General features: G+C 44.5%; 197 protein-coding genes, 4 tRNA genes, 2 other RNA genes and 1 other annotated feature (1 of these 204 cut by a window edge). Of the genes, 130 read left to right on the top strand and 73 right to left on the bottom strand.

The features are described from left to right. The 3 genes in view from CW749_RS12990 to rsmE are tightly spaced (at most 35 nt apart) and all read right to left on the bottom strand, a layout consistent with a single transcriptional unit that may run on beyond the window. Positions 1 to 460 carry the 5' portion of a YqgE/AlgH family protein gene (locus CW749_RS12990; RefSeq protein WP_101112562.1) on the bottom strand. Its footprint begins 104 nt before the window's first position, so 460 of the gene's 564 nt are visible here — the first part of the coding sequence; its start codon is at positions 458 to 460; its stop codon lies off the left edge, out of view. A 35-nt stretch (positions 461 to 495) separates the two neighbouring features. After that, positions 496 to 1446: a glutathione synthase gene (gene gshB / locus CW749_RS12985; RefSeq protein WP_101112561.1), complete on the bottom strand. Its 951-nt coding sequence runs from the start codon at positions 1444 to 1446 to the stop codon at positions 496 to 498. Positions 1447 to 1460: 14 nt separating this feature from the next. Beyond that, positions 1461 to 2192, bottom strand: coding sequence for a 16S rRNA (uracil(1498)-N(3))-methyltransferase (gene rsmE / locus CW749_RS12980; RefSeq protein WP_101112560.1), 732 nt, complete (start codon positions 2190 to 2192; stop codon positions 1461 to 1463). A gap of 178 nt (positions 2193 to 2370) precedes the next feature. On the opposite strand from rsmE, the gene CW749_RS12975 reads away from it, so the two are divergent. Further along, on the top strand, positions 2371 to 3705 hold the full coding sequence (locus CW749_RS12975; protein ID WP_101112559.1) for a hypothetical protein: 1335 nt from the start codon (positions 2371 to 2373) through the stop codon (positions 3703 to 3705). Between the two features lie 37 nt (positions 3706 to 3742). On the opposite strand, the gene CW749_RS12970 is transcribed toward CW749_RS12975, so the two are convergent. From CW749_RS12970 to metK, 4 genes are all read right to left on the bottom strand, one after another. After that, on the bottom strand, positions 3743 to 4438 hold the full coding sequence (locus tag CW749_RS12970) for an endonuclease (RefSeq protein ID WP_101112558.1): 696 nt from the start codon (positions 4436 to 4438) through the stop codon (positions 3743 to 3745). A gap of 86 nt (positions 4439 to 4524) precedes the next feature. Further along, positions 4525 to 5025, bottom strand: coding sequence for a SprT family zinc-dependent metalloprotease (locus CW749_RS12965; RefSeq protein ID WP_101112557.1), 501 nt, complete (start codon positions 5023 to 5025; stop codon positions 4525 to 4527). Positions 5026 to 5078: 53 nt separating this feature from the next. Then, positions 5079 to 5876: a DUF2189 domain-containing protein gene (locus tag CW749_RS12960; RefSeq protein WP_101112556.1), complete on the bottom strand. Its 798-nt coding sequence runs from the start codon at positions 5874 to 5876 to the stop codon at positions 5079 to 5081. A gap of 347 nt (positions 5877 to 6223) precedes the next feature. Next, positions 6224 to 7375, bottom strand: a complete 1152-nt coding sequence (metK, locus tag CW749_RS12955) for a methionine adenosyltransferase (protein WP_101112555.1) — start codon at positions 7373 to 7375, stop codon at positions 6224 to 6226. Positions 7376 to 7698: 323 nt separating this feature from the next. Here metK and tkt point away from each other — a divergent pair, with 323 nt between their 5' ends. Beyond that, positions 7699 to 9708, top strand: a complete 2010-nt coding sequence (gene tkt, locus CW749_RS12950; protein ID WP_101112554.1) for a transketolase — start codon at positions 7699 to 7701, stop codon at positions 9706 to 9708. 59 nt (positions 9709 to 9767) lie between these two features. Here tkt and CW749_RS12945 read toward each other — a convergent pair whose 3' ends face one another. Then, positions 9768 to 10004, bottom strand: a complete 237-nt coding sequence (locus CW749_RS12945) for a hypothetical protein (RefSeq protein ID WP_101112553.1) — start codon at positions 10002 to 10004, stop codon at positions 9768 to 9770. A gap of 303 nt (positions 10005 to 10307) precedes the next feature. Here CW749_RS12945 and epd point away from each other — a divergent pair, with 303 nt between their 5' ends. The 4 genes from epd (at position 10308) to mscS (ending at position 15026) form a co-directional block, all read left to right on the top strand. Continuing rightward, a complete protein-coding gene (epd, locus tag CW749_RS12940; protein WP_101112552.1) occupies positions 10308 to 11333 on the top strand; it encodes an erythrose-4-phosphate dehydrogenase in 1026 nt (341 codons plus the stop codon). A 139-nt stretch (positions 11334 to 11472) separates the two neighbouring features. Continuing rightward, positions 11473 to 12633 (top strand): phosphoglycerate kinase, encoded by a 1161-nt coding sequence (locus CW749_RS12935; protein WP_101112581.1) that lies wholly within the window; start codon positions 11473 to 11475, stop codon positions 12631 to 12633. Positions 12634 to 12785: 152 nt separating this feature from the next. Continuing rightward, positions 12786 to 13862: a class II fructose-bisphosphate aldolase gene (fbaA, locus tag CW749_RS12930; RefSeq protein WP_101112551.1), complete on the top strand. Its 1077-nt coding sequence runs from the start codon at positions 12786 to 12788 to the stop codon at positions 13860 to 13862. A 297-nt stretch (positions 13863 to 14159) separates the two neighbouring features. Then, complete coding sequence (gene mscS, locus CW749_RS12925) at positions 14160 to 15026, top strand: small-conductance mechanosensitive channel MscS (RefSeq protein WP_101112550.1); 867 nt, start codon at positions 14160 to 14162, stop codon at positions 15024 to 15026. A 99-nt stretch (positions 15027 to 15125) separates the two neighbouring features. On the opposite strand, the gene CW749_RS12920 is transcribed toward mscS, so the two are convergent. Next, a complete protein-coding gene (locus CW749_RS12920; RefSeq protein ID WP_101112549.1) occupies positions 15126 to 15614 on the bottom strand; it encodes a YbaK/EbsC family protein in 489 nt (162 codons plus the stop codon). 27 nt (positions 15615 to 15641) lie between these two features. Beyond that, positions 15642 to 16271, bottom strand: a complete 630-nt coding sequence (locus tag CW749_RS12915) for a LysE/ArgO family amino acid transporter (RefSeq protein ID WP_101112548.1) — start codon at positions 16269 to 16271, stop codon at positions 15642 to 15644. Positions 16272 to 16409: 138 nt separating this feature from the next. On the opposite strand from CW749_RS12915, the gene CW749_RS12910 reads away from it, so the two are divergent. Beyond that, positions 16410 to 17306: a LysR family transcriptional regulator ArgP gene (locus tag CW749_RS12910; protein WP_101112547.1), complete on the top strand. Its 897-nt coding sequence runs from the start codon at positions 16410 to 16412 to the stop codon at positions 17304 to 17306. 82 nt (positions 17307 to 17388) lie between these two features. Beyond that, on the top strand, positions 17389 to 18084 hold the full coding sequence (locus tag CW749_RS12905; RefSeq protein ID WP_101112546.1) for an oxidative stress defense protein: 696 nt from the start codon (positions 17389 to 17391) through the stop codon (positions 18082 to 18084). Between the two features lie 75 nt (positions 18085 to 18159). Here the strand turns inward: CW749_RS12905 and serA are convergent, their stop codons facing one another. From serA to zapA, 5 genes are all read right to left on the bottom strand, one after another. After that, positions 18160 to 19389, bottom strand: coding sequence for a phosphoglycerate dehydrogenase (gene serA, locus CW749_RS12900; RefSeq protein ID WP_101112545.1), 1230 nt, complete (start codon positions 19387 to 19389; stop codon positions 18160 to 18162). Positions 19390 to 19643: 254 nt separating this feature from the next. Then, the gene (gene rpiA / locus CW749_RS12895) at positions 19644 to 20300 is read right to left on the bottom strand and encodes a ribose-5-phosphate isomerase RpiA (protein WP_101112544.1); all 657 of its coding nucleotides are present in this window, start codon (positions 20298 to 20300) and stop codon (positions 19644 to 19646) included. A gap of 121 nt (positions 20301 to 20421) precedes the next feature. Beyond that, positions 20422 to 21045 (bottom strand): 5-formyltetrahydrofolate cyclo-ligase, encoded by a 624-nt coding sequence (locus CW749_RS12890; RefSeq protein WP_101112580.1) that lies wholly within the window; start codon positions 21043 to 21045, stop codon positions 20422 to 20424. Between the two features lie 3 nt (positions 21046 to 21048). After that, a non-coding RNA gene (gene ssrS, locus CW749_RS12885) (6S RNA) lies at positions 21049 to 21232 on the bottom strand. 4 nt (positions 21233 to 21236) lie between these two features. Continuing rightward, on the bottom strand, positions 21237 to 21539 hold the full coding sequence (gene zapA / locus CW749_RS12880; protein ID WP_101112543.1) for a cell division protein ZapA: 303 nt from the start codon (positions 21537 to 21539) through the stop codon (positions 21237 to 21239). Between the two features lie 237 nt (positions 21540 to 21776). On the opposite strand from zapA, the gene CW749_RS12875 reads away from it, so the two are divergent. From CW749_RS12875 to CW749_RS12865, 3 genes are read left to right on the top strand one after another with little or no spacing between them, the layout of a single operon-like run. Then, the gene (locus CW749_RS12875) at positions 21777 to 22346 is read left to right on the top strand and encodes a YecA family protein (protein ID WP_101112542.1); all 570 of its coding nucleotides are present in this window, start codon (positions 21777 to 21779) and stop codon (positions 22344 to 22346) included. Positions 22347 to 22359: 13 nt separating this feature from the next. Beyond that, positions 22360 to 23538, top strand: a complete 1179-nt coding sequence (ubiH, locus tag CW749_RS12870) for a 2-octaprenyl-6-methoxyphenyl hydroxylase (RefSeq protein WP_101112541.1) — start codon at positions 22360 to 22362, stop codon at positions 23536 to 23538. Between the two features lies 1 nt (position 23539). Then, positions 23540 to 24754 carry an FAD-dependent 2-octaprenylphenol hydroxylase gene (locus CW749_RS12865; protein ID WP_101112540.1) on the top strand — a complete coding sequence of 405 codons (1215 nt, stop codon included), beginning with the start codon at positions 23540 to 23542 and terminating at the stop codon, positions 24752 to 24754. Positions 24755 to 24851: 97 nt separating this feature from the next. Here CW749_RS12865 and CW749_RS12860 read toward each other — a convergent pair whose 3' ends face one another. From CW749_RS12860 to ygfZ, 3 genes are all read right to left on the bottom strand, one after another. Continuing rightward, a complete protein-coding gene (locus CW749_RS12860) occupies positions 24852 to 25058 on the bottom strand; it encodes a DUF1107 domain-containing protein (RefSeq protein ID WP_101112539.1) in 207 nt (68 codons plus the stop codon). A 539-nt stretch (positions 25059 to 25597) separates the two neighbouring features. Beyond that, positions 25598 to 26095 carry a YbaK/EbsC family protein gene (locus tag CW749_RS12855; protein ID WP_101112538.1) on the bottom strand — a complete coding sequence of 166 codons (498 nt, stop codon included), beginning with the start codon at positions 26093 to 26095 and terminating at the stop codon, positions 25598 to 25600. After that, on the bottom strand, positions 26085 to 27050 hold the full coding sequence (gene ygfZ, locus CW749_RS12850; protein ID WP_101112537.1) for a tRNA-modifying protein YgfZ: 966 nt from the start codon (positions 27048 to 27050) through the stop codon (positions 26085 to 26087). The genes CW749_RS12855 and ygfZ overlap by 11 nt, the downstream gene beginning before the upstream one ends. Before the next feature lie 241 nt (positions 27051 to 27291). Between ygfZ and CW749_RS12845 the strand changes: the two genes are divergently transcribed. Together CW749_RS12845 and CW749_RS28590 are read left to right on the top strand one after the other, a co-directional pair. Beyond that, positions 27292 to 27552 carry a succinate dehydrogenase assembly factor 2 gene (locus tag CW749_RS12845; RefSeq protein ID WP_101112536.1) on the top strand — a complete coding sequence of 87 codons (261 nt, stop codon included), beginning with the start codon at positions 27292 to 27294 and terminating at the stop codon, positions 27550 to 27552. Further along, positions 27524 to 27943: a protein YgfX gene (locus CW749_RS28590; protein ID WP_101112535.1), complete on the top strand. Its 420-nt coding sequence runs from the start codon at positions 27524 to 27526 to the stop codon at positions 27941 to 27943. Before CW749_RS12845 ends, CW749_RS28590 begins: the two co-directional genes overlap by 29 nt. A 294-nt stretch (positions 27944 to 28237) precedes the next feature. On the opposite strand, the gene nadB is transcribed toward CW749_RS28590, so the two are convergent. Further along, on the bottom strand, positions 28238 to 29848 hold the full coding sequence (gene nadB, locus CW749_RS12835; protein WP_101112534.1) for an L-aspartate oxidase: 1611 nt from the start codon (positions 29846 to 29848) through the stop codon (positions 28238 to 28240). A gap of 319 nt (positions 29849 to 30167) precedes the next feature. On the opposite strand from nadB, the gene rpoE reads away from it, so the two are divergent. From rpoE to CW749_RS12765, 14 genes are all read left to right on the top strand, one after another. Then, the gene (gene rpoE, locus CW749_RS12830; protein WP_101112533.1) at positions 30168 to 30746 is read left to right on the top strand and encodes an RNA polymerase sigma factor RpoE; all 579 of its coding nucleotides are present in this window, start codon (positions 30168 to 30170) and stop codon (positions 30744 to 30746) included. Positions 30747 to 30771: 25 nt separating this feature from the next. After that, positions 30772 to 31389, top strand: a complete 618-nt coding sequence (locus tag CW749_RS12825; protein ID WP_101112532.1) for an RseA family anti-sigma factor — start codon at positions 30772 to 30774, stop codon at positions 31387 to 31389. Continuing rightward, positions 31386 to 32345 carry a sigma-E factor regulatory protein RseB gene (gene rseB / locus CW749_RS12820; protein ID WP_101112531.1) on the top strand — a complete coding sequence of 320 codons (960 nt, stop codon included), beginning with the start codon at positions 31386 to 31388 and terminating at the stop codon, positions 32343 to 32345. The genes CW749_RS12825 and rseB overlap by 4 nt, the downstream gene beginning before the upstream one ends. 6 nt (positions 32346 to 32351) lie before the next feature. Further along, on the top strand, positions 32352 to 32855 hold the full coding sequence (locus CW749_RS12815; protein WP_101112530.1) for a SoxR reducing system RseC family protein: 504 nt from the start codon (positions 32352 to 32354) through the stop codon (positions 32853 to 32855). 92 nt (positions 32856 to 32947) lie between these two features. Beyond that, a complete protein-coding gene (gene lepA / locus CW749_RS12810; protein WP_101112529.1) occupies positions 32948 to 34741 on the top strand; it encodes a translation elongation factor 4 in 1794 nt (597 codons plus the stop codon). A 95-nt stretch (positions 34742 to 34836) separates the two neighbouring features. Then, a complete protein-coding gene (lepB, locus tag CW749_RS12805) occupies positions 34837 to 35742 on the top strand; it encodes a signal peptidase I (RefSeq protein ID WP_101112528.1) in 906 nt (301 codons plus the stop codon). Between the two features lie 10 nt (positions 35743 to 35752). Then, on the top strand, positions 35753 to 36430 hold the full coding sequence (gene rnc / locus CW749_RS12800) for a ribonuclease III (RefSeq protein WP_101112527.1): 678 nt from the start codon (positions 35753 to 35755) through the stop codon (positions 36428 to 36430). Continuing rightward, the gene (gene era, locus CW749_RS12795) at positions 36423 to 37388 is read left to right on the top strand and encodes a GTPase Era (protein WP_101112526.1); all 966 of its coding nucleotides are present in this window, start codon (positions 36423 to 36425) and stop codon (positions 37386 to 37388) included. The genes rnc and era overlap by 8 nt, the downstream gene beginning before the upstream one ends. Positions 37389 to 37530: 142 nt before the next feature. Further along, positions 37531 to 38259, top strand: a complete 729-nt coding sequence (gene recO, locus CW749_RS12790; protein WP_101112525.1) for a DNA repair protein RecO — start codon at positions 37531 to 37533, stop codon at positions 38257 to 38259. After that, positions 38256 to 38987 (top strand): pyridoxine 5'-phosphate synthase, encoded by a 732-nt coding sequence (gene pdxJ, locus CW749_RS12785; protein ID WP_101112524.1) that lies wholly within the window; start codon positions 38256 to 38258, stop codon positions 38985 to 38987. Before recO ends, pdxJ begins: the two co-directional genes overlap by 4 nt. A gap of 77 nt (positions 38988 to 39064) precedes the next feature. Then, positions 39065 to 39445: a holo-ACP synthase gene (gene acpS / locus CW749_RS12780; RefSeq protein ID WP_101112523.1), complete on the top strand. Its 381-nt coding sequence runs from the start codon at positions 39065 to 39067 to the stop codon at positions 39443 to 39445. Positions 39446 to 39520: 75 nt separating this feature from the next. Next, positions 39521 to 40771 carry a hypothetical protein gene (locus CW749_RS12775; protein WP_101112522.1) on the top strand — a complete coding sequence of 417 codons (1251 nt, stop codon included), beginning with the start codon at positions 39521 to 39523 and terminating at the stop codon, positions 40769 to 40771. An 8-nt stretch (positions 40772 to 40779) separates the two neighbouring features. Continuing rightward, entirely contained in the window at positions 40780 to 41190 is a 411-nt protein-coding gene (locus CW749_RS12770; RefSeq protein WP_101112521.1) for a hypothetical protein, read from the top strand. 121 nt (positions 41191 to 41311) lie between these two features. Continuing rightward, on the top strand, positions 41312 to 42781 hold the full coding sequence (locus tag CW749_RS12765) for a sensor domain-containing diguanylate cyclase (protein WP_180958398.1): 1470 nt from the start codon (positions 41312 to 41314) through the stop codon (positions 42779 to 42781). A 72-nt stretch (positions 42782 to 42853) separates the two neighbouring features. On the opposite strand, the gene barA is transcribed toward CW749_RS12765, so the two are convergent. Beyond that, the gene (gene barA / locus CW749_RS12760; protein WP_101112519.1) at positions 42854 to 45637 is read right to left on the bottom strand and encodes a two-component sensor histidine kinase BarA; all 2784 of its coding nucleotides are present in this window, start codon (positions 45635 to 45637) and stop codon (positions 42854 to 42856) included. Positions 45638 to 45839: 202 nt separating this feature from the next. Between barA and rlmD the strand changes: the two genes are divergently transcribed. The 14 genes from rlmD (at position 45840) to CW749_RS12690 (ending at position 60895) form a co-directional block, all read left to right on the top strand. Then, positions 45840 to 47159, top strand: coding sequence for a 23S rRNA (uracil(1939)-C(5))-methyltransferase RlmD (rlmD, locus tag CW749_RS12755; protein WP_101112518.1), 1320 nt, complete (start codon positions 45840 to 45842; stop codon positions 47157 to 47159). A 128-nt stretch (positions 47160 to 47287) separates the two neighbouring features. Then, positions 47288 to 49507: a GTP diphosphokinase gene (relA, locus tag CW749_RS12750; protein WP_101112517.1), complete on the top strand. Its 2220-nt coding sequence runs from the start codon at positions 47288 to 47290 to the stop codon at positions 49505 to 49507. A gap of 250 nt (positions 49508 to 49757) precedes the next feature. Beyond that, positions 49758 to 50564, top strand: coding sequence for a nucleoside triphosphate pyrophosphohydrolase (gene mazG / locus CW749_RS12745; protein ID WP_101112579.1), 807 nt, complete (start codon positions 49758 to 49760; stop codon positions 50562 to 50564). A 215-nt stretch (positions 50565 to 50779) separates the two neighbouring features. Next, on the top strand, positions 50780 to 52420 hold the full coding sequence (locus CW749_RS12740) for a CTP synthase (protein ID WP_101112516.1): 1641 nt from the start codon (positions 50780 to 50782) through the stop codon (positions 52418 to 52420). 77 nt (positions 52421 to 52497) lie between these two features. Next, entirely contained in the window at positions 52498 to 53799 is a 1302-nt protein-coding gene (eno, locus tag CW749_RS12735; RefSeq protein ID WP_101112515.1) for a phosphopyruvate hydratase, read from the top strand. A gap of 158 nt (positions 53800 to 53957) precedes the next feature. Next, positions 53958 to 54245, top strand: a complete 288-nt coding sequence (gene ftsB, locus CW749_RS12730; RefSeq protein ID WP_101112514.1) for a cell division protein FtsB — start codon at positions 53958 to 53960, stop codon at positions 54243 to 54245. Between the two features lie 12 nt (positions 54246 to 54257). Further along, positions 54258 to 54983, top strand: coding sequence for a 2-C-methyl-D-erythritol 4-phosphate cytidylyltransferase (ispD, locus tag CW749_RS12725; RefSeq protein ID WP_101112513.1), 726 nt, complete (start codon positions 54258 to 54260; stop codon positions 54981 to 54983). A 10-nt stretch (positions 54984 to 54993) separates the two neighbouring features. After that, the gene (ispF, locus tag CW749_RS12720; protein WP_101112512.1) at positions 54994 to 55470 is read left to right on the top strand and encodes a 2-C-methyl-D-erythritol 2,4-cyclodiphosphate synthase; all 477 of its coding nucleotides are present in this window, start codon (positions 54994 to 54996) and stop codon (positions 55468 to 55470) included. Between the two features lie 3 nt (positions 55471 to 55473). Beyond that, on the top strand, positions 55474 to 56526 hold the full coding sequence (gene truD / locus CW749_RS12715) for a tRNA pseudouridine(13) synthase TruD (RefSeq protein WP_101112511.1): 1053 nt from the start codon (positions 55474 to 55476) through the stop codon (positions 56524 to 56526). Between the two features lie 297 nt (positions 56527 to 56823). Beyond that, positions 56824 to 57570 carry a 5'/3'-nucleotidase SurE gene (gene surE, locus CW749_RS12710; protein ID WP_101112510.1) on the top strand — a complete coding sequence of 249 codons (747 nt, stop codon included), beginning with the start codon at positions 56824 to 56826 and terminating at the stop codon, positions 57568 to 57570. Further along, a complete protein-coding gene (locus CW749_RS12705; RefSeq protein ID WP_101112509.1) occupies positions 57571 to 58197 on the top strand; it encodes a protein-L-isoaspartate(D-aspartate) O-methyltransferase in 627 nt (208 codons plus the stop codon). Between the two features lie 16 nt (positions 58198 to 58213). After that, positions 58214 to 59140: a peptidoglycan DD-metalloendopeptidase family protein gene (locus CW749_RS12700; RefSeq protein WP_237322438.1), complete on the top strand. Its 927-nt coding sequence runs from the start codon at positions 58214 to 58216 to the stop codon at positions 59138 to 59140. Positions 59141 to 59199: 59 nt separating this feature from the next. Continuing rightward, positions 59200 to 60186, top strand: a complete 987-nt coding sequence (rpoS, locus tag CW749_RS12695; RefSeq protein WP_101112507.1) for an RNA polymerase sigma factor RpoS — start codon at positions 59200 to 59202, stop codon at positions 60184 to 60186. Positions 60187 to 60376: 190 nt separating this feature from the next. Further along, positions 60377 to 60895 (top strand): hypothetical protein, encoded by a 519-nt coding sequence (locus tag CW749_RS12690; RefSeq protein ID WP_101112506.1) that lies wholly within the window; start codon positions 60377 to 60379, stop codon positions 60893 to 60895. An 81-nt stretch (positions 60896 to 60976) separates the two neighbouring features. On the opposite strand, the gene mutS is transcribed toward CW749_RS12690, so the two are convergent. After that, a complete protein-coding gene (gene mutS / locus CW749_RS12685) occupies positions 60977 to 63508 on the bottom strand; it encodes a DNA mismatch repair protein MutS (RefSeq protein WP_101112578.1) in 2532 nt (843 codons plus the stop codon). 404 nt (positions 63509 to 63912) lie between these two features. Between mutS and CW749_RS12680 the strand changes: the two genes are divergently transcribed. The 24 genes from CW749_RS12680 (at position 63913) to luxS (ending at position 91734) form a co-directional block, all read left to right on the top strand. Continuing rightward, complete coding sequence (locus tag CW749_RS12680) at positions 63913 to 64530, top strand: DUF1449 family protein (protein WP_101112505.1); 618 nt, start codon at positions 63913 to 63915, stop codon at positions 64528 to 64530. A gap of 30 nt (positions 64531 to 64560) precedes the next feature. After that, the gene (locus CW749_RS12675; protein ID WP_101112504.1) at positions 64561 to 66714 is read left to right on the top strand and encodes a peptidase; all 2154 of its coding nucleotides are present in this window, start codon (positions 64561 to 64563) and stop codon (positions 66712 to 66714) included. 64 nt (positions 66715 to 66778) lie between these two features. Continuing rightward, a complete protein-coding gene (locus CW749_RS12670; RefSeq protein ID WP_101112503.1) occupies positions 66779 to 71650 on the top strand; it encodes a DNA repair ATPase in 4872 nt (1623 codons plus the stop codon). Next, entirely contained in the window at positions 71651 to 72361 is a 711-nt protein-coding gene (locus CW749_RS12665; RefSeq protein WP_101112502.1) for a phospholipase D-like domain-containing protein, read from the top strand. It begins immediately after the preceding gene. 12 nt (positions 72362 to 72373) lie between these two features. After that, complete coding sequence (locus CW749_RS12660; protein ID WP_101112501.1) at positions 72374 to 73435, top strand: toxic anion resistance protein; 1062 nt, start codon at positions 72374 to 72376, stop codon at positions 73433 to 73435. Positions 73436 to 73501: 66 nt separating this feature from the next. After that, positions 73502 to 74005, top strand: a complete 504-nt coding sequence (gene pncC, locus CW749_RS12655) for a nicotinamide-nucleotide amidase (protein WP_101112500.1) — start codon at positions 73502 to 73504, stop codon at positions 74003 to 74005. A gap of 106 nt (positions 74006 to 74111) precedes the next feature. Further along, entirely contained in the window at positions 74112 to 75152 is a 1041-nt protein-coding gene (gene recA, locus CW749_RS12650; RefSeq protein WP_101112499.1) for a recombinase RecA, read from the top strand. 113 nt (positions 75153 to 75265) lie between these two features. Beyond that, positions 75266 to 75727 carry a recombination regulator RecX gene (gene recX / locus CW749_RS12645; protein ID WP_101112498.1) on the top strand — a complete coding sequence of 154 codons (462 nt, stop codon included), beginning with the start codon at positions 75266 to 75268 and terminating at the stop codon, positions 75725 to 75727. Between the two features lie 255 nt (positions 75728 to 75982). Further along, positions 75983 to 78565 (top strand): alanine--tRNA ligase, encoded by a 2583-nt coding sequence (alaS, locus tag CW749_RS12640; RefSeq protein ID WP_101112497.1) that lies wholly within the window; start codon positions 75983 to 75985, stop codon positions 78563 to 78565. A gap of 135 nt (positions 78566 to 78700) precedes the next feature. Then, positions 78701 to 79897 carry an aspartate kinase gene (locus CW749_RS12635; RefSeq protein WP_101112496.1) on the top strand — a complete coding sequence of 399 codons (1197 nt, stop codon included), beginning with the start codon at positions 78701 to 78703 and terminating at the stop codon, positions 79895 to 79897. A gap of 86 nt (positions 79898 to 79983) precedes the next feature. Next, the gene (csrA, locus tag CW749_RS12630) at positions 79984 to 80181 is read left to right on the top strand and encodes a carbon storage regulator CsrA (protein ID WP_101112495.1); all 198 of its coding nucleotides are present in this window, start codon (positions 79984 to 79986) and stop codon (positions 80179 to 80181) included. Between the two features lie 180 nt (positions 80182 to 80361). After that, positions 80362 to 80454, top strand: a tRNA-Ser gene (locus CW749_RS12625). A 55-nt stretch (positions 80455 to 80509) separates the two neighbouring features. Then, positions 80510 to 80586, top strand: a tRNA-Arg gene (locus CW749_RS12620). Positions 80587 to 80613: 27 nt separating this feature from the next. Continuing rightward, a tRNA-Ser gene (locus tag CW749_RS12615) sits at positions 80614 to 80706 on the top strand. A 66-nt stretch (positions 80707 to 80772) separates the two neighbouring features. Then, positions 80773 to 80849 (top strand) — tRNA-Arg (locus CW749_RS12610). 378 nt (positions 80850 to 81227) lie between these two features. Then, positions 81228 to 81485, top strand: coding sequence for an oxaloacetate decarboxylase subunit gamma (locus CW749_RS12605; RefSeq protein WP_101112494.1), 258 nt, complete (start codon positions 81228 to 81230; stop codon positions 81483 to 81485). 32 nt (positions 81486 to 81517) lie between these two features. Then, entirely contained in the window at positions 81518 to 83314 is a 1797-nt protein-coding gene (gene oadA / locus CW749_RS12600; RefSeq protein WP_101112493.1) for a sodium-extruding oxaloacetate decarboxylase subunit alpha, read from the top strand. Between the two features lie 9 nt (positions 83315 to 83323). Then, the gene (locus tag CW749_RS12595; RefSeq protein WP_101112492.1) at positions 83324 to 84454 is read left to right on the top strand and encodes a sodium ion-translocating decarboxylase subunit beta; all 1131 of its coding nucleotides are present in this window, start codon (positions 83324 to 83326) and stop codon (positions 84452 to 84454) included. 111 nt (positions 84455 to 84565) lie between these two features. Beyond that, a complete protein-coding gene (locus CW749_RS12590; RefSeq protein ID WP_101112491.1) occupies positions 84566 to 85519 on the top strand; it encodes an NADP-dependent oxidoreductase in 954 nt (317 codons plus the stop codon). Then, positions 85513 to 85950, top strand: a complete 438-nt coding sequence (locus tag CW749_RS12585; protein ID WP_101112490.1) for a YqaA family protein — start codon at positions 85513 to 85515, stop codon at positions 85948 to 85950. Before CW749_RS12590 ends, CW749_RS12585 begins: the two co-directional genes overlap by 7 nt. A gap of 10 nt (positions 85951 to 85960) precedes the next feature. Then, the gene (locus CW749_RS12580) at positions 85961 to 88813 is read left to right on the top strand and encodes a pitrilysin family protein (protein WP_101112489.1); all 2853 of its coding nucleotides are present in this window, start codon (positions 85961 to 85963) and stop codon (positions 88811 to 88813) included. Between the two features lie 198 nt (positions 88814 to 89011). Continuing rightward, positions 89012 to 90580 (top strand): glutamate--cysteine ligase, encoded by a 1569-nt coding sequence (gshA, locus tag CW749_RS12575; protein WP_101112488.1) that lies wholly within the window; start codon positions 89012 to 89014, stop codon positions 90578 to 90580. A gap of 5 nt (positions 90581 to 90585) precedes the next feature. After that, on the top strand, positions 90586 to 91191 hold the full coding sequence (locus tag CW749_RS12570; RefSeq protein WP_101112487.1) for a hypothetical protein: 606 nt from the start codon (positions 90586 to 90588) through the stop codon (positions 91189 to 91191). A 24-nt stretch (positions 91192 to 91215) separates the two neighbouring features. Further along, positions 91216 to 91734 carry an S-ribosylhomocysteine lyase gene (luxS, locus tag CW749_RS12565; protein WP_101112486.1) on the top strand — a complete coding sequence of 173 codons (519 nt, stop codon included), beginning with the start codon at positions 91216 to 91218 and terminating at the stop codon, positions 91732 to 91734. Positions 91735 to 91823: 89 nt separating this feature from the next. Here luxS and CW749_RS12560 read toward each other — a convergent pair whose 3' ends face one another. From CW749_RS12560 to CW749_RS12550, 3 genes are all read right to left on the bottom strand, one after another. Next, a complete protein-coding gene (locus tag CW749_RS12560; RefSeq protein WP_101112485.1) occupies positions 91824 to 93059 on the bottom strand; it encodes a YbiU family protein in 1236 nt (411 codons plus the stop codon). A 214-nt stretch (positions 93060 to 93273) separates the two neighbouring features. Further along, positions 93274 to 94539 (bottom strand): CNNM domain-containing protein, encoded by a 1266-nt coding sequence (locus CW749_RS12555; RefSeq protein WP_101112484.1) that lies wholly within the window; start codon positions 94537 to 94539, stop codon positions 93274 to 93276. 99 nt (positions 94540 to 94638) lie between these two features. Further along, positions 94639 to 95433, bottom strand: coding sequence for an inner membrane protein YpjD (locus tag CW749_RS12550; RefSeq protein ID WP_101112483.1), 795 nt, complete (start codon positions 95431 to 95433; stop codon positions 94639 to 94641). A 168-nt stretch (positions 95434 to 95601) separates the two neighbouring features. On the opposite strand from CW749_RS12550, the gene ffh reads away from it, so the two are divergent. The 6 genes from ffh (at position 95602) to mutT (ending at position 99823) form a co-directional block, all read left to right on the top strand. Beyond that, positions 95602 to 96987: a signal recognition particle protein gene (ffh, locus tag CW749_RS12545; protein WP_101112482.1), complete on the top strand. Its 1386-nt coding sequence runs from the start codon at positions 95602 to 95604 to the stop codon at positions 96985 to 96987. 283 nt (positions 96988 to 97270) lie between these two features. Continuing rightward, on the top strand, positions 97271 to 97519 hold the full coding sequence (gene rpsP, locus CW749_RS12540) for a 30S ribosomal protein S16 (protein WP_101112481.1): 249 nt from the start codon (positions 97271 to 97273) through the stop codon (positions 97517 to 97519). Positions 97520 to 97544: 25 nt separating this feature from the next. Then, positions 97545 to 98099, top strand: a complete 555-nt coding sequence (gene rimM, locus CW749_RS12535) for a ribosome maturation factor RimM (protein ID WP_101112480.1) — start codon at positions 97545 to 97547, stop codon at positions 98097 to 98099. A 26-nt stretch (positions 98100 to 98125) separates the two neighbouring features. Beyond that, entirely contained in the window at positions 98126 to 98869 is a 744-nt protein-coding gene (gene trmD, locus CW749_RS12530) for a tRNA (guanosine(37)-N1)-methyltransferase TrmD (protein ID WP_101112479.1), read from the top strand. Between the two features lie 41 nt (positions 98870 to 98910). Then, entirely contained in the window at positions 98911 to 99264 is a 354-nt protein-coding gene (rplS, locus tag CW749_RS12525; protein WP_101112478.1) for a 50S ribosomal protein L19, read from the top strand. Between the two features lie 145 nt (positions 99265 to 99409). Continuing rightward, positions 99410 to 99823, top strand: coding sequence for an 8-oxo-dGTP diphosphatase MutT (mutT, locus tag CW749_RS12520; protein ID WP_101112477.1), 414 nt, complete (start codon positions 99410 to 99412; stop codon positions 99821 to 99823). 102 nt (positions 99824 to 99925) lie between these two features. On the opposite strand, the gene yacG is transcribed toward mutT, so the two are convergent. The 8 genes from yacG to nadC form a co-directional block, all read right to left on the bottom strand. Then, a complete protein-coding gene (gene yacG / locus CW749_RS12515) occupies positions 99926 to 100120 on the bottom strand; it encodes a DNA gyrase inhibitor YacG (RefSeq protein ID WP_101112476.1) in 195 nt (64 codons plus the stop codon). A gap of 69 nt (positions 100121 to 100189) precedes the next feature. Beyond that, positions 100190 to 100930 carry a cell division protein ZapD gene (gene zapD / locus CW749_RS12510; protein WP_101112475.1) on the bottom strand — a complete coding sequence of 247 codons (741 nt, stop codon included), beginning with the start codon at positions 100928 to 100930 and terminating at the stop codon, positions 100190 to 100192. A gap of 37 nt (positions 100931 to 100967) precedes the next feature. After that, positions 100968 to 101567 carry a dephospho-CoA kinase gene (gene coaE, locus CW749_RS12505; protein WP_101112474.1) on the bottom strand — a complete coding sequence of 200 codons (600 nt, stop codon included), beginning with the start codon at positions 101565 to 101567 and terminating at the stop codon, positions 100968 to 100970. A 51-nt stretch (positions 101568 to 101618) separates the two neighbouring features. Further along, complete coding sequence (locus tag CW749_RS12500; RefSeq protein WP_101112473.1) at positions 101619 to 102488, bottom strand: A24 family peptidase; 870 nt, start codon at positions 102486 to 102488, stop codon at positions 101619 to 101621. 41 nt (positions 102489 to 102529) lie between these two features. Next, positions 102530 to 103762, bottom strand: coding sequence for a type II secretion system F family protein (locus CW749_RS12495; RefSeq protein WP_101112472.1), 1233 nt, complete (start codon positions 103760 to 103762; stop codon positions 102530 to 102532). 9 nt (positions 103763 to 103771) lie between these two features. After that, positions 103772 to 105460 (bottom strand): type IV-A pilus assembly ATPase PilB, encoded by a 1689-nt coding sequence (pilB, locus tag CW749_RS12490; protein ID WP_101112471.1) that lies wholly within the window; start codon positions 105458 to 105460, stop codon positions 103772 to 103774. Continuing rightward, on the bottom strand, positions 105460 to 105882 hold the full coding sequence (locus CW749_RS12485; protein ID WP_101112470.1) for a prepilin-type N-terminal cleavage/methylation domain-containing protein: 423 nt from the start codon (positions 105880 to 105882) through the stop codon (positions 105460 to 105462). Before CW749_RS12485 ends, pilB begins: the two co-directional genes overlap by 1 nt. Positions 105883 to 106176: 294 nt before the next feature. After that, positions 106177 to 107064, bottom strand: a complete 888-nt coding sequence (gene nadC / locus CW749_RS12480) for a carboxylating nicotinate-nucleotide diphosphorylase (protein ID WP_101112469.1) — start codon at positions 107062 to 107064, stop codon at positions 106177 to 106179. A gap of 483 nt (positions 107065 to 107547) precedes the next feature. Between nadC and ampD the strand changes: the two genes are divergently transcribed. The 5 genes from ampD (at position 107548) to lpdA (ending at position 115214) form a co-directional block, all read left to right on the top strand. After that, a complete protein-coding gene (gene ampD, locus CW749_RS12475) occupies positions 107548 to 108105 on the top strand; it encodes a 1,6-anhydro-N-acetylmuramyl-L-alanine amidase AmpD (RefSeq protein ID WP_101112468.1) in 558 nt (185 codons plus the stop codon). A gap of 312 nt (positions 108106 to 108417) precedes the next feature. Next, positions 108418 to 109185 (top strand): pyruvate dehydrogenase complex transcriptional repressor PdhR, encoded by a 768-nt coding sequence (gene pdhR / locus CW749_RS12470; protein ID WP_101112467.1) that lies wholly within the window; start codon positions 108418 to 108420, stop codon positions 109183 to 109185. 54 nt (positions 109186 to 109239) lie between these two features. Then, complete coding sequence (gene aceE, locus CW749_RS12465) at positions 109240 to 111903, top strand: pyruvate dehydrogenase (acetyl-transferring), homodimeric type (protein WP_101112466.1); 2664 nt, start codon at positions 109240 to 109242, stop codon at positions 111901 to 111903. Positions 111904 to 111934: 31 nt separating this feature from the next. Continuing rightward, positions 111935 to 113536, top strand: coding sequence for a pyruvate dehydrogenase complex dihydrolipoyllysine-residue acetyltransferase (aceF, locus tag CW749_RS12460; protein WP_101112465.1), 1602 nt, complete (start codon positions 111935 to 111937; stop codon positions 113534 to 113536). 247 nt (positions 113537 to 113783) lie between these two features. After that, a complete protein-coding gene (gene lpdA / locus CW749_RS12455) occupies positions 113784 to 115214 on the top strand; it encodes a dihydrolipoyl dehydrogenase (RefSeq protein WP_101112464.1) in 1431 nt (476 codons plus the stop codon). A gap of 161 nt (positions 115215 to 115375) precedes the next feature. Here the strand turns inward: lpdA and CW749_RS12450 are convergent, their stop codons facing one another. After that, positions 115376 to 115987, bottom strand: a complete 612-nt coding sequence (locus tag CW749_RS12450) for a TetR/AcrR family transcriptional regulator (protein ID WP_101112463.1) — start codon at positions 115985 to 115987, stop codon at positions 115376 to 115378. 254 nt (positions 115988 to 116241) lie between these two features. Between CW749_RS12450 and hpt the strand changes: the two genes are divergently transcribed. After that, entirely contained in the window at positions 116242 to 116775 is a 534-nt protein-coding gene (gene hpt / locus CW749_RS12445) for a hypoxanthine phosphoribosyltransferase (protein WP_101112462.1), read from the top strand. An 87-nt stretch (positions 116776 to 116862) separates the two neighbouring features. On the opposite strand, the gene CW749_RS12440 is transcribed toward hpt, so the two are convergent. Beyond that, the gene (locus CW749_RS12440) at positions 116863 to 118074 is read right to left on the bottom strand and encodes a multifunctional CCA addition/repair protein (protein WP_101112461.1); all 1212 of its coding nucleotides are present in this window, start codon (positions 118072 to 118074) and stop codon (positions 116863 to 116865) included. 84 nt (positions 118075 to 118158) lie between these two features. Here CW749_RS12440 and CW749_RS12435 point away from each other — a divergent pair, with 84 nt between their 5' ends. Together CW749_RS12435 and CW749_RS12430 are read left to right on the top strand one after the other, a co-directional pair. Continuing rightward, positions 118159 to 119766 (top strand): ExeA family protein, encoded by a 1608-nt coding sequence (locus tag CW749_RS12435; protein WP_101112460.1) that lies wholly within the window; start codon positions 118159 to 118161, stop codon positions 119764 to 119766. Between the two features lie 63 nt (positions 119767 to 119829). Then, positions 119830 to 120543 carry a general secretion pathway protein GspB gene (locus CW749_RS12430; protein ID WP_180958396.1) on the top strand — a complete coding sequence of 238 codons (714 nt, stop codon included), beginning with the start codon at positions 119830 to 119832 and terminating at the stop codon, positions 120541 to 120543. 141 nt (positions 120544 to 120684) lie between these two features. Here the strand turns inward: CW749_RS12430 and CW749_RS12425 are convergent, their stop codons facing one another. The 3 genes from CW749_RS12425 to CW749_RS12415 all read right to left on the bottom strand — a co-directional run bounded on the left by CW749_RS12425 (position 120685) and on the right by CW749_RS12415 (position 123524). After that, positions 120685 to 121296 carry a TIGR04211 family SH3 domain-containing protein gene (locus CW749_RS12425; protein WP_101112458.1) on the bottom strand — a complete coding sequence of 204 codons (612 nt, stop codon included), beginning with the start codon at positions 121294 to 121296 and terminating at the stop codon, positions 120685 to 120687. Positions 121297 to 121461: 165 nt separating this feature from the next. Continuing rightward, positions 121462 to 122721, bottom strand: coding sequence for an inorganic phosphate transporter (locus tag CW749_RS12420; RefSeq protein ID WP_101112457.1), 1260 nt, complete (start codon positions 122719 to 122721; stop codon positions 121462 to 121464). A gap of 122 nt (positions 122722 to 122843) precedes the next feature. After that, positions 122844 to 123524, bottom strand: coding sequence for a TIGR00153 family protein (locus CW749_RS12415; protein ID WP_101112456.1), 681 nt, complete (start codon positions 123522 to 123524; stop codon positions 122844 to 122846). A 203-nt stretch (positions 123525 to 123727) separates the two neighbouring features. Between CW749_RS12415 and CW749_RS12410 the strand changes: the two genes are divergently transcribed. The 4 genes from CW749_RS12410 (at position 123728) to hldE (ending at position 131721) form a co-directional block, all read left to right on the top strand. Continuing rightward, entirely contained in the window at positions 123728 to 125242 is a 1515-nt protein-coding gene (locus CW749_RS12410) for an inorganic triphosphatase (RefSeq protein ID WP_101112455.1), read from the top strand. Positions 125243 to 125592: 350 nt separating this feature from the next. Further along, a complete protein-coding gene (locus CW749_RS12405; protein ID WP_101112454.1) occupies positions 125593 to 127197 on the top strand; it encodes a methyl-accepting chemotaxis protein in 1605 nt (534 codons plus the stop codon). A gap of 111 nt (positions 127198 to 127308) precedes the next feature. Then, entirely contained in the window at positions 127309 to 130158 is a 2850-nt protein-coding gene (gene glnE / locus CW749_RS12400; RefSeq protein WP_101112453.1) for a bifunctional [glutamate--ammonia ligase]-adenylyl-L-tyrosine phosphorylase/[glutamate--ammonia-ligase] adenylyltransferase, read from the top strand. Between the two features lie 132 nt (positions 130159 to 130290). After that, complete coding sequence (hldE, locus tag CW749_RS12395; RefSeq protein ID WP_101112452.1) at positions 130291 to 131721, top strand: bifunctional D-glycero-beta-D-manno-heptose-7-phosphate kinase/D-glycero-beta-D-manno-heptose 1-phosphate adenylyltransferase HldE; 1431 nt, start codon at positions 130291 to 130293, stop codon at positions 131719 to 131721. Between the two features lie 82 nt (positions 131722 to 131803). On the opposite strand, the gene tolC is transcribed toward hldE, so the two are convergent. After that, positions 131804 to 133108: an outer membrane channel protein TolC gene (tolC, locus tag CW749_RS12390; protein WP_101112451.1), complete on the bottom strand. Its 1305-nt coding sequence runs from the start codon at positions 133106 to 133108 to the stop codon at positions 131804 to 131806. Positions 133109 to 133332: 224 nt separating this feature from the next. On the opposite strand from tolC, the gene nudF reads away from it, so the two are divergent. From nudF to parC, 6 genes are all read left to right on the top strand, one after another. Continuing rightward, positions 133333 to 133959, top strand: coding sequence for an ADP-ribose diphosphatase (gene nudF / locus CW749_RS12385; RefSeq protein WP_101112450.1), 627 nt, complete (start codon positions 133333 to 133335; stop codon positions 133957 to 133959). A 3-nt stretch (positions 133960 to 133962) separates the two neighbouring features. Further along, positions 133963 to 134388 carry a DUF1249 family protein gene (locus tag CW749_RS12380; protein ID WP_101112449.1) on the top strand — a complete coding sequence of 142 codons (426 nt, stop codon included), beginning with the start codon at positions 133963 to 133965 and terminating at the stop codon, positions 134386 to 134388. A 65-nt stretch (positions 134389 to 134453) separates the two neighbouring features. Further along, positions 134454 to 135269 (top strand): 3',5'-cyclic-AMP phosphodiesterase, encoded by an 816-nt coding sequence (gene cpdA / locus CW749_RS12375; protein WP_101112448.1) that lies wholly within the window; start codon positions 134454 to 134456, stop codon positions 135267 to 135269. A 1-nt stretch (position 135270) separates the two neighbouring features. Further along, positions 135271 to 135861, top strand: a complete 591-nt coding sequence (gene yqiA, locus CW749_RS12370; RefSeq protein ID WP_237322432.1) for an esterase YqiA — start codon at positions 135271 to 135273, stop codon at positions 135859 to 135861. A 258-nt stretch (positions 135862 to 136119) separates the two neighbouring features. Beyond that, positions 136120 to 138000 carry a DNA topoisomerase IV subunit B gene (gene parE / locus CW749_RS12365; protein ID WP_101112446.1) on the top strand — a complete coding sequence of 627 codons (1881 nt, stop codon included), beginning with the start codon at positions 136120 to 136122 and terminating at the stop codon, positions 137998 to 138000. 3 nt (positions 138001 to 138003) lie between these two features. Next, a complete protein-coding gene (parC, locus tag CW749_RS12360; RefSeq protein WP_101112445.1) occupies positions 138004 to 140286 on the top strand; it encodes a DNA topoisomerase IV subunit A in 2283 nt (760 codons plus the stop codon). Positions 140287 to 140376: 90 nt separating this feature from the next. Here the strand turns inward: parC and degS are convergent, their stop codons facing one another. The 3 genes from degS to zapG form a co-directional block, all read right to left on the bottom strand. Then, on the bottom strand, positions 140377 to 141438 hold the full coding sequence (degS, locus tag CW749_RS12355; protein ID WP_101112444.1) for an outer membrane-stress sensor serine endopeptidase DegS: 1062 nt from the start codon (positions 141436 to 141438) through the stop codon (positions 140377 to 140379). Between the two features lie 267 nt (positions 141439 to 141705). After that, on the bottom strand, positions 141706 to 143073 hold the full coding sequence (locus CW749_RS12350) for a Do family serine endopeptidase (RefSeq protein ID WP_101112443.1): 1368 nt from the start codon (positions 143071 to 143073) through the stop codon (positions 141706 to 141708). Positions 143074 to 143218: 145 nt separating this feature from the next. Then, complete coding sequence (gene zapG / locus CW749_RS12345) at positions 143219 to 143665, bottom strand: Z-ring associated protein ZapG (protein ID WP_101112442.1); 447 nt, start codon at positions 143663 to 143665, stop codon at positions 143219 to 143221. A 265-nt stretch (positions 143666 to 143930) separates the two neighbouring features. On the opposite strand from zapG, the gene zapE reads away from it, so the two are divergent. From zapE to sspB, 8 genes are all read left to right on the top strand, one after another. Continuing rightward, entirely contained in the window at positions 143931 to 145034 is a 1104-nt protein-coding gene (gene zapE / locus CW749_RS12340) for a cell division protein ZapE (RefSeq protein ID WP_101112441.1), read from the top strand. A 257-nt stretch (positions 145035 to 145291) separates the two neighbouring features. Next, positions 145292 to 145720, top strand: coding sequence for a 50S ribosomal protein L13 (gene rplM / locus CW749_RS12335; RefSeq protein WP_101112440.1), 429 nt, complete (start codon positions 145292 to 145294; stop codon positions 145718 to 145720). Positions 145721 to 145735: 15 nt separating this feature from the next. Next, on the top strand, positions 145736 to 146128 hold the full coding sequence (gene rpsI / locus CW749_RS12330) for a 30S ribosomal protein S9 (protein ID WP_101112439.1): 393 nt from the start codon (positions 145736 to 145738) through the stop codon (positions 146126 to 146128). Positions 146129 to 146461: 333 nt separating this feature from the next. Next, on the top strand, positions 146462 to 147055 hold the full coding sequence (gene petA / locus CW749_RS12325) for a ubiquinol-cytochrome c reductase iron-sulfur subunit (protein WP_101112438.1): 594 nt from the start codon (positions 146462 to 146464) through the stop codon (positions 147053 to 147055). Further along, positions 147055 to 148320: a cytochrome bc complex cytochrome b subunit gene (locus tag CW749_RS12320; protein WP_101112437.1), complete on the top strand. Its 1266-nt coding sequence runs from the start codon at positions 147055 to 147057 to the stop codon at positions 148318 to 148320. Before petA ends, CW749_RS12320 begins: the two co-directional genes overlap by 1 nt. Further along, positions 148317 to 149054 carry a cytochrome c1 gene (locus tag CW749_RS12315; protein ID WP_101112436.1) on the top strand — a complete coding sequence of 246 codons (738 nt, stop codon included), beginning with the start codon at positions 148317 to 148319 and terminating at the stop codon, positions 149052 to 149054. Before CW749_RS12320 ends, CW749_RS12315 begins: the two co-directional genes overlap by 4 nt. Positions 149055 to 149142: 88 nt before the next feature. Beyond that, positions 149143 to 149778 carry a stringent starvation protein SspA gene (gene sspA, locus CW749_RS12310; RefSeq protein WP_101112435.1) on the top strand — a complete coding sequence of 212 codons (636 nt, stop codon included), beginning with the start codon at positions 149143 to 149145 and terminating at the stop codon, positions 149776 to 149778. Further along, positions 149778 to 150263 carry a ClpXP protease specificity-enhancing factor gene (sspB, locus tag CW749_RS12305; protein WP_101112434.1) on the top strand — a complete coding sequence of 162 codons (486 nt, stop codon included), beginning with the start codon at positions 149778 to 149780 and terminating at the stop codon, positions 150261 to 150263. The genes sspA and sspB overlap by 1 nt, the downstream gene beginning before the upstream one ends. Before the next feature lie 108 nt (positions 150264 to 150371). Here the strand turns inward: sspB and CW749_RS12300 are convergent, their stop codons facing one another. Genes CW749_RS12300 through CW749_RS12285 form a run of 4 tightly spaced genes read right to left on the bottom strand, consistent with a single transcriptional unit; the run spans position 150372 to position 153743 of the window. Continuing rightward, the gene (locus CW749_RS12300) at positions 150372 to 150941 is read right to left on the bottom strand and encodes a BON domain-containing protein (protein WP_101112433.1); all 570 of its coding nucleotides are present in this window, start codon (positions 150939 to 150941) and stop codon (positions 150372 to 150374) included. A 59-nt stretch (positions 150942 to 151000) separates the two neighbouring features. Further along, positions 151001 to 151591 (bottom strand): phosphoheptose isomerase, encoded by a 591-nt coding sequence (locus CW749_RS12295; RefSeq protein ID WP_101112432.1) that lies wholly within the window; start codon positions 151589 to 151591, stop codon positions 151001 to 151003. Positions 151592 to 151594: 3 nt separating this feature from the next. Beyond that, the gene (locus CW749_RS12290) at positions 151595 to 151963 is read right to left on the bottom strand and encodes a YraN family protein (RefSeq protein WP_101112431.1); all 369 of its coding nucleotides are present in this window, start codon (positions 151961 to 151963) and stop codon (positions 151595 to 151597) included. Continuing rightward, positions 151950 to 153743: a penicillin-binding protein activator gene (locus CW749_RS12285; protein ID WP_101112430.1), complete on the bottom strand. Its 1794-nt coding sequence runs from the start codon at positions 153741 to 153743 to the stop codon at positions 151950 to 151952. The genes CW749_RS12290 and CW749_RS12285 overlap by 14 nt, the downstream gene beginning before the upstream one ends. A 68-nt stretch (positions 153744 to 153811) precedes the next feature. On the opposite strand from CW749_RS12285, the gene rsmI reads away from it, so the two are divergent. The 16 genes from rsmI (at position 153812) to lpxC (ending at position 171939) form a co-directional block, all read left to right on the top strand. Beyond that, complete coding sequence (gene rsmI, locus CW749_RS12280; RefSeq protein ID WP_101112429.1) at positions 153812 to 154675, top strand: 16S rRNA (cytidine(1402)-2'-O)-methyltransferase; 864 nt, start codon at positions 153812 to 153814, stop codon at positions 154673 to 154675. 106 nt (positions 154676 to 154781) lie between these two features. Beyond that, positions 154782 to 155173: RNase P RNA component class A (rnpB, locus tag CW749_RS12275), an RNA gene on the top strand. 197 nt (positions 155174 to 155370) lie between these two features. Next, the gene (rsmH, locus tag CW749_RS12270) at positions 155371 to 156321 is read left to right on the top strand and encodes a 16S rRNA (cytosine(1402)-N(4))-methyltransferase RsmH (RefSeq protein ID WP_101112428.1); all 951 of its coding nucleotides are present in this window, start codon (positions 155371 to 155373) and stop codon (positions 156319 to 156321) included. Next, positions 156321 to 156647: a cell division protein FtsL gene (gene ftsL, locus CW749_RS12265; RefSeq protein WP_101112427.1), complete on the top strand. Its 327-nt coding sequence runs from the start codon at positions 156321 to 156323 to the stop codon at positions 156645 to 156647. The genes rsmH and ftsL overlap by 1 nt, the downstream gene beginning before the upstream one ends. Then, positions 156644 to 158371, top strand: coding sequence for a penicillin-binding transpeptidase domain-containing protein (locus CW749_RS12260; protein WP_101112426.1), 1728 nt, complete (start codon positions 156644 to 156646; stop codon positions 158369 to 158371). Before ftsL ends, CW749_RS12260 begins: the two co-directional genes overlap by 4 nt. 52 nt (positions 158372 to 158423) lie before the next feature. After that, positions 158424 to 159884: a UDP-N-acetylmuramoyl-L-alanyl-D-glutamate--2,6-diaminopimelate ligase gene (murE, locus tag CW749_RS12255; protein WP_237322436.1), complete on the top strand. Its 1461-nt coding sequence runs from the start codon at positions 158424 to 158426 to the stop codon at positions 159882 to 159884. After that, positions 159881 to 161239: a UDP-N-acetylmuramoyl-tripeptide--D-alanyl-D-alanine ligase gene (gene murF / locus CW749_RS12250; RefSeq protein WP_101112424.1), complete on the top strand. Its 1359-nt coding sequence runs from the start codon at positions 159881 to 159883 to the stop codon at positions 161237 to 161239. Before murE ends, murF begins: the two co-directional genes overlap by 4 nt. Beyond that, a complete protein-coding gene (mraY, locus tag CW749_RS12245) occupies positions 161239 to 162321 on the top strand; it encodes a phospho-N-acetylmuramoyl-pentapeptide-transferase (protein WP_101112423.1) in 1083 nt (360 codons plus the stop codon). Before murF ends, mraY begins: the two co-directional genes overlap by 1 nt. A 3-nt stretch (positions 162322 to 162324) precedes the next feature. Further along, positions 162325 to 163668: a UDP-N-acetylmuramoyl-L-alanine--D-glutamate ligase gene (murD, locus tag CW749_RS12240; RefSeq protein ID WP_101112422.1), complete on the top strand. Its 1344-nt coding sequence runs from the start codon at positions 162325 to 162327 to the stop codon at positions 163666 to 163668. A 29-nt stretch (positions 163669 to 163697) separates the two neighbouring features. After that, a complete protein-coding gene (gene ftsW / locus CW749_RS12235; protein ID WP_101112577.1) occupies positions 163698 to 164888 on the top strand; it encodes a cell division protein FtsW in 1191 nt (396 codons plus the stop codon). After that, positions 164875 to 165948 carry an undecaprenyldiphospho-muramoylpentapeptide beta-N-acetylglucosaminyltransferase gene (murG, locus tag CW749_RS12230; protein WP_101112421.1) on the top strand — a complete coding sequence of 358 codons (1074 nt, stop codon included), beginning with the start codon at positions 164875 to 164877 and terminating at the stop codon, positions 165946 to 165948. The genes ftsW and murG overlap by 14 nt, the downstream gene beginning before the upstream one ends. A 15-nt stretch (positions 165949 to 165963) precedes the next feature. Beyond that, positions 165964 to 167424, top strand: coding sequence for a UDP-N-acetylmuramate--L-alanine ligase (gene murC, locus CW749_RS12225; protein WP_101112420.1), 1461 nt, complete (start codon positions 165964 to 165966; stop codon positions 167422 to 167424). Between the two features lie 194 nt (positions 167425 to 167618). Further along, positions 167619 to 168404 (top strand): cell division protein FtsQ/DivIB, encoded by a 786-nt coding sequence (locus tag CW749_RS12220; RefSeq protein WP_101112419.1) that lies wholly within the window; start codon positions 167619 to 167621, stop codon positions 168402 to 168404. Then, a complete protein-coding gene (gene ftsA / locus CW749_RS12215; RefSeq protein ID WP_101112418.1) occupies positions 168397 to 169662 on the top strand; it encodes a cell division protein FtsA in 1266 nt (421 codons plus the stop codon). Before CW749_RS12220 ends, ftsA begins: the two co-directional genes overlap by 8 nt. Before the next feature lie 30 nt (positions 169663 to 169692). Then, entirely contained in the window at positions 169693 to 170925 is a 1233-nt protein-coding gene (ftsZ, locus tag CW749_RS12210; protein ID WP_101112417.1) for a cell division protein FtsZ, read from the top strand. Between the two features lie 96 nt (positions 170926 to 171021). After that, complete coding sequence (gene lpxC, locus CW749_RS12205) at positions 171022 to 171939, top strand: UDP-3-O-acyl-N-acetylglucosamine deacetylase (protein ID WP_101112416.1); 918 nt, start codon at positions 171022 to 171024, stop codon at positions 171937 to 171939. A 119-nt stretch (positions 171940 to 172058) separates the two neighbouring features. On the opposite strand, the gene CW749_RS12200 is transcribed toward lpxC, so the two are convergent. After that, a complete protein-coding gene (locus CW749_RS12200; protein WP_101112415.1) occupies positions 172059 to 172523 on the bottom strand; it encodes a DciA family protein in 465 nt (154 codons plus the stop codon). Between the two features lie 366 nt (positions 172524 to 172889). Between CW749_RS12200 and secA the strand changes: the two genes are divergently transcribed. From secA to carB, 4 genes are all read left to right on the top strand, one after another. Continuing rightward, entirely contained in the window at positions 172890 to 175613 is a 2724-nt protein-coding gene (secA, locus tag CW749_RS12195) for a preprotein translocase subunit SecA (protein ID WP_101112414.1), read from the top strand. Between the two features lie 154 nt (positions 175614 to 175767). Further along, positions 175768 to 176577, top strand: coding sequence for a 4-hydroxy-tetrahydrodipicolinate reductase (gene dapB / locus CW749_RS12190; RefSeq protein WP_101112413.1), 810 nt, complete (start codon positions 175768 to 175770; stop codon positions 176575 to 176577). A 481-nt stretch (positions 176578 to 177058) separates the two neighbouring features. Next, entirely contained in the window at positions 177059 to 178198 is a 1140-nt protein-coding gene (carA, locus tag CW749_RS12185) for a glutamine-hydrolyzing carbamoyl-phosphate synthase small subunit (RefSeq protein ID WP_101112412.1), read from the top strand. A gap of 17 nt (positions 178199 to 178215) precedes the next feature. Beyond that, positions 178216 to 181446: a carbamoyl-phosphate synthase large subunit gene (gene carB, locus CW749_RS12180; RefSeq protein ID WP_101112411.1), complete on the top strand. Its 3231-nt coding sequence runs from the start codon at positions 178216 to 178218 to the stop codon at positions 181444 to 181446. A gap of 68 nt (positions 181447 to 181514) precedes the next feature. Here the strand turns inward: carB and CW749_RS12175 are convergent, their stop codons facing one another. The 24 genes from CW749_RS12175 to gltB (CW749_RS12065) form a co-directional block, all read right to left on the bottom strand. Next, on the bottom strand, positions 181515 to 181928 hold the full coding sequence (locus CW749_RS12175) for a hypothetical protein (RefSeq protein ID WP_101112410.1): 414 nt from the start codon (positions 181926 to 181928) through the stop codon (positions 181515 to 181517). A 204-nt stretch (positions 181929 to 182132) separates the two neighbouring features. Next, on the bottom strand, positions 182133 to 182609 hold the full coding sequence (locus CW749_RS12170; RefSeq protein WP_101112409.1) for a hypothetical protein: 477 nt from the start codon (positions 182607 to 182609) through the stop codon (positions 182133 to 182135). A 25-nt stretch (positions 182610 to 182634) separates the two neighbouring features. Further along, on the bottom strand, positions 182635 to 183606 hold the full coding sequence (locus tag CW749_RS12165) for a TIGR02594 family protein (RefSeq protein WP_101112408.1): 972 nt from the start codon (positions 183604 to 183606) through the stop codon (positions 182635 to 182637). A gap of 131 nt (positions 183607 to 183737) precedes the next feature. Then, positions 183738 to 184655, bottom strand: a complete 918-nt coding sequence (locus CW749_RS12160; protein WP_101112407.1) for a pseudouridine-5'-phosphate glycosidase — start codon at positions 184653 to 184655, stop codon at positions 183738 to 183740. Between the two features lie 10 nt (positions 184656 to 184665). Next, entirely contained in the window at positions 184666 to 185757 is a 1092-nt protein-coding gene (locus tag CW749_RS12155) for a PfkB family carbohydrate kinase (protein WP_101112406.1), read from the bottom strand. 110 nt (positions 185758 to 185867) lie between these two features. Then, entirely contained in the window at positions 185868 to 187340 is a 1473-nt protein-coding gene (gene modF / locus CW749_RS12150) for a molybdate ABC transporter ATP-binding protein ModF (protein WP_101112405.1), read from the bottom strand. A 216-nt stretch (positions 187341 to 187556) separates the two neighbouring features. Further along, complete coding sequence (gene ovoA, locus CW749_RS12145; protein WP_101112404.1) at positions 187557 to 189671, bottom strand: 5-histidylcysteine sulfoxide synthase; 2115 nt, start codon at positions 189669 to 189671, stop codon at positions 187557 to 187559. 220 nt (positions 189672 to 189891) lie between these two features. Continuing rightward, positions 189892 to 190275 (bottom strand): Rid family detoxifying hydrolase, encoded by a 384-nt coding sequence (locus CW749_RS12140; RefSeq protein ID WP_101112403.1) that lies wholly within the window; start codon positions 190273 to 190275, stop codon positions 189892 to 189894. Between the two features lie 12 nt (positions 190276 to 190287). Beyond that, positions 190288 to 191502 carry an aromatic amino acid transporter gene (locus CW749_RS12135; protein ID WP_101112402.1) on the bottom strand — a complete coding sequence of 405 codons (1215 nt, stop codon included), beginning with the start codon at positions 191500 to 191502 and terminating at the stop codon, positions 190288 to 190290. A gap of 108 nt (positions 191503 to 191610) precedes the next feature. Next, complete coding sequence (gene tnaA / locus CW749_RS12130) at positions 191611 to 193071, bottom strand: tryptophanase (protein ID WP_101112401.1); 1461 nt, start codon at positions 193069 to 193071, stop codon at positions 191611 to 191613. Positions 193072 to 193712: 641 nt separating this feature from the next. After that, entirely contained in the window at positions 193713 to 194279 is a 567-nt protein-coding gene (locus CW749_RS12125; RefSeq protein WP_101112400.1) for a flavodoxin family protein, read from the bottom strand. Between the two features lie 23 nt (positions 194280 to 194302). Beyond that, a complete protein-coding gene (locus CW749_RS28585; protein ID WP_343232597.1) occupies positions 194303 to 194494 on the bottom strand; it encodes a VOC family protein in 192 nt (63 codons plus the stop codon). 42 nt (positions 194495 to 194536) lie between these two features. Continuing rightward, on the bottom strand, positions 194537 to 194716 hold the full coding sequence (locus CW749_RS28580; RefSeq protein ID WP_343232591.1) for a hypothetical protein: 180 nt from the start codon (positions 194714 to 194716) through the stop codon (positions 194537 to 194539). Then, complete coding sequence (locus tag CW749_RS12115) at positions 194713 to 195690, bottom strand: questin oxidase family protein (protein ID WP_101112399.1); 978 nt, start codon at positions 195688 to 195690, stop codon at positions 194713 to 194715. Before CW749_RS12115 ends, CW749_RS28580 begins: the two co-directional genes overlap by 4 nt. 255 nt (positions 195691 to 195945) lie before the next feature. Continuing rightward, positions 195946 to 196566 carry a TRIC cation channel family protein gene (locus tag CW749_RS12110; RefSeq protein WP_101112398.1) on the bottom strand — a complete coding sequence of 207 codons (621 nt, stop codon included), beginning with the start codon at positions 196564 to 196566 and terminating at the stop codon, positions 195946 to 195948. Positions 196567 to 196579: 13 nt separating this feature from the next. After that, positions 196580 to 197398, bottom strand: coding sequence for a vitamin B12 ABC transporter substrate-binding protein BtuF (btuF, locus tag CW749_RS12105; protein WP_237322434.1), 819 nt, complete (start codon positions 197396 to 197398; stop codon positions 196580 to 196582). Between the two features lie 19 nt (positions 197399 to 197417). Further along, positions 197418 to 198371: a cobalamin biosynthesis family protein gene (locus CW749_RS12100; RefSeq protein WP_101112396.1), complete on the bottom strand. Its 954-nt coding sequence runs from the start codon at positions 198369 to 198371 to the stop codon at positions 197418 to 197420. An 8-nt stretch (positions 198372 to 198379) separates the two neighbouring features. Then, positions 198380 to 199075, bottom strand: a complete 696-nt coding sequence (gene mtnN / locus CW749_RS12095; RefSeq protein ID WP_101112395.1) for a 5'-methylthioadenosine/S-adenosylhomocysteine nucleosidase — start codon at positions 199073 to 199075, stop codon at positions 198380 to 198382. Between the two features lie 209 nt (positions 199076 to 199284). Further along, entirely contained in the window at positions 199285 to 200148 is an 864-nt protein-coding gene (locus tag CW749_RS12090; protein ID WP_101112394.1) for a hypothetical protein, read from the bottom strand. A 132-nt stretch (positions 200149 to 200280) separates the two neighbouring features. Beyond that, complete coding sequence (locus CW749_RS12085; RefSeq protein ID WP_101112393.1) at positions 200281 to 200715, bottom strand: DUF1499 domain-containing protein; 435 nt, start codon at positions 200713 to 200715, stop codon at positions 200281 to 200283. A gap of 85 nt (positions 200716 to 200800) precedes the next feature. After that, positions 200801 to 202213, bottom strand: a complete 1413-nt coding sequence (locus CW749_RS12080) for an FAD-dependent oxidoreductase (RefSeq protein WP_101112392.1) — start codon at positions 202211 to 202213, stop codon at positions 200801 to 200803. 13 nt (positions 202214 to 202226) lie between these two features. Continuing rightward, a complete protein-coding gene (gene gltB / locus CW749_RS12075; protein WP_101112391.1) occupies positions 202227 to 206690 on the bottom strand; it encodes a glutamate synthase large subunit in 4464 nt (1487 codons plus the stop codon). A gap of 368 nt (positions 206691 to 207058) precedes the next feature. Then, positions 207059 to 208528 carry a glutamate synthase subunit beta gene (locus tag CW749_RS12070; protein WP_101112390.1) on the bottom strand — a complete coding sequence of 490 codons (1470 nt, stop codon included), beginning with the start codon at positions 208526 to 208528 and terminating at the stop codon, positions 207059 to 207061. Then, positions 208528 to 213069 (bottom strand): glutamate synthase large subunit, encoded by a 4542-nt coding sequence (gene gltB, locus CW749_RS12065; RefSeq protein WP_101112389.1) that lies wholly within the window; start codon positions 213067 to 213069, stop codon positions 208528 to 208530. The genes CW749_RS12070 and gltB (CW749_RS12065) overlap by 1 nt, the downstream gene beginning before the upstream one ends. Positions 213070 to 213650: 581 nt before the next feature. On the opposite strand from gltB (CW749_RS12065), the gene CW749_RS12060 reads away from it, so the two are divergent. The 4 genes from CW749_RS12060 (at position 213651) to CW749_RS12045 (ending at position 219324) form a co-directional block, all read left to right on the top strand. Then, entirely contained in the window at positions 213651 to 214598 is a 948-nt protein-coding gene (locus tag CW749_RS12060; RefSeq protein WP_101112388.1) for a TIGR01212 family radical SAM protein, read from the top strand. Positions 214599 to 214664: 66 nt separating this feature from the next. Beyond that, positions 214665 to 216398: a GGDEF domain-containing protein gene (locus CW749_RS12055; protein WP_101112387.1), complete on the top strand. Its 1734-nt coding sequence runs from the start codon at positions 214665 to 214667 to the stop codon at positions 216396 to 216398. A 108-nt stretch (positions 216399 to 216506) separates the two neighbouring features. Then, complete coding sequence (gene arcB / locus CW749_RS12050; RefSeq protein WP_101112386.1) at positions 216507 to 218864, top strand: aerobic respiration two-component sensor histidine kinase ArcB; 2358 nt, start codon at positions 216507 to 216509, stop codon at positions 218862 to 218864. Position 218865: 1 nt separating this feature from the next. Beyond that, positions 218866 to 219324, top strand: coding sequence for a hypothetical protein (locus CW749_RS12045; RefSeq protein WP_101112385.1), 459 nt, complete (start codon positions 218866 to 218868; stop codon positions 219322 to 219324). 70 nt (positions 219325 to 219394) lie between these two features. Here the strand turns inward: CW749_RS12045 and arcA are convergent, their stop codons facing one another. Continuing rightward, positions 219395 to 220111: a two-component system response regulator ArcA gene (gene arcA, locus CW749_RS12040; RefSeq protein WP_101112384.1), complete on the bottom strand. Its 717-nt coding sequence runs from the start codon at positions 220109 to 220111 to the stop codon at positions 219395 to 219397. Positions 220112 to 220438: 327 nt separating this feature from the next. On the opposite strand from arcA, the gene CW749_RS12035 reads away from it, so the two are divergent. Both CW749_RS12035 and CW749_RS12030 read left to right on the top strand, forming a co-directional pair. Then, on the top strand, positions 220439 to 220831 hold the full coding sequence (locus CW749_RS12035) for a DUF3293 domain-containing protein (RefSeq protein WP_101112383.1): 393 nt from the start codon (positions 220439 to 220441) through the stop codon (positions 220829 to 220831). Between the two features lie 134 nt (positions 220832 to 220965). After that, complete coding sequence (locus CW749_RS12030) at positions 220966 to 221451, top strand: putative 4-hydroxy-4-methyl-2-oxoglutarate aldolase (protein WP_101112382.1); 486 nt, start codon at positions 220966 to 220968, stop codon at positions 221449 to 221451. Between the two features lie 26 nt (positions 221452 to 221477). On the opposite strand, the gene CW749_RS12025 is transcribed toward CW749_RS12030, so the two are convergent. Further along, the gene (locus tag CW749_RS12025; protein WP_101112381.1) at positions 221478 to 221951 is read right to left on the bottom strand and encodes a ribonuclease regulator; all 474 of its coding nucleotides are present in this window, start codon (positions 221949 to 221951) and stop codon (positions 221478 to 221480) included. Between the two features lie 363 nt (positions 221952 to 222314). Further along, positions 222315 to 222439 (top strand) — a sequence feature (Thr leader region). 29 nt (positions 222440 to 222468) lie between these two features. Between CW749_RS12025 and thrA the strand changes: the two genes are divergently transcribed. The 3 genes from thrA to thrC are packed head-to-tail and all read left to right on the top strand — an operon-like array spanning position 222469 to position 227167. Beyond that, positions 222469 to 224928 carry a bifunctional aspartate kinase/homoserine dehydrogenase I gene (gene thrA, locus CW749_RS12020; protein WP_101112380.1) on the top strand — a complete coding sequence of 820 codons (2460 nt, stop codon included), beginning with the start codon at positions 222469 to 222471 and terminating at the stop codon, positions 224926 to 224928. A 2-nt stretch (positions 224929 to 224930) separates the two neighbouring features. Then, complete coding sequence (gene thrB, locus CW749_RS12015) at positions 224931 to 225887, top strand: homoserine kinase (RefSeq protein ID WP_101112379.1); 957 nt, start codon at positions 224931 to 224933, stop codon at positions 225885 to 225887. Continuing rightward, a complete protein-coding gene (thrC, locus tag CW749_RS12010; RefSeq protein WP_101112378.1) occupies positions 225884 to 227167 on the top strand; it encodes a threonine synthase in 1284 nt (427 codons plus the stop codon). The genes thrB and thrC overlap by 4 nt, the downstream gene beginning before the upstream one ends. A 102-nt stretch (positions 227168 to 227269) precedes the next feature. Here thrC and grcA read toward each other — a convergent pair whose 3' ends face one another. Beyond that, positions 227270 to 227647: an autonomous glycyl radical cofactor GrcA gene (gene grcA, locus CW749_RS12005; RefSeq protein ID WP_101112377.1), complete on the bottom strand. Its 378-nt coding sequence runs from the start codon at positions 227645 to 227647 to the stop codon at positions 227270 to 227272. Between the two features lie 342 nt (positions 227648 to 227989). Between grcA and nfo the strand changes: the two genes are divergently transcribed. From nfo to CW749_RS11990, 4 genes are all read left to right on the top strand, one after another. Continuing rightward, complete coding sequence (gene nfo, locus CW749_RS12000; RefSeq protein WP_101112376.1) at positions 227990 to 228847, top strand: deoxyribonuclease IV; 858 nt, start codon at positions 227990 to 227992, stop codon at positions 228845 to 228847. A 77-nt stretch (positions 228848 to 228924) separates the two neighbouring features. Then, positions 228925 to 229056: a hypothetical protein gene (locus CW749_RS28545; protein WP_263422434.1), complete on the top strand. Its 132-nt coding sequence runs from the start codon at positions 228925 to 228927 to the stop codon at positions 229054 to 229056. A 213-nt stretch (positions 229057 to 229269) separates the two neighbouring features. Continuing rightward, positions 229270 to 229947 (top strand): uracil-DNA glycosylase, encoded by a 678-nt coding sequence (gene ung / locus CW749_RS11995; RefSeq protein ID WP_101112375.1) that lies wholly within the window; start codon positions 229270 to 229272, stop codon positions 229945 to 229947. A 75-nt stretch (positions 229948 to 230022) separates the two neighbouring features. Further along, positions 230023 to 230574 (top strand): hemerythrin domain-containing protein, encoded by a 552-nt coding sequence (locus CW749_RS11990; RefSeq protein WP_101112374.1) that lies wholly within the window; start codon positions 230023 to 230025, stop codon positions 230572 to 230574. The last annotated feature ends 112 nt before the right edge of the window (positions 230575 to 230686 follow it).

The raw sequence follows: 230686 nt of genomic DNA, 5'->3' as shown, positions 1-230686 counted from the left end.
GATCGGCTTCAATCGTTAACCACGAATTGTCTGCCAATTCACTTTCAAGTTGACCCGCTTCCCAACCCGAATAGCCTAGAGCTACAACATAGTGATCCGGTTCTGCTTCTGTACCGAGTACGCTCAAAATATCCTTTGATGTCGTGACCGCAATGGATTGTGTCATCTGGATGCTTGACTGGTAATGATCTTTGGGTTCATGAAGAATGAACCCCCGATCTTCTGCTACCGGTCCACCGTTCAATACTGGCTTCTCTAAACTGTCGGTATTGAGCTGTGGGTGAACAGGTTGCACTTCGACTTGCTTGAGCATGCCGCCAACGGAGATATCAATGGGAGCATTAATAATAATACCCATAGCGCCATCATCACTATGATCACATATGTAAACAACGGTGCGCTTAAACAACGGGTCTTGCATGCCGGGCATGGCAACAAGAAAATGATTCGCTAAGTTCATAACATCTCCAGTGTCGAGCTTAGGGTCAACAGCCCTTAGTTATTTTTGACTCTTCGCTCTATCGCATCCATCAACTTACCTGTGATAGATATATCGAATGCCGCTTCGATTTCGCGAATGCAAGTTGGGCTGGTGACGTTAATTTCAGTTAGCTTGTCACCAATAACGTCTAAGCCCACAAATATAAGCCCTTTCTCCTTAAGTGTAGGAGCTACAGCGTGTGCTATCTGTAAATCTGTTTCACTTAATGGTCTTGCCACGCCAGTACCACCAGCGGCAAGGTTACCTCGGGTTTCACCCTCTGCAGGAATACGCGCCAAGCAATAAGGCATTGGCTCACCATCCACCACCAAAATACGTTTATCACCGTTGCTGATATCCGGTACAAAGGTTTGCGCCATGGCGTAATTCTGCCCGTGGTTTGTCAGCGTTTCGATGATCACCGAGACATTAGGATCGCCTTGCTTCACTCTGAAAATAGAAGCGCCACCCATACCATCTAATGGTTTAAGGATCACATCACCATGTTTGGCTTGAAACTCACGAATTTTTTCCGCTTTGCGAGTAACGATGGTGGTTGGAGTCAGTTCTGGGAACCAAGCAGTAAATAGCTTTTCGTTACAGTCACGTAGGCTTTGTGGCTTGTTGACGATCAGCGTCCCTTTTTCTTCCGCTCGCTCAAGAATGTACGTTGCGTAGATGTACTCTGTGTCAAACGGAGGATCTTTTCTCATCAAAACGGCATCAAGTTCTGAAAGTTCGATCGTTTGCTCTGATTGGAATTCATACCAACCAGAAGGATCTTCTTTCAGAGTAACCACTTTCGTGTCAGCAATGGGGGTGCCTTGATCCAAGTGGAGGTCGTTCATCTCCATATAGTGGATTTCCCAACCACGACGCTGAGCTTCTAACATCATTGCAAAGCTAGAATCTTTTTTGATGTTAATCGATGCAATGGGATCCATTACGATGCCGACTTTTATCATTCGAATATCTCCGTTTATCCAAGGTCGCCAAAGCGAACTTGTAATGCAGTAATAGCGGTTAACGCTGCGGTTTCTGTCCGTAATACTCTAGGACCAAGCAACGTTTCTTCAAATTGGTACTCTTCTGTCATGCGGATTTCTTCTGCAGACAATCCGCCTTCAGGACCTATCAATAATCTTACTCTTGAAATAGGTGTGGGTAAGGTATTGATTGAGTATTGGGCTCTTGGGTGTAAATTCAATTTCAGAGCGCCGCTTTGCTCGGCACACCATTGCTCAAGCTGCATGATGGGACGAATTTCTGGAATGGTATTGCGCCCACATTGTTCACATGCACTGATGGCTATTTTCTGCCATTGTGCCAGCTTTTTTTCGAATCGTTTGGTGTCCAGTTTTACGCCACATCGTTCAGAAATCAAAGGGGTAATGGTATTTACACCCAATTCAACGGATTTCTGAATGGTGAATTCCATTTTCTCACCACGAGAGACAACTTGTCCTAGATGAATGTTTAACGGCGATTCAATACTGGTTTCGACACGCTCTTGAACATCTACCGTGACATTTTTTTTACTGACATCTGAAATGATTGCAGGAAATTCAGCATTGCTGCCATCAAACAACAACACATTTTGCCCTTCTTTCATGCGCAGCGCTCTGCCTATATGACCAGCTGCATCATCGCTTAATTTCACCAAGCCGAGTTCATTGATGGTTTCGGGGTGATAAATTCGAGGGATTCGCATGTTTTTTTGTTTCCTGCATGACACATATTTAGTGACTAACATGGATGCGTGAAGAGGAAAAAACAAGCTTGTCAGCAAAAATATGGTTTTCTTCGAATTTTTTATATTTATCAATTGTATTTACGGAGAGCTCTAATTTATCTTACTCATTGATTTTAAAAATAGAACTAGAGTTAAAATGAAAAAAAAGAATGCGTTAGTTGTAGGCGGTGCTTTGATTGTGGCTCTTTCTGGGTGTGGTGGTGGGAGTTCTTCAGAAAACCCTGGTAGCTTGGCATCGCCAAACATAAAGGGAGATCCAAGTTTAGATAAAATTTCGACTTACCAATCTTCGGCTTTATCGAATGATATGCTTGAGTGTGTCAAACTTTACAAGAAACGTCAGTCTTGTTCGCTAGATAAAATTCGTCCAATTGGTGTTGAGAAGCCTGGAGACCTTTCAATTTCAGATATCCAAGAAAGGCTAGTGGTCTCTCACAGTTGGATGGGTGATAACTTTATTAATGCCTTAAAAAGTATCAACGATCAGGATTTCCTAAACCTGTTTAAACCTCTCAATGCTATCGTCTTGAGTTATGATATCAGGCCTTCTTTCTATCATACGTATACCGCTGCTATTTATATCGATCCAAGATATTTGTGGCAGAATAAAACAGAGTGGGATTCGATCTATAAGCAAGATGACTTCCGTTCTGACTTTAGCTCAGAGTTCACTTACGATAGTGCTAATCGTTTTATTTATCCAAATAGTAAAGAATACGTAACCTACAGCAATACCTATCATTCAGCGAATAATGCGTGGCGTGCATCCCATCATATTGCACCTGGACTTTTCCGACTATTGGCCCATGAACTTGCTCATGCTAATGACTATCTTCCTCCTGCTTACCTGTCACAGGTTGGTGACAGCGGTTCTGTTTTCAGTGCAATGCGTGATAATGCCAACAAAGTCCACACTGAACTGCAATCAAGCCACCCATTAACTTCATCATTGTTGTTGGAAGCAGCGGAGATTGCTTTCCATGGCAAGTCAATGACTGATCAAGCTCGAAATTCAACAGGAGAAATTGCGGGAAGTGAGTTTAAGCCTGATGGCGCAGCAGCTTTTTACGGCTATTCAACTAACCGAGAAGATGTGGCAACGTTGTTTGAGTCATATATGATGTTTAAAAAGTACGGTGCGATTTCTGATGTCGCGTTCATATCTATCCCTAAAACTAATGAATATACCTGTAATGATTGGAAAGTTTTGTGGGGAGAAAGGCACCGTTTGGCAGATGACAATGTGCGGACAAAGACTATATTTGTTGCTCAACGATTAACAGGAAAAACAGAGTCTGAAGTGATTTCAAATATGCCATCCACTGTGGCTGATGTTAGTACTTTGACTCCAGGTCTTGGTTGGTGTGAGTCACGTACACTGAATACTTCAAGTTCTTTTATGGGACTGTCAAAATCTGATGTTTCTGAACATCCGTATGACTACTTAGATGACATAGGGCGAAAGCACTAGTAGAACTTTTTAAGCCCCGAATTTCGGGGCTTTTTTCTCAGCTCTTACAATTCTCGTAGACAAAAGTATTGTGGTTACCTTGTACCTTATATATGCGCTCATCACGCGTGCATTCCCATTCATCGACTGGGAATTGCTTATTCCACGCTTTCATTAAATTGGTTTGTTGCTTAGAAAGGCGAAATCCATATTCTTTACTCATGTAAAGGTACGTGCGCGCGATAGATCCTTTGGCTCTAGCTGGTGGCATAACCCTTCTTTGTTTGAAGTTGACCTGCACTTCACATTGACCATAGGTCGCACCGTCGACGCCATTCCATTGGCTAAAGTTGTAATTAGAACGATCGCCATTAACTTCACCGATGGTCGGAGTCAGGTTGTGAAGATCAGCCTCCATTGAGCGAAATACTTTGTCTTTTTTGGTGCAGTTCTTTCTTCCGCCAGTTTGCCAGCATTGTCGCTGATGACCAAATTGCCACGCAGGTACTACGTGTTCCCATTCAATTCGAGAAGCGCGTTTCAGTTGTTTTCGCACTTCATAACCGCACCCTTTTAGATCAGGAACGCCTTTTTTCCCCTTCCACTCAATATCACATCCGCAGTAAAAGCTAATTGGATGATCTGCGTAAATCTTAACTGCCTCTCTTTTGGCTTTTGAAAACGAAGTGGGCGGGGCAGCAATGGTGGCGGCACTGAAGAGAGCCAATACAAGGAAATAATATAGTGGACGCATAGTTATTGATAATTGGGATTATTAATAACTTGAGTCTAGCAACTGCGTGATATTTTTATCTATAGATATAAATGAAATTAACAAACTTAAGACAATTGAGTGCCTGTAAATTTGAGGTCGTGCTGACAGGCTTTACAGCGATAACTGGTTTCTCCCCTCAGAACCTTATTGTGTCGACGGATAGATAATGGGTGAACTTGGCAACCACATTGGTACTCGAATGTTTTTCCTTGAACCCCTGTAACGTCAAAGCTATGTGTTGTTTTTGCCGGGATGCCTAACACGGATTCCATGACATATTGCCATTCTTTACCGTGAGGTTTGGCTCGACCAAAGCATTGGTAGGTAATCAGGTGCGCGACTTCATGTGGGATAACTTCTTGTAGAAAGGCTAGCTTATTCTCTTTAAATAAAGCGGGGTTGAGGCGGATCTCCCATTGTTGTAGGTACGCCTTCCCAGCAGCCTTACCCCTGACATTAAAGTTCCATGTAGGCTGTACAAATTTCTTTTGAAACACGCGTTCTGCTTTTTTGATGCACTGTTTGATGATTTGTTCGATCGCGTAGTGTGTTGTCGGGTCTTGCATAAAATAACAGCCTCTGGATTGAGGCTGTTATTGTACTTAAATTTGCTAATTTGTTAATGATGTCGGCGTTGAATTGTCGCTTCGTAGCCGTGCCATGTTCCGTAACCCAATATTGGCATTACGACCATCATTCCAAGTCCGAAAGTGGCAAAACCGATAATCAAACCACCGCAAATAATTGCAGCCCAGACAATCATTGCTGGGATGTTTGATTTTACCGCGTTAAAGCTTGTAAAGATGGCGGTCATAATATCGACTCTGCGTTCCATCATCATTGGAATAGAGAAGACGGATATACAGAAAATAATCGTGGAAAGTACAACCCCTATTAAAGAGCCGATAACAAGAAACGGTAAGAACTCAGAAATAGGCGCCCCTTCGACGGAAGGGTATAAAGCGTGTAATAAGGCTGCGATCCGCATCCAGAATATCATGGCAATACTGAGCATGAGGGCAAACCCCCACTGAGAGACGGAATTTCTCCCAATAGCATGTATTGAATGCATTAACCGAGGTTTATGACCTTTCTCGAGCTCCCAAGCGGCATCATACAGCCCAAGTGCTAGGAAAGGACCGATGAGCATATAAACAATTAAGCTTGGCAAAACAACAAGGTGAGTTCCTTGCCAGTATACTAAGCCAACAACTCCTATCGCGGCCGCGGTAAAGCATAAACCGTAAAAAGCGCTGATAAGTGGTGTTCTCATTAGGTCGTGAACGGCCATTGCAAGCCATTGAAAAGGCTCGGTGATGCCGACTTTGTTGCAAGGTATGGTTTTAGCGTATTCAGAATCTGGGATGACATGGTCTTTCTTATCAGACACGTTATCTGGATTGAGTGTACGAGGCATAAATCCTCCTGAATGAGTGCATTCAACTACCACTGATGGGCAGTTTCCCCTAATTCGATGCAGAATGAGTCCGTGAACCCAACCCCTTGTCACGAATGCATTTTGCATCTCACAGTTATTAACCGACTCTAATACTACAAAATCTTAAGGGACGGAAAATAACAAAATCCTTTGAATAAGTGGGTGAACTGTGATGACAAAAACACAATACCCGCACTTTTCTTACTATTAACTATGTCATCACCCAGCGAAAAAACAACCTTTAATGTTTAAAAAATGGTCCATATGTAAATTTTATGTAACAAAAAGCCCTCGCATTGCGAGGGCTTCAGTTTTAAAATTTTATCTTACAGACCAGCAAACTCGCGCAGAATTACTGCTTTATCTGTTGCTTCCCAAGGGAATTCTTCACGACCAAAGTGACCATAAGCCGCAGTCTTCTTATAGATAGGCTGAAGTAAGTTCAGCATTTCTTGAAGTCCGTATGGGCGTAGGTCGAAGTTCTGACGAACCGCTTCAATGATGATGTTGTGTGGCACTTTTTCAGTACCGAACGTTTCCACCATGATAGATGTTGGGTCAGCAACACCGATAGCGTAAGAAAGTTGAATCTCACAGCGATCAGCCAAACCTGCCGCTACGATGTTTTTCGCAACATAACGTGCCGCGTATGCTGCACTGCGGTCTACTTTTGATGGATCTTTACCAGAGAATGCCCCGCCGCCGTGACGAGCTGCACCACCGTAGGTATCAACAATGATTTTACGACCAGTTAAGCCACAATCACCCATTGGGCCGCCGATCACAAAACGACCGGTTGGGTTGATGAAGAAGTTAGTTTCTTTGTTCAGCCACTCAGAAGGCAAAACAGGTTTAATGATTTCTTCCATTACTGCTTCACGCAGATCCGGTGTAGAAATTGAGTCACAATGCTGAGTTGATAGAACGACCGCATCAATACCAACAATTTTGCCCTGATCGTACTGGAAGGTTACCTGAGATTTTGCATCAGGACGCAACCAAGGAAGCGTGCCGTTTTTACGGACTTCAGCCTGCTTTTGAACCAGCAAATGTGAGTAGGTAATTGGAGCTGGCATGAATACATCAGTTTCATTTGTCGCGTAACCAAACATTATGCCTTGGTCGCCTGCGCCTTGCTCTTTAGGATCTGTTTTATCGACACCTTGGTTGATGTCTGGAGATTGTTTACCGATGGTGTTCAGTACTGCACAAGAATCAGCATCAAAGCCCATGTCAGAGTGCACGTATCCGATTTCTCGAACGGTTTGGCGAGTCAACTCTTCGATATCAACCCAAGCTGAAGTGGTAATTTCACCACCGACCATGACCATGCCAGTTTTCACATAGGTTTCACATGCTACGCGAGCTTTAGGATCTTGTTCAATAATTGCGTCAAGTACGGCATCAGAAATTTGGTCTGCAATTTTATCTGGATGACCTTCTGAAACTGACTCAGAAGTGAATAGGTGCTTTGCCATGATAGCTCCACTCTTTAAAAAGTTTGAGAGACCGATTATTCAAATCCATCTCGCTTAAATTACATTAGTCTATGTAGGTGTTTCTACATCTAGACGTCTATTCTAATTTCGAATTGATAGAATTCAAGCAAATTTTGTACATATCTCATAACCAACCGTTTGCGCAAGTTGTTGTGATTTCGCAGATGTTCACGCGCAATGTAGTAAAAGGGTAGCAAATGTCACGAAATGGTAGGTAAATCGATTGCAGCACCTATTGTGCTTTGCGACAATACGCGCTCACAATTTCTCTTTCAATTCGCTTAATGCATTCAGGAGCAGACATGTCTTCTCGTAACCTTCTTTCAAACAAAGAGCTAGCTAATGCTATTCGTGCCCTTAGCATGGACGGCGTTCAAGCTGCTAACTCTGGTCACCCAGGTGCACCAATGGGTATGGCTGATATCGCCGAAGTACTGTGGCGTTCTCATTTAAACCACAACCCAACCAACCCTGAGTGGGCAGACCGCGACCGTTTCGTGTTATCTAACGGCCACGGCTCTATGCTGATTTATTCTTTGTTGCACCTTGCGGGTTACGATTTGCCAATCGAAGAGTTGAAAAACTTCCGTCAACTGCATTCAAAAACACCTGGTCACCCTGAATACGGTTACGCCCCAGGCATCGAGACCACGACAGGTCCGCTTGGTCAGGGTATCACTAACGCCGCGGGCATGGCTCTGGCAGAGAAATCTCTAGCGGCGCAGTTCAACAAAGACGGTCACAACATCGTGGACCACTTTACTTACGCCTTCATGGGTGATGGTTGTCTGATGGAAGGTATTTCGCACGAGGCATGTTCTCTTGCGGGTACGCTGGGTCTAGGTAAGTTGATTGCTTTCTGGGACGACAACGGCATTTCTATCGACGGTGAAGTGGAAGGCTGGTTCTCTGACGACACCCCTAAGCGTTTTGAAGCGTACGGCTGGCATGTCATTCCTGCGGTAGACGGCCACGATTCCGACGCCATCAACTCAGCGATTGAAGCCGCGAAAGCGGACCCACGTCCAACCCTTATCTGTACCAAAACCATCATCGGTTTCGGTTCGCCAAACAAGTCGGGTTCGCACGACTGTCACGGCGCGCCATTGGGTCATGAAGAAATTGCAGCAGCACGTGAGTTTTTAGGTTGGGAGCACGGTCCTTTTGAAATTCCGCAGGAAGTTTACGCAGAGTGGTCTGCGAAAGAAGCAGGCGCAGCTAAGGAAGCAGCGTGGAACGAGAAATTTGCAGCTTATGAAGCAGCATATCCAGAGCTTGCCGCCGAGTTCAAACGTCGAGTAAACAACGAACTGCCTGCAGAGTGGGAAGCGAAAGCAAGCCAAATCATTGCAGACCTTCAAGCTAACCCTGCTAACATTGCGTCACGTAAAGCGTCGCAAAATGCGTTGGAAGCGTTCGGGGCTATCTTGCCTGAATTCATGGGTGGCTCGGCTGACCTTGCGCCTTCAAACCTGACCATGTGGTCTGGCTCTCAATCACTGACGGCGGAAGACGCATCGGGCAACTACATCCACTACGGTGTGCGTGAGTTCGGTATGACAGCCATCATGAACGGTATAGCTCTGCACGGTGGCTTCGTACCATACGGCGCGACTTTCCTTATGTTCATGGAATACGCACGTAACGCGATGCGCATGGCAGCACTAATGAAAGTGCAAAACATTCAGGTGTACACGCACGATTCTATCGGCCTGGGTGAAGACGGTCCGACTCACCAACCGGTTGAGCAAATCGCCTCTCTACGTCTAACGCCAAACATGAGTACTTGGCGTCCATGTGACCAAGTGGAATCGGCAGTGGCTTGGAAACTGGCTATCGAACGCAGAGATGGCCCAACGGCGCTTATCTTCTCTCGTCAGAATCTAGCACAGCAAGAGCGTGACGCGGCACAAGTGGCTGACATTGCAAAAGGTGGTTACATCCTGAAAGACAGCGATGGCAAGCCAGAGCTAATCTTAATTGCAACGGGCTCTGAAGTTGAGTTAACCATCGAAGCCGCAGCGCAACTGACAGCAGCAGGCAAGAAAGTACGTGTCGTTTCTATGCCATCAACCGATGCGTTCGACAAGCAAGACGCCGCTTACCGCGAATCGGTACTGCCTTCAGACGTAACCGCTCGTATTGCAGTGGAAGCGGGGATTGCAGACTTCTGGTACAAGTACGTGGGCTTCGACGGTCGTATCATCGGTATGACAACATTCGGTGAATCTGCACCAGCGGGCGAGCTGTTCAAGATGTTCGGCTTCACGGTTGAAAACGTAGTCGAGACCGCTAACGAACTGTTGGCGTAAACCTCTCCCAAGCCTATAAAGAAAAAACCGAACCATCGCTGGTTCGGTTTTTTTTATGTCTATTCGAATTCGTTACCCTGATTCTTTAGCTCTTTGGTATGGCACGTTTTACAAGTGACATAGCGATCCATATCGTAGTAACTACCGCCATTAATAATGGTATGAAGAGAGAGTTTTATTCTGCCTAGTAATGAAGCATCGCTGTCATAATTACTTGGCTTGCGTACCAAGGTTTCTGTATGTGATGTCGTTTTTCGGCACGTATTGCAATACTGTTCGGCAGACCATTCAGTCATGTATTTGTCCTTTGGTGAGAAAATGAGGGTAGAAAGCGCCAAAGGAACGTTACTTGGTTTTATAAATTTTAATGTTAACAAGATCAACTAGTGGCATATTTGAATGCGAGTGACTTCAACTTTAAGAGTCGCTTTGTTACATCAAAGATTACGACCAGCCACTACTTTCATGGGAGGGATTAGCATTCTTTCCGCAAGTCATTTTTATGGAAAGAAAGGACCTGATAATACTATGGCTGCCTGTGAAGTTTCAGTAATATCAGTTACTATCTGTACCACGCAATTTATGTGAGGGCAGCAGAGATGCTAAAAGTCGCGATCAACGGATTTGGTCGAATAGGGCGCAACGTGTTGCGCGCGGTTTATGAAAGCAGTAAAAACCAGCAGATCAAAGTGGTTGCGGTCAATGAGCTAGCGCAACCAGAAGCCATGGCGCATCTTCTCCAATATGACACCTCGCATGGTCGATTTTTTAAAAAGATATCTCACGACCAAGAGCATCTTTTTATTCATCACGAGAGCGGTGAGCGTGATTCTGTACGCATTCTGCATTTAGAAGATATTGAATTACTTCCTTGGCGAGATATAGAGGTCGATATCGTACTGGATTGTACAGGTGTGTATGGCTCTCAAGCCGACGGGCAAAAACATATTGCGGCAGGTGCCAAGAAAGTCCTGTTTTCACACCCTGGTGCTAATGATTTAGACAACACCATTATTTATGGTGTGAATCATGAATCTATAACGGCAGAGCACAAAGTGGTATCTAATGGATCCTGTACGACAAACTGCATCGTACCCATCATAAAGGTACTTGATGATGCCTTTGGTATCGATTCGGGAACCATCACGACCATCCATTCATCTATGAACGATCAGCAAGTGATTGATGCGTACCATCCAGACTTGCGACGTACTCGAGCGGCCAGTCAATCTATTATTCCTGTCGATACAAAATTGCATTTGGGTATTGAACGTATATTCCCGAAATTTTCTAACAAATTTGAAGCAATTTCGGTTCGAGTACCTACCGTAAACGTCACTGCAATGGATTTGAGTGTAACAATAAATACAAATGTGAAAGTTAATGACGTAAATCAAACCATTATTAACGCTTCTCGGTGTACATTAGACAGCATTGTTGACTATACTGAGGCGCCGTTAGTTTCCATCGACTTCAATCACGATTCCCACAGTGCCATAGTGGACGGCTCGCAAACACGAGTGAGCAACGGACATCTTGTTAAGATGTTGGTGTGGTGTGATAACGAATGGGGCTTTGCTAACCGGATGCTGGATACTGCGATTACCATGCACGAATTGGGTTAAATCAAGCGGTAAAAGTTTTAATTTTGGGGCTTGAAATAAATGTGTTTTGCCCCAAAGTAAGCACCAGAGAAAGAATTTATTGGCTGAGCGTGATGCTGAGCTACCAAACTTTAAAATTGAAACATTGAGAGGACAAACCATGTCTGTAATCAAGATGACTGACCTGGAACTAGCAGGTAAACGCGTATTTATCCGTGCTGACCTAAACGTACCAGTAAAAGACGGTAAAGTAACTTCAGATGCTCGTATCCTTGCATCTCTACCAACCATCAAGCTTTGTTTGGAAGCTGGTGCAAAAGTTATGGTCACATCTCACCTAGGTCGTCCTACTGAAGGTGAATACAACGAAGAGTTCTCTCTAGCTCCTGTAGTTAACTACCTAAACGACGCACTAGACTGCGACGTTAAACTAGCGAAAGACTACCTAAACGGTCTTGAACTAAACGTTGGTGAACTTGTTGTTCTTGAAAACGTTCGCTTCAACAAAGGCGAGAAGAAGAACGAAGAAGAGCTATCTAAAGCATACGCATCTCTATGTGACATCTTCGTAATGGACGCATTTGGTACGGCTCACCGTGCACAAGCGTCTACTCACGGTGTTGGTACTCACGCTCCTGTTGCATGTGCTGGTCCTCTTCTTGCTGCTGAGCTTGAAGCACTAGGCAAAGCAATGGACAACCCAGAGCGTCCATTGGTTGCTATCGTTGGTGGTTCTAAGGTTTCTACTAAGCTGACAGTTCTTGAATCTCTTTCTAAAGTTGCTGACCAACTTGTTGTTGGTGGTGGTATCGCAAACACGTTCATCGCTGCTGAAGGTCACAACGTAGGTAAGTCTCTATACGAAGCAGACCTAGTTGACACTGCTAAGAAGCTAATGAAAGAGTGTGCTATCCCAGTTGCGACTGACGTTGCATGTGCTAAAGCATTCGACGAGAACGCAGAAGCTGAAATCAAGCACGTTTCTGAAGTTGCAGACGACGACATGATCTTCGACCTAGGTCCAGATTCAACTGCGGCTCTAGCTGAAATCATCGGTAACGCAAAAACTATCCTTTGGAACGGTCCTGTGGGCGTATTCGAATTCAAGAACTTCGAAGCGGGTACAGCGGGCATTTCTAAAGCAATCGCGGAATCTGCAGGTTTCTCTGTAGCAGGTGGTGGCGATACACTAGCAGCAATCGACAAGTTCGGTATCAAGGCTGACGTTTCTTACATCTCTACAGGTGGCGGCGCATTCCTTGAATTCGTTGAAGGTAAAGTACTGCCAGCAGTAGCTATGCTTGAAGAGCGTGCTAAGTAAGAATAACTGAAAGCGGGAGTGAATCCCGCTTTCTTGTTTGCTGCACGCCAAATGGTTCTCTGTTAGAATACCTCGCGTTGTGAGCAAACGTTTGCAAGAATTTAAACTTAATCAGTTTTATTTTAAAACGACAGATAAATAGGATTACATCCATGTCTAAGATCTTCGACTTCGTAAAGCCAGGTGTTATTACTGGTGATGACGTTCAGAAAGTATTTGAAGTTGCTAAAGAAAACAACTTCGCACTTCCAGCGGTTAACTGTATTGGTACTGACTCTGTAAACGCAGTACTAGAAGCAGCTGCAAAAGTTAAAGCGCCAGTTATCGTTCAGTTCTCTAACGGTGGTGCTGCTTTCTTCGCAGGTAAAGGTCTAAAACTTGAAGGCCAAGGTCTACAAATTCTTGGTGCTGTTGCTGGTGCAAAATACGTACACGCTGTAGCTGAAGCTTACGGTGTACCAGTAATCCTACACACTGACCACGCGGCTAAGAAACTTCTTCCTTGGATCGACGGTCTGCTAGATGCTGGTGAAGAGTTCTTTGCTCAAACTGGTAAGCCTCTATTCTCTTCACACATGATTGACCTTTCTGAAGAGTCTCTAGAAGAAAACATCGAGATCTCTGCTAAGTACCTTGAGCGCATGGCTAAGATGGACATGACTCTTGAAATCGAATTAGGTTGTACTGGCGGTGAAGAAGACGGCGTAGACAACTCTGATATGGATGCGTCTGAGCTATACACTTCTCCAGAAGACGTAGCTTACGCTTACGAGAAGTTGAATGCTATCAGCCCTCGTTTCACTATTGCTGCATCTTTCGGTAACGTACACGGTGTATACAAGCCTGGTAACGTTGTACTGACTCCAACAATCCTACGTGATTCTCAAGCATACTGTGCAGAGAAGTTTGGTATTGCACCTAACGCTCTGAACTTCGTATTCCACGGTGGTTCTGGTTCTTCTCAAGAAGAAATTCAAGAGTCTATCGGCTACGGTGTTATCAAAATGAACATCGATACTGATACTCAGTGGGCAACTTGGGATGGTATCCGTGCATACGAAGCGGACAAGCACGATTACCTACAGGGTCAAATTGGTAACCCTACAGGCGATGATGCTCCTAACAAGAAATACTACGATCCACGTGTATGGCTACGTGCAGCGCAATCTTCAATGGTTGTTCGCCTTGAGCAAGCATTCGCTGACTTGAATGCAGTAGACGTTCTTTAATTCTTTCGAATTGAACTGAAAAGCCCGCTCATTGAGCGGGCTTTTTTATGCTTGCTATCTTTTCAAACACCGCTAAAGTTGGGTGAGGGTTATTCCATTGATTGCGTAACCCTTTCGCTAAAAGCCCAAGTTTTTAAGTTGTAGTCTCAATATTAATGTGGCGATGACTTTCATTGAGTTCAATTGTAAGATATTTTGTCGAAATTCTGTCGCAGAGATGCACCGCCCTAAATTAGTGAAGTCACTAACTTGGATAAGGCACACATATTCAAATAAGAAACCTAGAGGTAAAAAGGAATGGCAAGCGAACCATCAGTGGTTGATAACCTAAACTTAGCAGGAGGAGTCAGTAAAATGGAATCTTGGCTGACAAACAACTCAGATCTGATCATTCAATATGGTGTAAACATCATTTCAGCAGTACTGATACTGTTTATCGGTAACATCATTGTTAAAGCTATCGCAAACAGCGTAGCGAAGGTGATGAAGAAGAAGAACATGGATAAAGCGGTGGTGGAGTTTATCCACGCGCTGGTTCGTTACTTGTTGTTCGTTATTGTGCTTATTGCAGCATTAGGTCGTTTGGGTGTTCAAACTGCTTCAGTAGTTGCGGTTATTGGTGCGGCTGGCTTAGCGGTTGGTTTGGCACTGCAAGGCTCTCTGTCTAACTTCGCGGCAGGTGTACTTATCGTTGCGTTCCGTCCATTCAAATCGGGCGATTACGTTGAAATAGGTGGCGTATCTGGTTCTGTTGAGTCCATCCAGATTTTCCAAACCGTTCTTACTACACCAGACAACAAGATGGTTGTAGTGCCTAATGGCGGTGTTATTGGTGGTCCAATAACAAACTACTCTCGCCACCAAACACGACGTATTGATCATGTTATTGGTGTTTCTTACAACGCTGATCTTAAGAAAACTCAAGAAATCATTGCCGAAACATTGGCAAAAGATGAGCGTATTCTGAAAGATCCAGGCGTGACCATTGGTGTAGTTGCACTTGCTGATTCTTCCGTTAACTTTGTTGTTCGTCCTTGGGTGAAAACCGCGGACTACTGGAATGTTTATTTCGACTCTCTTCAGGCAATTAAAGAAGCGCTTGATGAAGCAGGTATCGAAATTCCATTCCCTCAAATGGATGTGCACTTGAACAAAGTTGATTAATTTTCTTTGTAGATCAAAACACTTCCAATGAAATAAGGCGCTTACTCAGTTAAGCGCCTTTATTTTTGAATCTTGTTTGTGATTTATGTGGAGTGTCAGCTATTCAGAAAGCTTATAAATCGGACTCTCTAGAGACTCCAGCAGTTTTTCTAAATAGACACCATTAATTCCAATCGTAACAGCAGGATCCCCCGGTGTATAAAGCAGCTCATCATGTGTCAGAAGTGCAGTATCCAAAATAATGGGGACTGAGGTGGGCAATGTGAATGGGCAAACAGCCCCAGCTAAACAGCCTGTTTTTGCTGTCATTTCTTCATTGTCACAGATAGATACACGTTTTCCTAAAAGCCCTTTAATTCCTTTAGCATTGAGGCGGCTGTCTTTATCGGTTAAGTAAAGTGCGTAACCACCACCTTTAACTTTCAGAAATAAGCTTTTAGACAATGTACCTGTCCAGCCCAATTCCTTGGCAACCGCTTCATCTGTCGCAAAATCCAAAATCGGACGATGTTGCCATTCATTGAATGGGATGTTGAGTTCGTTTAAAAGATCGATGTTCCTTTGGTAAATCCGTTGAATTACATCCATGTCATATCCTTATGTTTGAACAAGCATCTACATGTATTGCTGCCACAACCCATTCGCGAGAATTATTGCGATAGTGAACATCATTGCTGCCACACCAATATCAATCCCTTTCTTTACTTTAGGCTTAGAGAGCGTAGGCCCCAATTTTGCAGCACCAAGGGATAAGCTATAAAACCAAGCAAACGACGCCAGTACTGTACCTGCCGCGAACGCAATACGATCATGTCCTTCGTATTGCCCACCGATAGAACCCAAAATGACGACCGTATCTAAATACAGGTGAGGGTTCAGAACGGTAACAGCGAGCGCCCCTAAAACGACTGCACGCTTTCCTCTTGCCGTGATTTGGGCGTTAGATTCTCGTTGCTCAGCTGGAGCAAAAGCACTTCTTAGAGACATAAGACCATAGATGGTTAAAAACGCGATTCCTCCAAGAGTGACAGAAGTGAGTAGCAATTCATTTTGAGAAAGGATTGCTCCACCACCAAAAATGCCTAGAGAGATGAAAAAAACGTCCAATAAGCTACAGATCGTTGCGGTTGTAAGATGGTGATTGCGCTTAATGCCCTGGTTCAGCACATACGCATTCTGCGCTCCAATCGGAATGATCATCGTTGCGCCTAACCCAAAACCTTGCAATAACACCCAGAAGTTCACAACGTTGCCCTTACTTAAAAATAGAAATGTCAGAAAAATGAGCCGCAAGGATAAGGGGAATAAGAAAATAAATTAAACTAATAATTTTAATGAATGATAAGTTAAACTTATATCCTAGGTAGGTGAGCAGAGGGAAATATGAGAGGGTTAGATTATCGATGGATTGAAGCGCTAGACAGTGTGCTGAATCAAAGAGGTTTTGAACGAGCCGCGGAGCAGTTATGTATCTCCCAATCGGCTGTATCTCAAAGGATTAAACAGTTAGAAAAATGGTTGGCACAGCCCGTATTAGTTCGGGAGCAACCTCCTAGAGCGACTCAAGCCGGAAAGAAATTACTTGGGCTGTACCGACGAGTTTGCTTGCTAGAAGAGGAGCTTTTGCCCGAGCTTAGCACTGAAAACAGTGAGCGCCCATTGTCTGTCGCATTGGCTACGAATGCCGATAGCCTTGCCACTTGGCTTTTACCTAGCTTGTCACCTCTGCTAAAACAAAAGCGAATAGAGCTGAATTTGGTGGTAGACGATGAAGGACGGACCATTGATAAGCTTCGAAGTGGTGAAGTCGTTGGGGCTATAAGCCTTGATTCTCAACCGATGTCTGGATGTGATGCTGACTACCTAGGAAGAGTGGATTATTTGTGTGTCGCTAGTCCTGATTTTTGTCAGATGTACTTTCCTGAAGGTGTGAATAGAGAAGCGCTAAAACGAGCGCCAGCAGTGGCTTTTGATCAGCATGATGATATGCATGAAAGATTTGTTCACCAGCATTTCAATTTACCCATTGGAAGCGTGTTGAAACATACAGTTCGCAGTTCAGAGGCTTTTGTTAAATTGGCAATCAGTGGTGTGGCTTATTGTTTGATCCCTAGGCAGCAAATTGAATCTGAACTCAAACAAGGAGTGTTGATAGACATTACACCGAGTTTTTTCCTCTCTCATCGCATGTATTGGCATCATTGGCAGCTAGAGAGTGGGGTACTTAAAGAAATTTCCCAGTCAATTATTCAATACGCGAGACAGCATCTCCCTCAGTAAACTTTGTGTCAAATATGAATATGAATGGAATCAATCTCTAATGTTAGCGTCTATTATAGCGACGAACCCTTAGGAGAACGGCATGAAAAAATTATCGATGATCGGTGTGTTACTCATGGGAGTAATGATGGCTCCTGTTAAAGCTGAGGAGCTTTCATTTCCGCATATTTCTACGTCGGGGCACGGTGAAGTGACCGCTGTGCCAGACATGGCTGAGTTTACTGTTCAAGTGGTAGAAACCATGTTGACAGCAGAGCAAGCGAAGCAAGCGGTAGATAAAGCTGTGGGCTCTTTTGTTGAGCGCTTAACCGCTGCTGGAGTGAAAAGAGACAACATCGCCAGCACTAATTTGTATTTAGCGCCGCAGTATCACTACCCTAAAAGTGGCAAAGTCGAACTGGTTGGGTATCAAGCTTCCCGTAGTGTCACGGTGACCGTTGAAGTCTTAGGTAACTTAAACAGTTATCTTGATGGTGCCTTAGGCGATGGGATTAATCGCATCGACGATATTCAATTGAAAGTAAAAGACGAATCCAAGTATCAAGAGCAAGCGCGTTTGGCTGCGATAAAAGACGCGACGCAGAAAGCAAAATTTCTCGCAGAAGGTTTTGAGCGTGAAGTGGATGGCGTTTGGAGAATCAGTTACGACAATAATTCAAACCGTCCGATGCTAATGCGAAGTATGGCTCTTGGGGCAGAGAAGGCATCCAATACTTATCAAGATTCCAGCATTGTTATCCGTGATAGGGTGGATGTGATTTACAAGCTGAAAGATTAAGCGCCGCAAGTTTTAAACTAAAAAAGGGGACGCCAGCTGGCGTCCCCTTTTTATTAATTAGCTAAGAAAGCGAAATTAGTGAAGAATACGAGCTCGAATAGTTCCTTCGATTTCTTTCAGCTTCAATAACGCTTCTTCAGAGCGATCCGCTTCAACATCAATAACCACATAACCCATTTCTGAGCTGGTTTGTAGGTACTGACCCGCGATGTTAATCCCTTCTTCAGCGAAGATGGTGTTAATTTGCGTCAGAATACCTGGGCGGTTTTCATGAATGTGCAGTAGGCGAGATGTTCCTCTGTGCTCTGGCAGCGACACTTCTGGGAAATTGACACTGGATAGTGTTGAGCCGTTATCTGAGTATTTTGCTAGTTTCCCAGCAACTTCAACACCAATGTTTTCTTGTGCTTCTTGGGTAGAACCACCAACGTGAGGAGTCAGGATACAGTTATCGTATTTAAGCAATGGAGACTCAAATGGGTCAGCATTGGTTTTTGGTTCAACAGGGAATACGTCGATTGCTGCACCAGAAAGATGTTTGGTTTCTAATGCTGAAGCGAGGGCTGGTATATCCACGACAGTACCGCGAGCTGCGTTGATGAAGATAGAGCCTGGCTTCATGCGTGCGAATTCAGCTTCGCCCATCATATTCTTAGTGCCGTCCGTTTCAGGAACGTGCAGCGTAATCACATCACATTTGTTTAGCAGTTCACTCATGGTGTGAACTTGGGTTGCGTTACCCAATGAAAGCTTGTTCTCAATATCGTAGAAGTAGACACGCATGCCTAAGTTTTCAGCAATAATACCCAGTTGAGTACCGATGTGACCGTAGCCAATGATACCTAAACGTTTACCACGAGCTTCGTAAGAACTGTCTGCACTTTTCTTCCAAATACCACGGTGTGCCAATGCGTTCTTTTCTGGGATACCACGAAGTAACAGAAGGATTTGACCCAATACCAACTCAGCCACACTTCGAGTGTTGGAGAAAGGTGCGTTGAACACAGGAATACCGCGTTTTGCCGCAGCGCGAAGATCAACTTGGTTAGTTCCGATGCAGAAACAACCTACAGCGACCAATTTTTCTGCCGCTTGGAATACTTTTTCAGAAAGGTTAGTACGGGAACGAATACCAATGAAGTGCACGTCTTTAACGGCCTCTAACAGATCTTCTTCCGCCATTGAGCCTTTTACATACTCGATGTTGCTGTAACCAGCCGCTTGAAAAACTTCAACTGAAGAAGGGTGAAGCCCCTCAAGAAGGAGAATTTTTATCTTATCTTTATCCAGTGATACTTTGGCCATTGATTATCGTCCTTAAACTTCGGGCTATAAGCTGAGTACAGAAGAGGCGCGCAAACGTTTACCTTCTGTATATATTGAACAATAAAGTAACAAAAAATATTCGCTTTGGGTAAGAAAATTACGGAATAAGGCATAATTTCTTAAAGAAAAATAAGAGAAAACGGCACCTACAGGTGCCGTTTGTAATCAAATGACGGAAACTAATGCTAACCATCGCATAAAAATGCAATTATCGAATACCAAAATGTATGGTTTTACTCTTCGATTTTTGCACCATCAGGCGTACCTGTAATCACGACATCTGCACCTCGGTGTGCGAACAGACCGACTGTCACGACACCCGCGATCGCATTGATTTTGTCTTCTAGATCTTTTGGATTTGTTATTTTTAATCCGTACACATCCAAAATCATGTTGCCATTGTCTGTTACCACACCTTCTCGATAAACCGGATCGCCGCCCAACTTGAGCAACTCTCTTGCAACATAGGAGCGAGCCATAGGAATCACTTCCACTGGAAGTGGGAATTCGCCTAATACGTCTACGGCTTTTGTTCCGTCAACAATACACACAAATTTCTTTGAGATAGCGGCAACAATCTTTTCACGCGTCAGGGCTGCACCGCCGCCTTTGATCATTTCACGACCTGGGTTAACTTCATCAGCGCCATCAACGTATACGTCTAGCTCGAATACGTCGTTGCATTCAAAGATTTCAATCTCAAGCTCTTGCAGCCTTTTGGTTGAGGCTTCTGAAGAAGAAACAGCACCTTTAATCTCTTCTCTTATTGATCCAAGTGCATCGATGAAGTGATTGACGGTCGAACCCGTACCAACGCCAACAATGCTGCCCTTTTCAACATACTTCAGTGCGGCCCAGCCAGCGGCTTTTTTCATTTCATCTTGAGTCATGCCTTTCTCCAGAATTTAGGTGAACAAATTAAAGTCGCGCGATTATACCTTCAACTTATGTAAAGGTGCAGTGATCTAGGTGAATATATTGATACTGAAGTCGACTAGCTAACGTATTTGTTTATGGCTTAACGCTATTCCACCGCCAAGTTTTGGAAGGGGTCACGATAGTTTGTAGAGGAATGTCCCAAGCTTCCACTGGAAGAAGAGGGACTTGCTGGCAATTGTGAGCCAAGCCAATTGCATGATTCCCTGATGTCGCTTCCCAAGACGCTAGGGTTCGATCGTAGTAACCCCCACCCATACCGAGCCTTTGCCCTTGATCGTCAAACGCGACTAGTGGGGTGTAGATAATATCAATTTCGTTAACAGGGACAATTTGAGACATTTTCAGCTTGGGCTCTGCAATCTTGTATTGATTGGCAATCATATCTGTCTCTGGTGTGTATTCTAAGAAAAGTAAGTGACCGCTGGAGAAAGGGTGAAGCACGGGTAAGCAAACCTTTTTTCCCATGTTCCAGTACCATTCGATAACTGGTGTCAGGTCGAGCTCACCATCAACGGCAAGATATAATGCAACGATGTTGGCATCGGTCGCGGCAGAGTGCTCTTTTAGTTGCGTTAGCAAACAATGAGAGGCTTCGATTTGTTCTGTGTTGGAAAGGTCGCGCCTTTTGCGGCGTATGTTCTTTCGGATGCATTGTCGCTGTTCAGCTGATGCTTTTGAAGGAGTAAAAGATTTCATATGAGGAACCCCAGAGTGCCGTTGAGGATTGTGGCCCTTGAACCAGCTGGTTCAAGGCGGATCAGCAATGATAACCGTAGGCTTCTCGGTACGAGCCGAGCCTGCTCAATAGTTTTCAAGTACTAACCCTTAATTATTGCTTATCGGCTCAGGGACTTAAATCCGCTGACGCACACTCCAGGGTAAAACTTTTATTCGCGTCCTAGCTGTTTGAGCGCACCATCTAGTGACGCCGAGAGCAATTCCATTCGCTCTGTTATTTCTGTGGTTTGACCATGTACTTCTTGCTTAGATATTTGCAATTCGTAACAGATGTTCAAAGCAGCAATCGTTAATAGCTTTTCTGTATTGGTTACCTTAGTTCTTTCCGCCATTTCATTCAATCGCGTATTCAAATCTTCGGCGGCTTTTAGCAGTGACTCTTCTTGCCCAGGTGGACAATTCACTCGCGTAAGCTTCCCCAATATTTCCACTTCAACTGCTTGACTGCTCATTACGGTACACTCTCGACCAAACCAAAGACAGGGAGTACAAGCTCACTTCTGTCAGGGAGGAAACTATAGGTAAACCGACCTTAAGATTCAAGCCCTTCCATCTTTGTTTCCTAATATTGCGGGACTAACTACACACGAAATCAACAAATTGAACACGCTATGCTCAGCTATACATTTTCGCTAAGCGCCTTAAGTGATAGGATTAGCCCAACTAACTTACATTATAGCGAATCCCTTATGAGTGAAGTGAATTATCCTGCTTTTCCGCAACTCGTTAATGAACTTAAGACAGCACAACTTGCGGTATCACCCGCTGAGTTACATGGCTTACTGACCGGAATGCTAAGCGGCGGGTTAGCGATTAACGATAACAGCTGGCAGCCTCTATTGTTTGATTACACAAATGATGGTCTAGGTTGGCCAATAAGTACCGTTGCTGTTGCTGAAAGCGTGCTAAAAGCAACATTAAGTGAGTTGGCAAATGATCAATTTGAATTGACGTTAATGTTGTCGGAGTCGGATTCTGATTTGTTTGCTACCGCTGATGGATTATCTGAATGGGTGAACCACTTTATTTCTGGTTTAGGGTTGGCCAATCAATCGATAAACAAAGCACCAGTAGATGTAAAAGAAGCGCTGGGTGATTTGGAAGAAATTTCTAAGTTGGGCATTGATGAAGAAGATGATCTAGAAGAGCAAGCCGATTTACTGGAGCAGGTGATCGAGCACGTTAAAGCGTGCGTATTTACGGTGCATGCAGAGTATGGCGTGAGACCGAGTGAAGACAAAAAACCGACTATTCACTAAGTAGGAAAGCCTCATGACACAATATGATGTGGTCATTGCTGGTGGAGCAATGGCAGGTGCGACACTAGCATTGGCATTGAATCGACTGAGCAAGGGTACATTATCTATTGCTGTTATTGAACCTTTTCAAGTTGAGCATACTCTCCATCCTGGCTTTGATTCTCGCTCTATTGCGCTTTCCCACGGCACTTCGTTGATACTGGAAAACGTCGGGCTCTGGGAGCAAATTCAGCCTTTTACGACCCCCATTGAGCATATTAACGTATCCGACAAAGGGCATGCCGGTTTAGCCGATATCACGAAGCAAGCTCTGAATTTGAACGCGCTTGGGTATGTTGTTGAACTCGCGGATGTTGGGCGAGTTTATCAGTCGCTATTGGATAGAGCCGCTAACATTGATTTTCTCTGCCCTGATTCCGTGAGCAATGTGTTGAGAGAAAGCAATGCGGTGACGGTCACCCTGTCGTCAGGGGCTTCAATTGAAGCGAAGCTGCTCGTGGCGGCAGACGGTACGTTATCGCCATCTGCCCAGAATATTGGCTTACCACTGCAAGAACACGACTTTGAGCAAGTTGCACTGATAGCGAATGTCAGTTTGTCCCAATCTCACCTTGGACGTGCATTTGAACGATTTACTGAATCGGGTCCGCTTGCATTACTGCCAATGTCTGACAATCGCATGTCATTAGTGTGGTGTTTATCTCCTGAAACAGTTGAAGATATTGCCAAGCTTTCTAATGAGGAATTTCTTGCCCAATTACAGCAATGCTTTGGCTGGCGTTTGGGGCAATTCATAAAAGTTGGTGAGCGTACATCTTATCCTTTGCTGTTGCGTTCCCGTGACCCCATCGTATCGCATCGATTTGCTGCTGTAGGCAACGCAGCGCAAACTTTGCATCCCATCGCTGGACAAGGATTCAACTTAGGTATTCGAGACGTAGCGACCCTTGCAGAGCAAATCTTAGTCAATATGGATGATCCTGGTCACTACAGCGTTCTCAGTGCTTATAGAAAGAGAAGAGAACAAGATCGAAAACGAACGATTGAACTGACGTCTGGTCTGGTTCATCTCTTTTCGAATGATTTCATTCCAATGAGAGTAGGTCGAAATATTGGACTGATGGGTTTTGAGGCTTTAGGTTCGATGAAAAGCCCTTTGTTGGCGCGAACACTTGGTATGGTAGAAAGATAATATGATGCAAAGTTTTGATATCGCCATCATTGGCGGTGGAATGGTAGGGCTAACGGTTGCAGCATTACTCCAAGACAGTGATTTAAGAATTGCTGTCGTTGAAGGGAAGCTGCCTGAAGAGCACTTAAATGAACTGCCAGATGTTCGTGTATCTGCATTGAGCCGGGCCAGTGAAAACATCCTCAAAAATGTTGGTGCGTGGGCTGGTATTGAAGCTCGTCGGTCTTCGGCGTATGACGCAATGACGGTATGGGAGCAAGACAGTTTCGCGAAAATTGAGTTTTCAGCTTCAGAAATCCATCAAAAAGATCTAGGGCACATCGTTGAAAATAGAGTGATTCAGTTAGCCTTACTTGAGCAAGTTAAGAGCCAAGATAATGTCACGCTTTTCGCACCAGAACGATGTAAAGATGTGGTGATGGGAGAGACGGAAGCTTGGGTTACTTTAGAATCTGGCCAATCATTTACGACTAAGTTGTTGGTAGGGGCTGATGGTGCGAACTCTTGGCTACGTAATAAATCCGAAATTCCATTAACACATTGGGATTATGGTCATTCCGCTATTGTCGCAAACATCAAAACGGCAGAACCTCATGGCGGTGTGGCGCGGCAAATATTTACACCGGATGGACCTCTGGCATTTTTGCCTTTAGGTGAATCAGATCTTTGTTCTATTGTGTGGTCTATTGATCCGTTGAAAGCTGAACTGCTAATGGATTTGGACAGTACCGAATTCAATAAAGCGCTAGCCACCGCTTTTGATGGGCAGCTTGGATTATGTGAAGTGCAAGGAGAACGGCAAGCCTATCCCCTTAAGATGCGTTATGCGCGTGATTTTGTGCGTGATCGAATTGCGTTGGTCGGAGATGCAGCTCACACCATTCATCCATTGGCGGGACAAGGGGTAAACTTAGGTTTGCTCGATGCTGCTAGTTTGGCGCAAGAGATAGAGCGGTTGTGGCAAAGCGGTGAGGATATCGGCCTAAGACGCAATTTACGTCCATTTGAGCGCTGGAGAAAAGCGGAAGCAGCAAAAATGATTGCTGCCATGCAAGGCTTTAAAGAACTATTTTCTGGTGAACATCCTGTCAAAAAATGGGTTCGAGGCGTTGGTTTGACAGTAGGTAATACTGTACCGTTGGTCAAAAATGAGTTGATACAGCATGCTATGGGATTGAAAGGGAATTTACCTGACGCGACCAAAGCTAAACGGTAAAAAATGATGTTCTAAAAAACGAATTATTAAAAAGTTACAAGTACGAAAAAGGGTCGACAAGTCGACCCTTTAAAATTTCTTTTTTCACATTCAATAATTATGCATGTACGCATCTTAACCGCATGATTTCTTGATTAATTTCTTTAACGGTTTTGAAATGTCGTTTCTCCGCTTTTTCAGGAAGAATTAACTTTCCATTATCAAATTCAAATTTCCCCACGCCATAAATATAAATCCTACCTTTAAACAACCGACTTACGTGTTTAGCTATCATACTTGGTGTATAGCGCTTAAACAGTCTCATACTTTTATCCTTATTATGTGTTGCGCCACGAATTATACAAAATTTCGTGTATCAGTATTGTGACTGAACAGGGGTTAAATACAGCTTAACGCTAAGTTTTCAGCGTTTTGTGCTTCCCTTGGCATTTCAGTGATATAAACGTCTCATTGGTGTGACGCTCTCCTCATTTTATGCCGCTAGCCCCTGTAAATAATGCAGCAATACGGTGTCATGTTTTTATGACATTTATAAGAATAGACCATGTCAGAAATAAAAAAGTTTCATGAAAAAAAAGCCCGATATAAATATCGGGCGAATAGTCACAGATGCATTACACAAAAAGTGGATTTAACTGATTAATTCAGCGGATTCACTTTCCTTGTTAAATGAGGGCTTTAAGCTCAATTGAGCAAGGGGAACTCATAATAACAAGTAACATTTACACTACATTATAATTACCTAGATCACTATTTATTCATTTAAATAAGATAAAAATTCACTTGGTAAAATTATTAAATGTGATTGAGGTCACCTAGTGGATGAAATTTGATAGGGTTTTATTAGTTTTGGGTTGGATTTTGACGCGAAATTTCACTGATCGTCGGTGAGGCTAGCTTCAAAAGATCATCCAAATTAAGCTCAACCCCTGCCATATTAGAACCACTGCTGATGGTTACATGCTCTAATGAAATGATCTTCTTATCAAAAATAATGGGTATTGTCGTATTTAACAAAATAGGGGCGACACAGCCAATTGAATAGCCAGTCACAGATTCAACTTCTTGAGCAGATGCACAAGTGATTCGCCTAGAGCTCAATACGGCGCGTACTTTTCTAGGGTCGGTTTGATCATTGCCTGAGACGCATGCAAGTACATAACATCCCCCCATATCTTTGAGTAGAATGCATTTCACCATCATGCTTGGTGAAATCCCTCGTTGGCGGGCTGCATCTTCAATACTGATGGCAGGAGTTTTGTGAGGGAGCAAGTGAAAGGGCACTTGCTGCTCACTTAAGTATTGAGTAATACGAGTTTGTATTATCGGATTAGTCTTCATCTAAGGAATAAGGTAAAGGCAATATTGACCAAGTTGTTCCCTCTTGCCCTTTCACTCGAAGTTGTGTCCCTTCTTCAAGGTTGTTGGGTAAAATAATCAGCCCTTCAGCGGCACCGTCTTGATATTCAAATTGCGTAATTAGGTGACCTGCACCACGCCAATTTTCACCTACTGCACGCTCTATTTCTGCCTGCTCTGGAAGAGCCTCAAGAATATTGCCAGCTACACGGTACAGTGCTCGTTTATTCGTTCCTCTGTATTTCGCTCGTGCAACCATCTCCTGACCGGTATAGCAGCCTTTGGTAAAACTAATACCTCCCAAGGCTTGGAGGTTCATTGCTTGTGGAATATGTTGAGATTGCTCTTTTTCATCAACACGAGGAAGCGCTTCCTCAATATCGTATTTATCCCATAGTGACTCATGAACCACAGCATCGCGTTGATCTTCAAATAAGCGTTCCGCGATCGATGATTCAAGCACCAATAACCAACGTTTATCACTTATTCGAACGGCAGTACCACCGTCTACACTACGCACATTAGTACGTTCGTTACTGAGCGTGTCAACCCAACTTTCGGCATTGTTACCGCTAATACCAACCAGTACATCAGCTCCTTCCTCTATGGTGACTTTAGAGAATACTGCGTACTTTTTAATCTCGGTGAGTTCAGTTGTCAGTGCACTTTTACGATGCACCATGGCATAACCTTCATTGTGGTGGAACATGTTAAAAATACTCCACATTTTTCCCTTTGCATCACAATGAGCACCGTATGTCGACTCAGAAAGTTCTAATGAAACCACATCACACGTAACTTGACCTTGAAGGTACGACTTTTTGTCTTCGCCTACGAAAGTAATGGTGCCCCAAGAAGGAAGAGGGCAAATAGCGAATTCTGGTAACTCAGTCTGAGTGGATAGTGAGATGGAAGATAAGTTTTCAAGCCAATCCATTGTTTCTAAACCTTAAGAGATGTTTGATGTCAGTATGTTAATGCTATACCTAAGCAAGCTCAAGGCGTTCGACGCTCAGAACGATGCAACTTTTCTTTCTATATTTTCCATTATCAGGGGGGAAGCTGACATTGGTTAATCTAAATGACGAGAGCAAATCACACTCTGTGACTCGCATAATAGCTGTAGGGTAATGAGATTGATACACTGCCCCCACAAAGGAGTCATCAAAGGAATAATAATGTACACCGCCGAAGAAAAAGCCCGAATTAAATGGGCATGTCGCCGTGGGATGTTAGAACTTGACGTAGTTATCATGCCATTTTTTGAAGAGCAATTTGAAAGCTTGTCGGAACAAGAACAAAAAGATTTTGTTTCTCTTCTTGAGTGTGATGATCCTGATTTATTTACTTGGATTATGGGACACGGAAGGAGTGACAATTTGAGTCATGCTTCTATGATAGACAAAGTCGTTGCATACAACCTCAGCAAAGTTCGCTAATTTAAAATTATCCCTCAGTGCCCGGCTATGTCAGCTTTTTGTTCTGGCAACACTTAGTTGGGCACTTGCTGCTTCTCCAGCTCCAATTGCTCTAACGCTATTTGTGTTCACAGCAATTCTGATCCCTTTATTCTCCAAACTCATCCGTCCTTCTTCAGAAATTATGCTCGTATGGAACGAGGGCAGTGAGTTCAGAATTAACCAAGAAAAGAAGATTTTGGATCGCGCTTGGTTAGAGTGTTCTGCTTTGGTGACGTTACTCGTTTTTGATGACAAATCGAGACTATTGGTTTGGCGAGATGCTTGTTCTGACAAAGAATATCGAGCGTTACTCCGCCATTTACGTTGGCAAAAAGGCAATAAAAAAGAGCACTCAACAAGTGCTCTTTAAATGTATACCCAAGTGACCTCAAGATGCTTGGTTCAGCGAGAATTAATAGGCTTTCAGGCAAGGCATCGGCTTGAAGATCTAGAAGTCTAAATCAAGAGTCGATAACGCAGCATGAAAGCCTATTAAACTCGCCCTTGGGAGCACATATTCTGTACCACTTCATCGTCAAAGAACTTGGAAAGGACCTGTCATTACGCTTCGTTCTTTTCCTTGAATTGGACCAGAATATGCTGCTCTGAATCCTACATCTTGAGGCCACTTGGGTATATTCATTTCACCGAAAAATAGTAAAAACTAAAACTTTTCGGGGATCAAAATAGTCGGTCCGCTATTTTCAGCCAATTCTGGATAATCCAATGTGTAATGCAGACCACGGCTTTCTTTTCTTTCCATAGCACAACGAACCATGAGCTCAGCTACTTGCAGTAGGTTACGAAGCTCTAATAGGTTATTGGATACACGGAAGTTACTGTAATACTCATGAGTTTCTTGTTGCAGCAATTGGATGCGGCGCAATGCGCGCTCTAATCGCTTATCGGTTCGTACAATTCCCATGTAGTCCCACATAAACAAACGCAACTCGTGCCAGTTATGCTGAATCACAACTTCTTCATCTGAACAAAGAACTTGGCTCTCATCCCATTCAGGTAAGGAGCCCGCCAGTTCGGCATCACTAATTTTGTTAATGATGTCATCCGCAGCAGAACGAGCATACACGACACATTCGAGAAGAGAATTAGAGGCCATTCGATTTGCACCGTGTAGACCGGTATAACTCACTTCACCTATTGCATAAAGATGGTTTAAGTCCGTTACACCTTGTTGATCAACCATGACACCACCACAAGTGTAGTGGGCGGCTGGGACTATGGGGATCGGCTCTTTAGTCATGTCGATGCCAAGGTCTTTCAGGCGCATATCAATGGTTGGAAAGTGTTTCGTGACAAATTCAGGGTCTTTATGGCTAATGTCTAGGTACATGCAATCTGCACCCAGCCGCTTCATCTCAAAATCAATAGCACGTGCAACGACATCACGCGGTGCGAGTTCTTCTCGCTCATCAAAATCTTGCATGAAACGCGAGCCGTCAGGTCTTCTTAAATACGCTCCTTCGCCTCGCAGAGCTTCAGTCAGCAAGAAATTGCGAGCTTCAGGGTGGAAAAGACACGTGGGGTGGAACTGATTGAATTCTAAATTGGCAACGCGACAACCTGCTCGCCATGCCATTGCAATTCCATCCCCTGAGGATACATCAGGGTTAGACGTGTATTGGTACACTTTAGAAGCGCCACCCGTAGCTAACACAACAAACTTAGCTCTGACGGTTTCGACGTGCTCCTGATTCCTGTTCCATATATACGCGCCAATGACTTTTTTCTTATCACCGCCAATTTTGTCTTCGGTGATCAGATCCAAGGCATTGTGGCGTTCCAATACATGAATATTTGGATGGCTATGCGCGTTATCCTGAAGAGATGTTTGCATTGCCATACCTGTTGCATCTGCCGCATGCAGAATACGTCGGTGGCTATGACCGCCTTCACGTGTAAGGTGGTAGCGCGGGCTTTCGTCTGAATCGTTTTCTTCACGATCAAAGGGAACTCCACCGTCAATTAACCACTGAACGCTTTCTTTTGCATTCTCGGCAATGAACTTAACGGTATCCTCTTCGCATATTCCACCACCAGCGATTTGGGTGTCTTGAACATGCGATTCAATGCTGTCCGATTCGTCAAAAACAGCAGCAATACCGCCCTGAGCATAGTACGTGGCCCCTTCACTACGAGGTCCTTTACTCAACACAATGACTTTGCCATGTGGTGCTACTCGCAATGCGAGAGACAATCCTGCCGCACCGCTGCCAACCACTAATACATCGCATTGATGTTCTCGGTTATCGTTCATATAACTTTAAAAATCCCAGGTTATCTTAGAGCCTGCCCAAATTGACTCTATAAGCAATTAGCTTTTGGCTAATCCTATAACGCATATCTTCTTGGTGGTGTTTATTATCTTTATCTGCACCCGTTTGAGCAAATACAATGAAGGTTACATCACATTGCCAGACAAATTTGTTAAAAAAAATTCGTCGGATTGAACTTTCTTTGACTATATCAGTCACAATAGTGCTCATGTAGGCGGTGGTGTCAATACTACATTTGACAGAACTTAATGTTCATACCTGTGAAGGTAGGGGCAAATAACAATAGGAGTGGACGCTCGAATGAGCGAGCAGTTAACCGATCAAGTACTAATTGAGCGTGTCCAACGAGGAGATAAACAAGCATTCAATCTTTTGGTTATCAAATATCAAAACAAAGTTTGCAACTTGATTTCTCGATATATAAACAACTCTGGTGATGTTGCAGACGTTGCACAAGAGGCTTTTATTAAGGCGTATAGAGCCATCCCAAATTTTCGGGGAGAAAGTGCGTTTTATACTTGGTTATACCGGATCGCCGTTAATACAGCTAAAAATCATATTGTTGCCCAAGGGCGCAGACCTCCCGCAACCGATTTGGATGCAGAAGAGGCCGAATATTACGAAAGCGGTAGCGCATTAAAAGAAATATCGAACCCAGAGAACATTACGCTGTCCAAAGAATTGAAACAGGTTGTTTTCGAAGCGATTGAAGCGTTACCAGAAGATTTAAAAACAGCAATGACATTACGAGAATTGGATGGTCTTAGCTATGAAGAGATAGCCGAGGTTATGGATTGCCCTGTCGGGACGGTTCGTTCTCGTATATTCCGTGCTCGTGAAGCGGTTGAGAAGAAAATACAACCACTTCTACAGCGTTAGACCAATGAGTTAAATGGTGAAAATAATGGCTGACAAAGAACAACTTTCAGCACTCATGGATGGAGAAAGCGTGGATCAGGCTCTGATTTCAGAACTGGAGCACGATGCAGAAGGTCTGAAGTCTTGGCAGAACTATCACTTAATTGGTGATGTAATGAGGGGGGAAGATCCAAAACGCGCTGATTGGGATATTGCAAACAGTGTTGCGTTGGCATTAGACAAGGAACCGGCTCATTCTCCAATGCACGTACCGGATCATGTTGTTACCCCTGCTATTGAGTCACAGCCGACTCCTGAGGTTGCACGTGTAAGTATGCCAGGTTGGATGACTCAATTTGGTCAAGTTGCCATGGCTGCCTGTGTTTCACTGGTTGTGATTCTAGGTGTGCAGCAATACAACGGTCAAAGCGGTGTGCAGTCAGAAAATGAACTACCAGTACTGCAAACTATTCCGGTGATTGGTAGTGCAGAGCCTGTGAGCTTGGCACAAGAGCCGATTACGCCTTCCTCTAATGAAGCACAGTTGATGGAGCAACGTAAGCGTGTGAACGCTTTGCTTCAAGATTACAGTATGCAATTGCGCCTAAATAGTGCCGTTATGGATAAAGAAGCCGCGCACCCTACTAAATCGGATCTAGAATGAAAAAAATCCTGATCAGTGTGTTGGCACTGTTCAGTTTGAATGTACACGCCGCCTCTGCAGAGGAGATCTCTGCTGAGGCGTTGTTGCATCAAATGAACGAAGCAAGCCAGCAATTGAGCTATGAGCTGTCTTATATTCAAATAAAGAAAAACAGTATTGAGCCTCTCCTATACCGACATGGTCGCCGAGATGATAAGCAATTTGCTCGCTTGGTATACCTTAGTGGTCCTTCTCGTGAGGTTATTCGACGAGATAACGAAATTAGTTACTTTGAACCAGGAGTGGATCCATTTTCAATCGAATCTGGAGAAATGGTTGCGCCGTTGATCCCATTGATCAATACCAATGTAACGGTATTGGAAGATCACTACGATTTTGTCAAGCTGGGTCGAGCGCGCGAAGCTGGGACGCCTTGCCAAGTCATTCGTATCGTCCCGAAAGATGGGCAAAGGTACTCTTATGTTCTTTGGGTCGATGAACGTACTCACCTTCCTCTTCGTGCAGATTTAGTTGATCGTGATGGCGAGGTTTTAGAACAATATCGCACCATTTCCTACGCAGTAAACGATAAGATTTTTGATCTGCTTTCAAGGTTGGGTGAAGCTCAATTACCCGACGCTATTTCTTTGCCTGAAAGTGAAGCCAAAAGTTCGTTCTGGCAAGTGGGCTGGGTTCCCAATGGGTTTAAAGCTAACCCAATGAATCGATACAGAATGGGGATGACCAATAAAGTGGTTGAAAGCCAGATGTTTAACGATGGTCTTTTTAGCTTTTCTGTGTATGTATCTGAAAAAGATGACCTTTCTTTGAAAGGGCAACTGGTTCGGCAAGGTCGCCGCACTCTACATAGTTTTGTAAGCGGTAACGTAGAAGTTTCGGTCGTCGGTGATATTCCTCCCTCAACGGCCAAACGTGTGGCACAATCAGTCACCATGACGGCTAACAAAACCCAGTAACACATTATGATGACGGCACTAGCGACAGTGGTCGCAAGTAACCCTTCCAAGTCTGGATTCCGAATCCAATTAAGCTGTGAGCAACAAACCAGTTGCTCCAGCTGTTCATCTCAAAAAAGCTGCGGCACTGGTGTTGTATCAAAAGCCTTTGGCAATAAAGCACACGCTTGGTATTTGGAGTCAAAGCAGTCTTTGACTCCGGGGCAAGTAGTGGAGATCGGTTTGCCAGAAAAACAGTTGTTGCAATCGGCTGCTTTAATATATTTGTCTCCCATCGCATTTTTGTTTTTAGGGGCACTCTTGGGGCATTTCTGGCTTCAACCAATGCTAGGTTCTGGTGAACTGGCGGTCATAGCAGCATCAGTGTTGTTTGCATGGGTAGGAACCCTTTGCGCTAAGTATTGGACCGGGAAACTAGAGCGAGAATCTGAGGATAAAGTGTCCCTAATTCGCGTGCTAGGGAGTCCTTTGACAGGAATTGCTACATTTCCTGATAGCGACAAGCCCTGAAATTGGGTAGAATCTGCCAACTTGATCGAAATACCAACAAATGAACGGTATTTCTCCCATCCATTTTTGTAAGAGTTTAGTCACACCAACCTATGAAGCACATTCGTAATTTTTCGATAATCGCCCATATCGACCACGGTAAGTCGACCCTTTCAGACCGCTTAATCCAAGTTTGTGGTGGACTCAGTGATCGTGAGATGGAAGCTCAGGTTCTTGATTCCATGGATTTAGAGCGAGAGCGTGGCATCACCATCAAATCTCAGAGTGTGACGCTAAACTACACCGCAAATGATGGTGAAACCTACCAACTTAATTTCATCGATACCCCCGGACACGTAGATTTTGCCTACGAAGTTTCCCGTTCATTAGCCGCTTGTGAAGGTGCGCTATTGGTAGTCGATGCCGGGCAGGGCGTAGAAGCTCAAACCCTAGCAAACTGTTACACAGCCATTGAGATGGATTTGGAAGTTGTGCCAATCTTGAATAAGATTGACCTTCCTGCAGCGGATCCAGAACGTGTGTCTGAAGAAATTGAAGAAATCGTCGGCATTGACGCTATGGAAGCGACACGTTGTAGCGCCAAAACGGGTATTGGTGTTGACGATGTTCTGGAAAACATTGTCGCTTCAATCCCTGCACCAGAAGGTGATCCGGACGCGCCACTGCAAGCTCTTATTATTGATTCTTGGTTTGATAACTACCTTGGTGTCGTTTCTTTGGTTCGTATTAAAAACGGCGAGCTCAAGAAAAATGACAAAATCAAAGTAATGAGTACAGGACAGATTTGGGGTGTAGATCGTCTAGGTATCTTTACACCAAAGCAAGTCGACACAGATGTTCTTAGAACCGGTGAAGTAGGCTGGGTTGTTTGTGGAATTAAAGACATTCTCGGTGCACCTGTAGGTGATACGCTAACACTGGCAAAGCATGGCTCTGAAGTCGCGCTTCCTGGCTTTAAGAAAGTTAAGCCTCAGGTTTACGCTGGCTTATTCCCAGTATCATCAGACGACTATGAAAACTTCCGTGATGCGTTAGGAAAGCTGAGCCTAAACGATGCATCATTATTCTATGAGCCAGAGAATTCAGCAGCACTTGGCTTTGGTTTCCGTTGTGGCTTCCTTGGCATGCTGCACATGGAAATCATTCAAGAGCGTTTAGAGCGCGAATACGATCTGGATCTGATCACGACCGCACCGACAGTAGTTTATGAAGTCGAAAAGACGGATAAAACGATGCTTTATGTCGATAGCCCGGCTAAGTTACCTGCGATCAATGATATCGAAGAAATTCGTGAGCCAATCGCGCGCTGTAACATTTTGGTTCCAGCAGACTACTTGGGTAACGTGATTACGCTGTGTGTTGAAAAGCGTGGTACTCAGGTAGATATGGTTTACCACGGTAACCAAGTCGCCGTAACTTACGATATTCCGATGGCAGAAGTGGTTCTTGATTTCTTTGACCGTCTTAAATCAACCTCTCGTGGTTATGCTTCACTTGATTACAACTTCCAACGCTTTGAACCATCGAACATGGTACGTGTTGACGTTCTTCTGAATGGTGACAAAGTGGATGCGTTGGCAATGATCACGCATCAGGCTCATTCACAGACACGTGGTCGTCAGCTTGTAGAGAAAATGAAAGAATTCATTCCTCGTCAAATGTTTGATATCGCTATTCAGGCAGCGATTGGTAACCATATCATCGCGCGCTCAACAGTGAAGCAGCTTCGTAAGAACGTTATCGCAAAATGTTACGGTGGCGACGTGAGCCGTAAGAAGAAACTTCTGAAGAAGCAGAAAGAAGGTAAGAAGCGCATGAAGCAAATTGGTAATGTTGAACTTCCACAAGAAGCATTCCTTGCCATTCTTCATGTAGGAAAAGATTAAACTTTTTCGTACTTTTACACTCAAACAAAGACTTAGGCAGAAAGGGTATCGGATACCCTTTCTTCTTTTTCACTAGAGAATACGAAGGGAAGTAAATGGCAAATACATTTTCACTCATACTTGTGATGGTTACATTAGTGACAGGCATTGTATGGGCGCTTGAAAAGCTGGTCTTGGCAAAAAAGCGTCAAGAAAAACTGGGTGCGATTGAAGGTCAGACTAACGAAGGTCTTGATGCCTCTTTACAAGCGAAAGTGGCTGCCCAACCTTGGTGGGTAGAAAACAGTGTCTCTATCTTCCCAGTGATTGCCTTTGTTTTGGTTCTGCGTTCTTTTATTTATGAACCGTTTCAAATCCCATCAGGTTCAATGATGCCGACGTTACTCGTGGGTGATTTCATTTTGGTTGAGAAATACGCTTACGGACTGAAAGATCCTGTATGGCGTACTCAATTGGTTGAAACTGGTAAACCTGAGCGCGGTGACATTGTGGTGTTTAAATTCCCGCCTAATCCAGGTATTGATTACATCAAACGTGTAGTTGGTCTGCCGGGTGATGTGGTTCGTTACAGCGAAAAGAAAGAACTGTGCGTGCAGCGTCAAGGGGAAGCCAGTTGCGAGGCGATTGAAACCTCTAATGTGACAGAAAGTATTTTTCAAGATGAACGAATCGGTATTCCGATGATTCAGATTGATGAGAAATTGGGTGAAGAAACTCACCAAATTTTGGTGCATCCATTAACTCGTGATGACGTGAGAGCTTATCAGCCACGTCCAGGTGTTCGTGAGTGGGTAGTACCACAAGGTCAGTATTTTGTTATGGGCGATAACCGTGACAATAGTGCTGACAGCCGTTTTTGGGGCTTTGTCCCTGAAGGCAATTTAGTAGGCAAAGCGGTCGGAATTTGGATTAGCTTTGAATTTGAACGAGATCAAGACAGCGCATTGCCGTCTTGGATTCCAACTGGTGTGAGGTTTAACCGCATCGGTGGCATACATTAATAGAGAGAGTATGAATACTCCTATCAGTAAATTAGAAAAACAGCTCGGCTATCAATTTAATGATGCTGGGCTGATCCATTTGGCGCTGACCCATCGTAGCGCCAATGGTAAACATAATGAGCGTCTTGAATTTCTGGGCGATTCAATTTTAAGTTTTGTCATTGCTGATGATTTGTATCACCGCTTCCCGAAAGTGAACGAAGGTGATATGAGCCGCATGCGTGCAACATTAGTTCGTGGCAATACCCTTGCTGAACTAGGTCGTGAATTCGACTTGGGAGAGTACTTAAAATTAGGTCCAGGTGAGCTGAAAAGTGGCGGGTTCCGTCGAGACTCCATTCTTGCAGATGCCGTAGAAGCCATCATTGGCGCGGTTTACCTTGACAGTGATCTCGAGATGGTTCGCAAGGTTGTTCTGAGCTGGTACCACTCAAGATTGGTCGCCATTCAGCCAGGTGTCTCGCAAAAAGATCCTAAAACACGGTTACAAGAATTCCTACAGGGGAGAAGAAAACCTCTTCCTGCGTATTCTGTGACTAAAATTAAAGGTGAAGCACACAACCAAGAATTTACGGTGGCGTGTGAAATTGCAGGACTGGATGAGCCTGTTATCGGCAAAGGTACAAGTCGACGCAAAGCGGAGCAAGCAGCGGCTGAATTAGCATTAGGACTACTCACCAATGTCTGATGAAAAAGAATTTGATTTGGACGCGTATTTCGAATCTGAGAAGCAGGAATCGTCGGCTGAAAACCAACATTGCGGGTTTATCGCGATTGTTGGTCGCCCAAATGTGGGCAAATCAACATTGCTCAACCAATTGTTGGGACAGAAGATTTCTATTACCTCTCGTAAGCCGCAAACGACGCGCCATCGCATAATGGGTGTGGATACGGAAGGTGACTATCAAGCCATTTTTGTTGATACGCCAGGGCTTCATATTGAAGAAAAACGTGCTATCAACAGGTTGATGAACCGAGCAGCTAACAGCTCATTGAGCGATGTTAATCTGGTATTCTTTTTGGTTGATGGTACACACTGGACGAGCGACGATGAGATGGTGTTCACCAAGCTCAACAAGTCGAACTTCCCTGTTGTGTTGTGTGTTAACAAAGTCGATAACGTAAAAGATCGCAACGAAGTGATGCTTCATATGCAGTCTTTGTCGGAAAAAATGGACTTTGTGGACGTCGTACCTATTTCGGCTAAGCACGACAAAAACATTGATGTGCTGCGTAAGCATGTGCGAGAGCATTTGCCAAAAGCGACTCACCATTTCCCAGAAGAGTACGTCACCGATCGCTCTCAACGCTTTATGGCGTCGGAAATTGTCCGTGAGAAACTCATGCGTTTCACTGGTGAAGAATTGCCTTACTCGGTAACTGTTGAGATCGAGCGATTTGATTACAACCCTGAAACCGATGGTTTCCACATCAATGCGCTGATCTTAGTTGAACGCACTGGTCAGAAAAAAATGGTGATCGGGAAAGGTGGCGAGAAAATCAAAACCATTGGTCGAGAAGCCCGCCTTGATATGGAAGAGCTTTTTGAGCGTAAGGTTTACCTAGAAACGTGGGTGAAAGTGAAATCTGGTTGGGCTGATGACGAGCGTGCTCTCCGAAGCCTCGGTTACATTGATGACCTTTAGAGCGAAATTGGTGTAAGTTAGAAGGGAGTGTAATGCTCCCTTTTTTGTGCCTGCTATACGAGCTTTATGTTTGCTGATATAACGCACAATTTTTTGTCCAAGGTTAATTAATACTGTTCAAGGTTACTTAAGAGAGTCGTGTATGTCTGATGGGTTACAGCGGTGCTTTGTTTTGCATCGTCGACCATACAGTGAAACCAGCCTGATTTTGGATGTGTTCAGTGAAGAGCATGGTCGAATGTCAGTTATGGCAAAAGGCGCGAGAAGCAAACGTTCCAACCTAAAAGGTGCATTACAGCCGTTTACGCCACTTTTGATGAAGTGGTCTGGCAAAGGAAGTATGCGGACATTGCGCCAAGCCGAGCCTATAAGCCTTGGGCTTCCTCTCTCAGGTATACACCTTTATTCTGCAATGTATGTAAATGAGTTGATTGGGCGAGTTTTGGAAAGCGAAACGCCTTACCCTGCATTATTCCACGACTATTTACTCGCTTTGACCGAACTGGCGCAAGCCGATAACCCCGAGCCAGCATTGCGGCGATTTGAGCTCGCTTTGCTGTCATCCTTGGGTTACGGCGTAGATTTTATGCATTGCGCGGGAACTGGGGAAATGGTCGAGCCAGAAATGACTTACCGTTACCGAGAGCAAAAAGGTTTCATTGCCAGTGTGAGGCGAGACAATCTGACATTCATGGGAAATGAGTTAATTGCAATTAGTGAGCGGCGCTTTACAACCAAAGAACAACTTAAAGCAGCAAAACGCTTTACACGTATAGCACTAAAGCCTTATCTTGGCGGCAAACCACTAAAAAGTAGGGAACTGTTTCTCCCAAGAACAGGCTTTCCCGGAGCACGGAGTATTGAAAAATGAGCTCAATTCTACTCGGGGTAAACATTGATCATATCGCCACTTTGCGTAATGCACGTGGAACCAAATATCCAGATCCAGTGCACGCAGCAGAAATTGCAGAACGTGCTGGCGCCGATGGCATTACCATTCACCTTCGTGAAGATCGCCGTCATATTGTAGATCGTGATGTTAGGATTCTACGTGAAACGCTTCAAACCAGAATGAATCTGGAAATGGCGGTAACAGATGAAATGGTCGAAATTGCGTTGCAAACGAAACCTGAATACGTTTGCCTAGTACCTGAAAAACGCGAAGAGTTGACAACGGAAGGCGGTTTAGACGTGGTCGGTCAGCTGGAAAAAGTAAAAGCCGCGACGCAAAAATTGACGGAAGCGGGCATTAAAGTGTCTTTATTCATTGACGCTGATCGTGAGCAAATTGATGCATCAAAAGCATGTGGCGCACCTTACATTGAGCTTCACACTGGTCATTATGCCGATGCGACAACGGAATGCGAGCAAACCAACGAGCTGAAAAAGATCGCTGCTGGTGCAAGCTATGCCGACAGCATTGGTATTAAAGTCAACGCAGGGCATGGCTTGACGTACCACAACGTTGCGCCTATTGCGGCATTACCAGAAGTGTATGAACTTAACATCGGCCATTCCATAATGGGACGTGCGGTCTTTGATGGTTTGCATAAAGCGGTAGCCGATATGAAAGCGGTTATGCTTGAAGCTCGTCGTTAATTTCCATTTATAATGTCAGCCACTGTATTCAGCAGTGGCTGTTTGTTATTTCGCATTAGTGTTTAAGCGGAGAATTTATGGCTATCGTTGGATTAGGAACGGATATAGCGGAAATAGATCGCTTCGAAAAATCCTTATCCAAACTTGGAGAAGCATTTGCGAAACGCATTCTAACAGAGCCTGAGTTAGTCACGTTTCATGCGACGAAGCAGCAATCTCGCTTTCTCGCTAAGCGATTTGCCGCAAAAGAAGCGGCGTCAAAAGCATTGGGTACAGGAATTGCGAAGGGAGTGACCTTTCATGATTTTATTGTCTCTAATGACGCCAACGGAAAACCTGTACTTTCTCTTCATAATCAAGCGCTAGCATACGCAACGAGCGCAGGTGTGACCCACATCCATCTTTCTATTTCTGACGAACGTCATTATGCGGTTGCTACCGTAATCTTTGAGCGATAACTCAATCACTGTTCTACACTCATATTAGTGGTGACTCATGCAGTTGAGCCAAAATTAATACTATGAGATGGGTGTATGAGGTTAACAGGGATAAGTTTACTATTCACATTGCTTTCTTCTTCGGTTCTTGCTGAAGACTGGGATTTTTCAGGGTTCGGTAACGTTGGCTATAGCTACGATACCAGCGACAGCTTTGGCTATATGCGTGACCTTACGCAAAAAGCCGATCCCAATAGTGATGGGTCATTTCTACCGGATTCCAAAATCGGTGCTCAGATAAACTACAACATCAATTTTGAATGGGATGTGACTGCTCAGTATGTTATCGCAGAGAGGGCGGGGGATGAGTTGCTGGATGGCTTAGAGCTTGCCTTCTTAGCATATCGCCCAACGTCTGATTTCGACATTCGTGTTGGTCGATTGGGGTACAACGTATTTTGGTTCGCAGAAACCCGCCGTGTAGATTTCGGTCATCTCTGGGTGAGACTACCTCAAGAAATATACAGCTGGATCCCTTTGCAAAATATTGATGGAATCGATTTCACCTATCGTTTCTATGTCGACGATGTCAGTTTTTCTTCTGCTTTCCAATACGGTTCAACACAGGCGACAACCGATTTACATGAGGGCTATGAACCTAACCGATTCTATAGCAACAGTGCGCTTTCCTTGAGCTTAGTTGCGAATTGGGACGTGTGGCGAGCACGTGCTTCTTACGCGCAGTTACGGGTTGATTCAGATCTTCCTCCACAGATAGGGGACTTGAAAGGTGGTCTAGACAAAGTTGGCAACTCAGGATTAGGACCTATTAGTGATGAAGCCAACCTTCTGAATGAAAAAATGAGTGTGACTGGCGGTATGGTTAGATATGGTCAAATCGGGATCGAATACAATGACGGTACTTGGCATTTGTTGAGTGAACTTGTAAAGGTAAAAACTGATAAAGACTTGTTGCCTGAAGGGCAAGGGGGATATATCAGTCTTGGTCGTCGCTTCAATGAGTTTACGCCCTATATGATTCGCTCATGGTTTAATCCGGAAACCGACAAGTTGGAAGCTCAATACGATTGGAGCATTTTACCGGATCCCCAATTAGTGCAATTACAGCAAGGCGCAATCACATCAATTAACGCTACTTTGATTAATCAATCCATATGGTCTTTGGGTACACGTTGGGACATCAGCGAGCAGATAAGTCTTAAGGCACAAATTGATTGGGTGCATATTGAAGATACAGGTCATGGGCTTTGGGCGACAAATCTATTAGAACCTAAACCCGAAACAAGGGTACAGGTGTACTCATTATCAGCCAGTTTCCTCTTTTAGGTGATGAAATGAGATTACTGAGCTTAGCCTTATTGTTGATGAGCCCTTGTGTGTTTGCTGAACTTTACATTGTGGTCAGTGATCGCAGTGAGCTTGAAAGCATCACAAAAGAGCAAGTTGCTGGGCTGTATCTTGGACGAAGCAGAGGAAAGCTGAGCCGAAGGATCACGATTCTAGAGCGAAATGGAGAAGTGAGAGAGTCATTTTATGAAGAGATCAGCGATCTATCTTTGAGTCAGGTAAATGCACACTGGGCAAAATTAAAATTCTCAGGTCGAGTACGTGCGCCCTTGGTTATGAAAAGTGAAGAAGAGTTGATAGCGCGTCTATTACGGGATAAATCAGCTCTTGGATATGTTCGGAATAAACCCTCGCATTCAAAATTAAAAGTGATTTTAACGATCAATGATGATGAATAGACAAGCGCTCGCCAATCGGCTTTTAGTTACTGTGATTTTATTTTCGCTAATGTATTTAATACTGGCGGCAAGCTTCTTATCACTTTTTTATTTTGAGAGAGCGAGCTTGAACGTTAAAGGGATGGAAGAGAAATTAGTGCTCACGGTATCTAATTCTGCCTCCATCGCCCTTTATGTTGATAACCCAGAAATAGCTGACGAAGTGATGAGTTCATTGCTTCTTCATGACGAGTTTAATGGCGTGAAATTGAAGGGGTTAGATGGTGTTGAGTTTAGCCTTTCTAAGCTTGCAAGCAGTGATGAACAGTGGAAAAACTTGACTCGATTTCCCTTGGTATCCCCTGTCAAAGATGAAGTGATAGGGCATCTTCTTCTTGATGTTAACCAGAAATACTTGGATTCCGTAACGCAAGAGAAAGTGTTTATTCAGCTGGTGATGTTGGTCAGTCAGCTGTTGATGCTAATGGTGGTAACCGCGTTTGCTGTTCGTAAAGTCGTGGGTGCCCCTTTAAAGGAATTAGCTGAAAATCTATCTAAGGTGGAGCCTGGCCGGGACGACATGCTGCCATACAACAATGAAAACCGGGACAATGAAATCGGGTTAGTCACCGCAAGTGTTAACCGCTTTGTAGAGGCTTCGCACCAAGCCATCGAGACTGAACGAAATTTGCGAGCCACCATTGAGCGAATGGAACGTCACTACCGCCACATATTTGAAACAACGCAAGTGGGTATTCTTGTGTTAGACAAGAACGGTCACCTTATCCATAGCAATCCCACTCTGTTTGGTCGCCTGATAAAGGAAAGCTTCGAGCTAACAGCTATCTTAGAAACTCAGCCCTTCTTTGAGCATGTTTTCCAAAACCCAGAATTGGCGTGGCAAATGTCGGAACAAACTATTTCAAGTGGGGATGTAGCGGCAGGCGACCTGCGTATCAATAAAAAATACAACAATGAACAATGGGTACATTTACTGCTGTCTGCCCACAAGGATGAACACAGCGGTGAATGGATAATTGAAGGAATCATGTACGACATAACCGTTCGAGTGCAAAAAGAGCGAGATACCATGTTACTCGCCTTAGAAGATAACCTTACGGGGCTAAAAAATCGTCGTGGTTGTGAGCGCTTCTTTGCTCGATTGGTCAGCCAAAAAGAGGCGGGTTACATCGCGACAATGATGGTGGACTTAGATGGGTTTAAAGACGTCAACGATACGCATGGCCACGCCGCAGGTGATGAGGTACTTTGCACTATTGCACGGCGACTAAAGCGAGTTGCGAGGGGACGACAGGATGTAATAGGCAGATTGGGAGGGGACGAGTTGCTCGTTATTTTAGCGTTAGAGCAAATGACCCCAGATGTGCTGACCGACATCGCTGAACAGATTGTTGAAATTTGTGCTCTACCTATAGAGTTGCCCTCTCGCACTTCCGTGAATATAGGAGGAAGTGTCGGAGTCTCGTATGCTCGCTTAGCGGACATCGAATTCGACGTATTGCTTCAGCAGGCGGACGAGGCAATGTATCACGTGAAGCAAAACGGTAAGAATGGGTACGCTTTCTATAGCCCCGAATTACGCCGAGCATAACGTAAAGTTTGGTTATGCTCGGGTAATGCTGTAATCAAATCAGTCACTAAAGCCAACTACGCTATTGTACGCCTAATTGACATAATGCTGTGCGCTAGCAATGACTTTTTCCATCTCATCTTGAAGTTCAAACAGTTCTGGTTCAACGGTTTCTATGTCTGAGCCGGATCTCAATGCTTTTTCTATTTCAGCACAGACTTTTTTGAGCCTTGGTACGCCACTGTACGAACAACTGCCATGGAGTTTATGAATGTGATGAATCAGTTGTTCATTATCTTGCTCGTCACCATTAATGACGCCTTCAACAAATTGATCCACTTCTTTAATGTAATCGACCAGCATTTGCAGCATCTCTCTAGCTAAGTCTTCTTTGTTTGCCGCTTGCTTCAGTGCAAGGTTCCAATCAATGATGACCGTACTGTTTCTTTCGTCGGCAGAGTTATCTGGCTGAACTTGCTCGCTAATTTCCAATTTATCGACTTGGTTTTCGTCAGTGTGGGGGCTCCAATGCACCAGCACTTGCTGAAGAATATGCTCTTCGATTGGCTTGGTTAAATAGTCGTCCATTCCGGCTTTTAGAAGGCGATCTCGCTCTCCAGCCATGGCGTGGGCGGTTACAGCAATGACAGGTGTATGAGAGTTAAGCTTGGTTTTCTTTACTTCCAGACACGCCATCACTCCGTCCATTTTTGGCATTTGGATGTCCATCAAGACAATATCAAACGCTTGTTGTTGTGCAGCAGCCACGGCTTGTTCGCCATTGCTACACGTTACTACATGGTCCACTCTTTCTTTTAGCAATGCTGCAATGAGTTTAAGGTTGGCTGGGTTATCGTCCACCGCCATGATTTTAAGCGGAAGCTTTTGCTGATGATCGACTGAATCAATAATAGGAAGAGCCAACTCTTGAGAAGAATGGTACTGAGTGAGTGCTTGCAATAACTTACGTCGTGATAGGGGTTTGGTTATGCACTGTACGTGGTGCTCAGTAACCAATTGTTCTGAGAGCGCCAACTCGGTACTTGGCAAACCTAGTATTATGTTGTTCGCAATTTCACGAGCCCTTTCTACCCAATGCTCAACAGAAGTTATGTCGCATTTTTGGTTTGGTGGCAGGTTTAGCAACACGAACTCATGGCTTTCTATGTGCTCTGGCATACTGGAACGGTAAGTGACCAGCAGCCCTTCGTTGATGAGCTGCTGTTGAATTACGGAAGCTGCTTGCATGTTTGGTTCAATCAGTAAGAGCTTTTTGCCTTTGAGTACTTGCGTGTCTATATCGCTAGCAACAGGCATATCACTGGTGGCTAAACGCAAAGTAAACCAGAATGTCGAACCTTGGTGCAGTCGACTTGTTAGGCTGACTTCCCCACCCATTTGACCTACTAACTTCTGAGTGATAACTAGACCCAGCCCCGTTCCGCCATATCGGCGAGAGATACTGGCATCGGCTTGGCTGAATGCTTGGAATAGCTGCGCTTGTTGACGTTCAGAAATCCCAATACCCGTATCGCGCACCATGAATTGGAGTTCTATGAAGTCCTCTTTGAACGTGCGTAGCTCGACGCTGATATCGATATTACCGCGCTCGGTAAATTTGATTGAGTTACCCACAAGGTTGGTCAGTACTTGCTGAATTCGCAACGGATCGCCTACGACACCTGCAGGAATCTTAGGATCAATCTTAAGTGTCAATTCCAGCCCTTTCTCATGAGCGCTGGTGGCTTGTAAGCTCGCGACCTCTTCAAGGCATTCTTGGAAATCGAATGGAATATTTTCTAGCGCCAACTTCCCTGCTTCAAGTTTCGAGAAATCGAGAATGTCATTGATGATACTCAGTAAGTTGTTGGCACTGCGCTCAATCGTTTGGAGGTAGTCCTGCTGGCTAGAGGATAAGCGAGTTTTTAGCATTTGTCTGGTAAACCCAATCACACCATTTAAAGGGGTTCTGAGCTCGTGGGACATATTCGCTAAGAATTCGGATTTAACTCGTGCGGCTTCCTGCGCTCGTTTTTTCGCAATATCCAACTCAACATTCTGAATCTCAAGCTGTTCAAGCGTTTCACGCAGATCCGACGTTGCCTGATCGATACTGTGTTGCATTTCAACATGGTATTCAGACAGCGACATCGCCATCGCGTTGATGCCGTTTTTTAAGGCGTCTAATTCACCATGCATTTTCCCTTCGATTCGCACATCTAAGTGACCGCGTCGAATTCGATCCACCATGTTCTTCATATGGGTGATAGGCAAGGTCACATCTCGCATTAAGCGGTAAGCAAAAAGAGCCGACAGACCTAACCCCAAAACTAACACCAATAACGCGGCAAAAATTTCTTGGTATTGCTGTAATCGAACCGCAGATAAGTCGAGTTCAATCGCGATATAGCCCAACGCTTGGTTAAGCTCGGTTTGAGGTCCATTGGAATCGGCGTATTTTCCTTCTGCCAGAATAGGTGTGCGTATAACCAAGTCGGTGTCGACCAAATCAATCGTGCTGAGTAATGGTATGGGCTGATCTTTTGGAAACGTTAACGACTCGAAATCTGGGTGGAAATTAGATGTTACAAACAAATCATGATCGGATGTGAAAACGGCAATACTTCGAACGATGTCGGAATTCTTTCGATGGGCGTAGCTTATTAATCGACGAACGGCCTCTCGACTGCGCTGATCCATGCCGATTTCACTGGCGATAGCGATAGGTTCAATAATGCTTTTACCAGTTGAAATCAGTTGTGATTCAAGGTCGTTATAGCGATTGGACGTAAAGAAGGCGCTCAGCAATAGACCGACAATAAGAGTTGGGGCTAAGGTGAGGGTAATTACGCGTGCTCTTAAGCCGTATCGTGTCATGTTCTCATTACTGTCTGGATATGGGAAAATAGAAGCTAATGGCTCAAGCTTTCTTACATTACGTAAGACCAGTTAAGCTATACAACCCATTATAAACGAAGAAACGGTTAGCTTAATCAAGTCTGCCGAATTCGACAATCTCTGAGGGGGGAAATAGTGACCCTGAATGAGAAAACACTGAAGCAAAATAGGCAATTAAAGTATGGCGCGTTTTTATCAGCCAAAGAAAAAATCATCTGTTGAAACTAAGCATCAGGTTTTCAACATCGAAAAGCTCGACCATCATGGAGCGGGCATTGCTTATCATAACAAGCGACCTGTATTTATTGATGGTGCGTTGCCAGGTGAATCGGTTGTGGGCCAGTTTACCGAGCAAAAAAGTAAATTTTCACGCGCAAAACTCATCAAGATAAAGAAAGACAGCTCAGTACGAGTCAGCCCGTTTTGCAAACACTATGAGTCATGTGGTGGCTGTAACCTTCAGCATTTGGAGCAAACGGCTCAAGTCGAACACAAAAATCAGACACTACAACAGCTGATGAAAAAGTTTTCAGGCAGTGAGCTCGCCCTTGAAAAAGAAGTAACAGGCGTAAGTGTGGGTTACCGCCGCCGCGCTCGAATTAGTGTGCAGGTAGATAAAAAAACGCGTGAGCTGAATTTTGGCTTTCGTGAAAAAATGAGTAAGCGCATTGCGAATGTTGATAGCTGCGCTGTGCTTGCCCCAGAACTAGAAGCGCTATTGGTGCCCACAAAAAACTTACTTAGTTCTTTTTCTCGAAAGGAAAGCATTGGGCATGTTGAACTCGTAAAAGCAGACAACACACTAGTATTTTTGCTTCGCCATACTTCTGAATTGAGTGACAAAGACCAGAAACAGTTGATGGCATTTGCAGAAGAGCACGCTCTGACCCTATATCTAATGCCAGCAGCAGATGTGTTGAACAAAGTATCTGGCGTGCAGCCTTTCTATAAAGAAGTTGGGGTTGAGTTGCCGTTTGAGCCAACAAATTTCATTCAAGTGAATGCTCAAGTGAACGAAAAAATGGTGGCTCAAGCCTTAACATGGTTGAACACAAAAGCTGATGAACGTGTGTTGGACCTATTTTGTGGGCTTGGTAATTTCAGTTTACCGCTAGCGAAACAAGCAGGCTCTGTCATTGGCGTGGAAGGTATTCAAGATATGGTGGATGTTGCTACAAACAATGCGATCTTAAACCAGCTCAGCAATGTCCAATTTTATCAAGCTAACTTAGAAGAAGACATGTCCAAAGCGCCATGGGCAAGCAAGCGATTTGATAAAATACTGCTCGATCCCGCACGCGCAGGTGCGGCAGGTATTGTCGACCAACTTTCGCGATTAGGAGCAAAAGCGGTCGTGTATGTTTCTTGTAATCCTGCTACGCTTGCACGTGACAGTCAGAGCTTACTTGAACAAGGCTACAAACTTAAAAAAATCGGGATGCTTGATATGTTTCCCCATACCAGCCATTTAGAAAGCATGGCGCTATTTGAAAAAGATTAACTTCACGCATACTAGGTCAACAAACCCTAATATCTGTCAAAGCACGGTAATGTTCCGCCGCTTGGGTATTTTGCTGGAGAATCGACAGGTGACTCACCTGTATGTCTGTTGCTAGATAGGAAAGAAACATGGTCGCTGTACGCGGTGCGCATTTAAATACTGAAGAATTTGAATTAGACAGTTGGATAGCCAGCTTAAAACAAGATGAAAAAACCAGCCATAAGTTGCTGGCGGTTTATCGTCACTGTGAAGAGCTTCTCGGTGATGAACCTCAAGCGCAACTTTTACTGTGGCGCGGTCGAGAAATGATCGAAATTCTCATCACATTGTCTATGGATGCGCCGACGCTTATTTCTGCTCAACTATTCCCCGTGGTCACATCCGGCTTTTATGACCGCGAAGAGTTAACCGAAAAATATGGCAAAGAGACATTAAAGCTTATCGATGGTGTCGAAGAAATGGCGGCAATCGGTCAACTCAATGTCACACTGGATGGCTCGGCAGCATCTGGGCAAGTTGATAACGTACGACGAATGCTTCTCGCAATGGTGGACGACTTCAGATGCGTCGTCATTAAGCTATCTGAGCGGATTTGTAATTTACGCGAAGTGAAAGACGAGCCTGATGAAGTGCGTCAAGCAGCAGCCAAAGAGTGCGCCAACATATACGCGCCCTTGGCCAACCGCTTGGGTATTGGCCAGCTAAAGTGGGAAATTGAAGATTACGCTTTTCGCTATAAGCATTCTAAAACCTACAAACAAATTGCTAAACAACTGTCTGAAAGACGTATTGTTCGTGAGCAATACATCGAAGACTTTGTCACGGATCTGTCCAAAGAGATGAAGGTCTGCAATATCAATGCAGAGGTCAGCGGTCGCCCTAAGCATATTTACAGTATTTGGCGAAAAATGCAGAAAAAGAGCTTGGCATTTGATGAGCTGTTTGATGTTCGAGCAGTACGAATTATTGCCGACAAACTGCAAGACTGTTATGCCGCCTTAGGTGTCGTGCACACTAAATACAAACACTTGCCGAGTGAATTTGATGACTACGTTGCTAACCCGAAACCGAATGGTTACCAATCCATTCACACGGTGATTTTGGGACCAGAAGGCAAAACCATCGAGATCCAAATCCGAACCAAGCAAATGCATGAAGATTCGGAGCTTGGAGTTGCGGCGCACTGGAAATACAAAGAAGGCGCGTCCAGCGGTCGTAGTGGTTATGATGAGAAGATCACATGGCTACGTAAGCTTCTGGATTGGCAGGAAGAAATGTCTGATTCCGGTGAAATGCTGGATGAATTACGAAGCCAGGTCTTTGATGACCGCGTTTATGCCTTTACCCCACGAGGTGATGTGGTCGATTTGCCGATGGGCGCAACGCCACTTGATTTTGCTTATCACATTCACTCAGAAGTCGGGCATCGTTGTATCGGCGCAAAGGTGGCGGGGCGAATTGTGCCATTTACGCACAAACTTACCATGGGTGACCAAGTTGAAATCATCACCTCAAAGGAGCCAAATCCGTCTCGTGACTGGTTAAACCCTTCACTAGGATTCGTGCACTCTGGTCGAGCACGCGCCAAAATTAATGCATGGTTCCGCAAGCAAAGCCGAGAGAAAAACCTCGAAGCAGGGCGTGAAATATTGGAAACCGAATTAGCGAAAATCGGTGCATCCCTAAAAGATGCCGACCAATATGCACTGAAACGATTCAATGTGAATACGCCAGACGAACTCTATGCCGGTATCGGCAGTGGTGATTTGAGAATTAATCAAATCGTCAATCACATCAATGCATTGGTGAACAAACCCACCGCTGAAGAAGAAGACCAACAAGCGCTAGAACGCCTTCAGGAAAAAGAGAACAAAGCCCCAGCTCAAAGCCGCCCGAAAAAGGACGCAGTGGTTGTTGAAGGTGTGGACAACTTAATGACGCACTTAGCGCGTTGCTGCCAGCCCATACCGGGCGATGAAATCTCAGGTTACATCACTCAAGGGCGTGGTATTTCTGTTCACCGAAGCGACTGTGAACAGCTTGAGGAGCTAAGGCACCACGCGCCAGAGCGTATCATTGATACCGTCTGGGGAAGTGGTTTCGTCGGTTCCTACATCATTACAGTTCGGGTTGAAGGTCTAGAGCGAGGCGGCTTGCTAAAAGACATCACCACCTTGTTTGCCAACGAGAAAATCAAAGTCACCAGCATGAAAAGCCGGACGGATTACAAAAAGCAAATGTCGATAATGGATTTCGATTTAGAAGTCACTAATGTGGAAATATTTACGCGGGTGACGAAGCGAGTTGAGCAGATCAAGGATGTGATGTCGGTGAAACGTCTCGGCTAATTTTTACGTCGTATTTGGCTTTCTAACTGCGTTGGTTTCACTTGTTTCGCTCCATCACATAGGCGAGCTATGTTCAGGAGACTTACAAGATTACCGCCTTGTTAGAAGAACCAACTACTTAGTAAAAATGAAAGTAGTCTTTCTCTAAAGTACGGGAAGAATGAAAAATAAAGGTGAGTGGTTATGCTACTCACCTTTTTTTGTTCAATTATTTACTAGTTTAGAAAGTTTAAATTTAAAGGGTAGAGAAATGAGTCATCCAATTGAACAGCTTAAGCAAATTATGGAACAACTAAGAGATCCTGATGGGGGCTGTCCTTGGGACTTGAAGCAGGACTTTGACACTATTGTGCCTCACACCATTGAAGAAACGTACGAAGTGGTGGATGCCATTCATAAGCGTGATTGGAGCAACTTGAAAGAAGAGTTGGGTGATTTGCTGTTTCAGGTCATCTTCTACAGTCAATTGGCAAAAGAGCAAGATTTGTTCGATTTTGATGATGTCGTAGAAGGTGTGAATGAAAAACTGACTCGACGTCATCCACATGTTTTTTCAGATGCAGAATTTGCCAGCGACGCTGAAATCAATGCGAATTGGGAGCAAGAGAAAGCCAAGGAAAAAGCGGAGAAAGGCATCTCTGAAGAAAGCATTCTCGACGCTGTGCCTTCGTCTTTACCCGCGATGTCCCGTGCAAACAAAATTCAGAAAAAATGCGCCCAATACGGATTTGACTGGAAAACGTTAGGTCCCGTCGTTGATAAGGTTCAAGAAGAAATCTATGAGGTCATGGAAGAAGCGCTGCAAGTCACGCCTGATCAAAATTTAGTGGAAGAGGAATTGGGTGACTTACTCTTTGCTGTAGTCAATTTCTCTCGTCATTTGAACGCAAACCCTGAATCTGCGCTCAGCAAAGCCAACACTAAATTTGAACGCCGCTTCAGGCTGGTGGAAGAGAAAGTACGAGCGGAAGGTAAGGTCCTTGGAGAGTGTTCTCTTGACGAACTCGATACGCTTTGGGACGAAGTTAAAGTGGATGAAAAAAGAAAAAGCGGATAATTCACTGGTTCTACCAATACTGAAAAACACGAATTTCTTTTGCAGTAGCACGTAAAGTTATCTAACGTATTGAAGTTTGCTGATTTGATTTGAAGCAAAAAATAAAAATATTGAGTGTGATAAGTTTCACGTTGTGGCGGTAACGGCCTTCTGGTATATTTGCATCCCGTCCAGAAGAATTCCATTTCCCTCATTCAACCAATTTCAGGTTAAACATGACGACAAATTACATTTTTGTTACTGGTGGGGTTGTATCCTCTCTAGGTAAAGGTATTGCAGCAGCTTCTTTGGCCGCTATTCTTGAAGCTCGTGGTCTTAAAGTGACTATGATGAAGCTTGACCCTTACATCAACGTTGATCCAGGCACAATGAGCCCTACTCAGCATGGTGAAGTGTTCGTCACGGAAGATGGCGCAGAGACAGACCTAGACCTTGGTCACTATGAGCGTTTCATTCGCACCAAGATGACTAAGCGTAACAATTTTACTGCAGGTCGTGTTTATGCAGATGTTCTACGTAAAGAACGTCGCGGCGATTACTTGGGTGCAACGATTCAGGTTATCCCTCACATCACCAACTCAATCAAAGACCGCGTAATTGCAGGTTCTGAAGGTCACGATGTGGCTATCGTTGAAGTGGGTGGCACAGTAGGCGATATTGAATCTCTACCGTTTATGGAAGCCATTCGTCAGCTAGCTGTGGAATTAGGTCGTGAGCGTGCAATGTTTATGCACCTGACTCTTGTACCATACCTTGCAGCAGCGGGCGAAGTGAAAACCAAACCGACTCAGCATTCTGTTAAAGAGCTGCTGTCTATCGGTATCCAGCCAGACATTCTTGTTTGCCGTAGTGATCGTATCATTCCTGCAAACGAGCGTAAGAAGATTGCCCTTTTCTGTAATGTGTCGGAAAAAGCGGTTATCTCGATGAAAGACGTAGATTCTATCTACAAGATTCCTCAGTTAATTAAAGCTCAAGGTCTTGATGATCTTGTGTGTACTCGTTTTGGCATAGATGCTCCAGAAGCGGATTTGTCTGAATGGGAACAGGTTATTTACGAAGAAGCGAACCCAACTGCAGAAGTTACTATCGGCATGGTGGGTAAGTACATCGAACTTCCTGATGCCTACAAATCGGTGAACGAAGCGCTGAAACACGCAGGTCTTAAGAATCGCCTAAGCGTGAAAATCAAATACGTCGACTCTCAAGACGTCGAAACCAAAGGTGAAGAAGCGCTTGAAGGTTTGGATGCTATCTTGGTTCCTGGTGGATTTGGCGATCGTGGCATCGAAGGCAAAATCCGTGCAGCGCAGTATGCACGTGAAAACAACGTACCTTACCTAGGTATTTGTTTGGGTATGCAAGTCGCATTGATCGAATACGCGCGTAATGTCGTGGGTATGGAAGGTGCGCATTCAACAGAATTTAACAAAGAGACACAGTACCCTGTGGTAGGTTTGATCACTGAGTGGGTTGACGGTGAAGGTAAAGTTGAAGAACGTACCGAAACTTCAGATCTTGGTGGTACTATGCGTCTTGGTTCACAGCTATGTCACTTAGCGAAAGGGACAAAAGCACGTGAAATGTACGGTAGCGCAACGATTCATGAGCGTCATCGTCACCGTTATGAAGTGAACAACAATCTTCGTCCACAAATCGAAAAAGCAGGTCTAAAAGTATCTGGTTTGTCAGCAGACAAGAAACTGGTCGAAGTGATTGAGAACCCAGCTCACCCATGGTTTGTAGCGGCTCAATTCCACCCAGAGTTCACTTCAACACCTCGCGATGGTCACCCACTATTCGCAGGTTTCGTAAAAGCGGCTGGTGAATTCCAGCGTGACGAATTAGAGAAGTAAAAGGATACGGGTAGTCGCGAACGCAGTGCGGCTACCCTTTAAATTTGACATTTATATTTGAACGAGAGGAAACATTAATGTCTAAGATCGTTAAAGTTCTAGGTCGTGAAATCATCGACTCACGTGGTAACCCAACTGTAGAAGCTGAAGTACACCTAGAAGGCGGTTTCGTAGGTATGGCGGCTGCACCATCAGGCGCATCTACTGGTTCTCGCGAAGCTCTTGAGCTGCGTGACGGTGACAAAGCACGTTTCCTAGGTAAAGGTGTTCTTAAAGCAGTTGACGCTGTAAACGGCCCAATCGCTGAAGCTCTAGTGGGCAAAGACGCGAAAGCTCAAGCTGACGTTGACGGCATCATGATCGACCTAGACGGAACAGAGAACAAATCTCAGTTCGGTGCTAACGCTATCCTAGCGGTTTCTCTAGCGAATGCTAAAGCAGCAGCTGCAGCGAAAGGCATGCCTTTGTTCGAGCACATTGCTGAGCTTAACGGCACTCCTGGTCAATTCTCTATGCCTCTACCAATGATGAACATCATCAACGGTGGTGAGCACGCAGATAACAACGTTGACATCCAAGAGTTCATGATCCAGCCAGTTGGTGCTAAGACTCTTAAAGAAGCGCTACGTGTAGGTGCTGAAGTATTCCACAACCTTGCTAAAGTTCTTAAGTCTAAAGGCTACAGCACTGCAGTTGGTGATGAAGGTGGTTTCGCTCCTAACCTTAAGTCTAACGCTGAAGCACTAGAAGTTATCGCAGAAGCTGTTGCTAATGCTGGTTACGAGCTAGGTAAAGACGTAACTCTAGCTATGGACTGTGCTGCATCTGAGTTCTTCGACAAAGACGCTGGCATCTACAACATGAAAGGCGAAGGTAAGACTTTCTCTTCTGAAGAGTTCAACCACTACCTAGCTGAGCTAGCTAACCAATTCCCAATCGTTTCTATCGAAGACGGTCTTGACGAGTCTGATTGGGCTGGCTTCAAGCACCAAACTGAACTACTAGGTGACAAGCTTCAACTAGTAGGTGACGATCTGTTCGTTACTAACACTAAGATCCTAGCGGAAGGTATCGAGAAAGGCGTTGCTAACTCTATCCTTATCAAGTTCAACCAAATCGGTTCTCTAACTGAGACTCTAGCTGCAATCAAGATGGCTAAAGATGCAGGTTACACAGCTGTAATCTCTCACCGTTCTGGCGAAACTGAAGACGCAACTATCGCTGATCTAGCGGTAGGTACTGCTGCAGGTCAAATCAAGACTGGTTCTATGAGCCGTTCTGACCGTGTTGCTAAGTACAACCAGCTAATTCGTATCGAAGAAGCTCTAGGTGAAAAAGCACCTTACAACGGTCTTAAAGAAGTTAAAGGTCAAGCTTAATTCTTCACTGAATTAAACGCTTAGCTTTCATGCTTTAAAAAATGCCTCGCATATGCGGGGCATTTTTGTATCTGCTTGACCAAACCTCTGCCGTTCTCTTCGCTCTAACCGCCTGAATATGGTATATATGTCCCTACGTTTTTTTCTTGGATGACACCATGCGATTCTTTGCCATAGTCTTAGTCGGATTACTGATTGCTTTGCAATATGCTGTTTGGTTCAGCAAGAATGGCGAACTAGATCTGGCGTCAACTCAAAGAGACATCGCCATCCAAGAAGATGTGAATGAGAAGCTGCGTCAACGCAACCAAGAAATGTTCGCGGAAATTGATGATCTTCGCCAAGGTTTGGATGCCATCGAAGAACGAGCTCGAAATGAGCTAGGGTTAATTAAAGATGACGAAACTTTCTTCCGTATTATTGGCGAAGAAAGCAGTTCCAGATAATCAGATAAAGTAATGACAAAAACAGATTCTCAAACAGGTTCTCATGCAGATGGTGTGATAGCCATCGTTCCAGCGGCAGGTGTTGGTAGCCGCATGCAAGCAGATTGCCCAAAACAATATCTCACCATTGGTACTCAAACCATACTAGAGCACACGGTTCGCCTTCTTCTCTCTCATCCACAGATCAAGCATATCGTGATAGCAGTGAGCGAAAATGATGAGTATTTTTCTGACCTTGCTATTGCGGAACTCTCGAAAATAACACGAGTAGCGGGTGGCGTTGAGAGAGCCGACTCGGTTCTTTCTGGATTGAATCATATAAATACTCACTTTGCACAAAACGAGTGGGTTCTGGTACATGATGCCGCGCGTCCATGTATCACACTTAGTGATATTGATAAGCTTATAGCGGCATGTAAAGAACACGCTGTTGGCGGTATTTTGGCTGCGCCTGTCAAAGACACCATGAAACGCAGCGATGCTAGCAAACATATTAAAAATACAGTGGAACGTGAAAACCTTTGGCATGCGCTAACACCACAAATGTTTCGCTGTAAAAAGTTGCAAGAGGTTCTTAATGAGGCACTTATACAAGGTGCGCTTATTACAGATGAAGCCTCGGCTATGGAGCGATGTGGTTATCAACCTCTATTAGTAACAGGTCGCTCTGACAACATTAAGATTACTCAACCAGAAGATTTAGCACTCGCTGAGTTCTATCTGAACCGGAATGATTAAGGAACACAAAATGATTCGAATTGGACACGGTTTCGACGTGCATAAATTTGGTGGTGAAGGACCGGTTATCATTGGTGGGGTCAAGGTGCCTTACGAATTTGGCCTTGTTGCTCACTCCGATGGTGACGTGGCGCTTCACGCTCTATCCGATGCATTACTTGGTGCTATCGCGGAAGGTGATATTGGTCGTCATTTTCCTGATACCGATGATAAATGGAAAGGTGCAGATAGCCGTGCATTGTTGCGAGACGTATACCGCCTAGTTAAAGAAAAAGGCTATATCATTGGCAACGTCGACGTCACGATAATTGCTCAAGCACCTAAAATGGCACCTCACATTAACGCAATGTGTGAATCCATAGCGGAAGATCTAGAAACTGATATCAGCAACGTTAATGTGAAAGCGACGACGTCTGAACGTCTTGGTTTTACTGGTAGAAAAGAAGGCATTGCGACAGAAGCAGTGGCTTTAATCATCAAGAAGTAAATTATGAACGATATTCTCGCCCCATTTGCGTATTCGAATGGAAAGCCTCAATCCGAGGCAAAGCTAAAAGCACAGCCGCAACATTTTGTTGTGAAAGAAGACTTGGGTTTTTCATTTACAGGTGCTGGAGAGCACTTAATGCTGCTCATCCGAAAAACAGGTGAAAATACCAGTTTTGTTGCGAATGAATTAGCTAAAGCATGTGGCGTGAAATCAAAAGACGTCAGCTGGGCAGGCTTAAAAGATAGACATGCCGTGACTGAACAATGGTTAAGTGTCCATTTGCCCAAAGGCGATACTCCCGACTTTTCTGCATTTTTAACGCAGTATCCCAGCATCGAAATTCTCGATATAACCCGCCATAACAAAAAATTAAGACCGGGTGATTTGAAAGGTAATTTCTTTGAGATAACACTGACTCAGGTGACGGATATTCCGAGTGTGATATCGCGCTTGGAGAATGTTGCTCGCCATGGTGTGCCAAACTATTTTGGTGCGCAACGTTTCGGACGTGATGGGAACAACGTAGAAGAGGCTCGACGCTGGGGACGAGAAAATGTCCGTACTCGCAATCAAAACAAGCGCAGCTTGTATCTTTCTAGTGCACGCTCGTGGATATTCAATCACATTCTTTCCAAGCGAATTGAATCGGGCGTGTGGCAATCTCCACTGATTGGCGACATCCTTTTAAATACAGAAGGCACGCTTAAAGTGACAGAGGACAACTTTGCAGACAGCGAGCAACTTGTCTCTAACGGAAAAGCCGAAATAACAGCGGCAATGGCCGGTGATAATGCACTGCCAACATCCGATGCAACATTGGATTTAGAGCAGCCTTGTTTGGATGCTGAGCCTGATTTGATGGCACTTATTCGCGGCAACAGAATGCGACATGAACGTCGGGCAGTGCAGCTTTTCCCTAAAGAATTAGCGTGGGATGTACAGGATAATGAGATCGCACTCAAATTCTGGTTACCTTCCGGATGTTTTGCTACTTCTATTATGCGTGAATTGGTGAATGCTGAGGAAGAAGAGCGTCAGTTTTCGCCTTCTTAGTACTTAACCTGAACTCGGGATAACAACTTGCCTTCTAATGGCTCTTTTCACTGAATACTGCGTTGAACCCTCTCCCAATAACCCGTTATTGGTTCGTGGTTTCGCCTTGTCTTAAGTGAAAATTTCTCATTAGAATGTCTCGATATAAAATTTTATTTATTTTATTGGGTTCGCTAACCTCTTATCCCGAGTTCAGGTTACTTAATCTAGAAAGCACTTAACATAGAAAGTACATAACCTTAAAAGCGCATAATCTTCGTAGAGTATTAACCCTTTCGGTATTGGGTAGAGATATAGATGAAAATATTATTGAGCAATGATGATGGTGTTCATGCTCAAGGCATACATGAACTAAAGCGTGCACTGTCAGATATTGCTGACGTTATTCTTGTTGCTCCAGATCGGAATCGTTCCGGTGCGTCCAATTCCCTGACGCTTGAAACACCCTTACGAGTTATTGAACTAGAAAAAAACGTGTATTCAGTGCAAGGAACACCAACGGACTGCGTGCACTTTGCGTTGAATGAATTATTGAAAGAGGATAAGCCTGATCTTGTTGTCTCTGGGATAAACCATGGTGCGAACTTAGGTGACGATGTTCTGTATTCAGGAACCGTCGCAGCAGCGATGGAGGGGCACTTTCTTGGGGTTCAGTCGATAGCAATATCGTTGGCGGGTAAACATCATTTTGAAACGGCTGCACATGTCGCAAAACAATTAGTTGAGCAGCATCTTATCCATCCTATTCCGACCAATAGACTGATTAATGTGAATGTTCCCGACATTCCGATTCATGATCTTGAGCCTTTCGAAGTAACAAGGTTAGGCGCTCGCCATCATGCCGAAGACATGATTAAGCAAAAGGACCCAAGAGGACATGAAATTTATTGGTTAGGCCCTCCTGGAAAAGAACAGGATGCAGGGGAAGGAACCGATTTCCATGCAATTTCAAATCGATTAGTGTCTATAACGCCGCTGCAAGTAGACTTGACGGCGCATGAATCTTTACCAAGCATGGAGCATTGGTTAAAGGGGAATAGGTAGATGAGTCATCCACAAGCCAATAAATTAATTGAATTTTTGCAGGGAATGGGTATCCAAGATATCAATGTATTGGATGCTATTCGACGATTGCCCAGAGAGTCTTTTGTTTCGCAAGCAATGATGCATCAGGCTTACGATAACAACGCGTTGCCCATTGGAGCAGGACAGACCATTTCTCAGCCCTACATTGTGGCAAAAATGACTGAACTCCTAAACCTCCGTACTGACAGTAGAGTACTTGAGGTGGGCACGGGATCTGGCTATCAAACTGCAGTATTGGCCCAACTGGTGGATCATGTCTATTCTATTGAGCGTATTAAATCGTTGCAGTGGGATGCGAAGCGCAGGTTGAAACAACTGGATATCTATAATGTTTCGACCAAACATGGTGACGGTTGGAAAGGATGGGCAGCAAAAGCCCCATTTGATGCCATTATTGTTACAGCCGCAGCCAGTGAAGTACCAACAGCGCTAGTGGACCAGTTAGATGAAGGGGGGATCTTAGTGATCCCTGTCGGCGAAGCCGAACAAACTTTGATAAAAGTACAAAAACTTAACAATGAGATAGTTACAGAAGTAATTGAAATGGTTAGATTTGTACCATTGGTTGCGGGTGATTTAGCTTAAAGGGTATTGAGTGTCACTGAAAATAACAGCTTCGCTTTTTCAAATAATTCTCGCTACTACACTGGTAGGGTGTGCAGCGCACAGCCCTGCACCGGTTTCTAGCCTAGGGAAGAATTACGAGCAAGTAGAACGTGGCAGCTATCGCGGTAGCTATTACGAAGTCGAAAAAGGTGACACCCTATATTTCATTGCTTATGTCACGGGCAAAGATGTTAATCAACTCATTAAATACAATAGACTTTCCTCTCCCTACACGATTCACCCCGGTCAAAAAATCCGACTGTGGCAACCTGCTTATATCGCACCAGATTTAGCCGGCTCGGGTTCTGATTCCGTTAAAGTAGCGGCAGCGACAACCGCATCGGCAGCAACGGTGGCGACAGCAGGGGCTGCCACAGCGACAGCTGCTAGTGTTCCCAAATCAAAAGCGAGTGAGCCGAAAAAGAAAGAAAAGTCACAGGTTAAAAAAGAATCAACAAAGAAGCTTGATCAATCCAGATCAAAGGAGTATGTTGAAAATAAAAGTAAACAGGTTGTTAACAAACCTGTTAAGACAACAAAAAAGAATAATACTAAGATTTCTAAGTGGTTATGGCCTACTAAGGGTCGAATCACAAAAGGTTTTTCCACAGGAGAGCAGGGAAATAAAGGGATAGACATTGCGGGACAGCGAGGTCAATCCATAGTCTCTACTGCGGAAGGAACAGTCGTTTATTCAGGTAACGCGCTGCGCGGATATGGCAATCTTGTCATCGTCAAACATAATGACAACTACCTCAGTGCTTATGCCCATAATGAACGCTTGCTAGTAAAAGAAGGACAAAGTGTAAAAGCTGGTCAGAAAATCGCAACAATGGGTTCATCTGGCGCCAACAGTGTTCGTCTACACTTCGAAATTCGCTATCAGGGAAAGTCAGTGAATCCTAAGCGCTACTTGCCCTAGTTACAATTCAACGACATTGATAGTAGTAATGTCTTGCGAACTCGCCAGGGGGAGGCACTATGAGTATCAGCAATGCAGTAACGAAAGTCGAAGAAGAGTTTGAAGTTGAAGCGGTTGCAATGGAACAACCTTCCGCAGAAACAAGAGCTCTGACACCTGAAAAACAATCTGAGCAAAAAGAAGACTTTGAAGTCACGTCGAAAAGCTTAGATGCCACTCAACTTTACCTAGGAGAGATTGGTTTTTCTCCACTGCTTACCGCCGAAGAAGAAGTTTTGTATGCGCGTCGCGCACTTCGCGGTGACAAAGCTGCCCGCAAACGAATGATCGAAAGTAACCTGCGATTAGTTGTGAAAATTTCACGCCGTTACGGTAACCGTGGTCTTGCACTACTCGATCTTATCGAAGAAGGTAATTTAGGTTTAATCCGTGCAGTAGAGAAATTTGATCCAGAGAGAGGTTTCCGATTCTCAACTTACGCCACTTGGTGGATCCGTCAAACCATTGAACGGGCGTTGATGAATCAAACAAGAACCATTCGACTGCCTATTCACGTTGTAAAAGAGCTGAATATTTATCTTAGAACAGCTCGAGAGCTTTCTCAGAAGCTTGATCACGAACCGACGGCTGAAGAAATAGCACAAAAACTTGATAAACCTGTTGATGACGTGAGTAAGATGCTTCGTCTTAACGAGAGAGTCAGTTCTGTGGATACGCCAATTGGCGGCGAAAGTGAAAAAGCACTACTCGACATCATTCCAGACATCAATAACTCTGATCCTGAAGTTTGTACGCAGGATGACGATATAAAACATTCTTTAATTGACTGGCTTGATGATCTGAATCCTAAGCAGAAAGAAGTGCTTGCACGACGTTTTGGTCTTCTTGGCTATGAACCATCCACTTTGGAAGAAGTGGGACGAGAAATCAATCTAACTCGTGAGCGCGTTCGTCAGATCCAAGTAGAAGGGCTTCGCCGCTTAAGAGAGATCTTAGTGAAACAAGGTCTGAACATGGAATCGCTATTTAATGTCGAAAACGACTAGGCGTTGAAATGTGAAGTAAGAGCTGCCAATGGTAGCTCTTTTTGTTTGCCCATAGAATTTGTATTTTTGGGATCTAAGTCGTCTTATTTTGTTAACACTCCTAATGTATTCATTGAATGTATGTTTGATTTGGGTTTAATTTTTGAGCAAAATGTTTTGCGATATTAATAAAAAGATTCAAAGGACTTCAATGAAACGTTTAATTCTTCCCACTATTGTATCGGCTTTAGTTTTAACAGGATGTTCTTCCACGCAACAAAATCAAATTGTTAAGGATATTAGCAATTCAACGATTGATGCGGTGTTTGGTGGTTCTTCGTCATCTACGGATAACGCAGTTACAGACACTCGTTCTACTCAGAAGACGTCGTTTTACATTACCGAGGCAACCGTTCATTCACCAGATTTTGGCAGGGTGTCGGTATCTAAAGCGAAAAACCCCAAAGGGTTGACTGAAGTGAAAATTGGTAAATCGATACATTTAGACAGTGGCGGAGAATTGGGGGCTACGATGTACCTATATCCAATTACGTCTGAAGGTTATATCGTAGATAAGCCAGAAACCTTCCATAGAATGAGTCATTTGGCGGTCGTCAACAGCGGTCGATACTATGTAAAAGCGGAGGCGTCCGGAAACAGTCTCTATGCATCAGGTTACGTGGACATTGAAAGAGGAGTAACAAACAAGGTGAATCTTTCTTTCGAATAATGAATATTAAGGGCGAGAATATTCTCGCCCTTTTTACGTTTCAAATCGCAACGGCTCCTTCAATTACAGCCGTTTTTTCAGTTACAGCATTTTCTTCAATCGATATAACGCATCCAATGCCTGCCGTGGGGTAAGATCATCCGGATCGATATCGGCAAGTGCCAACTCAATATCACTCGGCTCCGGAATCAGGCTCAATTGATTTGCTACATCCACTTGGCTAGGAGAGTTAGGTTGTTGGTCGCTCAATTGCTCAAGCTGATTCAATTTGGCGCGCGCATTTTTAATGACGGTTTTTGGTACACCGGCCAAACCCGCAACCGCCAAACCATAAGATTTGCTCGCGGCACCTTCTTGAACTGCATGCATAAAGGCGATAGTGTCACCATGCTCGACGGCGTCTAAATGTACGTTAGCCAATGTTGGTAACTGGTTTGGCAGTTCGGTTAGCTCAAAGTAGTGGGTTGCAAATAAAGTCATTGCGCCAATGTTTTTTGCCAGCCATTCAGCGCTTGCCCACGCTAACGATAACCCATCATAGGTGCTGGTTCCGCGTCCAATCTCATCCATTAACACCAAACTGCGTGCCGTGGCATTGTGAAGAATATTGGCTGTTTCAGTCATCTCGACCATGAAGGTTGAGCGACCAGAGGCTAAATCGTCCGATGCGCCAATTCGGGTAAAGATTCTATCTGTTGACCCGATAACAGCGGATTCAGCAGGTACATAAGAACCAATGTGTGCCATTAGCGTGATTAACGCAGTTTGACGCATATAGGTGGATTTACCACCCATATTAGGGCCGGTAATGATCAACATTTTACGCTCTTCACCCAGAACAATCGGGTTGGCGATAAAGGGATCATCCATCACTTGCTCAACCACAGGATGACGACCAGCCTGAATGTGGATGCCAATTTCGTCTTTTAACGTCGGGCGGCAATAGTCTAGGCTTTCTGCTCTCTCGGCTAAATTTTGCAAAACATCCAGCTGTGACAATGCAGAGGAAAGGTTTTGCATGGCTTCAAGGTGAGGTAAAAGTAGGTCGAACAATTCTTCCCAAAGTTTTTTCTCTATCGCAAGTGCTTTAGATTTCGAACTCAGAACTTTGTCTTCATGCTCTTTTAGCTCAGGAATGATGTAACGTTCTGCATTTTTTAATGTTTGCCTGCGAACATAGTGAGGTGGAACAAGATGGCTTTGCCCACGGCTCACTTGAATAAAGAAGCCATGAACATTGTTGTAGCCAACTTTGAGTGTATCGATGCCATGTCGATCGCGTTCTTCAGCTTCGAGCCTTTCTAGGTACTCCGTTGCGCCATCCGCGAGATCGCGCCACTCATCGAGTTCAGCACTGTAGCCTTGAGCAATCACACCGCCATCACGAATAACCACTGGCGGGTTTTCTTTTATGGCACGCTCTAGCAAATCACAGAGCTCGCCTTGAGGAGAGGTAAAACCGGCAAGCTTTTTAAGGTAAGGGTGAGCCACACTTTCGAGGATCTCTGAAAGTTCAGGAAGTTGCTGCATCGCATGGCGAAGGCGAGCCAGATCTCGTGGTCTTGCACTGCGAATAGCCAGCCTTGCCAAAATTCGTTCTATGTCGCCGATCTGTTTTAACACAGGGTGTAATTCACCAAACAGTGCGCTCTCTTTTATTTCAGATATCGCATCTAATCGCTGGTTCAAGGTATCCAACTGACGCATCGGTTGGTGCAGCCAACGTTTGAGCATACGGCTACCCATAGCGGTTGCCGTATAATCAAGCACTTCCGAGAGGGTATTTTCCGACCCGCCCGCCAAGTTTTGAGTGATTTCTAGATTACGTCGAGTAGCGGCATCTAAGATCACTGAGTGATCTTGTCGATCGTGGGTCAATGATCGAATGTGTGGCAGAGCAGTACGCTGTGTGTCTTTTACGTACTGAATCAGGCATCCGGCGGCACATAAGCCTAACTCCGCTTTTTCAACACCAAAGCCAACCAGGTCTTTCGTGCCAAATTGCTGATTAAGCTGCTGTTTTGCGGTGTCCAATTCAAATTCCCAGATAGGGCGACGGCGGTTACCATTTCGGCTTGCCATCAAATGAACCGGTTCAAAATCCTCGGGGAAAAGCAATTCTTTAGGGGAGGTACGCTGCAGTTCGGCCGCCATGGCTTCTTCTGTATCGGGTTCCATGAGTTGAAAACGACCAGACGTCATATCGAGCGTTGCGTATCCAAACTTATCATTGTGGTAGTAAATGGCGGCAATGAGGTTGTCGACTCGTTCAGCAAGAAGAGCTTCGTCAGTGACGGTGCCGGGTGTCACTATACGAACGACTTTACGCTCTACTGGTCCTTTGCTGGTGGCAGGGTCGCCAATTTGCTCACATATCGCTACCGACTCACCGAGTTGAACCAGTTTTGCCAAGTAGCCTTCTACAGCGTGGAAAGGAACCCCAGCCATAGGGATCGGCTCACCGCCAGAAGCGCCACGTTTAGTCAGAGAAATATCCAGTAACTGAGACGCCCGCTTTGCATCATCATAAAAGAGTTCGTAAAAATCCCCCATGCGATAAAAAAGCAAGATGTCAGGATTTTCCGCCTTGAGCCTCATGTATTGCTGCATCATCGGCGTGTGTTTTTGCGTCGCGGTGCTGGTTGTCACTGGTTTTTCCTTTTTGATTGTCTTATCAGACAAAAATGTGGCGTAAATGATATTAACCAGCCAGCCAGAAAGCAATGGCGTTTTGGGCTTGGTTGTAATCCAACAGACAGGATGAGAAAAATACATGTTAACGCGAGCTTAAATGGAACACGATTTTGTTCCACGGGATAGCAATTCTTAAATATGAATTCTGAACTAATTTCTCATTGATAATAAATTCAATGTATTTTTTTGAAGCGCATCAATAAACCCTGTAACTGACTTTTATTTTAATAGGTCGTTCTGTATCGTTTTGAAAATAAATCTTAAATAGATAACGTTAGCATTAGCCCGGCTAGGCAGTGACTAACAACAAATTGGATAAACGCATGGCTTTTGAACTGTTTTTGTCGGTACTACTCTCGTTTCCGACGAACGTCTTTTTTATTCCTTTTATCATCTTCTTTGTCATCATGCTCATTGATTTGGTCTTTGATGTATTTGAAGGCTTATTAGGTGAACTGGATATCGTTGATTTGGATAATATGACAGGTGGCAGCCTCATTTTGCCTCCCATATTAACCAAGGTTCCACTGCCTATTGCGTTGTGCGTTAGCCTGTTTGTCGCAACGATTATCGAGTACTACCTCGATACGATTCTACTTTCTTCTTTATCCGATACCCTGTCTATTGTCTTCGGTGCCATTTCATTGCCGGTTGTTGCTTACATAGCCTTATACATAGCATCGATCTTGCTTAAACCCTTGGCTCCATTTTTTAATAAAGAAAACGCCTTTGCCAAGATTGACTACATTGGGCTCAGAGCAAAAGTGCACAGCAGCCAAGTTAGCCAAGATATTGGTGGAGAGGTCATTATTCTGCATAACGGCAATGAAGTGTTGTTGGATGTGGTAGCAAGCAGTAAGCAAGATATTCAATATGGCGATGAAGTGGTCATCGTGTCTAAAGATAATGAATCGCAGCGCTATTTCGTTGCGAAAGCATAAATACAATTAAAACCCTTTAAGGAGTTGGTCATGGTTTTATCACCCAGTATGGTGTTCATATTAGCCGGTGTTGCGCTATTTTTATTGGTTCTTATTTTCCTTACTTCTCGCTATAAAAAAGTCAGAATTGAAGGTGAAGCCTTAATCGTAAATGGCATCGACAGAACACGAGCATCACTAACGGGTACCTTTGTTTGGCCGGTTGTAAACCGATTCGAATATATGGATATCACACGTAAAAAAATCTCGGTTGTTCGCAGTGGTCGTAAAGACCAAGAAGGCGAGGAATACGAAGGCTTGCATTGTAGCGATAATATCCGCGCAGACTTGAAAGTGGATTTCTATATTGGTGTTAACCATGAAGAAGACGACATTGTTCGCGTAGCGAAACTCTTCACAGCGAATGAAGCATCTAATCTAGACCGCCTTAAGGAGCACTTCCAACCTAAGTTCTCTGAAGCATTGAAAACAGCGGTTAAGCAGTTTGAGTTTGAAGAGCTGCTAACCAACCGACGTACATTCCGTGATGCCGTTGTACAGGTTATCGGTAGCGAAATGGATGGTTTCAAAATCTATGACGTTGTTATTGACAAGATTGACCAAACATCACTTGAAGCGCACAACCCAGATAACATTCTAGATGTTGAAGGTATCCGCAAAATTTCTTCTATCACTGCTCAGAAGAACACGGAAACCAATGCGATCCGCCAAGACGAGCGCACAACCATCAAGAAAAAAGACGTTGAAGCAGAAGCAAACCGTCTTCAATTGGACAAGCAAGAAAAAGAAAGTATTGCACGTACTCAGCGCGAAATTGAAATTATTGAAGCGCAAGAAAATGCACTTTCTGAAGAGAAGCGCCAAGAATACGAACGTGTCTCTCAGCTCGCGAAATTAGAAACCGAAGAAGAAGTCTCTAAGAAACGTGAAAGCGTAGAGATGGAAGTCGAAATGACGCGTATCGCGAATAAGCGTCAGGTAGCGATTCAAGAAGAAGAGCTAAGCCGTGCGGTGGAAACTGAAAAAGTTCGCACTTCTTCTGAAGTGGTACAAAAAGAGATGGAAAAAGAAACATCTGTAGAAGAAGCACTTAAATCCGTCGCTGAAACTCGTTCACAACGCGTAGAAATTGAAAGAAAGATTGCACGTGAAGAGGAAGAAACTGAAAACTTGCGTGTCAATGAGCAAGTTAACCGTAAGAAGCGCGTTTCTATGGTTGAGGCTGAAGCCGTTGCTGAAGCGAAGCAACTTGAGTTACTCGTCGCAGCACGTGCTGAAAAAGACGCAGCGAAAGAAAAAGCAGAGCGTCTATTGATCGAGAAAGACGCAGAACTGAAAGTGAAAACTCGTGATGCTGAAAACGAGTTAGCGGTGAAAACTCGTGAAGCGGAAGCAGCACATATAGTGGCAACCAAGCAAGCTGATGCAGAAAAAATAGTGCGCCAGCGTCAAGCGGAAGCAGAACTAGAAGCCGCCGCGAAAGAAGCTGAAGCGCAATACTTGTTGAAAGAGCGTGAAGCCGCTGCGAAAGAGCGCATGGCGCTTGCAGAGAAAGAAGAAATCAGTGCAACTGGTTTAGCGCAAGTGGAAGTGGATCGTGAACGCGCCCAAGCGATACGTGAAACCGGTGAAGCAGAAGCATACACATTGCAAAGTGCTGGTGAAGCCGAAGCGAACGCACTACGCGCGAAAGGTCTGGCTGAAGCAGAATCGCAAACTGCACGTTTTGAAGCGGCTCAGAAATACGATGACCAAACTCGTGAACACGACAAGTGGGTTATGCAGCTTCAGCAAGAGAAAGAGCTGGATCTGGCACGAATTGATGCTCAAAGAGACGTTTCAAGTGAAAGCGCGAAAGCGTTGGCACAAGCCTTGGCAGCCGCAGACATCAAACTATTTGGTGGCGACGGTATGGAGCAAATTCGACGCACTGTGATTGATTCTGCGTCAATGGATGTGAAATTTGAAGAGTCGAAAGTCTTGAACCCGCTTGTTGCGGAATACATGAACGGCGACCGCAGCTTGCCGCAAGATATCAAAGACATTCTGGAAAATACTGAACTGAAAAGCAGTGACTTAAGTAATGTAGCTTTGGCGAGCTTACTGAATTCTCAAGGTGGTGCAACAGAACTTCTGAAGAAAATTCAGCAGACTGTAAATACCTCTGATAGTTCTGAATCTTAATCGCCCCTATTGAGTCCAACACCCACACTTGCTTCCTGTAAGTGTGGGTTTTAAAGGTATAAGCATGTCAGAAACAACGCAGCAGGCTGTCACTGAAGGCGGTGCCTACGAGGTGCTGAAGTCTCGCCTTTCTCAACAAGGCAGCAAACTTAAAGACATTTCTCAACAATTCAATCAGCAACGTCAGCAGGTTTTTGGCGGTCAAGAGCTCTCTTTGATCGGCAAAGCGAATGTGCAGACGGAAGCGCGATGTGTGCCAGTCGATATGGCTCAGGTTAACCAGCAACTGTTGTTCGGTTACGAAGTGCATGTCGGCATGAAATCGCAACCCGCGTTAGAAGATGTATTTGGTCTTTACCAACTGCATGAAAATGATGGCACATTCAGAATAGAACCCATCAGTTTGAAAGAGAGCTTTCTCTCTGAACCTCGGTTTGTGCATGAATTCACCGAGCTGTTTACCTATTACCAAGATGCCAAATTGGCACAAATTTCTCGGCAAGAAAGCACGCTGTATATTGCCTTCCAAATTGGTATGCGCGCGGAAGATCGCAAAGTATTCCGATTCCAACTGAACAAGCACTCTATTGAATACATTGATTCGCTTGGGCACACCTCATTAGAGGCAGCAACTCAGCATGACTTCGACTGGATTGAAACCACACGTGACGATCATGTTTTAGGGAAATACCCTCACGTTTCTATCAAAGATAAGCTTTTTGTGGAATGTGTAGGTGGCGACCTTACAATCAAAGTAGAAGACAATACCGAAGAGGGGAAAGGGATCTACCGCGAAGAGGTGGATGACCCTCACCAAAGTGTTGCCGATGCGAGTATTGCTTATGCGTTTATTGGTGATCTGATTGCTCTTAGAGTCCTACCCAATCGAGAAAAGCAAGAACGCTATTTTCTATACAACCCACTAAACCAAGCCGTGACACGTGCGGATGCGTTAGGTGTAAGTGCAAAAGAACTGCCTGAAGAGCACGGTATTCTTTACTCCCATGGCTTTGTTTTAGCCAATGGAGAGAGCAAGCATTTCGATATGCCGTGGGAGGATCTTAAATTCTTCCAGAAGATAGCCTCTCCGAATGGCGAAGATCTGATGTACATCTTTTTCAACATGGTCAAAGGGTATTACGTTGTTTATACCTACAACATGATTGAAAAGCAGTTTTCTGCACCAATGGAAAGCCACGGCTACAGTTTGTATCCAGACGGTCGTTTATTGGTATTCCAACTTTCTGAAAACGCAGAAGCTTCTACGATTCACCCGATGAGAATATGGGAAACCCCGTATTCAACCCCGGATTACTACAGCCGACACAGCGCGAAAAGTGATGCATCGAGCCCGTTGTTTAATCTGGGCAATGCAGAATTAGTACGAGCTTTGTCGTCGGTGTTGTCGATTTGTCATTTTGCGTCGACAGAGGAAGTCACCCAAGCGGCATACGAAGCGTTGCTGAAACAGTGTCAGGCAACATTGGATCATTACCATTGGTTAGCTCACGACTATGCATTAGGGCTGGGTGATGCCATCCAAGAGGTGATGTCTACATCCGATAAAATCATTGATGAATTTGCCAAAGTTCAGCAGCTTCAAGTCCATGCGTTACACGCGCTAGAGCAAGAATCTGAAGCCGTCACGGCATTGATTGGCAAAGTAAAGCTAGCGCCCAAAGATCAAGCCGCAAGCCTGTTAACGCTTCTTTCCGAAGTGAAAGCGCAGGTGGGTAACACCATGGCGCTGCGACAACATCATTACATCAATACGTTGAAGGTCGATGAGCTGTTAGTGTCGTTGGATGAACAACGACAATATTTGAATCTGCAGTTACTCGAGTTACTGCAAGATGAAAAAGCCTACCAGCCATTTAAGAAGCAGATCCAATCGGTTGAAGAACAGCTAGAGACGGTAGAAAAAACGTCGGATATTCAAGACCTTCAAGAACAGGTAGAACAACTACGCTCAGAGCTTCAGTTAGTGACAGAAGAAGTCACCGACATTGAAACGGAAGATCCGACACAGTCGACTCGAATTCTAGACATGACTACTGAAGTGTCGTCTATGTTGAATGCGGTATCGGCGAAGCTCAGAAACAAAAATAGCGGTTTACGTAGCAACGAAGCCAAAGCGGAATTTGGTGCTCAGTTCAAATTACTTGCACAATCGGTCAACAGTGCCATGGAGCAAGCGACGACACCGGATGAGTGTGATAACCAGCTCGCCAAATTAATCGGTCAGCTTGAAAAGCTCGAATCCAGATTTGCGGACTTTGATGAGTTTCTTGGAGAAATCTACACCAAGCGCGATGAAATCCAGTCCACGCTGGAGAACCACAAACAGCAGTTGGTGAGCGCTCAGCAGCGCCGGATTCAAAACTTGTTGCAAGCGGCTAATGTCACCTTCAATAGTATTGAAAAACGTGTCGCTCGATTTGATGATGTGGCTGGGTTAAACAGCTATTTTGCAACAGACGCCATGGTGATGAAGTTGCGCCAGTTGTCGGACTCTATACGCGATTTGGGTGACAGCGTAAAAGCAGACAGTGTTGATGCAAAACTGAAATCGGTGCAAGACCAATCGCTTCGTTCTCTGAGAGATAACCAAGACATCTTTGAAGACGGTGGCAAGATTCTACGTCTAGGTAAACACCGATTCAGTGTAAACCAGCAACCGTTGGACATCACATTGGTGGAGCACGCTGGTGAGCTGAACACCCATATCTCTGGAACGGATTTCTATCAATCTATTGAAGATGAAGAATTCCTTGCACTGCAAAATATCTCCAAATTGGATGTTGCCTCTGAAACAGACACCATCTATCGTGCAGAATATTTATCCTATTTGATCTTACATTCCGCAATGAATTTGGCGGATGACTTTGATGTTGATGCGCTACTGGCAGCGCGAAAATCGGGTCAATTACTCAGTTTGGTTCAACGTTTTTCAGCGCCTCGCTACAAAGAGGGCTACGTCAAAGGCATTCATGATCACGACGCGGAAAAGATTCTAAATCAACTCCTTCCCGTTTTTGAACAAGCTGGATCGCTTCGGTTTGGACAAAAAGAACGCGCGACGGCTTGGATGTGGCTCATTGCTCAAGAACGCAAAGATCTTTCTGATTGGAAGGCGAAAGCAAACAACGCGAATTTGCTTAAAACGCACTTACAATCGCCCGATGCATACCAACAACTGCAAAAGGAATTGGAGCCCAATCTTGCTCAGTTTGGGCGTGGTGTACTGACTGATGCCAGTGACTATTTGATTCAGCTCCTAGCCAAATCGGACGATCGAATTGAAGTCAGCCGTGATGCGATGGAGTTATGTGATGACTACTTACAATTCCGCCGCAGCTTGGGCTGGAGTTCTAGCAAAGCGGCACCAGAAGTCAGCATGCAAGATCACCTTCAATGGCTGACAGCGTACACAGATCAGCAAAGCCGTGGAGAAGCGTTTGTCGTTGAAGCCGCTGCGATAGCAGTTTGGAAAGAACAGCCTGAACCTTCCCTTAGCCCTGTTGAATTTTCACTGACTTGTGAGGTTGAAGGGTTACTGGGTGAACATGGAAATCTAGAGCAAGGTAAGTTGAGCTTGGTTCTAGACGATTTTCTGCAGCGTTGTGAACTTCACCGTAGTATTACGATTCCGCAATTTGAGTCGTACCTCAATAAGAGAGCGGAATTGCTGCAAGAAGCGAAATCAGATTTCCGACTTGGCGAATTCAAACCAAGGCCGCTTACCTCTTTTGTCCGTAACAAGCTGATCAGTGAAAGTTATCTTCCGCTGATTGGTGACAACTTTGCCAAGCAAATGGGCACGGTCGGAGAAAATAAGCGTACCGATTTGATGGGGATGCTACTTCTTATTTCCCCTCCGGGTTATGGTAAAACCACCTTGATCGAGTATGTGGCGCATAAGTTGGGCTTGGTCTTTATGAAGATCAATGGTCCGTCGATTGGGCATCAAGTTACATCGCTTGATCCTCGTGATGCACCCGATCAAAATGCCGCTCGAGAGATTGAGAAGATCAACCTCGCGTTTGAAATGGGGAACAACGTTCTTCTTTATCTCGACGACATTCAGCACACCCATCCCGAATTCTTGCAGAAATTTATATCTCTGTGTGATGGCACAAGGCGAATTGAAGGCACGTGGCGTGGTGAAACTAAGACTTACGATATGCGCGGGAAGAAGTTCTCAGTCGTGATGGCCGGTAACCCGTACACGGAATCTGGCGATATGTTCCGAATCCCAGATATGTTGGCAAACCGTGCAGACATCTACAACCTAGGTGACATGTTGTCGGATCAGAAAGAGGCGTTTGAACTCAGTTTTGTCGAGAACTCGCTGACTTCTCATCCTGTTCTTGCTCCACTTGCGACTCGTGATCTGAACGACTTGTATCGCTTTGTACGAATGGCGAATGGCGAAGGCATTCCACTGAGTGATATGTCTCACTCCTACTCTGCGACTGAGTCTTCTGAAATCGTATCGACTTTGCAGAAGCTACTCACTGTGCAGCAAACTGTACTTAAAGTTAACCAACAATACATCGCATCTGCCGCTACCGCGGATCAATACCGTGTAGAACCGCCATTTAAGTTACAAGGTTCTTATCGAAACATGAATAAGCTGGCAGAGAAGATCTCATCGGTGATGACCGAAGAAGAACTTCAAACACTTTTGCAAGATCACTATCAGGGCGAAGCCCAAACACTGACAAACGGCACCGAAGAAAATTTGCTGAAATTGGCAGAACTTCGTGGCGGAATGACACAAGAGCAACAAGCTCGCTGGAATGAGATCAGAGAAGGCTATCAGCGGAACCAGTTGATGGGAGATTCTGAAGATAGGGCAGGGCAGGTTGTACAACAACTTGCCGCGCTTAACCAAACAATGAGTCGCGTCACTCAAGGATTAGGAGATAAATAGGTGAATAGGGAACAACTGCATGAACTGCTTAAGTCATCGATTGAAGATCACCGCTTGGATGATTCTGAGAGACGTGAACTTAACGACAAGTTAAGTAATGCCGATCTCAACCAGGAAGATCGCTCATTCCTACGCAATCAAAGTTTTAAACTGGCTCATCAAAATATCAATGACGGTGCCGATGCAAGCAGCATCGTACGTTGGCTTGAAAAGACCATCAAGGTGCTGGATAACGCAAAATCGGATGCGGGTGGTGATTTAGTTGGGTGCTGGTTTTCTCCCGGACGCTCTTGTGCGGAAGGGATTATTAAGCAGCTTAACCAAGCCCGTCACACGATTGATATCTGCGTCTTTACCATTGCAGACGACGAATTGACGAAGCACATCATCAAAGCCCATCAACGTGGTGTAAAAGTTCGAGTTGTGACAGACAACGATAAGATCTTTGATAAGGGTAACGATGTGAATTATTTGGTGGAGAAAGGTGTGGAAGTGAAGGTTGATACCACTTCTTATCATATGCATCATAAATTTGCGATTTTCGATGGTGTTCGCTTGTTAAATGGCAGTTTCAACTGGACTCGCAGTGCGTCTAAGTACAATGAAGAAGACATTACGCTGACGGATGACGCGCGCTTTGTTAAGCCGTATCAAAAGCAGTTTGAACAGCTTTGGCAAAAGTTTCCATTCCATCAACCTGAACTTGCATAAGGAGAGTTCTCAATGACCGATATGGTTAAAACCGATGAAGCAACAGAAGACGCCCTCAGTCCTCAGGTTCTGGAATTGGCACAAAATTTCGACCCGTTCGATAGCGTTGCTACTATTACATTTGGTAAAGAAGCACTGGAAAGCATTACCAATTTTTCCGATACCGTACTTGACCAAGTGCGTATCAGAGATACAGGTGAAGCAGGTGAAATCTTACAATCAATGGTCAGCTCGATGAACAGCGCAGAGTTTGACTACTTGAAAGAGAAAAGCTTTCTTTCCAGTTTGCCACTCATCGGTGAGCTGTTTGATTCGTTCAAAAAATTCTCAGACAGCTTTGATACGGTGAAGCAACATTTAGAACAGCTTTCAGGAAAACTGGAAGCACAGGAGCTTAAGTTAGGTCACGACATTAGCCGTCTCGATACACTTTACGATGAAAACTTAGCGTTATTGAATGGCTTGGATGACTACATTGCCGCAGGCAAGTGGAAACTGAACCAAATGAATTCCGATGTGCTTCCTTCCCTATTAGTGGAAGCTGAGAAGTCGTCTGATGCATTGGATGCTCAAAAACATCGCGATGCGGTTCAAGCGGTTGCCCGCTTAGAAAAACGCATACACAACCTTGAACTGACTCGAATGGCTGCGATTCAAACTGCCCCTCAGATTCGTTTGTCTCAAGAAGGCAATAAGATGCTGATGGAAGACATTCAGGATATCGTGCACAACACATTCCCATTGTGGAAGCGCCAATTCTTGATTGCGATTTCTAACTACGAAAAAGAGAAAGCCCTCAAGGTGACACGTGCTGTTAAAGATTACACCAATCAACAATACGTAAAGAATGCTGAGAAGTTGAAAGTGCTAGAAGAGCAAATCTCTGAAAACTACCAGCGTGGCATTTTGGATTTAGAGTCGCTAGAAACCGTGAATCAGTTGACCATTGAGACGCTGAACAACACGCTTTCGAGAGTGAAAGAAGGGCGAGAACAACGTGCGCATGCACAGTCTGTTATCGAAAAAGCGGAGCAAGAACTGAAAGAAGCGCTGTCTCAGACTCTTGAAAATTAACGGTTGTTGCGAATAAATAAAATGCCCAGAATAGCGTTGTTCTGGGCATTTTTATGGGGTTGAAATATGGTGTCTCAAAGAGAATTAAGCCAACAATTAGGCAAAGCGCTTCAAAGACATAAAGCCGTTATGACTACGGCTGAGTCGTGCACTGGTGGTGGAGTTGCGACGGCGATGACGGATATTGCAGGCAGCTCAGCTTGGTTTGATAGGGCGTTTGTCACTTACAGCAACGAAGCCAAAATGGAGATGCTGTCAGTCAAGCCGGAAACCCTTGAGTCATACGGTGCGGTAAGTGAACCAGTGGTGATTGAAATGGTCAGCGGTGCACTGCAACATTCTCTGGCCTCTATTGGTGTCTCAATCAGTGGTGTGGCAGGTCCGGGTGGTGGTACTGAAGAAAAGCCTGTAGGGACTGTCTGCTTTGCTTGGATGTCAGAGCAAGGATGGAAAAAAGTTGAAACTTGTCATTTTGAAGGTGATCGCGCTCAAGTCCGTGAATACGCAGTCGAGCATGCCATGCAGACTTTGCTACAGTACCTAACAGATGAAAAAAGTGAGCACTCCTAAAGAGTTAAGTGCTCAATCGAGAAATTTTTTCATACAGGTATAGACACTGTATGAATCAACAGTATAATAGCCAGCATAATCACGAACACGTTGTGTGGAGATACGGATGGACGATAACAAACAAAAGGCGTTAGCCGCAGCACTTGGACAAATTGAAAAGCAATTCGGTAAAGGCTCTATCATGCGCCTTGGTGATAACCGTACGATGGATGTTGAAACCATCTCTACAGGTTCACTTTCACTGGATATCGCTTTGGGTGCTGGTGGATTGCCAATGGGGCGTATCGTAGAAGTCTATGGTCCAGAGAGTTCGGGTAAAACCACGCTAACTCTAGAGCTTATCGCAGCAGCACAACGTGAAGGCAAGACCTGTGCGTTCATCGATGCAGAACATGCGTTGGACCCTATCTACGCGAAGAAACTGGGTGTCGATATCGATGCTTTACTTGTTTCTCAGCCAGATACGGGTGAACAAGCGCTAGAAATCTGTGATGCACTAGCCCGTTCAGGTGCTATCGACGTTATGGTTGTTGACTCCGTAGCAGCACTGACACCAAAAGCAGAAATTGAAGGTGAGATGGGCGACAGCCACATGGGTCTTCAAGCACGTATGCTTTCTCAAGCTATGCGTAAGCTAACGGGTAACCTTAAACAATCAAATTGTATGTGTATCTTCATCAACCAAATCCGTATGAAGATTGGCGTAATGTTTGGCAACCCAGAAACCACTACAGGTGGTAACGCACTGAAATTCTACGCATCTGTTCGTCTTGATATTCGTCGTACGGGTTCTATCAAAGATGGTGACGAAATCGTTGGTAACGAGACTCGCATTAAAGTGGTTAAGAACAAAATTGCTGCGCCATTTAAGCAGGCTGAGACTCAAATTATGTACGGTCAAGGCTTTAACCGCGAAGGTGAACTTATCGACTTGGGTGTGAAGCACAAGTTGGTTGAGAAAGCTGGTGCTTGGTACAGCTACAATGGCGACAAAATTGGTCAAGGTAAGGCGAATGCAGGTAAATACCTTCGTGAGCATACAGATGTAGCGAAAGAGATCGACACCAAGCTTCGTGACATGCTTTTGGTTGTAGCACAACCTGAAGAGCCAGAAGTTGGCGAGATGCCAAAAGAAGAAGAGTTTTAATTCTCTTAATTGATTTATAAAAGCCCTGCAATGCAGGGCTTTTGTGTATTTAGCTAAAGCACTTATATCCAGTTAAAGTACTTATATCGCCTGCTTTCGTTGAAGTTTTGAGTATGTATCCAAAGAAAAATCCTCCTACCCTTTCAAGTAAAGAAGCTGCCATTCAACTGCTCAGTCGACGTGATCATGGTGAATATGAACTCTACCAAAAGCTGGCTTTTAAAGGGTACGATGAAGAGCAGATTCAAGAAGCGATGAATTTCTGTATCGATCATAATTATCTCGATGATCTTCGCTACGCCAAAAGCCAGATACGTCAACACGTTTACAAAGGTCATGGCGAGCGCCGTATTCGACAAGAATTAAGCCAAAAACGCGTATCAGAATCGGTGATTGAAGAGGCAATGCAAGAGGAGCCACAAGATTGGTTTGAATTGGCAAAAGCGGCAGCAGAAAAAAAGTTTAAAGGCATAAAAGCTAAAGACCAGAAGGAATACGCTAAACAAGTGCGTTTTTTGCAATATCGTGGTTACAGTTTTGACCAAATCAGCTACGCGTTAAGTGATGAAGAATAGAGCGGGAGTCTAGGCACTTCAACACACATTCTGTTCTAATCCCTATTTCTTCTTCGTAATACCAATTGCTGTTTATTATCTTCCTTTCTCTACCAACACTCTTCTAATTCAATCTTCCTAAGATTCTGTTTTCATTTTTCTTTTAGAAACGGTGATTCGTTGCGCGAATAAATTCTTGTTGAATCTCGCATCTTTAGGTCGGTTGGGTATACAATGTGGCAAAATTCTAACTCGACTATTTTCAGGAAGAGCTGCATGTACATGAGCACTGACGAGGTTCGCAACGCGTTCCTCAAGTTCTTTGAAAGCAAAGGACACCAAATCGTAGACAGTTCATCGTTAGTACCACATAACGATCCAACCCTGCTGTTCACCAACGCAGGAATGAACCAATTTAAAGATTGTTTCCTAGGCTTAGAAAAACGAGCCTACACCCGAGCGACTACGTCTCAACGCTGTGTACGTGCTGGCGGTAAGCACAACGATTTAGAAAACGTGGGCTTTACTGCTCGCCACCACACTTTCTTCGAGATGTTGGGTAATTTCAGTTTTGGTGATTACTTCAAAGAAGATGCTATTGCGTTTGCTTGGGAATTTCTGACGGTCGTATTAAAACTGCCTCAAGATCGCTTGTTGGTGACGATTTACGAAACCGATGATGAAGCGTTCGAAATCTGGAACAAGAAAGTGGGTGTTCCAGCTGACCGTATCGTTCGTATTGGCGATAAAGAAGGCGGTAAGCCATACGAGTCAGATAACTTCTGGCAAATGGGCGATACAGGTCCGTGTGGTCCTTGTACTGAGATCTTCTACGATCACGGTGATCACATTTGGGGTGGACGTCCAGGTACACCAGAAGAAGATGGTGATCGATTCATCGAAATCTGGAACAACGTTTTCATGCAATTTAACCGTCATGCCGATGGCACGATGGAACCGCTACCAAAGCCTTCTGTCGATACCGGAATGGGTATTGAACGAATTTCTGCGATTATGCAGGGCGTACACTCAAACTATGAAATTGATGTATTCCAAACATTAATCAAAGCTGCGGCGGAAGTGACTGGCTATGATGATCTATCGAATCAATCGCTTCGCGTTGTCGCTGACCATATCCGATCTTGTGCATTCCTAATCGTTGATGGCGTGATGCCTTCTAATGAAGGACGTGGTTACGTACTTCGCCGAATCATTCGTCGTGCTGTTCGTCACGGTAACAAGCTAGGTGCGCAGGGTGCATTTTTCCACAAATTGGTTGGTGTACTTGCTGACGTGATGGGTACTGCTGGCATTGAGTTGAAGAAACAGCAAGCCATTGTTGAAAAAGTACTTCGAATCGAAGAAGAGAACTTTGGTCGTACTCTTGAACGCGGTATGACAATTTTGAACGACGCATTAGATAACCTTGAAGGTAATGTTCTGGATGGTGAAACGGTATTTAAGCTTTATGACACATACGGTTTCCCAGCTGACTTAACCAATGATGTTGCTCGTGAGCGAGAACTTGCGATCGATGAAGAAGGTTTTGAGAAAGCGATGGAAGCACAGCGTCAGCGTGCTCGTGAAGCAGGTCAATTTGGCACCGACTACAACGCATCTATTAAGATTGATGCGACAACTGAATTCCAAGGTTATTCAGCAACCGAAGGTCAGAGCTCTGTTACAGGTATTTTTGTGGAAGGGGAAGAAGTTGAATCTCTGTCCGCTGGTGACAAAGCGATCATTGTTCTAGGTGAAACACCATTCTATGCCGAGTCTGGTGGTCAGTGTGGTGATACCGGTGTGTTAAAAACAGACACTGGGTTGTTCATAGTGGAAGATACACAAAAGCTGAGTAATGCTATTGCTCACCACGGTGTTCTTTCTGAAGGTGTTTTAGCGAAAAGCGACAGTGTATCGACCAATGTGGATGCAGAGCGCCGCGCGGCTATTTCTTTAAACCACTCAGCAACTCACTTACTGCATGAAGCGCTACGTCAAGTACTTGGCGAGCATGTCATGCAGAAAGGGTCACTAGTTAAAGCGGATAACTTGCGTTTTGACTTCTCTCACTTGGAAGCCATGACTCCGGCAGAAATCAAAGAAGTAGAACGCCTAGTAAACACGCATGTGCGTCGCAATCACACAATTAAAACGGACATCATGGATATTGAGTCTGCTAAAGCGAAAGGTGCGATGGCGCTATTTGGCGAAAAGTATGACGACGAAGTCCGTGTGCTGTCGATGGGAGAATTCTCAACCGAGCTTTGTGGTGGTATTCATGCGTCCAGCACTGGTGATATCGGCCTATTTAAGATTGTTTCAGAAGGTGGTATCGCAGCAGGTATCCGTCGTATTGAAGCGGTGACCGGTGAAGGTGCACTAGACGCGATCGAAGCAAGCCATGATAAGTTCGAAGCCAAATTGTCTGAAGCCGCGAACAAAGCAAAAGCTTTAGAAAAAGAGATTCAACAGCTGAAAGATAAACTGGCTTCTCAAGCTAGCGCGAGCCTAACGAGCCAAGTAAAAGAAATCGCTGGTGTGAAAGTATTGGTTTCTGAGTTAGACGGTGCTGACAATAAAGCACTGCGTGGCATGGTTGATGAGCTAAAAAATCAACTGGGCAGCGGCATCATTATGTTGGGTAACGTATCTGGAGACAAAGTTGGCTTGATTGCTGGTGTAACTAAAGACTTGACTGGTAAGGTAAAAGCAGGCGAGCTAGTTAACATGGTTGCTCAACAAGTTGGTGGCAAGGGTGGCGGTCGCCCAGACATGGCTCAAGCCGGTGGTACGGATGCAACTGCACTGCCAGAAGCTTTGTCGTCTGTTGGTGCGTGGCTAGAAGAGCGTTTGTAACTTTTGTATTTTTGACTGCCACTGGCTGATAAAGTCAGTGGCATTTGTATTTAGTCGCTTTGAATATGATGGCTTCGTGTTCAATCGCTTTTGTGTAATAACAACGGGGATTAAGCCCCAGGGTGGTGAAGAAAGGTGACACAGTCATTACGTGAATCTTTAGTAGTTCAGAAGTTCGGCGGAACTTCGGTTGGTTCGATTGAGCGCATTGAGGCAGTTGCTGAGCGCATCATAAAAACCAAGCAAGAAGGGAAGCAGCTTGTGGTTGTCGTTTCTGCAATGTCAGGTGAAACAAACCGCTTGTTGGGGTTGGCTCAACAGATTGATTCTGTACCAACTGCCCGAGAGTTAGATGTATTGTTATCAGCAGGCGAGCAAGTCTCAATGGCACTTTTGGCCATGACCTTGAACAAAAAAGGTGTGAATGCTGTATCGCTAACAGGTAGCCAAGCGGGTATTAAAACGAATGGTTTCCACAACGATGCGTCTATCGAATCGATTGATACCAATACGATTCAGAGCTATTTAGAGAATGACCACGTAGTGATCGTCGCAGGCTTTCAGGGGATTTCTGAAAGTGGCAATATTACCACCCTTGGGCGTGGAGGATCGGACACGACCGCAGTGGCACTTGCTGGTGCGTTAAACGCTGCAGAATGTCAGATCTTTACTGACGTTGATGGCATTTATACATGCGATCCTCGCATCGTAAAAAGTGCACGTAAACTAGCGGAAATTGACTTTCCTAGTATGGAAGAAATGGCGAGAAAAGGGGCGAAAGTATTGCACTTGCCTTCTGTCATTCATGCCAGGAAACACGGGATTCCTTTGCGTGTTCTTTCTTCATTTTCTGAAAATTCGGGAACTTTGGTGACCGGAGAGCAGTCTGATAGTCCGATATGCGGGCTCGCTATCCAGCGTGATTTGATTGTTGTTGAGGTTAAATCAAGCGCATTGCAGTCTATTCGAGATCAAAGCCAAATGTTAGGGATTGATGTTTGGGCGACGGCGGAAGATGTGAAAGTATCGGATATTGTCATTCCACAGAGTTCTCTCGCGAAGTTATCACTTATTGCTTCAGAGAGCATTGAAAAGACTACTCGGGTATCAGCAATCAGCTGTGTTGGTTGTCAAATCCAAGAAGTGCATGCTGCGCTTACTGATGAATTCGCACAGCATCAAATTCCATTGTTAGGTGAAGTGAAGAGTAACCGCTCTTGTACATACTTCATTGAACCAGAGAGAATAGAAGAGATTTCAAATCATCTTCACAATTTTATTGTAGCTGGACATTTAGAGCTTGATGGGCACCAAAAGCTAATGGTTTCATAGCCAAATAACATTATGGAATTGTTAATTGCCTAAGATGGTGACATCATAGAGAAAAATAAATCAGAGATTACTCAAGGAGCACAAGAATGCTAATTTTGACTCGCCGCGTAGGTGAAACTCTTATGATCGGTGATGAAGTAACTGTCACCGTGCTTGGTGTTAAAGGTAACCAGGTTCGAATTGGTGTTAATGCGCCAAAAGAAGTATCGGTACACCGTGAAGAAATCTACATGCGTATACAAGCCGAGAAAGGCAACGGTGGTTCTGCTTCAGGCAACTACTAACATTAAAAAGGTCAGCAAACGCTGGCCTTTTTAATAACGGTTTAAATGGTGTGTAACAGGAAAAGTTTAATTTCCCGCCGCTTTGATTAAATACCCAACGCTTAAGCCATTTTTTGCAAATTATGCCAAGAAAATGTTTGACATATTTTTGGTAAATCGTAATATGTGCCTCCGCAAGACGGTGAGGTGGCCGAGAGGCTGAAGGCGCTCCCCTGCTAAGGGAGTATACGGTTTGTAGCCGTATCGAGGGTTCGAATCCCTCCCTCACCGCCATTCTTGCACATGCTCTTATAAATGTTGATATTTTCAACGTCCAATAAGACAAAGCGCGCTCGTAGCTCAGCTGGATAGAGTACCTGGCTACGAACCAGGCGGTCGAAGGTTCGAATCCTTCCGAGCGCGCCATTATTCCTAAGTTTTGGAATGTAATGCGGTGAGGTGGCCGAGAGGCTGAAGGCGCTCCCCTGCTAAGGGAGTATACGGTTTGTAGCCGTATCGAGGGTTCGAATCCCTCCCTCACCGCCATTTATTGGCCAGAGGTCAATTTTTTTGTTTCTGAAGAAATGAAATGTGATATAGTTCACAACCTGCGCGCTCGTAGCTCAGCTGGATAGAGTACCTGGCTACGAACCAGGCGGTCGAAGGTTCGAATCCTTCCGAGCGCGCCATTTCAATAAAAAGCCTCGCATTTGCGAGGCTTTTTTTATGCCTGTTAACATCTCATTATCATTTTATTATCTTTATTTTTACATCCTGTTGTTTTTAAAGAATAAAAATTATTTTTTTAAGTTCCTCTCAGTATTCGATACAGAATTTCATTATGTTTGGTAAAAGCCACAGTAACTATGGTGAAATCGGGTTTGTGTGGCGTATTTGTATGCAATAACTAGTCAAAAAAGTCGCATGTTTGTGCAGAATATTAAATAGCTTATTAAACAAAATTGACAAAATTTTACCAATCGAGATAATCCTAGACCACTTATGCCCACTATATTGAGGGAGTGTGTGCATAAGTTATTGTCAGGATGACATAGAAAGGAAGCAACATGACTAATATTGGAAGCCTGCTAGGAGATGCAGCGGTCCTTATGCTTACTGGCATGGCCGTTGTCTTCGTATTCCTAACCATTCTCGTTTATCTTGTTCGGTTACTGTCTAAGTTGGTGCCAGAAGAAGCACCCCAACCGAGCATTGCACCAGTACAAGCAAAAAAAATTCAATCCAGTACTTCTGGAGTTCAGCCACAGGTGGTTGCGGCAATTTCTGCTGCTATACATAAACACCGTGCGTCTGCTGTGAAGTAATGTCGGATAAAAATTAAAAGGAGTTAATCAGCATGTCTAAACCACTTGCTCTTACCGACGTGGTGTTGCGTGACGCACATCAGTCACTGTTTGCCACGCGTATGCGTATTGAAGATATGTTACCTATCGCGGCGGAGTTAGATAAAGTCGGATACTGGTCTTTAGAAACTTGGGGTGGCGCAACATTTGATGCGTGTATTCGATTCTTAGGAGAAGATCCGTGGGAGCGTTTGCGTGAGCTTAAAAAAGCGATGCCGAACACACCAATGCAAATGCTATTGCGTGGTCAAAACCTTCTTGGTTATCGTCATTACGCAGATGATGTCGTAGAGAAATTTGTTGAGCGCGCTCATGCGAATGGCATGGATGTGTTCCGAATCTTTGATGCGATGAATGATGTGCGTAATTTCCAAAAAGCAGTGAAAGCTGCTGTTGATGTTGGCGCACATGCTCAAGGTACATTGTCTTATACTACCAGCCCCGTTCATAACATCGATACATGGGTCGATTTGGCTAAACGCCTAGAAGACCTTGGTTGCCATTCTCTCTGTATTAAAGACATGTCAGGTCTTCTTAAGCCTTATGAAGCCGAGGAACTGATTACCCGAATTAAATCTTCATGTGATGTGCCTTTAGCGTTGCACTGCCACGCAACTACAGGGCTTTCGACTGCAACGGCAGTAAAGGCTGTAGAAGCAGGAATCGATATTCTTGATACTGCGATCTCATCCATGAGTTGTACTTACGGTCACACGCCAACTGAAACAGTGGTTGCAATGCTGCAAGGTACTGAGCACGATACCAACCTAAAGCTTGATCAAATAGAGCCTATTGCTGCTTACTTCCGAGAGGTTCGTAAGAAGTACGCCAAGTGGGAAGGACAGCTAAAAGGCGTGGATTCTCGCATTCTGATTGCGCAAGTACCAGGCGGTATGCTGACGAACATGGAAGGTCAGCTAAAAGAACAAGGTGCGGCGGATCGTTTGGATGAAGTATTAGAAGAAATCCCAAGAGTACGTAAAGATCTTGGTTACATCCCACTTGTTACCCCTACGTCTCAGATCGTAGGTACACAAGCCGTGATCAATGTATTAACAGGTGAGCGCTACAAGAGCATCACTAAAGAAACGGCAGGTTTATTGAAAGGCGAATACGGGGCTGCACCAGCAGAGCTAAATGCCGAACTTCAAGCCAAAGTCCTTGAAGGTGCAGAGCCTATCACCTGTCGCCCAGCGGATCTTTTGAATGCAGAGTTGCATACGTTGACAGATGATCTTATCGCGAAAGCGAAAGAGGATGGAATATCATTAGCAGAAGATACAGTCGATGATGTTCTAACGTACGCACTGTTCCCGCAAGTGGGTCTTAAATTCCTTAAAAACCGAAACAACCCAGACGCATTTGAACCTGCTCCAGGTAAAGAGCCTGTCGTAACAGAAACGGCATCAGCCCCAGTTACTGCCACTTCATCTCCAGGTGGTGTGGAAGCTTATAGCGTTAAAGTAGACGGGCAGGTTTACAATGTGGAAGTAGGACCTCAGGGGCAATTAACCTCTGTTACACCAACATCTGCACCTCAACCCGCTGCGGCTCCAGTTGCACAGGCATCAAATGATGCAGAAGCGGTTCCAGCGCCATTAGCAGGAAACATCTTTAAGGTGAACGTTCTACCTGGCTCAGAAGTAGCAGAAGGTGATGTTTTACTTATTCTTGAAGCGATGAAGATGGAAACAGAAGTTCGTGCTGCACGTGGCGGTGTTGTTCAAGATATTCACGTGAAAGAAGGTGATGCCGTGACGGTAGGTGCACCACTATTAAGCCTAGCGTAAGGGAGCATCATGGAAGGATTGTTGACCCTTTGGGCTGAAACAGGGATCGCCAACTTCGAGTTCGGTCAAATTTGTATGATCCTTGTGGGCTGTGGGCTTTTGTACCTTGCAATAGCAAAAGGTTTTGAGCCCCTTCTATTACTACCGATAGGTTTTGGTGCTGTTTTAGCGAATATCCCAAATGCTGGGTTTACCGACGAAGGTGGCTTGCTCTATTTGGTCTACTACATCGGTATTGAATCTGGTGTGTTCCCACTCCTTATCTTTATGGGAGTTGGGGCAATGACCGACTTTGGGGCGCTTATTGCTAACCCTAAAACCCTTTGGTTAGGTGCTGCGGCGCAGTTTGGTATATTTGCCACTTTATTTGGTGCAATTTTACTTAACTATGTGCCAGGTATGGAATTCAACATGGCTGACGCGTCATCCATCGCTATTATTGGCGGTGCAGACGGACCAACGGCTATTTTCTTAGCCAGCCAATTATCGCCAGACTTATTAGGTGCTATAGCGGTTGCTGCATACAGCTACATGGCATTAGTCCCAATTATTCAGCCGCCGATTATGAAGGCGCTGACGAACCCTGAAGAACGTAAAATTCAGATGGCTCAGCTTCGCCACGTAAGTAAAGGTGAGAAAGTACTGTTTCCATTAGCTGTATTACTCATGACGATTCTTTTCTTACCTTCGGCGACGCCTTTAGTGGGGATGTTTTGTCTTGGTAACTTGATGCGTGAAGCTGGCGTGGTAGATCGTCTTTCAAGTACAGCGCAGAACGAGCTTATCAACATCGTAACTATTTTCTTAGGTCTTGGTGTAGGTTCTAAGCTTCAAGCTGAACAGTTCTTAAACTTTGAAACATTGGGTATTTTGGCTCTTGGTGCTGTCGCATTCAGTATTGGTACTGGAGCCGGTGTTCTAATGGCTAAGCTACTGAATAAGTTTTCTAAAGAAGACATCAACCCGCTTATCGGTGCTGCTGGTGTATCCGCTGTTCCTATGGCTGCTAGGGTAGTAAACAAAGTGGGTTTAGAAGCGAATCCGCAAAACTTCCTTCTAATGCATGCGATGGGACCTAACGTAGCGGGAGTATTGGGAAGTGCGGTTGCAGCAGGTATTTTGTTGGCATTAGTGGGATAACGTTCAACGAAATTGAGATCTGATGATTAACCAAACATTGTAAAATGGTTTATAGTCAAAGGGATGCTTCTGCATCCCTTTCATTTTTTTGAGTATCAAGGGAACTTGTGTATGACGGACAACAAAAAAGTGGTGATTACCCAGTTTGGTGAGCCTGACGTGTTAGCCATTCAAAGTGAAGCAATACCAGAGCCTGAAGCGGGCGAAGTATTGGTTAAAGTGCATTTTGCTGGGGTAAACCCGATTGACGTTAAAACAAGAAAAGGACTAGGTTGGGCGGCTGAAGCCAACAAAGACAACCTCCCTTGGACACCTGGGTATGATATCTCGGGCGTCGTGGAAAAATGTGGTGAAGGCGCTGAAGAATTTAAGGCAGGCAGCTTTGTTGCTGGTCTTATTGGCTTTCCAGCTCAGGCAGGCGGTTATAGCCAATATGTCTGTGTTAAGGAAGATCAGCTTAGTCTCGTGCCAGATAGCGTGACACTTGAAGCTGCCGCAGTCTTGCCTGTTGCGGGACAAACCGCGGCTCAAGCACTTAATAAAGCCAAAGTTACAGGAAATGATCGCGTGTTGATTCTCGCGGGTGCTGGCGGTGTTGGGCATTTAGCGATTCAATTCGCAGTCGCCGCTCAAGCAGAAGTTTTTACAACATGCAGTGAAGATAACTTAGATTACCTAGCAACACTTGGTGCGCATGCGATCAACTATCAGTTTGCTCCTGTATCTGAGCGTGTTGAAGATGTCGATGTATTGATTGATTTAGTTGGTGGTGACGCTGCGTTAGATGCTTTGAAATGCTTGAAAGACAACGCGCGAGTCATTACGGTTCCGACGATCACAGCTGAGCTTATTTGCGATAAAGCCAAGATGTTGGGCTTTGAAGCAAGTGGTATGTTGGTAGAGCCTGATACTGAGCAGCTAGATACAATGCTGTATATGGTTAGTGTTGGCATTGTAAAAACGGAAGTACAAAAAATATTCTCTTATACCGATGTTGCTAAGGCGCATGAACATGTTGAAGGTGGTCACACCCGAGGCAAAGTGCTGCTCGATATGAAATGTTAGACGGCTTTACTGAATGGTTTAGCCAGTCTGCTTTATGGGTCCTCTTTTCAACCGGCTTTTTAAGTGCAACATTATTGCCTGGCGGATCCGAAGCCAGCTTGTTGGTTGCCTTAAAACTTAATCAATACCCCGTATATCAACTTGTATTGGTCGCTACCCTTGGTAACACATTGGGAGGTTTGACCAACTATTGGATTGGACTTTTTCTTCCAAATCGAACCCATTCGGAAAAATATGGTCATAAAGCTTTACAGTGGATAAAGCAATATGGCTATATCACTCTTCTATTCAGTTGGCTGCCTATTGTGGGTGATCCGCTTTGTTTAGCGGCAGGCTGGCTCAGAATGAAATTTATACCTTGTCTAATTCTCATCGCCACAGGCAAAGCGATACGTTATAGCGTGATCGCGGCAGCATTCGTCGGTTTTTAAAGGAGTCTTCATGAGAAAAGTTTGGTTTGGTGCAACTGCGTCACTGTTTGTCGCGGGTTGCTCTTCTCTTGCACCCGTCACTTTTTTCTCTTCAGTACCCGAAGGGATTACCCTTGTTGAAGAGGTTAAGCCACAATCTGGCAAGGTTGTGATTCCATACAAAAAATACCAACTAGATAATGGACTAACGGTCATTCTTGCCCCAGACGACTCAGACCCTCTTGTGCATGTCGATGTGACTTATCATGTGGGTAGTGCACGTGAAGAAATAGGAAAATCTGGCTTTGCACATTTCTTTGAGCACATGATGTTTCAAGGAAGCGAAAATGTTGGTGATCAAGAGCATTTTAGAATCATCACAGAAGCGGGTGGAACATTAAACGGAACCACGAACAGAGATCGAACCAATTATTTTGAAACAGTTCCTGCAAATCAATTGGAAAAAATGCTCTGGTTAGAGTCAGACCGTATGGGCTTTTTGCTTGATGCCGTTTCTCAACGAAAATTTGAAATCCAAAGAGATACCGTTAAAAACGAACGTGCACAAAACTACGAAAACCGACCGTATGGGTTGATGTGGGAACGCATTGGCGAAGCCATGTACCCTGAAGGTCATCCATATTCTTGGCAGCCGATTGGCTATGTCGAAGATCTCGATCGAGTCGATGTGAATGACTTGAAAGCCTTTTTCCTCCAGTGGTACGGACCAAACAACGCTACCCTGACCATCGGTGGTGACTTTGATACTGAAGAAACATTAAATTGGATAAACCAATATTTCGGCTCCATTCCTGTTGGACCTGAAGTGAAAAAAGCGGAAAAGCAGCCAGCAACATTAACAGAAGATCGCTACATCACTTTGGAAGATAGAATCCAACAACCTATGGTTATGGTTTCGTGGCCAACAACGTTCCAAGGGCACGACTCTAATGCCTCGTTAGAAATGCTCTCGACCGCACTGGGTGATGGCAAAAACAGCATGCTTTATCAGCAGTTTGTTCAATCTGGAAAAGCGGTGGATGTCGGTGCTTTCCAAGATTGTGCAGAACTCGCCTGTACTTTTAGTGTTTATGTTATGGCAAAGGCGGGGGAATCAGGAAACCTTAAGCCTATTTATAATGAGCTGATGGGTAGCCTGAAAAGGTGGTCGGAAAAAGGCGTGTCTGAATATCAGCTTGAGACGATGATTGGTCGCGCTGAAGCAAACGCTATCTTTGGGCTTGAAAGTGTTCGAGGTAAGGTGACTCAACTGGCGTCAAATGAGACCTTTTTTGGTCAACCGGATCGCATTGAAGAGCAGTTGGAACAGCTTAGAACGGTTACTCCAGACAGTGTTCAATCTGCTTATCAGCACTACCTAGTAAACAATCACAAAGTGGTCTTGAGTGTTGTACCGAAAAATAAAGCCGACTGGGCAGTAAAGCCAGCGACTTTTGTTACGCCGAAGCGCACCTTACCTGAATATCAAAAAGTAAAAGAGTCTGATCTTGCTTATCGCAAAGCGGTCGATACGTTTGATCGTTCGGTCGTGCCAAAAGTCTCAGGTGCAGTTAAAGGGACGATGCCCGATTTATACCGAATCTATTTAGACAGTGGTGTTGAAATTCTAGGGACAGTCAGTGATGAAACACCAACCGTTCAGCTTGATATTAAACTACCTGCCGGAAATCGTTACGTTGCAGAAGGGCAAGAAGGGTTGGCTGGCTTAACAGCAACCATGATGACAGAAGGTACGCTGAAACGCTCTGCCAAAGAAATTCAAACAGAGCTAGACCGTTTAGGGAGTTATGTTTCATTTGATGCAGGCTCTTATTCAACGGTTATTAGTGTGTCTGGGTTAGAGAAGAACCTTGCTGAAACCTTGGCATTGGTAGAAGAAATGATCCGCGAACCGGCGTTTCGTGAGAGTGATTTTGAGCGAGTTAAGCAGCAAGCGATTCAAGGCATTGTCTATGAACATCAAAAGCCAAGTTGGTTAGCTTCTCAGGCGACTCGCCAAGTGTTATTCAACGGTAGTCGTTTTGGTCGTTCGAGCGATGGCACCAGAACGTCAATCAATGGTTTGACACTAGAAGATGTCAAAGCATTCTACAGTGAGCATTATACGCCGCAAGGCGCGCAAGTTGTCATTGTTGGCGATATTAAAAAGCGCGATGCGAAGACATCACTGTCATTCTTGAACGACTGGAAAGGCAATTCAGCACCACTGTATACGCCCCAAGTGATTCAACCACTTGAAGGACAAAAAATCTTCCTAGTAGATAAGCCCGGAGCACCACAAAGTGCAATTCGATTGGTTAAGCAAGGTCTGCCTTTCGATACGACGGGTGAAATGCACCTAGGACAGCTAGCAAACTACAATTTGTCGGGGAACTTCAACAGCCGAATTAACCAAAACCTCCGTGAAGACAAAGGTTACACATATGGTGCATACGGCTATGTGTATGGGATGAAAGAAACGGGATTGATTGTATTCTCAGCCGAAGTACGAGCGGATGTTACGGTAGAGTCATTGGATGAAATCATCAATGAGCTTAATGAAGTTTCAACGAGTGGCTTAACGGAAGAAGAGCTGCAGTTTATGCGATTAGCACGTGGTCAGGCAGATGCACTGAAGTATGAAACCCCGTCGAAGAAATCTCAGCTGCTATCAAGAATTCTTACTTACTCTTTAGAAGAGGATTATCTAGAGCAACGCGATAACCTATTACAATCTGTTGAGCTTGGCACATTGAACAAAGTGGCTGCAAAATGGTTTAACCCATCTGATTTCCAGATCATAGTTGTGGGTGACGCGGAAAAACTTGCACCAAAGTTGAAAAAGTTTGGACTATCTATCGAAAAACTTGAAATCGAGCAATAGAGCACACATAACTGTTGTTTAGGGTTAACAGATCCTAGAGATGCATACAAAACGTAAGTTTGATATGCATCTCCAACATGAATACCAGTAGACGGGAAACTCACTTTCTCATTTATTAGTATTTGCTTCAATTTCATAGTAATCAAAGACCAGAATGATTATTCTAGCCTGATACTAAACAGATAAGTGAACTGAGTTTTGACTGTATTCTCCAAGCGACTTCAGAAAGTCGCAAAAGACCCTTCTATTTTTGAGCAGTATGGACGTGGCGTGGAAAGAGAGTCGTTACGTTACACTTCAGATGGTCATCTAGCACTGACACCTCATCCTAAAGCGCTAGGGTCAGCACTCACTAACCGCTGGGTAACAACTGATTTTTCTGAATCATTGTTGGAATTTATTACTCCGGTTTCCCACTCGGTAAATGACGTGATAAGTCAGCTGTCGGATGTGCATCACTTTACGCAAAAGAAGTTGGATGGCGAAAAGTTTTGGCCGCTGTCAATGCCATGCTTCATTAAGAATGAAGACGATATCACGCTGGCTCAGTACGGTGAATCAAACACAGGTAAAATGAAAACCTTATACCGTGAAGGCTTAAAGCGTCGATACGGTAGCTTGATGCAGGTAATTTCCGGTGTTCACTTTAATTTTTCTTTTCCTGAAAACTTTTGGGATGCGTTATACGGTGAGCAAGACCAAAAAAGTCGTGAAGATGCGAAGTCGGATGCGTATTTTGACTTAATTCGAAACTACTATCGATTTGGTTGGATGATCCCATTCTTTTACGGAGCATCTCCAGCATTATGTCCATCCTTTATTCAAGGTAGAGATTCAAAACTGCCCTTTGAAAATATAGGTGAAACGCTCTATTTACCTGAAGCTACCTCCCTTCGTTTAAGCGACCTCGGTTACACCAATAGCGCTCAAAGTGAGTTGAAAATTGGTTTCAACAGCTTGAATCAGTATCTTGAGGGGCTGAATGCTGCTATCCATACACCATCGGCAGAGTTTGCGCAGCTCGGTGTAAAAGTGGATGGAGAATATCGCCAGTTAAATTCGAATGTCCTGCAAATCGAAAATGAGCTGTATGCTCCAATACGTCCAAAGCGTGTTACTCATTCCGGTGAAAAGCCATCTGAAGCGCTTCATCGTGGTGGGGTTGAATACATTGAAGTACGTTCACTTGATGTTAACCCATTCAGCCCTGTCGGGGTTGATGAGCAACAGATCCGATTCCTCGACTTATTCCTTACATGGTGTGTTCTGTCCGAATCCGAAGAAATGGATAACTGTGAGCTCGAATGTTGGCGAGATAACTGGAGCAAAGTGATCCTAGAAGGTCGAAAAGTTGGTTTAGAGCTCCAAATCGGTTGTAAAGGTGAACGACTTACGCTTCAAGATTGGGGGCATCGAGTATTCAAAGAGCTTCGCTTAATTGCAGAAATTATGGATGAGCAACATGGCTCGACAGATTACCAAAAAGTATGCGATGAACTGGAAACTTGGATAGATCAGCCTGATTTAACGATTTCTGGTCAGCTTCTCGCTCAAACTAAAGAGCACGGCGGTATTGTTGGTATTGGCATGCATTTGGGGAAAGCGTATAAACAAGCGCATCTGAATCACGAATACCAAGCCTACAACGAAGAGATGATGGAACAAGAAGTTCTGGATTCTCGAGAAGCACAATCTCGAATAGAAGCTAACGAAACACAGCCTTTTGATGCTTTTCTAGATGACTATTTTGCCTACTTGAAGCAATAGAACAAATGAAGATAAAACCGCTGCTATTGGTTGTATTGACCAGCTCTGTACTCATGGGGTGCGCTACCGCACCCCCCAAGAAACAGCACAACTTGTGCGATATCTTTAAAGAGAAACCAAGCTGGTATGATGATGCTAAAGATATGGAAGACGAATGGGGAACCCCTGTTCATGTTGCCATGGCTTTTATTAAGCAAGAAAGCAGTTTTATCCACGATGCCAGACCACCAAAAGACTATTTATTAGGGTTTATTCCTTGGGGGAGAGTGAGTAGTGCGTACGGTTACGCGCAAGCTCAAGATCCTGCATGGAGTGACTTTCAAAAAGCGACCAATCATGGTGGGTCAAGAACGAATTTCGATGATTCCATTATGTTCGTAGGTTGGTATACTCACGAAACCCAGCGACAATTGGGCGTTTCAAAGTGGGATGCCTATAATCAATATTTGGCTTATCACGAAGGTCGCGGCGGTTATAAGCGCAAGACCTATGCCAGCAAACCATCGCTTAAAAAAGTTGCTCGAAAAGTCGAGCAGCAAGCAAAAAACTATGGCTGGCAACTTAAACAATGTAAAGACGAGTTGGAAAGCAGCAGAAGCTGGTTTTTTTGACCGATATAATAAGGAATTTATCCGATGCCATTACTAGATAGTTTCACCGTTGATCACACTAAGATGAACGCTCCTGCGGTTCGCGTGGCGAAAACCATGCAGACACCAAAAGGAGACACGATCACTGTGTTTGATTTGCGATTCACCGCGCCTAACAAAGACATTCTTTCAGAAAGAGGCATCCATACGTTAGAGCACCTTTATGCGGGTTTCATGCGTGCGCATTTGAATGGTTCTAATGTGGAAATTATCGATATTTCTCCGATGGGCTGTCGTACAGGTTTCTACATGAGTCTTATTGGCACGCCAACAGAATCTCAGGTAGCAGAAGCTTGGCTAGCAGCAATGAAAGATGTGCTGAAGGTAGAAAGCCAAAATCAAATTCCAGAATTGAATGAATATCAGTGTGGGACTGCAGACATGCACTCTCTTGATGAAGCAAAAGCGATTGCGACTGCGATTATCGATGCTGGTATTGCTGTAAATAAAAATGATGAACTGGCGTTGCCAGAGTCAATGTTAAAAGAACTTAGTATCAAGTAAGGGCTTAGTTCTTTGTACATTGAAGATAAATAGCGTTAAGTAAACGTTTAAGCCCGCGGATGTCGCGGGTTTTTTAATTCCATGAATTCTTACTTTTCGAACCCCATCTGACGTTTTCCGAGATCCGTTAAGTCATCCATAGTGGCTCGATTTTGATAACTGACTTCGTGATCTTCCGGTGAAAAGTCAGGGCAACTTCTACCGGCAAGAAATGCGCCTTTTTGTTTTGATTGAAATCGTCGGTTTTTCTCACAATCTGGTGCGGCGCCGATAAACATGACATTGCTGTAGCCATTTCCAGAGTGCTTATCTTCTACAGCGTGTACTGTATCTGGGTGCCACCACACAGTATCACCAGGCTCCATATTTGGAATACTGACTAAACCTTGAAGCAATAAATCATGCCATTTCTTGTTTACGGTTAGCGCTCGACCTGGCTGCGCCCCACATAGGTCATCTTCTTCAATATCATCTTGCAGCGCTCTTAGCAGCATGTAAGGCATAGAAAGGGTTGTAGGTATGAGCTGCAATGTACCGTCTCCGGCACCTTGTGGTGTTAAGGCTACCCAGCCTTGAAACGTTCTGAATACACTACAAACAGCCGATGAATTAAATTCTTCAACAGCGATTCGATGTCTAGCATCAAATGCCTGATACTCTTTCCATTGACCATTGAAAACATTGCGATAAACCTGACGATAATTGGGTTCTAACCAACGCTCGATGGAACCGGAATCGACATGAGGGGATAAACCTAACGAGGTATCCCCTGGGCTCCTACGTCTAACTCGGTCAGCATAGCTCACCTCCAAATCCGGGTTAAACTCTTTCTGCCCGTCATGTTCAAACTCCCATAAGCGATTGAGATGGCTGCGCAGTTTCGCCATATTTTGATGCTGACGAGCCCAAACTTGAGCTTTAGACCAATAGAGACCAAAAATCTGAGGCTTATCTGACTTCAACTGGCTGAAATAATTATCTTCAACCTTTGGGGTATGGTCGTAGTAACCATTTTCAATAATATAACGCTCCAAAGCTGTATTGTGTTCTTCCACTTCGCTTCCCGGCAAAACACCTCGGATGACAACGCAGCCAGCTCGTTGGATCTTGAAAGTCTGCTGTTCATTGAAACCACTCTTAATGTCTGAATACTGATATATAGGTACGGAGTGACCATTCATTTCTTCATCTTTAATTCGAGCGACTTCTGACTTTAATGTTTCTGCGACTTCTTCGAATTTTTCCTTATAATCAGGGAGTTCGATTTGAAGTTGCTTTTTAAGGGCTCTAATTTGAGCTGAGATGTTGTCCGCCGATAGTGCCATGTTAAGCTTCTCCTTTACAATAAAGCGACACGTGTCTAGAAAAGCTAGCTCGAAAGACGACTTTGAATTGAGTGTTCGTTCACGCTATTCGTAATCATGGAAAATTAAAGGAGCGCAATTCTCACTTTTGAATCTGAGGTGAGGGTAGCTAGGCGTAAGAAAAACGGTTTTATGCGAGAGAAACGCCCTGACTTATCAGGGCGGATATTTTTTGCTACTGATGAGAAGGGTAAACTTTGACCAGTTTTATTTTGTTCTCAGTAAAATCAATAATTTCCATAGGGTGGCTCGCCACCTGGATACTTAACTGGCTTTCAGGAATATCCTCAAGGTGCTCTAGGATCAGCCCGTTTAATGTTCTTGGACCATCGGTTGGAAGCTCCCAACTCAACCCTTTATTGATATCCCTAATATTGGCACTACCTTCAATTAAGAAACTTCCGTCGTTTTGTGGTGTAATTTCTTCAGAAAGGCTTGGTGCCATAGAGGTTGTAAACTCGCCAACGATCTCTTCTAGAATATCTTCAAGTGTAATCAAGCCGATGATGTCACCATATTCATTTACAATCAGACCAATACGTTCTTTGTTTCGTTGGAATTTGAGTAATTGAACATTCAATGGTGTCGCTTCAGGAATGAAATACACTTCATCTGCTGCCCTTAATAGGGTTTCTTTAGTGAATTCATTCTTGTCTAGCATCAGACGGTAAGATTCTCTTAATCTCAGCATTCCGACGACTTCATCAATTTGGTCGCGGTAAAGAACAACTCTGCCATGAGGCGAATGCGTTAACTGACGAACGATAGATTTCCAATCGTCGTTAATGTCGATACCGGTAATCTCGTTGCGAGGCACCATGATGTCATTTACCGTCACGTGTTCCAAATCAAGAATCGAAATCAGCATGTCTTGGTGTCGGCGAGGAATCAGCCCGCCAGCTTCATTCACCACGGTTCGGAGTTCTTCAGAACTCAAATGATCATCGTCGCCGTGTTTGGCTTTTATGCCAAGGATGCGCAAGAACCCGTTAGTAATGAAGTTAACGAGTAATACTAATGGCGACAGTATCTTCATAAGTAAAGTCAGTACGACAGAACTGGCGTAGGAGACCTTTTCAGGGTAAAGAGACGCAAGAGTTTTTGGCGTGACTTCGGCAAAGACAAGGACGACTAGAGTTAGGGCACCAGTGGCTATCGCAACCCCTAAATCACCATATAAGCGCATCCCTAAGATAGTTGCGATTGCAGACGCAAGGATATTAACTAGGTTGTTACCAATCAGAATCAGACCGATCAATCGGTCTGGACGATCCAGTAGTTTCTCAACTCGGCGAGCACCTTTATGTCCTTCTTTAGACAGGTGTTTAAGACGGTATCGATTGAGTGACATCATCCCGGTTTCAGAACCAGAAAAGTAACCGGAAATGACGATCAATACCGCCAGCAGGGCAAATAAGACGCCCGTTGATATATCATCCAAAGTTGTAACTGTCCTTATATTACGGAATTGGTGAAGTAATGAGCAAAAGCGGTCTTCTCCAACTTTTTAGAGCGGTTGAAAAAGAAAAGCAAGTATAAATCAGCTAAGAATGATCTCTCGCACAAAGCGGCTTCCAAAGTACGCAAGAGTGAGCAGTGTCGCACCACTTACTGCAAACCAAGTCACTTTTTTTCCACGCCAGCCTTGCTGATAGTGTCCCCACAAAAGCACGGTATAGATAACCCAAGCGATAAAAGACAAAATAGCCTTATGTGCCTTGCCTTGTATGAACATGTCTTGAACAAATACGTAGCCTGTCAGCAGTGTTGCTGATAAGAGTACAGTTCCAATCAAAATGATCTTGAAAAGTTGCCTTTCCACCATCATTAATGGAGGCAGATTAGGGTTAATGGTCAGAGCTTTTTTGGCTTTAAGTTTATGATCTAGCCACGCTAGCTGCAGTGCATAAAGCGCAGCGATAGTTAACGTTGAGTATGAAAACAACGCTAAAGAAATATGGATCAATAGTTTAGGGTCGTTTTCTAAATGCGTAATGTAGGCACTTGGTAAAAATGTGGCTGCAGATAAGTTTATTGCCGAAAACCCGTAAACAACTGGAAGCAAAAACCACAAGCGTGTTTTGAACATGGAGGCGCTCATCACCAGTGAAATTATAAAGCTGATGAGAGAAGCGACGTTGAGAATACTCAGGTTTTGCCCTGAACCGTCAAAGATTAGATCACTAAGAAGCCAAGCATGGAAAACCAAAGCTAAAAGAGCGCTGACAAATACGGTACGCGTTTTAATACCTGTTTGATTAGCAAGGCCTGGAACGATGGTCGCGACGGCCAAGAAATAAAGAATAACAGCTATAACCGCAATCAAATTTTCCATGGTTTCCACAATTTTACTGTCAGAATAAGGGATTATACCCAAGTGACCTGCAAGTTCATAGCATAGATACTGAAGTCACTTCAAGGATTCATAACACAGAAGACAGACACTCGTGTGTGTATATTGTATACTCGCGGCAAAGTATCGCATTGATTAGGCGAATAAGTAATGTTTGAGAATTTAACGGATAGACTATCCAGTACGCTGAAAAATATCAGCGGTAAAGGTCGACTGACCGAAGACAATATCAAAGACACACTGCGTGAAGTGCGGATGGCGTTGCTTGAGGCCGATGTTGCGCTTCCCGTCGTTCGAGATTTCGTAAAACGCGTTAAAGAAGGCGCGGTCGGTGTTGAAGTCTCTAAATCTCTGACCCCAGGTCAAGAGTTCATCAAGATAGTTCAAAGCGAACTTGAAGCCGTGATGGGAGAGTCGAACGAGGCTCTAAACCTTGCGGCTCAACCACCTGCTGTCATCTTGATGGCGGGTTTACAAGGTGCAGGTAAAACCACTAGTGTCGGTAAACTCTCTAAGCTACTGACCGAGCGCGACAAGAAGAAAGTATTGGTTGTTTCTGCGGATGTTTATCGCCCAGCCGCGATAAAACAGCTTGAAACGTTAGCCAGTGACGTTGGCGTTGATTTCTTCCCATCTTCGGCAGACCAAAAGCCTATCGATATTGCTAATGCTGCTATCGATCATGCGAAGAAAAAATTCTATGACGTTCTTGTTGTCGATACCGCGGGTCGCCTCGCTGTCGATCATGAAATGATGGAAGAAATCCAAGAGCTTCATTCGGCCATCACACCAGTTGAAACCTTGTTTGTTGTCGATGCGATGACAGGTCAAGATGCGGCGAACACAGCAAAAGCCTTTGGCGACGCGCTTCCATTGACGGGTGTTATCTTAACGAAAGTAGATGGTGATGCGCGTGGTGGTGCAGCGTTGTCTGTTCGCCATATCACAGGCAAGCCGATTAAATTCTTGGGTGTGGGTGAAAAAACCGATGCTCTAGAAGCATTCCATCCTGATCGTGTCGCATCTCGTATTTTGGGTATGGGTGACGTACTGTCACTGATCGAAGATCTACAGCGCAATGTGGATCAAGACAAAGCGGAAAAGCTGGCAAAGAAATTCAAAGAGAAAAAAGGCTTTGATTTGGAAGATTTCCGTGAGCAGCTTGGTCAGATGCAGAACATGGGCGGCATGATGGGAATGATGGACAAACTGCCAGGTATGTCCCAACTACCAGATAACGTGAAAGATAAAGTAGACGACAAGATGTTCAAGCAAATGGAAGCCATCATTAATTCCATGACCATGAAAGAGCGTCAGCGCCCAGAAATCATTAAAGGTTCACGCAAAAAGCGTATCGCTTCGGGTTCAGGTACCCAAGTGCAAGACGTTAATCGCATGCTGAAGCAGTTCACTCAAATGCAGAAAATGATGAAGAAAATGCAGAAGGGTGGCATGAAAGGCATGATGAGAAATATGCAAGGTATGATGGGTGGAATGGGAGGCGCGGGCGGAGGATTTAATCCGTTCGGTCGATAACAACAGCCGTTGTATGAAAAAAAAGGAAGCGAATGAATTTGCTTCCTTTTTTTACTTTTATGCTAAACAAAACCAATGCGAGGTCAGTATTTTTTCAAGTTGTTATCGCGCTCACATAAAAATGTCGCGTATTCATGTGGTGAAAAAATAGCTAAAAGCCTTGCAATGACTAGTAATAAGAGTAAAATTCCGGAGCTTTATTTTGGCACGAGACCCCAAATTCCTCGGTAATAAGAGGAGTTAATGGGGTTATATTTATTTTTGAGAAAGCAAAGAGGACGACATGGTAACCATTCGTTTGGCACGTCACGGCGCGAAGAAGCGTCCATTCTATCAAATCGTAGTAGCGGACAGCCGCAAAGCTGCAACTGGCCGTTTCATCGAGAAAGTGGGTTTCTTTAACCCTACTGCTCAAGGTCAAGAAGAAGGTCTACGTCTAGACCTAGATCGCGTTAACCATTGGGTTGGTCAAGGCGCGACTGTTTCTGACCGCGTAGCTAAGCTAGTTAAAGACGCTCAAAAAGCGGCTTAATTCTTTTAAAGAAGATAATTAGTTTATGTCGATGAAGGATAAAGAAACAATGAGCGAGCAAGTCGAGAAAATTGTTGTAGGTAAGTTTGGTGCTTCTTACGGCATTCGTGGCTGGCTTAAGGTTTTCTCCTACACAGACAATGCTGAAAGTATTTTTGACTATAGCCCTTGGTTTATTAAACAAAAGGGTGATTGGGTGGAATGCAAAGTTGAAAGTTGGAAGCGCCATAACAAAGGGATGGTGTGTAAATTAGAAGGTCTAGAGATCCGCGAGGAAGCTCACCTACTAACCAATTTTGAAATTGCAATAAACCCCGCTTCTCTACCTGAATTGTCAGAAGATGAGTTCTACTGGCGTGAATTGTTCGGTATGCAAGTTATTACCACTAAAGGGTATAACCTTGGTGAGGTCGTTGACCTATTAGAAACTGGCTCGAACGATGTTTTGGTTGTAAAAGCGAATCTAAAAGATGCTTTTGGCCAAAAGGAACGATTAATTCCGTTCCTTGAAGAGCAAGTGATCATTCAAGTTGATCGCGAAGCTCAACGGATCGAAGTTGACTGGGATCCTGGATTCTAGCTTCAGAATTTAGAGCGAGAGAACACATGTGGGTTGGCGTAATTAGCCTTTTTCCTGAAATGTTCCGTTCTATTACGGATTTTGGAGTAACAGGTCAAGCGGTTAAAAAAGGTCTCTTGTCGGTAGAGACATGGAATCCTAGAGATTTCACTCACGACAAGCATCGCACTGTTGATGATAGACCTTACGGTGGTGGTCCTGGTATGTTGATGATGGTTCAGCCTTTGCGCGATGCCATTCAAACAGCCAAACAAGCCTCACCGGGAAAGACGAAAGTCATTTACCTTTCTCCTCAAGGTCGAAAACTTGACCAAAAAGGAGTGGAAGAATTGGCAACGAATGAGAATTTACTTCTTATTTGTGGTCGTTACGAAGGGGTAGATGAGCGCATCATACAATCTGAGATTGATGAAGAATGGTCAATCGGAGATTTTGTGATGACGGGTGGTGAAATACCAGCCATGACGCTAATTGATTCCGTCTCTAGGTTTGTACCTGGGGTATTGGGAGATTTTGCATCGGCAGAGGAAGATTCTTTTGCTAATGGCTTGTTAGATTGCCCGCATTATACGCGCCCTGAAGTGTTGGATGGTATTGAAGTACCAAGTGTACTCAAGTCTGGAAATCACAAGGACATTCGTCGCTGGCGGTTAAAGCAATCGCTAGGTCGCACCTGGATTAGAAGACCAGAGCTTCTGGAAAACCTAGCTCTGACTGACGAACAGGAATTATTACTTGCCGAGTTCATTAGAGAACATCGAAGCAAGTAACCTATTGAATTTAGTATCAGTTTATTCTAGGAATTTACAAAATGAGCAACATCATCAAAGCTCTTGAGCAAGAGCAAATGAAATCAGATCTACCTAAGTTTGCACCAGGTGACACTGTTGTAATTCAGGTTAAAGTAAAAGAAGGTGACCGTGAGCGTCTACAGGCATTCGAAGGCGTTGTAATCGCTATTCGTAACCGTGGTCTACACTCTGCATTCACAGTTCGTAAGATCTCGAACGGTGAAGGCGTTGAGCGTACGTTCCAAACTCACTCTCCAATTGTTGACAGCATTGAAGTTAAGCGCCGTGGTGCAGTACGTCGTGCCAAACTGTACTACCTACGTGAGCGTTCTGGTAAGTCAGCTCGTATTAAAGAGAAACTTGCTAAGAAGTAATGCTGATTGCATTCTCATAGTAAAAACGGGTTCCCAATTTGGGAACCCGTTTTTTTTGCAGTAGAGAATAGTGTTAGGGTATACACTCTCAGTCATCTTTTCGAGCTTTGCTGAGCTCTTTGTCTTGTTATAAAAAGGAAACTAAATGAAACGTCTTCATATTGCCGCGGCTGTCATATTGAATCCGGCTAAAGACCAAGTCTTCATCACTAAGAGAGCTGACAAAGCTCATAAAGGTGGTTTATGGGAGTTTCCTGGTGGCAAGGTGGAAGAAGGTGAAACGGCTCAGGATGCAACCATTAGAGAGCTTTTTGAAGAGATTGGGATAAAGGTGACCACGTTGAGTCATTTGGTATCACTGAAACACGATTATCCAGATAAGTCTTTAGAGTTTGATTTCTTTGTTGTGACGGATTTTGAAGAAGAGCCTTACGGTAAAGAGGGGCAACAAGGAGGCTGGGTGAATATAGTGGACCTTCAACAATATGATTTCCCTGAAGCTAACGTACCCATCTTGGAAAAGGTTATGAACATTTACGGTGCGGCAACCTCGAAATAACTGACCAGTAATAGGTGAGATTAGATGGGGAAGACCTTGTTGAATTACTTAAAGAGACGCATATGGCGTCTCTTTGTACTTGTTTAGGGGGAGCTGAAGCTCCTAGTGAGCATCTTCTGACCAGCCATCAGAATCGGACATGTCTGGAGCACCTGCAATCGATTTCTCTTCTTCTGCCCATTCACCAAAATCAATAAGTTGACATTTTTTACTGCAAAAAGGGCGAAAAGTACTTTTCTCCCCCCATTGCACATCAGCTTGGCAAGTTGGGCATTTTACGATGGTAACGTTATTCATAGTGTGCTTTTGATTAGGTTCTGATGAGTGTTGATTCTAGCATGTTTTGCAAGACAAGAAGTACAGAGTCTAGCTACAAATAGCCAAGTCAAATTCGATATCATGTGGGTAAGCTTGCCCTGACTCAAAGCTCATAAATTTTATCGCAAAGCGATTCTTATGACCTGAAATCATCGGGTAAACACCGTATTCCAATGGGATGTTTAAGCGCAGAATGTTGGCTTCTTCTGCATCACTTTGGAAAAAACCTGCACGGGCGACGATCGGTTTTTCATGCCCTGTTTCTCGTGTCAGTTGCAACCAAAGGTGCAATGCGGAAGTCAGAGGTTGTAGAGTTCCAAGCCAGCCTTCAATGTCTCTCTTTCTATTCTCATCTGGCTGATGTAGCCAAAAGTGCAGAGAAGGTAAATCAAAACAACAAGAACCGCCTGGCAGATTGAATCGTTGACGAATGGTGCTTAAGAAGCGATCTTCTTTCAAAGATTGACCAAAACGTTCCGCTGCCATTAGATCTCTATGAACATCATCGATGTTGGAGAGAACGGCTTGCAGCATATCTTGATTAACGCCATCCACATTGAGCCAAGATTTATAGGACAAACGTTGCTTTTCTAGATCTTTGGCAAGCTCAGATTTCATTTGAATTTGCTCAAATATTTCAAGTAAATCAAAGATAGGGCGAAAGAACAGTGGGTATTGAACGGTGTCCACTTTTGCTGCCGCGTGACTCATTTGTCGCAATAGCGACTCCACTCTAAGGTAAATTCGAGTTTTTTCATTTAATGGATGTTCAAATTTATGAGTGGTCATGAAAAACGCCTTTGTGCTCCTTTCGCATTGTTATGGGCTAGTGGCTCATTGATAAATATTTGTGGTGTAGCGCTGTAACTTGCGACAACAGGTCACTCTCTGGTGAATCATTGTCTATTACATCATTCGCATGGTTCAAGCGATCTTCTCGAGTCGCTTGTGCATTTAAAATAGACTCGACCTGCGCTTGAGGGACATTATCCCTACTCACGGTACGCTGAATTTGTGTATCTCTTGATACATCGACAACCAGCACTGTATCTGCCATTGATTGTAACTGGTTCTCTACAAGCAGAGGCACAACCAATAGACCATAAGGTGATTGTATCTGCATTAAGCTTTGTTTCATTTTCTGGCGAATCATGGGATGAAGCAAGTTATTAAGCCAAAGTTTTTCATTTTCGTTCTCAAAAACTCTTGCTCTAAGTTCTACACGATTTAATGAACCATCTGAATTTAATATATCAGCGCCAAAATACTCTGCAATTTTGCCTAAACCTTCCGAGTTAGGCTCCACAACTTGTCTAGCGATAACATCAGCGTCGACAATATCGATCTTGAAGTGTTTTTGAAAAAGATTCGCTACGGTTGTTTTCCCGCTAGCAATTCCTCCAGTTAAACCAACAACAAATGCCATTCTTTGCCTTTTAAATCTGCAATAGTGAAACAGTCTATCTTTGATTCACAACTAAATGCCAAGGAAATGTGAAAAATACCAACTTGTGATGTCTTTTCCAAACAATAGGGTAACCCAACCAGCGATGGCAAGGTAAGGACCAAAAGGGAAGGCTTGTTCGATGCCTTTTTTCTGCAATCTTAGCTGAATCACACCAAACACAACACCCACTAGTGATGACATCAGGATTATGATGGGCAAACTTTGCCAACCCAACCAAGCTCCGAGTGCCGCAAGTAATTTGAAATCGCCAAATCCCATCCCTTCTTTGCCAGTAAGCAGCTTAAACAGGTAATAAACACTCCATAAACACAAGTAACCCGCCATTGCACCGATCACGGAATCAGTGAGTGATACAGGGCTGATTTCAAAGAGTGAAAGCGCTACCCCTGCCCACATAAGCGGTAAGGTGAGTTGGTCGGGGAGAAGTAAAGTGTCGAAATCAATGAAAGTGGCAGCGATAAGTACAAAAGTAAAAAAGAGAAGGGCAACAGAGAAATAACTGAACCCGAAATGGTTTGCAACAGCAAAGCTGAGACCCGCTGTAAGCAGTTCGATAAGAGGGTAACGAGCGGAGATTGCAGTGCCACAAGTGTGGCATTTACCGCGTAGAAGTAACCAGCTGAGCACTGGGACATTATCCCGAATTCTGATTTGTGTATTGCACTTTTGACAAGTAGAACGTGGAACACTTAAGGTGAGCTTCTCTGCTGGAGGCGCAATGTTGTACTCAGGAAAAGAGTCAGCACACTCTTGTCGCCACTCGTTTTCCATCATTCTTGGAAGGCGGTAAATCACGACATTCAAAAAACTACCAATGACCAACCCAAATACAGCAGCCATCAACGGAAATAGCCAAGGGTAGTAGTGAAAAGCGTCCATATATGATCTCTAAGGTGAAGTGTGCATAGCGAAGGGGAATATTAGCCCAATACACTCATTAAGTTAAATACTGGCATATACATAGAGACGACTAACCCACCAATTACGACACCAAGAAAGATGATAATGAGCGGTTCGAGTAATTTTCCGAGGTTATCAACGGTGTTATCAACTTCAAACTCGTAGACGTTCGCGACTTTATTCAGCATGTCGTCGAGTGAACCTGTTTCTTCTCCAATCATGACCATTTGCAAGACCATTTCTGGAAAAGCTTCTGTGTTTCTCATGGCGATATAAATAGGCATACCTGCTGCTGTATCTTTATAAACCTGTTCTATCGCGACTTGGTAATGCAAATTGCTGGCGGTCTTAGAGCTGGTTTTGAGCCCGTTAAGAATAGGGATACCAGCATTAAAGCTGGTGGCCAGTGTTCGGCTGAACTTGGCGATGGCTGCTTTACTAAAAACGCCTCCGATGATTGGGAATTTCAGCCCCCACCTGGAGCTTCTTAAGCGAAATTTAAACGATCGTTTTCTGATGAGTTTAAAAGCAATGCCCAGTACGGTGATAGCGACCACCATCTTCCACAAGTCGTTTTGCACTATGTGCGAGAGTTTTAGCACTTGTTGAGTAAACCATGGTAATTCAGCGCCAAACCCCGAAAACATAGTTTCAAACTCGGGTATGACGAACTTGAGCATCAGAACAGACACTCCAATTGCAGTCAAAAGAACCATGACAGGGTAGATCATCGCTTTAATGACTTTAGAACGGAGCTGCTCACTTTTTTCTTGATAGGTAGCGATACGCTCAAAAACATCAGATAAATTACCAGTCTGCTCACCAGTTTCAATCAAGTCGGTGTAAAAACTGTCAAACAGGCTGTTGGATGTGCTAAGTGCTTTAGAGATGGGCGTGCCAGCCTCTACGGACTTGGTTACCTGAGACAGGATGGATTTCATCTCTGCTTTGTTGTGGTTATCCGACACCATTCTTAACGATTGAACAATAGGGACGCCAGTTCCCAGCATGGTTGCCATTTGGCGAGTGAACACCATGATGTCTTTCTTTTTAACTTTGTGGCTCAGCTTATCGAGCAACGAGATGCCTGATTTTCTGACTTTTTTAATTTGAACTTGTTGGCTTCGCAGCTTATCGCGGACTTCAATCTCGGTGTACGCCAGAAATTGCCCAGAGGCTTTTTTCCCAGAACTGTTAATGCCTTTCCAGCGAAAGTTGTACAGTTTGAGGCGAGGGGTAATTGAACGATCCAAAATGTCTCCTTACAAATACAAGACGCGTTGCAGTTCTTGGTAGCTCGTGATGCCTTGTTTTAATATTTCAATACCAGACTGACTCAGAGTTTTCATACCGTTTTTAACCGCCAGCATTTCAATTTCTGCGATATTGGCTTTATGAGAAACAGCTTGCTGCATTTCCGTATCAAAAGGCATAACCTCATAGATACCAATTCGACCACTGTACCCTGCATTGCAATCGGCGCAGCCCTCTTTAGACGCTTGAAAAAGGGGCGTGCTAGTCTCAATTCTGTGTTTGTCTAACAGGGTTAGAGAGAGCTGGTGCGGTACTTTACAGTGAGGGCACAAACGTCTTGCTAAACGTTGAGCGATGATCAAACTCAGTGAAGACGAGAGGTTATAAGGTTCAACCCCCATATTGCCTAGTCGAATAACCGTTTCTGCCGCGGAGTTGGTATGTAAGGTTGATAGAACCAAGTGCCCTGTTTGAGCTGCCTTGATGGCGATCTCTGCTGTTTCAAAATCTCGTATCTCGCCTAGCATTACGATGTCAGGATCTTGGCGTAAAAAAGACTTGAGCGCGGCTGCAAAAGTGAAACCTATTTTAGGGCGAATTTGCACTTGGTTGATGCCTGCTAGGTTGATTTCGACCGGATCTTCAGCGGTTGAAATATTGCGTTCGACTGTGTTGAGAATGCTAAGCCCTGTGTAGAGTGAAACGGTTTTACCGCTCCCTGTTGGACCTGTCATCAGGATCATGCCCTGAGGTCGACGTAGGGCTTCGATATATAAGGCTTTCTGTTCTTCACTGTAGCCGAGCATATCGATGTTCAAATTCGCACTGCTGCTGTCCAGTAAACGTAGAACAATTTTCTCTCCCCAGAGCGTGGGCAGGGTGGATACCCGAAGATCGATAGCGGTTGTGTCGCTGAGTTTAAGCTTAATGCGCCCATCTTGAGGTAAGCGACGCTCTGCAATATCCAGTTTTGAAAGTATTTTTAATCGTGCGGCTAGCCTTCGCCCTAATTGAGGAGCTGGGCTATTGGCTTGAATAAGAATGCCGTCGCATCGCATCCGGATACGGTACATCTCTTCATAAGGTTCAAAATGAATGTCGGACGCCCCTTTACGTACTGCATCGAACAAGACTTGATGAATAAAGCGACTGACGGGTGCATCGTCTAAGCTGAGATCTTCTGCAGATTCAAATTCATCGTCACCCACTTGAACCAAATCTGCGAGTTCTTCTTGCGTGATTTCTTTAGCGCCAGTGCTGCTATCGACCCTATTTTTGCCGTACATTCTACGAATGCAGCTTGTTAATTCTCTTTCATCACAAAGCAGGATTTCGACTTGCTGATTGGTGGCAAAACGAAATTCCTCTTCTGCTTCAACGATCGTTGGATCCGATAGCGCAATAAATAGAGTATTGTTGGTGGATTCAACGGGCAACGCATTGTAGCGAGTGATCAGGTCTCGTAGACCCAGCTGCTCACATAAAGGAAGGTAGTCGTATTGATTGGTTTCGATGACAGATAAACCAAAAATCTCAGCAATATGCTGAGTCAATTCAAAAGCAGGCAGGATACCAAGCGCAGTGATAGCACTGGGGACGGTGTCCCCAGTGCTACCTATGCGCTCAATAATAGCTAACTCGTGTTCTTCACCAATAATATCGGCTTGGCGAAGAATGCTAGCTAAATTGGTGTGCATTATGGTGTAGCTTTAGGGCATGAGTCCGTTTCTATAGCAGCTAAACTCACTGTACAATTCCAACCTGTAGCCGAGCGGGCATAATCGATAGTCGTGTTTGCTGGAACACTTGATTTGGTACCGAATTTAAACTCTAAGGCATTGTCTTTAACCGTAATAGCTCCTAATTTATTTGAGTCTGCGGCAATACCCATTGCTGTAAGTATTGCTGCACTATCTGTAGCCTTGAATCCGCCGGCTTCTTGATACCAAAGTTCGGCTGGTGTCAGTATTGATTTCATTGTAGCCATGGCTGAAGCTGCTTCACTTTTCTTTACATAATCTTGGTAAGCTGGAACCGCAATAGCAGAAAGTACGCCAATAATTGCTACCACAATCATCAGCTCTATCAGCGTAAAGCCCTGTTGTTTCTTATTTTTCATAAATAACTCCGTTTATAAGGTCGTATAAAAACAGAGCGAGGATAGGAGCGTGCCAAGGGTAAGGAAACTGTAATTAAGAGATTGCTGGAGGAGGCTTTAAGAATTTTCACCTTTGTTTCAGTAGGTTACTGGCTCAGTGCGAGTGAGTTCAAATGGGGTAGGTGATGTCAGTCGCAACCTTATGATAAGGCTAAAAAAAGGAAGCTGTGCTCCCTTTTCAATCATAAGTTTATATTTATAAAACATTTCAGATTTGTGATAATGCTCAAATCTGGTTTTTCTTTCGAATTTTCGTTACTTAAAGCGCATGGAAAGATCCATTGCTTTCAAATGCTTAGTCAGTGCACCGACCGATATATAGTCGACGCCAGTGTCTGCGTATTCGCGAATCGTCGCTAGAGTAACGTTTCCAGAGTTTTCCAGCGCCGCTTTACCTGCGTTAATTTTGACGGCTTCTCGCATCATGTCCGTGGAGAAGTTATCGAGCATGATAATGTCAGCACCCGCTTCAATTGCTTCTTTTAGCTCATCTAGGTTTTCAGTTTCAACCTCAACGGGCTTCCCTGGGTTTAGGGTTTTGGCTGTTTCAATGGCTTTATGGATACCACCACAAGCAACAATATGATTCTCTTTTATTAAGTAAGCATCAAAGACGCCAATACGATGATTGAATCCGCCGCCACAAGCGACCGCATACTTTAGCGCACTTCGTAAACCAGGGATGGTTTTGCGTGTATCGAGCAGGCGGCAATCTGTGCCTTGCAGCTTTTCAGCGTATTCTGCAACCAACGTAGCGCAGCCCGAAAGCGTTTGAATAAAGTTCATGGCATTGCGTTCACCCGTTAAAAGAGCACGAGCGGGACCTGAAAGTGTGCATAGGGTTTGATTTGGCTCTACTTTATCGCCATCTTGAACATGCCACTCTATCTTTACTTCGCCACCAAGTTGCTTGAACACTTCGTCTGCCCATGCTTGACCGCAAAAGATGCCGTGTTCTCGCGTAATAATCGTTGCGGTATTGGTGGCATCCTCTGGGATTAACGCTGCGGTTATGTCTGCCGCCGGATCAAGAGTGCCCCCTAAATCTTCTTTTAAGGTGTCTTCGACTGCGCGTGTAATTTCCAATGGAAGTTGCTGTTTTAGGTAGTCAAGACGTTCTTGGCTGTTGTGTGTATTCTTCATCGCAATTCAGTAAATACCAGAGGTTGAAATTGTCTGCATCATACTCTGGCTTGGAGGATAATTCAGCTATTTATCGGTATCTAACTTAGTTACGTCTATTATTAATCAAAATTCGTTCGCCTTTTTCTAGCGTGAACTATGCCTGCATATTGATATACCCAAGTGACCTCAAGATACAGGATTCAGAGCCTCATAGTCTGTTCCAGTTCAAGGAGAAGAACGCAGTGGAATGATGAATCCTTTCCAAGTTCTTCGACGACGGAATGGGATAGACTATGGGCTCCCGAGGGCGAGTTTAACTGGCTTTCATACTGCGTTACCGATGTTTGATTTAGAATGACTAGATCTTCATATCGCTGCCTTGCCTGAAAGCCAGTTAATTCTCGCTGAACCAGGTATATTGAGGTTACTTGGGTATATTACTTGGGTATATTACTGGGTATATACTCTGCCCACTAAACGATTTTGTAAGAATCAAACAAAATGAAAATCGATGCATCTCATTGGCTTACTGATATAAATAAAGTGGCGTCTCCTTATTACGATGAGCGACCCGAAGGTGAGGACATTTCTTTGCTGGTTGTACATCATATTAGTTTGCCTCCCCGTCAGTATGGCGGCAGATTTGTTGATGATTTTTTTGCAGGAAATCTGGACCCAACCCTTCACCCGTTTTTTGAAGTCATTAAAAACCTTAAAGTGTCCGCGCACTGTTTGATTCGTCGAACCGGTGAAATCGTGCAATTTGTTCAGTTTGATAAACGAGCCTGGCATGCTGGTGTGTCCAGTTTTGCGGGTCGCAAACGCTGCAATGATTATTCTATTGGCATTGAATTGGAAGGGTGTGAGTTCGACAGCTATACACCTGAGCAGTATGACTCATTGGTTGAGTTAACGAAATTGCTACAATCTCAATACCCAAAGATGAGTGACCACCGAATTACTGGGCATCAATACATCGCACCTCTGCGCAAATCTGATCCCGGTCTCACATTTGATTGGCGATATTTTCGCAAACTTCTCAAAACTGGATCGAACTAGCACATTTTCAGCGTGTTAGCTGGATAGTCATGTTGTTTAGCGTGTCAAACACCAAGATGTGACTAAGCTCTATCTACTGCCACAAACAATTTTTCATAACTTTAATTTATGTCACACAGAATGACATATTAATTGGTAAGACCAATTTTATTGCCGTTTTAATACACTCTTGTTACGTCTGGGTTAATTTGTTCTTCGTTCAATGATGTGCGTCAAGTTTTATCTGGACAGAAACGTTTTAATTATGTTATTTTTTCGCCCAATTTGAAATTGGTATTACCAATTGACTGCAAGAGTAGAAGAACAATAAATATGGCTTATCAAAGGATTCGTCAGCCGAAACTCTCTGATGTTATTGAGCAAGAGTTGGAGCGGTTGATACTGGAAGGAACACTCTCACCGGGGGAACAATTGCCACCGGAACGAGAGTTAGCGAAGCAGTTTGATGTTTCGCGTCCTTCTGTCCGAGAAGCGATTCAGAGGCTGGAAGCAAAGCGATTGTTAACCCGACGCCAAGGTGGTGGGACTTTCGTTAGTGAATCCCTATGGAAGAGCTTTTCCGATCCTTTGTTGAACTTATTGTCTACCCATTCCGAAACCCAGCTAGATTTGCTGGAAGCGCGACACGCGATGGAAGGGTTATCTGCTTACTTTGCTGCATTGCGCGGTACCGATGAAGACTTTGAGCGAATTCAACGCTGCTTAGAGCAAATTCGCGAAGCTCAAGACAAAAAAGACGTAGAAGTAGAAGCTTCTGCGGTTATGGCGTTTCTAATTGCCTTAACGGAAGCGGCACATAATGTGGTGTTACTGCATATCGTGCGTAGCTTGTCGCCTTTGCTTGAGCAAAATGTCTTACAAAATTTAAAGCTATTGCATCGCCGCGAAGAAGTGGTGGATAGAGTCAGTAAACATCGAGCTAACATTGTGGATGCGATTGTTTCTGGTCAGCCTGAACAGGCGCGTGAAATGTCTCACTCACATTTAGCTTATATCGAAGAAACATTGCTGGATTTAACTCGTGAAGAGTCAAGAAGAGAACGCTCTTTGCGTAGAATTCAGCGAGGTAACGAGTCGTAATCACGGCTTGTCACAAGTTTAAAGTAGATCCAACCAACAGAAGGATAGATCGCCATGTCTGATACGAAGCATGACGTAGACGCACTTGAAACTCAAGAATGGCTTCAGGCACTTGAGTCAGTCGTTCGTGAAGAAGGTGTAGAACGTGCACAATTCTTGTTAGAGCAAGTTCTAGATAAAGCACGCCTTGATGGTGTTGATATGCCAACAGGCATCACAACTAACTACATCAACACGATTCCAGCCGATCAAGAACCAGCTTACCCTGGTGACACAACGTTAGAGCGCCGTATTCGTGCCATTATTCGTTGGAACTCGGTAATGATCGTATTACGTGCTTCTAAGAAAGACCTAGACCTAGGTGGTCACATGGCTTCTTACCAGTCAGCGGCGGCATTCTACGAAGTATGTTTCAACCACTTCTTCCGTGCTCCTAATGAGACGGACGGTGGCGATTTGGTTTACTACCAAGGTCATATCTCTCCAGGTATCTACTCTCGCGCATTTGTTGAAGGTCGTCTAACTGAAGATCAGCTAGATAACTTCCGCCAAGAAGTAGATGGCAAAGGTATCCCATCATACCCGCACCCTAAACTTATGCCTGAGTTCTGGCAGTTCCCAACGGTATCTATGGGCTTAGGGCCAATTTCAGCAATCTATCAAGCGCGCTTCCTTAAGTACCTTGATGGTCGTGGCTTGAAAGATACTTCTGCTCAACGTGTATACGCTTTCCTAGGCGACGGCGAGATGGATGAGCCAGAATCACGTGGTTCTCTATCTTTTGCAGCACGTGAGAAGCTAGACAACCTATGCTTCCTAATCAACTGTAACCTTCAGCGCCTAGATGGTCCTGTAATGGGTAACGGTAGCATCATCCAAGAGCTAGAAGGTCTATTTAAGGGCGCTGGCTGGAACGTTGTTAAAGTTATCTGGGGTAGCAACTGGGATGCTCTACTTGCTAAAGATACGACAGGTAAACTACTGCAGCTTATGAACGAGACTGTAGATGGTGACTACCAAACATTTAAGTCGAAAGATGGCGCGTACGTACGTGAGCACTTCTTTGGCAAATACCCAGAAACAGCAGCACTTGTTGCAGATATGACCGACGACGAAATCTTCGCTCTTAAGCGTGGTGGTCATGAGTCATCTAAGCTTTACGCAGCATACAAAAATGCCGCAGAAACTAGCGGTCGCCCAACGGTTATCCTAGCTAAGACTGTAAAAGGTTACGGCATGGGTGAAGCGGCTGAAGGTAAGAACATCGCGCACCAAGTTAAGAAAATGGATATGACTCACGTACTTCATTTACGTGATCGTCTAGGTCTTCAAGACATCTTAACTGATGACGCAGTGAAAGAACTTCCGTACCTGAAGCTTGAAGAAGGTTCAGCTGAGTACGAATACCTTCACGCACGTCGTAAAGATCTAAAAGGTTACACGCCACAGCGTCTGCCTAACTTCACTCAAGAGCTGAAGGTTCCTGAGCTAGAAGAATTTGCTCCATTATTGAGCGAGCAAAAGCGTGAAATCTCAACAACGATGGCTTACGTTCGTACGCTAAATATTCTTCTTAAGAATAAAGGCATCGGTAAAAACGTTGTACCTATTATTTGTGATGAAGCACGTACATTTGGTATGGAAGGTCTATTCCGCCAGATCGGTATCTACAACCCGCACGGTCAAGAATACACGCCTGAAGATAAAGGCATTGTTTCTTACTACAAAGAAGCGACTTCTGGTCAGGTTCTACAGGAAGGTATCAACGAGCTAGGTTCAATGGCATCTTGGGTTGCGGCTGCAACGTCATACAGCACTAACGACCTACCAATGATCCCATTCTACATCTACTACTCTATGTTCGGTTTCCAACGTGTTGGCGACATGGCGTGGATGGCAGGTGACCAACAAGCGCGTGGCTTCCTATTGGGTGCAACGGCTGGTCGTACAACATTGAATGGTGAAGGTCTACAGCACGAAGATGGTCATTCTCACGTATTGGCGAATACCATCCCTAACTGTATTTCTTACGACCCAACGTTTGCTTATGAAGTTGCTGTAATCATGCAAGACGGTATCCGTCGCATGTACGGTGCTGATCAAGAAAACGTGTTCTACTACCTAACCGTAATGAACGAAAACTACGCAATGCCAGCAATGCCTGAAGGCGCTGAAGAAGGTATTCGTAAGGGTATCTACAAGCTTGAATCTTACGCGGGTGATAAGTCTAAAGTTCAACTATTGAGCTCTGGCACAATCATGAACGAAGTTCGTAAAGCGGCGACTATCCTAAGTGAAGAGTACGGTGTGGCGTCAGATGTATTCTCTGTAACCTCTTTCAACGAACTAACTCGTGATGGTCAGAATGCAGAGCGTTACAACATGCTTCACCCTGAAGCAGAAGCGAAAGTTCCATACATCACATCAGTACTTGGTGATGAGCCAACTATTGCTGCGACGGATTACATGAAGAACTACTCTGAGCAAGTTCGAGCGTTCATTCCAGCTGAATCTTTCAAGGTTCTTGGTACTGACGGCTTCGGTCGCTCAGACAGCCGTGAAAACCTACGTCGTCACTTCGAAGTGAACGCAGGTTACGTAGTAGTTGCGGCACTAACTGAACTAGCGAAGCGCGGTGATGTTGAGAAATCAGTAGTTGTTGAAGCCATTAAAAAGTTCAACATCGACACTGAAAAAACTAACCCGTTATACGCATAAGACAACGCTTAATTTAGAAGGTAGATAAGCAATGGCAATCGAAATTAATGTACCTGACATTGGTGCAGATGAGGTTGAAGTTACTGAGATTCTTGTAAGCGTTGGCGACAAGGTCGAAGAAGAACAATCCCTTATTACTGTAGAAGGTGATAAAGCCTCTATGGAAGTTCCTGCATCTCAAGCGGGTGTAGTGAAAGAGATAAAAGTGACTGAAGGTGATTCAGTCACCACAGGCACTTTGATCATGATCTTTGAAGCAGAAGGTGCGGCTGAAGCTTCGCCTACGCCAGCTGCAGAAGCGGCTCCTGTCGCTGAAGCAGCGCCGGCAGCACCTGTTGCGTCTGAAGAGAAAGAAATTAATGTTCCAGATATCGGTGGCGACGAAGTTGAAGTTACTGAAATTATGGTTGCAGTTGGCGATGCAGTAGAAGAAGAGCAATCTCTTATCACTGTTGAAGGCGACAAAGCGTCAATGGAAGTTCCTGCACCATTCGCTGGTACAGTAAAAGAGATCAAGATTAACGCTGGCGACAAAGTGTCGACTGGCTCTCTAATCATGACGTTTGTTGTAGAAGGCGCTGCGCCAGCACCTGCAGCAGCTCCTGCTCAAGCTGAAGCGGCTGCACCTGCGGCGGCTCCAGCAAAAACGGAAGCACCAAAAGCGGCTCCAGCTGCATCTACAGGCGATTTCCAAGAGAACAACGAGTACGCTCACGCTTCTCCAGTTGTTCGTCGTCTTGCTCGTGAGTTTGGCGTAAACCTATCTAAGGTTAAAGGTTCTGGTCGTAAGAGTCGCATCTTGAAAGAAGATGTTCAGTCTTACGTTAAAGATGCGCTTAAGCGTCTAGAGTCTGGCTCTGCTGCTTCAGGCAGTGGCGATGGTTCTGCGTTAGGTCTACTTCCTTGGCCAAAAGTTGATTTCAGCAAGTTTGGTGAAACTGAAGTTCAGAAACTTTCTAAGATTAAGAAGATTTCTGGTGCAAATCTACACCGTAACTGGGTGATGATCCCTCACGTTACACAGTGGGACAACGCAGACATCACTGAGCTAGAAGCATTCCGTAAAGAGCAGAATGCAATCGAAGCTAAGAAAGATTCGGGTATGAAGATCACGCCACTTGTGTTCATCATGAAAGCAGTAGCGAAAGCACTAGAAGCGTTCCCTGCATTCAACTCTTCTCTTTCTGAAGATGGTGAAAGCATCATTCTTAAGAAATACGTGAACGTCGGTATCGCGGTTGATACACCAAACGGTCTTGTTGTTCCTGTATTCAAAGATGTGAACAAGAAAGGCATTTACGAGCTATCTGAAGAGCTAATGGCTGTGTCTAAGAAAGCACGTGCAGGCAAACTGACGGCTGGTGACATGCAAGGCGGATGTTTCACAATTTCTAGCCTAGGCGGTATCGGCGGAACAGCGTTTACTCCTATCGTAAATGCGCCAGAAGTTGGAATCCTAGGTGTATCCAAGTCTGAAATGAAGCCGGTATGGAATGGTAAAGATTTCACACCTCGCCTACAGCTGCCACTATCTCTTTCATACGACCACCGTGTGATTGATGGTGCAGAAGGTGCGCGCTTCATCACTTACTTGAATGGTTGTCTGAGCGATATCCGTCGCTTGGTGCTATAAGTCAAGATACGTAAAATCAGGGCGGCTATAAGCCGCCCTTAAATTACAAGCTGACAGTTTGATTTAACCTTGTTGATAACAAGAGAATCTCAATCGAACTGTTGTCTGGCTCACAGGCTAAATGGATTTACTTTTCACACCTTTAACAACTCTGTAAACTGTTTCGGTCTGAAAATAAAACGTTCTAAAAAAGAATTCATTGAACACCCACTCAGCCTGTTAGGGATAATGACTACAAGAGGTCAAAATGAGCAAAGAAATTAAAGCCCAAGTTGTTGTACTTGGTTCTGGTCCTGCTGGTTATTCTGCTGCGTTCCGTTGTGCGGATCTAGGTCTAGAAACGGTACTTATCGAGCGTTACACCACCCTAGGTGGAGTGTGTCTAAACGTGGGTTGTATCCCATCTAAAGCACTGCTACACGTATCTAAAGTGATCGAAGAAGCGAAAGCAATGGCTGATCACGGTGTGGTATTTGGTGAGCCGCAAACGGACATCAACAAAATCCGAATCTGGAAAGAAAAAGTGGTTAACCAATTGACGGGCGGTCTTGGCGGTATGGCTAAGATGCGTAACGTCACAGTGGTTAACGGTTACGGTAAGTTCACTGGCCCTAATTCTATTCTTGTAGAAGGTGAAGGCGAAGCAACTACAGTTAACTTCGACAACGCTATCATTGCGGCAGGTTCTCGCCCAATTAAACTTCCGTTTATCCCGCATGAAGACCCACGTATTTGGGATTCTACTGATGCACTAGAGCTTAAAGAAGTTCCGGGCAAACTGCTTATTATGGGCGGTGGTATCATCGGTCTTGAAATGGGTACGGTATACCAGTCACTAGGTTCTCAGGTTGACGTTGTTGAAATGTTTGACCAAGTGATCCCTGCAGCTGATAAAGACATCGTTAAGGTTTACACCAAGCGAGTTAAAGACAAGTTCAACTTGATGCTAGAAACCAAAGTAACGGCTGTTGAAGCCAAAGAAGATGGTATCTACGTTTCAATGGAAGGCAAAAAAGCACCAGCAGAAGCTGAGCGCTACGATGCCGTTCTTGTTGCTATCGGTCGTGTACCAAACGGTCTTCTTATCGATGGTGAAAAAGCGGGTATCGAGATTGATGAGCGTGGCTTTATCAATGTGGATAAGCAAATGCGCACAAACATTCCTCATATCTTTGCGATTGGTGATGTTGTCGGTCAGCCAATGCTGGCACACAAAGGTGTGCATGAAGGCCATGTTGCTGCAGAAGTGATTTCTGGTAAGAAACACTACTTTGATCCTAAAGTTATTCCTTCAATCGCTTACACTGAGCCAGAAGTGGCGTGGGTTGGTAAGACAGAGAAAGAAGCAAAAGCGGAAGGTATCAACTACGAAACTGCGACTTTCCCATGGGCTGCGTCTGGACGTGCAATCGCGTCCGACTGTGCTGATGGTATGACTAAGCTGATTTTCGATAAAGAAACACACCGCGTAATCGGTGGCGCTATCGTTGGTACTAACGGTGGTGAGCTACTAGGTGAAATTGGTTTGGCTATCGAGATGGGCTGTGATGCAGAAGACATCGCTCTAACCATCCACGCTCACCCAACTCTACACGAATCTGTAGGTTTGGCTGCTGAAGTGTTTGAAGGCTCTATTACTGACCTTCCAAACAAGAAAGCTGTGAAGAAGAAAAAGTAATTTTTCTAAAAGCTGAATGATAAAAACCGCTGCCAGTCAGCGGTTTTTTTGTTTCTGTTTCTCGTGGCGTTTTCGGTTTTCGGGCGGACAACGGACAAAAACAAAAAACGGAGGGGAAAATCCCTCCGCTTATCTATTTTACCGTTTTACAAAAGCGCGTTTTAGTCTTGCTTGTAAATGCAAAGCATACCTAGGAAGCTAGCTACAAGCCCTTCTAAGTACTCTGGATCTGGGTTGCGGTTAGCTTGAACATAAAGAGAGTAGCAAATGCCGTGTAATAGCTTGGCTAAGTCTTCTGCTTTGTGCTCGTCGCATACTTCGCCACGTTGCATCGCGGTCAGGAACATGTCTTCAACACGTTTCTGAGATTCTTCGTTACTGGATAGGAACAAAGGCCATACTTCTTCACGAGTAGATGTGCTCCACTCGAACCAAACTTTCATCCAGTGCGTACCATCGAGTGCAAACTTAATGATGTTCTTGGTTAGGCTCGTTAAGTTTTCTTCGGCAGTTGCTTCCGGAAGAATGCTTTCATTGATGAAAAGAGCGTATTGTTTCTCAACTTGGCTCAGTACTTCATCAACCAAATCTTCACGGGTCTGGAAGTAGTTGAAAACAGTTGCAACTGATACCTGAGCGATCTCAGCAATATCAGCGTGACCACCGCGACCGATACCGCGTTTCGCGAATACTTCTATCGCAATATCATGCAGTTGTTCTTTACGTTTCTGTGGAGATAGCCTTGTTCTTGGACGTTTCTTTACAGTATCCATAATTGATTTTCCTTGCCAACATATGAAGTTTAATGATTATTTTATAATTAGATTTGCCATATGAGTGTAATGGTGCATATAAAAGTGTCAATCAAGAAATGTTAAAAAGTGCTCAATTTCATGACCAAGTTAAAAATTTACCCTGAGTCGTTTGCAGTGGTAAAATGTGTTATTGGGTGCACATTAACGAAAATTCAAATTATTGATAATGTGACTTTACCTGCAAAATCAGCCACTAACTAATTGAGAGCAGTATGAAACATACAGTTGAAGTAATGATTTCTGAGCAAGACGTTCAGGATCGAGTTATCGAATTGGGCAAGAAAATCACCGAGCGCTACAAAGATTCAGACAAAGAGTTGGTGTTGGTGGGACTGCTTCGTGGTTCATTTGTTTTTATGGCTGATCTGACGCGTGCCATTGGTAAGAATCATACTGTCGATTTCATGACCGCATCTAGCTATGGCAACGCGATGGAAAGCTCACGCGATGTGCGTATTTTGAAAGATCTGGATGATGACATCAAAAACAAAGACGTTTTGTTGGTGGAAGACATCATAGATACAGGTAACACATTGAGTAAAGTATGCGAAATTTTAGAAATTCGCGAGCCTGCTTCTATCGAGATTTGCACTCTTTTAGACAAACCCTCTCGTCGTGAAATTGCAGTCGATGCAAAATTCATTGGATTTGAAATTCCAGATGAGTTTGTTGTTGGTGTTGGTATCGATTACGCTCAGAAATACCGTAACTTACCTTACATTGGGAAAGTGGTTCCTCAAGAGTAAACGCTCGGTCTGTAATGCAAATAGAATAAACGCCACTATTGCGATAGTGGCGTTTGTGTAATGACGTTTGTATACGGTCTTTTGGTTTTACAATTCTTGAATAAAACGCAATCGCCGTTTGTCTAACTCTTCACGTATTTCTTTTCCCTGAAATCCATCCTGAATAACCTTTTGTACATCCGCTTGCAAAGCAGCCTGATAAGCTTGATTGAAGAGTTTCGATTGAGGGTAGGGGTTATCTTCTAAACCCAGCCGCCCGCGATGATCGGCTTCACAACAGATTAAGAGTTGAGCCAAGCGTTCAGGTTTACGCCACACATCCAATTTATTCAGTATTTTAAGTTTTGTTTTTGCTCTTAGTTCTTCTGCACGGTGCACATTGGTGTGATGTTCGCATACGACCAAGGCGGTTTCTCTGAACTCGTTGGGAATTTTAATGCGCTCACATAATTTCTTAATTATGTTGAGCCCTGTGTGGCAATGCATTTTGTGGCTCGGCCATTCTTCCTTCGGTGTTATCCCTTTCCCTAAGTCGTGAACTTGTGCTGCAAATCTAATGACGGGGTCTTGGCTCAAATCAGCGCCTTGCCTTGCAACCATCAACGTATGAATACCAGTATCGATTTCTGGGTGCCACTGCTCCGGTTGTGGGACACCAAATAAAGCGTCCAATTCTGGGAGGACGACTTCCAGAGCGCCACATTGTCTGAGTACCTCTAGAAATACGTCAGGTCTGTCTGTATTGAGAGATTTATGCCATTCCTGCCAAACCCGTTCAGGCGTCAAGTGTTCAAGCTCGCCGGATTGCGCTATCTTGGACATCAATTTCAGGGTTTCATCTGCGACAGTAAAACCTAATGAAGCCAGCTTGGCTGCGAACCGAGCCACGCGAAGAACGCGAAGAGGGTCTTCAACAAATGCATCAGACACGTGGCGCAAGATTTTGTTATTGAGGTCATGTTGACCGCCGTAAGGATCGACAATTCTTCCATCCTCGTGTTGAGCCATGGCATTGATGGTTAAGTCTCTTCGAAGGAGGTCGTCCTCAATCGTCACGTCAGGTGCAAAGTGACATTCAAAGCCTGTGTAACCATGCCCTGATTTTCGTTCGGTACGCGCTAATGCATATTCCTCATGACTTTCTGGATGCAAGAATACAGGAAAGTCTTTGCCGACAGCTTGGTACCTATTGGCGAGCATCTTTTCTGGTGAACTACCCACTACAACCCAATCCTTGTCGTGTACCGGAATACCCAGTAATTGGTCTCGCACAGCGCCACCGACTAAATATACGTCCAAGTTTGACCTCCTAATTATGCCTCGAGGCTTTACAAACCTCGTCACAATGGTAATTTGCCAGAATCTTAGCGAAGAGAGATAAGCATGTATAAGGATTTTTTCGGTTTCACGGAAATGCCATTCTCAATAGTACCGAGTTCTCGGTATTTGTATTTGAGTGCGCGTCACAGAGAAGCAATGAATCATCTTCAATCTGGTTTGGGTGAAGGTGGTGGGTTTGCAATGCTTACTGGTGAAGTTGGAACAGGCAAAACAACCGTTTCGAAAGCCATGCTTTCCGCGCTTGGAGAAGAAACCAAAGCGGCGCTCATTTTAAATCCAACCTATTCAAACCAAGATTTGTTGGAAGCGATTTGCGATGAGTTTGGTATTGAATACCCAGAATCAGCAAGCCTTAAGGTACTGACACAATCCATTCAGCGCTTCTTGCTTGATAACTATGCTGGTGGGTTTCAAACACTGTTAATCATTGATGAAGCACAGCATCTACTACCTGATGTGCTTGAGCAATTACGTCTTCTCACTAATTTAGAAACCGATAGCCAAAAACTCTTAAAAGTATTATTGATTGGGCAGCCTGAACTACAAGCAAAGTTGCAGACAACTGAATTGAGACAGCTTGCACAGCGCATTACTGGTCGCTATCACTTACTGCCGCTTAACCCTGCTGAAGTGAGCGAGTACATCGAGTTTCGACTTGGGTTAGCAAACGGAGCTCAAAGCACTTTTGAACCGGCTGCAATTAAAGTCATCGCAAAATATACTCAGGGCATACCTCGACTTATCAATCTGATCTGCGATAAAAGCCTGCAATATGCCAGCCAAAGTGGCGTCAAAGTTGTGAGTAAAGCGCGAGCCGAACAAGCCTGTCAGGATGTAATGGCGTTTCAAGCTCCCGTTCAAGGCACCGTGTCACCATCTTCTACTCCCTCTTCTGTTTGGCCAAATATATTGCTATTAACGGGAAGTGCAGCCCTCGCAACGTTTGCTTACTTCGCCACTCCTCTTGCCTTACAGAAGTGGATCCCTGCTCAAACTCCGGAAATTCAGGTTACGACTAAGACCATCCAAATCCCCGTTGCTGACACGCTATCGCCATATTTAAAGCGCAGTGAAGGTGAAACCAAAACGACATTAAAGTTGTTTGAGTTGTGGGGGCTGAAAGCCTCGGTTCGTGACACGGATTGTGAAAGGTCACGTTCATCCTACTATTGCTCCATTGAATCTGGGGGGCTGGATGATGTGATACAACAAAATCGCCCTGTTGTTTTTGCGCTGAATGTTGGCGATGAACGTCATTATGCGCTGCTGTATGCAGTGTCTGATGAAACTGCCCAAATTCTGGTTGGTGATGGTCGAGTAGAAGTGCCTGTTGGGTGGCTAGAACAACATTGGGCTGGCGAATACCGCGCTATTTGGCATGATCCAATAGCGGAAACTCTTAAACTTGGTCAGCAAGGTGAATCCGTTGCTAAGTTAGAGGTAATGCTTGCTAAAGCGCTTGGTGAAGCGTCACAGAGCAGTAATATTTTTGACGAAATATTGAAAGAGAAAGTGGAGGCTTTTCAGCGTTGGCAAGGGCTATTTGTTGATGGAATTGTAGGAGCGAAAACCTTGCAGTATCTGGATCTAATAGTGAATGACTCTGCCCCTTCACTGACTAAAACGACAGAGGTACCATCGGATGCTTAATGCCTTTATTGAAATAAAAGAATTATGGGTGTTCTGTCACTTCGCATTATGTGGTGGCATTCAATGAGCTATTTAAATACACCTTCAACGGGTTCGAGTCTTTTTAAAACGATGGTATTTGTCATTCCCGCCGTTTTGGTTTCTTCATGGCATTATTTAAATTATCAACCAGATAGCGCCCCGATAATCCAAGTTGAAACAGTAAAGACACAGCTTGCTAAAGTAATGGATTACCCCGAAGCTAAGCCGCTTAAGGATATGCCAACGGTGGATGGCTTACCTACTGAGGTGTTGTATGACTCGACAACGGAAACTGCGCGGGTAGTGAGCCCTCAAACACAGGAAAAATCTCAAACTGGGCTAAGGTCTCAAACGGATCAAAAGCTAACAGAGCAAAAGCCAACAGAGAAAAAGAAAGAAACGCTGGATAACTTAGATCTTTCCTCATTATCTCCAGAGTTAGCGTTAGCCGTTCAATCTGCCATTGACGATACGGCTAATCCAGACTCTAGCCGCTACAATGATGCACCAGTCGAAGCGACGCCCTTAGTGGGTAATGAACGCCGATTCCAGGGCAAGCTTCCTGCACTTAATCTGCAAACCCATATGTACGCGTCAAGTAAAGACCGACGCTGGGTTAAAGTGAATGGCAAGGAGTTAAAAGAGGGGGACTGGGTGGATGATAAAGTAATGATCGATAGCATTACCCCTAGAACAGTTGTTGTGGAGTTTGCTGGTCAGAAAATTGAATTACCAGCATTGCATGAATGGCGTTAGCTGCTGTTTTCAACAAAACTATTTTTCAAGAAACGCTACTTTTCAAGAAACACCATTTTTCAAGAAAGACTGTTTCTCATGAAATTCGGCGATCAAAAAAGGGCACATAACGTGCCCTTCTTGTTTTAATCTCTATTTGCATTAAGCCCAACCAGATGGCGCCTTTTTCCTACGAGGAATTAGATGGGGAAGAACCAATCCAAAGATAAGACCAATTCCCGCAACACCGCCACCGTACATGAAGTATTTCAATAGTAGGTCTTCTTTCTGCGTATCTAGCTTAGCGCGCAGTTCGCGTACTTCGCTTTGAGAAGCGGTGAGCTGCTTATTCATATCGGCGTAGTTCTTCTCAAGCTCTTTGATTTGTTCGTTACGAGCTTCAAGTGAGTCAACCAGCCCCGATTTCTCGTCGTCAGAGCTTCTACGAGCATTCGCGAGCTTCTCTTTCACTTCACCTAGCTCTTTTTCAAGTGCAGGTAATCGTTCAGCCATACTTGGGCGTGTGGACACGTATTTACTTTCTACCCAGCCTTTTCTGCCTTTGGAGTCGACAACTTGGCTGTATCCAGAATCTCGATTTGTTGCAACCAGTGTGATTTTGTCGCCTGCATTAACACTGCCGATGATTCGAAACTGATTGCTTGGTCCTGCGTGCATATAAGTGAATAAGTTGTCTGAGATGTAACGATCTTTTGCGAAGCTGACAGGCGCGACAAGCATGCTAAAGAGGGCCAGACAAATAAGTTTTTTCACGGTACGTCCCTTAACTGATGGAGTTGAACAACGTTTACGCCATTCATTTATTCTTAATTAGACAGAGATAGTATGAATTTTCAGGCAGTGGTGCAACAAAAGAGGGAGGCAAAGCCTCCCTTTCTGTGCGTTTGAGTCAATAATGACATGTGTCTAACAGAAGGCTTACAAAAATAAGCCTTGGATTGCATAGAAGAAGATGACTGCCAGTAATGCACCAGCTGGTAAAGTCACAACCCAAGATGCAACAATGTTACGTACAACGCCGAGGTTTAGTGCTGCGATACCACGTGCAAAACCGACACCTAATACCGCGCCCACTAACGTTTGAGTTGTGGAAATGGGTAAGCCAGTACCAGAAGCCAAAACAACCGTTGAAGCGGTCGCAAGCTGCGCAGCAAAACCACGGCTTGGTGTCAGTTCTGTAATACCCGTTCCTACGGTAGCCATCACTTTGTGACCCATAGTCGCCAAACCAACCACGATACCAATACCACCTAGTGGCAAGATCCACCATGCAATGGACGTTTTCGTAACGATTTCACCGAGGTTTTCAACGGTCGATACGACTGCTGATAGAGGACCAATCGCGTTCGCAACATCGTTGGAGCCGTGAGCAAATGCCATCGCACACGCAGTAATCACCATTAGCACACTGAAGATGCTCTCAACACCAGCAAAACTGTGGTCGTCTTCGCGGTGAGCAAATTTCTTCTGAATATAGAGGTAACCGCCAATCATGATTATACCCGATACACCAGCAGACCATAACCATGCTTCAGTGTTGCTTAAATGCAAGCCAACGTGTTTCAAACCTTTCTTAATGGTCACCAATGCGATCACCATGGTCGTGATGAACATGTATACTGGTACAAAACGTTTAGCATTAAACAGTGGGTTTTCGGTGTCGAAAATTAGGCGTTGCGCGCTGACGAATATCAGGTATGCAAATATCCCTGATATCAGCGGCGTTACAATCCAACTCCCAACAATGCCTTGAACTGATTGCCAATCAACGGCTTCAGTACCAACAGATACGCAAGCGAATCCGATAATTGCACCGATAATGGAGTGAGTGGTGGAGACCGGCCAGCCCATATAGGACGCAAGTAATAGCCACGTACCTGCTGCAAGAAGCGCAGACATCATGCCGTACACAAGCACGTCAGGCTGATCAGCAAAGAAGGAGGTCTCGATAACACCTTTACGGATAGTATCGGTTACTTCACCACCTGCTAAGTAAGCACCAGCAAATTCGAAAATCATTGCGATGATGATCGCTTGTTTTACCGTCAGCGCTTTAGAGCCAACTGACGTACCCATGGCGTTTGCTACATCATTGGCACCGATACCGATTGCCATTAAGAAGCCAAATAGTGCAGCCACTATAATAATGATAGTGCCGTAGTTCGCGAGGATATCCATCGTAATACCTAGTTGTTGGATAACGTATGAGAGGATTTTTGAACAAGCGCGCAACAAAGGCACACAAGCCTTCCGTGTGCCTTGATACAATCCAATCTCATGTTATGTGTTTCAGTTTTCGTTTATGAACGAGATAGCATCAGTTCAAGACGAGCGCCAACGCGCTGAGCTTGATCGGCGATGCCACCTACCCATTCTAAAATCTTGTATAAGAACATGATGTCGATCGGATTGTACTTCGATTCGATCGCCATTAGTTGCTGGCGCAATACAATTTGCATGGCATCGGTATCGTCTTCGATGGCATCCAATTGATTGATCATCTCGGCCACCAAAGTGACTTCTCGACCTTTAAAGCCAGTTTCCAATAATTCGTCTAATTCGCTGATGACTTTCTGAGCCTGATCGGCGGCATCAAGACAACGCTTAACGTATAAAATGAAGTTTTCCTGAAGTGGTTCTGGGATTTGCAATTGACGACCAATCACCCTACCTGCAATGTCTTTTGCAAGGTTGGCTAGCTTGTCTTGCTGCGTCAGCAAATCAAGCATATCGGTACGATCTACAGGCATGAATAAACCACGTGGCAGTTTCAGACGAATCTCACGTTTTAAGACGTCCGCTTCTCTCTCCAAGTGAGAGATTTGTGCACGAATTTCGCCTGCTTTTTCCCAGTCACCCTTAGCACTAACTTCAAAGAAGTTAACTAAGTGAGAGCAGCACTCGTTCACACACACAACGTGGCGTTGCAAAGGTTTAATTGGGGACTTTGCAAATAACCCCATAATTGTATTCACTGGCATGGCTATTCAACCTAAAAAATATAACCTATAAGAAACTTCAGCCATAAAGGCGAAATCTTGAACGATGGCTATAAAGTCGCGCATGTTAACCTAATCAATCCATCATTAAAACTGTTTTAGATCATCATTTGGGCGTTAATTGCCACTTGTCGACGATGGGATTAAGCAATATGCTTTCAGGGTCATCCGTTAAAGGTATAAATATGGAAACTGAGATAGAACTGAAGTTTTTCGTTTCACCTGAATTTTCAACGACTTTGGTAGCCAAAATAGCTGAAGAGAAAGTTCTTCAGCACAGTTGTCGAGAGCTGGGTAATACCTATTTCGATACACCAGAAAATTGGTTAAGACAACATGACATAGGTCTGCGAATTCGTCGTTATGATGATGTCTTTGTGCAAACAGTTAAAACTGCGGGGCGTGTTGTCGCTGGTTTACATCAACGACCTGAATATAACGCCGAACATACCAACAATATTCCCGACCTACACCTTCATCCTAGCGACATTTGGCCTAATGGCAAAGCAATAGACGCGTTGCAACAAGAACTTACTCCTATTTTTTCTACCGATTTCAAGCGTGAGCAATGGCTGATCAGCATGACGGATGGCAGCCAAGTTGAAGTGGCGTTTGATCAAGGTTGGGTGACGGCGGGTGACAACAAAGACGAAATTTGCGAAGTCGAGCTGGAGTTAAAGTCCGGACAAACCGATGCGCTGTTCAACCTTGCACGGATATTGTGTGAAGATGGCGGCATGCGTTTGGGTAACTTGAGTAAAGCGGCACGCGGATACCGATTGGCTTACGGTCATCAAGGTGATGAAGTTATGCCTCTATCGTTAGTGGCGACGGAAAGTTCTCACAACGCTGAGTATTGCCTTATTCAGTCTTTAGAGCATGCATTGGGTCACTGGCATTACCACGAGCAAATCTATGTAGAACGTGATGAGTTCGATGCTTTACACGAAATTGCACACTCAATTGGATTCATTCGCCAAACACTGTCGGTATTTGGGGGCATAGTTCCAAGGCGAGCAAGCGCTATTTTGCGACAAGAATTGATGTGGTTAGAAGATGAGCTGACTTGGCTCAAAGAGGCGGATTATCTTGATGAGCTGATGGACGATAAAGGGCATGCGTTGCGAAAGCTGGATGCGCGAAAGTGGCTTGTCGAACAGCTTGGCACTCAATTCCAAGCGTTACCAAGTAGAGAGCATTCGTTAAAACTTCTCAAATCCTCGCGCTATACACGATTGTTGCTTGATTTGAGCCGATGGATACTTACTCGTGGTTGGCAGCCGTTTCTTGATGACAAAGCGCGTGAGAAAATGGCACAAGACATACGAAGCTTTTCGGTCAAGCAACTTGATAGAACGTGGGCTGAATTGGTTGAAGCATTTCCAGCAGAGCGTCAATTGAACCGTCAAGAATACATTGACCAGCAATACCGCCTATCTAGAAATCTGTACACTGGGATCTGTTTTGCCTCTCTCTATGATACAGAAGATAGAAATGCATTCCGCTTACCTTGGGAAGATCTTAAGCAAGGTATTGACGATTTATTGATGTTGGAGCCGCTGCATAAATTGCTTCCAAGTTTAGAAGGTGAAAACCAAATGCAGCTGGAGCGGTGGTTGAACCGACAAGAAAACTCAATTTTGCATGCTATGGAGCAAACCCGCCAAATGAGTATCGATACGACCCCTTATTGGCAGTAAATCTCTCCTTTAAAGTGCACTTTATTGAATAGGTGCGCTTTAGTTTTTGGCTCATTGTGAGCTCATTTCTTTACCAAACTCAAAAAGTTACTACAGATTCCTGTGTCACCGCCGATACACAATTGACGGGATTTCCAACAATATGAGTGAACAACAAGCATTGGATCACAATTAGGGAAATCCATCAGCGAAAAGTGACAGGTAACTCAATGGCAACGAAGTGTCTTTGTTATCATCGTTTTTTCATACGAGGCGTAAAATAAATCTACAACTACAAAAAAATCCACGTCTCACAAAGAGTGCGGCAGTATTTGTTCGCAGGTAAATGAACACTATATGGAGTACGTACTATGGCGAGCATGAAGTTCAAGCCGTGGGAAAGAGTCATTACAGATATTCGGTTGGTACCAAAATTAGTGATGCTGATGGTATTCAGTACCGTCCTAATCATTGTTAAGCAACTTTGGGATGCGAATACTTTTTACGACTCTGTGGTTCTTGTCCAAAAAGACCAAGCGCAAGAAGTTTCCCATGCACAAGCTTCTTTTATTGACAGTGTTTTAAGAAGTAATGGGGAAGACGCGACATCGCTGGCGGAAAAAACCATTACTGCGTTGGTTAAAAGCCGCGACAACAACCATTACATCTATTTGGTTGAGCGCGATACTGGAAAAGTCCTAGGCCACCCTTCTGCAAGAACCATTTCTGATCTTTCTCAGTCAACGGAAAGCGGACAGCTTTTATCTGGTCTTATTAATAGTGCATCGGCTGGCTTTGGTTTTGAATTGGAAGGCGGTAACCGATTTGAGTATGCATCCAAATTAAGCAGTGCAGATTGGTTTGTTATTGCCTCTCAAAGCGGAGATGTTGCTCAGGCTCGCTATGACGATTATCTATCGCAAATCTTTTGGCAAACTTTGGTGATGATCATTGTGTTTGTTGCTCTGTTACTTGGCGCTGCGCGAATTATGCTGCGTCAAACTCAGTACATTGCTTCAAGTATACAAAGAATGGCAGACAAAGACCTATCGACACCCATCAACCTAGAATGCAAAGACGAGTACGGCGATCTTGCTCGTGAGCTTGAGCGAACACGCTCTCAGCTACAAGAGGTGATCAAACTTCAAGTCGATTCTTCTCAAGAGCTATCTGCCCTTACGGAAGTGATGACGATTAGCATGTCGGAAACCAAAGATTCTGCTCAAGAAGAGTTTAACGAGATCGACCAACTCGCCACGGCAATGAGCGAAATGACGACAACCGTTCAGACAGTCGCAGAACATGCTCAAAGTGCTTCATCTGTGACTGAAAATGCATCGAGTCAAGCTCAGCAAGGTCAGCGATTTGTGCAAGATACCGTAGGTAAGATGAGTGAGCTCTCAGGTGACATCTCTGAGTCTGCTCAGGCTGTGAACCAAGTAGAAGAACGCGTAGAAGCCATTGGTAGCGTTGTTGGGACGATTCAAGGTATATCTGAACAGACCAATCTTTTGGCACTGAATGCGGCAATTGAAGCAGCACGCGCAGGTGAAGCTGGTCGTGGTTTTGCGGTGGTTGCAGATGAAGTTCGAAACCTCGCTCAAAGAACGCAAGGTGCGACGATTGAGATTCAAGAAATGATTACTCAACTTCAAACCAGTGCAAATTCGGCGGTTGAGTTAATGGAAAAAAGTGTGGTTGAAGCCGCAGAAGGTGTGGAGCTGGTTACCAATGCTGGCACCGAGCTGGATGGCATTGTTGCTCAAGTGAGCCAAATCAATGACATGAATTTCCAAATTGCGACGGCGGCAGGACAACAAAGTACGGTCGCTGAAGAGATGAACCAAAACCTAGACAATGTTCGAGAGCTGGTTGAGGCCTCTGTTGTTGTGGTTGGTGAGCTGTTAGAAACCTCAGAGATCATGCAAGCTAACGCTGAAGAACTGGATGGGAAAATACAGTCATTTAATGTTTAATCTATTTTTAAACTCATAAATGCAAATAGCGCTCACATTTCATATGTGGGCGTTTTTTTATGTGATATGGTAAATCGAACAAACCACCTAACTCGTTGACAGGGATGAACAATGACCTTACCGACGCCCATTGCTGAACAAGCCCAATTCTCACGCCAGAAAATAGAAGAACAGTATCCTTCAGTTTTTGACACTTGGCCTCAAGCCAAATTGTCGGATCTTGAGCGCGTTTTAGGATTGAGTGATTTTATCGCCGACAGCATGCAGCGAGACGAGAAGCTTTGTCAGCGTTTGCCTGAAATGCTTTCAACACAAAACCGAGCAGACGATTATCGTGATAGGTTGAAAAAACAGTTAGCTAAATGTGTTGATGAAAACGCCATGATGAAAAAGCTGCGCGAGTTTAGGCGTCGAGAAATGGTGTATATAGCTTGGCGAGATTTTACGGGATCTTGGTCACTGGAAAATAGCCTCCTCCATTTATCTTCACTAGCCGAAGCACTGATCTTTGAGACTTATAGGCACCTTTATCAAACCAGTTGTAAAGAGTGGGGAACACCGTGCAATGAAAATGGTGAAGCACAGCCGATGCTGATCATTGGTATGGGCAAGTTAGGCGGTGGTGAGCTCAATTTTTCTTCAGATATCGATCTTATTTTTACCTATCCCGAAAATGGAGAAACTCAAGGTACGCGCCGCAGTATTGCTAATGCGCAATTCTTCACTCGCTTAGGGCAGCGAATGATCAAAGCACTCGATCAGCAAACGTTTGATGGCTTTTGTTATCGTGTAGATATGCGATTGAGACCTTTTGGCGAAAGTGGACCGTTGGTGATGAGCTATGCAGCGCTAGAAGACTATTACCAGGAGCAAGGGCGAGATTGGGAACGATACGCCATGATTAAAGCTCGGGTTATGGGGCGTGAAATGTACCCAGAGTATCAGGAACTGCGGGGCATGCTTCGCCCATTCGTCTTTAGACGCTATATCGACTTCAGTGCCATTCAATCTCTTCGTCGCATGAAATCCATGATCAGCACCGAAGTGCGCCGACGCGGATTGTCGGACAATATAAAGCTTGGTGCTGGTGGCATACGTGAAGTGGAATTTATCGCTCAAGTCTTTCAATTAATCCGTGGAGGGCGTGAACCTAGCCTAAGAGGCAGAGGTTTACTGGAAACACTCGACGCAATTGAAGCCAAAACATTGTTATCTGAAATTGAAGTTCAGCATTTGAGAGAAGGGTATCTATTCCTTCGAAAACTCGAAAATTTAATTCAAGCTATTGGCGATCAGCAAACTCAAACCTTGCCAGACAAAGAGTTGGATCAACAGCGTTTGGTTGTCGCGATGAAATCATCAAATTGGGATACGCTGCGCGACTCGATTGACGGGCATATGTCCAACATCCACGCTGTTTTTGAACAACTTATTGGTGATGAAGAGGAAGAAGCTCAAACAGTGTCTAAGCACTTCAAGGAAATGTGGGATCTTGCCAATACAGAAGATGTATTGATGCATATTTTCGAAGATGACCTCAAAGTCGAATCCCCAGAACCGATGGTGAAGACCATTATGGGCTTTAAAAAGGATTTGGCGAAAAAAACGTTGGGTCCACGTGGTCGCGAAGTATTGAATCGATTGATGCCTAAGATTTTCCACGCACTCTTTAATCACAAAGATGCTGAGTTTGGTTTGTCCCGGGTGTTACATCTGCTTCACAATATTTGTACTCGCACAACCTATCTCGAGCTTCTTGATGAGCATCCGGCAGCCCTTACGCAGTTAGTGAGACTGTGTACGGCAAGCCCCATGATATCGGAGCAGCTTTCCCGTTATCCCATACTTCTTGATGAGCTTTTGGATCCGCAGCACCTCTATAATCCAACTCCACCAACCGAGTACAAGTCCGAGTTGCGAGATTACTTAGCACGTATTCCAGAAGACGATATGGAGCAGCAAATGGAGGCGCTACGACAGTTTAAGCAAATTTGCATACTGCGTATCGCCGCGGCGGATATCGCAGGTGTGTTACCTGTAATGAAAGTGAGTGACCACCTAACCTATTTAGCTGAAGCCATAGTAGAAGCCGTAGTCGGGCAAGCTTGGCTACAAGTGACAGAAAAATATGGCGAGCCAACCCACCTGAAAGAGCGAGAAGGTAAAGGTTTTGCTGTTATCGGTTACGGTAAAGTCGGAGGTTGGGAGCTTGGGTATAATTCTGATCTCGATATTGTGTTCATGCACGACTGTCCTGTACACGTGAATACGGATGGGAAAAAAGAAATCGATGGCAGGCAATTCTACCTGCGCTTGGCCCAACGAATCATCCACATATTTTCAGTTCGTACGGCTTCTGGCATTTTGTATGAAGCCGATACAAGGCTCCGACCTTCAGGAGCATCTGGCATGTTGGTCAGCCCGACTGATGCATTTGAAGAATATCAACTGCAAGACGCGTGGACGTGGGAACACCAAGCTTTAGTCAGAGCTCGCGCTATATACAGTGATGCGCCGTTAAAGTCTGCTTTTGAAGCAACGAGAGCAAAAGTATTATCTGCAAAACGAGATCAAAGCAAACTCAAAAAAGACGTGGTAGATATGCGTGAGAAAATGCGCAGTCACCTTGGGGGGAAAAAGGCAGGACGATTCATGCTGAAGCAAGATCCCGGTGGCATTACCGATATTGAATTTTTGGTTCAATATTTGGTCTTAAATTTCAGTTCAGAATCCCCGTCGCTATTGACGTATTCTGATAACGTTCGGATTCTTGAAGCGGCAGCAAATTTATCGTTGTTGCCAGCGCAACAAGCAGCCAAGCTGACTTCTGCCTACACCGCATTAAGAGACGAAATTCATCACCGGAACTTATTAAATCAAGACGCTGATGTAGCGGAATCGCGATTCCAAGATGAAAGAGAATGCGTTGTGTATTCATGGAATGAATGGCTGATTGACTGAATAGCCATTGAAGTAGTTAGAGATATACCCAAGTATCTTGAGGTTACTTGGGTATAGACTCTGACCTTACAGTTTTTTTGCGTCTGGCGGCTATGTTACTATTCCGCCGGATTTGTATTTTTGGAGACAAACATGAAACCAATTTTGCCGGACTACACTCAATCTGGAGTGCTGATTGTTGGCGATGTAATGCTCGATCGTTACTGGTACGGACCAACAGGTCGCATCTCACCAGAAGCACCAGTACCTGTTGTTAAAGTTGAAGACAACGAAGAGCGTCCGGGCGGTGCGGCAAACGTGGCAATGAATATTGCTAGCCTTGGTGGTCATGCCCATCTAGTTGGTTTAACGGGACAAGATGAACCCGCTCAGGTGCTGAGTGAACAATTAACGTCTCTAAAAGTGAAGTGTGACTTTGTTTCACTTCCAGATTTCCCAACCATTACCAAGCTCCGCGTGATGAGCCGTGGTCAGCAGCTTATCCGATTAGATTTTGAAGACAGTTTTGAAAATACTGACGCGCAGTATGTACTGGATCGAATGGAAAAAGCGTTACCAAGCGTGAAATCGGTCATTCTATCTGACTATGCAAAAGGGGCGTTAGAACACGTTCAGCAGTTCATCCAGAAAGCACGTTCAGCCAATGTCCCTGTGTTTATCGACCCAAAAGGGGCTGACTTTGAACGCTATCGTGGGGCTACATTGCTTACGCCTAACATGGCTGAATTTGAGTTAGTTGCTGGCAAAGTTAAAAATGAAGAAGAGCTTGTAGAAAAAGGGCTAGCTCTGATTGAAGAATTTGATTTCGAGGCGCTGCTGGTGACTCGAAGTGAGCATGGTATGACTTTGCTCCGTAAAGGTCAGGAACCTTTCCATCTTCCAACTCAAGCGAAAGAAGTGTTTGATGTTACAGGTGCAGGCGACACGGTTATTTCTGTGCTTGCTGCCTCCGTCGCTGCTGGTAAGGCAATAGATGAAGCCTGTGCACTAGCGAACGCCGCCGCTGGGGTTGTTGTTGGAAAGCTTGGTACTTCTACATTATCAACCATCGAATTGGCAGAAGCGGTACATGGTAGCCAAGATACCGACTACGGTGTAATTGGTGAGCATGAGCTGATTGCAGCGGTTAAACAAGCGCGCGCGAAAGGTGAAAAAGTGGTAATGACCAACGGCTGCTTTGATATTTTGCATGCTGGTCACGTGTCCTACCTTAACCATGCCGCCGAGCTCGGCGACAGGCTCATTGTTGCTGTAAATACGGATGCTTCTGTGAAAGCGTTGAAAGGACCGGGTAGACCCGTTAACTCAACAGATCGCCGAATGGCGGTATTGGCCGGTTTGGGCGCTGTTGATTGGGTTGTCCCATTCAGCGAAGAAACGCCACAGCGTCTGATATCTGAAGTTCTCCCGAGTTTGTTGGTAAAGGGGGGAGACTACAAACCAGAAGAGATTGCTGGTGGTAAAGAAGTCATTGATGCTGGCGGTGAAGTGCGAGTGTTAAACTTCGAAGATGGGTGCTCTACTACTGAGATTATTGAAGCAATCAAAGGTGGGCGTGGTTAAGCACTGCCTACTTTGGTCATGAACAATCAAAAAACGACGCTAAAGCGTCGTTTTTTATTAGTCTTTCAATATTTTGTATCGATTAACTTACAGGTTTAAGCCCTGTGTTAATATCCAAAACATCTTGCTCATTCAGTGTGCCCACGGCTTGACGTAACTGCAGTACACTCAAAATATAGTTATAACGAGCGTCAGACAGGTTACGGTTGGCATCGTACAAACGACGGGTAGAATCCAACACATCAACTATGGTTCGAGTACCCACATCAAATCCAGCTTCGGTTGCTTCAAGCGCAGACTGCGCAGAAACGACAGATTGGTTGTAAGCGCGAATTGCGCCGATGGTCGCATTAATGTTGTTGTAATGAGCACGTACATCTTTTACGACTGTACGGTAAGTCTTCTCTAAATTCTGACTCGCTTCGACATATTTTGCTTCCGCTTGTTTAACCAGCGATGTGGTGTTACCACCGGTGTAAAGTGGTACAGACAAGTTCAAGCCAATGTTAAAGTCGTTGAAATCTCCATTACCAGTGCCGCCCTCAGTACCAGAAATGTCGGTGAAGTTATAACCGCCATCTAGCGTTAGACTTGGTAAGTGACCAGCGTCGGCTAATGAGATTGAGTCTTTCGCGATATCTTGTGCGATGCGTTTAGTCAGCAGCGCTAAATTTTCTTGTTGCGCCTGTTCGATCAATGCTTGTGTTGATGCATCGGGTCTAGCCGCAGAGAAACGTTTTGTATCAAGAATGGCAATTTTCTGATGCTCTTCACCTGTAATTTCACGCAAAGCTTCGTAGCTGTTTGCTAGCGTGTTTTCTTGAAGTACTTCAGATGCTAATACACTGTCGTATTGTGCTTGTGCATCGTGTACGTCAGTAATCGCTGATAGACCAACTTCAAAACGTTGTTTGGTTTGTTCAAGCTGGCGAGCAACCGCTGCTTTTTCGGCGCGTACAAAATCAAGACTGTCTTGAGCTCGCAATACTTCGAAATACGCAGTTGCAACACGCAATATCAGACCTTGTTGCTCTGCAGCGTATGCTGAGTCAACTTGTCGAGCGCTCTTCTCTGCCTGATCAAGGCTTACCCAGCTACTTCGGTTGTAAAGCTCTTGCTTTAAGCCAACCCCAGCCGTCAGAGAGTTACTGTCGCGTGAGTTTAAACTGCTTTGTCGTATGTTGTAGCCAGCAGTGAGATTAATTTGAGGAAGCAAAGTACTGCGAGAGCTATTAACGGCTTCAAATGCTGCTTCGCGTTGTGCGGCGGCGCTTAGTAATTGAGGATCGTTTTGTTTTGCTAAATCGTAAATTTCAGCTAGGTTATCTGCCCAGGCTGCATTACTGCCCAGTGCAGCGGTAATCAATAGTGGAAGCAGCTTTTTCATTTTGCCTTTCCTGCCTTGTAATATAAAAATTGAAGCAATGCGAGTGTAACGCAACTCGCTTGATTTTTATGCCTATCTTTGCATTTTTAGCAATTTATCGCTGAGATGCACAGCAAATAAATTATTCATTTAAATATTTTTGCAATCATTATCAAAAAAGTTGAGCGCAATCATTGGAGATATCAGGATACAATGATTAGAATTCTCATCTCCGGAGACACGCAATGCAGCAATCAGACAACAAACATCAACAGTTTACTCCACAAGATGTAAAAATCATCTCAAGAAAATCGCTTTATCGAGGCTTTTTCTCGATGGTGAAATACACATTCCAGCACAAATTGTTTGCTGGTGGTTGGAGTAACCCCGTTGAACGCGAAATGTTTGAAAGAGGTCATGCCGCTGCGATGTTGCCCTATGACCCTATCGAAGACAAAGTTGTTTTGATTGAGCAAATTCGAGTTGGGGCGCTTGAACATAATAGCCCATGGCAACTCGAAATTGTGGCTGGTGTAATCGACACTGATGAATCTTCTGAGGAAGTTGTCCGCCGCGAAGCCGTTGAAGAGGCCGGAGTTGAAATTGGGAAAATCGAAACCATAACGAGTTATTACCCCTCTTCAGGAGGTTGTTCTGAAAAGTTGGATGTTTTCATTGGTCAGGTAGCGGCATCAAGCGCTAAAGGCATTCATGGCTTAGACTATGAAGATGAGGACATAAAAGTGCATGTGATGAGTCGCCAAGAAGCTTACCAGCTTGTTAGGGACGGAATTATTGAGAATGGTGCCTCAATAATTGCACTGCAATGGTTGGAATTGCATCATGAAGAACTAAAATCTCGATGGAAGTAAAGAATGTTGAATAAGCCATATCATGTTGATCTTGCAGCTCTCATGAGAGTCTACGAGACCAATTACGCCAAATTGAATGCATTGCTGCCAGGGCAGCCCAATGTCGGTGACGTGCGTTCCTATCAAGTGGCGTCAATGGCTTATCAGTTGGAAGTGAGTGAAGTGACCAAATACACCACTCTCATTGATGTGTGTCAGTGTGATGAACAACCCGTTTTTCCACTTCCGAAGATGACTGTAAGACTTTATCACGATGCTCGTGTTGCAGAAGTGTGTGCAAGCGAGCAGATTTCTCGTGTCTTTGCTCGTTATGATTACCCCAATACAAAAATGGTGCAAAAGGATGAAAAGTTTCAACTTAACCAATTTTTAGGTGAGTGGCTTACATTCTGTCTTAAGAACGGTATTAGCCGAAGCCCCATTTACTAAGCACCGACGTTACAAAAGCCAACGTTATCAAAAAATAGTGTAGAGAGATTTAGCCAGGTTTTATTTTGAAATTGTCCTTAGATTCAAATCGCGATATCAGACTATTGCAGATTACTGACACTCATTTGTTTGAACCTGAAGACGGGTGTTTGTTGAGTGTTAACACCCAAGATAGTTTTCATGCTGTTGTAAATACGGTTATTTCTCGGAAGCTGGAATTCGAAGCCATTCTGGCAACAGGTGATATTTCGCAAGATCACACAGCCGCTTCTTATCAGAAATTTGAAGAAGGCATTGCTCCGTTAAAGAAGCCATGTTTTTGGTTGCCCGGCAATCACGATTTCAAACCGGGTATGCACAGTATTTTCCCGTCTACGCAAATTAAGACAACTTCGCATGTGGTGCTTAATAATAAGTGGCAGATCATTTTACTGGATAGCCAAGTTGAAGGGGTTCCTCATGGGCGACTGAGCCAAGAACAGTTAGATTTACTTGAATCTAAACTGACTGAGTTTCCTGACCACCGCACCATTGTTCTTCTGCATCACCATCCTGTATTGGTAGGCAGCCACTGGCTTGATCAGCATACTTTAAAAGATGCCGATGACTTTTGGTCAGTGTTGAGCCATCACCAAAATGTAGAAGCTGTACTTTGTGGACATGTTCATCAAGACTTTGATGTTATGTATCAGGGGGTAAGAGTAGTGGCGACACCTTCAACCTGTGTGCAATTTAAACCAAACTCCGATGATTTTGCGTTAGATAATGAATCACCAGGTTGGCGTATGCTCACTCTTACTCGAGAGGGTGAACTAAAACTGGAGGTCGGGCGACTGTCCGATGGTGAGTTTCTCCCCGATTTTTCTGCCGGAGGCTACTAATTTGAGTGAAAATAAGCCCTCATTGTTGCTGTATATACATGGGTTTAACAGTTCCCCTCAGTCGCACAAAGCGAATGTAATACTAGAGTGGTGCAGTGAAAACCGACCAGACATCAAAGTTATCGCACCGCAGCTTCCTTGCTATCCACAATTCGCCGCCGAGTTTCTACTTGAAACGGTAAAAAAATATCAGACAGACTATCAAATAGGATTGATTGGCAGTTCTCTAGGCGGATATTTATCGACTTGGCTAAATGCGCATTTTGGTTTTAGAGCTGTTCTGGTGAACCCAGCAGTGAAACCTTATGAATTGCTTGCAGATTACTTAGGGAAGCAAGTTAACCCCTATACTCAAGAAGAATATGTGCTAGAAGAAAAGCATATGGCTGAGCTTAAGGCTCTCGATGTAGATACAATTAAACATCCACAAGATTTCTGGTTACTTCAACAAGAAGATGACGAAGTATTGGATTATCGGCAAGCTGTTACACGATATAAAGATGCAAAACAAACGGTCGAGAAAGGTGGAGACCACAGTTTTGTTGGCTTTGAAAGGTATCCTCAAGAAATTATTGAGTTCTTACGAATTTAACCCGGTAGTCTAAAAATTTAAACACAGAGGAGCAGATAACCCAAGTTGGGATGGGGTCATAATTTTGAGGTTTACTTACCTCGGTCGCTTGACATCCCCTTGTCTGTTCCAGAGTATGTTCCATCATAGTTTTATCATTGTGCTTTTGATGTCTTTTTCTACAACTAGGCGCAACTTTCCACAATGTCACCAAAAAACTTAACAATCACGCATCAAAGTGCTGATTGCATTCTAATCATTTGAGTATTATTCCGTATTATGACTGAACAATATAATGCGAAAGACCTGTCTGTTCTTGAAGGTCTCGACCCAGTACGACACCGTCCAGGTATGTATACCGAAACTGAGCGTCCAAACCATCTTGCACAAGAGGTTATCGACAACTCAGTCGACGAAGCACTTGCTGGGCATGCAAAGAAGATAAAAGTCATTCTGCATAGCGACCAATCACTAGAAGTGATCGATGATGGTCGAGGTATGCCCGTCGACATTCACCCTGAGAAAGGTATTTCGGGTGTGGAACTTATTATGACCAAGCTCCATGCTGGCGGTAAGTTTTCCAACGACAACTATAAATTTTCTGGTGGATTACACGGTGTAGGTATTTCCGTTGTTAACGCCCTATCCAAACGTGTTGAAGTAACAGTCAAACGTGATGGTCAGGTGCATGAAATTGCATTTGAGGGTGGCACGACAGTCAGTGATTTAACCGTGACGGGCACTTGTGGGCATCGTAATACAGGAACCTCTGTTCACTTCTGGCCTGACGCTAAGTATTTTGATAGCGCCAAATTCTCTGTTATTCGGTTGATCAATAACCTCCGTGCGAAAGCGGTATTATGCCCTGGGCTAGAAATCACATTTAGCGATAAGGTAAATAACGAAGAACACAAATGGTTCTATGAAGATGGTTTAAAAGACTACCTTGCTGAAGGTGTGAAAGGCTATACCGTTCTTCCAGAAGAGCCTTATATCGGCGACTTTTCTGCTGAAACGGAAATGGCGACATGGGCCGTGATTTGGCAGCCTGAGGGCGGCGAAATGATCACAGAGAGCTACGTAAACTTGGTTCCCACCAAGCAGGGTGGTACTCACGTTAATGGTCTTCGCCAAGGTCTTTTGGATGCCATGCGTGAATTCTGTGAGTTTCGAAACTTATTACCACGCGGCATCAAACTGACGGGTGATGATGTATTTGACCGCTGTTCTTATGTTCTGTCGGTAAAAATGCAAGACCCTCAATTTGCGGGGCAAACCAAAGAGCGCCTATCTTCTCGTCAAACTGCGGCATTTGTCTCAGGTGTCGTGAAAGATGCTTTTAGCCTTTGGTTAAATGAAAAGCCGCAATTGGCTGAGCAACTAGCGGAAGTGTGTATTGCTAATGCGCACCGCCGTATGCGAGCAAGCAAAAAAGTCGTACGTAAGAAAATCGCATCCGGTCCAGCGCTTCCAGGTAAATTAACCGATTGTTCGGTTCAAGACTTAAGCCGCACTGAGATCTTTTTCGTGGAAGGGGATTCAGCGGGTGGTAGTGCAAAACAAGCACGAGATCGTGAGTTCCAAGCGGTGATGCCACTTCGCGGTAAAATACTGAATACATGGGAAGTGTCTGCAGATCAGGTATTGGCTTCTCAGGAAGTACACGACATTTCGGTTGCTTTAGGAATTGATCCGGATAACGACAACCTAGACGGTCTGCGTTACGGTAAAATTTGTATTCTTGCGGATGCGGACTCTGATGGTCTTCATATCGCTACGCTTTTATGTGCCCTGTTTACTCGCCACTTCCGTGCGTTAGTAGAAGCTGGTCATATTTACGTTGCAATGCCTCCTTTGTATCGAATCGACTGTGGTAAAGAAGTTTTCTACGCCTTAGACGATGACGAAAAAGAAGGGGTATTGGAGCGCCTTTCTAAGAAGAAAGCCAAAATCAACGTTCAGCGATTCAAAGGTTTGGGTGAAATGAACCCACTCCAGCTGCGTGAAACAACCATGGATCCCAATACGCGTCGCTTGGTTCAATTAACCATAGATGACAGCGATGCAACCATGGAAATGATGGATATGTTGCTTGGTAAGAAACGTGCGGATGACCGCCGTACTTGGTTACAAAGCAACGGTGATTTGGCTGAGGTTTAATAGATGTCGACAGAAATAACATACGATGGCGTTGAACAGCTGCCAATGCGCAGGTTTACTGAAGACGCGTATCTGAATTACTCAATGTACGTCATCATGGATCGTGCCCTGCCTTACATAGGCGATGGCTTAAAACCGGTTCAGCGACGTATTATTTATGCTATGTCGGAGCTCGGTTTATCCGCAGCGTCTAAATACAAAAAATCGGCTCGTACTGTGGGTGACGTGTTGGGTAAGTATCACCCTCACGGCGATTCTGCATGTTATGAAGCCATGGTATTGATGGCACAGCCTTTTTCCTATCGTTACCCATTGGTTGATGGTCAGGGGAACTGGGGTGCACCGGACGATCCGAAATCCTTCGCTGCGATGCGATATACCGAAGCCAAACTGTCTAAATTTGCCGAAGTATTGCTTGGAGAATTAGGGCAGGGGACCGTTGAATGGCAACCCAACTTTGATGGCACGATGAAAGAGCCACAAATGTTGCCAGCAAGGCTGCCACATATTCTTCTTAACGGCGTAACCGGTATTGCGGTTGGTATGGCGACAGACATCCCACCACATAACGTACGTGAAGTGGCCGATGCTACGATTAAGCTGATTGATAATCCTAAACTGGAACTTGACGACATAATGCAACATGTCCAAGGTCCGGATTATCCGACAGAAGCGGAGATCATTTCTCCGAAAGCTGAAATCGAGAAGATTTACCGCAATGGTCGCGGTAGCATTAAAATGCGAGCGGTTTGGAACAAAGAGAATGGCGAGATCGTTATTACCTCTTTGCCTCATCAAGTCTCTGGTGCTAAATTGCTAGAACAGATCGCTAATCAGATGCGAGCGAAGAAGCTACCAATGGTTGACGATCTTCGCGATGAATCTGATCATGAAAACCCAACACGTATTGTTATTGTGCCAAGATCGAACCGAGTGGACAGTGATCAGTTGATGAATCATTTGTTTGCTTCCACGGATCTGGAAAAAAGCTATCGCGTTAACTTAAACATGATTGGCTTGGATAATCGCCCGCAAGTGAAAGGGCTGGTGACTATCCTGAAAGAGTGGATTGAATTCCGCCGTGAAACGGTTCGTCGAAGGCTGCAATATCGTTTAGACAAAGTGTTGGCGCGTCTACACATCTTGGAAGGTTTGTTGATCGCTTACCTAAACCTTGATGAAGTGATCGAAATCATCCGAACAGAAGATGATCCTAAAGCTGTGCTGATGTCTCGCTTTAGTATCTCTGAAATTCAAGCTGATGCGATCCTCGATACGAAACTTCGTAATCTTGCCAAGCTGGAAGAAATGAAGATCCGTGGAGAGCAGGAAGAATTAGAAAAAGAGCGTGAGAAACTGGAGCAGTTGCTTGGCTCTGAGCGTCGCTTGAATACTTTGATTAAAAAAGAGATCAAAGCTGATGCGGAAAAATATGGCGATGATCGTCGCTCGCCAATTGTTGAGCGAGCAGAAGCGAAAGCGTTAACTGAACGAGATCTAATGCCAAGTGAACCAATCACCGTGGTTCTGTCAGAAAAAGGCTGGATACGTCATGCTAAAGGTCATGATGTCGACTCAGAGAGTTTGAACTATAAATCGGGTGACAAATATCTCGCACATGCTCGTGGTAAGAGTAATCAACAAGCGGTTTTTCTGGGTACAGATGGTCGTAGCTATTCGCTTGAATCCCACTCGTTGCCTTCGGCACGGAGCCAAGGTGAGCCCATTACCGGTCGATTGAACATTACCGCGGGTACAACGATCAGTCAGGTGATTATGGGTGAAGAAGATCAGCTTTGGCTTGTTGGTTCAGATGCGGGTTATGGGTTTGTCTGTAAAGGCACCGATTTACTTTCCAAAAACCGCAGCGGTAAGGCGTTGGTCAATCTTCCTCAAAATTCTGAGGTGATGACACCAAGCGCAATTTCTGATTTGGATAATGACGAGATACTCGCAATCACCAATCAAGGTCGAATGCTGATATTTGCTATTAAAGATCTCCCTCAGCTGAGTAAAGGTAAAGGGAATAAGATCATTAATATCCCATCAGCGAAAGCCAAAGAGCGTGAAGAAACGGTTTCTCACTTAATGGCTCTTCCTAGTGGTGTCTCTATTACTTTGTACGCTGGCAAACGTAAACTTGGTTTGAAACCTGCTGACTTGGATAACTTCCGAGGAGAGCGAGGTCGAAGAGGTAGTCTGTTACCGCGAGGTTTGCAGCGCGTGACTCGAATAGAAATTGAGAGTAGCACGCAGTTATCTGCTCCTGAATCGGACAGTGAATAGTAAAAACCCCCTAGTTTAGCTAGGGGGTTTTTGTTTGGTGTTAATTGATCAATACATGTGAATGGAGCAAGATAGCAAAGAGACGGTGTTTTAACCCTGAGGGTCATCACCTACGAGCACATTGAGTTTTACTTTCTCGCCTTTACGAAGAACGGTCATCTCTACTTCTGCACCAGGGCGTAGACCCGTTACAATTTCAAGAACACCTTCTTTTCCATTAACCTTTGCACCACCAATTTCAAGTATGATGTCTTTTACTCGAATGCCCGCGTCTTCTGCTGGACCACCTACATCCACACTCATCACTATGATGCCACCTACGTATTCTGCTCCAAGTATTCTTGATGAGATGGAAGTGATGTCTTGACCACTAATACCGATGTAACCACGAATAACACGACCATCAGCAATGATTTTTTCCATTACCCTATCCGCTAAAAAATACGGTATAGCAAATGAAATTCCATAGGTGTTTGTGTTTGTCGCTTGCTGGAAGGAAGCCGTATTGATACCAACTAACTCGCCTTTCGTGTTAACCAAAGCACCGCCCGAGTTACCTTTATTAATTGCCGCGTCGGTTTGTATAAATGGCTGACGACCATCTGCGCTGATGGCAAAGCGTTCAATCGCAGAAATGATGCCAAAAGTAGTTGTTTGACCTAAGTTATATGGGTTACCTATTGCGAGTACGACGTCGCCGACTTTTTCTTGATAGTTCGGGTTCAGAGGGATAACAGGTAGGTTTGCCCCTTCAATTCGCAAAACAGCAATATCCGTTCTTCGGTCTTTGCCGACCAATTGAGCCGAGAAATATCGACCATCTTGTAAGGCTACCGTTATTTCCGCAGCCTGAGCGATGACGTGGTAGTTTGTTATGATGTAGCCTTTTTTACTTACAATGACACCTGAACCCAGATCTTGTTTAATTCCAGCTCTGTCACCATCATTTGGCTTACTTGTATAAATGTTGACGACAGCAGGGCTTGCTCTACGTACAGCATGACTGAACGATACCTGAAGATCTTCTATATTAGTCGGCGTGTCATCTATTGTTGCTTCTACCGCAGCTGTTCGCAGTGATGGCAATACGGCAAGAAGTAAACCTGCGGTAAGGAGCCCTATGAATGAAGAGCGTAAAAGGGTCTTCCACATACTATCCTCAGAGTGGGTATAAAGGGGAAAACCCCATAAGAATTTGATTTACATTGAGAGAGAAAGCATAGCACTGATTAGCCAACGTATGCCAGTACTGGCTATGTCAGCTGCGTGTTAGCCCAGACAGAGCTTTTAAAACGGCAGGTGTAAAAAAGGAAGCAGTTATTTGCTTCCTTTTTAGAAATGTTGTTTGTGAAATGACAAGAAGTGCTAACTTAATATCAATAACTTTATTAACAACAAATGCTTACGTAACGGTAATACTTATCTAACAACAAGGTAAATCGTTCTTTCGCCTCGTTGGATGTTCAGCGCGAGTACATTTGGTTTGTCTTCCAAAATGGCTCTCAACTGCCCAAGGTTTTTAACACGAGTACGGTTAACACCTATAATGATATCACCTTCCTTAAGCTGATAAGCATCGGCTGGAGAGCCTTTCTCAACACTGGTAACCTTCACGCCTGACAGTGGATCACTGTTGTCTGTGTTTGAAAGTTCCGCCCCGGCAAGCCCTTCATGCAGTTTGTCTGCCCGTGTCTTATTGTCACCAGCTTCTTGCAGGGTTGCGTCGAATGTTTTGTTTTTACCGTCGCGAATAACCCCAATGGTGATTTCTTTACCGGCACCTAGCGTGGCTATTTTCGCCCGAAGTTCTCCGAACGTGCTAATGGACTTACCGTTTAATGAAACAATAACGTCGCCCGCTTCCAGCCCTGCCTCATCTGCCGCACTTTCAGGCACAACCTGGCTTACGAATGCACCTTTATTTGATTCGTAACCAAGGGCTTCAGCGAGCTCAGATGTGATTTCACTTCCTTGAACGCCAAGTAAGCCTCGTTTGACTTGACCAAACTCCAGTATTTGCTGTGTCAGGTTTTTCATCATATTGGCGGGAATCGCGAATCCAATCCCAACATTACCGCCATTTGGCCCAAGAATCGCAGTGTTTATGCCGATCAGTTCACCGTTTAGGTTCACCAATGCTCCACCGGAGTTACCGCTATTAATCGCGGCATCGGTCTGAATGAAGTTTTCAAAATTCTGTACGTTTAAGCCAGAACGCCCAAGCGCAGACACTATTCCTGAAGTAACAGTTTGACCCAAACCAAACGGGTTACCTATTGCAACAGTAAAATCACCAACGCGTAATTTATCGGAATCCGCCAATACGATTTGGGTTAGGTTTTCTGACTTTTCTAACTTAAGCAATGCCACATCCGACATTTCATCACCACCGATGAGCTCTGCATCGTATTCGCGACCATCGTGTAGTTGAACGCGTATTTCGTCAGCGCCTTTAATTACGTGGTAATTGGTGACAATGTGTCCTTTTTCGGCATCAATGACAACACCAGAACCGAGCCCGCGAAACGGACGCTCTTGCACTTGCTCAGCAGGAAAGTCTGGGCCAAAAAAGAATCGGAATGCTTCTGGAACACGTTGAGTGGCAACGTGTTTGCCTTCGACGGCTATGCTTACAACCGCAGGGGTTACTTTTTCAAGCATAGGTGCAAGGCTAGGTAACTGTTCACCGCTAACCGCTACTGGTAATGCCGCAGTAGCGGGCAGTGGCGCGATGATTGAACTTAAGCTTAATGTTAATGCACTTAAAACAAGCAAAGGTTTTTTCATCATAAGGCTCCTCTTTGATAGGTGAAGATTATGACTCAGTAACCTAAATAAAGTTCAATCATCCATTTTTCAAGTCATGATACTTTTTGTACCAAGACCGTTTTTTGTACCAAGACCGTTTTTTGTATCAAGATAGTTTTTTGCATCAAGACAGTTTTGGAGCAGGTTCATCGGTAGGTGTATTGATGACTTCTTTCTCTTGGTCTTTCAGCAAACCCGTTGCACCATGCGCATAATCTTTAGGTGCTTCTTGACCGTTATCTTTAGAAATTATTTCTTCTTCAGTATGTTGGGCTATCTTTTTTACAAATGGATTGTCTTGTTCGGGAACGTTAGGCAGTAGCTCCGTCGACGTTTTCGCCATATGCTGATAAAGCTTTGTGTAGTCTTTTCCAAGCACATCTAACATTTCTGCTGTTTGAGCGAAGTGATCGGCAAGTTCTTGTCTTTGTTGCTCCAACTCGAATTTGGATTTTTCTAAATCTTTTTGAATGGATTTCTGCTTATTCGCATCCGGTGTCATCAGTTTTGCCAGAAAATAACCGGCAACTAATCCGATCACAATCCCAATGACAATATACATCCCAGGCATAAATGCTCCTTTATCATCGTTACAGTAAGCTGTGTTTGGCTGAATTTTGGGGAATTCAATTGCAGAGACCAAAGTCACCTTTAAGGCTTGATTTGTTATTGGTGTGTTACACAGCCGAAGGGGCATGGTACTATGAGTTCAGAGTACGATAAAGAGAAAGCGTCTTATACTGAGAACAAAAAAACGACATGTCTCAACTCTTTGAAGTCGCTATAATCGTAATAGTATCAACACGATTAATGAACAATAATAAACGTAGTTTCCAATGACGCCTAAGCTTAAATATCAAGAAGATATAGAAAACAACGGATTTTCGGTTGACCTTGCTCAGCAACTTGCTGTTGAAAAATTAGACAGCTTATATCACCGATTTCAAGACTATTTAAATACTCCTATCGAACCACTTTCTACCTGGCAAAAATTGATGGGGAAGAAGCCTCAAAAACCTGAACCACCAAATGGTTTATATTTCTGGGGCGGTGTAGGGCGTGGGAAAACTTATCTAATGGATACGTTTTTTGATGCGTTGCCCACCGATAAGAAACTTAGGGTTCATTTTCACCGTTTTATGTACCGGGTTCATGATGAACTAAAAGCGTTGGGTGAAGTTGCGGATCCTCTAGAGAAAGTGGCTGATGTATTAAAGTCTGAAGCTGATATTATTTGCTTTGACGAGTTTTTTGTATCGGATATTACCGATGCGATGATTTTGGGCACCTTGATGCGGGCGTTGTTTGCCAGAAATGTTGTTCTCGTAGCTACCTCTAATATTCCGCCACAAGACTTGTATCGAAATGGATTGCAAAGGGCTCGCTTTTTGCCGGCTATTGCGCTTATCGAAAAGCATTGTGATGTACTGAATGTCGACAGCGGTATCGATTACCGCCTTAGAACCCTTGAACAAGCCGAAATTTTCCATTTCCCGTTGGACAAAGATGCCACCATCAATTTGAATCGATATTACCGTCAACTGGTTGGTGAAGGTCATCAATGCGTTACTCAAATAGAAGTGAACCACCGAATAATTGATGTCATTAATGTTCATGATGACGTACTTATGGCAACGTTCGGGCAGTTGTGTGAATCGATGAGAAGTCAAAATGACTACATTGAGATGTCTCGTGAATATCACACTGTGTTACTGGGTGATGTGAAGCAAATGGGAAAAAGTAATGATGATGCAGCAAGGCGATTTATAGCGTTAGTTGACGAGTTTTATGAAAGGAATGTAAAACTCATTATTTCTTCAGAAGTGGCTTTGGAAGAACTCTACACAGAAGGGCACTTGAACTTCGAATTTAAACGTTGTCAGTCGCGTCTAATTGAAATGCAAAGTCATGATTATTTGGCTAAAGAACACTTACCTTAGTATCAGAAAAACGTACAATTTGCCGATTCACTTTCCAAAGAGGAAAAAAATGATCTTTTTAGAGAAAAAAAGGTGATTTTTTCCTCACTCTTCTCTATAATCCTGCGACCTACCGTTACTGCGAGCCTCTGGCTACACATGATAAGTAGCTACGCCGAGAGTTTCCAACACTCGAAGGGGTGATGAATGGGGCTTTCAGACAGTGGGGACAAGTAATTGTTCCTTAAGTGTAAATTTTTTAATAGGTAATTATTAGCATGAAAACTTTCGTTGCTAAACCAGAAACTGTAAAACGCGACTGGTACGTTGTAGATGCAGAAGGTAAAACTCTGGGTCGTATTGCAAGTGAAATTGCATCTCGCCTACGCGGCAAGCATAAAGCAGAATACACTCCTCACGTAGACACTGGTGATTACATCATCGTTGTTAACGCTGAGAAAGTTGCTGTTACTGGTAACAAAGCTAAAGGTAAAGTGTACTACCGTCACTCTGAGTTCCCAGGTGGTCTAAAATCTATCACTTTTGAAAAGTTGATCGATCGTAAACCTGAAATGGCTATCGAACTTGCGGTTAAAGGCATGCTACCACGTGGTCCTCTTGGCCGTGCTATGTACCGTAAGCTGAAAGTTTACGCTGGCGCTGAGCACAACCATGCTGCTCAACAACCACAAGTACTAGACATCTAATCGGGGATTATGAAAATGGCAGAGAATCAATACTACGGCACTGGTCGTCGCAAAAGCTCAGCAGCCCGTGTTTTCATCAAACCAGGCAGCGGTGAAATTGTAATCAACAAGCGTAGCCTTGATGTTTACTTCGGTCGTGAAACTTCTCGTATGGTTGTTCGTCAGCCACTTGAGCTAGTTGAATTGACTGAGAAGCTAGACCTATACATCACTGTTTCTGGTGGTGGTATTTCTGGTCAAGCTGGCGCGATCCGCCACGGCATCACTCGTGCTCTAATGGAGTACGATGAGTCTCTACGTCCTGCGCTACGTGCAGCTGGTTACGTTACTCGTGACGCTCGTTGCGTTGAACGTAAGAAAGTTGGTCTACGTAAAGCACGTCGTCGTCCACAGTTCTCTAAGCGTTAATCTTTCTCTATTCAGAAAGTTACCGCTCCAGTTTTGCTGGATTGTGGCACCAAAAGCTCGGTATTTATACCGGGCTTTTTGTTTTTTCCCTCCTAAAAATTCCTTGTAACTCTTTCTTCTTAAATTACATTTTTTAAATATCCCTATCTTTTGTGATGTAATCGCCACTTTCGCTCACATTTGTTACAAAAAAGTAGTATTACCTTGTCAAAAAGTAGGGTTTTATTTATCATTTCTTAAGCAAATAAGTATAAAAAACGCGTAATTTTTAGCCATGCTCTTTTGGAAGTCGGAAAAATAATAAGACACTGGGAGCAAATGGGAGAATGTTGGATGAGCAATGCGCCTATAAATAACGGACGTCGGCGCTTCCTAACAGCCACAACTGCAGTTGTGGGTGCTGTGGGAGGTATCGCCGTCGCCGTTCCTTTTATCAAATCTTGGAACCCTAGCGCCAAAGCTAAGGCCGCCGGAGCCCCCGTTGAAGTTGAAATTGGGAAACTGGAAGAAGGCCAAATGGTTCGTGTTGAATGGCGAGGTAAACCTGTTTGGGTGGTCCGTCGTTCGAATTCCATTGTTGAAGAACTCAAAGAGCTGGATGGGCAGCTTCGTGACCCTGCGTCATCAGAGGAGCAGCAGCCTTCTTACGCGGAAAATACTTACCGGTCTATCAAACCTGAGTATTTCGTTGCAGTTGGAATATGTACTCACTTGGGTTGTTCTCCAACTTACCTCCCAGATAGCTTTAACGAACAAGTGCAAGGAGTTAAATCTGGGTTCTTTTGCCCATGTCATGGTTCTAAATTTGATATGGCAGGACGAGTATTCCAAGGGGTTCCAGCTCCTTTAAACTTGGTTGTTCCCAAGCATACATATTTGACCGACTCTAAGATTCTTATTGGGGTTGATGATGGAGGGGAAGCCTAATGCAAGCGATACTTGATTGGGTAGAGAAACGCCTACCCGCGATGAATGCTTATAAAAAGCACCTTTCAGAATACCCAATGCCAAAGAACTTCAATTTCTGGTATCTTTTCGGTTCTTTAGCAATGCTGGTTTTGGTTAATCAGATCTTAACGGGTATCTGGTTGACAATGAACTACGTACCGTCTGGTGATGGTGCATTTGCCTCCATTGAATACATAATGCGTGATGTGGAATACGGATGGTTACTCCGCTACATGCACTCAACCGGTGCTTCTGCATTCTTTGTCGTGGTATACCTCCACATGTTCCGTGGTCTAATTTACGGCTCTTATCAAAAGCCCCGTGAGTTACTGTGGATCTTTGGTATGTTGATCTTCCTCGTGCTCATGGCTGAAGCCTTCATGGGTTACCTACTTCCTTGGGGACAGATGTCGTATTGGGGAGCACAGGTAATTATTTCGCTATTTGGTGCAATTCCTGTAATCGGGGATGACTTAACGCTTTGGATTCGTGGCGATTATGTTATTTCTGGTGCGACGCTTAACCGCTTCTTTGCACTTCACGTCATAGCGTTACCCATCGTATTGCTACTTCTTGTTGTTTTGCATATTTTAGCTCTGCATGAAGTCGGTTCTAATAACCCTGATGGTATCGAAACCAAGCTACCGAAAGGCAGTATGGGTGACGACTACAAAACGCAATTCAAATTCCACGACTATTACAGCAAAAAATACGACATTATTGATTCGGTACCTTTCCATCCGTATGGAACCGTTAAAGATTTGGTTGGCGTTGCTGGGTTCTTATTCCTTTTCTGCTACGTATTGTTCTTTAATCCAGAGATGGGAGGCTACTTCCTTGAGCCACCTAACTTTGAAGCAGCAAACCCGCTGAAAACACCAGAGCATATTGCGCCAGTTTGGTACTTCACACCTTTCTACGCCATATTACGTGCTGTACCTGATAAGTTGTTAGGCGTGGTTGCAATGGGGGCTTCGATTGTTGTGCTGTTCCTACTTCCATGGCTTGATCGTTGTAAAGTACGTTCTTATCGTTATCGCAGTAAGTTCCACTTATTCAATATCATTCAGTTCACCATCTGTTTTATCGCGTTGGGTGTTTTAGGTGCTTTACCTGCAACACCAACTTACACGCTTATGGCGCAGATATTTAGTTTGGGTTATTTCATGTTCTTTGTGTTGCTGTACTTCTACAGTAAAAATGAAGCCACGAAACCATTACCAGAGAGGGTGACATTCAAATGAAGAAGTGGATTGTAATGCTTTTTGCTTTGATACCGTCTTTGGTGATGGCCGCCGGTGCGAATGTACCGCTAGACAAAGCGAACAACGATTTAAGCGATAAGGCTTCTCTGCAAAATGGTGCGAAGCTATTTATGAACTATTGCTTTGGCTGTCACTCAGCGCAGTATCAGCGATATGAACGTGTAGCGACTGATCTTAATATTCCTCTCGATCTTATGAAGGAACATTTGATATTTGATCCGGAAGTTAAAATCGGTTCTTTGATGGAAAACTCGATTCCAGATAAGCAAGCTGGTAACTGGTTTGGCGCGCCACCACCTGATTTGACTTTGGTTGCACGAGTTCGTGGGGCAGATTGGTTGTATACCTACCTTCGTTCCTTCTATGCTGATCCATCACGTCCTTTTGGGGTGAACAACGTTGTATTCCCGAGCGTTGGTATGCCACATGTACTTGAAGAGTTACAGGGTGTTCCAACTGCAGTGTATGAAACACACACTGTAAACGGTGAAGAGAAACAGGTGATTGCCCGAATCGAAACGGATGGCCGCGGAGAACTCAGCCCGACGGAATACGACGATGCAGTTAGGGATTTAGTGAATTTCTTGGAGTATTCCGGTGACCCAGTCAAACTTGAGCGTCATGTCATGGGCTGGTGGGCTATGGCATTCCTTGTTCTCTTGACTATAGTGGTAGTATTCCTCAAGAAAGAGTATTGGCGTGATGTTCACTAATCGTGCTATAATACATCGCTAATTTTTCTACAATGGAGACAGTTGGTCTCCATTGTTTTTTTTATTTTCAAGTGTGCTGGAGGGCTCAATGGCTGTAGCTGCCAATAAACGTTCCGTGATGACTCTATTTTCTAGTGCTTCTGATATGTACAGCCACCAGGTTCGTATTGTTCTGGCTGAGAAAGGGGTGAGTTTCGAAGTTGAACTGGTTGATGAAGCAAACTTACCAAGTGAGCTTATCGAACTAAACCCTTATAAGACGGTGCCAACTTTGGTCGACCGTGAACTAGCACTATATAACTCCAAGATTATCATGGAGTATCTGGATGAGCGTTTCCCGCACCCACCATTGATGCCAGTCTACCCTGTTGCCCGTGGTAACAGCCGTTTGATGATGTTCCGAATTGAGAACAACTGGTATTCGTTGGCAGAAAAGGTACAGAAAGGGAACGCTGAAGAAGCAGAGTCTGCTCGCACTAAATTGCGTAACGACCTACTTACTCTTGCTCCAATTTTTGCAGAATACGAATACTTCATGAGTGAAGAATTCAGCTTGATCGATTGCTACTTGGCTCCGCTTCTATGGCGTTTGCCTACGTTAGGTATCGATTTAATTGGACCAGGTTCGAAAGAACTTAAGATTTACATGAATCGCGTATTTGAGCGTGATTCGTTCTTAGCTTCTTTAACAGAAGCTGAGCGTGAAATGCGTTTGGTTCGTTAATGGATATAGAGAAAATGACACCGCGCCGTCCTTATTTGGTACGCGCGTTTTATGAGTGGTTAGTTGATAACGACTTAACCCCGCATTTGGTTGTTGATGCAACATTGTCTGGTGTACGAGTTCCTCAAGAGTTTATTCAGGATGGTCAGATCATTTTGAATATTGCCCCGCGCGCGGTAGGTAACTTGGAAATGAGTAACGATGCGATTACTTTCAACGCCCGATTTGGCGGTAAACCTCATTCTGTCATCGCACCCCTTTACGCTGTGCATGCGATATATGCTCGTGAAAATGGTGCAGGAACTATGTTTGAACCTGAAGAAGGTTACATAGACGCAGAGGAAGGCATTGTCGAGGAAGACTCTGAAGATATCGGATTTGATGTTGTTGACAGCATTGCGGAATCCGAACAAGTTGAGTCTCCATCGGATAATACTCCACCTGAGAGACCGAAAGGTCGCCCTAGTTTAAGGGTCGTAAAATAGTTACTAGGTTCCTATTCTCTAATCGGACAATACAAAAAAGCAGCGAATTTTCGCTGCTTTTTATTTAGCTAAGAATAAAGAATCGATTCAGGCACCTTTCACCTTAGGCTAAGTTTGTTCGGCTATTTCAAAGGCTCGAATCACTTGTTTCACCCCGGAAATATTGCGCGCAATATCAGTCGCGATGTCTGCTTGCTCAGGAGTAACATACCCAAGTAAAAAAACTTCACCATCTTCAGTGATGACTTTGATTTTTACTGTGGTCAGATTTTCGTTCGCAATCAAACTGGTTTTGACTTTAGTGGTAATCCAGCTGTCGTGCGTAATAGTTTGCAAATCAAGCAGCGGGCGAACACGCAGTTGATTCGATACGCTACTTACCCCTTTAGTTTCTGATACTCTAACACCGAATTGCTCTTTGTAGTCTTGAGTGACAGCTTGACCAATTAGAATAACCTTGCCACGAAAGGCCGTTGCCGTTGCCTTTACGTGTCCAGTATAAGGGGCTTTGTTTCCAATTCCGGCTACCTCAAATTCCAATTGGCTATCCTGCCATTGCTCCTGAGTCGTGCGTGTATCTGAAACGATATTGGCAGTGGTTGCTGCGCCAGCCACCAGTAATCCAGCACAACCTGTAAGGCTTAAACTGCAAGCTGCGGCTAATAACCATTTTCTCATTTCTGTACCTCTCGTAAAAATACCAAGCTGCTTACTCAACAGAACATCATGTTTTCTAACTACTCGTCATGCGAAGGAAAGAGCACTTGGTCGATAAGGTCACACAGACAATGTAGGGTTACCATGTGAACTTCATGGATACGAGCAGTTCGATGGGATGGAATGCGAATTTCGACATCAGACTCGCCTAACAACCCCGCCATCTCGCCGCCATCTTTACCTGTGAATGCGATAATAGTCATATCACGGGTTACAGCTGCTTCCATTGCTTTGATGATGTTTTTGCTATTTCCGCTCGTTGATATGGCGAGAAGAATATCGCCTGCTTGCCCAAATGCTCGTACTTGTTTGGAAAAAATTTCTTGGTAGTGATAATCGTTGGCGACAGCAGTTAAAGTTGTATTGTCTGCCGTAAGTGCCATTGCTGGAAGGCTTGGTCTTTCAGTTTCAAAACGATTAAGAAGGCAAGAAACAAATTGTTGAGCGTTTGAGGCTGATCCGCCATTACCACAACAAAGAATTTTATTGCCATTAAGTAAACTGGTCACCATTGCCTGCGCGGCATGCATAATGTGATCAGGCAGCGCTTCGGCTGCAGCAATTTGAATTTGAATACTTTCTGTAAAGCTTTCTTTAATGCTGTCTAGCATCGATTATCCTTGAGTTATTGCGTTTTTTATCCACTCAACTTGGCGTCCTTCATCATGAATGGCAACGACGTCAAACCGGAAGTCGGTATCGTAAGGAGATAAGTTGTTCTTACTTAGCCATATCATAGCGGCTTTAACCAGCTTTCGCTGTTTTGCTGGTGTTACCATTTCCGCTGCGTGTCCATAGTGGCTTTGTTTACGATACTTTACCTCGACAAACACCACAGTGCTTTGTTCTTTCATTATCAAATCTAATTCACCAACTTTGGTATTAAAATTAGACTCAATCGGTTTTAATCCCTTACCAGCAAGAAACTTACTGGCAAAGGATTCGTATCGTTCACCTAGCGCTCTACGGTTAAATAGCCTCATGCTCAGCCCAGCTAACTTCGCGCTGAACCACACACTCGTTATTAATGGTTAGAGTGCCAGTTTGCCCTTTAACCGAGTATTCTGGCATAACTTTCATTTGTGGCAACTCTAAGATCAGCTTGTATGCATCCATTCCAAGCGCATGTAGGCGTTTTTCTACATTACCACTTTTCGGCCAGTTTTCTTCAAGTTGTGCCTTTAAAGCAGAGTTTTGCTCAATCAGCATCGGAATGTCACTGTAAACCACACCACTTAAGTCTTCATACTGACGCTTTTTCCCACTATTACTCCGCGAGTTTGAAAACAGCTTAGGAGGCGTTGTGTCTGGATTGATGGCCACTTCAATGAAAGGTTTAATGAGGGTCAGCTCGGAACTTTTAGCCACAACATAGACTGCATCAATATCGCGACGGCTGCGAGGTTGAGACTCTGTTTGAATGTTGATTAGGCGGTTAAGTTGGGCTATGCGCGCTTGACTGTCTGCTAGACCAAAGACTGAGTTGATGTTCTTTTGAAGCTGGGACTTGTTACCGAAATAGCTGAACGCTGCTGGGTTCTTACTGTATTTTTCCCATTCTGACTTGAATGCTTGAGTGACTCGCTCACCAAAGCCTCCTACAGGAGCAAGAATCAGTGGATATTGGAACCCGTTTGCAAATAGATATTTCGCGGCTTGAGCAACCTCTTGTTCAGGCGAGAGCGTGAAATAACACACACGAGTTTCAGGTAGCTTTGCGTCTGGGATATTGAGTGCAAGCATGGGAAGTTGTGTCGATTGTTGAAGCACTTCCACTTTGTCTTTTACCAATGGGCCCACAACAAAATCCACATGACGTTTTTCAAGCTCTTGCTGTATTTCATCGGTTGAAAGTGCAGCGGAATCAAGAACCGTCAACGTCGCCATGTCTTCTCGATTAAAATCATCCATCATTGCATGAATGAAACCATCGCGAACCAACTGACCTTGCTTCCCATATTTTCCACTGAGAGGCAGTACCAGCCCAGTATTTGTAGGCTTAATGATTTCTAGGGCAAGAATGGCTTGTACATCATCAGGAGTATAGATGTTCGCTGGGTGCTCTGGATTGGCTGCAAACCAAGTTTCTAATGTACTTTTGAGTTGAGCAGGATTCCCGGAAATGGTTTTCATGTAGACGGCAAGTTGGAGCCAGCCTTGTAATTCGGATTCCCCATCCTCAACTTGTAGAGAAGTAATATCGTACTCAGAGTACGTACTCAGGTTGAGCCAAATATTCTGATGATTTCGTACTTGCGCATCTTCAAACGAATACTGATTAGCAGCAATATATTCTCGGCTGGCGTTTAGGTGATCCGATAGCAACTCAAACAACTGCGCACGAAATTCATGATATTCACTCCACTGAGCATTATTTAGCTCCCACCAAGGCTGATAATTCAGCTGTTGCAGAGCGGATTGAATTTCACCTGTACGGAAGAGCAATTGCGCGCGCGAAATTTGCCATTCAGCCATTTGCACAGGTGATAAAGCTTGCTTAGATAGACGTTTTACTAAATGATCGGCTCTGACCAAATCGTTTTCTTGCAAAGCCGCTTTTAACGCCATGATCAGAAGATCATTTTGGGTGCCACCTTTCGCACTGTCGGCTTGCATGACATAGGCCTGTGCACTTTGCGTTGGATCTTGTGTAACGTCAATATTCACAGGTGTTTGTGAAGTAGTCGAACACGCCGCTAAAGTTACTGCCAAGGCGATAGGGGTCAGAAGGCGTGGTACACTAAATTTATTCTGGTGCTTCATAGCCATGAGTTCTTGTTAAACAAATACAAAATTGTCTCTATATTAATCGTTGAAGTGATGGTAAACAAATGACAGACAACAATTCTTCCCCGTCTGAGGTCTCAACTCTCTATATTGTTCCCACCCCAATCGGAAATTTGGGAGATATTACGCAGCGAGCCATAGAAGTTTTATCCAACGTGGATCTTATTGCCGCTGAAGATACCCGACACACAGGCAAGCTACTTTCCCACTTCAATATATCGACGAAAACATTCGCTCTGCATGATCACAATGAACAACAAAAAGCGCAAGTACTGGTTGAGAGGTTACAACAAGGGCTTTCTATTGCTCTGGTTTCCGATGCTGGAACGCCATTAATCAGTGATCCAGGGTATCACCTAGTGAATCAATGTCGTCAGGCGGGTGTCAAAGTTGTGCCATTACCAGGTGCCTGTGCTGTGGTGACAGCATTGAGCGCTGCGGGGCTGCCTTCCGATCGATTCAGTTTTGAAGGTTTTCTTCCTCCTAAGAGTAAAGGTCGAAAAGATAAGTTCCTTGAAATTGCCAAAGCTGAACGTACCTGTATTTTTTATGAGTCGCCACACCGTATCATGGACTCTCTCAAAGACATGCTTGAGATCCTTGGTGCTGATAGGGAAGTGGTTCTAGCCCGCGAACTGACCAAAACGTATGAAACCATTCAGGGGATGCCGTTAGGCGAACTTATTCCTTGGATTGAAGAAAATGACAACCGTAAAAAAGGTGAAATGGTGCTGCTCATACACGGTCACCGAGAGCAAGCCACAGAAGAAATACCTGATGAGGTGACTCGTACTTTGAGTATTTTAACCAAAGAGTTACCACTCAAAAAAGCGGCAGCAATGACGGCCGAAATATACAACCTCAAAAAAAATGCTCTGTATAAATGGGGATTGGAGCATTTAGATTAAGACTCGTCGATGAGTTGGTTGAGTTTTATACGATTGGCATTAAAAATATCGTCAACCCTAATGAGCCCCTAGACAGTAGGCATCTATCTCTATACAATCCGCGGTCGGAGTTGACTGGGTAGTCGCTGCTTCGTTGATGTCCTTCGGGAGACTGACGGAGGGGAGGAAAGTCCGGGCTCCAAAGAGCAGGGTGCCAGGTAACGCCTGGGGGGCGCAAGCCCACGACAAGTGCAGCAGAGAGAAAACCGCCGATGACCTATTTCCTTCGGGAAGGGCACAGGTAAGGGTGAAAGGGTGCGGTAAGAGCGCACCGTGCGACTGGCAACAGTTCGTAGCAAGGTAAACTCCACCCGGAGCAAGACCAAATAGGCTTCCACATTGCGTTGCTCGCGTAAGGAAGCGGGTAGGTTGCTTGAGCCAGTGAGCGATTGCTGGCCTAGACGAATGGCTACTGCCGCGCAAGCGGAACAGAACCCGGCTTATGTGTCGACTCCACCTATTCAGAACCCATCATTACTTTACCGAGTAATGATGGGTTTTTTGCTATTTGCTGACGCATTTAAGACTATTGTGGCTAAACTAAGCGAGACTTAGATACAAAAGCTAACAAAATAAGATTAAGTACTGGCAGCAAAGAGCGAAATCAGTACACTAAACCCTTGCTTTATTTTCGCCATTCGGCACAAGAGAAAACCATGACAGAAACTTTTCAGCACATTTCCGTTTTACTAAATGAATCCATTGATGGGTTGGCAATTAAACCCGACGGCATTTATATAGACGGCACTTTTGGTCGTGGTGGTCATAGCCGAACCATTCTTTCTAAGTTGGGAGAAAACGGTCGCTTGTTCAGTATCGATCGCGATCCGACGGCGATTGCTGAAGCCCAAAAAATTGATGATCCTCGCTTTACTATTGTTCATGGTCCATTTTCGGGTATTGCAGAATACGCCGAGCGCTATGATCTTGTAGGAAAAGTTGATGGTGTGCTTCTTGACCTTGGTGTTTCCTCTCCACAACTAGATGACGCTGAACGTGGATTCAGTTTCATGAAAGATGGTCCATTGGACATGAGAATGGATCCGACGTCAGGTATGCCGGTTTCTGAGTGGCTAAAAGAAGCCGATTTAGATGACATTACGTGGGTCATTCGTGAATTTGGTGAAGATAAGCACGCAAGACGAATTGCTAAAGCCATTGTTGCCTATCGTGAAAATGAAGAAAACGAGCCAATGACACGTACAGGTCAGCTCGCTAAGTTGATTTCAGATGCAGCCCCTAAAAATTTCAAAGAGAAAAAGCACCCAGCGACTCGCAGTTTTCAAGCGTTCCGAATTTACATCAATAGTGAATTGGAAGAGATCGATACCGCTTTGAAAGGGGCGGCTGAGATTTTAGCGGCAGAAGGGCGTCTTTCTGTCATCAGTTTTCATTCTCTCGAAGATCGCATGGTCAAGCGTTTCATGCGAAAAGAGAGTAAAGGACCTGAAGTGCCTCATGGTATCCCAATGACGGAAGATCAAATTAAGGCATTGGGCAGCGCGCGAATGAAAACGCTCAGTAAAGCCATCAAACCTTCGAAACAAGAAGTGGATGAAAATACGCGTTCACGCAGTTCAGTTTTAAGGATTGCGGAAAAACTCTAATGCCGAGTGCCAAGGACGCTTCTCCGAATCTCGCCAAGCTCATTTTTATCGACATTGTTACCGTCGGAAGAGTGCCTGCGACCCTACTATTATTAGCGTTTGCCTCAGCGATGTGGGTTGTGCATACCACGCACGATACGAGAGCTGCCATTCACCAACGTGATAGCGAACTGGTTGAAAGGGATCGTTTAGATAACGAATGGCGAAACTTAATACTGGAAGAGAATGCGTTGGCAGAGCACAGTCGTGTGCAAGAAATGGCCCAGAAAGAGTTAGATATGAAGCGTCCTGATGCCGACAAAGAGGTCATAGTTTCTTTCCAATGAGTAAGTCTAAAACCACTTCTAACACAAGAAAACAACCCGAAAAAGAAACGCCAATTCTTATCCGTTGGCGTTTTGCTGTTGTACTTGGGTTCGTTGTGTGTGTTATGGGGGCATTATTAGCGCGGTTGGCTTACATTCAGGTCATTGAGCCAGATAATCTAATTAGACAGGGTGATTTACGCTCTGTTCGTGTCAAGGCGCTGCCTTCTGCTCGGGGGATTATTTCTGATCGGAACGGGGAGCAACTTGCTGTCTCCGTACCCGTTGAAGCCGTTTGGGCAGATCCAGTCACCATATTTAAAGAGTCCGGACTAGAGCCGATAGAGCGCTGGTATGCATTGGCCGACGTACTTGGAATGGACCGCCAAAAACTTATTACGCGCATCAATAAGAATAAATCGCGCCGTTTTATCTATCTTCAACGCCAAGTCAGCCCTGCCATGGCAAATTATATTCGAGAATTAAAGTTAGCGGGTGTAGGGCTAAAGCAAGAATCTCGACGTTATTACCCCTCTGGTGAAGTTAGTGCTCACTTGATAGGTGTGACTGGAATCGATGGACATGGGCTTGAAGGTATAGAACGTTCGTACGACAAATGGCTCATGGGTGAGGCAGGCAAACGCACCATTAGAAAAGATCGCTTTGGGCGGGTTGTCGAAAACATCTCGCTCGAAGAAAGAGAAGAAGGGCAACCACTTCAACTTACTGTGGACCAAAGATTGCAGTCCATCGCGTACCGAGCGATGAAACAGGCTGTGGCCGATCACAATGCGACTTCGGCTTCAGCGGTGCTTCTGGATGTTAAAACTGGCGAAGTACTGGCGATGGTTAATGCGCCATCTTACAACCCAAACAATCGTTCTCAACGACAAAGTTTTCGAATGAGAAACCGCACCATTACAGATGCATTCGAGCCGGGTTCGACAGTGAAACCTTTCGTCGTATTGGCCGCTCTAGAAAATGGTGTGGCTGAAGAAAATACAGAAATTGATACGGGTAATGGCATTCTACAAATTGGCGGAAGTCGAGTAAGAGATGTCTCGAAGGTCGGGAAAGCCGATCTCACCACCATATTAAAAAAATCGAGTAATATCGGCGTCACTAAGTTAGCGCTCGCTATGCCGCTGGAAGCATTGCTGGGAATGTACAGCTCTGTTGGGTTTGGCGAAGTCAGTGGTTTGAACCTTGTTGGCGAAACAACCGGTATATTCCCATCGCGACGTCGTTGGTCTAAGTTTGAAATCGCAACGCTATCATTTGGTTATGGGCTATCGGTTTCACCAATTCAACTCGCGCATGCTTACGCGACCTTGGGTAATTATGGAATGTATCGACCTTTGCACATTGTGAAAAACAATAAGCACGATATTTCAAAACAAGTGATCGATGAGCATAACGTAAAGTTAGTTCTGAATATGATGGAGAAGGTAACCCAAAAAGGGGGCAGTGCCACACGTGCTGCCGTTCCGGGTTATCGGATTGCCGCCAAAACGGGGACATCCCGTAAAGCAACGGCTGGTGGCTATAGTGACGAATATTTTGCTTATACAGCAGGTATTGCACCAGTAAGCGATCCAAGGCTGGCATTAGTTGTGGTGGTGAATGAACCGCAAGGTGACCAGTATTACGGTGGTACCGTTGCTGCACCTGTTTTTTCTGAAATTATGAAAGGTGCACTGCAAATTCTCAATGTCGCACCGGATGAAAATCAGTTTTCGGAATAATAGAATTTCTAAAGAATAGATAAGAGGAAATTGCGTGCATAATTTAGCTTCTCTGATTCGTCCATGGACAGATGCAAATATTCCTGAAGAATTTAACGTTCGTATTACTCAGTTAGTATTGGATAGTCGAAAAGTACAGCCAGGTGACACATTCGTGGCGCTTTCAGGCCATGCAGTCAATGGTCATGATTTTATTCCTGCGGCTGTTAACAGCGGAGCTGTTGCAGTAATTGCTCAGGCAACCGAAGAGCACCCACATGGTAGCTATGAAGAGCAAAGCGGTACGTTGATCGTTTATCTCAGCGATTTGAATATGATCTTATCGGCAATTGCTTTGCGAGCATATGGTGATATAGATGCCAAGCTTATTGGTGTCACTGGGACCAATGGAAAAACCACCATTACGCAAATCATCGCTCAATGGATAGAACTGGTTGGTCAAAAAGCCGCAGTAATGGGCACGGCCGGTAATGGCTTTCTCCACGATATTAAACCTGCGTTAAACACAACTGGCAGTGCCATTGAAGTGGTTGAAACCTTATCTAACCTAAGACAGCAAGGTGCAGAGCATGCGGCTATTGAAGTCTCTTCTCATGGTTTGATTGAAGGAAGAGTGAAGGCCCTGACTTTTTCCGTAGGCGTATTTTCTAACCTGAGTCGTGATCATCTTGACTACCATGAAACCATGAAGTCCTACGCTGATGCGAAATTTACTTTGTTCCGAGACCATGACTGCCGCAAAGCCGTGATAAATGTCGATGATTCGGTCGGGGCGCAATGGGTCCAACAGCTATCGTCGCCTTTGGCGGTGTCTTTAGAGTCAAATCCAAATACAGAAAAGTCCCTATATGCCACAGAGGTGAAATACAGCACCAAAGGTATTGAGCTCTCATTTAACGGTAATTGGGGGGCTGGCAAGCTTTCCGTTCCTCTGATTGGTGCTTTTAATGCAAGTAACATATTGCTTGCGTTTGGTTCTTTGTTGGAATTGGGCTTTGAAAAAGAAGCGTTAATAGAAGCCGCACCTAGGCTTTCCCCTGTTATTGGCCGTATGGAGCTCTTCCAGCGTAGCGGCAAAGCCAAAGTTGTAGTGGACTATGCACATACACCCGATGCATTAGAAAAAGCGTTATCGGCATTACGTGTCCATTGCGAAGGGAAGTTATGGGCAATCTTTGGATGTGGTGGTGATAGAGATATTGGTAAGCGCCCTATGATGGCGGACATAGCAGAAAGGCTGGCCGATCACGCAATTTTAACGGATGACAACCCAAGAAGTGAGTCCCCTGAAATAATCGTTAAGCATATGCTTGGTGGCATGAAGCAGCCAGATAGGGTGGTGATTAAGCATGATAGGTTTGATGCTTGCTCGTATGCTCTGCGCAATGCATCTGAAAATGACATTATTTTATTGGCAGGCAAAGGGCACGAAGACTACCAAGTATTGGCTGACAAAACGGTGCACTATTCGGATAGGGAAACCGCGGAGCAATTATTAGGAATCATGGGATGATAAGTTTTTACCTTTCTCAAGCAAGTCAAATTCTTGAAGGGACGTTGAAGGGAGAGGATGTTCAGATACATTCTGTCTCAACGGACACTCGCACCATTGAGGAATCAGCCTTGTTTATCGCAATCGTGGGTGAGCGATTTGATGCCCATGATTTTTGCCAGCAAGCGATAGACAAAGGGGCAAAAGCGCTTTTAGTTGAGCGTGAGCTTCCCATCGACATACCGCAAATAATCGTGGAAGACACAACAAAAGCACTTGGCGCGCTTGGTTCTTGGGTACACGAACAAAGCGAGAGCTTAACTATAGCTCTAACAGGAAGCTGCGGAAAGACGACAGTGAAAGAAATGTTGAGTGCAGTCTTGCGTCAAAAAGGTCACGTATTGGCAACGCTTGGCAACTTTAACAATGAGTTTGGTGTGCCTTTAACATTGCTTCGCTCAGAAAAGAAAAACGACTATGCCGTTATTGAGCTGGGGGCTAATCATATTGGAGAGATTGCCTACACGACTCGCATAGTGAAGCCCAAAATAGCGCTAGTAAACAATGTGGCGGCTGCGCACCTTGAAGGTTTTGGCTCTATGGACGGAGTAAAACAAGCAAAAGGTGAAATTTTTCAAGGGTTGTCCAGTAACGATATTGCTGTTGTAAATAAAGACAGTAATGGCTTGGCATTTTGGGAGGAAACGTTAAGCGATAAGCAAGTCGTTACGTTTTCTGCTTCAGATTTCAGCGCTGATTTTTTCGCAAAAGATATTGAAATATCTGAAGAAGGGCTTCCCTCTTTTACGCTTTGTACCCCGCTTGGCAATGCATCAGTGAGTTTAACCTTAGTTGGTGAGCACAATGTTGCTAACGCTGTAGCGGCAGCTGCGCTTGGACAAAACGCTGGCGCTACGCTGACAGAAATACAATCGGGTCTGGCTAACATGACAAATGTTTCGGGTCGGGTAGAAGTGATCAAGCTCAATGAACATGTTCGCCTTATCGATGATAGTTACAATGCCAGTGTTCCTGCTATGAAAGCCGCCGCTGATCTACTGAATCATTACGACGGCGTGCGCTGGTTAATTTTGGGCTTCATGGCGGAATTAGGTGACGAAAGCCTTGAACTTCATCGTGAAGTCGGACAACATTCGGCACCATTTAATTTTGAATATGTGTTGACCTACGGGGACGACACAAAAGTGATCAGCGAAGAATGTGGTGGGCAACATTTTGATTCTCACGACGCGATGATCCAATTTATTAAGCAGCAGCTAGAAACACAACAAAATCAAATGCACACACTTTTGGTCAAAGGGGCGAATAGCGCCGGAATGAGCAAAGTAGTCGCTGCTTTGAAGGAGATTCAATAATGATTATTTGGCTCGCGGAGTTACTTCAGCCATATTTTTCTTTCTTTCGATTGTTCGAATACCTTTCTTTTCGTGCCATCCTCAGCGTATTGACCGCTCTAGGCCTTTCATTATGGATGGGGCCTCGATTAATTGAGCGTTTGCAAATGCTGCAAATCGGTCAAGTTGTTCGCAATGACGGTCCTGAATCTCATTTTAGCAAGCGCGGTACTCCGACAATGGGGGGATTGATGATTCTATCCTCCATTGCAATAACGGTTTTACTCTGGGCTGATTTATCCAACCCTTATGTCTGGGCTGTAATGGCGGTCTTATTAGGATATGGTGCTGTTGGGTTTGTCGATGATTATCGTAAAGTTGTACGTAAAAATACCGATGGTCTTATCGCTCGTTGGAAATACTTCTGGCAATCGAGTATTGCACTTGTCGTCGCGTTTGCACTTTATGCGCATGGTAAAGATACAGCGGCAACTCAATTAGTAGTGCCATTCTTTAAAGATGTCATGCCTCAACTGGGCTTACTGTATATTGTATTTACGTATTTCGTGATCGTTGGTACCAGTAACGCGGTGAACTTAACCGATGGGTTAGATGGTCTCGCGATTATGCCAACGGTAATGGTTGCCGCGGGTTTTGCTGTTATCGCGTGGGCGACGGGTAACGTGAATTTTGCTGCATACCTGCATATCCCTCATATCCCTTACACCAGTGAACTGGTTGTAGTGTGTACTGCGATCGTTGGTGCTGGTATGGGCTTTTTGTGGTTCAACACATACCCTGCACAGGTCTTCATGGGTGATGTCGGCTCTCTTGCATTAGGTGGAGCGCTTGGCACCATCGCGGTATTAGTACGCCAAGAACTTCTGTTGGTGATCATGGGGGGCGTGTTCGTGATGGAAACGGTATCCGTTATCCTTCAAGTTGGATCATACAAACTTCGTGGTCAACGTATTTTCCGTATGGCACCTATTCACCATCACTACGAATTGAAAGGCTGGCCAGAACCTCGCGTTATTGTACGCTTCTGGATCATCTCTATTATTTTGGTTCTTATTGGTCTGGCGACCTTGAAGGTACGTTAATCGATGAATGTAAATCCAAACAATCAGCGTTGGGAGAACCTGAAAGACGTCGTGGTAGTGGGGCTTGGTATTACAGGCCTGTCCGTCGTCAATCATTTGCTGCGCCAGAAGCAACCTCTTAATGTGAAAGTCATCGATACTCGAGAAGATCCTCCGGGTTTGGATAAACTGAATGAGGATGTTGCCGTCCACACTGGAAGTTGGAATGAGAGCTGGCTTAAGAATGCTGACCTCATTGTGGCGAACCCCGGTATTGCGTTAGCTACACCAGAATTGCAGCGTGCTATTGAACAAGGTGTACCCGTTGTCGGTGATATTGAATTGTTTGGTTGGGCAGTCACCAAACCCGTTATCGCTATTACTGGGTCAAATGGTAAAAGCACCGTTACCGATTTGACTGGTGTGATGGCTAATGCTGCGGGTTGTAAAACAAGAGTTGGTGGTAATATTGGGATTCCTGCTTTGGATCTCCTTGCAGAGGATGCCGATCTTTACGTGCTTGAATTATCGAGCTTCCAATTGGAAACGACATCGAACTTACCTTTAGTTGCTGCCGCTTATTTGAACCTGACCGAAGATCATATGGATCGATATGATGATTTTGCCGGCTATGGTGCTGCCAAGCAGCGAATTTTCTTAAATGCCCAAAAAGCCATTGTTAATCAACAGGATTCAGCGACGTTCCCAACGCCTAATTATTCCGGTGATATCATCACTTTTGCACCTTCCAATGCAGATTATTGTTTGAAAACAGTGAATGATGACGTTTTTCTCGCGAAAGGCGATGAGCCCTTTGTTCCGACTTCTTCTTTAAGTCTTGTCGGTCAACATAATAGTATGAATGCCTTGGTCGCCATGGCTTTACTTGATGCGGCAGGTATCGACTACCATTCATCTGTTTCCGCTCTCCAAAACTACACTGGATTAACCCACCGTTGTCAGGTTGTTGCTCAATCCAATGGCGTAAAGTGGGTGAATGATTCCAAAGCTACCAATGTCGCCAGTACTTTAGCCGCTTTGTCGGGGTTACAATGTGAAGGACAACTTCATCTGTTGGTTGGTGGTGATGGAAAAGGTGCCGATTTTTCTGAACTTGAACCCGTATTGGCGTCTTTACCAGTGACATTGCATTGTTACGGCGAAGATGGCAGCGAGTTTTTGTCTTTGCACCCGTCAGCTATCCGCTGGAATACTATGGATGAGGCATTAGCGAGCATTTCATCCAAGTTAAACGCTGGTGATATCGTTATGCTGTCCCCTGCTTGTGCCAGTTTTGACCAATATCCAAACTTTATGGCGCGTGGCGATGCGTTTACTCAACTCGCTCAACGTTACTCGTCCTTGTAAGGCTAAAGGGAATTCTGTTGGGACGCTTAATCGAAACATTTTCAGACTGCAAACACTGGCTATTTGAACCAGCACCCAAAGCACTGTTTGATAGGCAGCTACTTTGGCTGTCGTTTGGTCTAATGCTTATCGGCTTAGTCATGGTGACATCAGCTTCTTTTCCCGTTAGTAGTCGCCTTACAGATACACCATTTTACTTCATGTATAAGCAGCTTGCGTTTTGTGTTGTGGGGCTTGCTACTGCTTCAGTTGTTGTTCAAATCCCCATGGATCGTTGGTTTAAATACAGCCATATATTATTGGGGATTTGTTTTGTTCTATTGATTGTTGTGCTGGTGGCAGGCAAGTCCGTGAATGGTGCTTCGCGCTGGATCCCGTTAGGGGTTTTCAACTTGCAGCCAGCAGAATTGACCAAGTTATCCTTGTTCATGTTTATGGCAGGTTATTTGGTTCGAAAACAAGACGAAGTAAGGAAAACGTTCTTCGGTGGCTTTATGAAGCCCATTATCGTTTTCGGCCTTGTTGCTCTTTTATTGTTGGGGCAGCCAGATTTGGGCACTGTGATTGTCATGCTGGTGACCATGTTCGGACTGTTATTCATTGCAGGTGCAAAACTGTGGCAGTTTTTGGCGCTGATGATGGTTGGGATAGCTGGCGTTGTTGTGTTGATCTTGGTGGAGCCTTATCGAGTACGACGAGTTACATCTTTTTTAGACCCATGGGACGACCCATTTGGTAGCGGCTATCAGTTGACTCAATCCTTGATGGCATTTGGTCGTGGTGGTTGGTTTGGTCAGGGGCTAGGTAATTCCATTCAAAAGTTAGAATACCTTCCTGAAGCACATACAGACTTTGTTTTTGCGGTGATCGCCGAAGAGCTTGGATTTGTTGGCGTTAGCATTGTACTGATGTTGATTTTTGCGTTAGTACTGAAAGCAATATTTATTGGAAAGAAAGCGTTTGAAGCAAAGCAAATGTTTGGTGGATACTTGGCATTTGGTATTGGCATATGGTTTGCTTTTCAAACACTGGTCAATGTTGGTGCTGCTGCGGGTATGGTTCCGACTAAAGGGCTCACTCTGCCGCTGATTAGTTATGGTGGTTCCAGTTTAATCGTGATGTGTGTCGCGGTGGCAATATTAATGCGGATTGATCATGAGCGGCGACTGTCGCAACAAATAAAGATTCCTGAAAATAAGAACTCAAATGAAACAAAATAAACGTTTATTAGTGATGGCTGGTGGTTCGGGGGGGCATGTTTTCCCGGGGCTTGCTGTTGCCAAATGCTTGCAAGATGAAGGGTGGGAAATTCGTTGGTTAGGCACGGCTGACCGTATGGAAGCCGACCTTGTCCCAAAACACGGCATTGATATCGACTTTATTCAAGTGAAAGGTCTTCGTGGGCAGGGTGTTTTAAAATTGATTAAAGCACCTTTTCAAATTCTCAATGCTATCTTTCAAGCCAAAAAGCACATCAAAGCATGGCAGCCTGACGTGGTGTTAGGAATGGGCGGATATGTCAGTGGACCTGGCGGTGTTGCGGCTTGGTTATCGGGTATTCCTTTGGTTCTTCATGAGCAAAATGCGGTAGCAGGTTTAACGAATCAGTGGTTATCTAAAATCGCAACCAAAGTCTTTCAGGCCTTTCCCGGTGCTTTTAAAGATGTTCCGGTAGTGGGTAACCCTGTGAGAAAAGATGTGACTACTCTTGGTTCTGCAGAATCTCGTATCGCGTCCCGTGAAGGCGACATACGTATTTTGGTGATGGGTGGAAGCCAAGGGGCAAGAATCCTCAATACAACATTGCCTGAAACAGCAGCTTTGCTTGGAAACGGCTATGTTATTCGCCATCAAGCAGGTAAAGGAAACCAAGAGTCTGTCCAGTCAGCCTACGAAAGTACTGGTATTCAAGCCGAAGCAACCGAGTTTATTGATGACGTATCAGCTGCTTATGAATGGGCAGACCTAGTTGTATGTCGATCCGGTGCACTCACCGTCTCTGAGATATCATCTGCTGGAGTCGGCGCAATCTTTGTACCTTTTATGCATAAAGATCGCCAACAAGCATTGAACGCCGATCATCTTGTTGATGCTAATGCCGCGATTATGATTGAGCAACCGGACCTGACTTCAGAAAAATTATCAGAAGCCATAAAGCAGCTAGATAGGGCGAGTTTGGTACAGATGGCAAGTAAAGCCCAAAAGTCGGCAAAACCCAATGCTGATCAATATGTAGCGAATGCGATTAAAGAATTAACTCAACAGTCTGTTGACCGATAGAATGAGAAACACAAAATGACAATAGAACACAACCAAGACATCTCTCAAATCCGTGCAATGGTGCCTGAGATGAGAAGAGTGAAGTCCATTCATTTTGTCGGAATTGGTGGTGCCGGAATGAGTGGCATCGCTGAAGTGCTCTTAAATGAAGGTTACCACATCTCAGGATCAGACCTAGCCGAAAACCCAGTAACAGAAAGGTTGAGTGGCAAAGGGGCAACGATCTATTTTGGTCATGATGCAGGTAATGTTGAAAAAGCCAGTGTCGTCGTTGTCTCGACTGCCATTCAACAAGATAATCCAGAGTTGGTTGCCGCGAAAGAAAGGCGTATTCCAGTTGTTCGTCGTGCTGAAATGTTGGCTGAATTAATGAGATTCCGACATGGTATTGCTGTGGCAGGAACCCATGGCAAAACAACGACAACTGCGCTTGTTACGCAGATTTATTCTGAAGCTGGACTCGATCCAACGTTTGTAAATGGCGGACTGGTTAAAAGTGTCGGTACAAATGCTCGTTTAGGGTCGAGCCGGATTCTTATTGCAGAAGCCGATGAAAGTGATGCATCATTCTTGCATTTACAGCCAATGGTCAGCATCGTTACCAATATAGAAGCCGATCACATGGATACTTATGGCGGCGACTTCGAAACTTTAAAACAAACGTTCATTGATTTTCTCCATAACCTGCCATTCTATGGGCAGGCAATCATGTGTATAGACGATCCGGTTGTGCGCGAGCTGATCCCAAGAGTCAGTCGCCAAGTTATTACGTACGGATTCTCTGAAGATGCAGACGTAAGAATTGAAAATTACCGCCAAGAAGGGCAACAGGGTAAATTCACGGTTGTGCGTGAAGGAAAAGCCAACCTAGACATTACGTTGAACATTCCGGGTAAACACAACGCACTAAACGCATCCGCTGCTATTGCTGTAGCAACAGAAGATGACGTGGCTGATGAAGCGATACTAAGCGCAATGGCAGGTACTCAAGGTACTGGACGACGTTTTGATCACTTGGGAGAGTTCGAAACAGGTTGTGGTAAGGCAATGCTGGTCGATGACTATGGTCACCACCCTAGTGAAGTGGATGTCACCATTGATGCAGCAAGGGCTGGATGGGAAGACAAGCGATTGGTCATGGTATTTCAGCCACACCGATATAGCCGAACGAGAGATTTGTATGATGATTTCGCAAATGTACTCGAAAAGGTTGATGTACTTATTATGCTCGATGTCTATTCAGCTGGCGAAGCGCCTATTGCTGGCGCAGATGGTCGTGCTTTATGTCGAACGATTCGTAGCCGAGGTAAGTTGGACCCAATTTTTGTTCCAGAAACTCAAAACTTACCGAGTGTCCTAGCAAATGTTCTCCAAGATGGTGACCTAGTATTAACACAAGGAGCTGGTGATGTTGGTAAGGTTGCCAAAGTGCTGGCTGGTTTAGAGTTGAACGTAGAACGTATGCGTCAGGAATAATAGCCAAGCCTTTATTTTGTCTGTTTTTTGTCCGGTGTGTCACACTAGACCATATTTATTCTTGTGGTTGATGGACTATGGGATGATGGTCAGTATAATCGCTAGTTTGAGTAAATCAGTCGAATGGTCTTTAGTTTTAGGATGTTCTGCTCTAAACCGAACAAGAATATCGTTAAATAATTGATAGCATTGGTATGTACTCAGTGAGCCATGAAAGCGAAATAGAAACGTACGAAGAGTTACCCAAGTCCCACAATACACTCTTGGGGATAGGCTTTTTAGTCGTTGTTGTCTTGTTTATTGGTTGGTTGATGTTTTCTACATTAAATTGGATGTGGGATGAGCAACGACTACCATTATCTAAATTGGTATTGCAAGGGGATTTGACTCACGTGCAACCAAAAGAGGTGCAAAGTGCCTTTGCTTCTTTCGAGCATATTGGCACCTTTATGTCTCAAGACGTTGATGAGCTTCAAAATGCCTTATTAGCCCTACCTTGGGTAGCGCGAGTATCAATACGTAAACAATGGCCAGACACAATCAAAGTATATTTAGTTGAGCATGAAGCCCAAGCTATTTGGAATGGTATTTCCATGCTCAACATGGAAGGAAATGTATTTGATGCCGATATTGCAGAGCTGACGAGTGAAAAGATTAAACTTTATGGCCCCGAAGGGAGTCATCAGCAAGTCTTGCAAGCCTGGCAAAAAATTCAAGAGCTACTGGCTCCGGTGGACCTTACCGTTTCTTCCGTACTCCTAAACGACAGACGTGCATGGCAAGTTATTTTGACTAGCGGAATACGTTTGGAGCTTGGAAAAGAAGCGCTTCTTGAACGAATAACACGTTTTGTTGCGCTTTATCAAAAGCTTGGCTCAAAATCGCAACAGATTAGTCATATCGACTTACGGTATGATACAGGAGCGGCAATAGGTTGGTTTCCAAATCAGGATTTAGTACAAGAGAGCACAGATGACTAAAACCACAGATGACAACATCATTGTTGGTCTTGATATTGGTACTGCGACCGTTTCCGCTTTGGTAGGTGAATGCCTACCAGATGGACAGATTAATATTATTGGCGCTGGTACAAGTCCGTCTAGAGGTATGGACAAAGGTGGCGTGAATGATCTTGAATCTGTGGTCAAGTCAGTACAAAGGGCTGTTGATCAAGCTGAATTAATGGCTGAATGCCAAATCAGCAAAGTATTTATTTCGCTTTCTGGGCGTCATATTGCTAGCAGGATTGAAAAAGGAATGGGAACCATTTCAGATGAAGAGGTTTCTCAGGACGATATGGATCGTGCGATCCACACAGCAAAGTCCATAAAAATTGGTGATGAACAGCGAATTTTACATGTAATTCCTCAAGAATTTACTATTGATTATCAAGAAGGGATTAAGAATCCGCTTGGTTTATCAGGGGTGAGGATGGAGGTAAGCGTTCATCTGATTTCTTGCCATAACGACATGGCCAGAAATATTATTAAAGCGGTAGAGCGATGTGGACTGAAAGTTGAGCAGCTGGTTTTTTCTGGTTTAGCTTCGAGTAATGCAGTTATTACCGAAGATGAACGAGAGCTAGGTGTTTGCGTTGTGGATATTGGCGCTGGGACAATGGATGTATCCATTTGGACAGGTGGCGCTTTAAGGCATACGGAAGTGTTTTCCTATGCCGGCAATGCAGTGACAAGTGACATCGCATTTGCTTTTGGCACGCCTGTTAGCGATGCTGAAGAGATAAAAGTAAAGTACGGTTGTGCGCTCAGTGAGCTTGTCAGTAAAGACGATACCGTGAATGTTCCAAGTGTTGGTGGTCGCCCGTCTCGAAGTTTGCAACGACAAACACTATCGGAAGTGATTGAGCCCAGATATACTGAACTTATGGGCTTGGTCAATCAGACTATTGATAACGTTCAAGACAAACTGCGAGCAGAAGGGATTAAACACCATCTCGCAGCAGGCGTAGTCTTAACGGGTGGAGCTGCACAGATTGAAGGGGTTGTGGAATGTGCCGAAAGGGTTTTTCGCAACCAAGTCAGAGTAGGTAAACCGCTGGAAATCAGTGGCCTAACTGATTACGTTAAAGAGCCGTATGATTCTACGGCAGTTGGATTACTTCATTACGCAAAAGACAGCCAATTCTCTGAAGATGGCGACTACAACGAACCCAAGCGACAGTCTAATGTCTCTGGGTTGTTTCAAAAAATGCGTAATTGGATACAGAAAGAGTTTTAACCTGAAATACAGGAAAAACGGAGATAACAAATGTTTGAACCGATGATGGAAATGTCTGACGATGCGGTAATTAAAGTCGTTGGAGTTGGTGGTGGCGGTGGTAATGCCGTAGAGCACATGGTGCGTGAATCTATTGAAGGCGTGGAATTCATCAGTGTCAACACAGATGCTCAAGCACTTCGTAAAACGAGCGTAAACACTGTCATTCAAATTGGTGGCGATATCACCAAAGGTCTTGGAGCCGGCGCAAACCCGCAGGTAGGTCGCGAAGCGGCTCTTGAAGACAGAGACAGACTTAAAGAAATTCTAACCGGTGCCGATATGGTATTTATAGCGGCCGGTATGGGTGGTGGTACAGGCACTGGTGCAGCTCCAGTAATCGCAGAAGTAGCGAAAGAACTAGGGGTTCTAACGGTAGCTGTAGTGACTAAGCCATTTGGATTTGAAGGCAAGAAACGTCTTGCTTTTGCAGAACAAGGCATCGAAGAATTATCAAAGCATGTTGATTCTTTGATTACCATCCCGAATGAAAAGCTGCTTAAAGTATTGGGACGTGGTGTCACTCTACTTGAAGCATTTGCAAGCGCCAATGACGTTCTTAAGAACGCAGTACAAGGTATTGCTGAATTGATTACTCGCCCTGGCATGATTAACGTCGACTTTGCGGACGTACGCACTGTAATGTCGGAAATGGGTCATGCGATGATGGGAAGCGGTGTCTCTAAAGGAGAGGACCGAGCAGAAGAAGCAGCAGAGACGGCAATTTCTAGCCCACTTCTGGAAGATATTGATTTGGCTGGCGCAAGAGGTGTTCTTGTGAACATCACGGCAGGTTTGGATATGCGTCTGGACGAATTCGAAACTGTCGGTAATACTGTAAAAGCATTTGCATCAGATAATGCGACGGTAGTTATTGGTACATCTCTGGACCCAGATATGACCGATGAAATCCGCGTAACTGTTGTTGCAACCGGAATTGGCAACGAGAAAAAACCTGAAATTACTTTAGTAACAGGTGCTTCCAAGCCACAAAACACCACGCCAGCTCAACAGCCAGCTGCTCCAGCAGCCAAGGTTGAAGAAAAAACGGCACAGCCTTTGCAAGCGAATAACTTGCCAAAAGGTGAAGAGGTGAATAGTCAGCCAGCTGCTCCAGCTAGCCCTTCGACTCCTGCTCAAGGTGGTGCAAACACTGCACCGAAGCAGGAAAAAGAGAATGGTTATTTGGACATTCCAGCGTTCTTGAGACGCCAAGCTGACTGATTATTGTACGAAATAATTGATATTCGTCAGAAACGTGGTAGCATGTGCGGTCGATTTTCCGATCGCACGGCTGGTTCACGTAGTAGGGGTAGGTAAATGATCAGACAAAGAACTCTAAAAGAGATGGTGAAGACAACTGGAGTGGGTTTGCACTCGGGTAGAAAAGTCACACTTACTCTTCGTCCAGCTGCGGCGAACACAGGGGTTATTTATCGCAGAACGGATATGAATCCGCCTGTCGATTTCCCTGCCGATCCTGCGTCAGTTCGTGACACCATGCTTTGTACTGCGCTAGTCAACGATGAAGGTATCAGAATCTCAACCGTTGAGCACCTCAATGCCGCACTAGCTGGTATGGGGATCGACAACGTAATTGTCGAAGTGGATGCACCTGAAATCCCTATTATGGATGGCAGTGCGAGTCCGTTTGTTTACCTGTTGCAGTCGGCTGGTATTGAAACGCTCAACGCCCCTAAACGTTTTGTACGTATTAAGAAAAAGGTTCGCGTTGAAGATGGTGATAAGTGGGCTGAGTTAGTCCCTCATGATGGCTTCCGTATGGATTTCGCTATCGAATTTGATCATCCTGCAATTGAATCTGACGAACAGCACCTACTTTTTGATTTTTCTTCTCAAGCGTTTGTCAAAGATATCTCCCGAGCACGAACTTTTGGGTTCATGAAGGACATTGAATACCTTCAATCTCAGAACTTATGTCTTGGTGGTAGCTTTGATTGTGCGATTGTGTTGGACGAGTACCGAATTCTTAATGAAGAAGGGTTACGTTTCGAAAACGAATTCGTGACACATAAAGTACTCGATGCCATTGGCGACTTGTACATGTGCGGTCATAGTATTGTTGGTGAACTTCGCGCCTACAAATCAGGTCATGCGATGAACAACAAAGTACTAAGAGCGGTACTTGCCGATCAAGAAGCGTGGGAGTGGGCAACTTTCGAAGAAGAAGTTGGGTCTCCAGTCGCGTTCGGTGAACCTAATATGGTTCTTGCGTAAAAGCAAACATAAAGAATTAAAAAAACCAGACACTAGTCTGGTTTTTTTGTTTTTGAAAATCAGAATTTATTTGCTGCCAATTTTCTTATTTCTCAAATTTTCTTCTTTCTAGTGTTAGGTTACTTCTTCTTTTTCGCCAAATTGGCAATGTTTTCTAGCCTTTGTTTCACTTTGGGTGTGGCGTTAGGCATATTTGCCGTTGCAATTAAGAACTCAGCGGCGACCTCTGAAACGGGAACTTCCTGCCATTCGGGATCTGGATCGGACATATCTTGCCCTCGATAAAGTGACGGGTTTATTCGTATTTGAACGCCCATCAGTTTTGCGTACCCTTGCTGGCGAAGCTGAGTCAATAAGTGTAAACGATCATAATTCAGTTTCATTTGTACGGAAGCGCTAGCAACTTCGATGACCAAGTGGTTATCCTTTATGTTAGCCGCTCGACAATGCTCCAGTAAGCTTGCGGGTAATAGAGATTTTAATAGCTTATTTAGTTCATTGATTTGTTTCGCATGTTCTTGAATTTTACTGAGCTGTTGAGATTCAAGAAGATCATTTGTCAGTGTCGGTCTGTGATCGCGCATCGCCATCTCCTCACTACTGTATTCCGAGACTTCCTTAATTCGAGAGTGTAGAGCAGTGACCTTTGAATACCAAGCCTTTGGGTAACTTTCTGCCTCAGCGTCGAAAATTTCTGGGGGATTATTGTCCGAACATCGAAAATTTCTAAACCTGTCTCAAACAATTGCTAATACCCATGGTTGTCAATTTGATAATCACTTAATATACGAGGCAAATTTGAAAATTAAGATTGGCGCTTGAAAATCAAAGGTGCCGCCTCAATATTCTTACAAACATGATGTATCTCAGTATTCTTAGTTTGGAACTGGTAGAGACTGAAAGTTACAAGGATAGATCGAGCACGATCTAAACAGAGAGATTCACTGAAAATGATAACTAAGCTACTGACAAAAGTAATTGGCAGCCGCAACGATCGAACTCTGCGTCGTCTGCGAAAAATAGTCAAAGAAATTAATAATTACGAACCAGAATTTGAAACATTATCTGATGAAGAACTGAAAGCGAAAACAGTAGAGTTTCGCGAGCGCCTAGAAAAAGGCGATTCTCTAGACAGTTTACTTCCGGAAGCATTTGCCACCGTACGAGAAGCATCTAAGCGTGTTTTTGGTATGCGTCACTTCGACGTGCAGCTCATTGGCGGTATGGTCCTTAACAATGGTCAGATTGCTGAAATGCGTACAGGTGAAGGTAAAACCTTAACCGCAACTCTTCCAGCTTACCTTAACGCGCTTCCTAGTAAGGGCGTGCACATTGTAACGGTGAATGATTACTTAGCATCTCGTGATGCAGAAACAAACCGCCCACTTTTCGAATTCCTTGGTATGACGGTAGGCGTTAACGTACCGAATATGCCTCCGTTAGCAAAAAAAGAAGCCTATCAAGCGGATATTCTTTACGGAACGAATAACGAGTTTGGTTTCGATTACTTACGCGACAACATGGCTTTCAGAGATGAAGACCGTGTGCAGCGAGAGCGTTTCTTTGCCGTAGTCGATGAGGTGGATTCCATTCTTATTGATGAAGCACGTACCCCACTTATCATCTCTGGTCCTGCTGAAGATAGCTCAGATCTTTACACTCGTATTAACACTCTGATTCCTAACCTTGTTCGCCAAGAGAAGGAAGACACAGAAGAGTACCGTGGTGATGGGCACTACACTCTGGATGAAAAGTCCAAGCAGGTTCACCTGACTGAAAATGGCCAGGAGTTTGTTGAAGAGTTGATGATTAAGAACGGTTTGATGGAAGAGGGCGATACGCTTTATTCTCCAACCAATATAAGCCTACTTCACCATGTAAATGCAGCGCTGCGCGCTCACGTTTTATTTGAGCGTAATGTGGACTACATCGTCAATGAAGATGATGAAGTTGTGATTGTCGATGAGCATACAGGTCGTACAATGCCTGGTCGCCGTTGGTCTGAAGGTTTGCATCAAGCGGTAGAAGCAAAAGAAGGCGTTAAAATTCAGAATGAAAACCAGACGCTTGCGTCTATCACATTCCAGAATTTCTTCCGCCTATACGAAAAACTGTCGGGCATGACAGGTACTGCGGATACCGAAGCGTTTGAATTCCAGTCAATTTATGGTTTGGAAACCGTTGTTATTCCAACCAACAAACCAATGATCCGTGATGATATGCCAGATGTGGTGTACCGTACTGAAACTGAGAAGTTCAATGCGATCATTGAAGACATCAAAGAGCGAGCTGCAAAAGGTCAGCCATCTTTGGTTGGTACGGTGTCTATTGAAAAGTCAGAGCTGCTTTCAAACGCGCTGAAGAATGCCAAGGTTAAGCACAATGTACTGAACGCTAAGTTCCACGAAAAAGAAGCGGAAATTGTTGCTCAAGCTGGTACTCCTGGTGCGGTGACCATTGCGACCAACATGGCGGGTCGTGGTACCGATATCGTATTAGGTGGTAGCTGGCAAGCGAAGCTGGAGCAACTGGACAATCCTTCTCAAGAGCAGATAGATCAAATTAAAGCGGATTGGAAAGAAGTACACGACAAAGTACTTGAAGCTGGTGGTTTACATATTATCGGTACTGAGCGTCATGAATCTCGCCGTATTGATAACCAGCTGCGTGGTCGATCTGGTCGTCAAGGTGATGCAGGTTCATCACGCTTCTACCTATCGATGGAAGATTCACTGTTACGTATCTTTACTTCTGATCGCATGGCGAGCCTTATCCAAAGTGGTATGGAAGAAGGGGAGGCGATTGAAAGTAAAATGTTGTCTCGCTCTATCGAGAAAGCACAGCGTAAAGTTGAAGGTCGTAACTTCGATATTCGTAAGCAGCTTCTTGAATTCGATGACGTTGCGAACGATCAACGTAAAGTTGTCTACGAGTTGCGTGACGAGCTCATGAGTGCTGAAGACATCAGCGACATGATTGAACAAAACCGTACTGATGTATTCGACAGCGTAATTAGTGAATACATTCCACCTCAGTCTTTAGAAGATATGTGGGATGTGAAAGGTCTTGAAGATCGCCTAAAAGCAGATTTTGATTTAACCATGCCGCTCCAAGCTTGGCTTGATGAAGACGACAAGTTATACGAAGAGGCGCTTCGCGAGAAGATTCTTGAAACTGCTGTTGAAACGTACAAAGAGAAAGAAAAAGTGGTGGGAGAGAATATCCTACGTAACTTTGAAAAGTCCGTAATGCTTCAGACTCTTGATACATTATGGAAAGAACACCTTGCTGCGATGGATCACCTCCGCCAAGGTATTCATTTACGCGGCTATGCACAGAAGAACCCGAAACAAGAATACAAACGTGAGTCGTTTGAATTGTTCGAAGGTTTGTTGGACTCACTCAAAATTGATGTGATTACTGTGCTCAGCAAAGTTCGTGTTCAACAGGAAGAAGAAGTGGAGCGTATGGAAGCTCAACGCCGTGCACAGGCGGAAGAAGCAGCACGACGTCAACAGTTCCAGCATCAACAAGCTGAAAACCCGCTTTCTGATGGTGAGCAAGAAGAAGCCAGTCAGCAACCTACCCAACGCGAAGAGCGTAAAGTCGGGCGCAACGAACCTTGCCCATGTGGTAGTGGTAAGAAGTTTAAACAGTGCCACGGTAAGATTTAATTCTTCCCTCTCTCCCAAAAGAGCCGCAGTCGCGGCTCTTTTTGTATCTACCTACTTTACTGTCTTGTACAAAGAATAAACCTTGTTTAACTGTGGTAACTTTCGAGCCTTTACGTTACATTGATCACATCGTAACAAATGGAGAACTTACGCAATGGTAAAAATTGCGATTGCAGGAGCAGCTGGCCGTATGGGCCGCAACTTGGTGAAAGCCACCCACCTGAATTCTGATGCGCAACTTGGCGCAGCCTCTGAAAGACCAGAATCTTCTCTTATCGGCGTCGACGCAGGCGAATTGTGCGGCGAAGGTCGTTTCGAAGTCGCTTTAGTCGACGATTTTGCTAAAGCGGTTGAAGAATTTGATGTCATCATTGATTTTACCGCCCCAGTGAGCACTTTAGCTAACATCGAACTTTGTAAACAACATGGGAAGCAAATCGTAATCGGTACAACGGGTTTCTCTGATGAAGAACGTGCACAGATCGATGACGCGGCAAAAAACATCTCTATCGTTATGGCGCCAAACTACAGCGTTGGCGTAAACCTAGTCTTTAAACTGTTAGAAAAAGCAGCAAAAGTTATGGGTGATTACTGTGATGTTGAAATTGTTGAAGCGCATCATCGCCATAAAGTCGATGCACCTTCAGGTACTGCTATAGGTATGGGAGAGGCAATTGCTGGAGCGATGGGAAATCAGCTAAGTGACGTTGCAGTTTATGCTCGTGAGGGTATTACTGGTGAACGCACTAAAGATGAAATCGGTTTTGCTACCATCCGTGCTGGCGATATTGTTGGTGAACATACTGCAATGTTTGCTGATATTGGTGAGCGTGTTGAAATTACTCACAAGGCGACCGACCGCATGACATTTGCCAATGGTGCAGTAAAAGCAGCGGTTTGGTTGGCATCAAAACCTGCTGGCTTCTACACTATGACCGATGTTCTTGGTCTGAACGAGCTTTAATTAAATATTTATGCGCTGGAGCCTTCTGGCGCATATCTTCATTTTACCTATATCCTGCAAAATAAACTCAAATTTTACGTCACTTTTACCAGTGTTAATCTTCTAATTTAAGCATCTTAAGCTTGATTTTTGCCTTAGTGACTTAAAAAGAACATTAACTTGCAATGTATTATCGTTTGCTTTTTCTCTGTGACCAATTTTCTTATATTTATTACGAAATAAAGGTAATTTTCATGAACAATGCTCATTTGGCGTATTGTTACAGGAAGATAAGTTAGATTTATATGGCTTTTGCACCAATTAATGTGTTTTAGCAAACAAATGATAAATTTCTTTTACTGAGAATGTTGACACAAATCACAGTGATCACTAGAATACCGCCAATTTGTCTAAATTCCCCAAAAGCGCGTTTTTATAACGAATTTAGGGCTGAGTTTGCAATTAAATACACTGTTAATGCATTTTTATTCTGGAGGTTGCCTTGAGTAAGTCAGCACTGTTAGTCCTAGAAGATGGGACTGTGTTCCATGGACAATCCATTGGAGCAGATGGCTCAGCTGTTGGTGAAGTCGTCTTTAACACCTCGATGACGGGGTACCAAGAAATCCTCACTGATCCTTCCTATTCTCAACAAATCGTTACTCTTACTTATCCTCACATTGGCAATACCGGAACCAATTCCGAAGACGAAGAATCTTCTTCCATTCATGCACAAGGCCTTGTGATTCGCGATCTCCCTCTTATCGCTTCAAATTTCCGTAACGAACAATCTCTTTCTGATTACCTTAAATCACAAAATATTGTTGGCATCGCCGATATTGATACGCGCAAGCTAACTCGTATTCTCCGTGAAAAAGGTGCTCAAAATGGCTGTGTTGTAGCCGGTAATAGCCTTGACGAAGCTTTGGCTCTTGCTAAAGCAAAAGAGTTCCCAGGTTTGAAAGGTATGGATCTTGCGAAAGAAGTTACAACAAAAGAAGCGTACCAATGGAAACAAGGTTCGTGGACGCTCACGGGAGGTCTTCCGGAAGCGAAAGATGACGCTGAGCTGCCATTCCACGTTGTTGCCTACGACTTCGGTGCAAAGCGTAACATCTTACGTATGCTCGTCGACCGCGGTTGCCGCTTAACGGTTGTGCCTGCTGAAACATCAGCAGAGGAAGTGCTTGCTCTTAACCCTGATGGCGTATTCCTATCTAATGGTCCTGGTGATCCAGAGCCATGTACCTACGCAATTGAAGCAACTAAAGTTTTCCTTGATAAAGGTCTTCCAATTTTTGGTATCTGTCTTGGACACCAAATCTTGGCACTGGCGTCTGGTGCACAAACTGTGAAAATGAAGTTTGGTCACCACGGTGCAAACCACCCAGTGAAAGACTTGGATCGTAATGTGGTTATGATCACTTCTCAAAACCACGGTTTTGCAGCGGATGAAGAGACATTGCCAGAAAACCTTCGCGCGACGCATAAATCATTGTTCGATGGTTCTCTACAAGGTATTCATCGCACAGATAAGCCAGCATTTAGTTTCCAAGGGCACCCAGAAGCAAGCCCTGGTCCGCATGATGCAGCGCCACTATTTGATCACTTTATCGAACTAATTAAACAGCACTCAGCGTAATTTGGAGTAGAGAGAAAATGCCAAAACGTACTGACATACAAAGTATTCTTATTCTGGGCGCTGGTCCGATCGTTATCGGTCAGGCATGTGAGTTTGACTACTCTGGTGCTCAAGCATGTAAAGCACTTCGCGAAGAAGGCTACCGAGTTATTTTGGTTAACTCGAACCCTGCAACCATCATGACAGACCCTGAAATGGCTGATGCGACTTACATCGAGCCAATTCAGTGGGAAGTTGTTCGTAACATCATCGCTAAAGAGAAGCCTGATGCGGTTCTACCAACTATGGGTGGTCAAACTGCATTGAACTGTGCTCTAGATCTAGAGAAGCACGGTGTTCTTGAAGAGTTTGGCGTCGAGATGATTGGTGCAACGGCAGATGCAATTGATAAAGCAGAAGACCGTTCACGCTTCGATAAAGCGATGAAATCTATTGGTCTTGAGTGCCCAACTGCTGATACAGCCAAAAGCATGGAAGAAGCTTACAAAGTTTTAGATATGGTTGGCTTCCCTTGTATCATTCGCCCATCCTTTACCATGGGTGGTACTGGCGGTGGTATCGCATACAACAAAGAAGAATTTGAGGATATTTGTCGCCGTGGTTTGGACTTGTCTCCAACCAACGAGCTTCTTATCGATGAATCTCTAATCGGTTGGAAAGAGTACGAAATGGAAGTTGTTCGCGATAAAGCTGACAACTGTATCATCGTATGTGCAATCGAAAACTTCGACCCAATGGGTATTCACACGGGTGACTCAATCACCGTAGCGCCAGCTCAAACGCTGACAGACAAAGAATACCAACTTATGCGTAACGCTTCATTAGCGGTACTGCGTGAAATTGGTGTTGAAACGGGTGGCTCAAACGTACAGTTTGGTATCAACCCGAAAGATGGCCGTATGGTTATCATCGAGATGAACCCACGTGTATCTCGTTCTTCTGCTCTTGCGTCTAAAGCTACAGGTTTCCCAATCGCGAAAATCGCAGCGAAGCTTGCTGTTGGTTTCACGCTTGATGAGCTAATGAACGACATTACAGGTGGTGCAACTCCAGCCTCATTCGAACCAACCATCGACTACGTGGTAACTAAGATTCCTCGTTTCAACTTCGAAAAATTTGCAGGAGCAAATGACCGTCTGACGACTCAAATGAAGTCAGTAGGTGAAGTGATGGCAATTGGTCGTAACCAGCAAGAATCTCTACAAAAGGCACTGCGTGGCTTGGAAGTAGGTGCAAATGGTTTCGATGAAATGGTTGATCTGGACGCGCCTGATGCACTATCGAAAATTCGCCACGAGCTTAAAGAAGCGGGTGCAGAACGAATTTGGTACATTGCCGATGCATTCCGTGCCGGCTTGTCTGTTGATGGTGTGTTCAACCTAACTCAAATCGATCGTTGGTTCTTAGTTCAAATTGAAGAACTAGTGAAACTAGAGAACGAAGTGAAAGTGGGCGGTTTTGCTGGTCTTACTCAAGAAGTACTAAGCAAAATGAAGCGTAAAGGTTTCTCCGATGCGCGTCTATCTAGCTTACTAGGTGTGTCTGAAAGCGAAATTCGTCGCCTACGTGACCAATATGATATCCACCCAGTGTACAAGCGTGTTGATACTTGTGCTGCTGAATTCTCATCAGACACGGCTTACATGTACTCATCTTACGATGAAGAGTGTGAAGCACAGCCTACAGACAATGACAAAATCATGGTTCTGGGCGGTGGTCCTAACCGTATCGGTCAAGGTATTGAGTTTGACTACTGCTGTGTACATGCGTCGCTAGCATTGCGTGAAGACGGCTACGAAACCATTATGGTGAACTGTAACCCTGAAACAGTTTCTACTGATTACGACACGTCAGATCGTCTGTACTTTGAACCAGTTACTCTGGAAGATGTACTGGCTATCGCTCGTGTTGAAAAGCCGAAAGGTGTGATTGTTCAGTATGGTGGTCAAACACCACTGAAATTGGCTCGTGCTCTTGAAGCTGCTGGTGTACCAATTATCGGTACAAGCCCAGACGCTATCGACCGTGCTGAAGACCGTGAGCGTTTCCAAGTTGCTGTAGACCGTCTTGGTCTTCTACAACCACAGAATGCGACCGTGACTACTATGGATCAAGCGGTTGAGAAATCTCGCGAAATCGGCTTCCCATTGGTTGTACGTCCTTCTTACGTACTGGGTGGTCGTGCGATGGAAATCGTATACGACGAGCAAGACTTGCGCCGCTACTTCAACGAAGCAGTCAGCGTTTCAAACGAATCACCAGTACTGCTGGATAGCTTCCTAGATGACGCTGTTGAAGTAGACGTAGATGCGATTTGTGACGGTGAGCGCGTTGTTATCGGCGGTATCATGGAGCACATTGAGCAAGCGGGTGTTCACTCAGGTGACTCAGCATGTTCTCTTCCTGCCTATACGCTAAGCCAAGAAATCCAAGACGTTATGCGTGAGCAAGTAGAAAAGCTAGCGTTCGAATTGGGTGTTCGCGGTCTAATGAACACGCAGTTTGCGGTTAAGAACAACCAAGTATACCTAATCGAGGTTAACCCTCGTGCAGCTCGTACTGTGCCGTTCGTATCGAAAGCAACTGGCGCGCCAATCGCCAAGATTGCAGCACGTGTAATGGCAGGTCAATCTCTTGAGTCTCAAGGTTTCACGAAAGAAATCATCCCACCATACTACTCAGTGAAAGAAGTGGTACTTCCATTCAACAAATTCCCTGGTGTAGACCCACTATTAGGCCCTGAAATGCGCTCTACTGGTGAAGTAATGGGTGTGGGTGCGACTTTCGCTGAAGCATACTCGAAAGCTGAATTGGGTTGTGGCAACATCTACCCAGAAGGTGGCCGTGCACTTCTTTCTGTTCGTGAAGGTGACAAAGAGCGTGTTGTAGACCTAGCATCTAAACTTTCTAAGCTTGGTTATCAGCTAGACGCAACTCACGGTACTGCAGTTATCCTTGGCGAAGCGGGTATTAACCCTCGCCTAGTGAACAAGGTACACGAAGGTCGTCCTCATATTCTTGACCGCATCAAGAACAATGAGTACACCTACATCGTGAACACCGCTGCTGGTCGTCAAGCGATTGAAGATTCGAAAGTTCTTCGTCGTGGTGCTCTTGCAGAGAAAGTGAACTACACAACGACGCTAAACGCAGCATTTGCAACCTGTATGGCACATACAGCCGATGCGAAAACAAGCGTCACGTCAGTTCAGGAATTGCACGCTAAAGTGAAAGAAAGCTTAGCTTAATCGCTATTATCTAACGATAAAAGGAAGCCCGCTCAATGAGCGGGCTTTTTGTTGTGAGTAATGTATCTCTATTTTTCGAAATTTAAGTTATAAAAATAACTGAGTAAACTTTGATATTGGCGGCTTTGGTATAAGAACACACAAGATGCAGCGATAAATGTTCCACAAGAAGCGAGCAATACCCCTTGTTCTGAAATAAAGAAGTGGATTGAGCTGGTTAGTAGTATTACTGAAATAGTTACAATATTAACTTTTGATAGAATGCTCAAACCTTTACGTATTGTTAAGATATTCGGTACACAGACAACCATAGAACCTACAATTCCGCTGATTAATAGGTACGTATCAAGACCAACTGATTCTGAAAAGCCAAACCAATCATTAAAGATTGTTACAGTCACCCCAACCCCAATAGTGAGTAAAAGAAAGAGCGCTATAGTTACAGCTACCGCTGTCAATGACAGGCTTTTATTAATATTCAACGCTTAGCTCCTCATAGATGCCTACTGCTAAAGATTTTACTTCGCCAGAATGAGCACTTCCTGCAAAGCTAATGGGAGCACCAATAGAACCTTGGTGATTTCCATATATGAGTGTCTGTAGTTGAAAATAATCGAGCAAAAATCCCCATATTGAAAATATGTGGGGATTTTTATTAGTTAACAATATAGATTTTAAGGGATGAACTATTCAAGAGTTGATAGATACCCTGCGTACAGATACCACCTACCATCGATCTTCTTAAATTCCAAATCCCCTATACTTGCATATTCACCTTGACATACAGAATGCTGTCCTTTTATTGGGGTAGCTTTTAGAAGTATTTGGTACGTGGTTGTTACTTTAGAGTCAAAAGCATCAGAGCTATCAGACTGTACGTCATTAAGAATTTCGTTAAGTACTCCACTAAATTCTTCTCTATATACTTTCTTATGCGCAATGAAATCAGCTATACCCTGAACCGTAAACGGAAATTGCGTATGATCAGCGATAGCGTTGTAGTCACGGTTCTCTATGTGTGGTTTTAAGTTGTACCAAAATGCCACAAAACCTTCGCATCGGTGATTTGCATCAGCAATTACTGCTTTATGAGGGGACATATTTCCGGTATTTGTTACCATAGCTGCCGAAAACGCTATGGCTATAAAAATTACGTTCAGCATTAATAGATTCCTGTTTTGATAAAGGCTAGCTAGGTAGACGGTAACCTCGTACTTTCCACTTACTCTTCGGGTAAAAACTTATTTTTACTTGATCTCTTTGATTTCCACCTAGTATTTCAAAGTACTGATCATTTTCACTAATTAGGAACCCTACGTGGTTTCCGGAACGCGTTAAGTTTGAATTTGCTGCATTAGAATTGTAAATAACAACAATAGAACCAGGCGTCGATGCAGCTTTCTTTCCCCATTTTAACCAGCTGATCGCTGCCGCAGAATTTGTACCCTTATAACCAGACTTGATCATGACCCAATTAACAAATGAAGAGCACCATGGGATTTCATCGGTTTGAGCTCTGAGCGTTGTCGTAGAATGGTACTCGATTATTCGTGGGTTATGCTTCGGTCCTTTTATTTCTTTACTTATCTTTGGATCTTTCTCCTTTTCGGCGACATTTATCCACGGTGTATCTCCTCTTCGAACAAGTAATTTACGAAGGTCGTGCATTGAATTTTGAATAAAGTTCAAAGTCATTATTGCTATTTTATTAGTCAATAGCTGTTCTATCGTTAGCCAAGTATCCCTTCCAACTATTCCATCTATACCAAGTGATAGACGAGCTTGAAACTCACGAACATAGCGATCAGTATCTGGGCCAAACCGCCCGTCAAGTGACATTTTGGGGCTGAGATTTAGGAGTTTGTTTAGCGCATTTTGTAAGTGAGCAATATCAACACATTTGTTGCTGAACTTGAGTGGCTTTCTGTATGCTTTTTTTGTGTTTTGAAGTTTTATGGATTCCCAAGTTTTTGAACCTACTTCTCCGTCTGTGAAAAGACCAAACTGCGCTTGGTATTTTTTGACTAATTTCTTCGTACCTGAACCAAACTTTCCATCAAGTAACGTTGGAGTTGTGGGCATCAAAATTTTATTGAGATAAAACTGAAGTGAAACAACCTCGCGCCCACTTGCTCCAGTTTTTAGTAACTTGTTATACACTCTTTCCTCCGAGAAATTGAAAATCCCCTCGGAGGATATCTGTACAGATAGACAATTCAAACGAACTGAAGTTATTTGCGGGGTGTTCTAAAGATAAATGAATATTGATTTTAGAATCAGTTACATAAGTGTTAGTTGATTGCTAATTTCACAGCCACCTCTGCCGCTAATTTCGCATTGTTAAACACTAGCTGAATGTTAGAAGCGAGGCTGTTTCCTGCGGTTTTTTCTGCGACTTTGGCAAGAAGGAATGGTGTGGAGTCTTTTCCTTTAATGCCTTTTGCATCCATCTCTTCGATAGCGCTCGCTATGACCTCATCAATCTCCGCTTTATTCATCGCGTATTGTTCTGGAATTGGGTTTGCGATAACAGCGCCACCATCCAGTCCTAAATCCCACTTTGCTTTTAAAGCGGTAGCAATTTGAGTTGGAGAATCTAGGCGATAGTCGACTTGGAACTCGCTTTCTCGTGTATAAAATGCAGGGAGGGTTTCTGTTTGGTATCCAATGACGGGCACACCATGCGTTTCTAAGTATTCCAGTGTTAAACCAATATCCAAAATGGATTTTGCGCCAGCGCATACAACGGCGACGTTAGTATTGGCAAGCTCTTGGAGATCAGCCGACACGTCGTAGGAGGCTTCCGCACCACGGTGCACACCACCAATTCCCCCAGTCGCGAATACTTTGATTCCAGCCATTGCAGCAAGGATCATAGTAGATGCAACAGTAGTCGCGCCGTCTTCTTCTTTGGCGACAATAAACGGAATATCTCGGCGGCTTGTTTTGATAACGTTTTGCCCTGCTTTGCCTAGATATTCAATTTCATCTTGAGACATCCCAACTTTCAATCGCCCTTTTAGGATTGCAATAGTGGCGGGAACAGCGCCATTATCACGAACCGTTTGTTCCACTTTAAGGGCGGTCTCGACGTTTTGGGGGGAGGGCATACCATGAGAAATGATGGTTGATTCCAATGCAACGACGGGTTGACCTGCTTTGAGCGCTTGGGCGACTTCAGGCGCTACATCCAAATACTGAGTTAACATATTGTGTCCTTTAACATTCGGTCTCATTTAATACACGCTGAATCGCGCTGTCTGAAAAGTTTGGGTTGATGGTTGCGACATCAGAAAGCGCAACGCTGGCGGCAGCCATAGCGTACTCGCCGCTTTTTTCTACCGACCATTTATTGATGAAGCTGTGAGCTAACCCAGCCAAGAAAGCATCTCCAGCACCATTAGCATTTTCAATATGATTACTCACAGTTGGAAAAAGCTGGGTACGTTGATCATCTTTATAGAACACCCCTTCCGCCCCAAGGCTTAAAAAGATTTGCTGAGTCCCTTGATTGAGGAACCAGTCGGCAATCGCGCTGAGATCTTCTTGATTGTGATAAGGCAGATCAGACAAAGATTGCGCTTCTTTGATGTTAGGTTTGAGTGTGTGGATCTGGTTTAAATAGGGTTTGATTTTTACCGCTTTGGTACTGGATACCGTATCGACAAATATCGGCTTATCGGAAAACTGGCTGAAGATGTATTCGAGCAGTGACTCACTCAAATTGGTATCAATGACGATTACTTCCGCTCGCTTAATGGTTTCAAGGTGAGGCTCCAGCGATTCAATGGTTAAACGCTCAAGGATAGACATGTCTGAAACGGCAACTTGCATGTCGCCGTCTTCATTGAGCAAAGAAAGATAAGTGGATGTTGTACCATCGGATAGCTTCAATACCGACGAGACATCAACGCCTGCTTGGCGTGTTTTGTCTAATATTAATTGCCCATAAGTGTCGTTACCCACAACAGAGATTAAACGCACTTCTGTGCCAAGCCTTGCGATGTTTTCGGCAATGTTTCGACCAACTCCACCCGGCGAGCATGAAACGACGCCAGGATTGGAATCACCTTGATGCATGGTGTGTTTGGGTTGACCTAAGATGTCCATGTTTGCACCGCCGATCACTACGGCGTATTGAGATTCTGACAAAATATACCCCTTCCCTAGGATGATGCCTTTGTTTGTCATATTCATGATATGCCCAGCCACGGCACTTCGGCTGATCCCAAGTTTCTCCGCAATACTTTGCTGGGGGATCATTGGGTCTTGTTTAATCAACTGAAAGATTTGTTGTTCACGTTCCGTCATAAGAAACCCTAACAAAAGTTTGATTAACTAACTTTTGTTAGGTTGAGGTGTGAGTAAAAAAACGTCAATACATTTGTCTTGGTCGTTGTATGTTATGTGAGCGAAAACACTTATTGAGTGATTTGGACAACATAGCTTTCACCGTCTTCGCTAGGGACAAAATCAACGAAATTTTGAATGCTATCAATGGCATCTTCTTCGTAGTGAGAAACAAAAAGAAGTTGGCTAAGTTGATGTTTCGCAATTAATTCAAGCGAGTTCACTACTAGTCTTCTGCCTAGAAAATCCAGCCCTTGATAGGGCTCATCCAATATAAGAAGTGCAGGTTGTTTGATTAAGGCTCGGGCAATAAGCAGCAATCGTTGTTGCCCATATTCGAGCTCTTTAAATGGCCGATTGGCAATATCGCTCATTTGGAAAATAGCGAGCCACTCCTTTGCAGTTTCAATTTGATTTTTACTTGGAGATTCATAAAGCCCGATAGAGTCGTAAAAGCCAGATAAAACAACTTCAATGGCTTTGCAACTTACACGGTATTGCAAGTGCAGCGCTGAAGACACCATTCCTATGTGTTTCTTAATGTCCCAAACTGTTTCACCGTTACCCCGCTTCATATCGAATAAGCGAATATCGTTACTGTAGCATTGAGGGTGATCGCCAAAAATCAGCCCCAGTAACGTACTTTTCCCACAACCGTTTGGTCCTCTAACTTGCCAATGCTGGTGGTGCTTAATTTGCCAATTTACACCGCTGAATATTTTCTGGTCGGTGTATTCCACTTTGCCATTCACCAGTTCAACAAGCGGTTCAGAAAAAGTCACTTTGTGTTGATGCTTATTGTAAAGGTCGAGCACTTGCTCACTCTGGGCTTCGGATTGCGCATTGATCTGAGCGATGATGGGATGGCTTTCCCACGCCTTTCTTGAAAGTGTTTGGGCCAGTTTTCCATTTTCGAACAACGCAATATGCTCAATCCATTTTGGCAACTCATTTTCCCGTGAAACAAGAATCAATAGTTGTACCTTTTGGCTGAGGTCTTGGAGGAAATGAGCGAGTGCTTTTCGGTGTGCTTGATCCAACCCAGTATAAGGTTCATCTAAAATGAGAAGTTCAGGCTTCTCAAGCAGTGCCCGTGCCAGCATTAACCGACGTGTTTCTCCCGTTGAAAGCAAACGAAAACCACGATCAAGCAGGTGCGTTAAATCTAACTGTTCGACAAGTAGGGCAATGTCGCTCGCTGGCTGATCTGAAGCCATTAGTAATTCGCTTACCGTTGATCCGTTATCAAACTTATCCATAAAGTCTGTATCGTCATCAGCGATCTCTTGTTCAAGGAGTGCCTGTTGCTGGGAGAGAGAAACATAAGCAATTTGGTTTGTTGTGCCTTCACAGCTACCCGACTCAAGATCACAACTACCTGATTCAAGCTCACAACTGCCAGTGAGAACTTGGTATAGTTGCTCACCAATATCGCCTCTGGCACAGAATATTCCCCAGTTCTGTTGGTTTTCAATTTTCCAATGTTTGATGGATAGCGCGTGAGGAGAGTTGTTTGTGTGTACTTGGGATAATGTGATGGGCATATGACATCCTTGCCTTTATGAATACCACAAGCTTAAAAAAGCCGCGCACCAATGTAAATTAGACTTGGGTAGCGATTGTGCGATTTGTGTTCTTTTTTTAATCTTCGAATTCGTGGTTTATGCGTTCCAGCAGTGTGTAAGAGAGGTTTTGAGTAGCAAATAAGCGCACAAAAAAAGGCACACCACAGGGCGTGCCAATACAGTAGGTTTGAGCCTTTAACGTTTTCGCCAAATACTCATTTCGGACAACGTATGTTGGAATTTACGTTTGGTTTCACGGATAACAAACGGCACCTCTTTCACGGCAATCCGTTCAAATTCGCCAATTAACGCGTCGGTTAACCCATCCAGTGTGGTGTGGTTTTCACCATTTACTTTTATGCCACCCAGCCACTTTTCCTTGTCTGTGTATTCTTCTAACCACGTATAGGGCGAGGCAATCACTAAATAGCCGCCTTGGTTTAGCCGCTGGCTAATACTGGTAAGAAAAGCGTTAGGGTCCGACAATCGGTCTATCAGATTTGATGCGTAAACCAGATCGTAATTGGTGTATTGAGGTTTGAGGTTACAGGCGTCCCCCTGCATGAAATTCACTTTACTAGCGAGGTTTGCATACCCGAGTTGCTCAAGTGTCACGCTTTTGAATTCAACCAAATCGCCCTCTGTTTTGATGGTATAGCGTTTCTCACCTTGCTCAGTCAGTGCATAAGCTTGTTGAATAAAGCGTGCTGAGAAATCAATGCCGTCCACGTAGTCGAAGTGCTTCGCGAGTTCAAACGTCGCGCGTCCAACAGAGCAACCAATATCCAAAGCGCGGGCACTTTGCTTCAGCTGAATGGTTTGCATCACTTGCTCAATGCCATTCACGCAAAAATTGGGTACATCGAAGTACTCTTTTCCATAGTGGAATTCAAGATACTGGGAAATGAGCTTATCGGTTTCATAAATGTTCATGGAGACCATATCTTGCGGATTTTGATCCGATTCGACATAACGAAACCCAGCGTGTTGATAGAAATGTCGACGAAACGCGTAGCGTGATGAGCGAATGGCTTCATTTCCGGTTGATATCCATGAGCCCCCTTTGATCATGTTGTGCTTACCATCAAAGGTTGGTGTAGAGAAATCATCGTAAAGTGGATGAACTTCAAAGCCGCTGAATCCGTCGATTGGCGTTTCAGTGTGCTGCCAAACATTGCCCACAACGTCAAACAAACCGTTATGCCCAAAGCGATTGACTGGGCAAGATGAAGCATAAAATGAAAGCTGTAAGTTTCCGGGGACTTCATGCCAAATGGGGGAATCTTGGTCGATGTTTTCTCTCAGCAATTGCCATTCAGGTTCAGTGAGAAGCCGGATATTTGCCTGAGCTTGCTCCGCTTTCCAGTTACAGAAGGCTTTGGCTTCTAGCTGGTTGACTTCTACTGGCCAGTCTAACGGTAGGGGGATTTCTTCTGTGAGATTACGCTGCCAAAAAGTCCCTTCCTGATTGCGCCAGAATCGAGGCATGGTCGCTTGCGTGTAGTTAAGCCAGCTCTGCCCTTCCTCATTCCAAAAGCGCAGTTGTTGATAGCCTTCATCTTTAACAAATGCCAGAAACTCTTGGTTTGATACCAAGTATTTCGATGCTTTGAAATCGTCTACTTGGCAACTTTGCGTGCCAAACTCGTTGTCCCAACCATAAGTCGCGTCTTCTGGGGATTTACCCAATGTCACGCTATTGCCTGCAATGCTGATTAAGCTGTTTTTCGGGGCGCTTCCAGTATCTACACAGCTTTCCCACAAAGGATGAGGGCTGACATCATCAAGGGGAAGCTGGCGAATGATGACGGATGAGGTTTCTAGGTGAATACGTTCATGTTCAATGCCCATTAATATTGCCCAAGCGGGTTGATCTTGGGTAATCGGTAGGCTTAAAGGCATAGAGTTGATCGTTTTTTCGATCAATAGCTTGGCTTGATCTCGGTAATGTCTGACGTCTTCAACGGATGGCCAATCATAATGTTTTTCATCAAGATCATCCCAAGACATCTCATCTACACCAATAGCAAACATGGATTCAAAGTTCGTATTGATGCGTTGATCGATGATCTTGCCCAGTTTCAGTTTGTTGATAAAAAACGTAGCGGTGTGACCAAAGTAAAAAATCAGCGGATGACGTAAGGGTTCGGCTTTCTTGTAATAAGCTTGATCGTTGTTGATCACATCAAACAAAGACTCATACAAGCGCCATGTTTGATCGAAATAGTGGAGGAGTTCTTTCCTTTTTTCCTGTTCATTTTCTCCTGTAAGAAGAATGGTTTGATGATCCCTGATCAGGTCGTTTTCCATGATGACATCTCCAAAGTTCAGCGTATTCAACACAGTTTTATTAAAACTAGTTCATAAAGAGGAAGCTGCAGTGCAAAAACATTACAGACCGAGGAAATAGCAAAAAGGAAACAAGCTCTAAGGTGATTGTGTGATTTAAATCACTTTTGGAGTGTGGAATAAGCCGCTATTTCAGCGGCTTAAATAGGGTTGAAGGTAAAAATTTAGAGGTTGAAAGAGATCAAGAGCGGATCGCGATCACTTCAATTTCTACTTTGGCGTCCATCGGTAATCGCGCGACTTCAACGCATGAACGGGCAGGAAATGGTGCGTCATTTTGAACAAAAAACGCCTCATATACGGCATTAATATTGGTGAACTCGTTTAAGTCTTTTACGAAAACGGTGGTTTTAACAATGTTTGATGCGTCAAGCCCTGCTTGTTCGAGTATCGCAAGCACGTTATTCAAACTCTGTTGGGTTTGCTCGGCCGCGCTTTCGGGCATACTTTTGGTTGTAGGGTTAATAGGTAATTGACCTGATGTAATGACTAAGGCACCTAAGTCCACACCTTGAACATAAGGTCCGATTGCTGCAGGGGCGTTGTTGGTTTCAATTTTGTTCATTTTAATTCCTTGCTAGCCCGTGAATTCGGGTAATAAATTAAGCATAGAGAGTAAGTGGAATACTGCGGTAGTGACGCCAAAGACGATAACCAGCACCACCATTATTTGCCCTCCAGGGGCTTTAAAACCTTCTTGCCCATCTTCTCGGCGACGTGACTTCATGACCAACAAGCCAGGAATGACACACGTCCACAATGTTGCCGCTGCACCAGCATAACCAATAGCAATAAGGAAACCGAACGGAAAAAGCAGTGACAGAATAAGTGGGGGAAGAAAGGTGACTGCCCAAGTCTTCGTGCGACCATGCTTGTCATCTTCAAAATTGAACAGATCGGCAAGGTAGTCGAAAGTTCCTAGCCCAACGCCTATAAACGATGAAAGGACAGCCGCCATAGAAAATGAGTTAATCGCATTGGAGACGCGCTCAGATTCGATAACCGAGCCAAGGGCATTCAAAAGCGAATCAACGTTTCCGCCTTGCTCTAAAACTGGACCAAACCCACTGCGAGGCAGATTGCCGTAAATACTTATGATCCAAAGAATATAAAGGGAGACGGCAATAGTGGTACCGCCAAGAATAGCGTATTTCGCTCGTCTTTCTTCGCCGTAATAATTTCTCATGCTAGATACGGAATGATGGTAACCAAATGACGTGAGTGCCACGGGCAGCATTGCCATGGCATAAGGTGCGTAACGGGTTTCGTCGCTCACTTTATCAAAGAGGATGGACATGTCGACTTTGGCGACCAAACCGGACACACCAAACACAAAACTCAACACCATGAACGAAATCAGAATCACAGAGATTCGATCAACCGCTCTGGTGGAGTGCCACACAAATCCAGAAAAGATGAATACAAATAGGATAGAAGCCAATTGGCTGCTCACTCCGAGGACTTCTTGTAAAATGAGCCCCGATGAAGTGATATAAGCGTAAAGTAATATGCCACCGACAAAATAAACCGCCAAATTGTTTAACCTATTGACGTTGTTGCCCAGCATATCTTTCGTCACGGTATTGAAAGATACTTTGAGATCGTAATGCTTAAACGCCTCAAGTAGCATCCATCCAGACAGTGTCATGATGATCATAGTAATGGTAATAGCAATGAGCGACCAAGACGTCCAGCCGCCAGCACCTGCGCTGGGAAGCCCCAGCATTCCAGCGCCGACGCAGACGCTGGCAATAATGCATGCGCCACCCAAAATTGATGGGGATTTTTTCATAATCGTATCCCTGATTACAGTTTTTCTAGGCACAGCAATACTCCCCCAATACCGAGATATCAGGTGCATGCTGAAAAATTAAGGGCGCTTAAAAAGCGCCCGAATAAGTTAAACTTCGGTCATTGGCACTTCCTGTGCGACCTTCGTTGTTTCTTCTACTTCTTTGAGCTTCGCTGTAAAGTGTCTGAGTACTTCAGGTTCATAGGTGAACTCCAAGCCTTTGATTTTTTGAGCATTTTCTTGGACTTTTTCAAATGCCTCGATGATGAAATCCATGTGGGTTTGCGTGTAAGTGGCTCTAGGAATCGTGAGCCTGAGCAGCTCAGCAGGAGAGGGCATTTGTTCGCCTGTAGCAGGATCACGCCCCAGCAGTAGCGAGCCAATTTCTACGGCGCGAATACCAGCGACTTTGTAGAGTTCACAAGCCAGAGCATGTGCCGGGAATTGATGCGAAGGGATATGAGGAAGAAGCTTACCTGCGTCAACAAACGCGGCGTGACCACCTGCTTGCTGGCAGACAATACCCAGTTTTTCTAACCCATCCACGAGGTATTGAACTTGTCCAATGCGGTATTCTAGCCATTCTTGTCGCATAGCTTCATAAAGCCCAACGGCCAAGCGCTCCATTGCTCCGCCTTCTAGTCCACCGTAAGTAGGAAAACCTTCTTGAACTACACATAGCGTCCGGCATTGGTTGTAAACATCGTCGAATCGGCTGTCTTTAAAGCACAATAGCCCACCCATTTGAACCATGGCGTCTTTTTTGGCAGACATAGCGAGACCGTCTGCGTATTTGTACGATTCGCGTGTAATATCCTCAATACTCCAATCCTCATACCCTGGTTCACGTTGCTGGATAAAATAGGCATTTTCAGCAAATCGAGCTGAGTCCATGATGACTGGAATGTCGTATTTTCCAGCAATTTCGTATACGGCTTTCAAGTTCGCGATAGAAACAGGTTGCCCGCCAGAGGAATTACACGTGATGGTGCTGACAATGTACGGGACGTTCTGAGCGCCAACTTCTAATATGGCACTTTCCAATTTTTCTAAATCAAAGTTACCTTTGAAATCAGCATTTACTGAAGTATCGAAGGCCTCTTCTGTATACACGTTTCTCGCGACACAGCAGTTTATTTGAGTGTGCCCTTGTGTGGTGTCAAAGAAGTAATTAGACAGTGCGACCATCTTGCTGCGGTCCAATCCTTTTTCTTGCTCTCTTTTTTTGATGAGCACAGGGATGTAGATTTGTTCTGCCCCACGCCCTTGGTGGGTCGGAATGGTATATTCATAGCCAAAAATATCGCTTACCGCTTTTGATAATGCATAGTAGCTTCGGCTTCCACTGTAAGCTTCGTCTCCCATTAACATCGCGGCTTGCATGCTTTGAGTGATAGAACCTGTTCCACTGTCTGTCAGTAAATCGATAAAAACATCTTCGCTGTCTAACAAAAATGGGTTCATACCTGAGTTCATTATGGCTAGTTCACGGTACTCTCGGGTGGTGCGTTTTACTGGCTCTACAACTCGAATGCGAAATGGTTCAGGGAGGTGTTTAAAGTTTTCCATATTAAGGCCTTTCAAGATTATATTTATTTTAGATGAGATGAATCCCATCAAATGATTAATGAATTCAATGTTTAGAATTAATTGTTAATAAATAGAACAGTGATGATTTAGCTATGAATAAAGCAGGTGTTAACAGGTGGGAAATAAAGAATATAATGATTCTTTACAGCAATTTCCGCCGATGTTTTTTGCTTGCTTTAGATGCGCTTTTTCGTCACTGAGATTGACTTGAAAAGTTCTTATTCAGAAGATAGATGAAATGAAATTTGATGATCGATGGTATACCAGTCTAACAGGGTTAGCTGGAATTTGGATTGCCAATTAAGGTACATGTTCATTGTATGTTCCTCTGCCCATAAGCAAGAATATTGCTCTACTCACATAAATATATATTAGCTTAATGAAGTTTGGTATTCACAAAAAAAGCAAATGTGATTCGCGTATTATAGTTTTATCATCATAATTATAAATTAGCCTAAAGCATCACATATTTAATGGGTGTCATATGAATCAAAACTCTGACTAGGAAATATGATTGAATTGTTAAGATAAAATGATATTTATTCCAGTATGTTATCGGTATTAATTTTGTTATATACCTAAGTGGCTCTAAATTCTGAACCACTTGGATATATCAAGTTCTAGTTGGTGAGCTTCGCGATACGTTCACCTAAATAGATGGCGGTCTTGGCGTCGTTTGAATGCACTAACTCTTCAATATCTTTATTACAAGCCGTCAGACCTATATTGGATCCCAGCCGGTTTAATCCGCTGTCGCTGACATGTTCGGATTCGTCCAAGCCAGCCCAAATCATGCCGTGCTGACAAGCCAATACGAAGAATGAAAACAGCGTTTGTTCTTGTTCGCCATTCAGGCTTCCACCGCAAGTAAAGCCCGCGGCTAGTTTGTTATGCCATTCCCGTTCAACGTAGGCATCACTGCTTGTATCCATAAAGGCTTTGAATTGGGCAGCGGGACCGCCCATGTAGGTGGGTGCCCCAAAAATGATGGCATCACTGTTTTTGAGTTCTTCAAACAGCGCATAATTTTTGTAACGTCCTTCGTGAATGTCCTTAGGCTCAATTTCTAACAGTGTCGGTGATGCATTAGGTACAGAACGGACGCCACTGGCGATATATTCAGCCAAGGCTTTTGTTGCGCCACATTTTGAAAAATAGACAATAGATATTTTAGTCACTGACCTCATCCTTAATATTGGTGGGCTGGTTATTAGTGTTCGTAGTCATTTCGTTTTTTCGAATCGTGAGTCAGGTATTGGATGAATTCCCATTCCAGTCCATCGCTGTCGTAAAAATAGAGGCGTTTACGATATGGATGCTCTGTTTCCATTGGGTTCTGTTCATAGCCATTACTCAGTAACCTGCGTTCTACTTCCTCAATATCGTCGACCACGAACCCAATGTGGTTGATACCTACATCAACATAGGGAGAGCGATCTACTGATTATTTTTCAACAACTTCCTGTAAGGCAATATAGGTTTCTTCTGTACCGATATGGCACCAGCGATAATGGCTATGCCCGAAATGGCGAATCTTGAAATCAGGTAAAGCGGTTTGAAGAAACTCTATGGCGCGATCCACATTTTTAACGGTGACATTAGCGTGTTCGACATAAGTACTCATAACGACTCCTTAGCAAGACGCATTTCAGCAGCTTGAATAGATAATGGGGTAGGGTGGGATTGATCGATGCGATAACAACTAAAAACCAGCTTTATGGTGTGGTCGTCATTGCTTTGGCTCGCACGTTGCAATCGTTGTTGCCAATTTTTACTGGGATGAGTGATGGTACAGTCCGTGGCTTTGGCGTATGGGCTACTCGCACAATAAGCTGCCACGTAAGCTTGCCAAAAGCGTTGTAGTCCAACAGTTTGATCTTGTAGATAAGGCAAGATATTGATGAACGCTTGTAGACCGGTCACGCCGTGTAAATACGTGAAATCATTAGTTCGGATAAATTGCTTCAGAATGACATCGCGCACCTTTTCCAGTGGGAGTGTATCCGGTATCGCTGATATGGATACGTAGCGTTCTGACTCGATCACTTCTTGCACTCGATCCACAATGATTCCCGGTTCAAACGAGTGTTGGTGGAACAAGTTGTGTCCTTCTACTATTTGTTCTTCCAGCGAGTATGAATTTGTGGTCTGAAGATCGCCCAAATACTGATATTCGCTAGCGAGGTATGCCAGCGCATGGGATATCTCGTCTGGAGAACCTAAGTCAATGGCATAGGATAACCGAATCAGACCGTGAAACGCTGCCGCTGCAATCCCTTCAACGAGTACTGGAAGTTGAGTTTTCAGGCACGTCTCTATGCCGTGGCTATGGATTTCATTGAGGAAGAATGCTTGCCAGTCATTGAAATGATCTCGGTTCGAAATTTGTGGCTGTTTCGCGGTACGTGAGGCTTTCTTGGGATCCAAAATTTTGACGTAATGATCATAAAAGCGCTGAATTCGGGCTTCTGACGCACCACTAAGATCCAGTGCCACCAAAGCCATGGGCAAGTGATTCGTTAAGTTGCCTTGGTAGTTGGGATCAAATTGATGTGTCGCAGTCACTAAATGTTGAGTGGAAGATCGTATGTTGTTCATATTGCCTCCTGACGTTCTAATAGTTGTTTTAGTAAAGTTATTTGTTTATTAATATAGTTCGCAGAGTGATTAAGTAAACAAATTACTTTATTTAATCGTTTTTAAGTCAGCTAAATGAGAAGTCACTCAAAAAAAGCGCGCAACAAAAAGCCCACATCAAAAGATGTGGGCCAATAAAATACGATGGTGTTACAGCCTGAATAACGCTAGCTGAATTAATTCATCTATTGATGGGGTTAAACCCATTGTTTTAAACTATTTATTTATGGCAAATACTGGCAGAGAAAGGTGCCATTTGATGGCTGCCAGCCTAATGGTCAATGTAGTGAAAATACCAATGAATAATGCAGGAGAGTGCTCAACACCTAAAGCGATAGCACCAGTATGAACAATACCACCCACTAAACAGGCGGTGGCGTACACTTCGCTTCTCAATACCATTGGGATTTCTCGCGCTAGAACATCGCGGATAATACCGCCACCACACCCCGTGAGTACCCCCATAATGACGGCAACAATGGCGCTGTCTTGATAGCTTAACGCTTTTTCTACACCGATTCCGACAAAGACTGCCAGCCCGATGGCGTCACAGACGGGTAATACGAACCATGGCAAGCGTTTAGGACGTCTAACAATCAACATGGTGAGCACACAGGTAATGAAAATAACCCAGAGATATGCGGTATCGGATATCCAGAATACGGGAGTTGCCCCTAAAAGCATATCGCGTATCGAACCGCCGCCAATGGCAGTGACACTGCCCAGCACCACTACACCGAATGGGTCCATTTTTAATCGGCCTGCTAGCAACACCCCAGAAATCGCAAATACCGCGGTTCCAAACAGATCAATTGTGTATAGAAGTAATGCGTCCATGTTCCTCGTATTCTCAGTTAGCTTTTGCGTATTGCCTTGCTTGTTCAAAAAACTCGCATACCTGCTCTATGGCTTTAACGGTGCGCGGTGTCGGTCGATTTATCCAATCGGAATTCAGTGACCAAATGTGTTTATGTTGTACAGCAGGGACTTGCGATGCCCACCCTTGCCATAGGGACTCATCTTGTACGGCATGTCGAGAAGTAAAGATGACATCTGGCTGCCGAACGATGACCTGCTCTTCACCAACTTGAGGGTAGGGAGACGCACTGTCGACAAAGATATTTGTACCCCCACAAAAACTAAACACCTCACTTGGCCAGCTATTTTGCGCCACCGTGATAATGGGTTTTGTGCTTAATTGATAGAAGTACTTTACGGGCTTATCGGTGGTATAGCGTTGTTTAAGTTGCGCTAGGTTTTCTCGAAAATCCGCGGCGGCTTTCATGCCAATACTTGGGTCTTCAGCGTATTGGCTTAGCTGCTCTAAATTGTGGACAATATCTTCGAATGTGCCCGTTTTGGAGTCATAAATTTCAAATCCAAGTTTTCTTAGTTTGTCTAACTCTTTGGCGGGGTTACCACTTGGCCACGCGATGATTAAGTCGGGTTGAAGCGCCACAATGCGTTCGAGTTTTATGCCTTGATAGTTGGCGACGCGTTCGAGTGCTTTCGCTTCTTCTGGGTAATCGCTGTGGTCGGTTGCGGCAACAAGCTTGTCGCCTAGTCCAGCTGCAAAGGCGATTTCTGTTGCGTGAGGCGCAAGGGAAATAATGCGTTGAGGTGTGGTATTAGCCAAAACAGATTGGCTAACAAGGAGACCTGCTAACAAAACAAAGAGCGTTTTCAATTTAAATACCTTGATAGATGACTGCCATGATTGCGCTTTGCAGCAACACCCAAACACAGATTCGCCACGCCAGAAGGTGTTGAATTTGGGATAAATGATAAGCGGAAGGCGCGACTCGACCTCCAAGTTTGGGGCGCATGGTTTTTTTATCGCCATAAATAGCAGGGCCGCCAAGTGATAGCTCGAGTTTGTTACCCACTACCGCCATTAGCCAACCAGGGCCCGGTGTTGGCCATGTTTTTCCTTGCGAAAGCATGCCAGATAACGCCGCAGACATATTGTTGCCTAAGGCTATAAATAAGCTGAATAGCCTAAGAGGAATTAATTCTAACAGTGCGAGCATTCGAATAGCGGGTAAGCCGAAAGGTAGAAATTCACTTCGACTAGGCGACCACGCCCGTGCCAGTTCCATGATTAAGCGGTACATCATGGCACCAATACCGCCACCGATGGCATACCAGAACATCACACAGATAACGTTTCTGCCGTACCCTAAAATCAGAGTTTCTGCGCCAGCTTTGCCAAGCCCTAATGGAGACAGCGTATCGGTTGCTCGATTAACATGAGGCGCTAATTCACGGCGGGCGCGTTTTTTGTCTTCTTTCCCTAAAGCTTGAATAAGGTGTTTTGCGAGAGACTCATTGCTACGCCAATCGATCGCCAATAGAAGTAATGCTAAATCGAACAGTTGTGGCTGCCAGACCAGAGGCTTTAATGCGATAAAGAAGATTAAGGCTGGTACACACATCATCCCCCAAGCCAAGCTGCCAGAGATGACACTTTGCCCGTGGTTTTGATTGTTGTTCACCTTGGTTGCGAGGATTTCAGCAAACTTATGCCAAAGCGTCGCAGGGTGCACAGATTTGGGGATAGGCAAGATAAAATGGAACAGCAAAGCGCCCCATAAAACCAATAGGGCGCCGTTGGAATATAGCTTAGTAAACAGCTCTTCCATGAGTAATGTTACTTCAGTAGGTCAGCCATTTTGAGCACCATTTCCGAAGAACTTTGTGCCGCCAAAGGAAGGAATTCGTCAAAACTCATTGGAGACTCTTTATCTGCAACGTCAGAGATGGCGCGAACAACCACAAATGGAACATTAAATTGGTGACAGGTTTGAGCGATAGCTGCCGCTTCCATTTCTACTGCAATTACAGATGGAAAATTCGTGCGAATAAAAGCCTGGCGTTCTGCGCTGCATACAAAGGCATCACCCGTGCAAATGAGTCCGCGAACTGCGTGCTTGCCATCCATTTTTTCTAGAGCTTGCTCTGCAACTGCCATCAGCTTTTCGTCGGCAGCAAAACCCGCCGGCTGACCTGCCATCTGCCCAATTTCATAACCAAAAGCGGTAACATCCGCATCGTGATGACGAACTTCGGTTGAAATAACAACGTCACCTAAATTCAGAGAAGAATCAAAACCACCAGCAGAACCGGTATTTATCACGACTTCAGGCTGATAGATTTCGAGTAACAAGGTGGTACCAACAGAAGCCGCCACTTTGCCAATACCAGACTGCAACAAAACAGCATCCACACCATTGATTTGACCTGTGTAGAAAACACAACCTGCGCGTGTTTCTTCTTTACAGTGAGTCATTGCTTCTTTCAGGATAGCCACTTCCTGCTGCATGGCACCGATAATACCGATTTTCATTGGACGTCTCTAAGTTAGTATTCAATTACAGCGGATTGTAGCAGGAAAGTTTTGCAGTCTCTAACCCCGTCTAGGCAATATTTTTCGGTAGCGATGGAGCTATAACCTCAAGATCATAATTTCAGTAATGGTTGAATTATTAGTGCTCTTGAGGTTTTTGGCTTCCACAGCGCACGAGCTATGGCTGCTTGCTGATTGCTCTTATTGCGCTAGTTTTTTCTGATTGAAGTTGATGGGATGGTGAGCTGTAAGGTATCGACTAGCTCGTTTAATTGTGTCCCGAGTTCGCTGTTATCAAACTTCATATTTTGATGTGGTTTTAGGTCTTGCAAATAAATGGTGGTCACGGGGTTTTCTGAGTCGTAGGAAGAAACGATTTGCGCAGCATTATCACCTCTTAAGGATTCAATCATTGCGATCAGGAGTTGTGAATTATTGTCTTTAGAGACTTCAGAGAAATCAAAGGTGACGGTGGCAGCATCACTTAGCTGTTGAAGAGCGTTCTCTGTTTGCTTTTGAATATCACTAGAGGGAGTTGTGTCCATCGTGCCGTACTGTATTACGCCGTTTGAACTGGTTAGCTCAGTCGAAACAACCGATACGGGTATTTGTATTGTTTTTTGAATTGACTGGGTTTGTTGTTTTTGAGTGGTTTGGTCTGAGTAGTGTCTAATAGCAGCAGAAGCCGAAGCACCAGTATTTGCGGCATTAAGTATGAGCCGAACAGTATCGGTGTTACTGCGATCGCCACTGTCCCTAACATACAGCTGGAATTCATAGGTACCTGCCAATGTCGGATTGATAATGGACGCCTTCAACTTATCTGTATTGAGAATACTTAACTGCTGTGGACCAGATCGCTGAGTCCAAGAGACGGTTTCAATATCATAGACACTGGGTGATGTTGATGCTGTACCGTTTAGGGCAATACTACTAACAGGAAGCGTGTGCACTTGATCATTGCCAGCGTTGACGGTTGGCTTGGTGAGTTTTTTTGCCTCATCGGTGTCAACACTGCATCCTACTAACGCGACCATCAAAGCTGGAGCGGCAAGCTTTAACCATTTAAACATAATTCATTCCCTTTACTATTCAATGTGTTGATATTGAATGTACCGTTATTGGATTGAATTATCGTTGGTTGAAATGAGACGGTTTGTGTCTAAGTTGGACACAAACCAATTTAGGCACAAGTGAAGTGCTGATTATGGGGTAATTAAACCTTGCTCTAACAAGCTACTGCGAAGTTCGTCCGTGCGCTCTCTGTTTACGCCAAAGTCGGAGTGACCCGTGCGGGATTCAGAGCGTACGATCAGTTTGTCTCCCTCAATTTTGATTTCTAAATCGTCGACAAACCCGAAGAAATCACTGGTGTATTCTATTCGAATGTAAGAGCCATCTTTTACTGCCGTTAGCGAGCCCGGCATTGATAGCGCCACGGTTTCAATTTGCTCAATGGTGATATCGCTTGATGCTAACGTGAAAGGCTGCAGAATAAAGTCTTCACGGTGTTCAAGGGTGGACACGCAGTTAGGGCTATCGCCACAAGGATGAGAAGTTCTGTCTGGAATGGAAACAGGTTCTTGGCTACAAGCCGAAAGGAAAACTAAAGAGCCTAAGACGACGCTGATGGTTTTCATTGGTGAACTCTCCTTTGAATGAAAAAAGCAAAGAATAACGGCATTCTTTGCTTTTAGAGTAAGTGTTAAGGGTAGTGTTGGCGAGTTAAACTTCTAAGAAATCGAGGATTCCTTCCGCAGCTTTTCTGCCTTCATCAATGGCCGTTACTACTAAATCGGATCCTCTTACGGCGTCACCGCCTGCGAAGATCTTCTTATTGGATGTTTGGTATTGAAATTCTTGGTCGGAAGGTGCTTTGATGCGACCCCATTGATCCAAGTCCACACCAAAAGGTTCTAACCAGCTCATTTTGTGTGGTTGGAATCCAAAGGCCATGATCACCGCATCGGCATCCAGAATGTGTTCGCTTCCCGCGACGGGCTCTGGTCGGCGACGTCCAGCGCTATCGGGTTCACCCAGCGCGGTTTTCACCACTTTCACGCCCACGACTTTGCCTTCTTTGTTCACCTCAATACCAAGCGGCTGAAGGTTGAACATGAAGTTTACGCCTTCTTCTTTAGCATTTTTTACTTCACGGCGAGAGCCGGGCATGTTGGCTTCATCGCGTCGGTATGCACAAACAACGTTGCTTGCACCTTGGCGAATGGACGTGCGAACACAGTCCATCGCAGTGTCTCCTCCGCCAAGAACCACCACGCGCTTGCCTGCCATATCGATGTATGGGTCGGTTGTATCCAGTTCCATCACTTTATACGTGTTGGAAATGAGGAATGGCAACGCATCATATACGCCAGGCGCTTCTTCGTTTTCTAAGCCTGCACGCATATTTTTATAGGTGCCCACGCCTAAGAAGACAGCATCGTAATCATCAATGAGTTCTTGAAGTTGTACATCTTTGCCAACTTCCACGTTCATTTTAAATTCGACGCCCATATCACTGAAGATACGACGGCGATTTTCCATTACCCCTTTTTCCAATTTGAAAGAAGGAATACCAAACGTCAGTAAGCCTCCGATTTCTGGGTAGCGATCAAATACGACTGGCTTTACCCCATTTCGAACCAAAATGTCGGCGGCAGCAAGACCGGCTGGTCCCGCACCAATAATGGCGACTTTTTTGTCTGTCCATTCCACGGCAGACATGTCGGGTTTCCAGCCCATTTCGAAGGCTTTATCGGTGATGTACTTTTCGACGTTACCTATGGTGACAGCGCCGAAGTCGTCGTTAAGCGTACAAGAACCTTCACACAGGCGATCTTGTGGACACACACGCCCGCACACTTCGGGTAGGCTATTTGTTTGGTGAGACAGCTCTACTGCTTCTATGATTCTTCCTTCATTGGCAAGCTTTAGCCATTGAGGAATGTAGTTGTGAACAGGGCATTTCCACTCACAGTAAGGGTTTCCGCAGTCAAGGCAGCGATCAGCTTGTGCAGTTGCTTGCTGATTGGTGAAGGGTTCGTAGATTTCTACAAACTCGATTTTACGTATTTTTAGCGGCTTTTTAGCCGGATCGACACGTTGAACATCGATAAATTGGTATACGTTCTGGCTCATGAATCTCTCCTAATTACTGTGCCTGAACACGCAACTCAGCTGCGCTGCGACTTTGGTGACCGAGCAATGTTCTCAAGTCAGAGGCTTGTGGTTTCACAAGGTAGAACTTAGGAATCCATTCGTCGAAATTTGCCAGAATTTCCTCAGCATGTGCTGAGTTGGTTTCGTCCAAATGTTCTGATATCAACCCTCTCAAATGCTCTTGATGGATGTAGAGATCCGAGAGCGATAGAGCTTCAACCGATTCTGTGTTCACACGCCCTTTAAAGTCGTCGTTCGCATCCAGTACATAGGCAAATCCGCCTGTCATACCCGCTCCAAAGTTCACGCCTGTTGCGCCAAGAATGGCAACAACACCTCCCGTCATGTATTCACATGCGTTGTCGCCTGCGCCTTCGATGACAGCAATGGTGCCAGAGTTTCGAACGCCAAAACGTTCACCAGCTTTACCAGCCGCAAACAGTTTACCGCCTGTTGCACCGTACAAGCAGGTGTTGCCTATAATCGTTGCTTCATTACAGCGGAATGCGGTACCTAAGTGTGGCTTGATGGAGATTTTTCCGCCTGCCATGCCTTTACCGACATAGTCGTTCGCATCACCAGTCAGGTAGAGCTCAACACCTCCAGCATTCCAAACACCGAAGGATTGCCCAGCAGTGCCATTTAAGTACAACTTAATGGGTTGGGTAGCCATTCCCTGATTACCATATCGCTTGGCGATTTCACCAGACAAACGCGCACCTACCGAGCGATCGGTATTAATCACATCGTAGTAAAAGTTAGCACTTTGCTTGGCTTCGACTGCCGCCATGGCATCGGAGATGATTTTTTGGTTTAACGCAGCGTTATCAAATGGAGTATTGGGCTCAGTCCAACTGACAGGGTGCCCTTGCGGCGAGATTGGCTTCTCCAAAATTCCCGAAAGATCGAGCTTGCTTTGTTTTGCCGTCATACCTTGAACGGCTTCCAGCAAGTCGGTGCGCCCTATTAAGTCTGTGAGTTTTTCAACGCCCAGCTCAGCTATGATTTCACGTACTTCTTCGGCAAGCCCTGTGAAGTAGTTGACAACCATATCTGGCAACCCTTTGAAATACTGCTTACGCAGGGTTTCATCCTGAGTAGCAACGCCCGTTGCACAGTTATTTAGGTGACAGATTCGGAGGAACTTACAGCCCATCGCAACCATTGGAGCGGTACCAAAGCCGAAGCTTTCTGCCCCTAAAATGGCGGCTTTTACGACGTCTAAGCCCGTTTTTAGTCCACCATCCACTTGCAAACGGATCTTATGACGTAAGCTATTGGCCACTAATGCTTGCTGAGTTTCTGCAAGCCCCAGCTCCCAAGGGCAGCCAGCATATTTCACAGACGTTAATGGGCTGGCTGCGGTGCCGCCGTCGTAACCGGATATGGTAATGAGATCGGCATACGCTTTGGCAACCCCCGTCGCAATGGTGCCGACCCCTGGCTCGGAAACCAGTTTGACGGAAACCAATGCATTAGGGTTAACCTGCTTTAGATCGAAAATCAGCTGAGCCAAATCTTCTATCGAATAAATGTCGTGATGAGGAGGCGGTGAAATCAAGGTGACACCTTGCACCGAGTAACGCAGTTTGGCAATTTCAGCCGTCACTTTGTGACCCGGAAGCTGACCACCTTCACCCGGTTTTGCCCCTTGGGCGACTTTGATTTGTAATACGTCAGCATTGGTCAGGTAGTGCGGGGTAACGCCAAATCGACCCGATGCCACTTGTTTGATACGTGAATTACGGTCCGTACCAAAGCGACGCGGATCCTCACCGCCTTCACCGGAGTTTGAGTAGCCGCCTAAGCGATTCATCGCCATGGCTAAGGCTTCGTGTGCTTCAGGGCTGAGTGCACCAATCGACATGGCCGCTGAATCGAATCGCTTAAAGAGTTCGGTGTTTGGCTCTATTTTTTCTAGTGGCAGCGCTTTGTCTGCTTTCTTTAGTTTCAATAAGTCACGCAACATGGCGACAGGACGTTCATTAACCTGCTTAGAAAAGGACTTATAGTCACTGGTTTCTCCCGAATTAACCGCCGTTTGTAATGTGCTGACGACATCTGGGTTGTAGGCGTGAAATTCCCCACCGTGGACAAATTTCAACAATCCACCGTGGTCGATGGGCTTGCGTTTTGCCCATGCTTTACGAGAAAGATTGAACACATCTTGTTGGAAATCACTGAATGAAGCGCCTTGGATTCGGCTTGTCACCCCTTTGAAACAAAGATCGACAACATCTTGGTGCAATCCAACGGCTTCAAACAACTGAGAGCAGCGATAGGAAGCGATGGTCGAAATGCCCATTTTGGACATGATCTTATATAGCCCTTTATTGATGCCGTTGCGATAGTTCAGCATCGCTTCTCCGTAGGAGCGTTCCAGTGCACCATCATCAATGGCTTTACCTAAGGCTTCGTAAGCTAGATATGGATAAACCGCAGTCGCACCAAAGCCCAGTAATACTGCGAATTGATGAGGATCGCGTGCCGTAGCCGTTTCCACAATAATATTGGCATCACAGCGTAAATTGGCATTGATCAGATGAGTTTGTACCGCACCCACTGCCATTGCAGCCGGAATCGGCAGTTTCCCTTTCTGGATATCACGATCGGATAAGACAACCAGTACCGTGCCTTGGCGGACAACGGTTTCAGCTTGCGCGCACAAATCATGGATGGCTTGCTCGAGTGATTTTTCTTCAGGATCAAAGTTGATGTCCAGGATGGTATTTCGGTAATGTTCGTCATTCAGTTCAAGCAACTGCAACATATCGGAATACAGCAAAACCGGTGATTCAAAGGCAACTCGATGTGCGTGACCGTCGGTTTCGCAGAACACATTCATTTCCTGACCCACGCTGGTGGCCAGTGACATGACGTGTTTTTCACGAAGAGGATCAATCGGTGGGTTGGTGACCTGTGCAAACTTTTGACGGAAGTAATCCGTTACCAAGCGCTCTTTGGAAGATAAAACAGCCATTGGGGTATCGTCGCCCATTGAGCCGACGGCTTCTTGCCCCATATCACCCAGTACTCGAAGGACTTGATCGACTTCTTCATTACTCATCGCAAATTGCTTTTGATAAGTTTTGAGCTCATCGTTATCAAAATTGCGTTGACCCACTTCATCGTCTTTTAACTCTGCGAAGGGCGTTAAGCGATGAACGTTGTTTTCCATCCATTCACGATAAGGGTGACGGCTTTTTAGGTCGCTGTCGATCTCAGACGATTGCCAAAGTTTTCCTTTTCGAGTGTCGATAACCAGAAGTTCACCGGGACCAACACGTCCTTTTTCAGAGACTTCATCTGGCGTGTAATCCCATATACCGACCTCTGAAGCGAGTGTAATCAGATTGTCTTTAGTGATGACATATCGAGCTGGGCGCAGCCCATTTCTATCTAAGTTACAGGCTGCGTATCGACCGTCCGATAAAACGATCCCCGCAGGACCATCCCAAGGCTCCATATGCTTTGAGTTAAAGTCATAAAACGCACGCAGATCGGGGTCCATGTCTGGGTGATTTTGCCACGCTGGTGGAACCAGCATCCGCATGGCACGGAACACATCCATACCACCGGCTAAGAACAAATCCAACATGTTGTCTAAGCTGGATGAATCAGAACCTGTTTCATTCACAAATGGCGCGGCACTTTGTAAGTCTGGTAGCAGTGGCGACGAGAACTTGTAAGCGCGTGCTCTAGCCCATTGGCGGTTACCTTCAATCGTATTGATTTCACCGTTGTGCGCTAAATAGCGGAATGGTTGAGCCAGTGGCCAGCGCGGTTGCGTGTTGGTGGAGAAACGTTGGTGGAACAAGCAAATCGCCGATTCCATACGTAGATCCGCCAAGTCCAAATAGAATCGAGGTAGATCCGCAGGCATGCACAGCCCTTTGTACACAATGACTTGAGTCGATAGGCTGCAGATATAAAAATCGTCATCGTCTTGAATTTGTTTTTCAATACGGCGACGAGCAATATACAGGCGACGTTCAATATCGCGTTCCCGCCAACCTGCTGGGGCTGAGATAAACACTTGCTCGATGTTAGGAACGGACTCATTGGCAATCGGACCTAAAACATCGGTGTTGATGGGAACATCACGCCAACCAACGACAGTGAGTGTTTCTCTTGCTAGTTCTTCGTTAATTACGCGTTTGGCTTCTTTGGCTTTTTCAGGATCTTGGCTAAAGAAGACCATGCCAACCGCATACTGTTTGCCTAGGTTCCAACCTTGTTCTTGGGCGATAATGCGCAGATAAGTATCTGGCTTTTGAAGTAGTAATCCGCAGCCATCACCCGTTTTACCGTCGGCGGCGATACCACCACGGTGAGTCATTCTGTCGAGTGCTGAAATAGCAGTGCGGACGAGTTTGTGACTCGGCTGACCTTCCATATGGGCGATCAAACCGAATCCACAGTTGTCTTTTTCAAGACGTGGATCGTATAGAGCCATTGCAATTCTCCCTTTGCTTCCTACCTTCCTGGTAAGGGAATTGTGTAACTTATATTTTTATAGTTATGTGGAGTGGCGTAGTAATTATAGTTGCCAAACTCTCTGTTTTCTTAACATTGCGGTGTCATTTTGTTATCACCAGCTTCACAACCTATAGCTAATGATAGAAAACGTCAAGTTATTGGATATTTGTCGGTATAACTAAGGAAATTTGGTGATTTGCCTCGTTTATTTGTCATGTAAACAATGAGTTAGAATGATGTTTTTAACATTTTATTCACAATTGAAGGCAAAAAAATGCCAGCAACAAATGTTGCTGGCAAAGTTCAGGAAGGAGTTGGCAAAGCAACGTATCGCTTTGCCTATTTTTATACTGAAAGCATCAGCGAATCGGCTTTTGCTTCTAAATTGGTGTTGCCCATTAAATGGGCATCAATAGCGCGAGCAGATTCGCGCCCTTCATTGATGCAACGAACCACTAGTGATTGTCCAGTACGCATATCACCTGCAGCAAATACACCTTTTTGGTTCGTTTGGAAATCTTGAGTAGCAACGTTACCGCGCTCATCAAGCTTGATATCCAATTGCGCAAGAATACCGGTTGGTTCTGGGTGCAAGAAACCCATGGCCAAGAAAGCCAAATCACATGGAATCACGCGCTCACTTCCAGCAACTTCATCAAATGATGGACGCTCACCAGGTTTGGCGTCTTGCCATACGATATCGGCAATACGTAAACCCGTTACTTGACCTTCATCGTTACCGACAAATTCTTTGGTCAGGATATTCCAGTGGCGGTCACACCCTTCTTCGTGGGAAGTAGAGGTGCGCATGATCATTGGGTATTGAGGCCATGGCATGTTAGCAGGTCGTTTCTCTGGTGGAATCGGCATGATTTCAACCTGAGTGATGCTCGCCGCTTTGTGACGGTTAGAAGTACCCACACAGTCAGAACCTGTGTCACCACCACCAATCACGACAACATTTTTGCCTTTGGCGTGAATTTCTTTGGTTTTCAGATCCATGTCGTTTGCACGGCGGTTGTTCTGACCTAAGAACTCCATCGCAAAGTGCACGCCGTTCAGTTCACGACCCGGTACTGGTAAATCGCGTGGTACCGTAGAACCACCCGTTAGCAATACCACATCGAAGTCTTGACGAAGTTGCACTGCGTTGATGTCTACACCAATGTGCGCATTCACAACAAACTTGATGCCCGCTTTTTCCATTAAATCGATTTTACGATCAATAACAGACATGCTGAGTTTGAAGTCAGGAATACCAAAGCGCAGTAAGCCACCCACTTTTTCATCACGTTCGAATACCGTGACTAAGTGGCCCGCACTATTAAGCTGTTCTGCAGCAGATAGACCAGCAGGACCACTGCCGATGATAGCCACAGTTTTACCTGTACGTGAACGCGGTGTTTTCGGTTTGGCATAACCTTCGCGATACGCCGTTTCAACGATGGTTTTCTCGATGTTACAGATGGTGATTGGATCTTGGTTAATACCCAATACACACGAACTCTCACAAGGAGCAGGGCATACGCGGCCGGTAAATTCTGGGAAGTTATTGGTGGAACTTAGAATGTTCCACGCCTCTTCCCAGCTGTCGCGAAAGACTGCATCATTAAATTCAGGAATGATATTGCCGATAGGGCAGCCGTTATGACAAAATGGCACACCACAATCCATACAGCGAGAAGCTTGAGTATTGATTTTGGTGCCGAACTCTTCGTTCAGCACAAATTCTTTGTTGTTTTCAATTCGAACGCTAGGGTCAAGCTTTCTTGGAAGCTCACGACCATGCTCTAAAAATCCAGTAGGCTTACCCATTATACTGCCTCCACTTCTTCTTTCTGTTCTGCTTCCGCTTTACGCTTTTGAAGTACCGCTTTGTAATCACGCGGCATAACTTTCACCATAGTGGTTAAGCTTGCTTCAAAATTATCAAGGAAAGACTGAGCAACTTCACTTCCTGTGAATTCAACGTGCTTGGTCAGCATGTCGAGTAGCAGGTCTTTATCTTCTTGTTCAATTGGGTCTAAATCGACCAGTTCAGCATTCAGCTTGGTTTCGAAATCACCTGCTGTATCCCAAACGTAAGCGACACCGCCGCTCATGCCTGCCGCGAAGTTACGACCTGTAGAGCCAAGAATAACGGCTGTACCACCTGTCATGTATTCACAACCGTGGTCACCTACACCTTCAACAACTACCTTGGCACCAGAGTTACGAACACAGAAACGCTCACCAGCTAGACCACGAATGTAGGATTCACCGGAGGTTGCGCCGTAGAAACATACGTTACCTACAACGATGTTGTCTTCCGCGACAATGCTGGATTTGGCGTCTGGATATAGCACCAAAGTACCGCCTGATAAGCCTTTACCCCAGTAATCGTTCGCATCACCTTCCACTTCGAATTTCACACCTTTCGCAAGGAATGCGCCAAACGACTGACCAGCACTACCGTGGAACTTAACGTTCATTGGTTGAGGTAATCCTTGGTCTTTGTAGACTTTGGATATTTCGTTGGAAAGCATGGTACCAGCACTGCGGTCGGTGTTGATGATAGGCAGTGTTGCACTGACTGGTTCACCGAATTCTAGAGCTGGCTGTGCCAGTTGAATCAACTGGCGATCCAGTACTTCTTCCAAGTTGTGGTTCTGCTCTTTCTGGTTGTAAACACCGTCTTCTTCACGCGCTTGCTCGATGTGCAAGACAGGTGAAAGGTCTAGGTTTTTGTACTTCCAGTGAGCGATGTTTTCACGCACTTTCAACTTGTGAGACTGACCTACCATTTCAGCGATAGAGCGGAAACCAAGTTCAGCCATAATTTCACGTAAGCCTTCTGCCATGTATTGGAAGAAAGTCACGACATCTTCTACGCGACCATCGAATCGTTCACGTAGCGTTTTGTTTTGTGTTGCGATACCAACTGGGCAAGTGTTCTTATGACACTTACGCATCATGATACAACCTTCAACGACAAGAGCGGCTGTTGCCACGCCCCATTCTTCTGCACCGAGAAGTGTCGCCATGGCTAAATCACGAGGGGTTTTCATCTGACCATCAGACTGAACCACTATGCGGTTACGCAAACCATTCTTAAGAAGGGTCTGGTGCGTTTCTGCCAAGCCCAATTCCCACGGCAATCCCGTGTGACGGATTGAAGACATTGGCGAAGCACCTGTACCACCATCGAATCCGGCAATGAGAACGACATCAGCTTTTGCTTTAGCAACACCAGAGGCGATCGTACCCACGCCTGCTTCAGAAACCAGCTTCACGTTCACACGACCTTTTCGGTTGGCGTTTTTCAGATCGTAAATGAGCTGTGCCAAATCTTCGATAGAGTAGATATCGTGGTGTGGTGGTGGTGAAATCAGACCAACTCCTGGAGTTGAGTGGCGAGTAGCACCAATCCAATCATCGACTTTGTCACCAGGCAGTTGTCCACCTTCACCAGGTTTCGCACCCTGCGCCATCTTGATTTGGATTTCGTCAGCGTTAGTTAAGTAGTATGACGTTACACCAAAACGACCCGATGCCACCTGCTTGATAGCAGAGCGTTCCCAGTCGCCATTTTTCTTACGCTCGAAACGCGCAGGGTCTTCACCACCTTCACCTGAGTTCGATTTCGCACCAATGCGGTTCATCGCAACGGCTAGTGTGGAGTGCGCTTCATATGAGATAGAACCGAAAGACATTGCACCTGTCGCAAAGCGTTTTAGGATACTTTCGATAGGCTCTACTTCTTCAAGAGGAATCGATCCTGCTGGGTTCTTAATGAAGTCCAACTGGCTACGCAGTGTTGCTGCATCATCACCTTGGTCATCGACCGCTTTCGCGTATTGCTTGAACTGACCAAAATCTTTGTTTCGTGTCGATTGCTGTAGCAAAGAAATGGTTTCAGGGTTGAACAGGTGCTTTTCACCACGCTGTTTCCACTGATAAACCCCACCTACATCCAGTACTTGTACTGGGATTTCACGTGTTGGGTAACCGACGCGGTGACGAACCAATACTTCTTTGGCAATGTCATCAATGGTTAAACCTTCGATACGTGTCACCGTACCTGTGAAGTATTTTTCTACGACAGATTTGCTAATACCCAACGCTTCGAAGATTTGCGCACCGTGGTACGACTGCAATGTTGAGATACCCATCTTAGAGAAGATCTTGAGCAAGCCACCATTGACGCCCTTACGGTAGTTTTCGAATAGAACATCCGAAGGCGTTTCAGGATCGAGCTTACGCTTCTTCTGAAGATCGATAATGGTTTCTGTTACCAAGTATGGGTTTACGGCATTTGCACCGTAGCCACATAGCGTTGCAAAGTGGTGCGTTTCACGCGCATCACCTGTTTCTACAACGATGTCACACTTCGCACGTAACCCTTTACGGATCAAGTGGTGGTGAACAGCGCCAACAGCCAGCATTGCTGGGATAGCTGCGTGGTTAGAGTTAACGGCACGGTCAGTCAGCAGGATGATGGAGTAGCCATCAATCACGGCATCTTCTGCGTATTGGCAAATGCGCTTCAATGCTCGCTCAAGCTTGCCTTCTTCTTCGCTTGCTCGGAATACAATGTCGAGTGTTTTAGCTTGCAAGTGCTCGTTGTCGATTGCGCGCAGTTTTTCTAGCTCGGCATTCGAAAGAACAGGGGATTCCAGCTCTACTTTCTGACAGTGTTCAGGGGTTTCGGCTAGCAGGTTTTGGTCTTTACCTAAGTAGGTATTCAAAGACATCACCATACGCTCACGAATTGGATCGATTGGTGGGTTGGTTACCTGAGCAAAAAGCTGCTTAAAGTAGTTAGATAAGTGCTGAGATTGATGTGACAGTACAGCCAGCGGCCAGTCGGCACCCATAGCGCTCAACGGCTCTTTACCATCTTTTGCCATTGGTACGATGATTTCATTGACTTCTTCCGAGCTCACACCAAACGCTTGCTGATGATGCATCAAGCGCTCTGAACTTGGCTGGTGGTGTTTGTTACCGGCTTCTGGTAGCCCTTTCAGGCTCAGAAGGTTGTCTTCCACCCACTGCTCATAAGGCTGTGCATTGGCAATGCCATCTTTCACTTCTTCATCAGAAATGATGCGACCTTGTTCTAAGTCGGCAACGAAGATACGACCAGGTTGTAAGCGACCACGGAATTCAACGTTCTCTGGCTCGATTTCAACCACACCAGATTCTGATGCCATGACTAGGAAGTCGTCTTTGGTCACTGTGTAGCGAGAAGGGCGCAGACCGTTACGGTCAAGTGTTGCCCCTACTTGAACACCGTCGGTGAAACAAACAGAAGCAGGACCATCCCAAGGTTCCATGATATTGGCATGGTACTGGTAAAACGCACGGCGCGTTGGGTCCATATTTTTGTTTTCTTGCCAAGCTTCAGGGATCATCATCATAAGAGCATGAGGCAAGCTACGACCAGAAAGTACTAGGAGCTCAAGCGCCATATCAAAGTTAGATGAGTCTGAGCTACCTTCCTGACAGATAGGCAGCAGCATGTCGATTTCTGCCTGAGTAAACAGGTCAGATTCCAAAATGGCTTCACGCGCTTTCATCCAGTTAAGGTTGCCGCGAACAGTGTTGATTTCACCGTTGTGTGCAATGTAACGGAAAGGCTGAGCTAAACGCCATCTTGGGAATGTATTGGTAGAGAAGCGAGAGTGAACCAATGCCAGCGCAGTAACCATTGTAGGGTTTTGCAGATCCAAGAAGTACTGAGGCACTTGTTCTGTGGTTAGCTGCCCTTTGTAGACAATGGTTTTGTACGACATGGAGTTGATGTAGAAATCATCCCCAATGTTCGACACACTTTCTAAGCAAACACGGACGGTGTAGTTTCGCAGAACATAAAGTTTACGCTCCAGTTCTTCTGGTGTCGTACCCGGACCGCCTGTGATAAAGACGTGCTCAAACTGAGGTTCAGTGCTAAGAGGATCAGCACCAATCATGGAGTTATCGACAGGGAGAACACGATAGCCTAGAACTTCAAGATCTAAGCGCTTTGCATTACGTTCAAGAATATCTCGGCATTGTGCACGTTTGTGCTCATCTTTAGGGAAGAGGACAACACCCGCACCGTATTTTTCAAAAGAAGGCAATTTAATGCCAAGCTTAACCGTTTCTTCCAACAGGAATTCGTGTGGCTTCTGCAGTAAAATACCAGCACCGTCACCCGAACACGGATCACAACCCTGACCGCCGCGGTGTTCCATGCGAGCAAGCATATCAAGCGCCTGCGTCACTACATCATGAGATTTACGGTTTTTTAGGTGAGCAACAAAACCGATACCACAAGCGTCATGCTCCAATTCGGGAGTGTATAGACCTTGTGTCTTTTGCTCTCTATCTACCATAGATACTTCCTTCCAGTTTATTACAGGCGCGGGTTACTCGCGTAAACGCACCTGTTCCTTTTAATTATGAAATCGAAACCATCTATGTTGATGGTCTGAATCCTTTCTGTTCTTCGCGGAAATATAATTAGCGAAGATAACTAATCCTTGGTGATATCCATTATGATTCGCCTGATTTTTAGGCATTTGTATTGGAGGGAATGGATATCTTCCGATTTATTCGCGCTCTTTTATTGGCCGACATTGCTCAAAAAAACGTGATTTGTGTAACTATCCTACATTTTTGTAATAGTAAATTCCATCCAAACTTAACGCAGAATGTGTGTTTTTTCAGCTGATTTATGCAGTTTTAGCTTAAAAAAACGATAACATCTGCAAAAAATCCTGTATTTTCTGCATCTTTATTGATTTTTGTTCGTAATTCATCTTTTTCGTGCTTCTACAATTTGGTGATAATTTTCGGTGATATGTAATTAAATTACATAAATGAGAATGATTCTCGTTTGATGTTTTTTCGTTCATATGACACAAGTTTTTCGATCTTAAAGAAGATTCTTTTGTAGAGGTGTTAACTCATAGCCATGAAACAATTGCACGAGTCGGTCAATACGTTGGGGCAAGACCTACAGCGGAGGTACGGTGAGAAAGTTCATAAATTGACGTTGCATGGTGGATTTAATTGCCCAAACCGAGATGGAACGATTGGTCGAGGAGGCTGCACTTTTTGTAATGTGGCTTCGTTTGCTGATGAGCAAGCTCAAGTTAAGAGCATTAAAGAGCAACTCGCAGATAGAGCGGGTGAGATAAGTCGAGCGAAAAAGTACCTAGCCTATTTCCAGGCATACACCAGCACGTACGCTGAAGTGCAAGTGTTACGCAGTATGTATGAAGAAGCGTTGGAACAAGCGGATATTGTGGGTTTGTGTGTTGGCACCCGACCGGACTGCGTGCCAGATGCTGTACTGGAATTACTGACCGAATACTTGAGTAAAGGGTATGAAATCTGGCTGGAATTGGGGTTGCAGACAGCAAACAACAATACGCTGAAACGGATAAACCGAGGGCATGATTTTGAGTGCTACTCGCGCATTACTCAAAAAGCGCGACAGTTGGGCATCAAAGTGTGTACTCATCTTATTGTCGGGCTACCAGGAGAGGGTAAGCTGGATTGTATAGAGACTATAGACAAAGTTGTCGATGTGGGCACAGACGGTATTAAGCTTCACCCTCTTCATATTGTAGATGGAAGCATCATGGCTAAAAGTTGGCTGGCAGAAAGGCTCGTTGCGCCAGAACTTGAATGGTACGTGGATATTGCGTCTGAGATGATTCGCAGGACACCACCTGAGGTTGTTTATCATAGAGTTTCAGCGACAGCGAGAAGGCCAACTTTACTGGCTCCGATGTGGTGTGAACAGCGCTGGCTGGCGATGACTGAAATTGGGCACCATCTGGATAAGCTAGGCGCACAAGGAAGTTTACTTAACCAACCCTATGAATTTGTTGATCCCAAACGGTTAGTTGAATAATTCATTTAAGCGCTCATTCCCCTATTTGTGTACAATCTGGACGGGCAATCAAGAGCGACGATCACGATGGAAGAATTTATTCACTGGCTTTGGGATAACACCCACGGGTTTGGTATCGATATTTTCGCGATATTGGTAGGATTCAGCCTGGCAATTGGTGCGAAGTTGTATTTTCAAAGGCAACTCAATGAGCTGATTCAAAATACCCCAACGGCCATGATTGCCATCGATGCTCATAGTGGCAAGCTACTTGATGCGAATACGGAAGCTCTTCAACTTTTGGCCATTAGGCGAGTAGGGGAGCAATACCTTTTCCCTAATTCGGTTTCTTCAACCGATTTGCTCCATCTATTGAATGACGCGTTTGATGACCAGCGCAAGAATCTATCCTATCGATTTTCTGTTTCACAGCATCATGAAGTAAACACCACCTTATCGGGACGAAAAACAGCTTACTTAGGGAAGAAAGCTTGGATTTTGTACTTAACACCTTATCAATCGACCGAAAGTGAGCTTGATGAAAAGCAGCAAGATTTGCTGATTTCAAAGCGGGTCTTGGACTCCATCTCGCAGCCAGTTTTTTATACAGATAAAAATGGGGAGCTGATCGGGAGCAATAGAGCGTTCGATCTTTTTTGGAAAGGAAGGTCAAGTGAAGGCACTAAAAGTGCGAAACAGCTGAGCCAGCAAAAGCACGGTCAGCAGCGCTGGACTACGTCTTCAGATGGTCATGCTTGCTTGTTAGAGACTCATATTAAAATGCTAACCGATGAAAACGGCGATGTGATAGGCAGTATCGGTATTAGTCTTGATGTGACCGACTGGCATAACAGCCAGCAAATATTGCGCGATGAAATGGAGCGCAGTAAAGACACTGAAATTGCCCTCGCACAGCGTGACACGATATTGCAATCGATATTAGAAGCCAGCCCCGATCCGATTGGTTTATTCAACCAAAATCGAATTTATGAAGCCTGTAATCAGCCTTATGTTGAAGCTCTTGGGGTCGCAACACCTAATGATTTGATTGGTAAGCGAGTGGAAGAGGTTGTTTCTCGCAAAGCTTACATGCGCTACAAAGACAGTGACGACAAAGTAATGCAGGAAGGCACCTCGCTACGCTATATCGATCGTATCGAACACAGTAATGGTGATGTTACTTGGTACGACGTAGTAAAAGCACCCTATCGGAACCCTGCATCAGGTACAAACGGTGTGTTGGTCATGGCGCGAGATGTCTCTGAACGATTCATCGTGGAAGAGCAACTCGAAAAAGCAAATCGAGAGCTGGAGAAACTGAGCTTCATTGATGGCTTAACAAAAGTTGCGAATCGCCGACGCTTCGATGAGCAGCTAGAGTTGTTATGGCGTTTGCACGTTCGTCAGCACAAGCCCCTGACCGTCATGCTGTGCGACGTAGACCATTTTAAAGACTACAACGACAACTATGGTCACCAAAAAGGGGACTCTGCGCTTATTGCTCTTGCGTCGACTTTCGAGAAGGTACTCTCTCGAGCTTCTGACTGTGTTGCGCGATATGGTGGAGAAGAGTTTGCCTTTATTTTACCCGACACAACATCGGAAGGGGCGAAGCGAGTTGCAGAAAATATTCATCAATACGTTCATGATTTGAATATTGTTCATGAACACTCTGGTGTAGCGGATCGCATTACTTTAAGCATCGGCATCGTGTCATACATTCCGGCGATATCAGAAGTGCCCAGCCAATTGGTGGCTATGGCGGACCAAGCGTTATACAAAGCCAAACAGAAGGGACGAAATCAGTCTCAATTTGTTTGAATTCATTGTTTTAACGTGGATGTGAAGCATCAATAAGAATCTTTTTTTGGCTACCGTTACAATACGGATTTCTGTCACGCTGCCACCCTCATTTTATACGGAGCTTTCATGAAGCCGATGAAAAACTTGGCGCAATACTATGTCGACTTGTTGGTCAAATTAGGGATTGTGCGTTTCTCCATTCTTTTGGCATTAGCCTTAGTTGCTCTCGCGGTATTTGTTCAGGTAGGAATTACGCTTGCCCTACAAGGTACTGTCGACAATATCGATATTGTTCGCTCCGTTTTCTTTGGTTTGGTGATCACACCATGGGCGGTCTACTTCCTTTCTGTGGTGGTGGATCAGCTGGAAGAATCACGTCAGCGTCTTTCCAAGTTGGTATCCAAACTTAAAGATATGCGATCGCGCGATCAGGAACTGAATCAACAGCTGCAAGAAAACATATTGCAGCTCAACCTAGAAATAGAAGAAAGACAAAAAGTCGAAGTCGCGCGTGAGCAATTGCTCACTGATATGGAAAACGAAGTCTTCCAAAGGGAAAAAGCGCAAGTGGAATTGGCGGAAAGAACGGCGTTACTTCGTTCCTTTATTGATGCGTCTCCCGACTTGATTTATTACCGCAACGCCAAAGGGGAGTTCTCTGGCTGTAACCGCGCAATGGAAGATCTAACGGGCAAGCGCGAACACGATCTAGTGGGCTTGACGCCTTGGGATGTATACAGCAAGGAAGTCGCGCAGCAAGTTGTGGAAACCGATGAGCAAGTTTTTTCGCACAATAACTCACTCACTTACGAGCAGTGGCTGGAATACCCCGATGGCAAAAAAGCGTATTTTGAATTGCGAAAGGTGCCGTTTTACAGCAAAGAGGGTAAGCACCTCGGTTTGGTTGGGTTTGGTCGTGATATCACTGAGCGGAAAAAATACCAAGATGCGTTAGAAAAAGCGAGTCAGGACAAAACCACGTTTATTTCGACAATTAGCCATGAACTGCGTACACCATTGAACGGTATTGTGGGTTTAAGTCGAATGTTACTGGATACCAAGCTATCTCAAGAGCAGCGCCAATACATGCAAACCATCAATGTGTCTGCGGTCAGTCTGGGCAACATATTCAATGACATCATTGATATGGATAAGTTTGATCGTCGCAAATTGGAGCTGTTCCCCAAAACTTTGGACTTTACCGAGTTCGTTTTAGAAATCGAAAGCTTGTCGAGCTTGATGGCAGAACAGAAAGGGCTTCGTTTCGATTTAGAAAGGCTAACAGAATTACCGTCGGGCATCGATGTGGATGCCACTCGCCTTCGCCAAGTACTGTGGAACTTAATCAGCAATGCCATGAAATTCACCAAAGAAGGTGGCGTGGTGATGAGCGTGAGTGCCGAAATATTTACCGATCAGGCTGAGATTGTTATCGAAATCGAAGATACCGGCATAGGTATTCCAGACGCGGAACTAGAGAAAATCTTTGCGATGTATTACCAAGTGAAATCGGGCAAAGACAACTTACACGCCGTTGGAACAGGTATTGGTTTAGCGGTTTCTCATCAACTAATTAACATGATGGGAGGCGATATTGTTGCATCAAGTGAAGAAGGGTTTGGAAGCACCTTTACCGTTACGTTAAAAGCACCGCTAGTCGAGATAGACCCTCAAGAGTCAGTTGTTGCACCAAGTTCCGATCGCCATTTACGAATCTTCATGGTCGAAGATATCGAGCTGAATGTTACCGTTGCACGTTCATTACTTGAAAGCCTTGGGCACAGCGTAGAGGTCGCAATGACGGGTGAAGAAGCGATCGCCTTATTTAAGCCAAGCGACTTTGATTTGGTTTTGTTGGATATTCAATTACCGGACATGACTGGGTTTGATGTAGCGGCATACTTCAGAGATCACTATGAACACCTTCCTCCACTCGTCGCTCTTACTGCCAACGTGTTGAAGGATAAAGATGAGTACTTCCAGAACGGAATGGATGAAGTAATCAGCAAGCCGTTATCAGTGAAAGGCATCAAAAAAGCGCTATCACTTTCTGATTTTTCTTCCAGTAATGTTGAAAATGAATGTAAAGAAGAACAAGAAGTTAGTACCCCTGCTGAAACACAGATAACGAATCAAATCTTAGATCTGGAAATGCTAGAATCCTACGTTGGAATAGTGGGGACAGGTCCAGTATTTGACAGCATTAAATTGTTTGAAGATATGATGCCGAGCTACATGGATGTATTGGATTCCAATATGACGGCGAAGGATCAGGCTGGCATTGTATCCGAAGCACATAAAATCAAAGGAGCAGCGGGCTCCATTGGCCTAAAACACATTCAAAGTGTGGCACAAAAAGCGCAATCACCAGAGCTGGCAGCATGGTGGGAAAATATACACGATTGGGTCGAAGAGATTCGCAATGGTTATCAACCCGATATCGATATTCTTAAAGCGTGGTTAGAAAACGAAAAAGGAAAATAAAATGAAAAAGCTTGCCTTAATGGCGGTATTAGCTGTGGCTGGGTGTGCACAACAAGATAGAGATGCTAATCAAGTGCCTTGGGAAAAAAGTACTGCGCAAGAGACCATTGCTGGCGCAACCGTGCGAATGACGGTGAACCTCTGGTTAAACAAAATGCCGGGTATTGATGGTGAACAAGGTCTATTGCTTCACGGATCTCTTTATCTAGAGGGACGTGAAGATTTACCTGCAGATTTGGATGCAAGTGCTCTCATCATAAAGCAGGGCGATTTAGTGCAATGGGTCGCGTTGGAAAGCATTGACGTACGCAACCATAGTGGCAACCGTTGGGAAGTCGCATTTAGCACGGATATGCCATTGAGTGACATTGAGAGTGTGGATGTTGGGTTGCAGCTGGCTGATACAGAAAACACATACTGGCTGACGCAAGAAAAAGTGAAAGTGGACAGCGTTTACTAGTTCTTGGTAGAGGTTACATGTACAAAAAAAGCCGATGGATTCATCGGCTTTTTACTATAAGCGCGTAGGCTTACTCGTCTAAATCACCACAAAAGCGGTAACCTTCACCGTGGATGGTGGCGATGATTTCTGGTGTGTCTGCAACCGATTCAAAATGCTTACGAATACGGCGAATGGTAACGTCTACTGTACGATCGTGTGGCTTAAGCTCGCGACCGGTCATCTTCTTCAGAAGGTCGGCACGTGTTTGAATCTTGCCTGGGTTTTCACAGAAGTGAAGCAATGCTCGGAATTCAGAACGAGGAAGCTTATAGCTGTCGCCAGAAGGGCTAACAAGAGAGCGACTGTTGATGTCTAATTCCCAACCATTAAATTCATACTTTTCGACGCTGCGTTTTTCTTCTTGAACAACGCCATTCGTCATAGAACGATTGAGAAGATTACGAGCACGAATCGTTAATTCACGAGGGTTGAATGGCTTGGTGATGTAGTCATCCGCTCCAATTTCTAGACCTAGGATCTTGTCTACTTCGTTATCACGACCTGTCAGGAACATGAGTGCTACATTTGCTTGCTCGCGGAGTTCGCGCGCCAGCAACAGACCATTTTTACCTGGTAGGTTGATATCCATGATAACCAAGTTAACTTGGTTGTCAGCAAGTACACGATGCATTTCTTCACCATCACTTGCTTCGTAGACAGTATATCCCTCTGCTTCGAAAATGCTTTTCAGCGTATTGCGGGTTACTTGCTCATCTTCAACGATGAGAATCTGCGGGGTTTGCATTGGCGGTACCTAAATTGTAACTAAAACTGTGCTAATAGAATAAATTCTAGGCAGAAAAATAACATACAGGTAAAGTGTTCTTGATAATAAACGATACTACGCAAAAAAACACCACCTTCACACGGTACGCCGTCCTTGGAAGTCTGATTTTGTAAGACTAAATCCTATGTCATGCTTGCTTTCTGCCATTTGCTGAACTGGATTTTATATTGTTAACAGCTTGCTAACAACGCCCAAATTCCAATTCCATTCACTTTGTTGATTTATATCAATAGAAGAAAACTAACAAGAATAGATAGTAAATGTATATAAAAAGTTGAAATTTTTATGCAGATTGATAGCACTCTCAAACAAGCCTATGTAGAAACATTCTTTTACATAGACCAAACAATCGGTTTTTCCAGTTTTTGCGTAATAACTGCTTGTAATCCAAGAAGTATAATACTGAGTGATGAGGAAAATCTGCGAAGAAATTCACAGTTAGAGTCGCTGTTACAACTCAATAAAACGCTACATTTGTTGGCTGGCGACATCAATTTAGAGTGGAGTGAAGCCAGCTATGCTGTAGAAATATCACTACAAAATGGCTTGGATTTAGCAAAGGCATTTGACCAAAATGCCATTTATTACGTGGAATCCGGTGAGCTGTATTTAGCATTTGTTACCGGAGAGATAGAAAATATAGGTAAATTTGAAAGCAAGGTAAAACCGATGCCTTAGCGGTTGTATACCTTAGGAAAACGGATATGTAACTTGTGGCGAGCTTTACCTACCTATGAATTTTAGTGCTTCAGGTGGCATAAGGGGATCCACAGTTTATAGTTAAATAAGCAGGAATATTTCAAGGAGGATTCATGAAAGACTTACTGCCTGATCTCTGTGATCAGTATGAAGACCAATTAACCTTACTCGACTTACCTCTACAAAACTTTGGGCAAAGAGCTGCGTTTTGGGGGGAGATAGTCACTGTGCGTTGTTTTCACGACAATTCCAAAGTGAAAGAAATGCTAAAAGAGAATGGAAAAGGAAAAGTATTGGTTGTCGATGGCAATGGTTCAAGTGAGCGAGCTCTAATGGGAGACCAAGTTGCATTAACCGCTCTAAACAACCAATGGGAGGGAGTCGTGATTTGGGGGGCGGTTCGAGATGTTGGAGCGTTATCTGAAATAGACTTAGGCGTGAAAGCGTTAACTTCCTGCCCTTTCAAAACAGAGAAAAGAGACATAGGTGAAACTCAAGTTGGTCTAACGATTCAAGGACAAATGATTCAACCTGGGGATTACCTGTATTCCGATTGGAATGGGATTGTCATTTCTAAAGAAGAGTTGAAAGTGAGCTAACAGGCTCAGAATGGTTGGAGTTGGATTTAGAAGCGGAAGCCTAATCCAACTTCAACGCCACCTTTTTGAAGCTCTTCGTAATCTAAGGTCGCGTGGATATCTAAATTTTCAGATAATTTTAATCGGCTAGACAGTTCAGCCGAAATCAGCTTTTCTTGTGGGTTGCTGCTGTTATCTTCGTAGGATTTTGAAGCTCTAAGGCTACTGTTTACTGAAAAAGATTCATTAAACGTGTAGTTCACTCCACTTAAGAAACCGTTATAACGAGGTGATTCTGAATTCGTGATACTTGCGCCAACATACAAGTCAACAGAATCAAATAGATTGTAGGAATAGCCACTGTCTATTTGCCAACTATCAAACTGAGTATTTGGTTGAGATTGACTCGATATAAACCAGCTGTGTGAAGATGGTTTCTCAGGGTTGAGTAGTGGTAGGCTTTCAGCAAAAGAAGTTGCAGGAATAGCGAGCAGACTCATTACGAGAAATAGTTTCTTCATATTTTGCCTCCCTGCTGAATAATCTACTTAGTGAATATAGCGTATCTGTAAAGCTACAACGATCTTTTTTTCGGGATTGATCATACTCTGGGATCATACTCACCTAAACACAGTATTTTGTCAAAGAATGATGATTCGCTTATATATGCACAAATTTTATAATAACTGAGCGAAGATTTATGATTGGCTCAAATAATAAGTTGATTATTAATATTTTTGTCGCGCAATGTTCTAAGTCTCATCTTTCACTGAGTCGAGTAAAAAGCAAAAAAAATAATCTTTTCATTGACTCTGATACAGAAAATCGGTAAACGTAAATGTAAGCAAACACACGTACACGATAAGATAAAATATATTCATGCTTAATCACCGCTCAATAGTGACTACCACCATTATTATTACCGACATTCGAATTGTTGGGGCGGGCTGGTAAGCGAAAGAAATTTCAAAAAAAGGCCTGTATCCCACGAGATACAGGCCTTTTTTTATGCAGGTTTAAAATATACCGGAGGAAGGGATGCGAGTTTTAAAATTTGGTGGATCGTCGCTAGCAGACGCAGATCGCTTTTTGAGAGCGGCGGACATCATTGCAAACAACGCAAAGCAAGAGCAAGTCGCTGTAGTACTTTCAGCACCAGGGAAGACAACCAACAAATTGGTGTCTGTTATTGAAGGGGCATTGCGTAATGGTGAGGCAGATTTGCAAATCGCAGAGCTTGAGTCATCTCTGCAAGCTTTGTTCGATGACGTTAAAAAACACGTGCCCGATCTCGCCAGCGCAGGTTTTTCAAATCAATTAAAAACTTCTTTAAATCAGTTGAAGCAGTTTGTTCACGGAATCAACCTTTTGGGTATGTGTCCGAACAACGTCAATGCTCGTATCATCAGTAAAGGTGAACGAATTTCCATTCAGCTAATGAAAGCAGTATTGGAAGCCAAAGGGCACCCATCTTTTCTCATCGATCCTGTCGAATACCTCGTCGCTAAGGGTGACCATCTAGAAGCGATGGTCGATGTGGAAGTGTCTACACAAAATTTCCGAAACAATCCTCTTCCAAAAGATCATGTCTACATCATGCCTGGTTTTACTGCTGGTAATGATAAAGGTGAGTTAGTGACGCTTGGGCGTAACGGCTCCGATTATTCCGCTGCTGTGTTAGCTGCTTGCTTGCGTGCTGAGTGTTGCGAAATTTGGACTGATGTTGATGGGGTATACAACTGCGATCCTCGCTTGGTTGATGATGCTCGTTTACTTAAATCTCTTAGTTATCAAGAAGCGATGGAGCTTTCATACTTTGGTGCTTCCGTTCTGCATCCAAAGACTATTGCGCCTATCGCTCAATTCCACATTCCTTGTCTGATCAAAAACAGCTTTAACCCGCAAGGCGCGGGTACGCTAATTGGGCAAGACACAGGTGAAGACAACCTTGCAATCAAAGGTATCACGACCCTTAGTAAACTGACTATGGTGAACGTATCTGGTCCTGGTATGAAGGGCATGGTTGGTATGGCAAGCCGAGTGTTCGGAGCAATGTCATCAGCCGGTATTTCCATTGTTTTGATTACGCAGTCTTCATCTGAATACAGCATCAGCTTCTGTATTGAACAAGCCGATAAAGCCAACGCAGAGCAAGTATTGAGTGACGCATTTGAACTCGAACTAAAAGATGGTTTGCTAGAGCCTGTTGAGTTCATAAATGATGTCGCCATCGTAACGCTTGTGGGTGATGGTATGCGTACTTCTCGCGGTGTTGCATCTCGTTTCTTTGCGTCTCTAACGGAAGTGAATGTGAACGTTGTTGCGATTGCTCAAGGTTCTTCAGAGCGTGCGATTTCCGCTGTGATTCCTGAAGATAAAGTATCTGAAGCTATCAAAGCGTGTCATGAAAACCTGTTCAATTCGAAACACTTCCTTGATGTATTTGTGGTTGGTGTCGGCGGTGTAGGTGGTGAGTTGGTCGATCAGATAGAGCGCCAACAAGCCAAGCTGGCAGATAAAGGCATCGTTATTCGAGTTTGCGGATTAGCAAACAGCAAGGGCTTACTTTTAGACAGCAAAGGCTTACCTCTGGATCACTGGCGTGATCGCATGACACACGCGACAGAAGAATTGAGTCTTGCTCGCCTAATTGCTTTGGTTCAGCGTAACCACATCATCAACCCAGTACTGGTTGATTGCACATCGAGTGAAGATATTGCGAACCAATACGCGGATTTCCTGGCCGCTGGATTCCACGTGGTAACGCCAAACAAAAAAGCGAACACAGCAAGCATGGCTTACTACCATCAATTACGCGATGTTGCTCGCTCTTCTCGCCGTAAGCTTATGTACGAAACAACGGTAGGGGCTGGGCTTCCGGTTATTGAAAACTTACAAAACTTGATTTCAGCTGGCGATGAATTAGAGAAATTTAACGGCATCCTTTCTGGTTCTTTGTCTTACATCTTTGGCAAGTTGGATGAAGGCATGACGCTGAGCCAAGCGACTAATATTGCAAAAGATAATGGATTCACCGAACCGGATCCGCGCGATGATTTGTCTGGTATGGATGTGGCTCGAAAACTTCTTATATTGGCACGTGAAGCGGGTTTTGAACTGGAGTTGGATGATGTTGTAGTTGAAGCGGCATTACCTCCTGGTTTCGATGATAGCGGCAGCGTGGAAGAGTTTATGGAAAGGCTGCCAGAAGCTGATGCACACTTCAGTGAACTTTCTAAGAATGCTGCAGAAGAAGGCAAAGTGCTTCGTTATATCGGCGAAATCTTGGATGGAAACTGTAAAGTGAGCATTGCTGCTGTGGATGAAAACGATCCGATGTTTAAGATTAAAGACGGTGAAAATGCCTTGGCATTCTACAGCCGCTACTATCAACCGATTCCGTTAGTGCTTCGTGGTTATGGTGCAGGTACAGAGGTTACGGCAGCAGGTGTATTTGCTGATGTTATGCGTACGTTAGGCTGGAAATTAGGAGTATAAGAATGAGTGTAGTGGTTTATGCTCCTGCCTCTATAGGCAATGTGAGTGTTGGCTTTGATGTGCTTGGTGCTGCGGTTTCTCCAGTTGATGGCACGCTTTTAGGTGACCGTGTATTGGTAAAAGAAGGCGCTGAGTCGTTTACTCTTGATACTGCGGGCGATTTTGTCAGCAAGCTACCAACCAACCCAAAAGAAAATATTGTTTACGATTGCTGGCGTGTGTTTGCACGCGAGCTTGATAAAAAAAGTGTACCGCTAAAACCAGTACACATGGTGCTAGAAAAGAACATGCCGATAGGGTCGGGGCTTGGCTCCAGTGCGTGTTCTATTGTCGCGGCGCTGGACGCACTAAATCAATTCCACCAAAACCCACTCAACAAAATGGAACTTCTGGCGTTGATGGGAGAAATGGAAGGTCAAATTTCTGGTGGCATTCATTATGACAACGTCGCGCCTTGTTACCTTGGCGGGTTGCAACTGATGCTCGAGGAGCTGGGTATCATTTCACAAGAAGTACCATGCTTCGATGAATGGTATTGGGTTATGGCTTATCCTGGGATTAAAGTTTCTACGGCCGAAGCGCGTGAGATTCTGCCCTCTCAATATCGACGTCAGGACATCATTGCGCACGGTCGTCACCTTGGGGGCTTTATTCATGCATGTCACTCAGGCCAACCAGAGCTTGCAGCTAAGATGATCAAAGACGTGATCGCAGAACCATATCGTGAGAGACTGCTACCTGGCTTCGCCGATGCTCGTAAATACGCTGCAACCGCGGGTGCCCTAGCTACAGGTATTTCTGGTAGCGGTCCGACGCTGTTCAGTATTTGCAAAGAAAAAGATGTCGCCGAGCGCGTAGCGCGTTGGTTAGAACAGAATTACGTACAAAATGAGGAAGGGTTTGTTCATGTTTGCCGTTTAGACAAGCAGGGATCAACCGTAACAGGAAGTGAGCTATGAAGCTTTACAACATCAAAGAAAATGACGAACAAGTATCCTTTGGCCAAGCCGTGCGCCAAGGATTAGGCCGTAACCAAGGCTTATTTTTTCCTTCAGAACTGCCCAAGTTTGAAGATATCGATGCGCTGCTTGATGAAGATTTCGTTACACGCAGTAGCAAAATTCTTTCTGCTTTTATTGGTGAAGAATTATCAGCGGAGCAAGTAAACCAACTGGTTGATGCTGCGTTCCAATTCCCTGCGCCAATCAAGCAAGTAAAAGATGGCGTTTATGCGCTGGAGCTTTTCCACGGACCGACTCTTGCGTTTAAAGATTTCGGTGGTCGCTTTATGGCGCAATCACTGGCTGCGGTATCAGATGGTGGCAAAATTACCATCCTCACCGCGACATCTGGTGATACGGGTGCAGCCGTAGCGCATGCTTTCTATGGTATGGAAAACATCAATGTTGTGATTCTTTACCCGAAAGGCAAGATCAGCCCTATGCAAGAAAAGCTGTTCTGTACATTGGGTAAAAATATCCACACAGTGGCGATCAACGCCGATTTTGATGCGTGTCAGTCACTAGTGAAAAACGCATTTGATGATTCTGCGTTACGCGAAGAGATCGGTCTAAACTCTGCGAACTCTATCAACATCAGCCGTTTGATGGCGCAAATCTGCTACTACTTTGAAGCAGCAGCTCAAATGAGCAAAGCAGAGCGTGAGAACCTTGTTATTTCAGTACCAAGTGGCAACTTTGGTAACTTAACAGCAGGTTTATTAGCGAAAGCAATTGGTTTGCCTATCAAGCGTTTCATTGCAGCAACAAATGCAAATGATACGGTACCTCGCTACCTAGATACAGGGAAGTGGGATCCAAAACCAACAGTTGCAACTACATCAAATGCCATGGATGTCAGCCAGCCAAACAATTGGCCACGTATTGAAGAGCTTTGCCAGTTACAAGGCTGGGGTTTGGATACGTTGGGCAAAGGTGCAGTGACAGACGAGCAAAGTGCTGATTCAGTTCGAGAGCTGAATGATAAGGGCTACTTATGCGAGCCGCACGGCGCGATAGCGTATCGCGTTCTAGATGAGCAACTTCAAGAAGGCGAAACAGGGCTCTTCTTGTGTACTGCTCACCCAGCTAAATTCAAGGAAGTGGTCGATGACGTTCTAGGTGCGGATATCGATGTCCCAGCACCACTTGCGAAGCACGCTGCGATGGAGTTGTTGTCGGAAGAGTTGGACAACGATTTTGACGCATTAAAAGCAGTACTTCGTCGAGTTCAAAAATAACAAGCAGCGAAGTTCCCAAAGCCTGCAACCTATAAAAAAACAGCGCTCATTGAGCGCTGTTTTTTTATCTGATAACCCCGAAGGGTATTCAATCAGCTTATCTTATAGAGACTCTGTAAACGTACGAGCAATAACGTCGCGTTGCTGTTCTTGAGTCAGAGAGTTAAAACGTACCGCGTAGCCAGAAACACGAATTGTTAGCTGAGGGTAGTTCTCTGGGTTGTTTACCGCATCTTCTAACGTTTCACGCTTAAGAACGTTCACGTTTAGGTGTTGACCACCTTCGATACGTGGTGCGGTTTCAATCGCCACTTCACGGCTTTCGAATTCACCTAGGTCAGATGCAGGAATAACTTGATCAGCTTCGTAGCCTGCGTTAGCTGCTACACAACGCGCTTCATTTTTATCGTTATCCAATAGCCAGATTGAGTTAAGTAGATCGTCGTTTGCCGCTTTAGTAATTTGAATACCTTGGATCATTCCTGTCTCCTAGTCCACGTACGTGGTGATGAATTTTGATGTAAATTTCGATTTTGTGTCGAGCTAGCTATTATATAACCAATAACCTTTGAGATAATATTGATTTACGTCAAAAAACAACGACTTTTATTAAAAATCGACCAGTAAATTTATTGAGCTAAATCAATTAATCTTTATAAAACAAAGTATTTACAATTTATTTTAAGTTATCAAAAATATTTTATATCTATATTTGTTGTAATTTTACTACAAAATAAGGTGTGGTATTCATCGATAGTGACTCGAGGTCAATGGTTGGGTAGCATTGGTGAAAGACTTTCAGTCACAATTACAAGAGAGCATATGAAATACATTGGTGCACATGTTTCTGCTGCCGGTGGGGTCGATAAAGCCCCTCAGAGAGCGAAAGAGATCGGAGCAAATGCTTTTGCTCTTTTTACAAAAAACCAAAGGCAATGGGTAGCGAAGCCTTTGGAAGAGGACACCATTACTGCCTTTAAAAAACAGTGTGAAGTATATGGGTTCAGTGCTGACACCATTCTTCCTCACGATTCGTACCTGATTAATCTTGGTGCGCCCGAACAAGAGAAATTAGAAAAATCTAGGGCTGCCTTTATTGATGAGATGGTACGTTGCGAACAACTGGGATTGAAGTTGTTGAATTTTCATCCGGGTAGCCACCTAAAGAAGATATCTGAGCAGGAGTGTTTATCTCTAATTGCAGAATCGATCAATATCGCTCATCAGGCCGTTCCCAATGTAATTGCGGTGATAGAGAACACTGCAGGGCAAGGAACAAACCTAGGGTGGCGATTTGAACATCTTGCCGAGATCATTAACCAAGTCGAAGATAAATCTCGAGTCGGTGTATGCATCGATACTTGTCACGCTTTTACAGCAGGTTATGACCTTAGAACGTTTGAAGCTTGTGAGCAGACTTTTAGCGCGTTCGAAAACATTGTGGGAATGCACTATTTACGTGCAATGCATCTTAATGACTCCAAAGTGGAATTTGCTAGCCGTGTCGATAGGCACCATTCATTGGGTAAGGGAGAAATTGGCTGGGATTGTTTTCAATACATCGCACAAGATACACGATTTGATGGTATCCCTTTGATTCTAGAGACCATAGAGCCGGAGATATGGAAAGATGAGATACAAGCACTCCGCATGTACTACCAAAACTCACAGGAAAATTAGATAAGTTGGCACTGATCTTTCATAAGAAATACTGAGATGAGAAAACAGAATTTGTACTCTTATGTGAGGAGTGACTTATGAATAGCCAAGCACCTGTCGGTTCTACGACAAACAGCTCTGCGCCAAAACCGTTACCTTTGCCTAACCGATACCATAGAGGTACTGGGCATTGGAGAACGCCACAGCAAAGCAGACCTGCCAAGCGATAAGGTAATACGCTCCCAACCAGTGTGTTTGGAGTGATCTAAAACCCAAGCCAAACCAAGGCTTGGGTTCTTTTTTGTTCTTATATTCCACACATCTTCGTAAAAAACATCTCGAAAGGCTAACAGGCCCTAGCTACCCAAAAACGAACTCGGTATCCTTTCTAAGATCAATTCCCCTAGTTTGGGAATCTCTATTGGAATGAATGTGAGGGTATTATGAGCGAGTCGCTAACTTGGCACGACGTTATTGGTGAAGAGAAAAAAAACGCCTATTTTTCAGAGACAATGGAATTTGTTCGGCAAGAGCGTGCTAATGGAAAAGTCATCTACCCACCGGAAAGCGATGTTTTTAATGCGTTTAGGTTCACTGAGTTTCATGATGTGAGAGTGGTTTTGCTTGGCCAAGATCCTTATCACGGACCCAATCAGGCTCATGGCTTGTGTTTCTCGGTTTTACCTGGCATTAAATCGCCGCCTTCTCTCGTTAATATGTATAAAGAATTGGCGCAAGACATTCCTAATTTCACCATTCCTGACCACGGTTATCTGAAAAGTTGGGCACAGCAAGGCGTTTTGATGCTCAATACCGTGTTAACGGTCGAACAAGGGCAAGCGCATTCCCATGCAAAAACAGGCTGGGAAACCTTTACCGACAAGGTAATAGAAGCAGTTAATCAGCATAGAGAAGGCGTGGTGTTTTTACTTTGGGGTGCGCATGCTCAGAAGAAAGGACGCATGATTGATAGAAATAAACATCATGTACTTGCGGCACCTCATCCGTCTCCGCTTTCCGCTCATCGAGGTTTTTTTGGGTGCGGTCATTTTTCGCAAACCAATCATATTTTGCAGAAGCAAGGTCACACTCCTGTAAATTGGCAACCTGAAATTGATTAATTTTTAATCGATATCAAGGAAGGCTTCTTTTCTCATTCTTAAACTCAAATTGAGGATAAAAAGAGGAATGAAGCCATGATTATAGAAAAAATAAGGCGAGAACATGGTTATATGGTTCGTTTGTTGGCGATTTTGAGTTCCAAGCTTGAGCAGCTAAGAAATGAGAAAACCATTAACTACAGCTTAGTTAAAGAGATCATTGATTATTTAGCTATTCACTCACAGAAAACACACCACCCGAAAGAAGACATTCTTTACCTTCATTTTGCCAACCACTATGGAAACCAGCAAAAAATCGATGATCTTGAGAAGGAGCACGTAGCCTTATCTAAAGTGACAGAAGCGTTTCAAAATACGGTAGAAATGATATTGCACGATGCAGTGATCCCATCAGACATGTTTGCATTGCAGCTGGAAGAGTTCATTTCGCGGCAGAAGGGGCATTTGGAAATGGAAGAGAGAGATGTTCTTCCGAAAATAGCCAAAGTTTTTACTGCGGCAGATTGGCGGGCGGTCGAAAGCCAATGGCTTCATGATGATGAAGACCCAGTATTCGGCAACACAATAGCCGATCAATACCGTCTGCTAGCGGCAAGAGTCAGGCAAACCGAGTTTGAAAGCACTTAACCTGTTTTGACACGAGAAAGATTCAAACGAGCAGATTTTCAAGCGAGAAAGCAGACAAGCTGCCGCTAAGCAAAGACTCGGAAAACGGTAAGTTCTCGACGGTAATGACAAA

Source organism: Vibrio sp. vnigr-6D03 (assembly GCF_002835515.1).
Taxonomy (GTDB): Bacteria; Pseudomonadota; Gammaproteobacteria; order Enterobacterales; family Vibrionaceae; genus Vibrio; species Vibrio penaeicida.
This window is presented reverse-complemented; position numbering and strand designations above follow the sequence as displayed.

What these genes read in the sequence shown, in the direction of transcription:
- CW749_RS12485 (WP_101112470.1), bottom strand. Translation starts at nt 105,882, where the DNA reads ATGAAAAATAAGAAACAACAGGGCTTTACGCTGATAGAGCTGATGATT.
- CW749_RS12025 (WP_101112381.1), bottom strand. Translation starts at nt 221,951, where the DNA reads ATGAAGAAACTATTTCTCGTAATGAGTCTGCTCGCTATTCCTGCAACT.
- nfo (WP_101112376.1), top strand. Translation starts at nt 227,990, where the DNA reads ATGAAATACATTGGTGCACATGTTTCTGCTGCCGGTGGGGTCGATAAA.
- rpoE (WP_101112533.1), top strand. Translation starts at nt 30,168, where the DNA reads ATGAGCGAGCAGTTAACCGATCAAGTACTAATTGAGCGTGTCCAACGA.
- rpsI (WP_101112439.1), top strand. Translation starts at nt 145,736, where the DNA reads ATGGCAGAGAATCAATACTACGGCACTGGTCGTCGCAAAAGCTCAGCA.
- nudF (WP_101112450.1), top strand. Translation starts at nt 133,333, where the DNA reads ATGCAGCAATCAGACAACAAACATCAACAGTTTACTCCACAAGATGTA.
- gltB (WP_101112389.1), bottom strand. Translation starts at nt 213,069, where the DNA reads ATGGTAGATAGAGAGCAAAAGACACAAGGTCTATACACTCCCGAATTG.
- CW749_RS12045 (WP_101112385.1), top strand. Translation starts at nt 218,866, where the DNA reads ATGAAAAAGCTTGCCTTAATGGCGGTATTAGCTGTGGCTGGGTGTGCA.
- CW749_RS12860 (WP_101112539.1), bottom strand. Translation starts at nt 25,058, where the DNA reads ATGAGACTGTTTAAGCGCTATACACCAAGTATGATAGCTAAACACGTA.
- metK (WP_101112555.1), bottom strand. Translation starts at nt 7,375, where the DNA reads ATGGCAAAGCACCTATTCACTTCTGAGTCAGTTTCAGAAGGTCATCCA.
- tolC (WP_101112451.1), bottom strand. Translation starts at nt 133,108, where the DNA reads ATGAAAAAGCTGCTTCCACTATTGATTACCGCTGCACTGGGCAGTAAT.
- hldE (WP_101112452.1), top strand. Translation starts at nt 130,291, where the DNA reads ATGAAACCAATTTTGCCGGACTACACTCAATCTGGAGTGCTGATTGTT.
- zapE (WP_101112441.1), top strand. Translation starts at nt 143,931, where the DNA reads ATGACGCCTAAGCTTAAATATCAAGAAGATATAGAAAACAACGGATTT.
- degS (WP_101112444.1), bottom strand. Translation starts at nt 141,438, where the DNA reads ATGTGGAAGACCCTTTTACGCTCTTCATTCATAGGGCTCCTTACCGCA.
- era (WP_101112526.1), top strand. Translation starts at nt 36,423, where the DNA reads ATGTCTGATGAAAAAGAATTTGATTTGGACGCGTATTTCGAATCTGAG.
- petA (WP_101112438.1), top strand. Translation starts at nt 146,462, where the DNA reads ATGAGCAATGCGCCTATAAATAACGGACGTCGGCGCTTCCTAACAGCC.
- CW749_RS12350 (WP_101112443.1), bottom strand. Translation starts at nt 143,073, where the DNA reads ATGAAAAAACCTTTGCTTGTTTTAAGTGCATTAACATTAAGCTTAAGT.
- mraY (WP_101112423.1), top strand. Translation starts at nt 161,239, where the DNA reads ATGATTATTTGGCTCGCGGAGTTACTTCAGCCATATTTTTCTTTCTTT.
- pdhR (WP_101112467.1), top strand. Translation starts at nt 108,418, where the DNA reads ATGGCTTATCAAAGGATTCGTCAGCCGAAACTCTCTGATGTTATTGAG.
- CW749_RS12160 (WP_101112407.1), bottom strand. Translation starts at nt 184,655, where the DNA reads ATGTTAACTCAGTATTTGGATGTAGCGCCTGAAGTCGCCCAAGCGCTC.
- CW749_RS12595 (WP_101112492.1), top strand. Translation starts at nt 83,324, where the DNA reads ATGGAAGGATTGTTGACCCTTTGGGCTGAAACAGGGATCGCCAACTTC.
- lepB (WP_101112528.1), top strand. Translation starts at nt 34,837, where the DNA reads ATGGCAAATACATTTTCACTCATACTTGTGATGGTTACATTAGTGACA.
- tnaA (WP_101112401.1), bottom strand. Translation starts at nt 193,071, where the DNA reads ATGGAAAACTTTAAACACCTCCCTGAACCATTTCGCATTCGAGTTGTA.
- zapG (WP_101112442.1), bottom strand. Translation starts at nt 143,665, where the DNA reads ATGCCTGGGATGTATATTGTCATTGGGATTGTGATCGGATTAGTTGCC.
- ubiH (WP_101112541.1), top strand. Translation starts at nt 22,360, where the DNA reads ATGACACAATATGATGTGGTCATTGCTGGTGGAGCAATGGCAGGTGCG.
- CW749_RS12580 (WP_101112489.1), top strand. Translation starts at nt 85,961, where the DNA reads ATGAGAAAAGTTTGGTTTGGTGCAACTGCGTCACTGTTTGTCGCGGGT.
- ftsZ (WP_101112417.1), top strand. Translation starts at nt 169,693, where the DNA reads ATGTTTGAACCGATGATGGAAATGTCTGACGATGCGGTAATTAAAGTC.
- CW749_RS12825 (WP_101112532.1), top strand. Translation starts at nt 30,772, where the DNA reads ATGGCTGACAAAGAACAACTTTCAGCACTCATGGATGGAGAAAGCGTG.
- mtnN (WP_101112395.1), bottom strand. Translation starts at nt 199,075, where the DNA reads ATGAAAATCGGTATTATCGGTGCCATGCAGCAGGAAGTGGCTATCCTG.
- arcA (WP_101112384.1), bottom strand. Translation starts at nt 220,111, where the DNA reads ATGCAAACCCCGCAGATTCTCATCGTTGAAGATGAGCAAGTAACCCGC.
- CW749_RS12380 (WP_101112449.1), top strand. Translation starts at nt 133,963, where the DNA reads ATGTTGAATAAGCCATATCATGTTGATCTTGCAGCTCTCATGAGAGTC.
- epd (WP_101112552.1), top strand. Translation starts at nt 10,308, where the DNA reads ATGCTAAAAGTCGCGATCAACGGATTTGGTCGAATAGGGCGCAACGTG.
- CW749_RS12285 (WP_101112430.1), bottom strand. Translation starts at nt 153,743, where the DNA reads ATGAAGCACCAGAATAAATTTAGTGTACCACGCCTTCTGACCCCTATC.
- CW749_RS12290 (WP_101112431.1), bottom strand. Translation starts at nt 151,963, where the DNA reads ATGAGGCTATTTAACCGTAGAGCGCTAGGTGAACGATACGAATCCTTT.
- rpsP (WP_101112481.1), top strand. Translation starts at nt 97,271, where the DNA reads ATGGTAACCATTCGTTTGGCACGTCACGGCGCGAAGAAGCGTCCATTC.
- coaE (WP_101112474.1), bottom strand. Translation starts at nt 101,567, where the DNA reads ATGGCATTTGTTGTTGGTTTAACTGGAGGAATTGCTAGCGGGAAAACA.
- thrA (WP_101112380.1), top strand. Translation starts at nt 222,469, where the DNA reads ATGCGAGTTTTAAAATTTGGTGGATCGTCGCTAGCAGACGCAGATCGC.
- CW749_RS12875 (WP_101112542.1), top strand. Translation starts at nt 21,777, where the DNA reads ATGAGTGAAGTGAATTATCCTGCTTTTCCGCAACTCGTTAATGAACTT.
- CW749_RS12125 (WP_101112400.1), bottom strand. Translation starts at nt 194,279, where the DNA reads ATGAGGTCAGTGACTAAAATATCTATTGTCTATTTTTCAAAATGTGGC.
- CW749_RS12085 (WP_101112393.1), bottom strand. Translation starts at nt 200,715, where the DNA reads ATGAAAACCATCAGCGTCGTCTTAGGCTCTTTAGTTTTCCTTTCGGCT.
- ampD (WP_101112468.1), top strand. Translation starts at nt 107,548, where the DNA reads ATGAAAATCGATGCATCTCATTGGCTTACTGATATAAATAAAGTGGCG.
- CW749_RS12155 (WP_101112406.1), bottom strand. Translation starts at nt 185,757, where the DNA reads ATGACGGAACGTGAACAACAAATCTTTCAGTTGATTAAACAAGACCCA.
- CW749_RS12435 (WP_101112460.1), top strand. Translation starts at nt 118,159, where the DNA reads ATGTATAAGGATTTTTTCGGTTTCACGGAAATGCCATTCTCAATAGTA.
- pdxJ (WP_101112524.1), top strand. Translation starts at nt 38,256, where the DNA reads ATGAGCTCAATTCTACTCGGGGTAAACATTGATCATATCGCCACTTTG.
- CW749_RS12100 (WP_101112396.1), bottom strand. Translation starts at nt 198,371, where the DNA reads ATGGAAGAGCTGTTTACTAAGCTATATTCCAACGGCGCCCTATTGGTT.
- surE (WP_101112510.1), top strand. Translation starts at nt 56,824, where the DNA reads ATGAAAATATTATTGAGCAATGATGATGGTGTTCATGCTCAAGGCATA.
- CW749_RS12705 (WP_101112509.1), top strand. Translation starts at nt 57,571, where the DNA reads ATGAGTCATCCACAAGCCAATAAATTAATTGAATTTTTGCAGGGAATG.
- CW749_RS28545 (WP_263422434.1), top strand. Translation starts at nt 228,925, where the DNA reads ATGAATAGCCAAGCACCTGTCGGTTCTACGACAAACAGCTCTGCGCCA.
- rimM (WP_101112480.1), top strand. Translation starts at nt 97,545, where the DNA reads ATGTCGATGAAGGATAAAGAAACAATGAGCGAGCAAGTCGAGAAAATT.
- rpoS (WP_101112507.1), top strand. Translation starts at nt 59,200, where the DNA reads ATGAGTATCAGCAATGCAGTAACGAAAGTCGAAGAAGAGTTTGAAGTT.
- CW749_RS12170 (WP_101112409.1), bottom strand. Translation starts at nt 182,609, where the DNA reads ATGCTGAACGTAATTTTTATAGCCATAGCGTTTTCGGCAGCTATGGTA.
- zapD (WP_101112475.1), bottom strand. Translation starts at nt 100,930, where the DNA reads ATGACCACTCATAAATTTGAACATCCATTAAATGAAAAAACTCGAATT.
- secA (WP_101112414.1), top strand. Translation starts at nt 172,890, where the DNA reads ATGATAACTAAGCTACTGACAAAAGTAATTGGCAGCCGCAACGATCGA.
- CW749_RS11990 (WP_101112374.1), top strand. Translation starts at nt 230,023, where the DNA reads ATGATTATAGAAAAAATAAGGCGAGAACATGGTTATATGGTTCGTTTG.
- CW749_RS12960 (WP_101112556.1), bottom strand. Translation starts at nt 5,876, where the DNA reads ATGCCTCGTACACTCAATCCAGATAACGTGTCTGATAAGAAAGACCAT.
- CW749_RS12410 (WP_101112455.1), top strand. Translation starts at nt 123,728, where the DNA reads ATGGAAACTGAGATAGAACTGAAGTTTTTCGTTTCACCTGAATTTTCA.
- recA (WP_101112499.1), top strand. Translation starts at nt 74,112, where the DNA reads ATGGACGATAACAAACAAAAGGCGTTAGCCGCAGCACTTGGACAAATT.
- fbaA (WP_101112551.1), top strand. Translation starts at nt 12,786, where the DNA reads ATGTCTAAGATCTTCGACTTCGTAAAGCCAGGTGTTATTACTGGTGAT.
- eno (WP_101112515.1), top strand. Translation starts at nt 52,498, where the DNA reads ATGTCTAAGATCGTTAAAGTTCTAGGTCGTGAAATCATCGACTCACGT.
- rsmE (WP_101112560.1), bottom strand. Translation starts at nt 2,192, where the DNA reads ATGCGAATCCCTCGAATTTATCACCCCGAAACCATCAATGAACTCGGC.
- CW749_RS12080 (WP_101112392.1), bottom strand. Translation starts at nt 202,213, where the DNA reads ATGAGCCAGAACGTATACCAATTTATCGATGTTCAACGTGTCGATCCG.
- CW749_RS12115 (WP_101112399.1), bottom strand. Translation starts at nt 195,690, where the DNA reads ATGAACAACATACGATCTTCCACTCAACATTTAGTGACTGCGACACAT.
- murD (WP_101112422.1), top strand. Translation starts at nt 162,325, where the DNA reads ATGAATGTAAATCCAAACAATCAGCGTTGGGAGAACCTGAAAGACGTC.
- CW749_RS12320 (WP_101112437.1), top strand. Translation starts at nt 147,055, where the DNA reads ATGCAAGCGATACTTGATTGGGTAGAGAAACGCCTACCCGCGATGAAT.
- hpt (WP_101112462.1), top strand. Translation starts at nt 116,242, where the DNA reads ATGAAACATACAGTTGAAGTAATGATTTCTGAGCAAGACGTTCAGGAT.
- CW749_RS12770 (WP_101112521.1), top strand. Translation starts at nt 40,780, where the DNA reads ATGAGATTACTGAGCTTAGCCTTATTGTTGATGAGCCCTTGTGTGTTT.
- CW749_RS12765 (WP_180958398.1), top strand. Translation starts at nt 41,312, where the DNA reads ATGGAAGAGAAATTAGTGCTCACGGTATCTAATTCTGCCTCCATCGCC.
- ftsL (WP_101112427.1), top strand. Translation starts at nt 156,321, where the DNA reads ATGCCGAGTGCCAAGGACGCTTCTCCGAATCTCGCCAAGCTCATTTTT.
- CW749_RS28580 (WP_343232591.1), bottom strand. Translation starts at nt 194,716, where the DNA reads ATGAGTACTTATGTCGAACACGCTAATGTCACCGTTAAAAATGTGGAT.
- CW749_RS12405 (WP_101112454.1), top strand. Translation starts at nt 125,593, where the DNA reads ATGGCGAGCATGAAGTTCAAGCCGTGGGAAAGAGTCATTACAGATATT.
- CW749_RS12740 (WP_101112516.1), top strand. Translation starts at nt 50,780, where the DNA reads ATGACGACAAATTACATTTTTGTTACTGGTGGGGTTGTATCCTCTCTA.
- lpdA (WP_101112464.1), top strand. Translation starts at nt 113,784, where the DNA reads ATGAGCAAAGAAATTAAAGCCCAAGTTGTTGTACTTGGTTCTGGTCCT.
- glnE (WP_101112453.1), top strand. Translation starts at nt 127,309, where the DNA reads ATGACCTTACCGACGCCCATTGCTGAACAAGCCCAATTCTCACGCCAG.
- luxS (WP_101112486.1), top strand. Translation starts at nt 91,216, where the DNA reads ATGCCATTACTAGATAGTTTCACCGTTGATCACACTAAGATGAACGCT.
- recX (WP_101112498.1), top strand. Translation starts at nt 75,266, where the DNA reads ATGTATCCAAAGAAAAATCCTCCTACCCTTTCAAGTAAAGAAGCTGCC.
- gltB (WP_101112391.1), bottom strand. Translation starts at nt 206,690, where the DNA reads ATGGCTCTATACGATCCACGTCTTGAAAAAGACAACTGTGGATTCGGT.
- nadB (WP_101112534.1), bottom strand. Translation starts at nt 29,848, where the DNA reads ATGAACGATAACCGAGAACATCAATGCGATGTATTAGTGGTTGGCAGC.
- rsmI (WP_101112429.1), top strand. Translation starts at nt 153,812, where the DNA reads ATGACAGACAACAATTCTTCCCCGTCTGAGGTCTCAACTCTCTATATT.
- carB (WP_101112411.1), top strand. Translation starts at nt 178,216, where the DNA reads ATGCCAAAACGTACTGACATACAAAGTATTCTTATTCTGGGCGCTGGT.
- CW749_RS12775 (WP_101112522.1), top strand. Translation starts at nt 39,521, where the DNA reads ATGAGGTTAACAGGGATAAGTTTACTATTCACATTGCTTTCTTCTTCG.
- CW749_RS12140 (WP_101112403.1), bottom strand. Translation starts at nt 190,275, where the DNA reads ATGAACAAAATTGAAACCAACAACGCCCCTGCAGCAATCGGACCTTAT.
- rsmH (WP_101112428.1), top strand. Translation starts at nt 155,371, where the DNA reads ATGACAGAAACTTTTCAGCACATTTCCGTTTTACTAAATGAATCCATT.
- trmD (WP_101112479.1), top strand. Translation starts at nt 98,126, where the DNA reads ATGTGGGTTGGCGTAATTAGCCTTTTTCCTGAAATGTTCCGTTCTATT.
- CW749_RS12865 (WP_101112540.1), top strand. Translation starts at nt 23,540, where the DNA reads ATGATGCAAAGTTTTGATATCGCCATCATTGGCGGTGGAATGGTAGGG.
- CW749_RS12590 (WP_101112491.1), top strand. Translation starts at nt 84,566, where the DNA reads ATGACGGACAACAAAAAAGTGGTGATTACCCAGTTTGGTGAGCCTGAC.
- recO (WP_101112525.1), top strand. Translation starts at nt 37,531, where the DNA reads ATGTCTGATGGGTTACAGCGGTGCTTTGTTTTGCATCGTCGACCATAC.
- ftsB (WP_101112514.1), top strand. Translation starts at nt 53,958, where the DNA reads ATGCGATTCTTTGCCATAGTCTTAGTCGGATTACTGATTGCTTTGCAA.
- truD (WP_101112511.1), top strand. Translation starts at nt 55,474, where the DNA reads ATGAACGATATTCTCGCCCCATTTGCGTATTCGAATGGAAAGCCTCAA.
- barA (WP_101112519.1), bottom strand. Translation starts at nt 45,637, where the DNA reads ATGACACGATACGGCTTAAGAGCACGCGTAATTACCCTCACCTTAGCC.
- CW749_RS12450 (WP_101112463.1), bottom strand. Translation starts at nt 115,987, where the DNA reads ATGGATACTGTAAAGAAACGTCCAAGAACAAGGCTATCTCCACAGAAA.
- rpiA (WP_101112544.1), bottom strand. Translation starts at nt 20,300, where the DNA reads ATGACTCAAGATGAAATGAAAAAAGCCGCTGGCTGGGCCGCACTGAAG.
- CW749_RS12550 (WP_101112483.1), bottom strand. Translation starts at nt 95,433, where the DNA reads ATGGAAAATTTGATTGCGGTTATAGCTGTTATTCTTTATTTCTTGGCC.
- CW749_RS12500 (WP_101112473.1), bottom strand. Translation starts at nt 102,488, where the DNA reads ATGGACGCTTTTCACTACTACCCTTGGCTATTTCCGTTGATGGCTGCT.
- mscS (WP_101112550.1), top strand. Translation starts at nt 14,160, where the DNA reads ATGGCAAGCGAACCATCAGTGGTTGATAACCTAAACTTAGCAGGAGGA.
- CW749_RS12660 (WP_101112501.1), top strand. Translation starts at nt 72,374, where the DNA reads ATGACCGATATGGTTAAAACCGATGAAGCAACAGAAGACGCCCTCAGT.
- ffh (WP_101112482.1), top strand. Translation starts at nt 95,602, where the DNA reads ATGTTTGAGAATTTAACGGATAGACTATCCAGTACGCTGAAAAATATC.
- CW749_RS12560 (WP_101112485.1), bottom strand. Translation starts at nt 93,059, where the DNA reads ATGGCACTATCGGCGGACAACATCTCAGCTCAAATTAGAGCCCTTAAA.
- rnc (WP_101112527.1), top strand. Translation starts at nt 35,753, where the DNA reads ATGAATACTCCTATCAGTAAATTAGAAAAACAGCTCGGCTATCAATTT.
- ygfZ (WP_101112537.1), bottom strand. Translation starts at nt 27,050, where the DNA reads ATGGATTGGCTTGAAAACTTATCTTCCATCTCACTATCCACTCAGACT.
- CW749_RS12030 (WP_101112382.1), top strand. Translation starts at nt 220,966, where the DNA reads ATGAAAGACTTACTGCCTGATCTCTGTGATCAGTATGAAGACCAATTA.
- CW749_RS12670 (WP_101112503.1), top strand. Translation starts at nt 66,779, where the DNA reads ATGTCAGAAACAACGCAGCAGGCTGTCACTGAAGGCGGTGCCTACGAG.
- grcA (WP_101112377.1), bottom strand. Translation starts at nt 227,647, where the DNA reads ATGATCCAAGGTATTCAAATTACTAAAGCGGCAAACGACGATCTACTT.
- CW749_RS12905 (WP_101112546.1), top strand. Translation starts at nt 17,389, where the DNA reads ATGAAAAAATTATCGATGATCGGTGTGTTACTCATGGGAGTAATGATG.
- CW749_RS12415 (WP_101112456.1), bottom strand. Translation starts at nt 123,524, where the DNA reads ATGCCAGTGAATACAATTATGGGGTTATTTGCAAAGTCCCCAATTAAA.
- CW749_RS12945 (WP_101112553.1), bottom strand. Translation starts at nt 10,004, where the DNA reads ATGACTGAATGGTCTGCCGAACAGTATTGCAATACGTGCCGAAAAACG.
- rplS (WP_101112478.1), top strand. Translation starts at nt 98,911, where the DNA reads ATGAGCAACATCATCAAAGCTCTTGAGCAAGAGCAAATGAAATCAGAT.
- murG (WP_101112421.1), top strand. Translation starts at nt 164,875, where the DNA reads ATGAAACAAAATAAACGTTTATTAGTGATGGCTGGTGGTTCGGGGGGG.
- sspA (WP_101112435.1), top strand. Translation starts at nt 149,143, where the DNA reads ATGGCTGTAGCTGCCAATAAACGTTCCGTGATGACTCTATTTTCTAGT.
- CW749_RS12055 (WP_101112387.1), top strand. Translation starts at nt 214,665, where the DNA reads ATGGAAGAATTTATTCACTGGCTTTGGGATAACACCCACGGGTTTGGT.
- zapA (WP_101112543.1), bottom strand. Translation starts at nt 21,539, where the DNA reads ATGAGCAGTCAAGCAGTTGAAGTGGAAATATTGGGGAAGCTTACGCGA.
- gshB (WP_101112561.1), bottom strand. Translation starts at nt 1,446, where the DNA reads ATGATAAAAGTCGGCATCGTAATGGATCCCATTGCATCGATTAACATC.
- CW749_RS12675 (WP_101112504.1), top strand. Translation starts at nt 64,561, where the DNA reads ATGGTTTTATCACCCAGTATGGTGTTCATATTAGCCGGTGTTGCGCTA.
- rlmD (WP_101112518.1), top strand. Translation starts at nt 45,840, where the DNA reads ATGGCGCGTTTTTATCAGCCAAAGAAAAAATCATCTGTTGAAACTAAG.
- pncC (WP_101112500.1), top strand. Translation starts at nt 73,502, where the DNA reads ATGGTGTCTCAAAGAGAATTAAGCCAACAATTAGGCAAAGCGCTTCAA.
- CW749_RS12935 (WP_101112581.1), top strand. Translation starts at nt 11,473, where the DNA reads ATGTCTGTAATCAAGATGACTGACCTGGAACTAGCAGGTAAACGCGTA.
- CW749_RS12295 (WP_101112432.1), bottom strand. Translation starts at nt 151,591, where the DNA reads ATGCTAGACAGCATTAAAGAAAGCTTTACAGAAAGTATTCAAATTCAA.
- mutT (WP_101112477.1), top strand. Translation starts at nt 99,410, where the DNA reads ATGAAACGTCTTCATATTGCCGCGGCTGTCATATTGAATCCGGCTAAA.
- CW749_RS12965 (WP_101112557.1), bottom strand. Translation starts at nt 5,025, where the DNA reads ATGCAAGACCCGACAACACACTACGCGATCGAACAAATCATCAAACAG.
- pilB (WP_101112471.1), bottom strand. Translation starts at nt 105,460, where the DNA reads ATGCACACCAATTTAGCTAGCATTCTTCGCCAAGCCGATATTATTGGT.
- ung (WP_101112375.1), top strand. Translation starts at nt 229,270, where the DNA reads ATGAGCGAGTCGCTAACTTGGCACGACGTTATTGGTGAAGAGAAAAAA.
- murF (WP_101112424.1), top strand. Translation starts at nt 159,881, where the DNA reads ATGATAAGTTTTTACCTTTCTCAAGCAAGTCAAATTCTTGAAGGGACG.
- rplM (WP_101112440.1), top strand. Translation starts at nt 145,292, where the DNA reads ATGAAAACTTTCGTTGCTAAACCAGAAACTGTAAAACGCGACTGGTAC.
- CW749_RS12420 (WP_101112457.1), bottom strand. Translation starts at nt 122,721, where the DNA reads ATGGATATCCTCGCGAACTACGGCACTATCATTATTATAGTGGCTGCA.
- CW749_RS12890 (WP_101112580.1), bottom strand. Translation starts at nt 21,045, where the DNA reads ATGAAATCTTTTACTCCTTCAAAAGCATCAGCTGAACAGCGACAATGC.
- alaS (WP_101112497.1), top strand. Translation starts at nt 75,983, where the DNA reads ATGTACATGAGCACTGACGAGGTTCGCAACGCGTTCCTCAAGTTCTTT.
- dapB (WP_101112413.1), top strand. Translation starts at nt 175,768, where the DNA reads ATGGTAAAAATTGCGATTGCAGGAGCAGCTGGCCGTATGGGCCGCAAC.
- CW749_RS12135 (WP_101112402.1), bottom strand. Translation starts at nt 191,502, where the DNA reads ATGAAAAAATCCCCATCAATTTTGGGTGGCGCATGCATTATTGCCAGC.
- relA (WP_101112517.1), top strand. Translation starts at nt 47,288, where the DNA reads ATGGTCGCTGTACGCGGTGCGCATTTAAATACTGAAGAATTTGAATTA.
- acpS (WP_101112523.1), top strand. Translation starts at nt 39,065, where the DNA reads ATGGCTATCGTTGGATTAGGAACGGATATAGCGGAAATAGATCGCTTC.
- thrB (WP_101112379.1), top strand. Translation starts at nt 224,931, where the DNA reads ATGAGTGTAGTGGTTTATGCTCCTGCCTCTATAGGCAATGTGAGTGTT.
- murC (WP_101112420.1), top strand. Translation starts at nt 165,964, where the DNA reads ATGACAATAGAACACAACCAAGACATCTCTCAAATCCGTGCAATGGTG.
- aceE (WP_101112466.1), top strand. Translation starts at nt 109,240, where the DNA reads ATGTCTGATACGAAGCATGACGTAGACGCACTTGAAACTCAAGAATGG.
- CW749_RS12605 (WP_101112494.1), top strand. Translation starts at nt 81,228, where the DNA reads ATGACTAATATTGGAAGCCTGCTAGGAGATGCAGCGGTCCTTATGCTT.
- mutS (WP_101112578.1), bottom strand. Translation starts at nt 63,508, where the DNA reads ATGATGCAGCAATACATGAGGCTCAAGGCGGAAAATCCTGACATCTTG.
- CW749_RS12060 (WP_101112388.1), top strand. Translation starts at nt 213,651, where the DNA reads ATGAAACAATTGCACGAGTCGGTCAATACGTTGGGGCAAGACCTACAG.
- CW749_RS12815 (WP_101112530.1), top strand. Translation starts at nt 32,352, where the DNA reads ATGATGACGGCACTAGCGACAGTGGTCGCAAGTAACCCTTCCAAGTCT.
- CW749_RS12920 (WP_101112549.1), bottom strand. Translation starts at nt 15,614, where the DNA reads ATGGATGTAATTCAACGGATTTACCAAAGGAACATCGATCTTTTAAAC.
- rseB (WP_101112531.1), top strand. Translation starts at nt 31,386, where the DNA reads ATGAAAAAAATCCTGATCAGTGTGTTGGCACTGTTCAGTTTGAATGTA.
- CW749_RS12680 (WP_101112505.1), top strand. Translation starts at nt 63,913, where the DNA reads ATGGCTTTTGAACTGTTTTTGTCGGTACTACTCTCGTTTCCGACGAAC.
- CW749_RS12110 (WP_101112398.1), bottom strand. Translation starts at nt 196,566, where the DNA reads ATGGACGCATTACTTCTATACACAATTGATCTGTTTGGAACCGCGGTA.
- CW749_RS12200 (WP_101112415.1), bottom strand. Translation starts at nt 172,523, where the DNA reads ATGCGCGATCACAGACCGACACTGACAAATGATCTTCTTGAATCTCAA.
- csrA (WP_101112495.1), top strand. Translation starts at nt 79,984, where the DNA reads ATGCTAATTTTGACTCGCCGCGTAGGTGAAACTCTTATGATCGGTGAT.
- CW749_RS12585 (WP_101112490.1), top strand. Translation starts at nt 85,513, where the DNA reads ATGTTAGACGGCTTTACTGAATGGTTTAGCCAGTCTGCTTTATGGGTC.
- CW749_RS12035 (WP_101112383.1), top strand. Translation starts at nt 220,439, where the DNA reads ATGCAGATTGATAGCACTCTCAAACAAGCCTATGTAGAAACATTCTTT.
- mazG (WP_101112579.1), top strand. Translation starts at nt 49,758, where the DNA reads ATGAGTCATCCAATTGAACAGCTTAAGCAAATTATGGAACAACTAAGA.
- serA (WP_101112545.1), bottom strand. Translation starts at nt 19,389, where the DNA reads ATGGCCAAAGTATCACTGGATAAAGATAAGATAAAAATTCTCCTTCTT.
- oadA (WP_101112493.1), top strand. Translation starts at nt 81,518, where the DNA reads ATGTCTAAACCACTTGCTCTTACCGACGTGGTGTTGCGTGACGCACAT.
- parE (WP_101112446.1), top strand. Translation starts at nt 136,120, where the DNA reads ATGACTGAACAATATAATGCGAAAGACCTGTCTGTTCTTGAAGGTCTC.
- CW749_RS12315 (WP_101112436.1), top strand. Translation starts at nt 148,317, where the DNA reads ATGAAGAAGTGGATTGTAATGCTTTTTGCTTTGATACCGTCTTTGGTG.
- CW749_RS12260 (WP_101112426.1), top strand. Translation starts at nt 156,644, where the DNA reads ATGAGTAAGTCTAAAACCACTTCTAACACAAGAAAACAACCCGAAAAA.
- sspB (WP_101112434.1), top strand. Translation starts at nt 149,778, where the DNA reads ATGGATATAGAGAAAATGACACCGCGCCGTCCTTATTTGGTACGCGCG.
- CW749_RS12845 (WP_101112536.1), top strand. Translation starts at nt 27,292, where the DNA reads ATGTACACCGCCGAAGAAAAAGCCCGAATTAAATGGGCATGTCGCCGT.
- CW749_RS12690 (WP_101112506.1), top strand. Translation starts at nt 60,377, where the DNA reads ATGAAACGTTTAATTCTTCCCACTATTGTATCGGCTTTAGTTTTAACA.
- CW749_RS12570 (WP_101112487.1), top strand. Translation starts at nt 90,586, where the DNA reads ATGAAGATAAAACCGCTGCTATTGGTTGTATTGACCAGCTCTGTACTC.
- ftsA (WP_101112418.1), top strand. Translation starts at nt 168,397, where the DNA reads ATGACTAAAACCACAGATGACAACATCATTGTTGGTCTTGATATTGGT.
- parC (WP_101112445.1), top strand. Translation starts at nt 138,004, where the DNA reads ATGTCGACAGAAATAACATACGATGGCGTTGAACAGCTGCCAATGCGC.
- CW749_RS12300 (WP_101112433.1), bottom strand. Translation starts at nt 150,941, where the DNA reads ATGAGAAAATGGTTATTAGCCGCAGCTTGCAGTTTAAGCCTTACAGGT.
- CW749_RS12220 (WP_101112419.1), top strand. Translation starts at nt 167,619, where the DNA reads ATGTACTCAGTGAGCCATGAAAGCGAAATAGAAACGTACGAAGAGTTA.
- CW749_RS12070 (WP_101112390.1), bottom strand. Translation starts at nt 208,528, where the DNA reads ATGGGTAAGCCTACTGGATTTTTAGAGCATGGTCGTGAGCTTCCAAGA.
- yacG (WP_101112476.1), bottom strand. Translation starts at nt 100,120, where the DNA reads ATGAATAACGTTACCATCGTAAAATGCCCAACTTGCCAAGCTGATGTG.
- thrC (WP_101112378.1), top strand. Translation starts at nt 225,884, where the DNA reads ATGAAGCTTTACAACATCAAAGAAAATGACGAACAAGTATCCTTTGGC.
- modF (WP_101112405.1), bottom strand. Translation starts at nt 187,340, where the DNA reads ATGCCCATCACATTATCCCAAGTACACACAAACAACTCTCCTCACGCG.
- CW749_RS12970 (WP_101112558.1), bottom strand. Translation starts at nt 4,438, where the DNA reads ATGCGTCCACTATATTATTTCCTTGTATTGGCTCTCTTCAGTGCCGCC.
- lepA (WP_101112529.1), top strand. Translation starts at nt 32,948, where the DNA reads ATGAAGCACATTCGTAATTTTTCGATAATCGCCCATATCGACCACGGT.
- ispF (WP_101112512.1), top strand. Translation starts at nt 54,994, where the DNA reads ATGATTCGAATTGGACACGGTTTCGACGTGCATAAATTTGGTGGTGAA.
- CW749_RS12855 (WP_101112538.1), bottom strand. Translation starts at nt 26,095, where the DNA reads ATGAAGACTAATCCGATAATACAAACTCGTATTACTCAATACTTAAGT.
- tkt (WP_101112554.1), top strand. Translation starts at nt 7,699, where the DNA reads ATGTCTTCTCGTAACCTTCTTTCAAACAAAGAGCTAGCTAATGCTATT.
- CW749_RS12975 (WP_101112559.1), top strand. Translation starts at nt 2,371, where the DNA reads ATGAAAAAAAAGAATGCGTTAGTTGTAGGCGGTGCTTTGATTGTGGCT.
- ispD (WP_101112513.1), top strand. Translation starts at nt 54,258, where the DNA reads ATGACAAAAACAGATTCTCAAACAGGTTCTCATGCAGATGGTGTGATA.
- CW749_RS12430 (WP_180958396.1), top strand. Translation starts at nt 119,830, where the DNA reads ATGAGCTATTTAAATACACCTTCAACGGGTTCGAGTCTTTTTAAAACG.
- CW749_RS12090 (WP_101112394.1), bottom strand. Translation starts at nt 200,148, where the DNA reads ATGTTTAAATGGTTAAAGCTTGCCGCTCCAGCTTTGATGGTCGCGTTA.
- aceF (WP_101112465.1), top strand. Translation starts at nt 111,935, where the DNA reads ATGGCAATCGAAATTAATGTACCTGACATTGGTGCAGATGAGGTTGAA.
- arcB (WP_101112386.1), top strand. Translation starts at nt 216,507, where the DNA reads ATGAAGCCGATGAAAAACTTGGCGCAATACTATGTCGACTTGTTGGTC.
- ovoA (WP_101112404.1), bottom strand. Translation starts at nt 189,671, where the DNA reads ATGGAAAACGACCTGATCAGGGATCATCAAACCATTCTTCTTACAGGA.
- CW749_RS12910 (WP_101112547.1), top strand. Translation starts at nt 16,410, where the DNA reads ATGAGAGGGTTAGATTATCGATGGATTGAAGCGCTAGACAGTGTGCTG.
- lpxC (WP_101112416.1), top strand. Translation starts at nt 171,022, where the DNA reads ATGATCAGACAAAGAACTCTAAAAGAGATGGTGAAGACAACTGGAGTG.
- nadC (WP_101112469.1), bottom strand. Translation starts at nt 107,064, where the DNA reads ATGAAGAATACACACAACAGCCAAGAACGTCTTGACTACCTAAAACAG.